Source organism: Saccharothrix tamanrassetensis (assembly GCF_014203665.1).
Classification (GTDB): Bacteria; Actinomycetota; Actinomycetes; order Mycobacteriales; family Pseudonocardiaceae; genus Actinosynnema; species Actinosynnema tamanrassetense.
In genome coordinates this window covers 227,104-457,789 of record NZ_JACHJN010000006.1, presented here as the reverse complement: position 1 = coordinate 457,789, position 230,686 = coordinate 227,104, and the positions used below count along the sequence as shown (strand labels likewise).

Here is a 230,686-nt window from a genome sequence, read left to right as displayed (position 1 = left end):
CGCGATGGTGTCACCGAGTTCGAACACCGAGTGGATCATCTCGCGTTCGCCCTCGTCCACGACGCCGCGTTCCTGCGCCATGTCGACCAGTTCGCGCAGCTCGACCTCGGAGGAGAACGGGCCTTCGCGGAAGCCCTTGCCGGGGGTGATGGCGTTGCCGACCAGGATCAGCAGTCTCGACAGCGGTCCCAGCACGCGGCCGAGCACGCGGATCGGTCCGGCGGCCACCAGGCTCACCGCGTACGGGTGCTGCCGGCCGATGGTCCGCGGGCCGACGCCGACCAGCACGTACGACACGACGAGCATGCTCAGGCCGGCGACCAGCACGGCCACCCAGCCGGTGCCGATCAGCCGCAGGCACACCACGGTGACCAGCACGGTCGCCGACAGCTCGCAGCCCAGGCGCAGCAACAGCAGCAGGTTGACGTGCCGGGGCCGGTCGGCCAGCACCTGGATGAGCTGCCGGGTGCCCGCCCGGCCCTGCCGCTGCAACGCTTCGACGCGTGCCCGTGACACCGTGCCGAGTGCGGCGTCCGCGCCGGCGAACGCGCCCGCACCGAGCACCAGCAGTACCGCCAGCACGATCAGGCTGGTGGAGTCCCCCGTCACCGCGGCCGCCTCAGGTGGTCGGGTCGGGCCTGTCGGAATCCTCCAGGCCCACCGCCCCGAGCAGTTTCGAGTCGGCCTCGCGCTGCGCGGCGGTGCGCTCGGCTTCGGCGGCGGCGGTGCGGAAGTCGCCCAGGATCCGGTTCTGCAGGGTGAACATCTCGCGCTCCTCGGCGGGCTCGGCGTGGTCGTAGCCCAGCAGGTGCAGCACGCCGTGCACGGTCAGCAGGTGCAGCTCGTCGAGCAGGCCGTGGCCCGCTTTCTTCGCCTGGTCCTTGGCGAACGCCGGGCACAGCACGATGTCGCCGAGCAGCGCCGGGCCCAGGCCCGCCGCGTCGGGTCGGCGGGCCGAGTCCAGCTCGTCCATCGGGAACGCCATGACGTCCGTCGGTCCGGGCAGGTCCATCCAGCGCTGGTGCAGGTCGGCCATCACGTCCAGTTCGACCAGCAGGACGGACAGCTCGGCCAACGGGCTGACGCCCATCCGGTCCAGCGCGAACCGGGCGGCGGAGACGATGGACGGCTCGTCCACGGTCACGCCGGATTCGTTCGCGATCTCGATGCTCACGGCGCCTATCGTCCCCGGCGGTGCCCTCGTGACCGCGCACCGGGTCCGGCATGCTGCTGCCGGCCCTCGCCCAGGTCGTGTTCGTCCTGTTCGACCTGCCACTTCTCGTAGGCGTCGACGATGTCCGCGACCAGCCGGTGGCGGACCACGTCGCTGCTGGTCAGGATGGAGAAGTGGACGTCGTCCACGCCGTCGAGGATGTCCTTGACGACCTTGAGCCCGGACCGCTGCCCGCCGGGCAGGTCGATCTGGGTGATGTCGCCGGTCACCACGATCTTGGAGCCGAAGCCGAGTCGGGTGAGGAACATCTTCATCTGCTCGGGCGTGGTGTTCTGCGCCTCGTCCAGGATGATGAACGCGTCGTTGAGCGTGTTGTGCGTGAGCAGGTAGTCCTCGGTGACGTAGAGCGAGTCGGCCGCCGCCACCTGGATGCAGACCGCTTCGGCGCGACCGGCCGGTTCGATGCGGTCGATGAACCGCTCCGGCCGCCCGCCGCCCCCTGCTGCCCGGTACTCCTGCTGCTTGTGGGCCAGCCGGAACGGCTCGACGCCTTCGGGCAGCCTGATGTCGACGAGGTGGGTGTCGCGGAGGTGCGGCTCCGGGCGGTCGTCCGCACATTCCGGTGCCCGGCCGGTCGCCGGCCGGCGGTGGACGTGGGCGACGCCGCCCAGGGACCGGACCAGGCGGAGCACGCCGTCCCTCAGCGCGGGGGACGTGGTCGTGTACCGGATCCCGCAGGTGCGGTCGACTCCGGTCACCGGCTCGCCGGCGGCGTCCAGCAGCCCTTGGAGGACGGCCAGCCGAACGTGCGCGGTGTTGTCCAGGTAGACGTCCGGGACGAACCTCGTGTGCGGGTGGGTGCCGAGCGGGCTCAGTGAACCGAGCGCCTCGGTGACCGGGTCCTCCAGCGTGGCCACGGCACCGGCGGTCCGCACCCGGTCGGGGGTGCGGTCCGCGTGGACCTCACGGCGCACCTCGGCGCCGGTCAGCGCGGCGTCCGACGTGGGGACGGCTTCCCCGTCCTCGGTGGCGGGGCTGTGCGAGCCCGTCGGGCGGCCGTCGCCGAGCAGCAGGCCGAGCGCGTACGGGTCCAGGGGGAACGGCCGCTCCGGTTGGCAGGCCGGCGCGCTGAGCAGCGGCAGTTCGTACCGCCGGGCGGGTGCCGCGCCCAGGTCGCCGATCAGCTCCTTGGTCTCCAGGACCCGCCAGGGCTCGTCGCGCCGGTGGTCGGAGGCGGTCCGCACGGTCCAGAGGTGGTCCCCGCAGCACAGCGTGGACGCCCCGTCCTGCGCGGTGACCCGGTAGACGTCCTTCTCGCCCTGGGGGTAGACGCCGAGGACGGGGGTCGGCTCGCCGTTCGAGCCGATGACCAGGTCACCGACCTCCAGCTCGCCGATGGGGCGGAAGCCGTCCGGGGTCAGCACGTCGGTGGAGACCGGTTGCGCCCGGCCGCGCATGTAGGCCAGGGGGGCGACCTCGATGGTGCCCGCCTGGGTCAGGCGCGGGATCGACTCGGGGTCGACCATGTCGTGCAGCGCGTCGTACAGGGGGCGCAGGTACGGGTCGATCTTCTCGTAGAGCGTGCCGGGCAGGTAGCCCAGCCGCTCGCCCGCTTCGACCGCGGGGCGGGTGAGGATGATCCGGTTGACCTGCTTGGCCTGGAGCGCCTGCACGGCTTTCGCCATCGCCAGGTACGTCTTGCCGGTGCCCGCCGGGCCGATGCCGAAGACCACGGTGTTCTGGTCGATCGCGTCGACGTAGTGCTTCTGGTTCAGCGTCTTCGGGCGGATGGTGCGCCCGCGCCGGGAGATGATGTCCAGGCTGAGCACCTCGGCGGGTGACTCGCTGGTGCCCGCGGACAGCATGGCGACGGTGCGGCGGACCGTGTCCGGGCCGACCTGCTGGCCGCGGCCGGCGAGGGTGATCAGCTCGCTGAACACGCGCTCGGCGAACGCCACGTCGGCGGGTTGGCCGGACAGGGTGATCTCGTTGCCGCGCACGTGCACGTCGGCGTCGAGCAGTTCCTCCGCGAGCCGGAGGTTCTCGTCGCGCGAACCGAGCAGGGCGAGCACCGCGCCGTCGGGCACGGCGAACTTGGACTGGGCGTCAGCCGCGGCGTGGCCGGCCTGCGGCGTGTTGTCTGCGGTGTCGGCCACGTGGCCTCGGGCCTGCTTCCTGCGCGTTCGCGCCGAACTCGGGTGTACTTGACCTACTGCCACCGATGCTAGCCGCCCCCACCGACACCGCGCACCGGAGTAAGAACCGGGAACGGGAAACCGGTTGGACACGGCAGGTGTACTCGACGGCGTGGAGACCTTGCGCGCCCTCACCCCGGCTGACGTGTCGGCTTGTGTCGCCCTGGCGGCCGACCGGGACTGGCCGCCGGAGCCCGCCAAGTGGTGGTTCCTGCTCACTGCCGGCACCGGGTTCGGCGTGTTCGACGGCGTCGACCTGGTCGGCACCGCGGTCGTCACCCGCTTCGGTGACGTGCACGCGGCGCTGAGCATGGTGCTGGTAGCCCGCGGCCACGGCGGGCGCGGGTTGGGCCGGCGGGTGGTGGAGCACGCGCTGGCGTTCGCGGACATCCCGCTCGTCTCGCTGTACGCCACGGCTTTCGGCAAGCCGCTGTACGAGAAGCTGGGGTTCCGGTCGGTGGGCCGGACGGCCGGGCACTTCGGCACGTTGACCGCGCCGCCGTCGGGGGTGAGCAGGCCGGCCGGACGGGCGGACCGGGCGCGGGTGGTGGCCGAGGACGCGGCGGTGTTCGGCGCGGACCGGTCGGCGATGTGGGCGCGGCTGTTCGACTTCGCGCACGAGGTGCGGGTGGCCGACGGCGGGTTCGCGGCGTCCTGGCGCAACACCGACCGGCTGATGGTCGGGCCGGTGGTCGCGGACTCGGTCGGGACGGCGAAAGCGCTGATCGCGGACCTGGCGGGGGACGGGCCGGCGCGGGTGGACGTGGCGGACCCGGAGCTGGCGGCGTGGCTGTCGGCGAACGGGATGCCCGCCCGGTTCGAGGTGGACCAGATGGTGCGCGGCGACCTCACCGGGGACCGCGGCCGGCTCTACGCGCCGGTGATGCAGGCGCTCGGATGACCCGATAGACGGCTGTGTCGCACGTCACTCAGGTCCACCATGGTGGTGGGGGGTGAGGGCCGTGGAGTTCGACCGCAGGACGTTCCTCGGCGCGACCGGCCTGGTGGCGCTGGGCGGCTGGGACCGGGACTGGAACCGGCTGCGCCGGGTGCTGACCGGCCGGCTGGTGTTGCCCGGCGACGCCGACTACGACACCGTCCGGCGTCCCTACAACCTGGTGTACGCGCGCCGCCGGCCTGCGGCGATCGCCCTGTGCGCGGTGGAGTCCGACGTGGCGCGGTGCCTGGAGTTCGCCTCGGCGGAACGCCTCCCGGTCGCCGCGCGGTCCGGTCGGCACAGCTACGCGGGCTACTCGGTGCCCGAGGACGGGCTGGTCGTCGACCTGGCCGCGCTGAACCGGGTCGAGGCCGGCGGTGAGTCGGTGGTCGGCGCGGGCACCTCGATGATCGACCTGTACGAAGGGCTGGGCGCGGCCGGTCGGCTGCTGCCCGCCGGGACGTGCCGCAGCGTCGGCGTCGCCGGGTTGGCGCTCGGTGGCGGGATCAGCGTGGTGGCCCGGAAGTACGGGCTGACCTGCGACTACCTGCGCGGCGCGCGGATCGTCACGCCGGACGGGTCGGTGCGGGAGGTGGACGCGGAGCACGAGCCGGACCTGTTCTGGGCGCTGCGCGGCGGCGGTGGCGGGAACTTCGGGGTCGTCACGTCGTTCCGGTTCGCCACCGAGTCGGCCCGCGACCTGGTGCCGTTCGAGTTGCGCACCCCGGCGGGCGCGGCGGTGGACGTGTTCGGGGCCTGGCAGGAGTGGATGGTCGGTCTGCCGGACGAGATGTGGGCGGCGTGCCGGCTGGACTCGGGGCGCCCGACGCGCGCGCTGGTGTCCGGCTGCTGGGTGGGCACGCCGGAGACCCTGACGCCGCTGCTGGACCGGTTGGCGGCGAAGGTCCCGGTACTGGCGCGGGACCTGCGACCGATGGACCACCTGACGGCCATGCGGTACTACGCGGGATGCCTGGACAGGTGTCCGCCGTTCACCGGGACGCCGTTCGTGGCTTCGTCGCGGATGGTCCGGGAGCCGCTCGACCCGGCGCTGGTGGTGGGGCTGCTGGAGGGCGAACGGGCGACCGCGATCCTGTTCGACTCGTTCGGCGGGGCGATCGCGCGGGTCGGGGCGGAGGAGACGGCGTTCCCGCACCGGGACGCGATCGCCAGCGCGCAACTCTTCGTGGAAGCGCGCGGGGTGGGCGAGGCGCAGGCGCGGCGGGAACTGGCCTCGGTGCGCGACGGGCTGGACCTCGGCACCGGCTACGTGAACTACATCGACCCGGAGATGCCGGACTGGCGGCGGGCCTACTACGGCGACAACCACCCGAGGCTGCACCACGTGGCCCGCCGCTACGACCCGGACCGCGTCCTGGCGTTCCCGCAGGCCGTCTAGGGACGGTGTCCGGCGGCTCCCGCCCCGCAGCGACGGCCTGCGGAGACCGGGCCGGGTCTAGGCGAGCGCGCCGAGTTCGCGCCCGCCGAGCAGGTGCAGGTGGGCGTGGAAGACCGTCTGGCCGGCGTCGGCGCCGGTGTTGAACAGCAACCGGTAGCCGCCCTCGTCGACGCCCTCGGCCGCGGCCACCTCGCCGGCCGCGAGGAACAGGTCGTCCAGCACGCCCGGCGCGGCGGTGGCCAGGGCGACGGCGTCCGGCGAGTGCAGCTTCGGCACCAGCACCACGTGCGTCGGGGCCTGCGGCGCGATGTCGCGGAACGCCATGGTCGTCTCGGTCTCGTGCACGATCGTGGCCGGGATCTCGCCCGCGACGATGCGGCAGAACAGGCAGTCGGACATGGCCCGCAGGCTAGCGGGCCAGCCGGAGCGCGGCGTCCCGGCAGGTGGCCCACGCGGTCGTGCCGGGCGTGATCAGGTCCATGTGGCCGACGCCGGGCAGGGTGACCAGCTCGGCGCCGGACGCGGCGGCGAACGCCACGCTCTGCTCGATCGGCACGTCCTCGTCGTCCTCGCCGTGCACGAGCACCATCGGCTTGTCGATCGGCAGCAACGCCGCCGGCGACGCGTCCGCGTACCGCTCGGGCACCTGTTCGGGACTGCCGCCGAGCAGTTCGGCCGCGCGCCGGGTGATCTCCGGGTGGCGGAGGAAGTCCAGGACACCGGCCTGGGCGACCGCTCCGATGACGCGGGGGTGCCGTGCCGCCGCCCACACCGCCAGGTGGCCACCCGCCGAATGTCCGAGGGTGACGACATCGGCGTCCAACGCGTCGATAGCGGCCAAAACATCGTTACCGGTTTCCGGCCATCCACCGCCGCCGGTTACCCGCCGGTACTCGACGTTGTAGGCGGCAACGCCGTGAGCAGCCAGATCGGCCGCGAGCGGGCGTCCCAGCTCCAATCCATAACGCTGATGCCAAAACCCGCCGTGGATGACCACGACAATGGGGGACGAGCCCCTCCCGTCAACCGTCAACAATTCACCGAACTGGCTCGGATGCCCGCCGTACGAGATTCGCGACACCGGACCAGCATCGCCGACCAGCCCGGACACGCGTGCGCGCGGGGTCCGGAGCGGGGGCACCCCGGGAGGAGCAAGCCGGCAGCAGCAGTCCTGGAAGGAACAGCCCGAAAAGAAAGGGGCCGCGTCGCGGTGGGACCTGGGGGTCGCCCCACCGCAACGCGGCCGACGCCGGACCGAGGGGGGAGGTGTCCGGCGAGTTCTGTGGTCTGAAGGGTCGATCGCGACTAGACCAATGCAACCCCTCAGGCCACGAGAGTAACCCCTATTCCGGCGGTCCGCCAGAAGAGAGCACCACTATTACCGCCAGCGATCGGTCAGCACACCCAGCGCTCCCAAAGCGACCGCCGCGGCCGTCGACGCTCGCAGAACGGTGGGGCCCAGTCGCACCGCGTGCGCGCCTGCCTCGGTCAACGCGCTCAACTCGGCGTCCGTGATGCCGCCTTCGGGCCCGACCACCAACAGCACCTCGCCCGCATCCGGCAGGGTCACCGCTTTGAGGTTGACCGGAGCCGACTCGTGCAAAACCAATGCAACTGTGGCGGACTGCGCCAGGCCGGCCAGCGCGGGTGTGCCCACCGGTTCCGCGACGGACGGCACGCGGGCCCTCCGCGCCTGTTTCGCGGCCTCCCGCGCGGTGCTGCGCCAGCGTTCCAGCGCCTTCGCCCCGCGCGGGCCGTCCTCCCACTTGGTCACGCAGCGGGCGGCCTTCCACGGCACCACGCCGTCGACGCCCGCCTCGGTGGCCAGTTCCACCGCCAGCTCGCCCCGGTCGCCCTTCACCAGCGCCTGCGCCAGCACCACCCGCACCGCGGGCTCGGGCACGACCCAGCGCTCCACCACGCGCAACCGCAGCGAGTCCTTCAGGGCCTCGTCGACCACGCACCGCACCTGCGCGCCGGTCCCGTCGGAGAGCACCAGTTCTTCCCCCGCGCGCAGCCGCCGCACGGTCGCCGCGTGCCGGCCCTCGGGACCGTCCAGCACGGCGTCCGCGCCCGACGGCAGCGCCGGGACCAGGAAGACCGGCAGCGTCACCGGTGGCCGCGGCCGGAGCGCAGCCGCGAGAACAGGCCGCCGCCGCCCTTGCCGTTGTGCGCGAGCGTCGGTTCCTCCTCGCCGCGCACCGAGGCCAGCTCCCGCAGCAACTGGGTCTGCTGCGCGTCCAGCTTGGTCGGCACCACGACCTCCAGGTGCACGTGCAGGTCGCCACGTCCGTCGATGCGGCCGGACGACCGCAGCCTCGGCATTCCCCGGCCGGTGAGCACCAGTTCGGTGTTCGGCTGGGTGCCGGGCTCGATCTCCAGCTCCTCCTCGCCGTCCAGGGTCTGCAACGGCAGCACCGCGCCCAGCGCGGCGGCCGTCATCGGGATGCGCACCGAGCAGTGCAGGTTCGACCCGTCCCGCTCGAACACCTCGTGCGGGACCTCCTCGACCTCCACGTACAGGTCGCCCGCCGGTCCGCCGCCGGAGCCGACCTCGCCCTGGCCCGCCAGCCGCACCCGCATCCCCTCGGCCACCCCGGCCGGGATCTGCACCGAGATGGTGCGCCGCGACCGGACCCGGCCCTCGCCCGCGCACTGGAGGCACGGGTCGGGGATGACCTCGCCCAAACCGCGGCACACCGGGCACGGACGCGCCGTGACCACCTGGCCGAGGAACGAGCGCTGCACCGACTGCACCTCGCCGCGCCCGCCGCAGGTGTCGCAGCGCACCGGGGACGAGCCGTCGGCGCAGCCGCTGCCCACGCACCGGTCGCACAGGATCGCCGTGTCCACGGTCAGCTCCCGCGACGCGCCCGCCGCGCACTCCTCCAGCGTCATGGACAGTCGGATCAGCGCGTCGGAACCGGGCTGCACCCGGCTGCGCGGGCCGCGCCCGCTGCCACCCGTGGCACCGAAGAACGCGTCCATGATGTCGCCGAGCCCGAAACCCGAGAACGGGTCGTGCATCCCGCCGCCACCGCCACCGGGCTGCAGCGGGTCGCCGCCCCGGTCGACGACGTCGCGCTTCTTCGGGTCCGACAACACCTCGTAGGCGGCCGTCACCTCTTTGAAGCGGGCCTCCTCGCCCGGGTTGACGTCCGGGTGCAGCTGGCGCGCGAGCTTGCGGTAGGCGCGCTTGATCTCCTCGGGTGTCGCGTTCTTGGAGACCCCGAGCGTGCCGTAGTAGTCCCTCGCCACCGTGTGTCCTCCTGCGGGCGCGTCGAGCACGCGCTCGCTCGCTTGCGAAACGTCCTAAAGGCCTTCGGTGTTCCCCCGACTAGCGTGCGGTCAGGATCTCCCCGACGTAGTTGGCGACCGCGAGCACGGCCGCCATCGTTCCCGGGTAGTCCATCCGCGTCGGCCCCACCACTCCCATACCCCCGAGCAGGTTGTCCCGGCTGCCGTAGCCGATGGACACGACCGAGGTGCTGCGCATCTCGGCCGCCTCGTTCTCCTCGCCGATGTGCACCAGGACCGTGCCGGGGTCGCGGGCCGCGGCCAGCAGCTTGAGCACCACGACCTGCTCCTCCAGCGCCTCCAGCACCTGGCGCAGCGAACCGGGGAAGTCTGCCACGTTGCGGGTGAGGTTCGCGGTGCCACCCAGCACCAGGCGCTCCTCCGGGTGCTCCACCAGCGACTCGATCAGCACCGTGCTCACCCGCAGCACCACGTCCCGCAGCTCGCCGGGCGCCAGCTCGGGCAGCTGGGCGACCTCGGCGGACGCGTCGGACAGCCGCTTGCCGACCATGGCCGTGTTGAGCATGGTGCGCATCCGCGCCACGTTCTCCTCGGTGATCACGTCCCCGAGGTCGACCGACCGCTGGTCGACCCGGCCGGTGTCGGTGATCAGCACCAGCATCAGCCGGGCGGGTGTGATGGCGAGCACCTCCAGGTGGCGCACCGTGGATCGGCTCAGCGTCGGGTACTGCACCACCGCGACCTGGCGGGTCAGCTGGGCGAGCAGGCGGACGCTGCGGCGCAGCACGTCGTCCAGGTCGTAGGCGCCTTCCAGGAAGCTGCGGATGGCCTTGCGCTCCGGCGAGGACAGCGGTTTGACCTCGCTGAGCCGGTCCACGAACAGCCGGTAGCCCTTGTCGGTGGGCACCCGGCCCGCGCTGGTGTGCGGCTGGGTGATGTAGCCGTCCTCCTCCAGCGAGGCCATGTCGTTGCGGACGGTCGCGCTGGACACGCCCAGGTTGTGCCGTTCCACCAGCGCTTTCGACCCCACGGGCTCCTGGTTGGAGACGTAGTCGGCGACGATCGCGCGCAACACCTCGAACCGGCGCTCATCGGCGTTCAACGCGCGTCACCTCCACTACGACGGACCTGCGTCACCACGAGTTTACGGAGGTGGGACGCCCGGCAGGGAAAGTCGGTGGCACCGCTTCGGCGCGGGTGGGTAGTTTCCGGTGTGCTCGCCGACATCCAGGCCGCCCTGCGTGACTCGATTCGTCCCGACGCCGAACAGGTCGGGCCGTTCCTGGTGCGCTTCGACGCCCACAGCGACAACGTGTACATGAACTACGCGGTACCCGAAGCCGGTGCCACTCCCACCGCCGCCGACGTCGCCGATCTCGTCGAGGCCTTCCGCGCCAGGTCCCGCACGCCGCGCCTGGAGTACCTGCGGCCGTCCCCGGCCGTGGACGCGGCCCTGGACCAGGCCGGTTTCACCGTCGACCAGTTGCAGCCGATGATGGGCGTCGACCGGGCCGACCTGCGGGTTCCCGACGTGCCGGACGGGGTGGAGCTGGTCGAGGCGACGTCCGACGACGAGCTGGTCGCGGTGTCGGAGGTGCAGAACCGGGCCTTCGGTGTGGGGTCGCTCACCCGGGAGGCCGCCGTCCACCGGCAGCGGGGGTTGCTCCGGCACGGCGGGCTGCTGCTGCTCGCGCTGGCCCGCGGCGAACCGGCGGGCGGGGGCTCGTACACCGGTCCGCAGGCCGGCCTGTCGCAGGTGGCGGGGATCGGCGTGCTGCCGGAGTACCGCAACCAGGGCATCGCGTCGGCGATCTGCGGCGAGTTGACCGCGCGGGTGTTCGCGGCCGGGAACATCCCGTTCCTGGAGACCGAGCCGGACGGCAAGGCCGGCCGCCTCTACGGGCCGATCGGCTACCGGACCATCGGGGAGTCGACGTCGATCTCGCTCAAGTGAACCCGCGCAGCACAGCCCGACCGGGCGAGCCCGCGCACCACCTCCGGCTCGGACAAGCCCGCACGGCCGCCTGGTGAACCCGCCACCAACGTCCCGCTCAGGTGAGCCTGCGCACCACGGCGTCGGCCAGCAGTCGGCCCCGATCGGTGAGCACGCAGCGGCCCCCGGCCAAGGCGTCCGGGTCCAGCAGCCCGTCCGCCGCCGCGACCTTCGCCTCGGCTTGGCCGTCGGCGTCGAGCACGTCCACCGGCAGGCCGACGGCCAGCCGCAGTTCCAGCAGCACGCGCTCCACCCGACGGTCGTCCTCGGACAGCACCTCCCGGCCCGCCGCCGGTGACCGGCCGGACGCCAGCAGTTCGCTGTACTTCGCCGGGTGCTTGACGTTCCACCAGCGCACACCGCCGACGTGGCTGTGCGCGCCCGGCCCCGCGCCCCACCAGTCCGCGCCCTGCCAGTACAGGACGTTGTGGCGGCACGCCGACTCCGGGCTCGCCGCCCAGTTCGACACCTCGTACCAGCGCAGGCCCTGCGCGGTCATCGCCGCGTCGATCAGCTCGTACTTGTCGGCCAGCACGTCGTCGTCGGGCATCGGCAGTTCGCCGCGCCGGACCCGGCGGGCCAGGGCGGTGCCCTCCTCCACGATCAGCGCGTAGGCCGACACGTGGTCCACACCCGCCTCCCGCACGGCGTCCAACGAGGCCCGGAGGTCGTCGCGGGTCTCCCCCGGTGTGCCGTAGATGAGGTCCAGGTTCACGTGGTCGAAGCCCGCCGCACCGGCCTCCCGCGCCGCCGCCACCGGACGTCCCGGCGTGTGGACGCGGTCGAGCACCGCGAGCACGTGCCGGGCCGCCGACTGCATGCCCAGCGACACCCTGGTGTAACCGGCGTCACGGATCGCGGCGAAGAACTCCGGCGAAGTGGACTCCGGATTGGACTCCGTGGTGATCTCCGCACCCCGCGCCAGACCGAACGACGACCGGACCGCGGCCAGCACGTCGGCCAGCCCGTCCGCGCCCAGCAGTGACGGAGTGCCACCGCCTACGAAGACGGTGTCGGCGGCCGGGGCGTGGCCCAGCACGGTCGCCGCCAGGTCCAGCTCCCGCCGCAGCCCCTCCAGCCACGACCCCGGCGACGCGGAAGTGCCCAGCTCACCGGCCGTGTAGGTGTTGAAGTCGCAGTAGCCGCAGCGGGTCGCGCAGAACGGCACGTGGACGTAGACGCCGAACGGACGGGCTCCGAGGCCCGTCAGGGCGGTCACGGGCAGTGAGCCGTCGGACGGCGCGGGGTCGCCGATCGGCAGAGCGGAGGGCATGGCCCCCATTGTCCCATTTACCAGGACCGGGAAGGTCGTCCCAGCATGCGGATGGCTGTAGACCACGGGGTGGACGCGTGGCACGCTGACTGGCATGACGTCGAACGGAGTGCGCCTGGTGGTCCGCCGCCACGTCGACTTCCGTCGTGTCTCCAGCGCGATGTGCCGTCGTTCGGCATAACCCGCGCGCGACTTTTTGTTCCCGTCGGCGCCGGGTGCGCTGACGAGACCCCCACCACTGCCCCACCGGGACTCGTACGCGCACCAGCGCCCCGAAACCCCGGAGGACGAAGATGGTCCCCCCGACGACGACGCCTCAGCGTGCCAAGCAGCGCCGAGGTGAGGGGCAGTGGGCGCTGGGCTACCGCGAGCCGCTGAACCCGAACGAGCGGAGCAAGAAGGACGACAACCCGCTCAACGTGCGGTCGCGGATCGAGAACATCTACGCCCACGGCGGGTTCGACTCGATCGACCCGGCCGACCTGCGCGGGCGGTTCCGCTGGTACGGCCTCTACACCCAGCGCAAGCCCGGCATCGACGGCGGCCGCACGGCCACCCTGGAGCCCGAGGAGCTGGACGACGAGTACTTCATGCTGCGCGTCCGCATCGACGGCGGCCGGCTGACCACGTCGCAGCTGGCGCTGATCGGCGAGCTCTCGCAGACCTACGCGCGGGACACCGCCGACATCACCGACCGGCAGAACGTGCAGTACCACTGGATCCGCATCGAGGACGTGCCCACCATCTGGCGCAAGCTGGAGGACGCGGGCCTGACCACGATGGAGGCCTGCGGCGACAGCCCGCGGGTGGTGCTCGGCTCGCCGGTCGCCGGCATCGCCGAGGACGAGGTGATCGACGGCTCGCCCGCGATCGACGAGATCCTCCGTCGCTACATCGGCGACCCGCGCTTCGCGAACCTGCCGCGCAAGTTCAAGACCGCGATCTCCGGTCTGCCGGACGTGGCGCACGAGATCCACGACGTCGCGTTCGTCGGCGTGGACCACCCGGAGCACGGCCCCGGCTTCGACGTGTGGGTCGGCGGCGGCCTGTCCACCAACCCGATGCTCGGCAGGCGGCTGGGCGCCTGGGTGCCCGGCGACGAGGTGCCGGACGTGTGGGAGGGCGTGATCAGCGTCTTCCGCGACTACGGCTACCGCCGGCTGCGGCACCGGGCGCGGATCAAGTTCCTGGTCGCCGACTGGGGCCCGGAGAAGTTCCGCGAAGTCCTGGAGACCGAGTACCTCGAGCGCAAGCTGGTCGACGGCCCGGCGCCGGAGGTGCCGGCGGTCCCGCGCGACCACATCGGCGTGCACCGGCAGAAGGACGGCCTGTACTACGTCGGCGCGGCCCCGATCGCCGGCCGGGTCTCCGGCTCCACGCTGGTGGAGGTCGCGAAGGCGGTCGAGCGGTCCGGGTCCACCCGGGTCCGGTTGACGCCGCAGCAGAAGCTGATCGTGCTGGACGTGCCGGAGGCGGAGGTCAAGGCGCTGCAAGCGGATCTGGCGGCGCTGGGGCTGCAGACCGAGCCGTCGCCGTGGCGGCGGGGCGTGATGGCGTGCACCGGCATCGAGTTCTGCAAGCTCGCGATCGTCGAGACCAAGGCCCGCGCGGTCGAGCTGGTGACCACGCTGGAGGCGCGGCTGGCCGACATCGTGTCGGGCGTGACCGCGCCGATCTCCGTGCACATCAACGGCTGCCCCAACTCGTGCGCCCGCATCCAGACCGCCGACATCGGGCTCAAGGGCCAGATCGTGACCGACGCGGACGGCAACCAGGTCGAGGGCTTCCAGGTGCACCTGGGCGGCGGGCTCGGCCTGGACGCCGGGTTCGGCCGGAAGCTGCGCGGCCACAAGGTGACCGCCCCGGAGCTGTCGGGCTACGTCGAGCGGGTGGTGCGGAACTTCGTGGCGCAGCGCGAGGAGGACGAGCGGTTCGCGCAGTGGGTCGGGCGTGCCGACGAGGCGGACCTGAAATGAGCGAGCGGGCCACACCGTTCTACTGCCCCTACTGCGGTGACGAAGACCTCCGGCCGCAGGAGGAGCCGAGTTACTCGTGGCTGTGCGCTTCCTGCCGCCGCGTGTTTACGGTGAAGTTCGTGGGTCTCAACCTTCCTCAGGAGGTGCAGCGATGACCGCCCCCACCAGGGCCGAGGAACTGAAGGTGATCGCCGAGGCCGCTTCGGTCGAGCTGGCTGACGCCACCGCCGAAGAGGCGCTCGCGTGGACCGCCCGGACGTTCGGCGAGAGCTGGATCGTCGCGTCGAACATGCAGGACGCCGTGCTGATCGACCTGGCGGTCAAGGTGAAGCCGGACATCGACGTGCTGTTCCTGGAGACCGGCTACCACTTCGCGGAGACCATCGGCACCCGGGACGCGGTGGACCTGGTCTACCCGGACGTGCACATCGTCAACGCCGCCGCCGAGCAGTCGGTGGCCGACCAGGAGCGCGAGTTCGGGCTGCTGAACCGGACCGACCCGAGCCGGTGCTGCAACCTGCGCAAGGTCGTGCCCCTGCAGCGCACGCTGAAGAACTACGACGCCTGGGTGACCGGTGTGCGCCGGGTCGACGCGCCGACCCGGGCGAACACGCCGATCGTGCAGTGGGACGACCGCAACGGGCTGGTGAAGGTCAACCCCATCGCGCCGTGGTCCGACGACGAGTTCAACGCCTACATCGCCGAGCACGGGATCCTGGAGAACCCCTTGGTGCAGGCGGGCTATCCCTCCATCGGCTGCGCACCGTGCACCGCCAAGCCGCTGCCGGGTGCGGACCCGCGCAGCGGCCGGTGGGCGGGTCAGGCCAAGACAGAATGCGGGTTGCACGGATGACCGCCGAAGATCTGCTCGCCGGGTCGAGCGCAGGCACGGCACTGGACGCGTTGGGACGCCTGGAGTCCGAGGCCGTCCACATCTTCCGCGAGGTGGCGGGCGAGTTCGACCGGCCGGTGATCCTGTTCTCCGGCGGCAAGGACTCCACCCTGCTGCTGCACCTGGCGGTGAAGGCGTTCTGGCCCGCGCCGGTGCCGTTCCCGCTGCTGCACGTGGACACCGGCCACAACTTCGAGGAGGTCATCGACTTCCGCGACCGCGTGGTGGCGCAGCACGGGCTGCGGCTGGAGGTCGCGAAGGTCCAGGACTTCATCGACGACGGGCGGCTGGTGGAGCGTCCCGACGGCACCCGGAACCCCTTGCAGACCGTTCCCCTGCTGGACGCGATCACCACTCACAAGTTCGACGCCGTTTTCGGCGGAGGACGCCGGGACGAGGAGCGCGCACGGGCCAAGGAGCGCATTTTCAGCCTCCGCAACGCCTTCGGACAGTGGGAGCCGCGCCGGCAGCGTCCCGAATTGTGGAACCTCTACAACGGAAGGCACCGTCCGGGGGAACATGTGCGGGTGTTCCCGCTGTCCAACTGGACCGAGCTGGACGTCTGGCACTACATCGCGCGAGAGGGGATCGAGTTGCCGTCGATCTACTACGCGCACCGACGTGACGTCTACCTGCGTGACGGCATGTGGCTGGCCGAGGGCCCGTGGGGCGGACCGCGCGACGGGGAGGCGCTGGTCACCAAGACCGTGCGCTACCGCACCGTCGGCGACGGCTCGTGCACCGGCGCCGTCGAGTCGGACGCCGCCGACATCGAGTCGGTGATCGCGGAAGTCGCCGCGTCCCGGCTCACCGAGCGCGGCGCGACGCGTGCCGACGACCGGCTGTCGGAAGCCGCCATGGAGGACCGCAAGCGGGAGGGCTACTTCTGATGAGCGACCTGTTGAGGCTGGCTACAGCGGGCAGCGTGGACGACGGGAAGTCCACGCTCGTCGGCAGGCTGCTCTACGACACCAAGTCCGTCCTCGCGGACACCCTGGACGCCGTGCACCGCGCCAGCGCCGACCGCGGCCTGGCCACGCCGGACCTGTCGCTGCTGGTGGACGGCCTGCGCTCGGAACGCGAGCAGGGCATCACGATCGACGTGGCGTACCGGTACTTCGCGACACCCAACCGGTCCTTCGTGCTGGCCGACACCCCCGGCCACGTGCAGTACACCCGCAACACGGTGACCGGCGCGTCCACGGCGCAGCTGGGCGTGCTGCTGGTGGACGCGCGCAAGGGCGTGGTGGAGCAGACCCGCCGGCACGCCGCCGTGCTCGCGCTGCTGGGCGTGCCGCGCCTGGTGCTCGCGGTGAACAAGATCGACCTGGTCGACTACGACGAGGTCACGTTCTCCCGCATCGCCAAGGAGTTCACCGCGCACGCCACCGCGCTCGGGTTCGCCGAGGACGCCGTGACGGAGATCCCGGTGTCCGCGCTCGCGGGCGACAACGTGGTGGAGCGCTCGGCCAACACACCCTGGTACACCGGGCCGACCCTGTTGGAACACCTGGAAACCGTGCCGGTCGACGTGGACCCGCACGACGCGCCGTTCCGCTTCCCGGTGCAGTACGTGATCCGCCCGCGCACCGCGGAGTTCCCGGACTACCGGGGATACGCGGGCCAGGTCGCCGCCGGCACCGTGCGGGTGGGCGACGAGATCACCGTGCTGCCGACGGGTCTGCTCAGCACCGTGGTGGGGATCGACACCGCCGACGGCCCGCTCGACGAGGCCGCCGCCGGGCAGTCCGTGACGCTGCTGCTGGAACACGACCTGGACATCTCGCGCGGCGACCTGATCTCGGGCGGCGAAGCCCCCACGGTCACCGACGAGTTCGAGGCCACCGTGTGCTGGTTGGCGGAGAAGGCGTTGCGGCCCGGCGCCCGCGTGCTGGTCAAGCACGGCACCCGGACCGTCCAGGCCATCGTGACCGAGCTGCGCACCAGGTTCGACGAGCAGAAGCTGGGCAGCTCGGAGAACCCCGACTCGCTCAAGCTCAACGAGATCGGGCAGGTCGTCGTGCGCACGGCCGAGCCCGTGCCCGTCGACGACTACACCCACAACCGCCGCACCGGGGCGTTCCTGGTCATCGACGCCTCGGACGGCAGCACGCTGGCCGCGGGACTGGTCGGGGCGCCGCTGCCGGTCCCGGACGGAGTGGACAGCTGTACCGAGGGCGGGAGCACCGCCCCGACCGACAGCCACGCCCTCGTCTCCCCCGGTCCCTGATCCCCTCGGAAAGGCCACCGCCGCCGTGAGCACCAAGCGCAGCACCCTGACCAAGTCACTGGCCGTACTGACCGCTTTCCTGACGCTCGCCGCGTGCTCACGGGCGGGCGGCGGCGACCAAGCCGCGGACGCCGGCGCCGACAAGGGCCCGGCCGCCGAGATCCGGCTGGGCTACTTCCCGAACGTCACCCACGCCGCCGCGCTGATCGGCGTGGACAAGGGCCTGTTCGCCAAGGAGCTGGGCGGCACCAAGCTCACCACGCAGACGTTCAACGCCGGCCCGGAGGCGGTCAACGCGCTGCTCGGCGAGTCGCTCGACGCGACGTTCATCGGGTCCGGCCCGGCCATCAACGCCTACGCCAAGTCCAAGGGCGAGGCGATCAAGCTGGTGGCGGGCGCGACCTCGGGCGGCGCGCAGCTCGTGGTGAAGCCGGAGATCGGCTCGGCGGCGGACCTCAAGGGCAAGGTCATCACCACCCCGCAGCTGGGCAACACGCAGGACGTGGCGCTCAAGAAGTGGCTGTCGGACCAGAAGCTGGGCGTCGGCACGGGCGCCGACCAGGTCAACGTGACCAACACGGAGAACGCGCAGTCGCTGGACCTGTTCCGGAAGGGCGACGTGCAGGGCGCGTGGGCGCCGGAGCCGTGGTCCTCGCGGCTGGTGCTGGACGCGGGCGCGAAGGTGCTGCTGGACGAGGAGACCCTGTGGGAGGGCGGCAAGTTCCCGACCACGGTGCTGATCGTGCGGTCCAAGTTCCTCCAGGAGCACCCGCAGACCGTCGAGGCGCTGCTCAGGGGCCACCTGGCGGCGACGAACCTCGCGCTGGACAACAAGGCCGAGGCCAAGCAGGTGGTCAACAACGCGCTCAAGGCGCTCACCGGGAAGTCGCTGGGCGAGCCGGTGCTGGACCGGGCGTTCGACAACATCGAACTGACGCTCGACCCGCAGGCCAGGACGTTCCCGCGGCTGGCGGAGGACGCGGTCACCGCGGGCGTCGCCAAGGAAGCCGCGGACGTGGCCGGGCTCGTGGACTTCACGCTGCTGAACAAGGTGCTCTCGGCCGCGGGCAAGCCGACCGTGGACACCGCCGGACTGGACAAGAAGTAACTCAGGGAAGGCAGGCACACCATGACCGCCACGCTTGAGCCGGCCGCGCAGTCCACACTGGACGCGGCGGTGACCTTGTCCTCGGTGCGCAAGTCGTTCGGACACGGCGCGAACTCGGTGCTCGCGCTCGACGGCGTCGACCTGCGCGTCGCACCGGGAGAGTTCGTGTGCCTGCTGGGCGCGTCCGGCTGCGGCAAGTCGACCCTGCTGAACCTGGTCGCCGGGCTGGACGCGCCCACCTCCGGCTCGATCCGGCTGACCACCTCGCGGCCCGCCGTGATGTTCCAGGAAGCCGCGCTGATGCCGTGGCTGACCGCCGCGCGCAACGTGGAGCTGCCGCTGCGGCTCGCGGGCCTGAAGCGGGGCGCGCGCAGGGAGAAGGCCGGCGAGCTGCTCTCGCTGGTGCGCCTGGCCGAAGCCGGTCACAAGCGCCCGCACGAGCTGTCCGGCGGCATGCGCCAGCGCGTCGCCCTGGCCCGCGCCCTGGCGTCCACCCTGGGCAGTGCCGAGGAGGGCACGCCCGGCCTGCTGCTGATGGACGAGCCGTTCGCGGCGCTGGACGCCATCACCCGCGACGTGCTCCAGGCGGAGCTGGTGCGGGTGTGGCGCGAGACGTCGACCGCGATCCTGTTCGTCACCCACGACGTGCGCGAGGCCGTGCGGCTGGCGCAGCGGGTCGTCCTGCTGTCCTCCCGCCCCGGCCGCGTGGTCCGCGAGTGGTCCACAGTGGATGGTGACGAGCCGGCGCTGATCAACGACATCACCACCCGCCTGCGAGAGGTGATCAGTGGCCACGCCGCGGCTTGACAACGACCTGGCGGCGGTCGGCGCGGGGCTCGACGCGCTCGACGCGCCGAACCAGGAGCAGCGGCCGTCGCTGGGCAGGCGGTTCCTGCGCACGGCCGTGCCGCCGCTGATCGCGTTCGCCCTGCTGCTCGGCGTCTGGCAGGCGCTGTGGGCGGCCGCGTTCTGGCCGGAGTACCAGCTGCCGTCGCCGTCCTCGGTGTGGGCGGCGGTCGCGGAGGCCATCGAGACGGGCCGTGCGCTGGACGTGCTGTGGACGTCCGTGCACCGGGCCGTGCTCGGCTTCCTCACCGCGGTCCTGATCGCCACGCCGCTCGGCCTGCTGATCGCCAAGGTGCGCGTGGTGCGGGCGGCCATCGGGTCGCTGCTGTCGGGTCTCCAGTCGCTGCCGTCGGTGGCGTGGGTGCCGGCGGGCATCCTGTGGTTCGGCGCGACCCCGTCGACCATCTACTTCGTGGTGCTGATGGGCTCGGTGCCCTCCATCGCCAACGGCCTGGTCGCCGGCGTCGACCAGATCCCGCCGCTGTTGCCGCGCGTGGGGCAGGCGCTGGGCGCGGGCCGGCTGGCGGCGGCCCGGCACATCCTGCTGCCGGCGGCGCTGCCCGGCTACCTGGCCGGGTTGAAGCAGGGGTGGGCGTTCTCGTGGCGCTCGCTGATGGCGGCGGAGATCATCGCCACCTCGCCGCAGCTGGGCGAGGGCTTGGGGCAGTACCTGCACAACGGGTCCTCGCTCAACGACATCTCGATGGTGATCGCGGCGATCTTCCTGATCCTGCTGGTGGGTGTGGGGATCGAACTGCTGTTGTTCCGGCCCCTGGAGCGGGCGGTGTTGCGGGCACGCGGTTTGACGGGTGCGCTGTGACCGCCCTGGTGGCCGTGGCGCACGGCAGTCGTGACCCTCGTTCGGCGGCGACCGTGCACGCGTTGTTGGACGTGGTGCGGGCCCTGCGGCCTTCGCTGGACGTCCGGGGGTCGTTCCTGGACCTCTCCGCGCCACGGCTGGGAGACGTGCTGCGGGCCGTGCGCGGTGCCGGCCACCGGTCGGCGGTGGTCGTGCCGTTGCTGCTGGGCAAGGCTTTCCACGCCCGTGTCGACGTGCCCAGCGCGGTGGCCGAGGCGCGGCTGCCTTCGCTGGACGTGACGATCGCCGACGTCCTGGGCCCCGACCCGCGCCTGGAGTCGGCGGCGTTGCGGCGGCTGGCGTCGGTCGGCGTCGGAGCCGAGCGCGACTGGGGCGTCGTGCTGGCCGGTGCGGGTTCGTCGCACGCGCCCGCGAACGCCCTCGTGTCGTCCATCGCCCGGCGTTGGGCGCGGGAGTCGAAGTGGTCCGGTGTGGAGGCGGCCTTCGCGTCCACCGCGTCACCCGACGTGCCCACCGCGGTCGAGCGGTTGCGGGCGGGCGGGGCGCTGCGGATCGCGGTGGCGTCGTGGTTCCTCGCGCCGGGGCTGCTGCCGGACCGGGTCGCGGCCTCGGCCGGCGGCGACGCGGTGATCGCGCCGCCGCTGGGGCCCGATCCGGAGGTGGCGGAACTCGTGCTGCACCGCTTCGAGTCGGCCGTGGCCTCGGATCTCGCCGTTCAGTCGGCCTGAGCGGCTTCCGCGCTGCCCGAGTCCGCGCTGCCCGAGTCGGTGCCGCCGGAGTCGGTGTCAGGGGCCGCCGGTTCCGGTGGCGTCGGTCTCGTCGACATCGGTCTTGGCGGCATCGGCGTCGACGGCTGTGATGAGGCGTTCCATCACGGCGAGCGTGGTGCGCAGGTCGTCCAGGTCGACCTGCGCCGAGATGCGGTTGGTGAAGGCGTGCTGGGCCTCGGTGAGGCTGGAGATCGCCCGGTAGCCCGCCTCGGTGGGCCGGAAGAGCTTGGCCCGGCGGTGGGCCGGGTTGGGCAGGTACTCGGCCAGGCCCTTCCGCACCAGCAGGTCCGCGATGCGCTGCACGCTCTGCCGGGTCAGGCTCATCTCGCGGGCGATGCCCGACACCGGCAGCGGCTCGCGCAGCACGGCACCGAGGACCTGCCACCACGCCGCCGTCAGGCCCACCGGCCGGGTCATCACCTCCGCCGCCTCCAGGAAGCCGCCGTAGAGGCGAAAGGTGCGCATGATCACGTCGGTCAGCACGTCGCCGGCCTCCGTGCGCGGCTGCGCGGTCACGAGAGGGCTGCCTCCAGCTTGCCGAACCACGCCGGGTCGCCGGTGCGGAACAGGCCGTACCACGCTTCGAGCACGGCCGGCTCGTACAGGTCGAGCTCGGCGAAGATCTCGCGGGCGAACTCCAGGGCACCGGCCGCCCCCGCCGTGATCAGGCCGCCGGCGCGGACGGCCCGCTCACCGCTGAAGTGCGCGCTGCCGCGGTAGCCCGGCACCGACCGCAACTCCTCCACCGCGTTGCCGCCGTGGGCGCGGTCGTCCAGCAGCCCTTCGGCGGCCAGGCCCACGGTCGCCCCGCAGATCGCCGCCACCGGCACGCCTGCCTCCAGCCACCGCCGGGCCGCCTCGGCGAACTCCGCGTTGCCGCCCTCCGCCCAGCTGTCCGCGCCGGGCAGGATCAGCATCGCGCTGTCGGACGGGTCCAGGTCGGCCAGCACGAGGTCGGGCAGCACCCGGAGGCCGCCCATCGTGGTGATCGGGTCGAGCGTCGCGGCGACGGTCTGCACCCGGTAGCGACCGGGCACCTTCTGGAACGCCGGGCTGTTGATGCGGGCCGTGGCGTAGCCGAACTCCCAGTCCGCGAGCGTGTCGTAGAGGGCGAGGTGGACCGTCTGCGTTGTCATGACAGCATCCTGTCATTTTGACAGCACGCTGTCAAACTTCTCCGCCTCGTAGAGTGCGGCACATGGCAGACGAGCTGGTCCACTACGAGGTGCGGCGTGGCATCGCGACGATCACGCTGGACTCCCCCCACAACCGCAACGCCCTGTCCGCGCAACTGCGTGCCGAGCTGACCGGGCACCTGAAGGCCGCCATCGCCGACGACGGCGTGCGCGTGGTCGTGCTCGGTCACACCGGACCGGTGTTCTGCTCGGGCATGGACCTGAAGGAGGCCGGCGGCGCGAGCGCCGGGCAGCAGGGGGTCAACGAGTTCCCCGCCATCCTCGAACAGCTGTGGACCAGCCCCAAGCCGGTCGTCGCACGACTGGCCGGCCCGGCCCGCGCGGGCGGGGTCGGGCTGGTCGCCGCGTGCGACATCGCGGTGGCCGCGGACACGGCGACGTTCGCGTTCAGCGAGGTCCGGATCGGTGTCGTGCCCGCCGTCATCTCCGTGACGGTGCTACCCCGCCTGCTGCCGCGGGCGGCGCACGAGCTGTTCCTCACCGGAGAGGCGTTCGACGCCGCGCGGGCGAAGGAGATCGGCCTGATCAACGCCGCCGTCGCCGCCGACGCGCTGGACGCCGAGGTCACCCGCTACACCGACATGCTGGCGCTGGGCGGGCCGAACGCCCTGGCGGCCACCAAGCGGATGCTCCAGGAGCCCCGGCGCACCAACCTGGGCGAGGTGTTCGCCGACATGCTGGAGCTGTCCGCACGGCACTTCGGCGGCTCCGAGGGGCAGGAGGGCATCGCCGCGTTCGTGGGCAAGCGCAAGCCGTCCTGGGTGCCGGCCGAGGACTGACGGGCCCGCCCCCGGCCGGGCGACCGGTCGGGGTCAGTCCGGGTAGCGCACCGAGAACGTCCGCTCGCCCGTCGACATCGCCGCCTCGGCGTCGGCCAGCACGGACGCCACGTCCTCGTTGCCGCCCTCCCACACCAGGACGTGCTCGCCGGGTGGCAGCCACGACAGGTCCGTCAGGCAGTCGTACAAGGCGTCCAGGTTCTGCCCGTAGTAGTCGGGGAACTCCATCGCCGTACCGATCGCGGCCAGCGCGGCGGACTTCGACCGCGCCCCGTCCCGCACCACGTGCAAGTGGATCATCGGGTCACGTCCACGACGACGAACGACGAGTAGTGGTCACCCGTGTAGTAGACCTCGTCACCGGACCCCGTGACGATCCGGCGCGCGCCCCGGTCGTCGCTTCCGGGCGTCGGCACGGTGTACTCGCGGTAGTAGTCGCCGGACTTGGCGGGCAGCCGCTTCTCCCGGTTCTGGAACGTCACCCCGTCGTTGCGCGGGTACGGGAACGGCCCGCCCTGGTCGATCAGCTTCCAGGTCGCCGCCGCCTCGGCGGGCAGGCCGGACAGCTCCTTCACCGGCAGCCCGGACGCCGCACCGGGCACCTGCCGTGCCGACGCGTTGCCCGACGCGGCGGCGGAACCACCGGTCGCGAGCACCTTCGTGGAGGCGCCGGTGGTCGGCGCGGGCTCGGAGGTGCCTGCGAGGTCCTTGGCGAAGTAGCCGATCACGACCAGCGCGATCAGGCCCAGGAGTGCGGCGGTGAGGCGCCGGGCGGGAGTCACGCCCGCCAGCCTACGAAGACCTGACCGCGTCCACCTTCCCGGGCTCGTCCGCGGTGTCCAGCGGCGGCGCGGGGTTGAACCGGGAGGACACGTTGTCCACCAGCCGGTCGATCAGCCGCGCCGCGCCCAGGCACAGCGGCAGCAGGACTCCCATGACCAGCGCGAACTGGAACGGGAACGGCAACTGGGCGAGCCACAGCTCCACCCCGTCCCACCACTGCGCGATCGCCTCCGGCACACCCCGAGCGTACTGCGGTGACGTGGTTCACCGCACAGAGATCCCTACCACTGGGTAAGTTCCGGGGCATGTTCGCCGTCTACGCAGCCGAGCCGAGCCCGCAGGACCCCGTCGCCGCCCTGCGCGTGGGTGACCGCCCCGACCCGGAGGTGCCCGCCGGCTGGGTCCGGGTCGGCGTGAAGGCGGCCAGCCTGAACATGCACGACCTGTGGACCCTGCGGGGCGTGGGCATCAAGGCCGACCGGTTCCCGATGATCCTGGGCTGCGACGGCGCGGGCGTGCTCGACGACGGCACCGAGGTGGTGCTGCACTCGGTCATCGGCGACCCGGCGTGGAGCGGCGACGAGACCCTCGACCCGGGCCGCACCCTGCTCACCGAGAAGTACCAGGGCACCTTCGCCGACTACGTGGCGGTACCGGCGCGCAACGCCCTGCCCAAGCCCGCCGACCTGACGTTCGCCGAGGCCGCCTGCATGGGCACGGCCTGGCTGACCGCGTACCGGATGCTGTTCGTGAAGTCCGGCCTGCGACCGGGTCGGACGATGCTGGTGCAGGGCGCGTCCGGCGGTGTGTCGACGGCGCTGGTCCAGCTCGGCCGGGCGGCGGGCTACCGGGTGTGGGTCACCGGCCGCACCGAGGAGAAGCGGGCCCTGGCGCAGAGCCTGGGCGCGCACGCCGCCTTCGAGCCCGGCGCGCGGCTGCCCGAACGCGTCGACGCCGTGTTCGAGACCGTCGGCAAGGCCACCTGGTCGCACTCGATGAAGTCCCTCAAGCCCGGCGGCATCGTGGTCATCTCCGGCGCCACCAGCGGCGACGCCACGGCCGCCGAGTTGCAGCGGCTGTTCTTCCTCCAGCTCCGGGTGGTCGGCTCCACCATGGGCACCCGGGAGGAGCTGGGCGACCTGCTGGCGTTCTGCGCGCTGAACGGCCTGCGCCCGCGGATCGGCTCCACGCTGCCGATGGAACGCGCCGAAGAGGGCCTGCGCGCCATGCTCGACGGCGAGACCGCCGGCAAGATCGTCTTCACCAGGTAGCGGTGCGCCCCGGTTCCGGGCCGCCGGTCCCGGCGGCCCCTGCCCGGTGGGCCGCCACCGTCATCCGGCGGACCGCACTCCGGGTCACCTGAACGAGCCCACCGGAGCGGTCGTGTCGGTACTTCTCCCCGAACCCGCCGGGTGGAACACTCTGGTCGGCGGTGCCGTCGTGGTGGCGGGCGTGCTGCCCACGCGCAAGCCGAACAGTAGTCCGGCAGAACAAGAAAATCCTCCCCAAGTAGTGCCGACGAACAAACCCGGCGCCAGATGACGGGCGTACGGTTCGCCGCACACAACCACCGAGGGAGCAAGCGAATGACCTCCGTGCAGGGCGGCTACGGCCGGGGCTCGGGCGTGTTCCGCCGCAAGCCCATCGAGCAGATATCCGAGGACAAGGGCACCGCGCTCACCCGCACCCTGGGCCTGTGGCAGCTCACCGCGATCGGCATCGGCGGCATCATCGGCGCGGGCATCTTCTCGCTCGCGGGCGCCGTCGCGAACAAGACCGCCGGCCCGGCCGTGCTGATCTCGTTCCTCATCGCGGGCATCGCCAGCGCGGCGGCGGCGTTCTCCTACGCCGAGTTCGCGGGCCTGATCCCGAAGGCGGGCTCGGCCTACACCTACGGCTACGCCGTGCTCGGCGAGATCGTCGGCTGGTTCATCGGCTGGGACCTGCTGCTGGAGTACACCGCGATCGTGGCGGTGGTCGCGATCGGCATCTCCGGCTACTTCAACGAGTTGCTGAACCTGCTCGGCCTCGAACTGCCCGTGTGGATGCTCGGCGCGCCCGGCACGGAGTCCGGCGACGTGGCGGCAGGCAGCTACAAGGTGAACCTGTTCGCGGTGGTCCTCTGCCTGCTCATCGCCTACGTGCTCAACCTCGGCATGAAGAACGCGGCCCGCTTCGAGACCGTCCTGGTGTATTTGAAGGTCGCCATCGTCCTGCTGGTCATCGTGGTCGGTGTCTTCCACATCAACACCGCCAACTACAACCCGTTCTTCCCGTTCGGCCTGTCCGGCGCGTTCACGGGTGCGGCCACGGTGTTCTTCGCGGTGTTCGGCTACGACGCGATGAGCACCGCGGCCGAGGAGTCCAAGGACTCCCAGCGGCACATGCCGAAGGCGATCATCTACTCGCTGGGCGTCTCGATGGTGCTGTACGTGCTGGCCTGCCTGGTGCTGACCGGCATGGTCAACTACAAGGACGTGGACGCGGAGAGCTCGTTCGCCAGCGCGTTCTCCGACGTCGGCCTGCCCGCGCTGGGCATCATCATCTCGGTGGGCGCGGTGCTGGGCATCACGACCGTGCTGTTCACGTTCCTGATGGGCGCGGCACGCGTCGGCTACTCGATGTCCCGCGACGGTCTCCTGCCGAAGTGGTTCGCCAAGACCCACCCGGTCAAGCACGTGCCCACCCGCACCACCTGGGTGCTGGGCGTCGCGTCCGCCGTGATCGCGGGCTTCCTGCCCATCGCGGAGGCCGCCGAGCTGACCAACATCGGCATCCTGCTGGCGTTCGTCGTGGTGTGCATCGCGGTGATCGTGCTGCGCTACAAGCAGCCCGACCTCCCGCGCACGTTCAAGACGCCGGGCATGCCGATCGTGCCGATCATCGGCGTGGTGTTCTCCCTGTGGCTCATCACGTTCCTGGCGCCGGAGACGTGGCTGCGGTTCGCGGTCTGGTTCGCCCTCGGCCTGATCGTCTACTTCGCCTACAGCAAGCGGAACTCCGTGCTGGAGAAGGAGGGCGACGGCTCAGCCCGCTGAGTCGCACCACCGGTCGACCACGTCGGCGAGCACGGCCATCGGCAGCGGGCCGCCGCCGAGCACGAGGTCGTGGAACGCCCTGATGTCGAAGCGGTCGCCCAGCCGGCGCTCCGCCTCGCCGCGCAGGCGCTGGATCTCCAGCCGCCCCACCATGTAGGACAGCGCCTGCGCGGGGTTCTCGATGTACCGGTCCACCTCGGAGAAGATGTCCACGTCCGGCATGACGGCGTGCGCCCGCAGGTAGTCCACCGCCTGCTGCCGGGTCCAGCGCAGCGCGTGGATGCCGGTGTCGACCACCAGCCGCGCGGCGCGCAGCGAGTCGGCCGACAGCATCCCCAGCCGGGCCACATCGCTGCTGTAGAGCCCCATCTCGTCGGCCAGCCGCTCGGTGTAGAGCGCCCAGCCCTCCAGGTACGCCTCGATGGACGCGAACCGGCGCAGCAGCGGCAGGTCGGTCAGCTGCTGCGCCAGCGCGATCTGGAAGTGGTGGCCGGGCACGCCCTCGTGGAACGCGGTCGCCTCCGCGCTGAACCGGTCGCGCTGCTCGGCCTGGTGGGTGTTGACGAAGTAGGTCCCCGGTCTGGAGCCGTCCAGCGCCGGGTCCAGGTAGTAGGCCAGCGGCGCGTTCGGGGCGTCCGACTCGGGCACCGCCGCCACCGCGCACCGGGCCGCCGGGACGGTGCCGAACCAGTCGCCCGCGGCCCGTTCCGCGCGGGCGATGGTCTCCTCGGCCAGCACCAGCATCTCCTCGGCGGTGGCCCAGCGCAGCGCCGGGTCGTCCAGCAGCCGGGCCCGCACCCGGTCCGCCGGGATCGGGCCGAACACCCGGGCGCCGATCTCCTCGTACTCCCGGTCCAGTGCCTCGATCAGGTCCAGCCCGATCCGGTGCAGCTGCTCCGCGGTGTGGTCGGTCGTGGTGTACATCCCGATGAGGTCCGCGTACAGCTCGCCGCCGCCGGTCAGCCAGCACAGGCCCGGTTCGTCCGCTGAACGGCCGCGCGGCGCGATCTCGGTGCGCAGGAAGTCCCGGTACCGGGCGAACGCCGGGCGCACCGAGGTCTCCAGCAGCACGGCGCACTCGGCGGCGAGAGCGGTGTCCCGCAACGGGATCGCCAGCGGATCGGCGTCCTCGGCCAGGTAGCGGTCCAGCCGGGCCACCGCCGCCGCCACCAGGTGCGCGACCGGTCGGCGGCTCGACCCGCGCTGCCGGTGCGCCAACGCCTCCAGGTAGCGCGGGAAGCCGGATAACCGGGTCAGGTAGGCGCGGCCGGCCCGGTCGTCGGCCGGCCGGATCAGCGGCAGCGCGTTCAGCAGCAGCGCGACCGGGGCGTTCAGGCCCTCCGCGTGGGTGTGCTCGATGAGGTTCGCGTCGGCCCGGCGGGCCAGCGCGACCGCCTGCTGCACGACCACCGCGCGGGTCACCGGGTCGTCCTCACCGGACCGCGCCAGCTCGGCGATCCCCTCGGCCCGCCGGCACACCTCGCGGTCCGCCTCCGCGCTCGGGTCCGGCAGCTTGTCGTCCCGGCCGGGGACGCCCATCAGGGTCGCCATGACCGGATCGGCGTCCATGGCCACGGCCAGCAGGTCGTCGGCGAGCTCGCGCGCAGTCGTCACCCCGCCATTCTCACCCGCGCAACCGTTGCTACAGCGGGGGAATTCGCATGATCGCGGCGGAGAGCGCCTGCCGCGCCTCGGCCTGCAGCCGGGCGACCACCTCGGCGGCGGGAGCCGGTCGGACCAGCGCGTAGGTCTGCCCGGCCCACAGCGACATCAGCTCCGGGTCGCCGGTCGCGCGCACCGGTTTGGTCAGGTGGTGCACCTCCGGGTACGCCGCCGGCGCGTGCGGACCGTTGTCGGTGAGGAACCGGTTCACCAGACCGCGCGCCGGACGTCCGCTGAACGCCCTGGTCAACGCGGTGCGCCGGGTGCCGTCGGCGAGTTCCCGGCGGTGCGCGGCCGAGGTGCCCGCCTCCGGGCAGGACAGGAACGCGGTGCCCAGCTGCGCCGCCACCGCGCCCGCGGTGACCACCGCCGCCACGTCCGCACCGTGCACCAGGCCGCCGGCGGCGATCAACGGCAGGTCCACCCGGGCGCGGACCAGACGGAGGGCAGCCAGTACGCCGAACAGCTCGCCGCCGCCCGGCGAGACTCCGTCGTCGGCGAACGTGCCCCGGTGCCCGCCGGCGTCGCAGCCCTGCACGCACAGCGCGTCCGCCCCGATCCGTGCGGCCTGGCTCGCCTCGGCGGGGGTGGTGACCGTCACGACGACCGTGGACCCGGCCGCGTGCAGCCGCCGAACGTCGTGCGCGTCGGGCAGCCCGAACGTGAACGACACCACCGGCACCCGCATCGCCGTGACGAGTTCCAGCTTCGCCGCGTAGCCGTCGTCGTCCCAGTGCGGCTCACCCGGTTCCGCACCGGACTGCGCCCGCACCCGCTCCCGGTAGCCGCTCACGTCCACAGTGGACTTCGCTCCGGGCACGAACAGGTTGACCCCGTACGGCCGGTCCGTCAGCGCGGCGGTGGCGGTGAGCTGCGCGGCGACCGCTTCCACCGAGAGGTAGCCGGCCGCCAGGAAGCCCAAGCCGCCCGCGCGGCCCACTTCGGCGACCAACTCCGGGGTGGAGGCGCCGCCGGCCATGGGCGCGGCGATGACGGGCACTGCGAGTCGGTCCAGCATGACACCGACGATAACCCGCCATTTGGCGGAACTCCCCGCGCGCCACCCGGCCGGCCGCGTCGGACGACGAGGAGGCACTGCGAAGACCGCGGTGGCCGGCACGCGTCCACTCCACCGAGAACGACCCCGCCGAACGGACGCTGCCCGCCACGCCTGTGGCGGCGTGGCGGGCAGCGCCCGTCAGATCACGGTAGCGGGCAGGGCCGTCAGATCACGGCAGCGTGTCCAGGTGCGGTGCCACCGTGTTGGAGAACTGCCAGCTGCTGGACGCGTCCCAGTTGATCGACCAGGTCATCGCGCCGCGAATGCCGGGCCAGGTCTGCGAGGGCTTGAACGAACCGCAGTTCGTGCCCTTGGCCAGGCAGTCGAGCGCCTTGTTGACGTTGGCCGGCGACTGGTAGCCGCCGCCCGCCCCGGACGGCGAGGCGGGCAGGCCCAACCCCACCTGGTCCGGCCGCAGGCCGCCCTGCAGCTGGATGCAGGCCAGCGCCACCAGGAAGTCGACCGTGCCCTGCGCGTAGACCTTCTGGTCGCAGCCGAGCATCGTGCCCGAGTTGTAGTACTGCATGTTGACCACCGTGAGGATGTCCTTCACGGCCAGCGCCAGCTTGAAGTACTCCTGGCCGGTCGACTGCATGTCGATGGTCTGCGGGGCCATCGTGATGATCTTGCCGCCACCGGCGTGGATGCTGCGCAGCGCCGAACCCATGTGGGTGGCGTTGATGCCGTTCTCCAGGTCGATGTCCACGCCGTCGAAGCCGTAGTTCGCGATCAGCGTCCGCACGCTGTTGGCGAACGCGGAGGACGACGCCGAGTCGCCGACCCAGATGGTGCCCTTCTCGCCGCCGACGGAGATGATCACCTTCTGGCCGCGGGCCTGGAGGGTGCGGATGTCGGCCTTGAACTGGGCGTCGGTGTAGCCGCCGAGCTTGCTGGACAGCGTCGGGTCGAGGTTGAACGCGACCGCGCCGCGGGTGGCCGGCACGGCGTCGGCGAACGCGACCGCCACGATGTCGTACGTGGTGGGCACGTCGGCCAGCTTGAGCAGCCGCGAGCCGTTGTCGAAGTTGTGCCAGTAGCCGGTCAGCACGTGCTTCGGCAGCGTCGGGTCCTGCGGCCTGGTCGTGGTGGTGGTCGTGCTGGTGGTCGTCGTCGTGGTGCTGGTCGACGTGGACGTGCTGGTGGAGGTCGAGGTGCTGGTCGACGTGCTGGTGCTGGTCGACGTGGGCGGGGTGCCCGGACCGTCCAGGCTCACGTCGTCGACGTAGTAGGTGGGCTGGCCGTACCAGCCGTGCAGGAAGACCGTGACGCTGCTCGCCGACGCACCCGTGGTGAAGTCGATGCTGAGCTGCGAGAAGCCGCTGGAGCCGGGCGTCCAGGTGCTCTTGTCGCCGCTACCGGTGCCGGTCACGCCCATGTACACGTAGCTGCCCTGCACCCACGCGGTGAGCTTGTAGGCGCTGCTGGGCTTCACCGCGATGGTCTGCGAGCAGCGCGCGTTGTCCGAGCCCGCCGGGGTGTTGGCCAACGCGTGCGAGCCGCTGCGCTTGGGCGTGGTGACCACGCCCGCCGTGCCGGAACACGTCCAGCCACTGGTGCTGCCCGCGTCGAAACCGGGGTTGGCGACCAGGTTGGCGGCCGACGCGCTGCCCACGACCACCAGGGTCAGGCCGGCCACGGCCAGCACACCGGCCAGCACGGCACCCAGGGCGCGTCTAGTCCTCGAAGCCACGTCCACCTCCACTAAGTCCATTCGGCGGCCATGCCCAGCAGGTGACGTGGGCCACTGGCAAAATGGACTAGACCACTGCGACTTGTCAAGGGTGTGACCATGAGCGACATGCCGTTCACCGTCGATGACGCCATCCGGATCGCCCGCGCCGCGCACGACGGCCAGGTCGACAAGTCCGGCAACCAGTACATCGGCCACCCGCTGCGGGTGATGGGCCGGGTGTCCGGCGAGCACGCCCGGATGGCCGCCGTGCTGCACGACGTCGTCGAGGATACCGCCGTCACCGCGGCCGACCTGCTCGCCGCGGGCTGCCCCGCCCCGGTGGTCGACACCGTGGTCGCGCTGAGCCACCTGCCGGGCGAATCGCAGGACGACTACCTGCGACGGGTCGCCGCCGACCCGGTCGCGGTGGAGGTGAAGCGAGCGGACATCGCGGACAACACCTCCCCGCCCCGCCTGGCCCTGCTCGACCCGGCCACCCAGGACCGGCTGCGGGCCAAGTACACCCGCGCCCTGGACGTGCTGGACGCCCTCACGTAGCGATCGGGCGCCCCGGCGTCACCTCAGGGAGCCCAGCAGCTCCCCCGGAACGATCCGCACCGGGAACGGCCGCTCCGCGTCGAAGGGGTCGTCACCCTTCACCTCGGCCACCAGTTCGTAGAGGCCGTCCTCGCCGAACTCGAACACCGAGAGCTTCGGCTCCTGCGGGTCGAGCACCCAATAGGCGGGCACGCCGATCCGCTCGTACACGGCTTTCTTGTAGTTCAGATCGGCGATCACGGAACTCGGTGAAAGCACTTCCACCGCGAGCACCGGCGCCACCGGCAGCAACCTGTCCGTCAGGTCCGACTCCCGGGCGACCAGGACGTCGGGCTGCAACTCGATCGACTCGGACACCCGCACCGCGAACGGCGCCTGCACGACGACCAGCCCCTGCGGACAGACTTGCTCCAGCGCCAGTGCCAGCAGAAGGCCCATTCGCTGGTGGCGCAGACCAGGAGCCGGGCTCACCAGCAGCGCCCCGTCGATGAGTTCGTATCGGTGGCCATCGTCGGGCATCCCTTCGAGGTCGTAGACCGTGTAGGGACGCCCACCCTTGTCTTCCGGCATGGCAGTCATGGTCCCCCCTTTCCTGTCGGTTCGCCAACCATCCCAGGGGGGTACGACAATTCCATTGTTGATTCGCGCGGATCACTCGAAGAGGTGGCTTATGGCGCTACTTCTTCTTGTCCTTGCCCGAATCGTCGGTCGACAGAGCCGCGACGAAGGCTTCCTGGGGCACTTCGACGCGCCCCACCATCTTCATCCGCTTCTTGCCTTCCTTCTGCTTCTCCAGCAGCTTGCGCTTGCGCGTGATGTCACCGCCGTAGCACTTGGCGAGGACGTCCTTGCGCATCGCGCGGATCGTCTCGCGGGCGATGACCCGCGACCCGATGGCAGCCTGGATGGGCACCTCGAACTGCTGGCGGGGAATCAGCTCGCGCAGCTTCGTGGCCATCTTCGTGCCGTACCCGTAGGCGTGGTCCTTGTGCACGATCGCGCTGAACGCGTCCACCGGCTCGCCCTGGAGCAGGATGTCCACCTTCACCAGCTCGGCGTCCTGCTCGCCGGACTCCTCGTAGTCCAGCGACGCGTAGCCGCGGGTGCGGGACTTCAGCGCGTCGAAGAAGTCGAAGATGATCTCGCCCATGGGCATGGTGTAGCGCAGCTCGACGCGGTCCTCGGACAGGTAGTCCATGCCGCCCAGCTGGCCGCGCTTGGCCTGGCACAGCTCCATGATCGCGCCGATGTAGTCGCTGGGCGCGATGATGGTGCACCTGGTGATCGGCTCGTACACCTCGGCCCGCTTGCCGTCCGGCCAGTCGGACGGGTTGGTCACCACGTGCTCGGTGCCGTCCTCCATCACCACGCGGTAGACCACGTTGGGCGCGGTGGAGATCAGGTCCAGGCCGAACTCGCGCTCCAGCCGGTCGCGGGTGATCTCCAGGTGCAGCAGGCCGAGGAAGCCGCAGCGGAAGCCGAAGCCCAGCGCGGCCGAGGTCTCCGGCTCGAAGGTCAGCGCGGCGTCGTTGAGCTGGAGCTTCTCCAGGGCCTCGCGCAGGATCGGGTAGTCCGAGCCGTCGACGGGGTACAGGCCGGAGTAGACCATCGGCCGCGGCTCGCGGTAGCCCGCCAGCGGCTCCGTCGCGCCCTTGCGCTCGGAGGTGACGGTGTCGCCCACCTTCGACTGGCGCACGTCCTTCACGCCCGTGATGAGGTAGCCCACCTCGCCGACGCCCAGGCCGCGGCTCGGCTTCGGCTCGGGCGAGATGATGCCGACTTCCAGGATCTCGTGGGTCGCGCCGGTCGACATCATCTTGATGCGCTCGCGCGGGGTGATCTTGCCGTCGACCACCCGGATGTAGGTCACGACGCCGCGGTAGGTGTCGTAGACCGAGTCGAAGATCATCGCGCGGGCCGGGGCGTCGTCCTCGCCGACCGGGGCCGGGACGCGCCGCACGACCTCGTCCAGCAGCGCGCCGACGCCCAGGCCGGTCTTCGCGGAGACCCGCAGCACCTCCTCGGGCTCGCAGCCGACGATGTGGGCGAGCTCCTTGGCGTACTTGTCCGGGTCGGCGGCGGGCAGGTCGATCTTGTTCAGCACCGGGATGATGGTGAGGTCGTTCTCCATCGCCAGGTACAGGTTGGCCAGCGTCTGCGCCTCGATGCCCTGCGCCGCGTCGACCAGCAGCACGGTGCCCTCGCACGCCTCCAGCGCCCGTGACACCTCGTAGGTGAAGTCGACGTGGCCGGGCGTGTCGATCATGTGCAGGACGTGGTCCCGGCCCTCGTGCTGCCACGGCAGGCGGACGTTCTGCGCCTTGATGGTGATGCCGCGTTCGCGCTCGATGTCCATGCGGTCGAGGTACTGCGCGCGCATCGCCCGCTCCTCGACCACGCCGGTGAGCTGCAACATGCGGTCGGCCAGGGTCGACTTGCCGTGGTCGATGTGCGCGATGATGCAGAAGTTCCGGATGAGCTCCGGAGGCGTGAACGTCTGATCGGCGAACGTGCTCACTCAGGTTCCTCGCACGGGACGGACAAAGGGGATCGGCCAATCATCTCACGTCCGGCGGACCAGCAGTTCCCCCCGGGCGTGACCGAGGCCATAGGCTCCTACGCCGTGTACACGAACGGTGAAGACCCGCGACCGTCCCGGGGTGCGGTGCGCGAGGTCCATTCGGCCGCCGTGGCGGCCACCCTGGAGTACTCCCCCGACCTGGACGGCCTGGCCGACCCGGGCGAGATCGTCTGGGCCTGGGTGCCCTACGAGGAGGACGCGACCAGGGGAAAGGACCGCCCGCTGCTGGTCGTCGGCAGGTACCGGCGGGCCCTGCTGGCCCTGATGCTGACCAGCAAGGGCCCGGACCGGCACGAGGAGGACGAGTTCCTCGCCCTGGGCGCGGGCCGCTGGGACCGCGACGGCCGCGAGTCGTACCTGCGCCTGGACCGGGTGTTCGAACTGGACGAGGCGGACATCCGCCGCGAGGGCTCGGTGCTGGAGCCGGAGCGGTTCTCGCTGGTGGTGGACGCCCTGCGGAGGCTCGGCTGGCGCTGACACCGGGGCGACCGGGCTCCGGCTCCGTCCAGGCCGGCCTCCCCACCCGACGGGGGCGTCCGGGAAGACCAGGTCACGTCTCCGGGGAATCCCCGATGCCGGTACCGCGCCCGCCGGCGACCCCAGGGGCCTGGAGACGAAGTTGATGAGAGGCCGAGGACGCGGGCTTCACCGAGGTCCGCACATCCCTCCAGCAGCACGGCGGGGTGATCCCGCCGGCCGTGCAGCTATTCGCGAACGTCCCGGCGTAGGGGGTGCTCCGGGGGGATCTCGACGAGCACGATCCGCACCCCGTCGGGGTCCGCGATCCACATCTCGTCCAGCCCCCACGGCTCCCGTTGCGGCGGGCGGACCACGTGCGCGGCCAACTGCTCCGCTGCCGCGCGCAGGTCGCGCACCTGGAGCCAGAGCTGCACGGCCTCGGACGGCGCGCTGTCCGACCGCCCCGACACCTCCAGGAACCCGTTCCCGAGGAAGAACACCGTGCCGCCCGGGAAGTCCCGGTACACGGCCAGCCCCAGCACGTCCCGGTAGAACGCCCGCGCCCGCTCCGGGTCGCGCGACCGCACCAGCACCCGACTGCTCAGCACCTCCATGACGAAGACCTGATCACGACACGGCGATCGCCGCCACCCCGGCGAGCACGATCAGCGCACCCGACAGCCGCCGGACCGGGTTCGGCTCGCCCAGCACGAGCCACGCCAGCACACCGCCCACCACGATGCTCAGCTCACGCGCGGGCGCGACGAGGCTCACCGGCGCGAGCGTCATCGCGAACAACACCAACACGTAGGCCAACGGCGACAAGACCCCGACGACGCACACCGCACGCCAGTGGCGACGGACCATCCGCACCGCACTCGCCCGTCGACTCAACGCGTAAGGCGCGAGCAACACAGCCTCGGTGACCGACGACCCGGTTATCAGCACCAAGGGCGCGATGGCGACGGTGTTCACCGTGTTCGCGTCCCACAACGTGTACCCGGTGATCACCGCACCGGTCAGCAGTCCGTACACGACGCCGGCCGTTCGACTCCCTCCGCTGGAGCCGCCCGAACCGATCACCAACACCCCGAGCACGACCGCCGCCGCTCCGACCAGCCCCAGCGGATGCGGCCTCTCTCCGAACACGGTGACCGCCAGCATCACCGTCAACAACGGCCCGGTGCCCCGCGCCAGCGGGTACACCACGGACAGGTCACCGGTCGCGTATCCGCGTTGCAGCAGCAGGAAGTACGTCAGGTGCAGCAGACCGCTGCCCACCAACGGCACCACCCAGTCCCACGACGGCGTGGCGGTGAGCAGCACTACCGGCACCAGCAACACGGCGGACAGCGTGGCGTTCAGCCAGACGAACAACGCCCCGCCGTTCGGCACGCGCTTGGCGGCCAGGTTCCACCCGGCGTGCGCGAACGCGGCGGCGAGGATCAGGAGCAAGGCAACCGGCGACATCCCCGGGTTCACCGCACGAACCGCACCTCGTGCTTCGGCACGCCGGGAGCCAGGAAGTCCAGCAGCGCGTGCCCTTCCTCAGCCACTTCGTCCTCTGTGGACAAAGGGTGGAACGGCCGCAGCTCCAGCACCGCGACCTCCTTGGTGCGGTCGAGCTTCCAATCGCCCGCCGTCACGCCGTCGACCAGGAAGAACTGCGGCACCGGCCCGTGCGGGTCGTAGTTCTGCGCGCGCACGTCGTCGGTGACGACGCGCCGGCGGTCCGCGTAGGACAGCAGCAGGTTGTCGAAGTCGTACAGGAACCGGACCGGAGCCGGGGTGTCCTCGTCGGGACGCGGTGCGTCGGGCAGGTCGAACAGTTCCTGGCCGTCCTCGCCGGTGAACCGGACGAGCGGCAGCCCCTCCACGACCTCGCGCAGCCGGGTCAAGCCGACCCACGTCTGCACGTCCTTCACGCTCGCCGGGCCGAAGGCCGCCAGGTAGCGCAGGACCATGTCCGGCACGGACGGCCGCTCGGTGACGCTCGCACCGAGCCACGTCTCGACGCTGGTGTGCGCGATCGGGCCGCTGCGCCCCCACACGCCGCGCGGCGGGACCTGCACCAGCGGCACCTGGCAGCGGATGGCGTAAGCGAGCGCGGCGGGTGTGCGGTCGGACCACGTCTCGTGCAGGAGTGCGCCGAGTTCTTTGTTGGTGCGCGGCTTCTCGGCCAGCAGTTCACGCCCGGCGGCCACCACGGCGTCGATGTCGAGCCCGCGCATGTCCCGCCCGTGGGTGAAGTTGCGGAACAGGTCGCGGTCCAGCACAGGCTGGACGAGGGGACGCAGCGCGAGCGCGTCCGGCGCGGTGACCAGGTGGATGGTGGACCGCATCAGAGCCATGCGGACGAGGCCGCGGTCCACGAGCAGGTCGGCGGCGTCCTCGGGGCGGAAGCCGGCGATCCGCGTCCACAGGCCCGTGTACCAGGTGTGCGGGGTCTGGGCCTGGAGCCCGACCAGGTGCGAGACGACCTCGGACACCGGCCGCTCGGTGCGCTCCAACAGGAACTGCCGGGCCAACGTGGCGCGGTTGAGGGCTCGGCGACTCAGTACCTCGGTCATGCCGCTCAGCGTAGGAGCCATCGCGGACATCTTCAGTCCTCATTACCGGACAGCTTGTCCGCCGAGCCAAATAAGTGATATCACTTTGCTAAGCAGGAGATAGATCGATGAGGGGTGGGGACGATGGATGCATCGACCGAAGTGAGCGTGCGGATGCCCGCGCCGGCCGTGCGGGAGCGGGAGCCCGCGGAGGTGTCCGGCTGGACGATGGTCGTCGTGGCGGCAGCCCTGGTCGTGGTGGGCGTGGCGGTGATCATCCTCGGCGCGATCCCGGGTACCGAAGGCCCGAGTGTGGTGATGATCGTCGGGGGCGCGCTGCTGGCCGGGGCGGGGACCATCACGGGCAGCGGGCTGTTCACCGTCGCACCGGGCGAGGCGCGGGTGCTCCAGTTCCTCGGCCGGTACACGGGCACCGTGCGCAAGGACGGCCTGCGGTGGGCGAACCCGTTCACCACGAAGGTGAAGGTGTCGACCAGGATCCGCAACCACGAGACGGCCACGATGAAGGTCAACGACGCCGACGGCAACCCGATCGAGATCGCGGCGGTGGTCGTGTGGCAGGTGGACGACACCGCGCGGGCCAAGTTCGAGGTGGACGACTTCGTGCGGTTCGTCGGCATCCAGACCGAGACGGCCGTGCGGCACATCGCCACCAGCTACCCGTACGACAACCACGAGGAGACCGGGCTGTCACTGCGGGAGAACGCGGACGAGATCACCGAGACGCTGTCGGTGGAGATCGCGGCCCGCGTGCAGTCGGCCGGCGTGAAGGTGATCGAGTCCCGGCTGACCCACCTCGCCTATTCTCCGGAGATCGCGCAGGCGATGCTCCAGCGGCAGCAGGCGGGCGCGGTGGTCGCGGCCAGGCAGCGGATCGTGGAGGGAGCGGTGGGCATGGTGGAGCTGGCACTGGCCAGGCTCGCCGCGCACGACGTGGTGGAACTGGACGAGGAGCGCAAAGCGGCGATGGTGTCGAACCTGCTGGTGGTGCTGTGCGGCGACCGGTCAACCCAGCCCGTCGTGAACGCCGGTTCGCTGTACCACTGACGTGGCCGAGCGCAAGGGCGTCCTGCTCCGCCTCGACCCGGCGGTGCACGACGCCCTGACCAGATGGGCCAACGACGAACTGCGCAGCACCAACGCGCAGATCGAGTTCCTCCTGCGACGGGCCTTGGCCGAGTCGGGCCGGCTGCCCGCAGGTGCAGTCGCCCCTCCCCGGCGGGGCCGCCCCCGCAAGGACGCCCGACCACGCGACGCGCCCCCGGAGAACCCACCCGCCGACAACCCACCCGCCGACAACCCACCCGCCGGAAACCCACCCACCGAGAACCCACCCACCGACAACCCGCCCGCCGGAAACCCACCCGCCGAGAACCCGCCGGACGAGTAGCCCACCTGCCGAGTAGCCCGTTCGGCCACCACCCGCCCAGCCGTTCCCAGGGGGAGACGGCTGGGCGGACCCATGTGGACCAGCGGCCGGGCGGTGATCAACTCGCGAGCCTCCACACCCGGTGCGACCGTTGAGCGGATGAGCGAGCTGAACGCCCCGTACGCCCCCGGTACCCCGGCGTGGGTGGACATGATGACCACCGACCGCGTGGCCACCATGGACTTCTACGGCGGCCTGTTCGGCTGGGACTTCGAGATCGGCGGCCCGGAAACCGGCTACTACACGATGGCGCTGGTACGCGGGAAACCGGTGGCGGGCTTCGGCGAGATGCCTCCGGACGTGATGTTCCCCGTGGTGTGGACGACCTACCTGGCGACCGACGACCTGGACGACACCCTGGACCGGGTCAACACCGCCGGCGGCAAGGTCCTGGTCCCGGAATTCGACACCGGAGGCCCCGGTCGAGGGGCGATCACGGTGGACCCGACCGGTGCGGCGTTCGGCCTGTGGGAGGCGGGCACGCACATCGGCGCGTACGTGGTCAACGAGCCGGGATCGGTGGTCTGGAGCGAGCTGGCGACCCGCGACCCGGACAGCGCGGCCGAGTTCTACCGAGAGGTGTTCGAATTCGACCTGGAACCCCTGCCCGACTTCCCGTACACCGAACTCCAGGTGGCCGGCCGCACGGTAGCCGGGATCTTCGGCATGGACGAGAGCATCCCGGCGGAGATCCCGGCCCACTGGATGACCTACTTCGCAGTGTCCGACGTGGACGAGATCGTGAACCGCGCCCGCGACCTGGGCGGCATCCCGGCAGGAGCGATCGCCGACTCCCGCTTCGGCCGCTTCACCACCCTCGGCGATCCCATGGGCGCAACTTTCAAGGTCATCCAGGTCTCACGCCCCCAAGCCCGCTGAGGCTCAGCCGACCGCCGCCTTCCACCCCAGGCTGACCACCAACGCCACCACGACGGTCAGGAACACCCGCCGCACGAACACCGACCCCCGCCGCACCGCGAGCCGCGCCCCGAACACCGCACCCACCAGGTTGCACACCGCGAGCACAAGCCCCAAGCCCCACAACACTTTGCCCGCCGGGATGAAGTAGAGCAGTGCCCCCAGGTTCGTGGCGATGTTGACGATCTTGGCGGTAGCCGACGCACGCAAGAACGCGAACCCGACCACACCGACGAGCAGGAACACCAGGAACGCCCCGGTACCCGGCCCGGCCAACCCGTCGTAGAAGCCGATCAACGCCCCACCCAGCGCCATCACACCGATCTGCGCGACCCGCCGGAAGCGCGGGGTCTCCGCCACCCCGAGATCAGGCTTGCGCCACGTGTAGAGCCCCACCCCGACCAACGCGACCAGCACAACCCCGTTCAGCACGCCGGGCGCCAGAGCACCCGCGAACGCCGCACCACCCACCGCACCACCGAACGCGGCGAACGCCATCGGCAACGCCGCCCACCAGTCGATCGTGGTCTGCCGGGCGTAGGTGGTGACAGCAGAGGCTGTACCGACAACCGCCGCCACCTTGTTGGTCGCCAGCGCGTACAACGGCTGCCCACCGGGTCCGATGAGCAGGAGGGCGGGCAACTGGATCAGCCCTCCCCCACCGACCACGGCATCGACCGCACCCGCAATCACCGCAGCGAGGCAGAGGAACAGCAGACCCGCGAGGGAAACCTGACCAAAACCGGGCCAGTCGAGAGCGGTCATCACCCGAACAGCCTAACCGGACACGCGTACTGCTTCTCCAACCGCCCGCTCCACCCCACCTCAACCCACCCCAGCCGAGCCGAGCCGAGCCCAGCCCAGGCCAGGCCAGGCCAGGCCAGGCCAGGCCAGCTCTAGCCTCGGCGCGGGCCGCAAAGGGGCACCCACGACCGAGCATGAGGACCGGATTCACGGTCCGTCGAGCAGCCCTGATATCCTTCTCGGCCGTACCCGCGCGGCATTCCGCAATGGAGGAAACCCACCCCCGGGTGGGGCCGATCACAGGCGCGGTACGACTCCGAGACCAAGGAAAAGGTGGCTTTCGCGTGGCGAACATCAAGTCCCAGCTGAAGCGGATCAAGACGAACGAGAAGGCGCGCCTGCGCAACAAGGCCGTCAAGTCGTCCCTCAAGACCGCCATCCGCAAGTTCCGTGAGGCCGCCGAGGCCGGCGACAAGGAAAAGGCCACCGCCCTCGCCCGCGAGGCCTCCCGCAAGCTCGACAAGGCGGTCACCAAGGGCGTGATCCACGCCAACCAGGCCGCCAACAAGAAGTCTGCGCTGGCCAGGCGCGCCAACCAGATCTGAGTCCGGGCTTCCCGAAGCGCCGCCACCTCTTCGGAGGTGGCGGCGCTTCGCGTTCCAGCCTCACGCCACCGGTTAAGCCCACGCACAGGTCGCGACAGTCGTCGCAATGGGGCGCCCGTACCCCGACCGCATCTGCCGCCCCCGGACGCAGGCAGCGCAAGCAGCGACGGCCTGAACTCCAGCGAGGCCGGTCAAGAGCCTCGACAGCACCCGAAGGCCGGTGAACCCACAGGGCTCAGCGGCGACCGTAAGCATTGACGATCTTCAAAACCGCCCGCTCCAGCGCATAGCCGGAGTCGGCCGCGACCCCCTTGACGTCCGCGTTCAGGTCCGCGACCACGGACATCGCGGCAGCCAGGCCGTCACCCTCCCAGCCGCGAGCCTGCCCCTGCGCCTTCTTCACCTTCCACGGCGGCATGCCGAGTTCACCGGCCAGCTTGAACGGGTCGCCCCGCCCCACCGCCAACACCCTCGCGATGGTGCGCACCGCGTCGGCCAGCGCATCCGCCACCAGCACGTGCGGCACACCGAGTTGGATCGCCCAACGCAGCGCCTCCAACGCACCGGCCCGATCGCCCATCACCGCCTTCTCGGCCACCGCGAACCCGGTCACCTCCGCGCGCCCACGGTGGTAGCGGTGGACGGCGTCGGCGTCGACCTTGCCGCCCGTGTCGGAGACCAGCTGCGACGATGCCGCCGCGAGCTCCCGCAGGTCGGACCCGACCGCCTCGATCAGCGCACCCACGGCCTCCGGATCGGCCTTGCCACCCGCCGAGCGGATCTCGTTGCGCACGAACGCCTCACGGTCCGCCGCCTTCGTGATCTTCGGGCACTCGGTCACCGCCGCACCCGCCTTGCGCAACGCGCCCGGCAGTTCCTTGGCCACCTTGCTGCGCCCGCCGCCGCTGTGCACGACGACCAGGACCACCCCGTCGGCAGGTGCCTTGGCGTAGGCGACGACGGCCTCGGCGATCTCCTTGCCGATCTCCTGCGCGGCCTCCAAGGCGATCACCCGCCCCTCGGCGAACAGTGACGGGCTCACCAGTTCGACCAGTTCAGGCGGGGTGAGGTCGGTCACTTTGACCCGCGTCAGGTCGGCCTGCGGGTCGACCTTGCGAGCGGCGTCCAGCGCACTGCGCACAGCGCGCTCGACCAGCAACTCCTCTTCCCCGATCACCAGTTGCACCGGGTCTGGCGGGACTGCGGACGGACTCACGACACCGATCCTCCCACGGGCCCGGCCGCGTCCGGATGGTGGACGGATCTGGCTGCCGACCGGGATCGTGCCGTAAGTTGAAGCCACAACTGAATACCGCTCATCCAGAGGGGCAGAGGGATCGGCCCGAAGAAGCCCCGGCAACCCGTCGCACAGCATCCGCTGGCGACCACGGTGCCAATTCCGACCCGCGACGCGGGAAAGATGAGGAGATACCTCGCGATGACTGCTGTCAGTGTGCCCCAGGCCACCACCTCCTTCGACCTCGGTCCGGCTCGCGCCCTGTCGTGTCGTGAATGCGGCCACGAGACCCCGCTCGCGCCGGAATACGCCTGTCTGGAGTGTTTCGGGCCGCTGGAAGTCGCCTACGACTTCGGCCGCGTCCGCCGCGAGGACATCGAGGCGGGCCCCCGGTCGATCTGGCGCTACCGCGGCCTGCTCCCGGTGCCCTCGGACGTCGAGTCGCACCCCAACACCAACCCCGGCAACACCCGCCTCATCGAGGCCGACCGCCTGGCCAAGGCGCTGGGCGTGCGCAAGGTCTGGGTGAAGGACGACACCGGCAACCCCACCCACTCGTTCAAGGACCGCGTCGTCGGCGTCGCCCTCGCGGCTGCCCGTGAGCTGGGCTTCAAGGTCCTCGCGTGCCCCTCCACCGGCAACCTGGCCAACGCCGTCGCAGCCGCCGCGGCTCGCGCGGGTTGGCAGTCGGTCGTACTGGTCCCCTCCTCCCTCGAACAGGCCAAGATCCTCATGACCGCCGTCTACGGCGGCAACCTGATCACCGTCGACGGCAACTACGACGACGTGAACCGCCTCGCGCAGGAGCTGGCGGCCGAGCACGAGGACTGGGCGTTCGTCAACGTCAACGTCCGTCCGTACTACGCCGAGGGCTCCAAGACCCTGGGTTACGAAGTGGCCGAGCAGCTGGGCTGGCGACTGCCCGACCAGATCGTGGTGCCCATCGCGTCCGGCTCGCAGCTGACCAAGGTCGACAAGGCCTTCCGCGAGTTCGGGCAACTCGGCCTGGTCGACGCCACCCCCTACAAGGTGTTCGGCGCCCAGGCCACCGGCTGCTCTCCGGTGTCGGCGGCGTTCAAGGCGGGCCAGGACGTGGTCTCCCCCGTCCGCCCGGACACGATCGCCCGCTCGCTGGCGATCGGCGCCCCCGCCGACGGCCCGTACGTGCTCGACGCCGTCCGCCGCACCGGCGGTGCGATCGAGGACGTCACCGACGAGGAAGTCGTCGAAGGCATCCGCCTGCTCGCCCGCACCGAGGGCGTCTTCGCCGAGACCGCCGGTGGCGTGACCGTGGCAACGGCGAAGAAGCTCATCGAGACCGGCCGGCTCGACCCCGACGCCGAGACCGTGCTGCTGATCACCGGCGACGGCCTCAAGACCCTCGACGCCCTCGGCGACCGCGTCGGCCCCCGCGCCAACGTCCCGCCGTCCGCCGAGGCCGTGCTGAACGCCCTCAAGGACTGACCGGGCTTGCCTGCGCAAGCGACCGGCTCACACGCCATCACCGCTTCTCGAAGGCCCCTGGTGCGTGAGCCGGTCGCCCGGCCGTCCGCATTCGCGACACTTAGCAGTGATCACGACGATCACTGGTGATCACAAGGCGATGTTGGGCGTGCGCAGCCAGCCGCTGCGCGGGAACGACGACAGCTCGGGCAGCACGTACGGGCCGACCTCTTCGGTCTCGGCCCGCCACGCGGTGAGCTGTTGCGGCCACGGCGAGGCGGACTTGTGCCCGTTGTACGGGTTGGCTCGCCAGCCCTCGGGTGGAATGGTCAGATCGTCGTCGAACAGGGTGTCGGCGATCTGCTGATAGGCCTCTTCGGGCGACTTCACCTCCATGGTGCGCACGAGTTTCGTGACCGTCGCCCGCGCCACGATCCCCCGCCCACCCGCCGCGATGTCCTGGCAGATGTAGAAGGTGAACGCCGGCCGCAACTCGACGCGCGGCCAGGGCTCGGCGACGTAGCCGGGCTGCCAGAGCGCCCAACCCATCTCGCGCGGCGCCCAACCGGTGTGCAGCCGGACCCACGTGTCGTCCTTGCTCATGGTTCTCTCCCTTTCTCTTCGGTGTGTTCGTCAACCGCTGCTCATCAACGGCTGCTCTTCAACGGATCGCCCCGGCGGACGACCCGTGGCCCATCCGGGCCAGGCAGGACGGCGGTGTCACCGTCCCGGTCGGTGCGCAGCACCAGCGCGCCCTGACCCGCCAAGGCGTCGACCAGCACCTCGCTGGGGTGGCCGTAGCGGTTACCCGCTCCGACGCTGACCAGCGCAACTCGTGGCCGCACCGCCGCGAGGAACGCCGGTGACGAGGACCGCGACCCGTGGTGCGGCACTTTCAGCACGTCGGCCCGCAAGTCGACGTGGTCGCCGAGCAGCCCGGCCTGCCCGGCCAGCTCGACATCGCCGGTCAACAACACCCGGCCGGCAGCGGTCGACGCCCGCAGCACCACCGACGCGTCGTTGACCGCCGTGTTCTCATCTCCTCGCGAGACCGCACGCGGTCCCAGCACGTCCAGCTCCAGTCCCGGCCAGCTCAACCGCTGCCCGACGCCCAGCTCGACTACCTCGACCCCGACGGCCCGCGCTTGCGCACGCACCTCCTCCCACGCCCAGCCCGGTCGCCGCGACGGCCCCACCGCCACCGCGCCGACACTCCGTTCCGCCAACACCGCCGCCAGCCCGCCGATGTGGTCGGCGTGCAGGTGGCTCAGCACCACCAGCGGCACCCGCTGGACTCCCAGCCGCCGCAGGCAGGCCAGCACCGGCACCGGATCCGGCCCGGTGTCGACCAGCACGGCCCGGTCGCGCTCCGCCGTGGCGAGAACGACCGCGTCCCCTTGCCCGACGTCGCACACAACGGCAGCCCAACCCGCCACCGGCCACGGAGGTGAGATCACCTTGATCGGCGCCAACACCACGACGACCCCGACCACGACAGCCGCAACCAGCACCCGAACCCGGCGCAGCCGGAACACGCCGTACGCCAGCAGCACCACTGCCACCAGCAACGTCCCACCCGACCAGCCCTTGGGCCAGGACACAGCGGCGCCCGGCACCGCCGCCGCGTGCCGCCCAACGGTGATCAACCACTCCGCCGCCGGACCAGCCACCTCGATCACGAGGCGAGCGGTGCCCAGGTGGATCGGGGCGAGGACCGCGGCAAGCACCCCGAGCACCGTGGCCGGTGCCACGACCGGCGCGACGAGCAGGTTCGCCAGCACCGCGACCAGACTCACCTGACCCGAGATCCCGGCGACCAGCGGAGCCGTGGCGAGGTGTGCGGCGGCGGGCACCGCCAACGCCTCGGCCACCCCGACCGGCACACCCCGATCACGCATCCCGGCTGCCCACCGCGGCGCGAGCAGCACCAGCGCCGCCGTGGCGACAACGGACAACCCGAACCCAGGATCGACCGCCAGTTGCGGGTCGTACAGCACCAGCACCACCACTCCGGCCGCGAGCGCGGGCAACGCCGACCGCTCTCGTCCCAGCACCAGGGCGAGCAGCGCCACCGCTCCCATCACCGCCGCCCGCAGCACACTCGGCTCCGGGCCGGCCAGCACGACGAATCCGACCAATGCGGCCATCGCACCCGCCGCACGACCCCTTGGCCCGAACCGCAGCAGCCGCAGTACCAACAGCACCGCGCCGCACAGGATCGCGAGGTTGGCCCCGCTGACCGCCAACACGTGAGCCAGCCCGGCGGTGCGGAACTCGTCCACCACCCTGGGCGACAAGCCGGACGTGTCGCCGACCACCAGCGCAGGAAGCAGCCCGGCCGGTTCGGGATCGAGCGTGCCACTCGCGTTGCGCAGCCCCGCCCGCAGCGACTCGGCCGCCCGCTGCCACACCGGTGCGGGCGTGACCTCCCTCGGCGGTCCACGGACGCGGAGCACAGCGACGGTCAGCTCGCCGGGCTTGGCCGGTGCCAGCGTGCCACGAGCCAGAACCCGTTGCCCTGGCAGCAGTTCGCGCCAACTCGCCGCCGGAGCGAGCACTACGACCCGATTGCCGTCACCGTCGAGCGTCGCTTGGGCCAGGACCAGATCGACACCACTCGCCCTCGACCCGAAACCGTTGGCGCGCAGGCCATGCGGCCGATCGGACAGCTCCAAGTGCAGAGTCGTCAGACGTCCGTGTTCGGCTTCCGCACGAAGCGGGTGATGGGCCGATTCGTAGAGCTGTAGGCCGATCCAGCACGCAGCCACCGGCCCTGCCACGGCGACCGCTACAGCGGACGGACGCCAGCGTCGAAGGACCACACCACCGACCGCGCCTGTGGCGAGCCCGACGGCGGCCCCGGCCCACCAGGAGCACAGCAGGCCGACCAGTGCGGTCGCCCAGACCGCAACAGCTGCCGGTACGAGGTAGGCGCGGGGACTCACGGCCCGGTTCGCCGGTCAGGAGTGTGATCGACGCCCCTGGAGTGGTGATGTGTTCGTCGAGTGGCGTGGCTAGTGGTGCGCGGCATTGTCTCTGTCATGGGCTCCTCCTGGTCGTTCGTTGTGGTGACGGGTCGAGCTGCGGCGGGGGGTCGAGTTGCGGCGGTTGGAATCGAGCAGCGGCGGCTGGGTGGAGCAGTGGCGGTTGGGGTAGTACGAGGCGGTTGAGCGGATGTGTCAGAGGCGGACGAGGTCGCCGAGTTTGGCCAGTTTGGTGTCTCCTATTCCTTCGATCTCGCCGAGTTGGTCGACGGAGGTGAACGGGCCGCGTTTCAGGCGGCGTTCGACTATTCGCTGTGCTGTCACGGGGCCTACGCCGGGCAGTTCGTCCAGTTGCTCCTTGGTCGCGGTATTGAGGTTGAGGGGTTCGGGTCGGGAGTCCGGGGCGTGGGCCGGCATGCCGACCGCGATCTGCTCGCCGTCGGTGACCCTGCGGGCGAGGTTGAGGCTGCGGAGATCGGCATCCGGGTTGGGGCCGCCGGCCGCCTGCACCGCCTCGGCGACGCGGGCACCACTGGTGACCGTCACCAAACCGGGCTTGGGAACTTCTCCGACGACGTTGACGATCGCGTGGTCGGGGAGCTTGGTCACCTCCGCCGCTGCCATTGGCAGATCCGGTGGCGCCTCAGGCTCAGGGTGCCGCCACCACAGGCTGAGCGCGACGGCCAGTGCCACGCCGGCCAGCACGCCCGCGTAGATCACGGGACGACGGAGCAGCGCCGGGTCGGGTAGCCGGCGGCGGAGGATTCCGTGCAGGAGTGCGCGCAACCGGCCGGGCGGACCGGCGCCTCCGGACGAGGACGCGAAGACGACCAGCGGGGCGTCCGCAGCCCGGTGTTTGCCTTGGGCCTTGGCGATCAGGGCGTCGAGTCGGGCTGCTGTGGAATCCGGGTTGTTCTCGAACATGTGATCGACATTAGGCCGGATGGCACAGTGGGGGCAGTGGCGATTTCGGATCTGTGGACAAGTTTTGAGGCTGTGGATAACTCGGCTACTCGTAGCTGCCGGGAAGCACCACGACACCCAGCACACCGGGGCCGGTGTGCGCGCCGATCACCGCTCCCACCTCGGAGATCAGGCATCCGGTCGAGCCGGGAACGCGCTCGTCCAGGCGGGTCGCCAGCTCCGCCGCGCGTTCCGGAGCCGCCAGGTGGTGCACAGCCAGACTGACCGGGCCGGAACCTGCGGCGGACGCCGCGAGGTCGACCAGGCGACCGATCGCACGGCCCATCGTGCGGACCTTCTCCAGCGGCACGATCCGGCCGTCGTCCACGTGCAGCAGGGGTTTGACCGCCAACGCCGTCCCGACCAAAGCCGCCGCCGCGCCGATCCGACCTCCCCTCCGCAGGTGGTCCAAGGTCTCGACGCAGAAGAACATCCGGGTCCGCTCGGCCGCACGGGCCGCGGCCTCCTCGGCGCTCTGCCCTTTGTCACCGGCCACGCACGCCGCCAGCACCGCGAAGCCCAGACCCATCCCGGTCGCCCGCGAGTCCACCACCCGGATCCGCTTCGGATCGACCTCCTCGGCCGCCAGCCGAGCCGCTTCCCAGGTCCCGGACAGCTCGCGGGACAGGTGCACCGACACGATCCCGGCCGCGCCCTCCGCGAGCGCCGACCGGTACACCTCGGCCAACTCGCCGGGCGTGGGCCTGGACGTGGTCACCCGGCGGTGCTCCCCCAGTGCCGCCGCGAGTTCCACCGGCCCGAAATCGATACCGTCGAGCCTGCTCCGGCCGTCCACCGCGACGTGCAGCGGGACGACCCGGATGCCGTGCCGCTCGGCGAACCCCTCCGGCAGGTACGCCGTGGAGTCGGTGACGATCGTGGTGGACACGAGTGCCGAGACTACGGCTCGCCCGCACCCGAGTGGCTGATCGCCACGGACCTGATGAGATCCGCCATGGCCGCGCCCACCAGCGCGTGCCCTTCCCAGCCCCAGTGCATGCCGTCCGGGTTGCCCCGCCGCGCCCGCAGGTGTTCCCCTACCAAGGCGGGGACGTCGAGCAGCGGAACGTCGACCCTCGAAGCCCACGCCCGCAGCGCGCGCTCGGCCGCAGGACGCCCTGTGTGCACGTTCGCGTACAGAGGGGAACGGTGCACCGAGGGCGTCATCCCGACCGCTTGAATACCCGGCTCGAACGCGTGCACCGAGCGGACGCACGAATCCAGGTACCGCACCGTCAGATGCGGCGGCAACGCCACCGGAAAGCCTCCGAGCAGGCGGGACAGCGCAGGCTGAAGCGCCCGATAGGTACTCCGCGCACGCCGGCGCAGCCCATCGGGACGCAGGTAGCGCAGGCCTTGGCGCAAGAACGTCGGCAGCGGCGAAGGCAGCGTGTCCATGTGCCCCACAGCCAGCACGAGCACGTCCGTGCGCGGCAGCAGGGACCACACACGCGGATCGCCCGTCAGCGCCCACCAGGCGTCCCGAGCGGTCCACCCGAACCCGGCCACCAGCTCCGCATGTCCGCCCAGCGCGGAGGCGGCCACGTTCGGCCACAACTGCGGGTGATCGGCGGGCAGTGGTCCCTGCGGACCGTGGAACGTCAGCGAGTCGCCCAGGACGAGCAGTCTCACCGGGTGGTTCCGGCGTTGTACGACGACAGTCGCCAGCGCCCGTCACCGTGAGGACGCCGGGTGAACACCGTCCAGTGGCAGTTGCCGATGCCGCCCAGCAGCGCCCACCGGTCCACCGGCAGGTCGAGCAGCCGTCCGGTCAACGCGCTGATCAGCCCGCCGTGCGCGCACAGCAGCACGGTCCCGGAGAACTCCTCGTCCACCGCTTCGACCACGGCCAGCGCGCGTTCGGCCACCTCCACCCGCATCTCGCCGTCCGGCGGTGCGAGTGTCCCGTCCGCGCGCCACGCGTCGAGCATGCCCGGCCACTCGATCTCGATCTCGTCGCTGGTCAGGCCCTGCCACTTGCCGAGGTTCGTCTCCCGGAGCCGTTCGTCGATCCGCAGCCCGATGCCGGTCACGGAGGTGAACACGGTCGCGGTGTCGCGGGCCCGCCGCAGGTCGGAGGCCACCACCAGCTCGGGGGCGAACCCGGCGAGCACCGGCACCGCGAACCGCGCCTGGTTCCACCCGGTCTCGGTCAGCGCCGAGTCCAGGTGGCCCTGCATGCGCCCGGTCGCGTTGTAGTCGGTCTCACCGTGCCGCCACAGCACGAGCCGGTTCAAGGTCATGCCTCGGCGACCTCGTCGGCTACCGGTCCGGCGTCGAACTCGATGCGCGGGCAGTCCTTCCACAGCCGTTCGAGGCCGTAGAAGCTGCGTTCGTCCACGTGCTGGACGTGCACCACGAGGTCGACGAAGTCCAGCAGGACCCAGCGGCCTTCGCGGGCGCCCTCGCGGCGGACCGGCTTGCGACCCGCTTCCCGCAACTTCTCCTCGATGTTGTCCACGATCGCACCGACCTGCCGCTCGTTCGGAGCGGACGCGATCACGAACACGTCCGTGATCACGAGTTGGTCGGACACGTCGAGCACGATCACGTCGTGCGCCTTCTTGTCGGCTGCCGCGTTCGCGGCGACCAGCGCCAACCGTCGTGCCTCGTCGGTGGCTGCCACGTTTCTCCTCATCACCTCGGCGGACGCCGATACGCCCGCACGAGTCAATGAGGGTACCGGCGTCCGCCGTCAGTCCGGCACCGAGTAAAGCCGGCGCTTGCTGATGTACTGAACGACACCATCGGGCACCAGGTACCAGACGGGCAGGCCGGCGGCTGTGCGGTCCCGTACGGCGGTGGACGAGATGGCCATCGCGGGCACTTCGACGAGGGACACCGCGCCGCGTGGCAGGTGGGTGTCGTTCAACTCGTAGCCGGGCCTGGTGACGCCGATGAAGTGGGCCAGGCTGAACACGTCGTCGGCGCGCCGCCAGGACAGGATCTGTTCCAACGCGTCGGCGCCGGTGATGAAGAACAGATCAGCGTCCGGGTGCATGGCCTTGAGGTCGTTGAGCGTGTCGAACGTGTAGGTCGGCCCATCCCGGTCGATGTCGACACGACTGACCGAGAACCTCGGGTTCGACGCGGTCGCGACGACCGTCATCAGGTAGCGGTCCTCGGCGGGGCTGACCTCGCGTTCACTCTTCTGCCACGGCTGGCCGGTCGGCACGAAGATGACTTCGTCGAGCTCGAAACGGGCCTGGACCTCGCTGGCAGCTACGAGGTGGCCGTGGTGCACCGGGTCGAAGGTGCCACCCATGACGCCGATCCGGCGGTTGGACATGGAAGGTGAGCCTAGTTCGAGTGGTGCGCGGGCGGCCGGTCGCTCCCCGAACAGCCGCCCGCGCACTCGGACTCCCCGTCCGCGGCCTTGGGGGAGGAGGCCGCCTACGCGGGACGCGGCCCACCCCGAAGCAGAGCCGCGCGACAGTGGGACACCGCTCCCACTCGGCCATGACGCGAACGGCTGAAGATTTCCGGCCCGATCAGGGTGATACCTGTCACAGAGGGTCAGATCTGCGGCGCGACGACCGCTCCATCGGAGTCCCGCACGAGAATCGCCTCCACCGGACACGACTCGGCCGCGTCGACGATCGAATCGTCCGGATCCACCGAATCCGCGACCGGTATGGCCCCGGCGTCCTCCAGCCGGAAGTAATCCGAGGCTGTCGCGGTGCACATACCCGTGCTGATGCAGGTGCTCCGGTCGACTTCAAGACTCCACTTGCCCATCGAGCTACCACCCTCACCGGAAGACTGCGGTCAACGAACCAGTCTGCCCGTCTTGGTGGTCACGTCGTCCGCCGATCGGAGGCTCAGGAGCCGCCGGAGCACCGTCAGCTCACGACGACGGCCGGATGTGCCCCTCGCCCCACGCGATCCACTTGGACGAGGTCAGCTCGGACAGCCCCATCGGGCCCCTGGCGTGCAGCTTCTGGGTGGAAATACCGATCTCGGCACCCATGCCGAACTCCGCGCCGTCGGTGAACGCGGTCGAGGCGTTGACCATGACCGCCGCCGCGTCGACGCGTGCCGTGAACTGGCGTGCGGCACGAACGTCGCTGGTCACGATGGCTTCGGTGTGGCCAGAGCCGTGAGCCGCGATGTGTCGCACCGCGTCGTCCAGCGAGTCGACAACACGGGCCGCGATGTCCAGCGACAGGTACTCGGTGTCCCAGTCCTCGTCGGTGGCCTGCGCGACGCCGTCCTGGCGGGCAAACGCCCCGTCCCCGTGGACGGTGACGTCCTGAGCCTGGAGCGCGGCCGTGATGCGGGGCACGAACTCGTCCGCGATGGCGGAGTGCACCAGCAGCGACTCGGCCGCGTTGCACACGCTCGTGCGGCGGGTCTTGGAGTTGAGCACGATCCGCTCGGCCACGTCGAGGTCGGCCGATGCGTCGACGTAGACGTGGCAATTGCCCACGCCGGTCTCGATCGTCGGCACGGTGGCCTGCTGCACCACCGCGTTGATCAGCCCGGCACCGCCGCGCGGGATCACCAGGTCGACCAGGCCACGCGCGGTGATCAGATGGGTGACCGAGGCGCGGTCGTGGCACGGCAGCAGCTGCGTGCAGTCGGCGGGCAGGCCTACGGTCTCCAGGGCGTCCCGCAGGATCGCGACCAGCGCGGTGTTCGAGTGCTCGGCGGACGACGAACCGCGCAGCAAAGCTGCGTTGCCGGACTTCAGCGCGAGGCCGGCGGCGTCGACCGTGACGTTCGGGCGGGCCTCGTAGACCATGCCGACCACGCCCATCGGGACGCGGACCTGGCGCAGCTCCAGGCCGTTCGGCAGGATCGAGCCGCGCAGCACCTCGCCGACCGGGTCGGCCAGGCCCGCCACGGTCTCCAGGCCCTTCGCCACGCCGTCGATGCGCTTCTCGTCGAGCGCCAGGCGGTCCAGCAGGCCTTCGGACAGCCCCGCCGCGCCCCCGGCTTCGAGGTCCTTGGCGTTGGCTTCGAGGACTTCGTGGGCACGGGCCCGCAGCGCGGCGGCCATCTCGTGCAGCGCGGCGTCCTTGCGCTCGCGGGTGGCCAGGACGAGTTCGTCGGCGGCGACGCGGGCGCGCCGGGCGGCGGCGTGCACCTGTTCGCGCAGGTCGTCAGTCACGTGAACCAGACTACGTTCACCCGATGGTGGCTGTCGCCGAGGTTCCCAGCCGACGGGACCTGTCCTCGCGATGAAGGAATCGCAATTAGAAACTGTCGTACCTCTCTGCCATGGTGGGCGGGTGGACGAAATGGCATTGCGCGAACTGGCCGAAGAGCGACTGAGGGCTTTGGCGGGCCCTCGGGCAGTGCTGCGCGATGACCAGTGGACAGCCATCCACGCCCTGGTCGCCGAACGGCGGCGGGCGCTGGTGGTGCAGCGGACGGGTTGGGGCAAGTCCGCTGTGTACTTCATCGCCACCGCGCTGCTGCGGGCACTGGGCGAAGGGCCGACGGTGATCGTGTCGCCGTTGTTGGCGTTGATGCGCAACCAGGTCGACGCGGCGGCGCGTGCCGGGGTGCACGCGGCGACCATCAACTCGGCCAACACCGATGAATGGCAGAACGTGCAGGACCGGGTGACCGGCGGCGAAGTCGACGTGCTGCTGGTATCACCGGAAAGGTTGAACAATCCGGATTTCCGTGACTCGGTCCTGCCTTCGCTGACATCATCGGCAGGGCTGCTGGTGGTGGACGAGGCGCATTGCATCTCCGACTGGGGCCATGATTTCCGGCCCGACTACCGGCGGCTGCGGACGTTGCTGACGGAACTCCCGGCCGGGGTGCCGGTGCTGGCGACGACCGCGACGGCCAACGACCGGGTGGTGCGGGACGTGGCCGACCAGCTCGGGTTGGGAGCCGGTTCGGACACGCTGGTGCTGCGCGGTCCGCTGGACCGGGAGAGCCTGCGGCTGGCGGCGGTCCGGCTGCCCAGCGCCGAGGCCCGGTTGGGGTGGCTGGCCGAGCGACTCGACCGGCTGCCGGGTTCGGGGATCATCTACACGCTGACGGTGGCGTCCGCCGACGACGTGGCGGCGTTCCTCCGGGAGCGCGGGTACGCGGTGGCGGCGTACTCGGGCCGCACCGATCCGGCGGAGCGGCAGCGTGCGGAAGAGGATCTGCTGGCGAACCGCGTCAAGGCGCTGGTGGCGACATCGGCGCTGGGCATGGGGTTCGACAAGCCGGACCTGGGGTTCGTGGTGCACCTGGGCGCACCGCCCTCCCCCATCGCCTACTACCAGCAGATCGGGCGCGCGGGCCGTGGCGTGGAGCGGGCCGAGGTGCTGTTGCTGCCGGGTCCGGAGGACCGGGACATCTGGGCGTACTTCGCGTCCCTGGCGTTCCCGCCGGAGCACGTGGTGCGGCAGGTGCTGGACGCGTTGGCCGAGGCGGGGCGGACGATGTCCACGGCGGCGCTGGAGCCGTTGGTGGAGCTGTCCCGCACCCGGCTGGAAGTGGTGCTGAAGGTGCTCGACGTGGACGGTGCCGTGCGTCGGGTGCGTGGCGGGTGGGAGTCGACCGGGAGGTCGTGGTCCTACGACGAGGAGCGGTACGCGCGGATCGCGGATGCGCGGAAGGTCGAGCAGCGGGCCGTGCTGGACTACCTGTCCACAACGGGGTGCCGGATGGAGTTCCTGTTGCGGCAGTTGGACGATCCGCACGCGGCACCGTGCGGGCGCTGTGACAACTGCACCGGCCAGGGGTGGTCGGCGGAGGTGTCCACGGATGCCTCGTCGGCGGCGCGGGAACGGCTGCTGCGGCCCGGCGTGGAGGTCGAGCCGCGCAAGCAGTGGCCGACCGGCATGGCTGCGGTCGGGGTCGGGCTGTCCGGTCGCATCCCGGCGGGCGAGGCGGCCCTGACCGGGCGGGCGTTGGGGCGGTCGACCGACATCGGGTGGGGCAACCGGTTGCGGTCGCTGTTCGGTGGCGAGGACCAGGAGGTGCCGGAGGACGTCTTCGCCGCGTGCGTGAAGGTGCTGTCCGCGTGGGACTGGCAGGAGCGGCCAGTGGGTGTCGTGACGGTGGGTTCACGCGGCCGTCCGGAGTTGGTCGGGAGTTTCGGGCGGCGCATCTCGGCCATCGGACGGCTGCCGTTGCTCGGCCAGGTGTGGCTGGGCGAGTCCGTGCGGCGGGCGAACAGCGCGCAGCGGTTGGCCGGCCTCGTGCGGTCCACCGACGTACCCGATCTGTCCGCAGTGGATGGACCGGTGTTGTTGGTGGACGACCAGATCGACACCGGCTGGACGATGACGGTCGCGGCGCGGCTGTTGCGTCGGGCGGGCGCGCCGGCCGTGCTGCCGTTCGCTTTGGCGGTCACAGCATGACCCTGAGGACGAAACGGCTGGCACTGCGTCGTTTCCGTCCGGACGATGCGCCCGCGTTCGCGGCGTACCGGTCGGATCCGGAGGTGGCCCGGTACCAGTCGTGGGAGCCACCGTTCCCACTGGCGTCGGCCGAGGAGTTCATGCGGGAGATGGCGGTGCTGGACCCGGTCGAGCCGGGCTGGTTCCAGTACGCCGTCGACCTGGGCGGGGTGCTCGTCGGCGATGTCGGCGTGAACCTGCACGAGAACCGGAGGCAGGCGGAGATCGGCTACACGATCGCGACCGCTCACCAGGGCAATGGGTATGCGACCGAGGCGGTGGGTCGCATCCTGGAGCACCTGTTCGTCGAACGTGGGCTGCACAAGGTGTCCGCCGAGTGCGACGCACGCAACGAAAGTTCGGTGAAACTGTTGGCACGGCTGGGTTTCCGACGTGAAGGGCACCTGGTCGAACACACCTGGATCAAGAACGAGTGGACCGACGACCTGTTGTTCGGCCTGCTCGCACGGGAATGGAGGCCTGTCGAACGAAATCGGTGAGGGATCTACCGACTGGGCACACTTTGTGGTTCTGTGTCCAACCATGGCAGCCGTCGAAGTCAAACACCGACTACCGGTCCGCAAGCTCGTCGCGGCCAGTATCGGGAATGCCATCGAGTGGTACGACTGGACGATCTACGCGACGTTCAGCATCTACTTCGCCACACAGATCTTCCCGAAGGACAACGAGCAGCTGGCGTTGATCAACACCCTGGCGACGTACGCCTTGGCGTTCTTCTTCCGACCGCTCGGCGGCTATCTGCTCGGGCGGTTCGCCGACCTGCGTGGCCGGCGGACGGCGATGATCTTCACCATCGCGCTGATGGCGGGCGGGTCCGTGGCGATCGCGGTGCTGCCCACCTATGCGCAGGTCGGGTGGTTGGCGCCTGTTCTGCTGGTGGTGGCTCGGATCGCCCAGGGGCTTTCACTGGGCGGTGAGGTGTCGAACGCGTCGGCTTACCTCGGCGAGATCGCACCGGCGGATCGGCGGGGGCGCTATTCGGCGTTCTTCTACATCTCGACCGGTGTCGCGTTGTTGGTGGCGTCGTTGCTCGGGTTCACGTTGGCCCGGACGATGGACGCGGCCGACCTCGCGTCGTACGGGTGGCGGATCCCGTTCCTCGTCGGTGGGGTGTTGGGGCTGGTCGGGCTGTGGCTGCGGCGGAATCTGGAGGAGACCGAGCAGTTCGCGCACAACAAGGCCAAGGCCGAGCAGTTGAAGCGGCCGTTGCTGACGACGTTGCGGGAGCACCCGAAGGCCGTGGGTCGCTTGGTGGGGTTCACCATGCTGTCCACGTTGTGCTACTACACGTTCTTCAGTGCGCTGACACCGTTCGCGGTCACCACGCGCAAGGCGGACGCGGTGGATGTGTTCCTAGCGCTGTCGATCGCCACGGTGCTGTTCATCGCCCTCCAGTACCCGATGGGGGCGTTGTCCGACCGGATCGGGCGCAAGCCTCAGCTGTTGGTGTGGTCGGCGGCGACGGCTGTGCTGGTCGTGCCGTTGTCGACGCTGATCGGTCCTGGGCTGGGCGGGCTGGTCGTCGTGTTCTGCGTGGGGCTCGGTCTCTACACGGCCATGACGTCGATCGCCCCGGCGGTGATGAGCGAGCTGTTCCCCACGGAATTGCGCGGGTTGGGGATCGGCGCTTGGTACAACCTGACGGTCGCGTTGTTCGGCGGCACCGCGCCGCTGGTCATCAAGCTGCTGCCGGGCACGACGTTCTTCTGGTACGTGGCGGTGGGTGCGGCGGTCGCGTTCGTGGTCATCCTCACGTTGCCCGAGACCAAGGGCAGCGAGCTGCGCTAGTGCTAGTGGGCGGGCAGCGGGACGAGGTCGTCGGCGTGGACGACCTCGCGGCGTTGTTCGGCGGGCAGGTCGTGGCTGGACCGGCCGATCAGGGCGGGCAGTTCGCCTGCGTCGAAGGCGACCACGCCGCGGGCGACCACGTGGCCGGACAGGTCGACCAGTTCGACCACGTCGCCGGCTTCGAACGTGCCTTCGACCGAGGTGACGCCTGCGGCCAGCAGGGACCGGCGACGGGCGACGACCGCGGCGACCGCGCCGTCGTCCAGGGTGAGCCTGCCGGTCGCGTCGGCGGCGTGTCCGAGCCAGAAGCGGCGCGCCGACAGACGTGAACCGGTGACTGCAAACGCTGTGCCCACGTCCGCAGTGCCCAGCGCACGCACGGCGTCCGCCGCACCTGCCAGAAGCACCGGGATGCCGGCTGACGCCGCCAGGCGCGCAGCGGCGAGCTTGGAGGCCATGCCGCCGGTCCCCAGCCCGGACGCGCCGACCGAACCGGCGCGGACGCCGTCGATGTCGGCTGCGCCGGTGACCTCGGTGATGCGTTGCGCGCCGGGGTGTCGCGGGTCGCCGTCGTAGAGGGCGTCGACGTCCGACAGCAGCAACAGGGCGTCGGCGCCGACCAGGTGCGCCACGAGTGCGGCCAGTCGGTCGTTGTCGCCGAAGCGGATCTCTTCCGTGGCGACGGTGTCGTTCTCGTTCACGACCGGTACCGCACCGAGGGCGAGGAGGCGGGAGAACGTGCGCTGGGCGTTGCGGTAGTGCGAGCGCCGGACCACGTCGTCCGCGGTGAGCAGGACTTGGCCGACGGTCAACGCATACCGGCCGAACGAGTTCGCGTAGGCGTGGGCCAGGGTCAGCTGTCCGACGCTGGCCGCTGCCTGCTGGGTGGCGAGGTCACGGGGCCGACGGGTCACGCCCAGGGGTGCCAGGCCGGCGGCGATCGCACCGGACGACACGAGGACCACCTGGCTTCCTGCCGCGCAGCGGGCTGCGACGGCGTCCACCAAGGCGTCCAAACGGGAGCGGTCCAGGCCGCCTTCCGCGGTGGTCAGCGACGACGAGCCGACCTTCACCACGACCCGGCCTGCCGATGCGACGGCCTGCCGAGCCTGTGACAAAACCGATCGGGTCACTCGTCCTCTTCGAAGTCCTCGTGCGCGCCGGGCAGCCGCCGGGCCTTCTTCGCGGCCAGCCGCTCGGACGCGCCGACCCGGCTGTTGGCCTCCAGGCGGGCGTCCGTGCCGCGACCGGTCATGGTCATGGCGATGCCGGCCGGGGTGGTCGGTTCCCAGTCGAACACCAGGTCGCCGATGGTGACCTGGCAGCCGGGCATCGCACCCATCTTGACCAGCACGTCCTCCACGCCGAGCCGGTTGAGCCGGTCCGCGAGGTAGCCGACGGCCTCGTCGTTGCTGAAGTCCGTCTGGCGGATCCACCGCTCCGGCCGTTCGCCGCGCACGATGAAACCGCCTTCGACCTGCGGGTCCTCCACCACGGTGAAGCCCGCGTCGTCCACGGCGGTCGGCCGCAGCACGATCCGGGTCGCTTCCTGCTTGGGGCGCGACGCCCGGTACTCCTCGACCACGCGGGCCAGCGCGAAAGTCAGTTCCCGCAAGCCTTCCCGGCTGGCCGTGGACACCTCGAACACCGGCAGGCCGCGGGCCTCGATGTCCGGGCGCACGATCTCCGCCAAGTCCCGCGCCTCCGGGATGTCGATCTTGTTGAGCACCACGACGCGCGGCCGTTCGGCCAGGTCGTCGGCCAGCGACGGGGTGTACTTCGCCAGCTCTTCTTCCAGCGCGTCGATGTCGGAGATCGGGTCGCGGTCGGGCTCGTAGGTGGCGCAGTCGACCACGTGCACGAGCACCGCGCAGCGCTCGATGTGCCGCAGGAAGTCCAGGCCCAGGCCCTTGCCCTCGGACGCGCCGGGGATCAGGCCGGGCACGTCGGCCATGGTGAAGATGGTGTCGCCGCCGGTGATCACGCCGAGGTTCGGCACCAGCGTGGTGAAAGGGTAGTCGGCGATCTTCGGCTTGGCCGCGGACAGCACCGAGATCAGCGACGACTTGCCCGCCGACGGGAAGCCCAGCAGGCCCACGTCGGCGACGGACTTGAGTTCCAGCACCAGGTCGTGCTGCTCGCCGGGTTCACCCAGCAGGGCGAAGCCGGGGGCTTTGCGGGCCTTGGACGCCAGCGACGCGTTGCCGAGCCCGCCACGGCCGCCCTGGGCCGCGATGAGCCGGGTGCCCTCGCCGGTGAGGTCGGCGACGACCTCGCCGTCGGGCGTGAGCACCACGGTGCCGTCGGGGACGCGCAACTCCAGGTCGGCGCCGTTCGCGCCGTCCCGGTTGCCGCCCTGGCCGCCCTTGCCGCTGCCTGCGGCGGCGTGCGGGCGGAAGTGGAAGTCCAGCAGGGTGTGCACCTGGGAATCGACGACCAGGACGACGTCGCCGCCCTTGCCGCCGTTGCCACCGTCCGGACCGCCCAGCGGCTTGAACTTCTCACGGTGCACGGAGGCGACCCCGTTGCCGCCATCGCCGGCGGCGACGTGGATCACCACCCGGTCGACAAAACGGGACACGGGGAATCACTTCCAAGCGCTAGATGCGGACGTACTCGCTGGAACAGTCTGGTTGAAACACTACTGAGCGCCGTGGTCCGCGCATTCCCGCGGACACACGGCGCTCAGAAGGGACGTACTCAGGCGGCGGACTCGACCGGGACGATGTTCACGGTCTTGCGGCCGCGCTTCACGCCGAACTCGACCGCACCGGGGGTGAGGGCGAACAGCGTGTCGTCCTTGCCGCGGCCGACGTTCACGCCGGGGTGGAACTTGGTGCCGCGCTGGCGGATCAGGATCTCGCCGGCTTTGACGACCTGACCGCCGAACCGCTTGACCCCGAGGTACTGGGGGTTCGAGTCACGGCCGTTGCGGGAGCTGGATGCACCCTTCTTGTGTGCCATGGCTAGTCAGATCCTCACTTACCGGTGATGCCGGTGACCTCGACGCGGGTCAGCTTCTGGCGGTGACCCTGGCGCTTGTGGTAGCCGGTCTTGTTCTTGAACTTGTGGATGCGGATCTTAGGACCCTTGGTCTGCTCGACGACCTTGCCGGTCACCGAGATCTTCGCCAGGGCGTCGGCGGCGGAGGTGACGTCAGAGCCGTCTACCACGAGGAGCGGCGCCGCGAACGTGATCTCGGTGTCCGGCTCGCCTTCGAGCTTCTCGACCTCGATGACGTCGCCGACAGCCACCTTGTACTGCTTGCCGCCGGTCTTGACGATCGCGTACATCGGGACGGAAGTCTCCTGCTACTCGACGGGACGGGGCCACGCGCGCCACAGTGTCACTCGAAAATATCCGTGGACTGGGCTTCGCACGACAGGGCCCACCGGATGGCGGGCCGTGTATCAGGTTACGTGGCGGTGGACAGCGGGGTCAAACCGGGGTGGGTATGGCCTGATTCCGCAGCTCACCGCCGGTACGGCCCCGGTGTTCGCCGGGGCCGTACCGGGTGGTGGATCAGCTCTCCTTGACCGCGCCCAGCGGCGGGCCGGCGGGCCGTGAGGCGGCCCGGCGGGTACGCCTGCGGGTGGCCACCACGGGCTCGTTGTGGCCGTTGAGCGACTGGTCTGCCGCGTTCGCCTCGGCCGTACCGACCTGGGTCGGGGGCTGGACCTGCGGGTGCTCCTGCGGCTCGGCGACGGCCGGGGCGGCCGCCGGGGCCGACTCCGCCGCGGAGCGACGCCTGCGCCCTGCCGGAGCCGCCTCGGCCGGTTGAGCCGCCGGCTCGACCGTGGTCCGCTCGACCTCGGTCCGCGCCGCGGTGGGCTGGACCTCGGTGTGCGTCGCCGTGGGCTGGACTTCGGTTCGGGGCGCGGTGGGCTCGGCCTCGGTCCGGGCCTCGACAGGCCTGGCCTGCGATGCGGTGGGTCCGGCCTGCGGTGCGGCGGGTTCGGCGACGGGGCGCTCGACCTGCGGCCGCACGGCGGTGGGACCCGAATCACCGGACGTCGGAGTGTCGGACGTTGAGGCACCGGCTGCGCTGCCCCGGGCAGAGGTCTCCACCGCTGCCTGGGTCGTGCCCGCTTCGGCACGGACCGCAGCCTCGGCGGACTCCTGGCGGGCCACGGCACCGGCTTCACGACGGGCGCGGCGACGCTGGCGGCGTTCGCGCTTGGGTTCGACGACCGCCTCCTCCTCGACCACGGCCGCGATCGGCTCTTCCGACGTGGACTGCTCGGTGATGGCCTGCGGCTGCTCGGTCGGCTCGACGACGACCTCGGCCACCGGCTCCGGCGTCTCCACGCCCTTGCCGCGCCGGGACTTGCGGCTCTGCTGCTGTTGCTGCTGCTGGCCCTGGCCGTTGGACGGCCCGTGCGAGTGCACCGGCTCGGTCGTCACGACCAGGCCGCGGCCGCGGCAGTGCTCACAGGTGGTGGAGAACGCCTCCAGCAGGCCCGTGCCGACCCGCTTGCGGGTCATCTGGACCAGGCCCAGCGACGTCACCTCGGCCACCTGGTGGCGCGTCCGGTCGCGGCCCAGGCACTCGGTCAGCCGGCGCAGCACCAGGTCGCGGTTGGACTCCAGGACCATGTCGATGAAGTCGATCACGATGATGCCGCCGATGTCCCGCAGCCGGAGCTGGCGGACGATCTCCTCCGCCGCCTCCAGGTTGTTGCGGGTCACCGTCTCTTCCAGGTTTCCACCCGATCCGGTGAACTTGCCGGTGTTCACGTCGATCACCGTCATGGCTTCGGTCCGGTCGATCACCAGGTACCCGCCGGACGGCAGCCAGACCTTCCGGTCCAGGGCCTTGAGCAGCTGCTCGTCGATGCGGTGCTCGACGAACGCGTCGCTGTTGCCGACGTGCCGGCGCAGGCGTTCCTGGAGGTCCGGCGCGACGTGGCGGACGTAGGCCTCGATGGTGTCCCACGCGTCCGCGCCCTGGACGATGAGCGCCGAGAAGTCCTCGGTGAACAGGTCGCGCACGACCTTCACCAGCAGGTCCGGCTCTTCGTACAGCAGCTGCGGGGACTGCGCCTTGGGCGTGTCGGCCTTGTCCTTGATGACCTGCCACTGCGCTTGCAGGCGGGTCACGTCACGGGCCAGCTCCTCCTCGGCGATGCCCTCCGAGGCGGTGCGGATGATCACGCCCGCGTCCTCGGGGACGACGCGCTTGAGGATGTCCTTGAGTCGCTTGCGCTCGTTGTCGGGCAGCTTGCGGCTGATGCCCGTCGCGCCGCCGCCCGGCACGTACACCAGGAACCGGCCGGGCAGGCTGATCTGCGTGGTCAGGCGGGCGCCCTTGTGGCCGACCGGGTCCTTGGTGACCTGCACCAGGACGCTGTCGCCGGTGGAGAGCGCCTGCTCGATCTTGCGGGCCTTGCCCTCCAGGCCGGCCGCGTCCCAGTCGACCTCGCCCGCGTACAGCACCGCGTTGCGGCCGCGGCCGATGTCGATGAACGCCGCCTCCATGGACGGCAGCACGTTCTGCACGCGGCCCAGGTAGACGTTGCCGACCAGCGAGCCGGTGCCCGCCGAGGTGACGAAGTGCTCCACGAGCACGCCGTCCTCCAGCACACCGATCTGCGTGCGGTCACCGCGTTCGCGCACCACCATGGTCCGTTCGACGGCTTCGCGGCGGGCCAGGAACTCGGCCTCGGACAGCACCGGGGCACGGCGGCGACCGGCCTCGCGACCGTCCCGGCGGCGCTGGCGCTTGGCCTCCAGCCGGGTCGAGCCGCGCACGCTGCGCACTTCGTTCTGGGCGGCCTCGGAGTCGGCCTTGTCGTCGCGCGCGTCCCGCGTCTCGCGGACGTGCACGACGGTGTTCGGCGGGTCGTCCTCGCTCGGGGCGGCTTCGTCGTCCGCGCCGACCTTGCGGCGGCGGCGGCGACGCCTGCGACGGCTGGTGCCGCCCTCCGAGTCGTCGTCCGACGGGCCGTCGTCCTCGGCGGGGGCCTCCTCGGCCTCCGCCGCGGCGGGCTCGTCGGCGGTTTCGTCGTCGTGCCCGTCCTCACCGACGCCCTTGCCGCGGCCGCGGCCACGACGGCCACGACGACGGCGGCGGCGGCCTTCGCCCTCGTCACCGGCGTCGTCGGCGGACGCGTCCTCGGCGTGCTCGTCCTCCTCCTCGGCCTCCTCCGTGACTACGACGGGCGTCGGGGCGACGACCGGGGTGGGCGGCAGGAAGACCGCGGACGGCGGCGCGAACAGCGGTGTGAGCGCGGCCACCTCACGTGCCGGCATGGCCGGTTCCTCGGTGGCCTCGTCGACGTCCCCGGTGACGATGTCGTCCCAGCTCAGCAGACTCTCGGCGACTTTGAGCGCCAGGTCGCGGCTGACGCTGGACTGGGCGCCCTTGACGGTTTCGCCCAGGTCGGCCAGCGCGGCCACGACGTCCTTGCTGCTGGTACCCAGCAGCTTCGCCAGCGCGTGCACCCTCAGCTTGTCCGGCAGGTCCGCCAGTGCGGGGTGTGCGGATGTGGCGTTACCCCCGCCGGCGCCGGCGGGATTTTTCGTGTTCGACATGCAGCTCCTCCGCCCCCGGGCGCGTCTGGGGCGACGCGGCCGCGCAGGGGCCTCTCTTGTCCACTCACCGCCGCGGCTGGCGGCGGGAATCCTTTGTTGCGCGCTGTGCGCACGGCACAGCAGGTCCTCAATCTCCCGCGACGACGCCGTCAGCGCCGCTCCGGCGGCAGCCCGGTCAGACCTCCTCCGCCGCCCGGTCAAGGGCCAGCGGGTCGACCAAGCGTCCTTCGTCGTCGAGCCGCCCCTGTGCCATCCGGGTCGCCTTCGCGGGCACCGGCGGAACCAGGTCGGCGACGACTCGGAGCGCGCTCAGCACGTCGTCGGGTCGAACGGTAGGTGTTGTCTGCCGTACGACCGTCACAAGTATCCCACACGGATGTGACAAATCCCGTGCATCGTGTCCCGCGTCGCTCGAATGCATCTGGATCTGCGTCGATCCGGACCCCGTCGGCACGTCGGAACGCACCTCGGCGGAGACCACGGCCGGCCGGACGTCGATCACCTTCTTGCCGTCCTTGGTCAGCCGTTCCACTTCGACGGACTCGGCCGCCAGGAACGCCGTCACGGCTTCTATCAGCCGTTCGGGTGAAACGCCGGGCAGTTCCACCTGCCAGGCGCTGGCCTCGATCCGCTCGGGCAGCGTGCCACCCGCCGCCCGCACCACCTCGATCACGTCCAGGCCTGGCGGCAGCACGGCGTCCAACGCGGTCCGCAGTGCGTCCGGGTCGACCTGTTCCACGACCTGCACCTCAACATACTCGGCTTCGCTGGCCACGCCGGTCGGTGCGGCGCCGACCCACGACACCTTCGGGTGCGGGCTGAACCCCTGGGAGTAGGCCATGGGCACGCCTGCCCGCCGCAGCGCGCGCTCGAAGGTGCGGGCGATGTCACGGTGCGACGTGAACCGCAACCGACCGCGCTTGGCGTAGCGCAGCCGGAGCTTCTGCACCGGCGCGGCCGACGGGTTGGATGGCTGGTGGCGGCTCAGTGCTGCTCCCCTTGGGTACCGGGTGGGGTTCCGACGGGGTAAGCACCCCAACGGTCCACGCTTCTACTCCGGCAGGACGGTACCTTGGTGCCGTTCGACACCGTTGAGCTTGTCTGGTTCGTCCCGCCTGGCTACCGTCCGGCAACAGAGGTCCCACTGACGGCCGCCGCCGTGGTCGATCGGCAGCCCAGCACTGGAGGTCCCCCGTGCCTCTGCTCCGCCGCGTCCAAGCGGTCGCGGTCAGCGCGGCGCTGCTCGCGACCGGCTGCTTCGCGGCGTCCGCGCACGCCGCCACGCCGGGCGGCGAGGCCACCGCCGTTCCCGAGTGCATCCAGCCCGGCCCGACGCTGCGCTACCTGGTCGTGCTGGACATCGGCACCAGCGAGCCGCTGGCCGACGCGATGATCTCGCGGGCGTGCGGCACGACGACCGGCTACTACCCGCAGATCGGCGTGGCCGTGGCGGTCTCCGGCGATCCCGGTTTCGGCCGCAAGATCGGCCTGGACCGGTCCTACAGCGCGCAGGCCGACGGCCTGTCCAAGCGCAACGGCGCGCCGTCCCGGACGAAGGACGACGAGACCTCGTCCAACCGGTCCTACCCGACCGGCACCCCCGACCGGACCGCCGAGCAGTGGGACATGGAGCTGATCCGGGCCGCCGAGGCGCACGCGATCAGCAAGGGCAGCCGGGACGTGGTGGTCGGCGTGCTCGACTCCGGTATCGACCCGACGCATCCGGAGCTGGTCGGCGCGCTGGACCCGGCGCTGTCCGCGGGCTGCACGACGGGTGTGGCGAATCCCTCACCGACCGCGTGGACGCCTACGACGTCCGCGCACGGGACGCACGTCGCGGGCACGATTGCGGCCGCCGACGACGGCTTGGGCACGACGGGCGTGGCGCCGGGCGTGCGGATCGCGTCAGTAAAGGTCGTGGACGACGCGGGGTTCATCTACCCCGAGTACGCGGTGTGCGGGTTCATGTGGGCAGCGGCACAGGGCATGACGATCACAAATAACAGTTACTTCATCGACCCGTGGGTGTTCACCTGTCAGAACAAGACGGGCCAGGCGGTCGTATACGAGGCCGTGCGCCGTGCGGTGGACTACGCGACCGGACGGGGCGTGTTGACCGTGGCGGCGGCCGGCAACAGTGCCGCCGACGTGACCAAGCCGGGCCAGGACGCGCAGAGCCCCACGAACGCCGCGCCGGAAGACGTGAAGCCACGTCCGGTGGACAACACGTGCCTCGTGCTGCCCGCGCAGTTGCGCAACGTGGTGGCCGTGTCGTCGGTGGGGGCGGACAAGGTGAAGGCCGGGTACAGCTCGTACGGGCTGGGCATGGTGGACGTGACGGCGCCGGGCGGTGACCGCAAGCAGCCGCCGGCCGAGGGTCCGGCGTGCGTGCTGTCGACCGTGCCTTCGGGCTACGACTACTCGTGCGGCACGTCCATGGCCACCCCGCACGTGTCGGGAGTCGCGGCGCTGCTCGCGTCAACGCACCCGAAGGCGACGGCGGGCGAGTTGAGCCGGATGTTGAACTCGCAGGCGGAGACCCTGCCGTGCCCCGCCGACTACGACCTCAACGGCACGGGCGTTCAGGACGCCTATTGCACCGGGTATTCGGAGTACAACGGCTTCTACGGCCACGGTTTGGTGGACGCCGAGGCTGCGGTGAAGGGCAACAGGCCCGTCGACGCGACGAAGGGCGCGCCAACCAGCGGTGACGCTGAGGCGCTTCCGAGTGGCGCTGGCGCACTTCTCAAGGAGCGCTGAAGCGCTTCCACTGGAGTCGGTGCGGCTCGCGATGCCTCGCTTGCGGTGCGCGCCGGACGGGGTGATGCCCGACGATCCGCCTGACGAAAAACAGCACCTCGCCGGTTCGCCGATTCGTTTGTTCGCCGGTTCTCGCGCGATGGCGTAACCAGCGTTTGGCGTATCCAGGGGTGGCGTGTTCGACGTCTATTTCCACCAGCCTCGCCACCGGTTCCCTTCAACCGAGGGCCGGTTTCACGCGCACCGCGAATGCCTGTGACGGAAGGTCTACAGGTCTGTCCACTTCTGGGCTTTGCACCTCTTCAGCCGCACTCCGGGATCCGCCAGGCCTCCGGCTGGAGCGTCTGAGGGAACTTGATTCAAGCTCGCTCGAACGGAGTCACGTTGCACTGGGGCCGGAGCCGCCCGTTCGACGAAGTCCTGGCGCACCAGGTTTCCGCCGGCGAGGCAGCCTGTCCATGCCATGCCATGCCATGCCATGCCGGGTGCGGGTGCGGGTGCAGGTGCGGGTGCGGGTGCGGGTGCGGGTGCGGGTGCGGCGAGCGTGCCGGTTGACTGTGGAGGCCGCATGGGGACGTTGGCTGTCGAGGCAGGCGTGGCGGTCGGGTGCTGGTCGGGGGTGAAGGTCGGGTGGTGGTTCGCGCGGATTCGATATCTCACCGAGTGGCGGGGGTGGGGATTGCGTACGGGATTGGGGGTGGGTTCAGCCTTTTGTGTTACGTGGTGAGGGATGGGTTGTGGACTGGGGAGCCCTTGCCCACCGGGGAGATCGGGAGGAGGGTCCGGCCGGTCGGTCCCACTTCGATGTCCGTTCCCATCGCCGGGCACACGCCGCAGTCGAAGCAGGGCGTCCAGCGGCAGTCGTCCTGCTCTCGCTCGTCCAGGGCGTCCTGCCAGTCGGCCCAGAGCCATTCCTTGTCCAGGCCCGAGTCGAGGTGGTCCCAGGGCAGGACTTCCAACTCCTCCCGCTCACGGGTGGTGAACCAGGCGAGGTCCACGCCCAGCGGGGTCAGTTCGGCCTCGGCGGCGGAAACCCAGCGCTCGTAGGAGAAGTGCTCGGACCAGCCGTCGAAGCGGCCGCCTTCCCGCCACACGCGTTCGATGACCCGGCCGATCCGGCGATCACCTCGGGACAGCAGGCCTTCGATCAGCGACGGTTGGCCGTCGTGGTAGCGCATGCCGATGTTCCGACCCAGCGCACGGTCGGAGTTGACTGCCTCGCGCAGTTTGCGCAGGCGGCTGTCCACTGTGACCGGATCGCATTGCGCCGCCCACTGGAACGGGGTGTGCGGCTTGGGGACGAAGCCACCGATCGAAATCGTGCAGCGGATGTCCTTGCGGCCGCTCACCTCTCGACCCGCGCGGATGACGTTCTTGGCCATTTCGGCGATTTGCAGGACGTCGTCGTCGGTTTCGGTGGGGAGGCCGCACATGAAGTAGAGCTTCACCTGCCGCCACCCCGCCGCGAACGCCGCGCTGACCGTGCGGATGAGGTCCTCTTCGGACACCATCTTGTTGATCACGCGGCGGATGCGTTCGCTGCCGCCCTCGGGGGCGAACGTCAGACCCGAGCGCCGGCCGTTGCGGGACAGTTCGTTGGCCAGGTCGATGTTGAACGCGTCCACGCGCGTACTCGGCAGCGACAGGCTGGTGTTGGTGCCCTCGTAGCGGTCCGCCAGGCCCTTGGTGATCTCGGCGATCTCCGAGTGGTCGGCGCTGGACAGCGAAAGCAAGCCCACCTCTTCGAAGCCGGTGGCCTCCAGGCCTCGCTGCACCATCGCGCCGATGCCTTCGATGGAACGTTCCCGCACCGGCCGAGTGATCATGCCCGCCTGGCAGAACCGGCAGCCTCGCGTGCAGCCCCGGAAGATCTCCACGCTCATCCGCTCGTGCACGGACTCCGCGAGCGGCACCAGGGGCTGCTTCGGGTACGGCCACGCGTCCAGGTCCATGGTGGTCCGCTTGAACACGCGGTACGGCACGCGTTCGCGGTTCGGCACCACGCGCTGGATGCGGCCGTCGGGCAGGTACTCCACGTCGTAAAACCTGGGCACGTAGACGCCGCCGGTCTCGGCCAGGCGGGTCAGGATCTCGTCGCGCCCGCCGGGGCGGCCTTCGGCCTTCCAGGCCCGGACCAGGTCGGTGATCTCCAGGACGGCTTCCTCGCCGTCGCCCAGCACCGCCGCGTCGACGAACGGCGAGATCGGTTCCGGGTTGAAGGCCGCGTGCCCGCCGGCCACCACGATCGGGTGGTCTTCGGTGCGGTCGGCCGCGTGGAGGGGGATGCCGGCCAGGTCCAGCGCGGTGAGCAGGTTGGTGTAGCCGAGTTCGGTGGCGAAGCTGACGCCGAGCAGGTCGAACGCCTTGACCGGCCGGTGCGCGTCCACGGTGAACTGCGGCACGTCGTGTTCGCGCATCAGCCGTTCGAGGTCGGGCCACACCGCGTAGGTCCGCTCGGCCAGCACGTCGGGCTGCTCGTTGAGGACCTCGTACAGGATCATGACGCCCTGGTTGGGCAGTCCGACCTCGTAGGCGTCCGGGTACATCAGGGCCCACCGCACGGCGGCGGCGTCCCAGTCCTTGACGGTCGCGTTGAGCTCCCCGCCGACGTACTGCACCGGCTTGGACACCCTCGGCAGCAGGGGCTCCAACGCGGGGAAGACCGACTCGACACTCACGGATTCAGGGTAACGGCACCGCCGGCGGCTACCCGAACAGCGGTCCGGTGATGGTGAGGCCCAGGTCGGAGCCGGGTCCGGCGTAGATGCCGAAGAACAGCAGCGCAGCGCCGGCCAGGGACAGGTCCTTGTTGAACTGGATCATCTCCTGCTGCTTGGCCTGCGGGTCGGTCTGCTTCCAGAAGTCGTGCATCAGGAAGGCCGTGGGCAGCAGGAACAGCGCGAGCAGCAGGGCTCCGAGGTCCGCCCACACGCCGAGCAGGACCATCAGGCCGCCGACGATCATCACCACGCCGCTGGCCTGGGTGGCGAGCTTGGGCGAGGGGATGTTCTTCGACGCGGCGTAGCCGGCCATGGCCTCGGTCTGGGTGAGGTGGCCCATCGCCGAACCGAAGAACAGGAGCACGAACAGGATGCGGCCGATCAGTGCGATCACGTCCATGACGACCTCCTGGTTGTGAGGTTCGTCCAGTGTTCAACCAGGTCAGGCGGTCAGCAAGCGCCTGGGCCTGCTGGGCGGGCCCGATGCCCCGATCGTGGCCTTCACGAGCAGTGCCGTCGGCTTCGGGTCGGGTTCCCGGTTCCGACGAGGTAAGGGTCGCGTTCGCCACGTCGCTGAGCGGGTCCGACGGTTCCGGGGCCGACTTAGGGTGGGTGCATGAAGATCGACCTGACCTGGCCTTCGGAGGCTGACGAACGGTTGCGCGCCGAGGTGCACGAGGTGCTGCACGCGGTGGTGGCCGTCGGTGGGGCCATCGGTTGGCAGTCGCCGCCGGGGCGCGACCAGACGGACCAGTGGCTGGATCGGCTGCTGGCACGGACCCGGGTCGGGGACGCGGCGCTGGTGTTGGCGCTGGTGGACGGGGTGGTGCGCGGGACGGCTTCGTGGCAGCGGCCGGCAGGTGAGGTGTTCGTGCACCGGGCCGAGTTGGGGCGGGTGACGGCGCACCCGTCGGCGCGTGGGCTGGGGCTGGGGTCGTTGCTGGTGTCGGCCGTGGTGGAGAACGCCCGTGCGGCCGGGTTGGAGATTCTGACGTTGGGCGTGCGGGGGAACAACCACGGGGCGATCGAGCTGTACGAGCAGCTCGGGTTCCGGGAGTGGGGCCGGTTGCCCAACGCGATCGCCGTCGGGGATGTCCGGTTCGACGACGTGCAGATGGCCTTGCCGCTCGGTTTCCGTGACGGGGTGGTGCTGCACGGGTCGGCCGCCGGTGGCCTGGGGGCCTCACCGCGTCGGGGTGTCGGGGATCGGCGTCGGCACGGCGCCTGAAAACCCGAAACGGCCCGAACCGCGCAGGTCCGGGCCGTTCGACGGGGAAGCTCAGAGGTTCGGGAACCAGAGCTTGATCTCGCGCTCCGCAGACTCCGGCGAGTCCGAGCCGTGGACCAGGTTGAACTGGACCTCCAGGCCGAAGTCGCCCCGGATGGTGCCCGGCGTGGCCTTCTCCACCGGGTCGGTGCCACCGGCCAGCTGGCGGAACGCCGAGATGGCACGGGTGCCCTCCACGACCAGCGCCACGAGCGGGCCGCCGGTGATGAATTCGACCAGGTCGCCGAAGAACGGCTTGCCGTCGTGTTCCGCGTAGTGCTGCTCGGCGGTCGCGCGGTCCACGGTGCGCAGTTCGAGCGCGGCGAGGGTGAGGCCCTTGCGCTCGATGCGGGAGATGACCTCGCCGACCAGGCCCCGGCTGACGCCGTCGGGCTTGACCAGGACCAGGGTGCGCTCGCTCACGGCCGTCGGTACTCCTTCGTACGAGTTCGTGCAACAGAAGCTGGGATGGGTGAAGGGTAGCCGGAGGTGCGAAAGGGCCCGTCGTGACCACCGGGAAGCGTTGTACGACCGCCGACCGCCGCAGCGTTCTCGTCGGTCCGGGCTGTCAGCTTTGGAAATCGGCCCCACCGGAACGCGCCACCAGACCGGAGGTGTCACCGGAGTGGTGCACGACCGCCTGACCGGCCGCCGCAACCTCGTTGTCGTACACCGGAGCCTCCCCCTGCTTCAGCCACACCTGCGGCGTCACGCTCGGGCCGACGAAGCGGTCGATGTCGGTGTCCTTCTCGTCCCCGCGGTGCGCGATGATCCCGACCTGTTTCGCACCCGGCTGCAACCGCACCCACGCGAACCGCCCGTACTGGGTCTCGCCAACGAACGGCAACGGCTACTGCCACGTCGGCGCGCCCACCACGTCACCCCAGACGTGCAGCCCCCAGCCCTCATAGTCGCCCGCCGGACGGTTGTAGTGCACCACCAGCCAGTCCGGTGTCTCCGTACCCGGCGGGGCGGCGGCCAACGCCAGCACCGCGCCATCCGCACCCAGCGATCCGGCCGAGTCCTTCGCCACCACCCGGACTTCGACCTTCTTGCCCACCGCAGCGCCGGGCAGCCGGGCCAGGTCCGCGAACACCCGGTACGGCGCGGTGTCGTCGGTCCCGAGCACGGTCCAGTCGGCGGAGCCTTCGACCTTCACCGCGAACGTGGCCTGCGCGAACGGCGACGTGACACCGTCTGCCCGCAGTTCCACCCGGTCGTCCAGCACGGTGCCGACCGGCGGCACGGTCAGCGTCGGGGTGGGCGCTGAGGCGTTCAACCGGCTCGAAGCCTTGAGCACCAACGCCGACAGCGGCGGCACCGTGACCCGGACCTTGCCGTCGACCGCCGTCACGACCTCACCGGGAGCAGGCCAGATGGGGCGCAACGCCGTACTGCCCACCGGCACGTCGACGGACGCGGCAGACGTGCCCCCGTTGGCCACCACCAGGTGTTCGGTCTGTTCTGCCGCACCCACGCGGCTGAACGCGATCACGTCACCGGAGGCGTACCGCAAGGTCTGGTTCCCCCTGCGCCACACCGGATCGGAGTCCACGAACGACGCCAGGCCCTGCAACTGCCGGTAAAGCTGGTGGTCGGGCGAGAAGTTGTCCACCGCGCCGGTCCGGTCGCTGCCGACCAGCTCCTCGGCCATGTACTCGGGCGTGCGGGACGCGAACATGTCCTGCCGCGCCGACTTGTCGCCGCCGCTACCGGCGAAACCCTGCTCGTCCCCGTAGTACACGACGGGATTGCCGCGCCACAGGTACATCAGCGCGTTGCCGAGCTTCAGGCGTTCCAGCAGCTCGGTCTCGGCGATACCGGGCCGGTTCTGCCGCACCATCCACGCGATGCGCCCCATGTCGTGGTTGCCCAGGAACGTCGGCAGCGACGAGGCGTTCGAGTCGGCGTCGGTGTAGCGGTCGTCGTCCACCAGCACCTCGCCCAGCCGCGCCGAACCACGCCCGGACAGGAACGACGCCGCGCCGCTCTGGAACGGGAAGTCCAGGGCCGCCTGCATCCGGCCGGTGGTGGTGTAGCGGGAGGTGATCGCCGGGTTCGCGTCGAACACCTCGCCGAAGACGAAGAAGTCCTTTTTGCCGCGCTGGGCCGCGTACCTCTTCACGTGGGGCGCAAGTGCCTGCCAGAACTCGATGTTCACGTGCTTGACCGTGTCGACGCGGTAGCCGTCGATGCCGAGCGTGTCGATCCAACTGGTGAAGATGCGCTTCATGCCCGCCACGACCGTCGGGTGCTCGGTCATCAGGTCGTCCAGGCCGAAGAAGTCGCCGTACTGGTTGGATTCGCCGCTGAACGTCGAGTCTCCCCGGTTGTGGTAGAGCGACGGGTCGTTCAGCCAGCCCGGCGACTTCTTCCCGCGAACGACCGGCGTGTACGGCGCGGTCAGCTTCGGGAAGTCCTTCTGCCCGGCGATCGCGGAGATGTCCACCGGGTTCCCCGCCGGGTCCAGGTACGGCACCGCACTCGTCGGCACGTACTCGTGCCTGCCCTCCGCGTAGTCGATCAGGTCGGCGGTGTGGTTGGCGACGATGTCGAAGAACACCTTGATGCCACGGCGGTGTGCGTCCCGGATCAGCCGCCGCAGGTCGTCGGTGGTGCCGAAGTGCGGGTCGAGCTCGGTGAAGTCGGTGGTCCAGTAGCCGTGGTAGCCGGCCGACACGTTCGCGCCCGAACCCTGCACCCACCGGTTCCGGAACATCGGGGTCAGCCAGATGGCCGTGATACCCATGCCCTCCAGGTAGTCGATCCTGTCGCGCAGGCCCTTGATGTCACCGCCGTGGTAGAAGCCCTTGTCCGACGGGTCGAAGCCGGTGGTCAGCCGGTCCTGGTCAGCCGATCCGCCACGGTCGTTCCGGGTATCCCCGTTGGCGAACCGATCGGGCAGCACGAAGTAGAACCGCTCCCCCGCGAGGTCGTTGCGCAGCGCGTCCTTCGCCAACGCGCGATCCCCCGACCGCACACCGGGCGCGATGTCTGTCACCGCGCCGACCGCCAGACGGTCAGCGGGAACCGCCGCCGCGGGAACCGTTGGCACCACCAGTCCCGCGAGCAGCAGGGTGACGACGAGTCCCACGCGGCGGCGCATGGCGACCTCCTTGTCGCAAGGAATTGCAAAGCCCTCGCCCGGCACGAGACCGGGCGAGGGCTCACAGAACCACGACGATCTTGGTCGATCAAGACTCCGGGGAACGCAAAGCGTTGCGGGAACTCACCGTCGCTGCGGCTGCAACGTCTTCGACCACAGCGACGCGCCCGTGATGTCACGCAGCCACACGGTCAACTCGCCGTCCCGCGTCACCTCCACCTCCCCGAAGTGCTGGAAACCGTCCAGCGGCGAGGTGTTCGCAGCCGGTGGCGCGTGCACGAACACCGCCTCCGGCCCGAACGTCGGGTCCAACGTGTTCGGCCCGAACGCCCCCGCGTGCGCCGGGCCGGAGACGAACTCCCAGAACGGATCGAAGTCCCCCACCGCCGCGCGCGAGGGCGAGTAGTGGTGCGCCGCCGTGTAGTGCACGTCCGCCGTCAGCCACACGGTGTTGCGCACCCGACGCCGCTTGAGCTCCCGCAACACCCAAGCCAACTCGTGTTCACGCCCACCCGGCGCACCCGGCAGGCCGTTCGCCACGCCCTCGATGTCCGCCCCGTCCGGCACGGTCAGCCCGATGGGCAGGTCGGCGGCGATGACCTTCCACGTGGCCCGCGACCGGTCCAGCGACTCGACGAGCCACCGTGCCTGCTTCTCCCCCAGCACGTGCCCCACGCCGTCGCGCGGCGAGTTGTTGGCGTCCTTGTACGACCGCATGTCCAGGACGAAGACCTCGACGTGCTGCCCGTAGGAGAACTTCCGGTACACGCGCCCGTCCACGGCCTGCCGGGGGTCGATCGGCTGCCACTCGTGGAACGCCCGAAACGCGCGTGCCGCCAGCACGTCCACCCGCTTCTCGGTGTACTGGGGCAGGTCCAGGATCTCGCCGGGGTACCAGTTGTTGACCACCTCGTGGTCGTCCCATTGCACGAACGCGGGCACGTCGGCGGCGAACGAGCGGTACTTCGGGTCGATCAGGTTGTAGGCGAACTGGCCCCGGTACTCGTCCAGGGTTTCGGCGACCTTGAGCTTCTCCGGCGTCACCACGTTGCGCCAGATCCGGCCGTCGGGCAGCGTGACCGACTCCTGCAACGGCCCGTCCGCGTACACCGTGTCGCCGCTGTTGATGAAGAAGTCCGGCCGCCGTGCGGCCATCGCGCCGAAGATCGGCATACCGCCCAGGTCCGGGTTGCTGCCCCAGCCCTGACCCGCCACGTCACCGGACCACACGAACCGCACGCCTTCGCGTCCGAGCGGCGCGGTGCGGAAGCTGCCGGTCACGGCCTCGCTGCGGGTGCGGCCGTCCAGGTCCTCCGCCACCACGCGGTAGTGCACGCGGCGGCCCGGGGGCAGACCGCGCAGCCGCAGCTTGCCGGTACCGCCGGTCGACGGGCTCAGCACCGGGCCGCGCAGGCGGCGGGCGTGTCGGAACGACGGGTCCGACGACACCTCCACCAGCATCCGGGCCGGCCGGTCGGCCCGCGTCCACACCAGGCCGCCGTCGAACGTCACGTCGCCGGACTGCACGCCGTGCGTGAGCACGGGCCTGCCCGACGCCGCCAACGCGACACCGGGCACGAACGCCGCGGCCGTGCCGATCGCTCCGGCGCGCAGCAGCGTCCGCCGGTTCACCACACCTTCGGTCATGGCGGGTTTCTAACCGCCGAAACCGAACTCGGGGTGAACTAGGACTGCTGGCTGGGCAACCGGCCCTCGGCCATCCGACGTGCCACGTCACGGCGCAGCCACAGCAGGTAGGCCCACACCAGCGTGAACAGCACCCCGATGGCGCCCAACGCGGTCAACGCCACCCACGACACGATCATCACCAGGTGCAGCACGGCGATCACCCACAACGCCCACGGGCGCTTCAGGATCGCGCACGTACCGATCAGCGCCACGATCAGCGCCAGCACCAGGTACCCGGTGCCCGTCCCGATGCCCCCGCCGAGCTTGGCCACCACCGGCAGCGCCAGGGCGACGACGACGACCTCCAGGATGAGCGTCCCGGCCATGATGCCCCGGAACGACTTCATCGGGTCCTTCTTCGGCGCCGGGACGGTCACGAGGGCTCCTTGCCGAACAGGGCGCGAGCCTCGCCGGCGGTCACCACGGAGCCGGTCACGATCACGCCGCCGCCGGACACCACGCCACCGTCGTCGTCGTCCTCGGCCAGCCGCACGGCCTCCTCGATGGCGTCCGGCAGGTGCGGCTGCACGACCATCCGGTCCTCGCCGAAGATCGGGATCGCCACGCCCGCCAGCAGGTCCGGGTCCATCGCGCGCGGTGACGAGTTCGCGGTCAGCACGACCTCGGTCACCACCGGCTCCAGCTCGCTGAGGATGCCGACGGCGTCCTTGTCGTCCATCACGCCGACCACCGCGACCAGCTTGCGGAAGCCGAACTCCTCGTCCAGCGCCTTCGCCAGCGCCTTGGCCCCGTGCGGGTTGTGCGCGGCGTCCACCAGCACGGTCGGCGCGGAGCGCACCCGTTCCAGCCGGCCCGGCGACGCCACGGTGGCGAACGCCTCGCGCACCGCGTCCACGTCCAGCTGACGGTCGGCGCCGGCGCCGAAGAACGCCTCCACCGCCGCCAGCGCCAACGCCGCGTTCGCCGCCTGGTGCGCGCCGTGCAGCGGGAGGAAGACCTCCTCGTACACGCCGCCCAGCCCCTGCAACCGCAGCAGCTGCCCGCCGACGGCCACATCCCGTTGCAGCACACCGAACTCCGAGCCCTGCCGGGCGACCATGGCGTCCACCTCGGCGATCCGCCGCAGCAGCACCCGCTCGGCCACCGGGTCCTGCTCGGCCAGCAACGCGACCGCGCCGGGCTTGATGATCCCGGCCTTCTCGGTCGCGATGCCCTCCAGCGACGAGCCCAGGTAGTCGACGTGGTCGATGCCGATCGGCGTGATCACCGCGATCTTGCCGTCCGCGATGTTCGTGGCGTCCCACTGGCCGCCCATGCCCACCTCGACCACGGCGGCGTCGACCGGGGCGTCCGCGAACGCCGCGAACGCCATCCCGGTCAGCACCTCGAACTTGCTCAGCGGCACCTCGCCCCGACTGTCCACGATGGACACCAGCGGCTCGATGTCCCGGTACACCTCGACGTACCGCTCGGGGCTGATCGGCGCGTTGTCCACGTTGATCCGCTCGGTCACCAGCTGCAGGTGCGGGCTGGTGTACCGGCCGGTGCGCAGGCCGACCCGGGTCAGCAGCGCGTCGACCATGCGCGAGGTGGACGTCTTGCCGTTCGTGCCGGTGATGTGCAGCACCGGGTACGACGTCTGCGGGTCGCCCAACAGCTCGGCCAGCGCGCGGATCCGCTCGACGCTCGGGTCGAGCTTGGTCTCCGGCCAGCGCTGGTTGAGCTCCGCCTCGACCTGGCGCAGCTCCTCCAGCGGATCGGGCGCGCTCACGACTGCGGCAACGTGTCGAGGCGGGCGTGGATGCGCTCGATGTCGGCGTTCGCCGCCGCCAGCCGGGCCTGGATCTTCGCGACCACCTCGGCCGGCGCCTTGTCGGTGAACGCGGGGTTGTCGAGCTTGCCCTCGCACTGGGCCCGCTCCTTCTCCGCCACCGCCAGGTCCTTCGCCAGCCGCTTGCGCTCGGCCACCACGTCGATCGCGCCGGACAGGTCCAGCTCGACCTTCACCGCGCCCTTGGGCAGGCCGACCTCCAGCGACGCCGACACCGTCCAGCCCTCGCCCGGCTCGGTCATCCTGGTCAGCGACCGCACGGCGGGCACCTGGTCGAGCAGGTCCACGCAGCACGCGCCGCGCACCTTGCCCGCGACCTTCTGCGCGGGCTTGAGGCCCTGGTCGGAGCGGAACCGGCGGATCTCGGTGACCAGCTTCTTCAAGCCCTCGACGCGGGTCGCCGCGACCTCGTCGCGCTCGCCGCCGACCGGCTTCGGCCAGTCCGCGACGACCACCGACTCGCCGCCGGTCAGCGTCGTCCACAGCGTCTCGGTGATGAACGGCGTCAACGGGTGCAGCAGCCGCAGCACCACGTCCAGCACGTGCCCCAGCACGGCCTGCGTCGCCTCGGCGCGGGCACCGCCCTCGGCCAGCTGGACCTTCGCCAGCTCCAGGTACCAGTCGCAGAACTCGTCCCAGGTGAAGTGGTAGAGCGCCTCGGACAGCTTCGCGAACTGGAAGCCCTCGAACTGCGCGTCCACGTCCGCGACCAGCTTGTCCAGCAGGTCCAGGATCCAGCGGTCGGCGTCGGTCAGCTCGTCGCGCGGCGGCACCGGCCGGGCCACCGTCGCGCCGTTGTTCAGCGCGAAGCGGGAGGCGTTCCACAGCTTCGTGGTGAAGTTGCGGGAACCGGCCGCCCACTCCTCGGCGATGGCCATGTCCGAACCGGGGTTCGCGCCGCGCAGCAGGGTGAACCGGGTGGCGTCCGCGCCGTAGGAGTCCATCCAGTCCAGCGGGTCGATGCCGTTGCCCCGCGACTTGGACATCTTCTTGCCGTACTGGTCGCGGATCAGGCCGTGCAGGTACACGTGGTCGAACGGCTGCTTGCCGTCCATCGCGTACAGGCCGAACATCATCATCCGGACGACCCAGAAGAACAGGATGTCGTAGCCGGTGGACAGCACGCTGGTCGGGTAGAACTTCGCCAGGTCGCCGGTCCGCGCCGGCCAGCCCAGCGTGGAGAACGGCCACAGACCGGACGAGAACCACGTGTCGAGCACGTCCTCGTCCTGCGTCCAGCCCTCGCCGGGCGGCTCGTCGTCCGGCCCGACGCACATCACCTTGTCGTTCGGGCCGTACCAGACCGGGATGCGGTGGCCCCACCACAGCTGGCGCGAGATGCACCAGTCGTTGAGGTTGTCGACCCAGTCGAAGTAGCGCTTGGCCAGCTCCGGCGGGTGGATTCGGGTGCGGCCGTCGCGGACCGCCGCGGCGGCCTCGCGGGCCAGCGGCTCGACCTTGACCCACCACTGCAACGACAGCCGCGGCTCGATCACCGTGTCACAGCGCGAGCAGTGGCCCACGGAGTGCTTGTACGGGCGCTTCTCGGCCACGATCCGGCCCTGTTCGCGCAGCGCGGCGACCACGGCGGGCCGCGCCTCGAACCGGTCCAGGCCCTCGAACGGACCGTGCGCGGTGATCACGCCCCGGCCGTCCATCACGGTCAGCGCGGGCAGCTCGTGCCGCCGGCCGATCTCGAAGTCGTTCGGGTCGTGCGCCGGGGTCACCTTGACCGCGCCGGTGCCGAACGCGGGATCCACGTGCTCGTCGGCCACGATCGGCACGTACCGCCCGGTCAGCGGCACCTCCACCTCGGTGCCGATGAGGTGCGCGTACCGCTCGTCCTCCGGGTGCACGGCCACCGCCGTGTCGCCCAGCATGGTCTCCGCGCGGGTGGTCGCCACGATGATCGACCGGTCGCCCGAGCCGTAGCGGATGGAGACCAGCTCGCCGTCGTCGTCGGAGTGGTCGACCTCGATGTCCGACAGCGCCGTCTGGCAGCGCGGGCACCAGTTGATGATGCGCTCGGCGCGGTAGATCAGGCCGTCGTCGAACAGCTTCTTGAAGATCGTCTGGACGGCCCGCGACAGGCCCTCGTCCATGGTGAACCGGACCCGGGTCCAGTCCACGCCGTCGCCGAGGCGGCGCATCTGGCCGAGGATCGTGCCGCCGACCTCCTCGCGCCACCGCCAGACCCGCTCCACGAACTTCTCGCGGCCCAGGTCGTGCCGGGACATGCCCTCGCCGGCCAGCGACCGCTCGACCGCGGTCTGCGTCGCGATGCCCGCGTGGTCCGTGCCGGGCAGCCACAGCACCTCGTAGCCCTGCATCCGCCGGCGGCGGGTCAGCGCGTCCATGATGCTGTGGTTGAGGGCGTGGCCCATGTGCAGGCTGCCGTTGACGTTCGGCGGGGGCAGCACGATGGTGAACGGCGGCTTGTCGCTGTTCGCGTCGGCCGTGAAGTAACCGCGCTCCACCCACCGCTGGTACAGCCCGGCCTCTACCTCGGCCGGGTTCCAGGCCGGCGGGAGTTCGGTGCGCTGGGGTGGGGTGGGCGTTTCAGTCACGTGGGAAGTCTACGGAGCGGTGGGTATCGACTTCGAACCAGATACCTGGTAGCACCTCCCGGCCTCGCCCGATCAGGCTATGCCCGGTCGACGACGGGTGGGGGCTCATCGCGATGCGCGAGAACAACGACGAAGACGACCCGTGGCTCGACCGGGACCACGCGAGTCGGCACGTACGCGTTCGCCACGGACAAGACCGACGGCTACGACTACGCCATCGCGTGGACGGCGGCGGAGCAGGGCTTCCTCGCGCCGGGGATCAGCGAGCGGTCCGTCATCGGCGGTGACGAGCCGTTCGGGCACTACTTCGACCCGGACCAGCCACTCGGGGTCGAGAGCGACTGCCCGGAATGAGGTCACCCGTTCGGACGATTCTGCCGGACAGTGGCGCCGATCACAATTAACGTTGATCACCGGTCGCCGCAGGGGGGAGACACCGGATCCACGGGCCGGAAACAACCCCTTGGGGCCCGTGGCAGCGGTGCCGCGTCACCCTGTGGTCGACAGTCGATCGCGGTACCGCTGGCGCGCTCGCGCGGGGCGCGCCAGCGCACAATGGGGGCATGAGCAAGCCACCGCAGCAGGACATCGACGAGGCCCAGCTCGACGTGACCGGACCGAAGCAGTGGGCGGCGGGCATCCCCGGCGTGGCCGTGTCGCTCAAACGCGGCGTGGAGCAGATGGGGGTGACCCGCACCGTCACCACGCTGCGGCTGCTCAACCAGCGCGAGGGGTTCGACTGCCCGGGCTGCGCGTGGCCGGAGCCGCAGGGGCACCGCAAGCTCGCCGAGTTCTGCGAGAACGGCGCGAAGGCGGTCGCCGAGGAGGCCACCAGGCGCCGGGTCGGGCCGGAGTTCTTCGCCGCGCACCCGGTCGCCGAGCTCGCCGGGAAGACCGACTACTGGCTCGGCCAGCAGGGCAGGCTGACCGAGCCGGTGGTGCTGCGCGAGGGCGGGACGCACTACGAGCCGATCTCGTGGAGCGACGCGTTCTCGCTGGTCGCGGCCAAGCTGAACGGTCTGGCCGACCCGAACGAAGCCGTCTTCTACACCTCCGGCCGGACCAGCAACGAGGCCGCGTTCCTCTACCAGCTGCTGGTGCGCTCGTTCGGCACGAACAACCTGCCGGACTGCTCGAACATGTGCCACGAGTCCTCCGGCGCGGCGCTGTCGGAGACCACCGGCATCGGCAAGGGCTCGGTGAGCATCGACGACTTCAGCCGCGCCGACCTGATCGTGGTGGTGGGCCAGAACCCCGGCACGAACCACCCGCGGATGCTGTCCGCGCTGGAGGAGGCCAAGAAGTCCGGCGCGAAGATCGTCGCGGTGAACCCGCTGCCGGAGGCCGGCCTGCTGCGGTTCAAGAACCCGCAGAACGTGAAGGGCGTGATCGGCCCCGGCACCCAGCTCGCCGACGAGTTCCTGCAGATCCGGCTCGGCGGCGACCAGGCGCTGTTCCAGGCGGTGGGGAACCTGCTGCTGTCGTGGGACGCGGCGGACACCCACTTCGTGCGGAACTACACCGACGGGTTCGCCGAGTACGTGGCGCACGTCCGCGACCTGGACTGGGAGGCCGTCGACTTCGCCACCGGCCTGCCGCGCGCGCAGGTGGAGAAGCTGGCCCGGATGCTGGCCGACTCGCAGCGCACCATCTTCTGCTGGGCCATGGGCCTGACCCAGCACAAGCACTCCGTGCCGACGATCCGCGAGATCTCGAACGTGGCGCTGCTGCGCGGCATGATCGGCAAGCCCGGCGCAGGCCTGTGCCCGGTGCGCGGCCACTCCAACGTCCAGGGCGACCGGACCATGGGCATCTGGGAGAAGATGCCGGAGAAGTTCATGTCCGCGCTGGAGACCGAGTTCGGCGTCACGGTGCCGCGACAGCACGGGTTCGACACGGTGGCCTCGATCCGGGCCATGCGGGACGGCCGGGCCAAGGTGTTCTTCGCGGTGGGCGGCAACTTCGCCGCGGCCACCCCGGACACGGTGGTGACCGAGAAGGCACTGCGGTCGTGCGAGCTGACCGTGCAGGTGTCGACCAAGCTCAACCGGTCGCACGTGGTGCACGGGCGGACCGCGCTCATCCTGCCCACGCTGGGGCGCACGGAGAGCGACCTCCAGCACAGCGGCGAGCAGTTCGTGACGGTCGAGGACTCGATGTCGGTGGTGCACCGGTCGCGGGGGCGGTTGGCGCCCGCGAGCGACCGGTTGCTGTCGGAGGTGTCGATCGTGTGCCGGCTCGCGCGGGCCCTGCTGGGGCCGGACCACCCGGTGCCGTGGGAGGAGTTCGAGAAGGACTACGACCTGATCCGGGACCGGATCTCGCGGGTCGTGCCGGGCTGCGACGACTACAACGAGCGGGTGCGCCGCCCGGACGGGTTCGTGCTGCCGCACGCGCCGCGCGACGCCCGCGAGTTCAGCGGAACCCGGACCGGCAAGGCGCACTTCTCGGCGAACGAGCTGACCGTGCTGCGGGTGCCGCTGGGGCGGCTGCTGCTGCAGACCATGCGCAGCCACGACCAGTACAACACCACGATCTACGGCCTCGACGACCGCTACCGCGGCGTGAAGGACGGCCGGCGGGTGGTGTTCGTCAGCCCGGCGGACCTGGACGAGCTCGACCTGCTCGACGGCCAGTACGTCGACCTGGTCAGCGAGTGGCCGGACGACCCGACGGGCGTCACCGAGCGGCGGGCGGAACGGTTCCGGGTGGTGTCCTACCCGACCGCGAAGGGCTGCGCGGCGGCGTACTTCCCCGAGGCGAACCCGTTGGTGCCGCTGGACTCCACCGCGGAGACCTCCGGAACGCCGACCTCCAAGTCGATCGTGGTGCGGCTGGAGAAAGTGGCCGACTGACGACCACCGCGCGTGCCGCTGCCGGACACGGCAGTCCGGCAGCGGCACGCGACGTTCGAACAGGGCATCGCACGGGCGCCGGCCTTACCGGACGCGGTCGTCACCCGGCCGTTCGCTGCCACGAGAAGCCGACGCTCGCGACCACCCGCCGATGCTCCCGCACCACCTGCCAGTCGAGCTTGAGCAGACCCGAGAAGGCCTTCAGGCGCTTGCGGGTGAGCCGGTACCGCGTGGCCGCCCGCACGTCGTCGTGCATCCGCTCGCGGGCGACGGTGAGCAGCAGATCCTGGTACGGCATGGGAATCCCCCCTAGTCGCGTCGTGGTGACGCCGTGGTGGCGAGGAAGAAGCGCACCGGCCGCGCCCCCTCCGGCCGTTTCTCCGGGTGGTCGTGGCGTTCGGAGTACCGCTCGATGACCGCCACCACCTCCGCGGTGACCTCCTCCAGCTCCCGCACGGTCAGGAACTCCATCCGGCCGCGCACGCCCAGCGCTTCCCGCCAGTCCTCGGACTCCTGCGGGTTGCGGCGGGACTGCTCCCGCACCGCGGCGAACTCCTGCTCCAGGAACGCGTCGCTCGCCGCCTCGGCCGCCGACACGCCCTCGTCGTCCAGACCGGTCGGCGACCAGCTCTGCGACTTCCGCAGCAGCCGCCACGGCTTCTGCCTGCCCTTGACGTCCGGCACCTCGCCCACGAACCCGTACTTGGCCAGCATGTTCAGGTGGTACGAGCAGCTGGCCACGCTCTCGCCGAGTGCGGCGGAGCACTCCGTCGCGGTGCGCGGGCCTTCCGCCAGGAGCAGGTTGATCAGCTTCCACCGGAACGGGTGCGCGAGTGCGCGGAGCACCTTCGGATCGCGGATCAGGTCGTCGGTCACACCTCAAGATAGCTATATCAAGGGTCCTTTAGCAAGACTTCTTGTCATAGCGCTCGGGTAACGTCCTGCCCCGTTCGGACGAAGCTCCGGACGACGGACTTGGAGGACCTGTGACCATCGAGAAGGCACTCGTGGCCGTGCTCGGGCTGATCGTGCTCGCCGGCTGCACCTCCACCCCCCACAGCGCCCCCGCGACGGGTGGCACCACCCCGTCGACGCCGGCCACCACGCCGTCCGAGGTCGCCGGCATCAGCTGTGCGAAGGCGCCCGAGGACGTCGTCGGCGCGGCGCTGCAACTGAACCTCAACCACCCGCGCGAAACCATCAACGGCACCGTGGTCACGTGCCAGTACGACGGCGGCGGCGCGAGCACCATGGTCCGGTTCCAGACCAAGTCGGACGCGGCCGCGTTCGCCAAGGGCAAGGAGGAGTTCGGCGGCAACGGCCAGAAGGTCAAGGACCTGCCGGACTTCCACGACAACGCCTACACCGGCACCCTCGGCACCGGCGAGGTGGTGCAGAACACGCTGGTGGCACGCAAGGGGCCGGTCGAGATCCTGGTGACGTCGGGCGCGAACTTCGAGCAGGAGAAGAAGCTCGTCACCCAGCTGTTCGAACGCCTCTAGCAGCCTTCCGGTCGCCTTGGCGGGCTCCCGGCCGCACTGCCCGAACGCCTCTAGCGCTCCAGCACCGCCATCGCGGCGTTGTGGCCGGCGATACCGCTGACCCCACCACCGCGGCGGGCGCCCGCGCCGCACACGAACAGGTTCGGCACGTCGGTCTCCACGCCCCAGCGCCCCACTTCGTCGTCACTCTCCGCGAACGGCCACGCCAGCTCGTCGTGGAAGATGTTGCCGCGCGGCAGCCCCAGCTCGGCCTCCAGGTCCAGCGGCGAGCGGGCTTCCAGGCACGGCTTGCCGTCCGCGTCCGTCGCCAGGCACTCCTCGATGGGCTCGTCCAGGTGTTCGTCCAACGCCTTGAGGTAGCGGCCGACCAACTGGTCGCGCAGCCCGTCGTGGCCCTCGAACAGCGCCGCCGGGGTGTGCAGGCCGAACAGGGTCAAGGTGTGCCACCCCTTCTCGACCAGCTCCGGGGCCAGGATCGACGGGTCGGTCAGGGTGTGGCAGTACATCTCGGCGGGCAGCACGGACGGCACCTCGCCCGCCGCGCTCTCCCGGTAGGCGGTTTCCAACTGCGAGTAGGACTCGTCCAGGTGCAGCGTGCCCGCGAACGCGAGCTTCGGGTCCACCCCGCCGCGCACCTTCGGCAGCCGTCGCAGCAGCATGTTCACCTTGACCTGACACCCTTCGGCGACCGGCCGGCTTTCCTTGCCGCGCAACGCGTCCAGCACCCGGGGGGCCACACCGGACAGCACGAACCGCGCGCCCACGGTCCGCCCGTCGAACTCCACTTCCGCGTTGGTGCCGTCAACGTCCACCCGGGACACCTCGGCGCCGGTGACGATCTCCGCCCCGGCTTCGCGAGCCGCCCGGACGAGTTCGGCCGTCACCGCGCCCATGCCGCCGACCGGCACCTTCCACTCCCCCGTGCCGTTGCCGATCACGTGGTACAGGAAGCACCGGTTGGCCTTGAGGTCGTGCAACGACGTGTGGGTGCCGATCAGCCCGTCCGTCGCGACCACACCGCGCACGACGTCGTCGGCGAACAGCTCCTCCAGCGTCACGCCCAGTGGGCGTTCGAACACCTGCTCCCACAGCCGTGCCCGCGCCACCGCGTCGACCCGGATGCGGGCGTGCTCGCGGGGCAGCAGCGGCTCCAACAACGTCGGTGACAGCGCCTGCGCCAGCACCTCCAGGTCGGCGTACCAGCGCCGCCACCGCTCGAACTCGGCGTCCGAGCCGGTCAGCGCGCGGAACGACTCGGCGGTGGCCGGCCCCGGCGTGCGTTCGACCAGCAGGTTCCCGGCGGGCGTGTACGAGGACGCGGCACGTGACTTCAGCGACACCTTCAGCCCCAGGTCGCCGACGATCCGGTCCGGCAGCAGGCTCACCAGGTACGAGTAGCGCGACAGCCGCGCGGGCACCCCGGGGAACACCTGCTCGCCGACCGCCGCGCCACCGGGGTGGTCGAGCTTCTCCAGCACCAGCACCGAACGCCCGGCGCGAGCCAGGTACGCCGCCGCGACCAGGGCGTTGTGCCCGCCGCCGACCACAACCACGTCGTAGGAATCCACCAGCCGACACTAGCCGGTGAACAGCGCGGTCACCTTCCGGATCAGCTCGACCAGCCCGTAGGCCAGCGGCAGCCCCACCCACAGCCAGGCGAACACCACCAGCGCGGTCCGGTTCACCGGGACGCCCCTTCCAGCACCGGCTCGTGGTGCTTCGCGGCCACCGGCCGGACCAGCTCGTTGGCCGCGAAACCCACCGCCAGCAACGCGATCATGATGTACAGGGATGTCGTGTAGAGGTCCGGGCCGGTCTTGCCGGCCGCCTTCTGGCTGTCCGCGATGGCGTTGACGATCAGCGGCCCGAGCACGCCCGCCAGCGACCACGCGGTGAGCAGCCGGCCGTGGATCGCGCCCACCTGGTACGTGCCGAACAGGTCCTTGAGGTAGGCCGGGATGGTGGCGAACCCACCGCCGTAGAACGAGAGGATCAGCATCGCGCCCACCACGAACAGCACCTTGGACGCGTTGCCCGCCAACGCCAGCGCCAGGTAGGTCAACGCGCCGACACCCAGGTACACCCGGTAGACGTTCTTGCGCCCCACCAGGTCCGATGTGGACGACCACACGATCCGGCCCGCCATGTTCGCCAGCGACAGCAGCGCCACGAACCCGGCGGCGGCGCCGACCGCGACCGGGGCGGCCGTGCCGGCGAAGAAGTCCCGGATCATCGGCGACGCCTTCTCCAGGATGCCGATGCCCGCCGTGACGTTGAAGCACAGCACCACCCACAGGCACCAGAACTGCGGTGTGCGCACGGCGTTGCGGGCCGACACGTTGACCGCCGAGCGCACTATCTTCCGCTCGACCACTTCGGCGGGCACCCGCACCAGCAGCACACCCACCGACATGAACACCGCGTACACCACACCGTGCACCAGGAACGTCTGTGCGATCCCGGTGCTGTCGCGCCCGAACGACTCCAGCATCTGCGCCGACCACGGCGACGCGATCAACGCCCCGCCGCCGAAGCCCATGATCGCGATCCCGGTCGCCATGCCCGGCCGGTCCGGGAACCACTTGATCAGCGTCGACACCGGCGAGATGTACCCGATGCCCAGGCCGATCCCGCCGACGAACCCGTAGCCCAGCACCACCAGCCAGAACTGCCCGGTCCACGCCCCGAGCGCGGAGATCAGGAAGCCGGACGAGAAGCACGTGGCGGACACGAACATCGCCCAGCGCGGCCCGTTGCGCTCCACCAGCGTGCCGCCGAACGCGGCCGACAGGCCCAGCATCACGATGCCCAGTTGGAACGGCAGCGCGCTCTGCGTGCCGGACAACCCCAACGCGCCTTCGAGCGGCGGCTTGAACACGCTCCACGCGTAGGCCTGGCCGATCGCCAGGTGCACGGACAGCGCGGCCGGCGGCACCAGCCAGCGGTTCCAGTCGGGTGGCGCGACGGTTCGCGAGCGGTCCAGGAAACCCACTGCCCGACACCTCCGTAACCTGGTCGGTAACTGACCTGGGAACTTAACGTCGGGAAGGAGTTCCACGATGGGGCGAGTCACCGTTCGTCGCCCAGTGGTCACGTTTTCGCGACGAACGCACCGCACGCGGATCGACGCGCTGGCCGCCGAGGAGCCGTTGGAGCTGCGCGTAGGGGGTTCGGCGCTGACCGTGACCATGCGCACACCCGGTCACGACGTGGAGCTCGCGCACGGCTTCCTGCTCGGCGAGGGCGTGATCGGGGGCCTGGCCGACGTCTCGGTGGCCCGGTTCTGCGAGGGCACCGGCCCCGACGGGCTGAACACCTACAACGTGCTGGACGTGACGCTGGCCGACCACGTGCCGCCGCCCGACGCGAGCGTGGAGCGCAACTTCTACACCACGTCCTCGTGCGGGGTGTGCGGCAAGGCCGCGCTCGACGCGGTGAAGCTCAAGACCCGCTACTCCCCCGCCGACGACGCCGTCCGCGTCGACGTGGACGTGCTGACCGGGATGCCGGACGCGTTGCGCGCGAAGCAGAAGGTGTTCGCGTCCACCGGGGGCCTGCACGCCGCCGGACTTTTCACCGCATCAGGTGAAGCTCTGGTGGTGCGCGAGGACGTGGGACGGCACAACGCCGTGGACAAGGTGCTGGGCTGGGCGCTGCTCCAGGACCGCGTGCCGCTGGCCGGGACCGTGCTGATGGTGTCCGGTCGGGCGTCGTTCGAGCTGGTGCAGAAGGCCGCGATGGCCGGCGTGCCGGTGCTCGCGGCGGTGTCCGCGCCGTCGTCGCTGGCCGTGGAACTGGCCGAGGAGCAGGGCGTGACCCTGGTCGGGTTCCTGCGCGGCGACTCGATGAACGTGTACGCCGGGGTGGAACGGATCACCGCTTGAGACCGCTCGACGGTGTGCTGGTCGTCAGCCTCGAACAGGCCGTGGCCGTGCCCTACGCCACCCGCCTGCTGGCCGACCTGGGCGCACGGGTGGTGAAGGTCGAACGCCCGGACGGCGGCGACTTCGCCCGGCACTACGACCGCGCGTGCGGCGAGGTGTCCTCGTACTTCGCGTGGACCAACGTCGGCAAGGAGTCGCTGACGCTCGACCTGAAGAACCCCGCCGGCCGGGAAGTACTCGATCGGCTGATCTCCGGGGCGGACGTGGTGCTGTGCAACCTGTCGCCCGGCGCGGCGCGTCGAATGGGTGTGGACGCCGACACGCTTCGCTCCGAACGCCCCACGCTGGTGGTCGGCGAGCTGTCGGGCTACGGCGACGGCGGCCCGTACGCGCAGCGCAAGGCGTTCGACGCGCTGGTGCAGTCCGAGGCGGGCCTGGTGGAACTCACCGGAGAAGGTGACGTCACCGCCCGAGCCGGCATCTCGGTGGCCGACATCGCCGCCGGGGTCCAGCTCCAGTCCGCCGTGCTCGCGGCCCTGCTGCACCGCAGCCGGACGGGCGAGGGCAGCACGCTACGGCTGTCGCTGTTCGAGGCGATGGCCGAGTGGATGCACCAGCCCATGCTGTACGCGGCGGGCACCGGGGCCGCCGCGCCCAGGACCGGCGCGCACCACCCCAGCATCGCCCCGTACGGACCGTTCCGGTGCCGCGACGGCGCCGTGCACCTCGCCGTGCAGAACGACCCGCAGTGGCGGCGGCTGTGCGCCGTGCTGGGCAGGCCCGACCTGGCCGACGACCCGCGCTTCGGCACCGTCACCTCACGGGTCGAGCACCGCCCCGCGCTGCACGCCGAACTCGACTTCAGCGGGTGGACGGCCGCCGACCTGCTCGACGCCCTGGACGAGGCCGACGTGCCCGCCGCACGCACCCGCAGCGTCGCCGATCTGCCCGACCACCCGCAGCTCGCCGCCCGCGACCGCCGGACGCGCGTGCCGGTGCCGGGCGGGGAGGCGACCATGCTGCGCCCGCCGGTCGATTCGACCGGATGGGACTGGGCGCCCGGCGCGGTGCCGGCCCGCGGCGAGCACACCGACCACGTGCTGCGCACGCTCGGCTACCAGGCGGAACAGATCGCGGCACTCCGGGCGCAGTCGGCCATCTAGGCGAAACACCAGGCACGTTCCGCGCGATGGGACTTGCGGGGTCATCGCTGGGGGGGACATGGTCAGCAGGCGAACAGTGCTCGGCGCGCTCGGCGCGACCGGGCTCGCCGTCACCGGCACGGCAGCCGCGCTCAACGGACAGGCGCCGATCGGGGAGGCGTTGCGCCGGGTGCTGGGCGTGGCCGGTCCGGTGCCCGCCGCGAAGCGGCCCGTGGTGCACGCGGATCGCGTCTACTCGCGGCTGCGGGGCCGTGAGGTCGACGTGGTGACGATCGTGCCGCCGGGCGTGTCGACGGACGGCCTGCCCATGTCGATCCTGCTGCACGGACGGCACGGCAACGCGCGCCAGGCGGCCGTCGGCGGTATGCCGGAAGCCCTGGTGGCGGCCGTGAGCCGGGGCTCGGTGCCACCGTTCGGGTTCGTCGCGGTCGACGGCGGCGACCACTACTGGCACGAGAACGTGCCCGGCGACGACCCGCTGGGGATGCTGCTCGAAGAGCTGCCCCGCTGGCTGGCCGAACGCGGCCACCGCACGCCGTCCGCGTGCACCGGGGTGTCCATGGGCGGCTTCGGCGCCCTGCTGTACGCCCGGCGGCGCAACGAACGCCGTGATCCGGTGCGAGCGGTCGCCGCGATCTCCCCCGGCCTGCTCACCTCGTGGTCGGAGATGGCCAAGCGCAAGGCGTTCACCAGCCAGGAGCAGTGGGCGGCCCTGGACCCGCTGCGGAACCTGGACAAGCTCGGCGACGTCCCGATCGGCGTCTGGGTCGGCGACCACGACCGGTTCATCGAGGGCAGCCGCAGGTTCATCGCCGCCGCCAAGCCGGCCGTCGCGTCGGTCACGCCCGGCGGCCACGACGACGTCTTCTACCGCAAGATCGTGCCGGACGTGATCAGGTTCCTGGGCAGGCGGATCAGCGCGGGGTGAGCGGTGTGCGGTCGCTGCGGACCCACTTGAGCACCGCGCTCCACGAGCCGTAGCCCGCGTCCACGTTCAGGTGCGCGCCGCCGACGACGACGTCGACGTCCAGCCGCAGCGCCTCCGCCAGTTCCTTGCCCTGCTCCAGCGAGCAGTACGGGTCACCCTCGCCCACCACCAGCCGCGTCGACACCGCGGCCCGCCGCACGGCGGTCGGGTCCAGCGGCACGTCGAGGAATTCGGTGATCAGCGGCTCGCCGGTGAACCGCGGGCTGGGCGGGGCCACCAGCAGCACCCGGTCCACCCGCAGCGCCGGGTCGACCTCGCCCGCCGCGTGGTGCAGCCAGAGCAGGCACGCCAGCGAGTGCGCGACCACCACCCGTTCACCCGATCGAGGGGCGACCGCGAGGTGTTCCCGCAGCTCGGCGAGCCAGACGTCGAGCTGCGGGGCATCCGGGAGGGTGAACTGGGGCAGGTCCACCTGCCCACCGCGGTGGGCGAGTTCGCCTGCCAGCCAGTTCTGCCAGTGCGTCGGCCCCGACCCTCCCAAGCCGTGCAGGAGGAGCGCGTACGGCAGCGACAACGCTCAGGCCGACTTCTCGCGACGCTCCCGGCGGGACGGCTGCCGGGCCACGATGGTCGGGTTCACGTTCTCCTTGACGGTCTGCTCGGTGATGACGACCTTGGCCACGTCCGTGCGGCTCGGGATGTCGTACATCACCGGCAGCAGGACTTCCTCCATGATCGCCCGCAGGCCGCGCGCGCCGGTGCCGCGCAGGATCGCCTGGTCCGCCACCGCCTCCATCGCGGTCTTGGTGAACTCCAGCTCCACACCGTCCATCTCGAACAGCTTCTGGTACTGCTTGACCAGCGCGTTCTTCGGCTCGGTGAGGATGCGGACCAAGGACTCCTTGTCCAGGTTCGTGACGCTGGCCACCATCGGCAGCCGCCCGATGAACTCCGGGATCAGCCCGAACTTGATCAGGTCCTCGGGCATCGAGTCGGCGAAGTAGTCCGCCGCGTCGACCTCGGCCTTGGTGCGTACCTCGGCGCCGAAGCCCAGCCCGCGCTTGCCGACCCGGTCCTGGATGATCTTCTCCAGGCCCGCGAACGCGCCCGCCACGATGAACAGCACGTTCGTCGTGTCGATCTGGATGAACTCCTGGTGCGGGTGCTTGCGCCCGCCCTGCGGCGGCACCGAGGCCGTCGTGCCCTCCAGGATCTTCAGCAGCGCCTGCTGCACGCCCTCGCCCGACACATCGCGCGTGATCGACGGGTTTTCACTCTTTCGAGCGATCTTGTCGACCTCGTCGATGTAGATGATGCCGGTCTCGGCGCGCTTCACGTCGTAGTCCGCCGCCTGGATCAGCTTGAGCAGGATGTTCTCCACATCCTCGCCCACGTAGCCCGCCTCGGTCAGCGCCGTGGCGTCCGCGATGGCGAACGGCACGTTCAGCATCTTCGCGAGGGTCTGGGCCAGGTAGGTCTTGCCGCAGCCGGTCGGGCCGAGCATGAGGATGTTCGACTTGGCGAGTTCCACGCCGTCGTCGCGCCCCTCACGCCCGCGGTCGCCCGCCTGGATGCGCTTGTAGTGGTTGTAGACCGCCACCGAGAGCGTCCGCTTGGCCTCGTTCTGGCCGATCACGTACTGGTCGAGGAATTCGTGGATCTCGGCGGGCTTGGGCAGCTCGTCGAGCTTGACGTCGCCTGCCTCCGCGAGCTCTTCCTCGATGATCTCGTTGCAGAGGTCGATGCACTCATCGCAGATGTAGACACCGGGGCCGGCGATGAGTTTTTTCACCTGCTTCTGGCTCTTCCCGCAGAAAGAGCACTTCAGCAGGTCGCCGCCGTCACCGATACGCGCCATGACCGCTGACCTCTGTCCCCTCCGGCGCACGTCCTGGTGACGTGCGCCTGACTACTGGTTGGCATCCGCCCGCTGGGTGCGGGGTCCGCCCGTTCCCCTCGACGGTACCTGGCCTACCCGCCTGTGCGGGAGGACCAGCGTGCCCCCGACACACCGAACCGGGCAGGACCCCTGGTGGGTTCGGCGTGTCGGGCGTCACGCGGAGTTACTTGGCCGAAAGCTTGCGGTACGGCAGGACGCTGTCCACGATGCCGTACTCGCGCGCCTGCTCGGCGGTGAGGATCTTGTCGCGTTCGATGTCCGCACGCACCTGCTCGGCACTCTTGCTCGTGTGCTTCGCCAGCGTCGTCTCCAGCAGCCTGCGCACCCGCTGGATCTCGTTGGACTGGATCTCCAGGTCGGAGACCTGCCCGTAGACGCCGTCGGTGGCGGGCTGGTGGATCAGGATCCGCGAGTTGGGCAGCGCGTGCCGCTTGCCGGGCGTGCCCGCCGCCAGCAGGACCGCGGCGGCGGAGGCGGCCTGGCCCAGGCAGTAGGTCTGGATGTCCGGGCGGACGAACTGCATGGTGTCGTAGATGGCCATCAGCGAGGTGAACGAGCCACCCGGCGAGTTGATGTACATCAGGATGTCGCGGTCGGGGTCCTCCGACTCCAGCACGAGCAGCTGGGCCATCACGTCGTTCGCCGACGCGTCGTCCACCTGCACGCCGAGGAAGATGATGCGCTCCTCGAACAGCTTGTTGTACGGGTTGGACTCCTTGATGCCGTAGCTCGTGCGCTCGACGAACGAGGGGAGCACGTACCGGGACTGCGGCGCGTGGAACTGGCTCACTGGTTCTCTCCTGGTCCTGTGCTGCCCGGTCAGTTGCTGTTCGCCTGGCTGGCGCGGGTGATCACCTTGTCCACGAAGCCGTACTCCAGGGCCTCCTGGGCGGTGAACCAGCGGTCGCGGTCGGAGTCGGCGATGATGCGCTCGACCGGCTGGCCGGTGTGCTGCGCGATCAGCTCGGCCATCTCCTGCTTGGTCCGGGTCAGCATGTCCGCCTGGATCGCGATGTCGGCCGCCGTGCCGCCGACACCCGCCGAGGGCTGGTGCATGAGGATGCGGGCGTGCGGCAGTGCGTGCCGCTTGCCGGGCGTGCCAGCGGAGAGCAGGAACTGGCCCATCGAGGCCGCCAGGCCCATCGCGTAGGTGGCCACGTCCGGCTCGATGAGCTGCATCGTGTCGAAGATCGCCATGCCCGCGGTCACCGAGCCGCCGGGCGAGTTGATGTAGAGGGTGATGTCCTTCTCCGGGTCCTCCGCCGCGAGGAGGAGGAGCTGAGCGGTGATCTGGTTGGCGATGCCCTCTTCGACCTGCGACCCCAGCACGATGATCCGCTCGCGGAGCAGGCGCTCGTAGACCGAGTCGTTGAGGTTCATCCCCGTGGACGACCGCATCTCGGGCGTCGCGAAGAAGTGCTGCGTCACGTCTGCCTGCCTAACTTTGCCGAAAAGAGTCTCGTACCAACGACCTTAACGAAGGCGGGCGGCGTCGCCTTCCCGACACCGCCCGCGTTCGCTCAGGGCTTCAACTCCGGTGGAGATTCGACGGGTTATGCCGTCGGCTCGGTCGCCGATTCCTCGGCGGGCTTCGTCTCGCCGAACAGCTCGTCCAGGTCGAGCGCGTTGCCCGAGGCGTCCGTGACGGTGGCCTGGCGCACCACGGAGGCCAGCGCCTTGCCGCGCCGCACGTCGGCGAAGATCGCGCCGAGCTGGCCGGACTGCTGCGCGCGCTTGACGTACTCGTCCGGGCTGATGCCGAACCGCTGCGCCTGGTAGATGATCCGCTCGGTGAGCTCGGAGTCGGAGACGCTGAGCTGCTCGGCGTCCGCGATGGCGTCCAGCACCAGCTGCGTCTTGACCGCCTGCTCGGCGGCGGTGCGCACCTCGGTGTCGAACTCCTCCTTGGTCTGGCCCTGCTCGGCCAGCCACTCGGCGAAGCGGTTCTCGTCGTGGTCGAAGGCGTGCACGGCGTCGTGCGCACGGGCCTCCACCTCGCCCTGCACCACGGCCTCGGGCAGCGGCACCTCGACCGAGGCCAGCAGCGCCTCCAGCACCTTGTCCCGCGCCTGGACGCCCTGCTGCATCTTCTTCACCCGGCCCAGGCGGACCCGCAGGTCGTCCTTGAGCTCGTCCAGCGTGTCGAACTCGCTGGCCAGCTGGGCGAAGTCGTCGTCCAGCCCGGGGAGCTGCCGCTCCTTGACCGTGTTCAGCACGACGGTGACGTCGGCCTCGCGACCGGCGTGGTCACCCGCCACCAGGGTGGTGGTGAAGCTCTTCGACTCGCCCTCGGACGCGCCGACCAGGGCCTCGTCGATGCCCTCCACCAGCTGGCCGGAGCCGATCTCGTAGGACAGGCCGGCGGTCTTGGCCTCCTCGACCTCCTCGCCGTCCACGGTCGCGGAGAGGTCGACGATGACGAAGTCGCCCTCCTTCGCGGGGCGGTCGACGCCGGTCAGGGTGCCGAAGCGGGCGCGCAGCTCGTCCAGCTGGGTGGTCACGTCGTCCTCGGTGACCTCCTGCTCGTCGACGCTGACGGCCAGTTCGCCGAACGCGGGCACGGTGATCTCGGGGCGGACGTCGACCTCGGCGGTGAACGCCAGCGACTCGCCGTCCTCGATCTTCGTGACCTCGAAGTCCGGCCGGCCCAGGGTGCGGATCTCGCCGGAGCTGACCGCCTCCAGGTACTTGGCCGGGATCGCCTCCTGGACGACCTCGTCCAGGACGGGCGCGCGGCCGATGCGGCTCTCCAGCACGCGGGCGGGGGCCTTGCCGGGGCGGAAGCCGGGGATGCGGACCTGCTTGGCCAGCTTGCGGTAGGCGCGGTCGAAGTCCGACTTGAGCTCGTCGAACGGCACCTCGACGTTGATCCGGACCCGCGTCGGGCTCAGGTGCTCGACGGTGCTCTTCAACGTGGTCTCCTCGTAACGGGCAGGACGTGCGGAACACCCCGGAAACGCTCTGCCGGGCGCCGGGATTCCGCATGAGTCTAGGCGGTGGGCCCCGGACCGGCGGCCGGCACCCCGGACTGTCCCGTGCGGGCGGCGGTGCGGGACATCGACCGCCGCCCTGAACCGGTTCGACTTCGCGGTCCGTGTTCGGTCGCCGCTGCCGGGTTGGCCGCCGAGAGTCGGACGTCGAGAAGTTGGCGCCGAGGAGTTGGTCGCCGGCGGGTCGGCCACTGATGGATTGACCGCCGCGATCGCGTTCGGTGGCAGCGGTTCACGTGCGGATTTCGCTTCGGTTCACGCGTCGGTCGACTTCGGCATCGGAACGCGGTCGTCGACGGATGCGGCTTCGGTGTTCGACTTCGGCGTCGGTGCGCGGCTCAGGCGTCCGAGGCCCCGCCCCGACATTCAGTGTTGGTGCCGGCGTCCGAGGGTGTGATTCGCCACCGCGTTCGCCACCGCGTTCGCTTCCCTGCCGGACAGGGCAATCAGCGGTTCATCGAGGCCATTCCCGAGCCGGCGCGGCGAGATTCGGCGTTCGGCGTAATCGCTATTTTTGCATTCCGTTCACATTTTCACTCTTGCGGGGCAGCGGGCCGGCGTGCGGGCGCTCGGCCCGGGTCGACGGCGGCCGGACGGGGCGGGACGGGCGGCGAGCGCGGTCGGCGGACGGCGGCGAGCACTCTCCGCATCAGTGCGGAAAAGGCGTGGCAAGCAGCGTGTCATCCTGCCGCCGGCTACTGCGTCGGTTCGGCCGTAACCATGCCGCCCAATGGGCGTCTCGACACCCCTTGCACTAGACCGTTCGAGTGAGGAGAAGCCGCGATGACACTGTGAACCGCGGCATCGCGGAGCGGAGCCAAGACGGCCAGGTGTAACACGGATGCCGTAGCAGCGACTAACACTCGGCAACCAACACCGAGGGGAGGTTCCGCGCATGGGGTGAATTGAGGCCGTTTGGAGTAGTGGTCGACAGAAAACTTTCACTTGTCGAGATGACTCCACTCGCCGTAGTCCATTAGTGTGGGTTTCAGGTAGCGTGGCGCCCGGACCCGCACCGCCGGACCACGAAATAATTCACGTTGTCGGACGTTCTGGGGGGTCAGCAGCGGACGCCACCGGCAACCGGGACCAGAGGGACGAGCGAAAACAATGTCATCGAGCTCTTTAACCACCTACCAGACAAGGTGCCGATGACCCGATGAGTGCCATTCCGCCGCTGCCGAACAGTAACCCAGGACCTGCCCCCGACGCCGGCTCCCCGGAGCACCGCGCCGGACTACGACAGGTCTTGGCAGGAACACGAGACCATCGGGTACCGCCCCTCACGGCCGAGCGGCGATGTTGATCAGCACCGAGCTGCGTCCGGACACCCGGCGCAGCTAGATCAACTGCCGCCACGCAACGAAACCCACGACGCCCGTCCTACCCCGGTCGCTCGTGGATCACTTTCACGCACCGTTGGGGAGCTCCATGGAGACACGTCAGCTTTTGGCGTTCACAACTGTGGTTCAAACGGGCAGTTTCACCAAGGCAGCCGCCACGCTGAATTGCTCGCAACCCACCATAACCACCCGGATCAAGGCACTCGAAGAGACCCTTGGCGTGCCGTTGTTCCGCCGACTCCCGCGCGGGATCCAGATGACCTCCGCCGGGGTCGAACTGCTGCCGTTCGCGCGCAACATCATCACGTTGACGGACAAGGCGCGAAAAGCCATCACGATGAACGGCGAGCCGCACGGCAAGCTGGTCATCGGCAGCGCGCAGAGCTTGACCGACTACCGACTGCTACCACTGATCGAGTACATGTGCTGGCGGTACCCGAGCGTCCAGATCTCGCTGCACTCGCGCAACACGCAGACGAACCTGTCGTCGGTGCGCGAAGGCAGGCTGGACTGCGCGTTCTTCATCGGCTCCGTGGAACCCCGCGAGGGCTTGGAGACGACCGTGCTGTGCCCGGAGCCGCTGGTCATGGTCGCCGGACCGACGCACGCGCTGACGAGGCGTTCCGTGATCACCGAGGATGAGCTGCGCGGGAGCACCCTCATCCGGGCGGAGAACGGCGCCAGCTACTACGAGCAGTTCGAGCAGGCGCTCGGCCTCCAGGAAGCGGAGGCCAAGTCGCCGGTGCTGGCGCTGGACTCGATCGACGCCGCCAAGCGCGCGGTCGCCTCGGGCCTGGGGATCTCGTTGGTGCCCGAGGTGACGGTCGCGGCGGAGCTGGCCGACGGAAGGCTGTGCAGGCTGCCCTGGGTTCCGCCGTTCCGGGTGTACACCCAGTTCGCGTGGCGCCAGGACAACTCGACCAACCCGTCGGTGACGGCGTTGGTGTCGGCCGCGGCGCAGGTGGTGAGCGAGCAGGTGGCCACGCCTGCCTGAGCAGGGCAGAACCTGGGGAACGCCGTTCTTGAGCGCCCATGGCGCGGTGTGCTCAAGAACGGCAGGCAGGACCGGACTTGGTTGCGCGGCCCCCACCAGACCCAGGGGGCCGCGCCGACCGTCGGGGCGACAGGATTTGAACCTGCGACCCCCCGCTCCCAAAGCGGGTGCGCTACCAAACTGCGCCACGCCCCGGTCACCAACACCCTATCGCGACACGCTAAGCTGATCCCGCGCCCACCCCTGGTGGACGCGACGCGGGTGTAGCTCAATGGTAGAGCCCCAGCCTTCCAAGCTGGTCATGCGGGTTCGATTCCCGTCACCCGCTCTCCGAACTTCCAGCAGGTCAACAGCGGTGCCACCCTGGTTGGGGTAGCACCGCTGCCGTGTCTCTAGGACCCGTCGTGCGATTGGCGTGCGATTAGGACCGCTTCCGCCTCGCCGCCTTGACCCGCTTGCTGAGCTTCCCGGCGATCTCCCGGTCCCGCTCGCTGGTCGCGTGCTGGTAGATCAGCGCGGCCCTCATGCTCCCGTGCCCCATGCGGTGCATCAGCTCCCGCGTGCTGGCACCGGCCGCAGCGGCGAGGTTGTTGCCGGTGTGCCGCAGGTCGTGGAAGTGGAAGCCCTTCGGAAGTCCGGCCCTGTCCACGGTCTTGATCCACTTCACGCTTCGGTGCCAGTTGCCACGCTTGAGCGGTGCACCCTTCTCCCCGGTGAAGATCAGCTCCTCTGGCCCGGCCTTCACGAACGCCATCAGGTGCCGCCGGAAGTCGTCCACGAGGATGTCGGGCAGCGCCACCGTCCGGAACCCGGCCGCAGACTTCGGCGGACCTTCCACGAGCTTCCCCGAGCTGAGCTGGGCGAGCCGCCTGGGCACCCGCACGGTCGGGCCGTCCAGGTCGACGTCACACCGCCGCAGCGCGATCAACTCGCCCCACCGCAGTCCGGTGAAGGCTGCCGCGAGGATCAACACCCGGAACCGAGGCGGGACCGCCTCCGCGAGCGTGAACACCTGCTCGATGGACGCCACGGGACGCTCAGGAGCCTTCTCTTGGTCCGCGCCCTTGATGCGGCACGGGTTGCGCTTGATGCGGTGGTCGTCCAAGGCGGTGTTCATGATCGCCCGCAGCAGCCGGTAAGCCTTGGCGGTCGTGGTCTCCGATCGGCCGTTGTCGAGGAGGTTCGCCCGCCAGGTGCGCACGGCCGCCGGCGAGATGTCGGTCAAGAGCCTCGCCCCGAGGAACGGCGCGACGTGCAGCCGGAACAGCCGCGCGTACTCCTCCCGGGTCCGAACCCCGAGGTCCCGTTCCTTGATCCACCGCTCGCCGTACTCCTTGAGCGCGATCTTCCCGAGCAGCGGATCAACCCACTCCCCGCGCAGGAGATCCGCTTCCACGGTGGACAGCCAAGCGGTGGCATCCGTCTTCGTCGGGAACGTCTCCGGCGCGTTCCGCCGCTGTCCATCCGGCCCGAGGTAACTGGCCTGGAACCGCTTGGACGGCAACTTGCGGACGTGCCCGAACTGCCTGTGGTTCTTCTTGTTGGCCATCAGGCAGCACCCCGCACAGCCTCAACCCGACCGGCGTCGATGAACGCATCCACGTCTTCGCGCTTCAGCCGAACGTGTCGCCCGAGGTGGTGGAACGCGATCCGCCGCTCAGCGATGAGCCGCCGGACGAACCGGACCGTCGTGTTCATGTACTGCGCCGCCTCCGGCACAGTGAAGTGCTCAGTCATGCCCTGTCCCCCTGTTTACGCAGCTTGCGGAGTTGCCGAATGGTTGGGAGGACTGGCCGAGGCGAGCAGCGCCGCCGTGTACTCGGCCTTCCATCGACGCCTCTCCGCGACCGCCCGCAACAGCAGGTGTGGCCTTGGGGGCACGTTCGGGTCACCGGGCTGCACGTTGTTCCAGACGACCCGCTTCGGCTGGTCGTCCCCGGTGATCCCCACGTCGGCAAGCAATTGCCGAACGAATTCCTTGCGGTCGTGCTTGTGGTCCGCCAGCGACTTGCCCGACCACTTCCGCGACACCAGCACCCGCCGCCCCGCGACACCGAGCGTGGACCGCTTATGCGCCTTTCCCTTGCACTTGCCGGGCTCCATCGAGACCCGAGCCCCACGCGGCTGGACTCCGTACAGCAACCACACCGGGCACTGCGGCGAGCAGGGCGCAACAGCCAGCTCCGCACACAACCTCTCCGCGTGCTCCTCCTGGCGGGCCGTCTGGGCATCGAAGCACTCGCCGATCGACTTCGTGAGGTACTTCGTCAGGTACCCGATGTGGCGGCCAGCCTCTTCGGTCCCGCCGAGGATGCCCTTGGAGTGCACCTGCACCCCGAACCGCGCAACGTGGGCAGGCTCGTCTACCTGGTCCAACGCTTGCTCCCAGGTAGGCAGCGCCTCCCGCGTGCCCGGGTCCACGAACCCCTTGACCCGCGCATCCCACACCGGCAGCGAATCCCCGCCGTACTTCACCTCGTCATGGCTGGGCCACCACACCTGGTGGTAGGTGGCTTCAGCGACTGCCCGCAGCTCCGCCCGCGAGATTGACCCTCGGATAGCCGCGTGCCAGTGCGGCGCCAGCCGACGCTGAGGCTCGACGGTGGAGAAGTACTGGACATCCCACCCGACACACCGCCGCAGGTTCTGCACGAACCGGTCCAGCAGCGCCGCGAAGTGCACCGCGTCCCGAGCCGCCCGCCGGTAGTCGTAGGTGGCCGGGTCAACCGGGGTGCCGTCACTCCGGACCTTGCCGTAGCTGTCGAGGGTCAGCGTCAGGAACGTCGAGGGCTGGTACTTGCCTCCGAACACGCGCCCGACTGTGCGCTTCTGCACCGGCCGCCGAGGCAGGTTCGGCGCATCCTGCCGCCGCCGCGTAGACCGCTTCCGCACAGCCCGAGGCCGAGCATCCAGCGCCGGAAGCTTCCCGCGGACTCCCATCAGCCGCAGCTCAGCGTCAACGCCCGCGACCTCCTCCCGAACCTCCTCCGCCCCGGCTTCGTCGTCCTCCTCCACGGCCTGGCGGTACGCCGTGACCAAGTCGGCCCGGTAAGCCGCCAACGCCCGCTGATCCTCGCTAGGAGCGTCCGGGGTGAAGTCGGGCTCGTCCGTCAGGTGCCACCCCTCCCGGCACTGTGCCATCCGCAGCCGCCGGTTCTTCTCCGCACAGGTGGGGCACACGCTGGCCACCGTCGAACCACAGGCAACGGGGACGATGTCCACCCGCCCGGTGTCCAGGTCAACTCGTTCCTTGGCCAGTGGCCGGACGCAGACGCCGTGCTCCTCAGCCACGGCCCGAGCCACATCCAGGGCCGCCGGCTGCTTCATCCGATCGGCACGAGTCAGGTACTCACTCATGCCGCCGCCTCCCCAGCACCATCCGGCCGAGTCGGGAAGTCGTGCACTGTCGCCGGGGCGAGGAACACGCCTAGCTCAACCAGGTCCGCGTCCGTGACGTGGAAAGCCCGAGCCCGATCCGGCTCCCGCTGCCCATCCGTCTTCACCCAGGCCACACCGGGCGTGTTCTCGCTGATCTCGTGCGCCGCCGCGCCCCGCTGGCGGACACCGTCCCCGAGGACCATGTCCACCTGTTGCGGCTCGTCCAGCCGTAGCGCCACCCGCGTGGTGAACAGGTGCCGAAAGCCGACTACCTCCTTGCGCGGGTCCTGCACCAGGCCAACCACCGCGTACCCCGGCGCACGGCCCTGCGAGGTGATCGTTTGAATCGCCCGCGCCGCCCGCTCCCGCAGCTGCTTGTCCGGCTGGTAGGCGATCAGGTCCGCCAGCTCGTCCACCACCAAGACCGTGAACGGCTCTCCCGTCGATCGCGCCCACAACCGACGGATGCCCCGGTACCTGGTAGCCCGCTCCTTGACCTCAGCGGCGATCTCTTCCAGCAGCGCGACGGCGTCCGGCCCGTTGTCGTAGACGACCCGGTCGAAGGCGTCCGGGCACTGCCCCAGCTCCATCCCGCCCTTGGGATCGATGCCCACCAGCCGCACCAGGCCCGCACGGACCGCCGGGGCGAGCTGCCACACCAGCGACCACAACACCGAGCCCTTACCCGCGCCGGGCACGCCGACCACGAGCACCTGCGAGCCGAGCAGCCGCAGCCGCCAGGGCTTGCCGTTCTCCGTCCGCCCGACCGTGACCCGCCGCAGGTCCACTTCCGCCGAGTCCGCCAGGGCCGGGATGGGCAAGGGCCGCAGCAGCGGGTCACGGTGCACGAAGTCCAGCTCAACCACCCTCGGACGCAGCACCCGCACCCGGCAGGACCGAGCACCGAATGAGTGCGCCAGGCCCTCTCGCCGCAGCTCCCAGGCTTCCGGCGACTGGGCCGGGATCATCCGCACCCGAACCCGGTCCCGCCATCCCTCCGACCTCACCCGCCGCAGCACCGGGCGGTGCTCACGCCCCCGAGCGTCCTTCGACAGCTCAGCCAGCCGCACCACCGTCCGCCACCGAGGCACGTACACCGTCGCCCGCCGCCACTCCGTCACGACCCGGTACCAGCAGTGCCGCAGGAACGAGTCCCGCGCCAGCCCGTACCAGACCGTCAAGGCACAGACCAGCGACAACACCGCCAGAACCAGCGGCGAAAGCCCAAACCGCAACCAGCACCAGGCCGCCAACGCCGGCACCAGCGTGACCACCGGGTACCGAACGACGAGGAGCACCAGGCGCACGACCAACACGACCGCCAGCCACACCAACGCCAGCAGCGCCGCGAGCCACTTCGCCCTGCCCGGCAACAACATCCACCACGGCACCCGAGGCCGCACACCCTCGAACGGAGCCGGATCGACCCACTTCCCGCCGTTCATCGAGCACCGCCGAAGTCCAACTCCAGCGCCCCGACACAGCGATCGCACTCCGTCTGCCCGACCAGCAACCGCGCGAACCTCTTGCACTTCGCGCACCGCGTCCGGGTGACCCACTCTGGCGCACGCTTGCGCCCATGCTTTACCGTCATCGCTGTTCACTCCGAGTCGGTGTGGACAACGCAGGAGCGGCAAGGTTGGTAGCCGGTGTCCGCTCCTGCGCCTCACGAAACCATTGCGCCGCAACAAGTCGTGCGGCATCGCCACGTGACCCACCAAGATCACGCGCTCTGTCTAAACAGGACTAGGGGACGTCACTCAGCCTTGAGCGCTTCCCCCTTCTCACGCTCACGCTTCGCCCAGTACATGGCCTCGTGGTGGTGTCCCCGGTCGATCTCCGCGACCTGCCGATACACCTCCGCCGACCGCAGGTAAAAGGTCCGCCACCGCGACAGCGCCGCATCCGGCGCGGGCATCACCTTCCCCAACGCCTCATGCGCGTCCTTCAGCGTCCGCACCGCGAAGGCGGCCTCCCAGGCGTCAGGCTTCTTCCGCTGCGCCATCACCCGCCCCCTCCGCCAGCGCGTGACGCCCACCGGCCGAGTCCAGCCGATCGGCCACCTTCCACGCCTCGCGGGACAGCTCCCGGCAGAACCGCGCCAGGACTTCCCGCCCGCCTGGAAACGGTGGAGTCTGGACCGTCAGGTTCACCGGGTCGAGATACACAACCAGCGTCGGCATTCCGTTGACCATCACCAAGGCAGCCGCCGCTTCGCGCCCCGGCGTAGCGACCATGTGCAAGCTCATGCCTTGTCACCACCCGCAGCCAGTGCAGCCGCCGCCTGGTCCAGCGCAGCGCGAAGCCGGTCCAACGCTGCCCGGTCAACGACCAGCACGGCCGGGAACGCCTTACCGAAGCGGATCTCCACCCGGTCCGCGTACGCGAGCGGCACCGGCCGGATCGGCAGGTCAGCCGTCACGTGCAACCGCACCATGTCCGCCACCACGCGGTCACGCGGCCTTGGACGTGGTCTTGACGACGACCGGCTTCATGGCCGACGCCCGCAGGCTGTACCCGAGCTTCGCCCGGCACCGGTGCCGCTCACCCCCGTGACTGCCCCGGCAAGCCTTGTCGTCAATCCAGGGCGTGACCGTCAGCCCCTCGAACACCACCGGCCGCACGTCCGTCCCCGGAATCGCCTCCGGCGGAACCGGCTGGTGAGGTGCGGCGATCTTCACCGTGACCACCGCGTCCGCCTTGCGCTCCGCCGCCTGGTCGATCACCAGCACCGACCACACCAACAGTCCGGACTCTTTGTCCGTCTCCTGCTGAACCGGCAACCCCTTCGCCCGCTCCTCAGCCGACTGGAACTTCAGCACCGGCTCAACACCCATCACCAACGCACCACGCGGGAAGACGAAGTCATGCGTCGTGGGGAGCCTGCTCCCACCCGTGATCGCCACCGTCGTACTCCTCTTCAACGGCGTCGGCCGGACCGTCTGCCCGGCATCTCGACAACGACCACTCTCCGCAAATCAGCGGGACGCAAGCACCGCATAGCGGGACTTCTACGGACGTCTCCGCTAGCTTGAAGACGTCCCTACTCGTCTCCACACGGAGGTCCACATGGCCAACGAACGCCTACGCGAAGCCCTCCTCCGCAACGGCCTGGACCTCGACCACGTGGCCCGCGCGACCGGCGTGGACCCCAAGACCGTCGAGCGGTGGATCACCAAGGGCCGCATCCCCTACCCTCGCCACCGCCACACCATCGCGTCGATGGTCCGCGAGACCGAGAACTACCTCTGGCCCGACGCCGTGGCCACCGAGCGCAAGGCGGAGATCGCCGAATCCGAGGTGGTCAAGGTCTACCCGCACCGCAACAACATCCCGGCCGACCTTTGGGACCGCCTCCTCAACGACGCCACCGAACACATCGAGGTCTTGTCGCTGGCCGCTCTTTTCCTGGTCGAACGCCCCACCTTCGCCAAGGAGCTACGCACCAAGGCCGAGAACGGCACCCGCGTCCGCCTCCTGTTCGGCGACCCCGCCGCCCGCGAGGCCGCCCGTCGCAGCGAGGAGGAGCAGCTGGGCAAGGGCACGGTCGCCGCCCGCATCCGCAACGCCCTGGCCTTCGTCCGCCCGCTGGCCGAGGTCCCCGGCATCGAGGTTCGCCTACACAAGACGACCCTCTACAACTCCGTCTTCCGCTTCGACGACGAGATGATCGTCAATACCCACGTCTACGGCTTCCCCGGTGCCCACGCCCCCGCACTCCACCTGCGCCGCCTGTCCGCCGGCGACCTCTTCGAGACCTACTCCGAGAGCCTGGAGACCGTCTGGGCAGGCGCGAAGCGCGCCACCTTCTGACAAGGTCGAACCATGACCAGGACCGACTACCTCAACGATCCGAACGCCCCGAAGCCGAACAGCATCCGCGTAGCCGTCAGCGCCATCGTCCAGGACCCCACCGGACGCCTCCTCATGATCCGGCGCACCGACAACGACAAGTACGCCATCCCCGGCGGCGGCCAGGACGTAGGCGAAACCCTCGCCCAAGCGGTCGTGCGCGAGGTCGAGGAGGAAACCGGCATCCACGTCGAGGTAACCGGCCTGGTCGGCCTGTACTCCAACCCCAACCACGTAATCGCCTACGACGACGGTGAGGTCCGCCAGGAGTTCTCCATCTGCTTCCGCGCTCAACCCATCGGAGGTGAGCTGCGCACAAGCAACGAATCCAAAGAAGTCCTCTGGGTAGAGCCTAACCGCCTACCCGACCTAGACATCCACCCATCAATCCGCCTACGCATCGAACACGGCCTAAGCAACCGCACCGAACCCTACTTCACCTAACCTCGACGCCAGCGGCCCGCAATCGAGCCTCCGTACGTTCAACCGCAGCAAGCAATTCAGGCTCCGCTTGGCGGATGGAGCTTGTCACTAGGTCTCCCGGTCCATATCGCTCTTGGATCTCAGCAATTCGACCGTGAACGCTAATCATGCCGCCATCCGGTCCAGTCGTCATGTCCGCCCACCACAGGGCGTCTCGGAGTGGTGTCTGCTCGTCCACCCACTCTGCAAGTTGCGAGGAAAGCCCGCGAAGCCTCGCCTCACCCATCGCACACGAGTGGTGCGCAATAAGCGCACAAAGACGATCGGGAAAGCCCATTCTTCGCAAAAACCTAGCGCCATCAAGAGCATGGAGACCAGTATCAACCAATTGAGGGGCGTAACCGATATCATGCAAATATGCAGCCGCAACAAGTAGGCGAAAATCCGAGCCCTGAAGCACCTTGCCGCACCACAATACCCTAGCGGCCACACCGCGCACATGGGACCACCTGCGCGGCAAATGCGACAGATAGCGACGAGCCACGTCGTAGGCCAAGGCGTCCAGTAGCACAGCTAAACCTCTGGCTTGCTTCTATATTCATCACGCGAAGCGCCCGGTATCCAAGCAGGGTTAGTCTTCCGCAGCACATCGCCTCTAACGAGGTCAGCATCGAGCGATTTCAGAATCAAAGCGAAGAGAAATACCAGACGAGCGAACTTTACAACAGCCACGCATAGTGCCACCTCGAATATCCACTCAGAAGCACGTGGACCGTCTTTCGAATCGACCGCCATAGCGACAATACAGAGAATCGCACACGCAAGAAGCCACGAGATAATGCTTACCCAGTTCTTCCGCAGAGTAGCGCCATAGCGTTTACGAATCTGAGCGATCAGTCGACTGGAGGCGCCACCATACTGAGTTACTCCATTACCGGCAAAACCCGCGATAAGCGACATGATTCCTGCGCCAGCTGCGTATATTGCGAGCCGTTGCTGCTGATCCGCCCAAGACAAAATATTTCCATGCTTGAAGTGGTAGACGAGGAGGACATGGCCACCGACCACCATCGCGGCCGTAGCGAGATCAGCTGCAGGATGGTTGGACCAGAAGTCCAATACGGATGCCCTCACTCGCGAAACGAGCCCTCGCTCATTCGACACGTTCGGCATCTCATGCCACCCTTCAACCGCGAGCCGGGTCTACCAGGTAGACTCTACCGCCCACCACCGACAAGATCATTTTTAAGAGTCGGCGAGGTCAACCCTAAGCTTCTCCGCCGCCTTGTTTATCGCACTGATTGCCGAGGGGATCCGGACCGGATTTCCTTCTTTGTCGGTAACACTGACGTTCATCTTGGTAGCCAGAAGGTGATTTAGGAAGTCAACCTTTTCGATATGCGGCTTCCCCTTGCTATCATAGTTTACAAGTTCCACCACGGCTCGCGAAAAAGGCGCACGGATCATAGACTTTGCCGTCCGCACTATACCCATCCGCTCTTCTCTACGCTCTTCATCAACCCGCCCCTTCGCTCGTATAGTCAACTCGATATCAACACTTCCATGAGACTCTTCGATGTCCTTCAGAACGCTATAAAGACCGCTCTGAGTCCCGATCGAGCTGACATGATCTTGGTCAAGACGGACAGTCAGGAGCTTCGCTTCCTCGGCCGCCCGGATCTTGTCCAATGCCCGCTTGCTCACAAGTGGCACGATCGCGACTTCACCTTGAAACATTTTATGAGCATTGATCCAACGCTCCATTGAGCCTACCCGCGAAGAGCCGTTCGAGCCCAGAACGAAGCCGAAGATATTAGAATTCGGCAGAAACTTGGCGATCGACAACTCGACGTAAGGGTTAGCAGCATTTGACTCAATGTCAATGAACGACTCGGTCGAAATATCAAATGACGATACACCTTCCTCTACGAGGCGAACCAGAATGAAATGATCCTCCTCCTCGTAGGTGTATACGCGCCCCCAATGATCCACTCCTGCAACAACATGCTTGCAATCAGCCGCAGGCTGCTTAGCCAAGTCGGCAAGGATCTCCGGCCATGGGTACGGTTGCGCTAGGCGTGTGCCGTCCTGCGCCACCACCTCAAAGAACTGCACCGTCTTCTTCTTTGTCCTCGTGATCACAGCGCCTCCGAAGATCTGTTGGACACCAAGACCTACTGCCGAATTCTCCTCTACGGGATCAAGGCGCGCCGCCTGCGGCAGCGCGTCGGCGGTCTGGACTCACGTTGGCACCGACTCCCCGCATCACGGCACGCCGGGCTCCCGCTTCGCTCCGCCCGCCGGCCGTGCGCGGAGTCGGTGCATGTGGCCGGGGCGGCGGCGCTTTGACTAACGGGCGCAGGTCCCTACAGCTTCGGCAGCTCGCCAGTCGGGACGATCGCGCGGTTACTCGACTCAGTCGGGCTGGGCACGGCGATCGGCTGCCGCGACGGCTTCGCCGCCTTGCCACCGCTTCGTCAGTGCTTGTCGCGAGGGGGGTTCGGGTCGTTCCCCTTCGGGGAGGTGTCCCGGGAGCGGATCCGGCCGTCGCGGCCATGAATGATCGCGTCACCGCCGGTGTTGGCGACGATCTCACGCGCCCGTGCCGTGGCTTCGGCCTGCGTGTCGAAGTGGCCGCTTGCCCGCGCAGCATCCGGCTTCCGCACGTCCCAACCACCCTCGGGGTTGGGAACCACGTGCCGATCGTCGTCACCCATAGCGCCTCCTTGAGCATGGAGCCAGCGTCGGTAGTCCAATCGACGCCCCATGCCTACGCGCTACTCGGACGGCGTGTTCTTCACCCGAACGGCCGCAACCTCTGATGACGTTCTGTTTGTGTCGAGGGTCAACTCGCCAGGACGAGGGCGCCTTGGCAGTCGCCTCGGGCGCACAACGAGTAGCCTGCACGCTCAGCGAGCCACGTGCGATTGACGTGCGATTAGCCCAGGTCAAGATGGGTCAACAGCGGACAACCGGAGCCAGGTCAAGCGCAGGTGAGCAGCGGTGAGCTGGGGTTGACGCCGCACTTCCAAGCTGGTCATGCGGGTTCGATTCCCGTCACCCGCTCTGGTCTCTTCTCGCCGGTGGATCGCTCGCGGACCGTCCTGTGTGGACGGCGCGCCGGCCTCCGGGGAAGCACCTGCCGGTCAGGTCCGAGATCACACATCATGGACCCATGCGACTCGGTCAGATCGTGGTGGACTGCCGCCGGACGGCGGAGGTGGCGGAGTTCTGGGGCTCCCTGCTGGGTGGGACGCCGGTCGAACGACCCGACGGGTGGACGTACGTCGAGCCGCCGGGGTGGCCTCGTCTCCTGTTCCAGCCCGTTCCCGAGGCCAAGACGGTGAAGAACCGGTTGCACCTGGACGTCGTCGTCGACGACATTCCCTCCGCCACAACGGAAGCGGTCGGTCTGGGGGCTGTTGTGGCGGGTGACGTGATGACCGATGAGCACGGCAGTTTCAGGTCATGCTCGATCCTGCGGGCAACGAGTTCTGCTTCGTAACGGGTTGACCCGGCTAAGAGATCACCGCGCGCCACAGGACCTCGCCGAGACGGACCGCCAGCAGCACCATGAGGAAGCCGATGGTGAAGGTCACCAGGCATCTCAGGATCACCCGCAGTTTCGAGCGCGTCATCGACCAAGTGTGCGCCCTACGATGGCAGTGTGACCGCCGATTGCCTCTTCTGCCGCATCGTTGCGGGCAGCGTTCCGGCGCGTGTTGTCCACCAGACGGACACCGTGCTCGCGTTCCACGACATCAACCCGCAGGCGCCGACGCACGTGCTGGTGATCCCCAAGGAGCACCACCGGGAGGTCGGCGACCTCGACCCACTGACGGCGGGCCAGGTGTTGCAGGCCGCGCACCACGTGGCGAAGGCCGAGGGCATCGCCGAGGACGGGTACCGACTGGTGTTCAACACCGGGCGGGACGGCGGGCAGACCGTGTTCCACGTGCACTGCCACGTGCTCGGTGGTCGGCGACTGACCTGGCCGCCCGGGTAGCCCCCGCCCTGCGTGGGCCGGCGACACGCGGTAGCGCTCTGCCCGATGACGGCCGGGCGCGGTCACGGACGGCAACGTGCCGGCGTGTCACGGTGCTGCGGCGTCGAGGACCGCTAGCCGGTCGCGGCGGCGACGGCTGCCCGGAGGGCGTGCGCCACGGCCTCGTCACCCTCGATCGACAGCCCGGTCACCGGGGCTCGTCCCCACAGCCACAGGTCCACGGCCGAGGCCGAGCCGGTCACCACCACGGCCGGGTCGGCGGCCGGGCAGAAGTCCACCACCTGTTCGTGCAGCGCGACGGTCCACTCGCGGCCCGGTACGCGCAGTGTGACCGCGCGTCCGCCGGCGTGCGCGCCGGGCGGTAAGTGGCAGCCCAGCCACAGCTTCAGCACCTCGTCGATGCCGTCGGCGGCCAACGCGGGCTCCAGCGGTGCGGCCAGGCCCACCGCCGCCTGCGCGTCCACCCGGTGCACGGCCGTCTCGTGGGCCATCCGCCTCAGCCAGAACCCGAGCGTGCGGTCCCACGGGCACCAGGTCGCGGCCGGTTCGGACGCGCGGGCCGGGTTCAGCACCGCGATCAGCGACGCCGCGCCGATCCGGTACCAGTCGACGGGGTCCGCGCCGTTCGGTTCGCGTGGCCACTCGGTCGGCCGGCTGCCGCGGGTGACCCACCGGGTGACCAGGCGGTGCACCGAGCCGACGTGCCGGACCAGCTCGGTCACCGTCATGCCGGGGCAGGCGGGCACCAGGCGGTCCCGTGGCGCCAGGTCCGCCGCCACCGCGAGCGCCGCCGCCTCGGTCCTGAGTGCCCTGCCCAGCGCGTGTGCATCCATCGGCGAAGCATGTCCGAGCGCGCGCGCCGGCCGCGACCCCTGAAATCGAATCGCGTCTGCCCTGCCGGCGGCGTATCAACAACCGCATGGCGCTCACCCTCCGCACTTTGGACCACGACGAGCTCGGGCCGTTCCAGCGAATGGTCGACAACGCGTTCCTCTCCGACGCCCGCGAGGAGTTCCTCGAACGGTGGCGAGGTCTGTTCGAACCGGAGCGCCACCACGCGGTGTTCGACGGCGACGAGCTGATCGGGGGCGGTGGCATCCAGACCCGCGACCTGACGCTGCCCGGCAGCGGTCCGCAGCCGGTCGCGGCGGTCACGTCGGTGGCCGTGAAGCCCGGTCACCGCCGGCGCGGCGTGCTGACCAGGGTGATGACCGCCCAGCTGCACGGCATGCACGAGGGCCCGCAGGAGGCGTTCGCCGCGCTGTGGGCGTCCGAGGCGGGCATCTACGGGCGGTTCGGCTACGGCATGGCGTCCGAGTTCACCCGGCTGTCCGTGCCGCGCGGCGCGGCGTTCCGGCCGGGCGTGAGCACCGGTGACGTGCGGGTGCGCGAGGTGCTCGCGGACGAGGCGATGCTGTTCATGAAGGAGGTGTACGACCGGATCCGGCCCGGTCGCACCGGCTGGCTCAGCCGCAGCGACGCCAACTGGCTGCACCAGTTCGCCGACGAGGAGCGCGACCGCGACGGTCTGACCGCCTACCGGTACGTGCTGCACCCGCAGGGGTACGCGGTGTACCGGGTCAAGCACGACTGGCCGGAACGCGGACCCCGCAACGAGCTGCACGTGCGCGAACTGGTCGCGGAGACCGACGAGGCGTTCGCCGCGCTCTACCGGTACCTGCTGGACGTCGACCAGGTCGGTGAGCTGAAGTTCTTCACCGCGTCCGACGACCCGTTGGTGCACCTGCTGGCCGACCCGCGACTGGCGTTGCGCATGCGCAGCGACTCGTTGTGGGTGCGGATCGTGGACGTCGACCGGGCGCTGCCGCTGCGCCGGTACCTGTCGGACGTGGACACCGTGCTGGACGTCGACGACTCGTTCTGCCCGTGGAACGGCGGTCGCTGGCGGCTGACGGTGAAGGGCGGCGAGGCGTCGGTGCGCCGGTCGGACGAGGCACCGGACGTGGCCGTGGACATCCAGGCGCTCGGGGCGGCGTTCCTCGGTGGGACGCGGCTGTCCACGTTGGCGCGCGGGCAGCTGGTGCGTGAACTCACACCGGGTGCCCTGAACCCCCTGTCACATGCGTTTTCCGGCGACCGCGAGCCACACTGCCCGGAGGTGTTCTGACCGTTTCGGGAACCTCTGGGGCATTGCGGTCCGTTCACCGGGCATGAAGGCCGTCGCAACGCCGGGAGGTACCCCGTGAACGCCACCGTCGTGGTGCTCGTGCTGCTCGTCGTGGTGATCGGCGGCGGCTGGTACCTGGCGAAGACCCGTGCCGCCGCGCGGCAGCGTGCGCTGGAGGACGCGCAGGCCGACGCACGGCGCTGGGTGGAGCGGCTGGGCGGGCAGGTGATGAGCCTGACCGGCACGGACGTCGCGTCGAGCCAGGCGCTGGCCGACGCGTCCGAGCGGTTCACCGCGGCCGGGTCGCAGATGGAGCAGGCGCGGACCGAGGAGCAGTGCCGGCTGGTGACGCAGACCGCCATGGAGGGCCTGTACTACGTGCGGGCCGCCCGGACCGCGATGGGGATCGACCCCGGCCCGGAGCTGCCCGACCTGAACGGGCAGGGGCGTGCGGGGCAGGTCTCCGAGGACCGGCGGGTCTCCGTGGAGGGTCACGACTACGCCGCTTCGCCGCGACCGGGCTCGGGCACGCCGCACTACTACCCCGGCGGCGTGGTCGCCGGTCGGCCGGTGCCGCAGGGCTGGTACAGCGAGCCGTGGTGGAAGCCCGCGCTGGTGGCCGGTGCCTGGGGCGTCGGGACGTTCCTGCTGTTCGACGCCATGTTCTCGGGGATGGCCGGTGTGTCGCCGGACGCCTTGAACGCCGCCTACGCGGACGGGTACTCCGATGGGGCGGGCGCCGAGGACGGCGGTGGTGGTGACGCCGCCGGTGACGGCGGTGGCGGTGCGGGTGGTGACACCGGCGGCGACTGGGGTGGCGGCGGTGACTTCGGCGGGTTCGACTTCTGACGAGCCGAGCCCGTGCGGAAGCCGAGCGAGCAGCTTCTCAGCGAGGATCCCCTGGCGGGACCTTCGCGTGAGCACGCCTACAGCACCGCGTGAGCACGCCGAGGGCGCTGAGTGAGCACGCCAACGGAGAGGCTTGGCCGGGCGCGCTGAGGGGTCCGCCTGTCAGGCGGACCCCTCAGCGGTGGGAGATCAGACCGACTGGGTGCGCAGCACGGACACCGCCGCGCCCCGCGCGCCGAACCACTGCTCCAGCTCCGTCCCGTCCAGCTTCAACCCCGGCACGACCTCCACCGGGCCGAGGATGGTGCCGGTCATGCCGGCCACCACGGTGTCGATGAGGACCGAGTCGCGGAACGACGTGGTCGCCACGGCCGTCCCGGACAGGTCGGCGCGGGTGAAGTCGGCGCGCAGGAACGTCGCGTCGGTCAGGTCGGCGCGGCGCAGGTCGGCTTCGGTGAAGCGGGTTCCGATCGCTTCGGCCTTGGTCAGGTTGGCGCCGATGAGCTGGGCGCGCACGAAGCTGGCGTCGCGCAGGTTGGCCTTCACGAAGTCGGCGTCCACCAGGTTCGCCCGGATGAACCGGGTCTCGTCGCAGTGCGCCGCCCAGAACTCCACGCCGCGCAGCACCGCGTCGGCCAGGTTGGCTCGGCTGAACCACGACTCGACGAACGGGCCGCCGGACAGGTCGGCGCCGCGCAGGTCCAGGTCCAGGGCGTAGAGCGGCTGGTCCGGGTCGGTCAGCCACTGCCTCAGGACTTCCGCCGCCTCGGCGGAGTCCGGCCACCGCAGGGGCTGCCAGGGCTCACGGGTAGAAGATGACTCGGGCACCCCAACCCTCCTTGTCCACGATGGCCTTCACGTTGGCGATGTCGGCGGCGCTGGCGTTACGGGTGTCCAGGATGACGTTACGCCCCTTGCCGAACTGCCCCTGGACGGTCTCGCGGAACCACTGCTCGTTGTACGCGTCGGTGTAGGGGCGGCTGTTGCGGACGTGGTCGGGCACGTCCGGCGGCCAGTCGGAGTTGATGCCCTTCATGTCCCAGTGCTGCCCACTGGAGTCCACCCAGTCGCCGCGACCGGACTGGAGGTTGCCTGCCGCGTCCTTGGGCCGTTCGAACGGGCCGTAGCCGCGTTCCTCCAGGTCGAACGCCACCCGCGCCTCGTCCTTGGAACCGGGGCGGACCTTGCCCTTGTGGTCCGGGTCGCGGGCGGTGTCCTGGAACCGCTCGGCGTTCTTCGCCTCCAGCTCCTTGAGGTGCTTGTCCAGGGCCGCTTTCTCGGCCTTGGTGAGCTCCGGGTGGGGCTGGGTGAGGTCGGTGGGACGCCGGCCCAGCGGGTGCGGGTCCGGGTCGCCGGGGGTCGGCGGCGGGTTGGTGTCGCCGGGCGGCTTGTTCGAGCCGCCGCCGCTGCCGTCGGTGGGCGGGTTGGTCGTGCCGGTGCCCGAGCCGGACGTGTGCGTGTCACCGCCCTGTGGCTTGGGCGGGGTGTCGACCGTGCCGCCGGTCGTGCCGGACGTGTTGGTGTTGCCGCCGGTCCCGCCGGTGTCGCCGCCGTGGGTCTGCGGGGGCTTGGAGACCGGCGGGTTGCCGCCGTTGGTGCCCGTGCCCGACGTGTTCGTGTTCCCGCCCGTGTCACCGCCGTGCGTCTCCGGCGGTCTGGACACCGGCGGGTTGTTCCCGCCCTGCGTGCCGCTGGTGGACGTGTCGCCCGTGTCGCCGCCCTTCGGCTTCACGTCGGTGTTGCCGGGTTTCTTCACCGGATCGGGCGGCTTCGGCGCGCCGGGGCCGTCCGGGGCCTTGCGCAGCGCTTTGAGGCCGCGCTTGATCAGCTCCCAGACCTCGTCCAGCCGGGACAGCAGCGGGCGCAGCCGGGCGATCGAGCGCAGCAGCAGGGTGACCTTGTCGGCGATCTTGGCGACCCACTTGGCGATGATCGCCACCGCGGACGCCACCACGTGCGGCGTGGCGAAACCCAGCGTGACGGCCTCCTCGGCCAGCCACAGCGGGATGCGGGCGACCAGCGTGGCCACGCACTCCGCGATCAGGTCGCGGACCAGGCCGCGGACCGTGCCGACCAGCACGCCGGAGACCTCGACGACCAGGCCGATGGTGCCGGAGCAGCTCGCGGCGGCCGCGATGTGCCGGGACTGGCCGGCGATGGAGGCGCGGTAGGCGTCGGCGGACGCGCCGGTCCACCCCGCGGCACCCCGGTTCACCTCGGCCACCAGGGTCTCGTTCGCCCGGCTCACGGCCTGCGACACGTTGTTCCACGTCTGCGCGTAGGCCGCGATCTGGTCGGCGTCGCCGGCCAGCCAGTTCAGCGCCTGCCGCAGCGGGCCGATGTGCTCGATGATCCACGACACCGCGGCGGCGATCAGCGAGCCGAACGGGTCGAGCACGAACGACAGCGCCTCCAGGCCCCCGCCCGCGAGCGCCAGCCCCTGGTCGACCCAGGTGCCGTTCGCGAACGCCTGCCGGAGGTCCTCGGCGGCTTCGATCGGGCCGATGCCGGTGTAGTCCTTGGTCGAGTCCTGGCGTTCGGCCACCAGCGGGTTGTTCACCTGGTGCCCCCGCGGAAGGTCTGCGCGTTGCCCTGCTCGACGGTCTCGTAGTCGTTCGCGGTCCGCTTGACCGTGCCGATCGTCTCGGCGACGGACTGCGCCACCTCGGCCAGCGCGTGCACGCCGGCGCCGGCGACGAACGTCATCATCGGCGGCAGCATCCCGCAGGTCTTGCCGTAGGCCTGGCCGGACAGGCTCACCTGCTGCGCCGCGTCCAGCGCCTGGTGGAGCTGGTCCTCCACCCCGCGCAGCCGGTCGGCGTGCCCGCGTAACTCCTCGACCAGGACCTGGTAACCCTGATTCACCCAAAACCCCCTACTCGGTGACGGAAGGACCGTCCCAGTCCTCGTCGTCCTGAACGGGCCGCCGGGCAGGCGGCGGTGCCGACGGCCGCACCTGGTCCGCCCACGGAGGGGTGTCGGACGAAGGTTCGGGGAAACGCTGCCGGTACGACGACACCAGCGCGTCGACGGTTCCCGGCTCCTCGACGCCGACCGCCGTGACGATCTCGGACACCGCACCGGCGATCCGGGACTGCGCCCGGCGCATGGTGGTCATGATCGACGCGGCGAGCGCCGCACCGGACACCTCGCGGGCCTTGTCGGAGATCTCCAGGTTCTCCAGCGCGCCGGACGCGGCCACGGACAGCCGCACCAGCCCGTCCCGGGACACCTCGTTGATCTTGACGTCCGCCACCTGCCGGCTCAGCACCTGGTACTTCTCGGCCTTCGCCGCGACTCCGGCCGCCCACCGGGCGATTTCCTGCTCCGTGCGCACCTCGTCGCCGCCGAACACGGGATCGGTCACCCCACGCCCCCTTCTCCTGCCGGCTGATCGTCCGCGGGCCGCGTTCCGTTAGCCGCCGCGGGGTTGGACGGCCGTGGCGCGCGGCGGTTCCCGGCGTGATCGGGTCGCGACCCGGAAAGTTCCGCGCCGGCCGCCTTCCGGCGACCGGCGTGGGCGCGAGTCGTCAGGCGGGCTGGCAGGTGGGGCACCAGAACAGGTTGCGGCCGGCCAGTTCCGCCACCGCGACCGGCGTGGCGCACAGCAGGCACGGCAGGCCGGCCCGCCGGTACACGTAGACCTCGCCGCCGTGCCGGTCCCGGCGGGGCGCGCGGCCGGTGACCTGGGGCAGGTGCTCCGGGCGGACGGTGTCGATGCGGCCGACCTTCACGCCGTCGCGCATCAGCAGCACCAGGTCCGCCCACAGCACGTCCCACAGCGCGCGGTCGATCCGGTTGCCCGGTGTCATCGGGTGGATGCCGTGCCGGAACAGGACCTCCGCCCGGTAGACGTTGCCGACGCCCGCGACGACCCGCTGGTCCATCAGCAGCACGGCGATCGGCTGGCGGGACTTCGCGATCCCCCGGTAGGCGAGTTCGGGCTCGGCGTCGCGGCGCAGCGGGTCCGGGCCGAGGCGGGCGTGCAGCGCGGCGACCTCCACGTCGGTCAGCACCTCGCACCGGGTCGGGCCGCGCAGGTCCGTCCAGTGCGTCGCGCCGACCATCCGCATCCGGACCTGGCCGACCGGCTCCACGACCGGGTGCTCGAACTCGGTGAACGTGCCGTACAGGCCGAGGTGGACGTGCACGGTGGCGTCCGGGCCGTAGACGTGGAACAGGTGCTTGCCGTGCGCTTCGGCGCGTTTCAGCACCCGTCCGTCCACAGCGGACGCGTCGAACCTGCCCTGTGGGCTGGAGACTTCGACGGGGCGACCCGCGTAGCGGCGTCGGTGCAGCTTGGCGAGCCGGTGCAGGGTGTGGCCTTCAGGCACGGAACGGCACCACCGAACACAGGTGGGTGCGCACGGTCAGCCGGAAGTCCTTGCGCAGCAACCGTTCCGCCAGCTCGACGGCACGCGGCCGGTCGTGCCGCGCGAGCACCGCGCACAGGTCGGCCAGTTGCAGCACGCGGTCGAAGTCGGCTTCGTCCGAGCGGTCCACGCCCCGGTCGACGGTCGTCGCCAGCGCGTCGGCCACCGCGGGCTCGTCCGCCGCGTACGCCAGCTGCCAGTCGAAGAACAGCTCGTCGCCCAGCCCGACCAGCGCGGTCAGCGCCGCGATCCGGGCCTCCTCGCCCCCGTTCGGGATGGTGAACCGCCTGCCCTCCGCCACCGCCGCCGCCAGCTCCGGGAACGTCCGGTCACGGCCGTCGTGGTCGGTGAGCATGCCCAGCCACGGTGATCGCCGGCCCGCCTCGGCGGTCGCCTCCACCACCGGGTAGACCGGCGCGTGGCCCCACGACGCGAGCGCCTGCACCGCCAGGAAGCGGTGGTAGCGCCCGGTCGCGGCGTCGGCGAGCACGGCGCGCAGCCCCGGCACCCGGGCCAGGTACCGGGGGTCCGCCGCGGCGGCGTCGATGACGGTCTCCGGGTCGGCGGTGAACCCGCCGTCGATGTCCTCGAACAGCAGCTCCCGGATCATCAGGGCAGCGCCGGTGCCTCTCCGGTGCGCTCGTAGTCGCTCAGCATCGCGATCCGACGGGCGTGCCGCGGCTGGTCGGAGAACGGGGTGGCGAGGAACGCGTCGACGATCGCGGTCGCCTCCTCGGCGGTGTGCATCCGGGCACCCACGCCGATCAGCTGCGCGTTGTTGTGCTCGCGGGCGAGCTTCGCGGTCTCCACGCTGTAGGCCAGCGCGGCCCGGGCACCGGGCACCTTGTTGGCCGCGATCTGCTCGCCGTTGCCGGAACCGCCGATCACCACGCCCAAACTGCCCTCGTCGGCCACCACGCGGCAGGCCGCCTCGATGCAGAACGGCGGGTAGTCGTCCTCCGCGTCGTACTCGGCGGGGCCGACGTCCACCACCTCGTGGCCGGCTTCGGTCAGGTGCTCGGCGAGCCGGCTCTTCAGCTCGAAGCCCGCATGGTCGGATCCCAGGTAAACGCGCACGTCGTGGAAGTCTGCCATCCTTGCGCGGGTGTTCGGACAAGAGGGATGCCGGCTGCGGCTGGAATGGGGGGACGAGGGCGTCACCGCACTCGGCGGGCTGTGCGCGGTGCTGGTGATCGTGGACGTGCTGTCGTTCAGCACGGCGACGGACGTCGCGGTCGGTCGGGGTGCGTCGGTGCGGCCGGTGCGGTGGGCCGACCGCGAACGCGCCACCGCGCCCGCCGACCCGTCGTGGTCGCTGCGGCCGTCGTCACTGGTGGACCTGCCCGCCGGCACTGAACTGGAGCTGCCGTCACCCAACGGGGCGACGTTGTGCGATCTGGCGGCGGACACCGGGTCGATCGTGCTGGCCGGGTGCCTGCGCAACGCCCGTGCGGTCGCCGCGGCTGCCCGCGAGCTGGCCCGGGGCGGGCCGATCGGTGTCGTCGCGGCGGGCGAGCGGTGGGGCGTGCGCCTGGACAGCCCGGCCCGGCCGCACCGGGGACCGCTGCGGCCGGCGGTGGAGGACCAGCTCGGGGCGGGTGCGGTGCTGGCGTCGCTGCTCGGGTACGGGTCGGCGTCGGTGGAGGCGGCCGTGGCGGCGGAGATGTTCGCGCGGTCGTCGGTGGAGGACGTGCTGGCCGGGTGCGTGTCCGGGCGGGAGCTGATCGCGGGCGGGCACGGGGCGGACGTGGAGCTGGCGTCCCGGGTCGACGTGAGCACCGCCGTGCCGCGCCTGGTGGACGGGGTGCTGCGGGGGTGATCGCCGGGGTCGACGGCACGCCCGGCGGCTGGGTGGTGGCGCTGGTGGCGTCCCGGGCGCGGGTGCGGTGGCACCGGGTGGCCTCGGCCGCCGAGGTGGTGCAGCTGACCGCCGGCTGCGACGCGGTGGGGGTGGACATGCCGTTGCGGCCCCCGGCGACCGGGTACCGGGCGTGTGACGTCCGGGCTAGGGAGCTGCTGGGGGCGGCCCGGTCGTCGATGTTCTTCGCACCCGTGCGGGCCGTGCTGGGGTGTGCGACCTACGCCGAGGCGTGCGAGGTGTCACGGGCCTCGCACGGCAAGGCGATCAGCAAGCAGGCGTGGCACATCGTGGCGAAGATCCGGGAGTGGCAGCTGGAGCTGCCGTCCAACGTGGTGGAGGTGCACCCGGAGACCACGTTCCGGGTGCTGGACCCGCGCGTGACCGACTCGAAGCGGTCCACGCGCGGGGTGGCGCAGCGGCTGATCGCGTTGCGCGCCTTCGTGGACGTGCCCGACGTGCTGGCGGACCTGCCCGTCGGGCCGTCGGTGGACGACGTGCTGGACGCGTTGGCGGCGGCCTGGTCGGCTGCGCGGTGGTCCACCGGCGAGTCCCGATCGCTGGGCGACCCGCCCGCGCTCATCGAGGTGTAGCGCCGGTCTGCGCGCCGACCCACGTGCCGAGCTCCACCCGGTTGGTCACCGCGACCTTCGCGTAGATCGCGGTCAGGTGGTTCTCGACCGTTGACACGGACAGGTGAAGTCGGCGCGCGATCTCGTGGTTCGGGTGGCCCTGGGACACCAGCAGCGCGATCTCCCGCTGCCGTGGCGAGAGGTCCACCAACGTGGCGTCGGAAGCCTTGCGCCGGTCCACCTCGGGGCTCAACGCCAGCGCGTACACGGAGTCCCGGTTGGCCATCGCCATCCCGCGGTCGTACGCCCGCTGGTAGCGCGCCGCACCCAGCCGGGCCACCACGATCGCGTGCGCCTTCTCCCGTTCCCGCCGGAACGGCACCAGGCCCGCGATCGCGACGCCCGTCGCCTTCTGCATCCGCACCGCCGCGCCCAGCAGCTCCGCCGTCGTCTCCAGCACGTCGGACGCCGCCTCGTCCTGCTCCACGACCCCCGCCAGCGCCCACGCGATCGCCTCCGACGACCACGTGCCGCCCCACTGCTCGCGCAGGTCGATCTGGAGTTCCAGGGCGGCCCGGAACCACGTCACCGCCTCCACGGGCGCACCGTGCCGCAACGGGGCCAGGCCGCGCGCCCACAGCGCCCAGCTGATCGCCCACTGCGCACCCGCCGCCCGCGCTTCGGCCAGGTAGTCCTCGGCGGCTGCGATGCCGGTCGCCTCGTCACCGTAGAAACCGGCCGCGAGCGCCCAGATCAGCTTGAAGTTGCCCCGGTCGCCGTGGAACTCCGGCCCCATGCCCCCGAACAGCTCCACCGCCCGCCGCAGCAGCCCGATGCACCTCGGGTCGCCGTCCACGAGCATCGCGTACGCGCCTTCGAACAGCACCACGGGCGCGATGTCGTCCCGGTCGCCGACCAGTTCACGGCAGTGCTCCAGCAGCACGCCCGCTTCGCGCTGCGACCCCTGGCACAGCATGATCCAGCCGAGCAGCGCGGACGAGCCGATCCGCTCCGGTGTCGGCTCGACGGGCGTGAGGGCCAGCAGGCTCCGGAACAGGCTGCGGAACTCGCCGAGGAGCGCGAAGAAGAACTGCAACCTCAGCCGGGCCAGGTCGTGCAGCAGGGCGAGGCCTGATCCGGCCCGGTCCGGAGACGCGGCGCAGTGGTTCAGCGCGGCGCGGAAGTTCGGCATCTCGTCGTAGCCGCGCTTGAGCAGCCGGACCTCGTCGGCGGAGTACCAGGTGGTGGCGAGTTCGGCGGCCAGACCGCGGAAGAACCCGAAGTGCGCGTCGCGCAGCCGCTGCTCCTCCCCCAGCGCGCGCAGCCTGCGCTGGCCGTACTCGCGCACCGGCTGGAGCTGGTGGTAGCGCCCGTCGCGGCCGGCCATCACCAGTGACTGCGCCACCAGGTCGGCCAGCAGGTCCATCACCTCCTCCTCGCCGATGCCGTCGCCCGAGCAGACCTTCTCGGCCGTGCGCAACGAGAAACCGCCCGCGAACACGGACACCCGCGCCAGCAGCCGCTGCTGCTCGTCCGAGCACAGGCCGTAGGACCAGTCCAGGGTCTGTTCCAGGGTGCGGTGGTGCGGTCGCACGCGGCGGGTGCGGGTGGCCAGCAACCGCCCGCCGTCCAGCCGGTCCAGGATCTCCCGGGGTGCCATGCCGCCGCCCAGGCGGACCGCGACCAGTTCGAGCACCAGCGGCAGTCCGCTGGACCAGTCGACCAGTTCGCCCAGCGCGTCCCAGTCGTCGTCGGCGGTGATCCTGCGGCCCGCCGCTTCGGCACGCCGAAGCAACAACCGCATGGCGTCCGACAGCGCGGAACCCGTCCACCCGGCGTCGGTTCGGCCGGCGTCCGGTTCCCCGGTGGCGCGCCGGTCGGTGTCCGGGCGGGTGGACAGCGGCGGCACCAGCACGGTGTGCTCGCCCGCGATGCCCAGGTACTGGCGGCTGGTGGCCAGCACGCGCACGCCGGGCGCCTCCTCCAGCAGCACGGCGCACAGGTCCCCGACGGCTTCCCGGAGCTGTTCGCAGTTGTCGAGCACCAGCAGGCGTTCCTCGTCCCGCAGGAAGTCGACCAGGACGTCGAGCGGGTCGGCGCAGGACTGGTCGGCGATGCCCAGCGCCCGCACCACCTCCCGGCCGAGCTCGTCCGGCCGGGTGGCGTCGCCGAGGTGGGCGACGGCCACTTCCCGGTCGGGCTCGGCGTCCCGGCACTCGCGGGCCACCTCCAGCGCCAGCGCGGTCTTGCCGACCCCGCCGGGCCCGGCGAGCGTCACCATCCGGCTGGTGCGGCGCAGTCGTTCGGCGGTCTCGGCGACCAGCGCGTCCCGGCCGACGAGTTCGGTCACCGACGCGGGCAGGGCCGCGCGGGTCCGTCCTGTCGTCATCGTCCCCCCCGTGCCTCCCAGGAGGCGACCGCGAAAGCTTAGGGGGCCCGGCGACCCCCGGTTGCAGATGTGCGGAGTTCCCCGGTATCCGGCCTCGGGCACGGGCGGCAGGCTTGGGGAGTCCCGGAAACGGGACCGGCCGTGTGGTGTTCCGGGGCTGCTCTCCCCAGCAGCGCGCGGCGGGCGGACGCGGTGGTCCTTCACGGTGCGAACCCAGCGAAGCCGTGAACGCGCAGCCCGTCGGGCGGACCCGGAGCGGGCACGGCGGTGAGGGGGGATGCGATCGGGGTCTCGCGGGCCGTCCCAGCCGGCGAGCCCCGATCGACCCGCCGACCCGCCGACCCGCCGCCGACGTCGATCCGGCACGGCGGGCGAGGCCGGGATGCGAGACCCGCTCACGTCGCTTCGCCGGACCCGTGCCCGACCGGACCCTTGCCGGACCGGGCCTGTGCTCGACCGAACCTGCCGGCGACCCGCGCGTGGCGGGCCGGGGCGGTCCCCGGAGGTCAGCGTTGGATGGACTTCACCTCGGTGAACTCGTCCAAGCCGAAGCGGCCGAACTCGCGGCCGTTGCCGGACTGCCGGTACCCGCCGAACGGTGCGCTGGTGTTGAAGGCCGCCCCGTTGATGTCCACCTGCCCGGTCCGCATCCGCCGGGCCACCGCGAGCGCCCGGTCGGCATCGGCCGAGAACACCGCCCCGCCCAACCCGTAGATCGTGGCGTTGGCGATCCGCACGGCATCGTCCTCGTCGGCGTACGGCAGCACCGACAGCACCGGTCCGAAGATCTCCTCCTGCGCGACGGTCATGTCCGCCGTGACATCGCCGAACACCGTCGGCGCGACGTGGAAGCCCCGCTCGGTGGGCGCCTCCGGCCCACCCAGGGCCAGCGTCGCCCCCTCCTCCACACCCCGCCGGACGTACCCGACCACCCGGTCGCGCTGCGCGGCGGACACGGCCGGCCCGATCCGGGTCGTGGGCACCGCCGGGTCTCCGGGCACGTACTTCGAAGCGGCCGCGACCGCCTGCTCCAGCGCCTCGTCGTGCCGGTCGGCGGGCACCAGGAGCCGGGTCCACGCGCTGCACGCCTGGCCGTTGTTCATGAACGCGTTGGCCACGCCGATCTTCACGGCACGCCCCAGGTCGGCGTCGTCGAGCACCACGTTGGCGGACTTCCCGCCCAGCTCCAGCGCGACGCGCTTCACCGTCTCCGCCGCCAGCGCGGCGACCCGACGCCCGGCGCGCGTGGACCCGGTGAACGACACCATGTCCACCATCGGGTGAGATGCCAGCGCCTCACCGACCACCGGCCCCGCGCCGTGGACCACGGAGAACACCCCGTGCGGCACACCGGCCGCGGCGACGACCTCCGCCAGCAGGTCGGCGGTGAGCGGGGCGAGTTCGCTGGGCTTGAGCACGACCGCGTTGCCCGCCGCGAGCGCCGGCACGACCTTGGCCACCATCTGCTGGAGCGGGAAGTTCCACGGCGTGATCGCCCCGACCACGCCGACCGGCTCGCGCAGCACCAGCGAGTTGCCGATCTCGGCGTCCTCGAAGTACCCGTTCTCCAGCGCCTCGGCGATCCCGTCGGTGATCCCCACCGGGTTGGGGACCTGCACCTTCGTCGCGAACGTGATGGGCGTGCCCATCTCGGCGGTCATCGTCGCGGCCAGTTCGCCCGCCCGCGCGGCCAGCCCTTCGGCGATCCGCCGGACGGTCTTGGCGCGCTCGTCGACGGAGGTCGCGGCCCACGTCGGGAAGGCGGCGGCGGCCCTGGTGACGGCCGCGTCCACCTCGCCGGGCGTGCCGGCGTGGACCGTGCCGATGACCTCTTCGGTGGTCGGGTTGACGACCTCGATCATGACCTGACTCCCGCGTGGATGTGACACCCTGAGGCAAATTGAGCCCCAGAGTGTCACATCGGCCTCGTCAGGAGAAGTCCGGTTCCTCCGTCCGGGTGCGCTTCAGCTCGAAGAACTGAGGGAAGCTCGCCAGCGCCACCGCGCCGTCGAACACCCTCAGCGCGTCCTCGCCCCGCGGGATCCGGGTGAGCACCGGACCGAAGAACGCCACGCCGTCGATGTGGATGGTGGGCGTGCCGACGTCGTCGCCGACCGGGTCCATGCCGCGGTGGTGGCTGGCCCGCAGCTCCTCGTCGTACTCGGTGGAGTGCGCGGCGGCGGCCAGCTCGGCGGGCAGCCCGACCTCCTCCAACGCCAGCTTGACGACCTCGTCGTAGTCCCTGATGCGTTCGTGGTGGATGCGGGTGCCCAGCGCCGTGTACAGGTCGCGCAGCACCTCGTCGCCGTGGTGCCGGGCGGCGGCGATGGCCACCCGGACCGGACCCCAGGCCCGGTCCAGCAGGTCGCGGTAGCCGGCGTCCACGTCCCGACCGTCGTTGAGCACCGACAGGCTCATCACCCGGAAGTCCAGGTCGAGGTCGCGCTGCCGCTCCACCTCCAGGATCCAGCGGGAGGTGATCCAGGCGTACGGACAGACCGGGTCGAAGTAGAAGTCGACCTTGGTGGTGCCCTGTGCCGACATGGTGCGTTCTCCTCGTGCTAAGGCGGTCGGATAGCGGCCCGCCATTCCGGCGTCCCCTCTTGCCAACTCGCCGATCGCGCGGAGTCTTCCCTCGGACGGAGTCCACTTATCCCCGTCTCACGTGATTGGATGCGACTGTCGTGTTCACCGACACGACACCTTCCCCGTTCCGACGAGGTCGGCGCCAAGCCCACGAGGCGCCGGCAGACGAGGTGACCAGTGGCGGCACCCAACCTCACCCGCGACCAGGCGCAGCAGCGGGCTGCGCTGCTGGAAGTCGACTCCTACCGGATCGAGCTGGACCTGACCGACGGTGGCGGCAAGCCGGGCTCGGACACGTTCCGCTCCACCACGACGGTGGTCTTCCGCAGCCGGACGCCCGGCGCGTCCTCGTGGGTCGACATCGTGGCCGCCATCGTGCACCGCGCCGTCCTCAACGGGGTCGAACTCGACGTCTCGGGCTACCGCGAGGAGGACGGGCTGCCCCTGCCCGACCTCGCGGAGGTCAACGAGCTCACCGTGGAGGCCGACTGCCGGTACATGAACACCGGCGAGGGCCTGCACCGGTTCGTCGACCCGGTGGACGGCGGCGTCTACCTGTACTCGCAGTTCGAGACGGCCGACGCGAAGCGCATGTTCGCGTGCTTCGACCAGCCGGACCTGAAGTCCGTCTACGACCTCGCGGTGACCGCGCCGGCGGACTGGAAGGTCATCTCCAACGCCGCCATCGCGTCCACTGCGGACGGTGTCGGCGGCGCGGACAGGCACGTCTTCGAGCAGACCAAGCCGATGTCCACCTACCTGGTGGCGCTGGTGGCTGGCCCGTACGCGGAGTGGCGCGACGAGTTCAGCGACGGCGAGACCACCATCCCGCTGGGCATCTACTGCCGCGCGTCGCTGGCCCCGCACATGGACCACGAGCGGCTGTTCACCGAGACCAAGCAGGGCTTCGGTTTCTACCACCAGGCGTTCGGCGTGAAGTACCCGTTCGGCAAGTACGACCAGTGCTTCGTGCCGGAGTTCAACGCGGGCGCGATGGAGAACGCGGGCTGCGTGACGTTCCTGGAGGACTACGTCTTCCGCAGCCGCGTCACCCGCTACCTCTACGAGCGGCGCGCCGAGACCGTGCTGCACGAGATGGCGCACATGTGGTTCGGCGACCTGGTGACCATGCGCTGGTGGGACGACCTGTGGCTGAACGAGTCGTTCGCCACCTGGGCGTCCGTGCTGGCGCAGGCCGAGGCGACCGAGTACCGGCAGGCCTGGACGACGTTCGCCAAGATCGAGAAGTCCTGGGCGTACCGGCAGGACCAGCTGCCCTCGACGCACCCGGTGGCCTCCGACATCCCCGACCTCCAGGCGGTGGAGGTCAACTTCGACGGCATCACCTACGCCAAGGGCGCCTCGGTGCTCAAGCAGCTGGTGGCGTACGTGGGCCTGGAGAACTTCCTGGCCGGCCTGCGGGTCTACTTCGCCAAGCACGCCTGGGGCAACGCGACCCTGGCGGACCTGCTGGGCGCGCTGGAGGAGGCCTCCGGCCGCGACCTGTCCTGGTGGAGCGCGCAGTGGCTGGAGACCACCGGGCTGAACCTGTTGCGCCCCAAGTACTCCGTCGACGCGCAGGGCCGGTTCACCGAGTTCGCGGTGCTCCAGGGCGGTGCCCGGCCGGGTGCCGGCGAGCTGCGCACGCACCGGCTGGCGATCGGCGTGTACGACTCCGGCGCGGACGGCAGGCTGGTGCGCACGCACCGGGTGGAGCTGGACGTGTCCGGCGAGCGCACCGAGGTCCCGGACCTGGTCGGCGTGCCGCGCGGCAAGCTGGTGCTGGTCAACGACGACGACCTGACCTACTGCACGATGCGGCTGGACGAGCACTCGCTGGCGTCGCTGGTGGACCACATCGCCGACATCGCCGAACCGCTGCCCCGCACCCTGTGCTGGTCGGCGGCGTGGGAGATGACGCGCGAGGCGGAGCTCAAGGCGCGCGACTTCGTGAACCTGGTGCTCGGCGGCCTGCACGCGGAGACCGAGGTCGGCGTGGTGCAGCGGCTGCTGCTCCAGGCCCAGACCGCGCTGTCGTCCTACGCGGACACGTCGTGGCGGGACGAGGGCTGGCGGCGGTTCGTGTCCAAGACCCTGGAGCTGGCGCGCGCCGCCGAACCGGGCTCCGACCACCAGCTGGCGTTCGTCAACGCGCTGGCGGGCTCCGTGCTGGGTGACGAGGGCCTGGCCGTCGTGCGCGGCTGGTACGAGGGCACCGACGTGCTGCCGGGCCTGGACGTGGACACCGACCTGCGCTGGCGGTTGCTCCAGGCTCTCGTCGCGCACGGCGAGGCGGGTTTGGAGGAGATCGCGGCGGAGGAGGAACGCGACCCCACCGCGACCGGGCGCCGCCGCGCCGAGTCGTCCCGCGCGCTGCGCCCGACCGTGGAGGCGAAGACCGAGGCGTGGGATCGCGCGGTGAACGACGACGAGCTGCCGAACGCGGTCAGCGAAGCCGTCATCGCGGGCATCCAGCACCCCGGCCAGAAGGCGCTGCTCCAGCCGCTCGTGACGCGGTACTTCGCGGACGTGGCCGACGTGTGGGAACGCCGTTCCAGCGAGCGGGCGCAGTCGATGGTGGTCGGCCTGTTCCCGTCGTGGTCGATCGCGCAGGACACCGTGACGGCGGCGGACGCCTGGCTGGCCGAGGAACGCCCGCCGGCTCTGCGGCGGCTGGTGTCCGAGGGTCGTGCGGGCATCGTGCGCGCCCTGGCTGCCCAGGAGTTCGACCGGTCCTGACAGGACAGACGGATGTGAGGGGTCCTTTCGTTGCGGCGAAAGGACCCCTCGCCGTTCGTTCCGGGGTGCCGGGGAGGACTCGAACGACGAAGGCCGCACCCGGAGGGGTGCGGCCTTCGTGTGTCGGGGGAAGGTCAGGAGCGGGGCGCCTGGCCGGCCTGGTCGGTGAGCATGCGCAGGCCGCTCAACAGGCCACCCGAGAGGTCGCCTTCCTTGAACGACGCCACCATGCTCATCACGGCGAGCTTCGCGCCGCGGTCGGCGAGTCGGCGGTGGGACTCCTCGCCGGTCACGACCTCCACCGCGCGCTCGCCGGGCGACACGGCCACCAAGACCGCGTGCGACGGGCGCGGGGTGGCCGCGTGCAGTTCCTCCGCCTGCGCGCGGGTGTCCGGGCCGAGCGCACCCAGGTACACGCTGAAGTCCAGGCCGGTCGTCCGGCTGGCGAGGGTCAGCGCCTCGTCCAGGGACGCCAGCTGCTGCGGCGTGAACGGCAGGCTCGGCGCCTGCGGCGAGTACATCCTGGCGGCCGACACGCGGCCGCTGTTGGTCACGACCGCACCCTCTTCGAGCGTGGCCGGGTCGACGCGGGTGATCTCACCAGCTGCCACGGGCACCTCCCCTGGCAGTCGGGCCCGAGGCCGCGGCGGTCTCGGCGTGGTGGTCGGCGTGGTGGTCGGCGGACAAGCCGCCGGGGTTGGCGCTCCACCACACGGGTGCGTAGCCCCATTCCTGGCCCGGGCGGTACCGCACGATGCGGGTGGCCTTCGGCCTCAGCGTCAGTAGCGTGATCACGCCGTAGATGGCCAGCGGGATCAGCGCGAAGACGAGCACGGTCTCCACGATGGTCACGGCGGTTACGGTAACCGATCCACCCGGTCACGTCCGGGCGAGGGGGCGGGCAAGCGCCACGGCGGTGAGCACGACGACCCCGCCGGCGACCAGGTACACCGTGCCGAGGGACGTCGCGGCGGCCAGCGGACCCGCCAGACCGGCCCCGATCGGCGACAGCCCCCACGCCAGCACCCGGTACGCACTCGTCACCCGACCCATCAGCGGGGTCGGCGTCAGCCGTTGCCGGCGGGTCGCGGACAGCACGTTCCAGCCGGCCGACGCGAGCCCGAAGCAGAACACCGCCGCGATCGCCACCGGCAGCAGCGGCACCGCCCCGAACACCGCGAACGCCACGCCCAGCAGTGCCAGCGCGCCGACCATGACCGGCGCGTTGCCCAACCGGGGTGCCAGCGCCGGGCTCAGCCGTGCGCCGAGCAGCGCCCCGAGCGCCATCACGACCACCAGCCACGGCATGAGCTGCTCGGGCATCCCCAGCACGTTGACCGAGTAGAGCGCGAGCATCGCGTTGACCGCCGCCGCGCACACCGCCGAGATGCCGACCGCCAGCACGAGCACCCGGAGCCCGCGGGTGTGGACCAAATGCGAGGCTCCCTCTACCAATTGAGACCGCAAAGTGCCGAGTCCGGTGTGCCCCTCGCGGGGGACCTCGGGGAGCCTCAGGACGAAGAACGTCGCGACCACGAACGTCAGCGCGTCCAGCGCGAAGCACGCCGCCGGGTTCCACCAGAACAGCAGGCTCGCCGCGAGCGGCCCCGCCAGGTCCATGCCGACCGTCTCCGCGGTCACGAACCGGCCGTTGGCCTGCTCCAGGTCGTCGGGTCCGGCGATCTCCACGAGCAGCACCTGGGACGCGGTGTCCGCGAAGGTTTCCGCACTGGTGAGGAGAAAGCCGGCCGCGCACAGCACCGCGACCGACGCGCTGTCCGTGAAAACGGTGTAGGCGAGCAGGCCGGTGACGACGGCCCGGAACGTGTGCGCGACGGCGACCACCAGGCGAGGCCTCCAGCGGTCCACCAGGACGCCCGCCGGGAACGCTACCACCAGCCACGGGAGGACCACCGCGACGGCCACGGCAGAGGCCGCTAGGGGGCTTCGCGTGCTGACCGCCGTGTACAGGGGCAGGGCCACGGTGCGGACCCCGTCGCCGACCAGAGAGGTCACCCACGCGCCGGTCAGCAGGCGGAATTCCGCCGTGCGGACACCCTTGACGCCGATAGCTCTGCCCACGCGTGACGACCCGTCTGTGATCTGGACGACTCAAGACTCAGACATGACGTTACGCACGGTGTCCATAGTTGCCGAAAGTAGTAACCGAACGGTTCTACTGTCGCAGTGAGTACACCCGTACGGCCTTCCCCCGGAAGGAGGCGAATGGCGGCCGGTTTGGCGTCTTGTCCTCCGACCACTCGGCTTCTAGCTTTTCACCTGTACGGGTCTTGCGCATCCCTTTCCGGATACTAATTCCCGCCCGATGAGTCTCGGAGGACACGACATGTACACCGTGAACCGCAACCAGGCCGCCACTCTCACTCGTTCGTCGTACACCCGGATGGACGATCCGGTTACGCCTGTTCAGCGCCCGGATGTGACCTCCAACTCGGTGCGCATCACGGCGGCCCACCCCGTTCGGAGCAGTGCCACAGACCTCGTTCGGCCTACGCCTGAGGACTCCGTCCGGATCACCGCGCTGCGCGACTCGGTCCGCATCACGGCCCGCGACAGCGTGCGGATCACCGCTGCGGACTCGGTTCGGATCACCGCACGCGACTCCGTCCGCATCACTTCGTTCGGCTCGGTCCGGATCACCGGTCGGGATTCCGTGCGCATCACGAACCGGGACTCGGTGCGCATCACGAACCGCGACAACGTACGCATCACGGCGCGGGACAGCGTCCGGATCACGGCTGCCGCGCGGGACTCGGTGCGCATCACGGCGCGGGACAGCGTGCGCATTACCGCTACCGCTCCCGACTCGGTCCGGATCACGTCCCGGGACAGTGTCCGGATCACGGCGCGGGACTCGGTCCGGATCACGGCCGCGGCTCCCGACTCGGTCCGGATCACGGCTCGCGACAGCGTGCGGATCACGGCGCGGGGCTCGGTGCGCATCACCGCGCGGGACTCTGTCCGGATCACGGCTCGGGACTCCGTCCGCATCACCAGCCAGGATTCGGTCCGGATCACGAACCAGGACTCCGTGCGCATCACGGCTCGGGACAGCGTGCGCATCACCAGTCAGGACTCGGTCCGGATCACCAACCAGGACAGCGTGCGCATCACGGCTCGGGACTCCGTGCGCATCACCGCGCGGGACAGCGTGCGGATCACGGCGCAGGGCTCGGTACGCATCACCAGTCAGGATTCGGTGCGCATCACCGCGCAGGACGACCTCGCCCTGGCGGCCTGACCTACGCCGCCGGCTCGCCCAGGTAGGGCAGCCACAGCGGGTCGGCCTCGGTGACGCCCGCCAGCAGCCGCCAGTGCGGCCCGCGCGGCGCGTTCGGCACGACCCGGAGACGCCAGCCCAGTTCGGACAGCAGCTTGTCGGCCTTGCGGTGGTTGCACTTCGCACAGCAGGCCACGCAGTTCTGCCAGGAGTGGGGCCCGCCACGGGAGCGCGGCACCACGTGGTCGATCGTCTCGGCACGTCCACCGCAGTACGCGCACCGGTAGCGGTCCCGGTGCATGAGACCCGCGCGGGTCAGGGGCACCCGTCCCCGGTACGGCACCCGCACGTAACTGCTCAGCCTGATCACCGACGGCACGACCACCGCGGCCGTCGACGAGTGGACGACGGCACCGTCCGGGTCGCCGTGCACCACCTCTGCCTTCCCGCACACCACCAGGACCACCGCGCGCCGCAGCGGCAGCGCGGTCAGCGGCTCGAACGTGGCGTTCAGCAGGAGCACCTTCCGCCTTCCCCAAGGCAACACCACGGGCGCCGGACCGGCTCCCTCCCCGTCCACCACAGCGTGCACGACAGGCTGTTTTTGGCCGGACGGGGCCAACGGCGCGAGCCCGGCGTTCGCCAGGGCGCCGATCGGGGTGGGTTGTCGGTCTGGCACGCGACCACCTCCACCGGTTCAGGCATAGCAGACCACAGATCGACCCCAAAAATCACGTGTGATACGTGACGCGTCATGGAGTCGCGGTCGAAACTTCGGTGAACGGCCCCCTATCGGACATGGTTTTCAGTTCCCGCGCTACGCTCGGCGGGGTGACGGACCCTTCCCCCGCAGCACTGCCTGCGACGATCACCTACCCGGCGGCAGAACGCCTCGACCTGGTCGAGCACCTGCACGGACACCCGGTGGCCGACCCGTACCGCCGGCTGGAAGACCCCACCGATCCTCACACCATCGAGTGGTCCGCGAAGCAGGACGCGCTCGCCCGCGAGTGGCTCGACGTCCTGCCCGGACGCGCCGCGCTCGGTGAACGGCTGGCCGAGCTGATGCGCACCGGTTCCGTGGGCACGCCGGTGTGGCGGGCCGGGAGGGCGTTCTACTCGCGGCGCGGCCCGGACCAGGACTACCCCGTCCTCTACGTGCTCGAGGACGGGGAGGAACGGGTGCTGCTCGACGTGACCGCCCTCGACCCGTCCGGACGCACCACCCTCGACCGCTGGTCCCCGTCCGTGGAGGGCACGCGGCTGGCGTACCAGGTGTCCGTCGGCGGTGACGAGCACTCGCTGCTGCACGTCCTGGACGTGGTCACCGGCGAAGTCCTCGAAGGCCCCATCGACCGGTGCCGCTACTCCCCCGTCGGCTGGCTGCCGGGCGGCGAGGAGTTCTTCTACGTGCGACGACTCGACCCCGAGCTGGTGCCCGAGGATGAACGCCAGTTCCACCGCCGGGTGTGGCGGCACCGGGTCGGCACGGATCCGGCAACGGATGTGAACGTTCACGGCGACGGCTTGGACCACACCTACTACTACGGGCTGTCCGTCACGGACGACGGGCGCTGGCTCATCGTCAACGGCGCTCCGGGCACCGTGCGGCGCGACTCGGTCTGGATCGCGGACCTGCACGGGACGGGCGAACTCCGCCCGGTCATCACGGCGGACCAGGGCGCGCAGTGCTCGGCGTGGGTCGAGGACGACCGGCTCTACCTGCGGACGAGTCTCGACGCGCCGCGCTTCCGGCTGTGCGTGGCGGACCCGGCTCGACCGGCGGAGTGGACCGAACTGGTGGCCGAGCAGCCCGACTCGGTGCTGGACGCGGCGACGTGGCTGGACGGCACGCTCGTGCTGCTGCGCACCCGGCACGCGGTGTCCGAACTGCACCTGCACGATCCGGCGACCGGCGAGCACCGGGGCGCGATCCCGTTGCCGGGCACCGGGTCGCTGCACGGGTGGTCCACTGTGGATCGTGCGACTGAGGTCGACCGGGATGTCCTCTGGTTCGGTTTCTCGGATTTCGTGACACCGCTGTCGGTGTACCGGTTCTCGCTGTCCGAAAACGACACTACGCTGCACGCCGCTGCCCCGGGGACCGTCGAGCTCCCTTCGGTGACGACTCAGCAGATCTGCTACGAATCGGCGGACGGCACGACCGTGCGGATGTTCGTGGTGTCCGAGGAGCAGCACCCGGACCTTCCCCGGCCTGCTCTGCTGACCGGCTACGGCGGCTTCGCGGTGGGGCGCGGGCCCGGCTACAGCGCCACCACGCTGGCGTGGGTGGAAGCGGGAGGCGTGTGGGTGCACGCTTCGCTGCGCGGCGGGGACGAGGAAGGCGAGGAGTGGCACCAGGCCGGGATGCGCGAGCGGAAGCAGAACGTCTTCGACGACTTCCACGCCGCAGCCGAGAAACTGGTCGTCGACGGGTGGACCACGCCCCAGCAGCTGTCGATCATGGGTGGCTCCAACGGCGGGCTGCTGGTCGGTGCGGCGATGACGCAGCGGCCGGAGCTGTACGCGGCCGTGGTGTGCTCAGCGCCACTGCTGGACATGGTGCGGTACGAGAACTTCCTGCTCGGGCGGTTGTGGGCGGAGGAGTACGGCAGCGCGTCGGTGCCGGAGGAGTTGGCGTGGCTGCTGTCCTACTCCCCGTACCACCGGGTGCGCCCCGGCGTTGAGTACCCTTCGGTGCTGTTCACGGTGTTCGAGTCGGACAGCCGCGTGGACCCCAACCACGCCCGCAAGATGTGCGCCGCGCTGCAACACGCGACGGCGAGCGATCCGACGAAGCACCCCGTGCTGTTGCGCCGGGAGACCGAGGTGGGGCACGCGGGACGGTCGGTGAGCCGATCGGTGGGACTGGCCGTGGACCAGTTGACCTTCCTGGCCGGGGCGACGGGGCTGGAGTTCGCCTGAGGGGGAACGCCGTGGGGCGAACGCCGCGGGGGAACGCCGTGGAGGGGAAGGCCGTGGAGCGCAAGGCCCTGAAGAGAATGCCCTGCAAGGGGATGTGTTGAGAGAGAACGAGGAGGAGTGAGTCGGTGGACGTGGAGTCGACGCTGGCAGTCGAGTGGTGGGTGACCCACGGGCCGAAGATCGCCGAAGGCGCGTTGCGGATCGCGCTGACGGTGCTCATCGCCGTGGTGGTCCGGTACCTGCTTCGGCGGCTGATCGATCGGCTGACCAGGGGCTCGGAAGGGCGCAAGCCCAAGCTGCTCAGGCCCCTCCGGGAACGCGCGCCGCAGGCGCTCGGCGTCCTGGTGTCGGAACGGCGGGAACAGCGGGCCAAGACCATCGGGTCGGTGCTCAAGTCCGTCGTCACGTTCGTCGTCTTCGGCGTGGCGTTCATCCAGGTGCTCACCGAGCTGGGGATGAACGTCGCGCCGATCCTGACCTCGGCGGGGATCCTCGGGGTCGCGATCGGGTTCGGCGCGCAGAACCTGGTGAAGGACTTCCTGTCCGGCATGTTCATGATGCTGGAGGACCAGTACGGCGTGGGAGACGTGGTCGACCTCGGGCCGGCGACGGGGACCGTGGAGTCGGTGGGGCTGAGGATCACCACCATCCGGGACACCAACGGGACTGTCTGGTATGTCCGGAATGGTGAGATTCTGAGGGTCGGTAACTCCTCGCAGGGGTTCGCGGTCGCGGTTGTGGACTTGCCGCTGGCTTACGGGGCGAACCTGGCTTCGACCACGGACGTGTTGACCACGGCGGTGGACAAGGCGGTGGCCGAGGAGTCGATGGCCAAGGACGTCATCGACAAGCCGCAGGTGCTGGGGGTGGAGAAGGTCACACCCGACGGGATCACCATGCGGGTCACGGTGAAGGTGCGGCCTGGGCGGCAGTGGGCTGTGCAACGGGCGTTGCGGGCGAAGCTGATGCCGGCCTTGGAGGATGCGGGGATTTCGCTCAACAAGTCGTGAGGGACTGGCTGGTGTGGGCTGGCTGGCGGGGGGCTGGCTGGTGGTCGGTGCGGGGAAGGGTGTGAAGGCGTCCTCGCCGGACGGGCTGGCCGCCAAGGATCTCCACAAGAGCCCTTCAAAGCTCTTCGAGCTTTGGAGGGCGGTGGTCTGCGTGTCATCCCCGTATGGCCTGGTCGGAGACAACCACATGCGTCAAGGGCAGATCGTGAAGCGTGTGCGGTGGTCGCGGGTTCGATCTGCCCTTGACACATGCGGTTCGCTGACGCGCAGGCCATACGGGGATGACACGCAGGGGCAGAGGTGTGCGCTGGCGCGCAGGCCGGGGGCAGGTGTGCGCGGGGTTGGTGGGTGGGGCTGGGGGCGTGAGTCGACCTGGTGTGTGTCGCAAGGCAGGATGGTGGGGTGAGCAGTGCCGAGAACTTCTACGAAGCGGTGGGTGGGTACGAGACGTTCCGCAAGATCGTCGCGCGCTTCTACGAGCAGGTTGCCGACGATCCTGTGCTGCGTCCCCTCTACCCGGAGGAGGACCTCGGGCCTGCTGAGGAGCGGTTCCGGTTGTTCCTCATGCAGTACTGGGGTGGGCCGCACACTTATTCCGACCAGCGGGGTCACCCTCGGCTGCGGATGCGGCACGCTCCGTTCGTGATCGGTCCCATCGAGCGGGACGCGTGGTTGCGGTGCATGAGGGTTGCGGTGGACGAGGCGGATCTCACGCCGGAGCACCGTGACCAGCTTTGGGCCTACCTGGAGATGGCCGCGAACAGCCTGATGAACGCCTGGGCCTGATTGTTGATCACTCGAATGGGGACGGGGTTGGCTTCGCGGGTGGCAGGATGACGTCTCGTGCGACGATCCTCCGACCTTCAACCAGAGATCGCCGACGAGTCCGCCTGGTGGCGTGACGCCGTCTTCTACCAGGTCTACGTCCGGTCGTTCGCCGACTCCGACGGGGACGGGGTGGGCGACCTCGACGGCATCAGGTCCCGGCTCGGCTACCTCGAACTGCTCGGCGTCGACGCGTTGTGGCTGACGCCGTTCTACACGTCGCCGATGGCCGACCACGGGTACGACGTGGCCGACCCCCGCGACGTCGACCCGCTGTTCGGCGACCTCGCCGCGTTCGACCGACTGGTCGCGGAGGCGCACAAGCACAACATCCGCGTCACCGTCGACCTCGTCCCCAACCACACCAGCGACCGGCACGAGTGGTTCCAGGCCGCTCTGCGCTCCGCGCCCGGCAGCTTCGAGCGGGACCGGTACTTCTTCCGGGACGGGCAGGGGTACGACGGCTCGCAGCCGCCGAACAACTGGACCAGCGTGTTCGGCGGGCCGGCGTGGACCCGGGTGCCGGACGGGCAGTGGTACCTGCACCTGTTCGCGCCCGAGCAGCCCGACCTGAACTGGGACCACCCGGAGGTGCCCGCCGACCTGGTGCGCACCCTGCGGTTCTGGCTGGACCGGGGCGTGGACGGGTTCCGCATCGACGTCGCGCACGGCATGGCCAAGCCGTACGGGCTGCCGAACATGGACCCGCGCGCGGCTCAGGGCTCGGGTGTGATGCACGACAACTCGCTGGACCCCCGGTTCGACAACGACGCGGTGCACGAGGTGCACCGGCTCATCCGCAAGGTCGTGGACGAGTACCCCGGGCGGATGGCCATCGGCGAGATCTGGGTCAAGGAGGACGAGCGGTTCGCTCGCTACATCCGGCCCGACGAGCTGCACCTCGGCTTCAACTTCCGGCTGGTGGAAGCACCGTTCGACGCGGACGCGGTGCGGTCGGCCATCGAGCACTCGTTGGCCGCTGTGCAGCCGCACCGGACCCCGCCGACCTGGACGCTGTCGAACCACGACGTGCCACGACACGTGACCCGGTACGGCGGCGGTGCGCTGGGCGTGCAACGTGCCCGTGCGATGGCGCTGGTGCAGTTGGCGCTGCCGGGCGTGGTCTACCTGTACAACGGCGAGGAGCTGGGGCTGCCGAACGTGGAGCTGCCCGAGTGGGCGCTCCAGGACCCGATGTGGGTGCGGTCCGGGCACACCGAGCGGGGACGGGACGGCTGCCGCGTTCCGCTGCCCTGGGAGGGCGACACGCCGCCGTTCGGGTTCTCGACGGGGGCCGGCACCTGGTTGCCGCAGCCGAACGAGTGGGCGGGGCTGACCGCCGAGTCGCAGCTGGAGGACCCGGAGTCGATGCTGTCGCTCTACCGGCACGCCGTGGAGCTGCGCAAGACGCACGGTTCGATCAGCGGTGAGGAAGTGGAGTGGTACGGGGCACCGGCGGGGTGCTTCGCGTTCCGGCGGAAGGGCGGCGGGCTGATCTGCGCGCTGAACACGTCCGGTGGACCGGTGCCGTTGCCGCCGGGTGAGGTGCTGCTGTCGAGCGGGCCGATGGATGGCGACCAACTGCCGCCGGACACGGCTGTGTGGCTCGTCTGAGGAACGTCCCGGCGATCGAGCTTCAACGGCAGAGGCCCCGACCTGGTTGGTCGGGGCCTCTGCCGTTCGGGCTCGGGTGAGGCCGGCGGAGGGTCAGACGAGCAGGGGGAGCATGGAGTGCCGCCGGCGGACGACGGCGCCGAAGCGGGCGTCGATGCGGAGCCAGGAGTCGGTGGCCGTGACGCGGACGTCGTCGCCGCCGAGGAAGCCCATGCCGGAGAGGGCGAACAGGCAGCGCAGGGGGACCTTGACGTCCAGGCCGGAGCCGCTGACCGTGAGCACGGTCTGGTCCAGCAGGGATGCGGGCGGGGTGCCGTGGGGGCCGGTGTTCTCGCGGGCGACGGCCACGCCCTGCTCCGCGAGTTCGGACACCACGTTGCCGGGCAGGCGGTCCACCGGGAGCCAGCCTGCGGTGGGCGGCAGCGCGGAGCGCCACATCAGGTCGCGGGCGGGGCCGGGGTCGACGGTTGCGCTGCGCACCACGGCCAGGCCGGTGAGCAGGTCGTTGCCGGACACCGTCACGTCGCCGGGGGTGATGCGGCCGGCGACGGTGCGGGTGGCCAGGGTGTCGAACGGGGTGGCCACCCAGGCGTCGAGCAGGTCGTCGGACGGGCGGTTGCGCAGGCGCACCACGGTCTGGGCTTCCAGGCGCACCGCGCGCGCGACGAAGGCGCCGAGGTCGTCCCGTTCGGCGGGATCGGCGAGGACCAGTTCAGGCACCGTTACCTCCGGCTCGCCAGCCCGCGAGGAAGTCGCGCTCGGCTTCGAGGAGACGGCGCGGGCGTCCGGCCGTCAGGTTGTAGGGGACCATCAGGGTTTCCGCGGTCGTCACGACCGGGCTGCCCTCCTGGCGTCCGTTGCGGACCGAGTAGTCCAACGTGAACGAGGCCGACTTCAGTTCCCGCACGGACATCTCGACCACGATCTCGTCGCCGGTGAACGTCAGCGGGGTGAGGTAGTCCACCACCAGGCGGGCCACCACGACGCCGTGCGCCATGTCCGGCACGCCGTGCCGGGCGGCCTCGGTGAACAGCAGGTCTATCCGGGCCTCTTCCAGCAGGGTCACCGTGTTGGCGTGGTTGACGTGGCCGAACGCGTCCATATCCGACCAGCGCGGACGCACACCCGTGACGAACACACCCAACTTGAACGCGCCTCCTGCCATCGCTTAGGTGGCGTTGACCCTATCCGCGTGCTACCGCCAGGTTAAGTCGGCACCCACACCGAGGAACCGGGCCAGTTCGGCGCTCTCCGCGGCCAGGTCGGGGCGGTCCGCGAACGGCCGCACCTCGAACCCGTCGCCGGTGCGCTTCCAGACCGCCACCACGCGGCCGTCGACCACCACGTGCGGGGTGAGAAAGCCACCGCCGGTCTGGATCAGCGGGGCGTGCCGGGGGTCCAGGGCGAGCGAGCGGTCGCGGTAGCCGAGGAGGTAGCTGTCGAAGTGCCCCAGCATCCGGACGGTGCCGTCGGGGTCGGCCGGTTCGTCGGCCACGTCGGGCAGGTCGCGCACCATGCGTTTCGGCAGGCCGCTCCACGTCACGAAGTCGGCCACGGTGGCGGGGCCGTAGGCGCGTCGGTAGCGCCGCCACAACCGCTCCACGGTGCCCGGCTCCGGGAGGTCTCCCAGGAGGCGGTAGGTGTCGTCCAAGCCCCGGCACAGGACGCCCGAGTGCGCGGCGAAGGCCAGGAGGTGTGCCGGGGCCTGCGACTTCGGGTCGAGCGCGATCCCGACCTCGGTCAGGCGTGCGACGAGTTCGGGTCGTTCCAGCGGTTCGGTCAGCACTTCGCGCAACGCGGGCACCGCGCGGGCGCAGAGGTCGTCGGTGAGGCCGAGTTGGGTGCGCCTGCGTTTGCCTGCCGCGACGAACACCGGACCCAGCAGGCCGATGACCCAGAGATCGTCCCGGTGGAGCAGGTGCAACGTGCCGCGCATGGCCCACGTGCGGATCGCGTCGCCGTCCAGGGACTCCACGCCGCGTGCCCGTGCGGCCAGCCGCAGCGCCGGAACGTCCTGCGCCTGCAAGGCGAACACCGAGTCGAGCAGCTCGTCCAGGCTGCCCGCCCGGTGCGACAGGCGCTGGGCGCGCATCCGCTGCGCGAGAACGGTCATCCGCACCACCGCCTGACAGGTCGCGGGCGAGACGCCCGGCTTGCTGTTGACCGCCCGGCTGACCGTCGCCTCGCTCACGCCTGCCTGGTCGGCGATGTCACTGAGCCGCGCTGTCACACCGGGTGACTCTACGGCCGTGCCACCGCGCAGCCGGGTCCGGCGGCACGAGCGTCGCCACGCGCCCGGACCTCCGTCCGGTCGCCCGCGTTCGTCGGCTGCCGCGCCGGCGAACGGGGCCGGGTCCCTCAGGACCCGGCCCCGTTCGGCTAGCGGATCATGCTCCGCACCTGTCGCGCCGCCACCGACAGCGTCGCCAGGTCCAGTCGGTTGACCCGGTTGATCTCCGCGAGCGCCGCTCGCGCCCGGCCCAACCGCGAGGCGTTCGCCTGTTCCCACGCGGCGATCTTGTCCGCCGCCGGGTCACCCGGCTCGCTGGACCGCAGCACGTCGATCGTGATCGACCGCAGCGACGAGTAGAAGTCGTCCCGCAGCGCCAGCCGGGCGAGGGCGTGCCACCGGTTCCCGCGCTCCAGGCCGCTGACCGAGCTGAGCATCCGGTCGACGTCCAGGTGCTCCGACAGCGCGAAGTACAGCTCGGCCGTCTCCAGGTGCGAGCGCTCGGTGCCCGCGCCCAGGCCCTCCTCGCGCTCGGCGAGTTCGGCCACCTCGGTCACGTCCAGCAGGCCGTAGGTGAACAGCAGCACGGCGATGCGCTGCGCCAGCTCCACCGGCACGCCGGCCTCGACCAACCGCTCGACGTGCGCGACCACCGACTCCTTCTCCCGGCCCTGCAGCAGGTCCAGGGTCTTCGGGGCCAGTTCGCCGACCACGCCCGCGAAGCGGCTGATGGTCGAGCCGACCGCCAGCGGCTGCGGGCGGTTGGTGAGCAGCCAGCGGGACGCGCGGTCCAGCAGGCGGCGGGTCTCCAGGACCATGTCGTCCTGCACGTCGGTCGGGATGACGCTGTCCAGCGCGCGGATCTCCCGCCACAGCGACGGCAGGTCGTAGATCGCGGTGACGATCGTGTACGCCCGCACGGCGTCCGTCGCGGACGCGCTGATCTCCTCGGTCAGCCGGAACGGGTAGGACACGCCGCCGCCGTCCACCACCTCGTTGACCAGCACCGTGGTGATGATCTCGCGGGACAGCGGGTGGTTGCCGATGGCGTCGCCGAACCGCTCGCGCAGCTCGCTGGGGAAGTAGTCGGGCAGCTTGCGCGCCATGACGTCGATCGTCGGCAGGTCGCCGGCCAGCACCTCCTCCTTCAGCGCCAGCTTCACGTGCGCCAACATGGTCGCCAGCTCCGGCGAGGTCAGGCCGTCGCCCGCCTTCTCCAGCGCCTTGAACTCGGCGGCCGACGGCAGCGCCTCCAGCGTCCGGTCGAGCACGCCGCGCTGTTCCAGGTCGGCGACCAGCCGGGCGTGCACGGACAGCATCGGCGCGGCGTGGGCGCGGGACACGCCCAGGACGAAGTTCTGCGAGTAGTTGTCGTTCAGCACCAGCTCGCCGACCTCGTCGGTCATCTGGCCGAGCAGCTCGTTGCGCTGGTCCTGGTCGAGCCTGCCGTCCCGGACCAGTTCGTCGAGCAGGATCTTGATGTTGACCTCGTGGTCGGAGCAGTCCACGCCCGCCGAGTTGTCCAGCGCGTCGGTGTTGACCTTGCCCCCCGCCCGGGCGAACTCGATCCGGCCGCGCTGGGTCAGGCCCAGGTTGCCGCCCTCGCCGACGACCTTCACCCGCAGGTCCGCGCCGTTCACCCGGATCGCGTCGTTGGCCTTGTCGCCCACCTCGGCGTGCGACTCGGCGCCCGCCTTCACGTAGGTGCCGATGCCGCCGTTCCACAGCAGGTCCACCGGCGCGAGCAGGACGGCCTTCATCAGGTCCGGCGGCGACAGCTTCGTCACGCCCTCGGGCAGGCCCAGCGCCTCGCGAGCCTCCTCGCTGACCGGGATGGACTTCGCCGTGCGCGGCCACACGCCGCCGCCCGCGCTGATCAGCGAGCGGTCGTAGTCGTCCCACGAGGAGCGCGGCAGCTCGAACAGCCGCTTGCGCTCGGCGAACGCGGGGGCCGTGGTCGGGTTCGGGTCGATGAAGACGTGCCGGTGGTCGAACGCGGCGACCAGGCGGATGTGCTCGGACAGCAGCATCCCGTTGCCGAACACGTCACCGGACATGTCGCCGACGCCGACGACGGTGAACTCCTCGGTCTGGGTGTCCGTGCCGAGCTCGCGGAAGTGCCGCTTCACGCTCTCCCACGCGCCCTTGGCGGTGATGCCCATGGCCTTGTGGTCGTAGCCGACCGAGCCACCGGACGCGAACGCGTCGCCCAGCCAGAAGCCGTAGGACTTGGACACCTCGTTGGCGATGTCGGAGAACGACGCCGTGCCCTTGTCCGCCGCGACCACCAGGTACGAGTCGTCGCCGTCGTGCCGGACCACCTGCGGCGCCGGGACGACGGTGCCCGAGCTCAGGTTGTCGGTCAGGTCCAGCAGGCCGGAGATGAACTGCCGGTAGCACGCGATGCCCTCGGCCAGGAACGCCTCGCGGTCCAGACCGGGGTCACCGGTCGGCGTCGGCGGCTTCTTCACCACGAAGCCGCCCTTCGCGCCCACCGGCACGATGACTGCGTTCTTCACGGCCTGCGCCTTCACCAGGCCCAGGATCTCGGTGCGGAAGTCCTCGCGCCGGTCGGACCAGCGCAGACCGCCGCGCGCGACCGGGCCGAACCGCAGGTGCACGCCCTCGATGCGGGGCGAGTACACGAAGATCTCGAACCGGGGCCGCGGCTGCGGCAGGTCCGGGATCGCGCGCGGGTCCAGCTTGACCGCCAGGTACGGGCGCGGGGTGCCGTCCGCGTCCCGCACGAAGTAGTTCGTGCGCAGCGTGGCCTGCACGAGGGTCAGCAGGCTGCGCAGGATGCGGTCGGCGTCCAGGCTCTTCACGTCGTCGATGAGGGCGGTGATCTCACCGACCAGCATCTCGGTGCGGGTGGCGCGCTGCGCGTCCTCCAGCGCCGGGTCGAACCGGGCCTCGAACAGGCTGACCAGCGCCTTGGCGACCTCGGTGTGGGCCAGGACGGCGTCCTCGATGTAGTCCTGGCTGTACGGGGTGCCGCCCTGGCGCAGGTACTTCGCGTAGGCGCGCAGCATCGCGGCCTGCTGCCACGTGACGCCGGCCTTGAGCACCAGGGTGTTGAACCCGTCGACCTCGGCCACCCCGCGCCACGCGGCGGCGAACGCGTCCTGGAACCGGGTGCGCACCGACTCCAGGTCCTCCTCGGACAGCTTGTCCAGCGTCACCTGGTCGATGCGCAGGCCGAAGTCGTAGATCCAGCACTCCGTGCCGTCGTCGCGGACCAGCTCGTACGGGCGCTCGTCCACCACGACCACGCCCATGCGCTGGAGCATCGGCAGCACGTCGGACAGCGTGATCCGGGCGCCCGCGAGGAACAGCTTGAACCGCCGCTCCCCCGGCTCGGCGTTGCGCGGCACGTAGAACACCATGTCCAGGTCGCCCTGGCCGAGCGCCTCGATCCGCCGGAAGTCCGCCAGGCCCTCGGCGGCGGTGAAGTCCTCCTTGTAGGCCTCCGGGAACGCCGCGGCGAACCGCTGGCCCTGCTCGGAGGCCGACTCGGCGCCCAGGCCCTGGCCGTCGGCCAGCACCGCCTCGACCATGCGGTCGTCCCACGAGCGGACCGCCTCGGCCAGCAACTGCTGGATGTAGGTGGTGTCCGGCTCGCTCTGGCGGCTCGGGTCGGTGTGCACCATGAAGTGCACGCGGGCCAGCGCGGACTCGCCGACGCGGGCGCTGTACTCCAGGTTGACGCCGCCCAGCTGGTCGATCAGGACTTCCTGCATGGCCAGCCGCGAGGTCGTGGTGTAGCGGTCGCGCGGCAGGTAGACCAGGCACGAGTAGAACCGGCCGTACGGGTCGCGGCGCAGGAACAGCCGCAGCCGGCGGCGTTCGGCGAGCGCGATCACCCCCGTCACGGTCTGGTAGAGCGTGTCCGTGTCGACGGAGAACAGCTCGGTGCGCGGGTAGTTCTGGATCACCTCCAGCATCCGCTGCCCCGAGTAGGAGTGCAGCGGGAAGCCGGCGCGGTGGATGACGTCGCGGACCCGGCGCTCGATGGCCGGGATGTCCAGCACGTCCTCGTGCAGGGCGGTCGTGGAGAACACACCCAGGAAGCGGTGCTCACCGGTGACGTTGCCGTCCGCGTCGAACGTCTTGACGCCCACGTAGTACGGGTAGACCGAGCGGTGCACGCTGGACTGGGCGCTGGCCTGGGTCAGCACGAGCAGCTTGGGCGAGAGGGCCTGCGCGCCCGCGTCCGGTCCGGCGGTGAGGCTGCGCGCCGCGAGGCTGTCCTGTCTGAGCACCCCCAGCCCGCTGGCCAGCACCGCGCGCAGGGCGGGGTCGCCGCCGGTCGTCGGGTCGTCGTGGACCAGCTCGTACTGGCGGTAGCCGAGGAACGTGAAGTGGTCGGCGGCCAGCCAGCGGAGCAGCCGGGCGCCGTCGTCGACCTCGGAGGAGTCCAGCGGCGGCGGCGAGGCCTGCAGCTGGTCGGCCAGCTGGAGGGCGGTGTCGGTCATCTTGCGGGTGTCCTCGACGACCTCGCGCACGTCGTTGAGGACGGTGTGGAGCTTGGTCTCCAGCTCCCGCGCCCGGTCCGGGTCGGTCAGCAGGTCGACCTCGATGTACATCCAGGACTCGGCCATCGCGTCCGCCGGCGGGTCGGCCGGGTCGGCGGTCGGCAGGACCTCGTTGAGCGCACCGGTCACCGGGTCGCGGCGCACCACGACGATCGGGTGCACCACCCGGTGCACCTGCACGCCGCCGCGGGTCAGCTCGGAGGCCACCGAGTCGACCAGGTAGGGCATGTCGTCGGTCACCACCTGCACGACGGTCGCGGGGCAGGTCCAGCCGTCGTGCACGCGCGTCGGGTTGAGGATGCGCACCACCGGGCGGCCGGGCACCCGGGTCTCGGCGAGCCGGTAGTTCGACCGGACCGCACCGACCAGGTCCACCGGGTCGTCGTCGTTGACTTCCTCGGCGGGGACGTGGCGGTAGTACAGGCGGATCAGGTCGGCCAACTCCGGGGCGTTGGCGGCGGCCCGTTCGATCAATTCGTCACGAGCTTGTTCGGGACTGGCCGTACGGCCGGCACCGGCATCGTGACGGGTGGCGAGCTCCGATCGGGACGGGACTCCAGTCGAGGTCATGTTCAGGCGACTCCACGCTATCCGGCACCTCTGTGTGCCGGGTCCGCGCACCACTTAACCAGATGTGCGCGACCCGGTCGGCGCAACCCTGGCGACTGAATCGAACCACTTGCGGTAAAGTGGAAAATTCATCCTGGCAAGGCTATTTTCGGCGTCCCGCCTTTGTTACCCGCGGGAAACCTCATTAAAACCTCAAATCATTTCTCAGCTTTCGGGCAACGTCCACCGCGGCGGTTCGCCGGTCACCCGCCGGATGGGCGCGGTGGTCTCGTTGTCGGTCTCCGGTGCGCCCACCGGCACGATCGGCACGGTGCTCTCGGGGTCTGCGGCGCTGGTGCCGGCCTGGGCGGCCTCGTCCTCCCGTCGACCGGCCTCGTAGGCGACCAGGGCCTCGGCGAGCAGCTCGGCGAGGCTGAGGTCGCTCTTCGGGCGGCGTGAGGCGCGCGTGACGCTGGGCGATTCGGACACGGGCGGATCGGGTTCCATGATCGGCGGCAACTCGATGGCCGTGCCGCCCACCACCACGGCTGTGACGAACGGCTCTTCCCCCGGCTTGGCGCCATCGGCCGTTTCGGGCCCTTCGGGTGCGTCAGGGGTCTGGAGCGTTTCAGGCGTCTGGGGCGTTTCAGGCCTCTGGGGCGTTCCCGTCTTCGCGGCCGACGCCGGCGGGGGTGCGGGCATGGGCTCGTCGTCCTCCACGTCCGCGTGGCCGAGGAAGCTGGACGGCCCGAACGGACTCGGCGGCACCTGGTCCGGGATCGGGACCGGCGGCACCTGGTCGGGCTCGGGCACGTCGGGCACGTCGGGCGTGTGAGGGAGGTCGGGCGCGTCAGGGACGTCGGGCACCGGATTCGGCGACGGTTCGGGCTGCGGCTTGGGCGATGGTTCGTGCGACGGCTCGCGCGGTGGGTCGGGCAGCCGCTTGGGTAGGGGCTCCGGCAGCGGCTCCGGCAGTGGCCCGGGCAACGGATCAGTCAGCGGATCAGTCAGCGGATCCGGCTGTGACGGCGACGGCTTGTCGCCCGGTTCCGGGACGTCGGGCGGTTCGGGCACCCGCGCGGTGGGGATCACGGGGCCTTTGACGAAGGCAGCCCCCAACCCGACCGGCGGCACGTCGTCATCAGGCACCGAGGGCCGGACCATGGTCGGCGAGTCGAACATGTCCACGGAGGACGGAGTCCTGCTGACCGACGGAGGAGCGTCCTCCCGCCTCCGGGACGGAGCCTCGACCCGCCACTGGACGTCCTCGCTCGGCGCGGGCACGTTCAGCGACTCAGGCATTCGCGGAGCCTCGGATGCGTCGAGTCCTTCGAAGGTCTCAGGTGCCCCGGACGCCTCAGCCATGCCGGAGGCCTCGGGCATCCTGGGAGTCTCGAACATTCCGGGGGCCTCGGGCATCCTGGGAGTCTCGAACATTCCGGGGGCCTCGGGCATCCTGGGGGCCTCGGGCATCCTGGGGGCCTTGGGCGTCATTGGAGTGTCAGGCGTCATCGGAGTGTCAGGCGTCCCCGGGTCGTGAGGTGCTTCGGGCACCTTCAGCGCTTCAGGCAGCTCAAGTGCTTCAGGCGCCTCCGGAGCCCGCCGCCGCCCTCCGGCGCGCTGGGAGTCGAGCAGCCCGGCAGCCTTCAGCGTCTCCAGCACACTCCCCCCATCCGCGCCCTGGGGAACGACAGCCGGCGCAACAGGCTCCTCGGAACCGCCTCCAGCCGCCTCCCGGGCAGCCCGCCGCCGTCCACTCCGCACCGCACCAGCAGCGGCGATCAACCCGGCAGCAGACACACTCCGCTCGGTCCCGCCCGCATCCGACTCGGCCTCGGTCGCATCCGGCCCAGTTTCGGCAGTGTCCGACCTGCTCTCAGCCGCACCTGGCGCAGTTTGAGCCGCACGTGACTCGGTCTCAGCCACACGTGACTCGGTTTCGGCCGCGCCACGTCGGGAGTCGGCAGCAACCGGGTCATGAGCCCCTCCGCCTGCGCCTGCGGGCTCGCTCGTCGGAGTTCCGGCGAACGTCGAATCACCGACTCCGGTAGCGCCGGAAACAAAAGCACCGGTCGTGCTACCGACCGTGAAGTCTTCGCTACGGAATTCCGGCGCGGAACTGCCCGCAAAACCCGAGGACTCGGCGGCGTCGGCCTCCGGCCGATACGACTCGGACCCGGAGTAACCGGTCTCGAAGTGCATGGCCTGAGCCGCCGGCAGTCCGGCCTCCGCCGGAGGTACGGCGCCCGTAGGTGATCCGGTGTCAGTCGGCGATCCGGCGTCCGCAAGGGATCCGGCGTCAGACGGAAATCCGGGGGCAGACGGGGATCCGGGGTTCGGGGCGGAAGCGGCGCGCGGCGAGTCCGGGTGAACCGGCTGGAACGCCCTGGCGAGCCCGCTGACGCCTGGTGGCGTCGTCGGGACTCCTGGCTGGGGCGGAATGGGCAAGCCCTGGTCCGGCGGGGCCGGGGTCCGCTGATCGTCGCCGGGATCGGGCGCGTCGTGCGGCGCCGGGTCCTGGGGAAGTCGGGGGAAGACGTGTGTCGTCTCCGACTGATCCGCGAGGGGTGCCTGTGGCGACGCGGGCGGCGGGATGACAGCCGGAGGAGGAGTGGCGACCGGTGGAGTAACGATCGGCGGAGGGGCGGCCTGAGCAGTGGCAGCCGGAGGAGGGGCGGTCGAGGGCGGCGCAGTGGTGTGTGCGGGGCTCGGCGGGGTGGGAAGCGCGTGGTGGGTTGCCGCCTGGGGAGGTGCCGGGGTGGCGGGTGGGAACGTCCGTTCCAGGTAGGTCTGTTCGAGGTAGGTCTGGGGGCCGGGACGGTTGAGGATCGGGCGGGCTTCACCGCTCCTCGCGTGTTCCGGCCTTCCCTGGGGGACGTGCTCGGGCTCCGCTGGGGTGGTCGGTGCGACAGGCGGAACGGTGGGCGTCGCAGGGGGTGCGGGGATTGCGGCAGGCGTAACAGGTGCGGTGGGCGGGGTGAGAGGTGGTTGGTCGGCGAGGTCAGGAGCCCGGCGGCGACCGCTGGGTGGGGCGGCCGGGTCGGCTTGGGGGGTTGGGTCGCCGAAGGGTTGGACCAGGCGCCAGCGGTCGGCTGCGTGGGCTCGGGCCGCGGAGATGCCTTCGACCGTCATGTCCTCGGCGGCCCTGCGGGCGCGTTTGACGCGCAGGCCTTCCGCTCGGTGGACCTGGACCGGGCGCCACTGGCGTAGTTGCTGCTTGACCTCGGGGGCCAGGTTCGGCTCCGGTTGTGGGGAGGTCGTGCGTGGTTCCCGGCGCAGCAGGGCCGTCAACTGGTCGTGCAGGCCGGTCGGCTGGCGGTGCACGCCGGAGAACTCGGCGGCCAGCCTCGCCCGCACCGCGTAGACGGCTCGGGCCCTGCGGCGTTCGGCCGCGTGGGCGGAGCGGAGGTTGGCCAGGGCTTCCGACAGGTCGCCGGAGACCTCGTTGAGGTGGGCCAGGGCCAGCAGGCTTTCCGCCAGCAGGGTGTCCAACTGGTGGCGTTCCGCGCTGTCGGCCGCGTCCTTGAGCAGGTCGCGCGCCTGGTCCACCCGGCCGGCCGGGAGGTGGACCCTGGTCGCCAGCGCCAGGCGCAACCAGCCCGTGGACGATGCCGACGGGGCGCGGACCGGGCGGTCCAGGAGCGGGGTTCCGGTTTCGGACGCTTCGGCAGGCTTGTCGGCGTCCATCAGGGCGCACACCAGCTCCACGGTGAGGCTGCCGCGCACCTGGCCGCTGTCGGACTCCTGGTCCGTCAACTGGTCCAGCAGTGCCAAGCCTTCGCGGCCTGCCCCGATCGCCGCGTCGAGGTCGCCCCAGCGCCGGTGCTGGCCTGCCGCCGCGGCCCGGAGCAGGCCGCGCAGCAGCAGGGCGGTGTCGTGGTCCAGGACCGGGTCGGACGCGTAGAGGTGGTCGGCTTCCGCCAAGGCCTGGGCCAAGGCCGCGCCCCGGCCCACGGACACCAGGCACTCACTGGCCTGCACGAGTGCCGAGGCGCGCAGCGCGTCCGGCACGCCCTCGGCTTCGAGAACGGGGCGGACGGCGGCGAAGCCGGTCAGCGGAGCGCCCACCGAACGGGCGCTGTCGGCCAACTCGACGCGCAGCCGCCACGCCGTCTCGTGCTCCGCTTCGGTCTCGGCCGCCTTCAGGGCGTCCAGCGCCCGGTCGGCGGTCTTGACCCCGCGGCCCATCCGGTTGCTCGCGAAGACCACCAGGGACTCCGCGCGCAACCGGTCGACCTCGTCGCGGCGGGCGGAGGCGAGCGCTACCGCGCGCTCGCCCAGCACCAGCGCCAGTTCCGGTGCCCGCCAACGCAGCCGCCAGGCGGGCACGACCAGCGTGCTCACCTCGATGTCCGCCTGCGCTTCGCCCCTCGCCGCCACGGTGTCCCTACCCGGCTCAGTCTCGTGTGAGCTTGCGGTAGGTGACGCGGTGCGGCCTCGCGGCCTCCGCGCCCAGACGCTCCACCTTGTTCTTCTCGTAGCCCTCGAAGTTGCCCTCGAACCAGTACCACTGGGACGGGTTCTCGTCGGTGCCCTCCCACGCCAGGATGTGCGTGGCGACGCGGTCCAGGAACCACCGGTCGTGCGAGATGACCACGGCGCAGCCGGGGAACTGCTCCAGTGCGTTCTCCAGTGAACCCAGGGTCTCCACGTCCAGGTCGTTCGTCGGCTCGTCGAGCAGGATCAGGTTTCCGCCCTGCTTGAGGGTGAGCGCCAGGTTGAGCCGGTTGCGCTCGCCGCCGGACAGCACGCCCGCCGGCTTCTGCTGGTCGGGGCCCTTGAAGCCGAACGCGCTGACGTACGCCCGCGACGGCATCTCGACGTTGCCGACGTGGATGTAGTCGAGACCGTCGGAGACGACCTCCCACACGTTCTTCTTCGGGTCGATGCCGCCGCGGTTCTGGTCGACGTAGGACAGCTTGACCGTCTCGCCGACCTTCACCGTGCCGCCGTCGGGCTCCTCGAGCCCCACGATGGTCTTGAACAGCGTCGTCTTGCCGACGCCGTTCGGGCCGATGACACCGACGATGCCGTTGCGCGGCAGGCTGAACGACAGGCCGTCGATCAGCACCCGGTCGCCGAAGCCCTTCTTCAGCTTGTCGACCTCGACCACGACGCTGCCCAGACGCGGGCCCGGCGGGATCTGGATCTCCTCGAAGTCGAGCTTGCGGGTCTTCTCCGCCTCGGCGGCCATCTCCTCGTAGCGTCCGAGACGGGCCTTGGACTTGGCCTGGCGCGCCTTGGCGCCGGACCGGACCCAGTCCAGCTCGTCCTTGAGCCGCTTCTGCAGCTTCTGGTCCTTCTTGCCCTGGACGGCGAGCCGCTCGGCCTTCTTCTCCAGGTAGCTGGAGTAGTTGCCCTCGTAGGCGTGGGCCCGGCCGCGGTCCAGCTCCAGGATCCACTGGGACAGGTTGTCCAGGAAGTACCGGTCGTGGGTGACCGCCAGGACGGCACCGGCGTACTGCGCGAGGTGCTGTTCCAGCCACAGGACGCTCTCCGCGTCCAGGTGGTTGGTGGGCTCGTCGAGCAGCAGCAGGTCGGGCTTGCTGAGCAGCAGCTTGCACAGCGCGACCCGCCGGCGCTCGCCACCGGAGAGCACCTTCACGTCGGCGTCGGGCGGAGGGCAGCGCAGGGCGTCCATCGCCTGCTCCAGCTGGGAGTCGAGGTCCCACGCGTTCGCGTGGTCCAGCTCCTCCTGGAGCTGCCCCATCTCCTCCATCAGCTCGTCGGAGTAGTCGACGGCCATCTTCTCGGCGATCTCGTTGAAGCGGTCCAGCTTCACCTTGATCTCGCCGAGTCCCTCCTGAACGTTGCCCAGGACGGTCTTCTCCTCGTTGAGCGGCGGTTCCTGCTGCAGGATGCCCACCGTGTAGCCCGGCGAGAGGTAGGCCTCGCCGTTGCCCGGTGTGTCCAGGCCGGCCATGATCTTCAGCACGCTCGACTTGCCGGCTCCGTTCGGGCCGACCACGCCGATCTTCGCACCGGGGTAGAACATGATCGTGACGTCATCGAGGATGACCTTGTCCCCGTGCGCCTTGCGCACCTTCTTCATGGTGTAGATGAACTCGGCCATGCCCGCGATCGTAGAGCGGTGCCGATCGGGCAAGTACCTCGGACGCCGGCAACGGACGTGGTGACAACGCAGAGTTAACGCGAACGTGGGTCACCCACACCTGTAACAGCGCGTCGGGATCGCTCGGGTGCGAGGCTGTGACCAGCGGATCCAGCCGGATGCGTGAACTCGTTGCGGTGTCAAGCCCTCGTGCCTGCGCGGGAACCGCCCCGACGCCTGCCCACGACCTCCCTCCTCGATGCTCGTGATGGCGACACTCGACGGGCATTGTCCGTCGCGGGTCCGCGCACCGACCCGTTTCCGGCGTTCATGCCCCGAACGGCTCAGGACCGCACTTCGGTTGCCCCCTCCGGCTGCTGACAGTCACAGGGACCAGGGTGCCCGGCTACTCCACTCGCTTAGAGAACGCCGCTGACCGAATGACTGCCGACGGCGACCGGTTGCCGAGAGCCGACCACGGCCCGCCGACCGGCCGTGACTGCCGACCGTCACCACGAGGGCGGTGGCTCAGAACGGCACCTTCGCTTTCCGCGACCGGTCCCCGCCGTCATCGGGGGACGCGGCGCCCTCGCCGTCCGTGCTCGCCGGCCCGACGTCGTCGGGGCTCGCCGGCACGACGGTGTCGGGCGGGTCTCCGCCCTTCTGCCAGGTGTAGACCGCCGGCTCGTCCCTGGGGTGCGGGATGAGGGCCTCCTGGTTCGAGCGCGGCGTGGACGTGGTGGCGTCGCCGTCCTTGCGGAGGCGGGTGACGACCGCCGTGCACGAGGCCAGGTTCGGCCCCACCGCCTGCGCCTCGACGTCCACGAACTGGCGGACGCCCTCGCCCTCGGTCAACTCCTTGATCGTCATCTTGCCGTGCACCACGATCGGGTCGTTCTTGGTCAGGGACAGGTGGACGTTGTCGGCGAGGGCGCGCCAGCACGTGACGGACAGGAACATGTGCGCGCCGCTCACCCAGACCTGGCGGTCCGGGTCGAAGCGGCGTTCGGTGGTGAGCATGCGGAACTTCGCCCGGCTGTCCCCGGTGCCGACGGTGGTGCGGGTGACCGGGCTGGCCACGATGCCGCTGAGCGTGATGCGGGTTTCGTTGTAAGCCACTGCTGCCTCCTCGGGTTGATCTCCTGGGTCCAGGTTGCCGGGCGCTGAGCTGGGACGAAAGCCCCGGATCGCGATCTGTGGACAACTTCCGGGGCTGTGGACAAACTATGAGTGAGCGCTCACTCGTTGACATGAGTGAGGACTCACTCATACGCTGGTGACATGCCCGAAGACCCCACCCCGCGTCGAAAGCGCGCGCCCGCGATGAGTACCGAGGACCGTCGCGAGGCGATCGTCGCCGCGACCCTCCCGCTGCTGTTCGAGCACGGCGCGAACGTGACCACCAGCCAGATCGCCAAGGCGGCCGGCATCGCGGAGGGGACCGTCTTCCGGGCGTTCAAGGACAAGCAGGAGCTGATCGCCACGTGCGTCCGCGAGGTGCTCCAGGTCGATGCCGAACTCGGCCTGATCGAGGACGCCAGGCAGGTCGAACACCTCGCCGACCGCCTCTCGTGGGCGATCAGCGCCGCCTCCGGCTACCTGGACCGGACGTGGAAGCTGGTCGGCGTCCTGCGCGACTCCGGCTACCACCCGCAGCACGGCGAGGGTGGGCACAAGGGCCCGCCGGTGGAGATGCAGCGACTCTCCGAGCGCATCGCGAGCCTGTTCGAACCGGACGCGCACCGGATGCGCGTCGACCCGCAACTGGCCGCCCGGCTGCTGCTCGGGCTGGTGTTCACCAACCGGATGCAAGGCGACGGCTTCGGCGACTCCACCGCCGACACCGACCAACTCGTGGAGCTCTACCTGCACGGGGTACTGAGGGGAGACCAGTGAACGACCTGATGATCGAGGCGTCCGACGTCGGCAAGGCGTTCGGCGCGCAGAAGGCGCTGGACGGGGTGGGCATCGCCGTGCCGAAGGGCACCGTGCTCGGCCTGCTCGGCCACAACGGCGCGGGCAAGACGACGTTGGTCAACGTGCTCACCACGATGCTGCCGCCGGACGCGGGCACCGCCCGGGTCGCGGGCTTCGACGTGGTCCGGCAGGCGCACCAGGTGCGCAGCCGGATCGGCCTGACCGGCCAGTTCGCCGCCGTCGACGAGGGCCTGTCCGGTCTGGACAACCTGGTCCTGATCGCCCGCCTGCTGGGCGCGAGCCCGCGTGAGGCCAGGGCCCGCGGCACCGAGCTGCTGGAGCTGTTCGGGCTGTCCGACGCCGCGAAGCGACCCTCCCGCACCTACTCGGGCGGCATGCGCCGCCGGCTGGACCTGGCCGCGAGCCTGGTCGGCCACCCCGAGGTGATCTTCCTGGACGAGCCGACCACCGGCCTGGACCCGGCGAGCCGGCTGGGGCTGTGGGAGATCGTGGAGAACCTGGTCACCGACGGCACGACCGTGCTGCTGACCACCCAGTACCTGGACGAGGCGGACCGGCTGGCGGACTCGATCACCGTGCTGGCGCAGGGCAAGGTGGTCGCCGCCGGCACCAGCGCCGAGCTGAAGGCGCAGGTGGGCCAGCGTTCCGTCACGGTCACCCTGGCCGACGCTTCCGACGTGCCCAAGGCACAGGAAGCCCTGGAACGCGCCGGGATGCAGCCCGTGCCGGCGCTCGACACGCTGACCGCGCCCGTGGCGTCGTCCCGCGAGCTGGCCGTCGTGGTCCGCGCCCTGGACGAGGTAGGCCTGGAGGCCACCGAACTGGCGTTGGGCGAGCCGACCCTCGACGACGTCTACCTGACCCTCGCGGCACACGCGGCCTGAAAGGACCACCCGACATGACCGCCACTCTCGCCGCCGCGCCGCACACCCGTTGGCGTGGAACGGATTTCGCCACCCAGGTGCTGGTGTTGACCCAACGGTCGCTGCGCACGCTGGTCAGCGACCCGCGGATGATCGTGTTCAGCATCCTCCAGCCGCTGATCATGCTCACCCTGTTCAGCCAGATCTTCGCGAGCATCGCGAACACCCCCGGCTTCCCGCGGGGTGTCGCGTACATCGACTACCTGATGCCCGCGATCCTGGTGAACACCGCCATGCAGTCCGCGCTGCAAGCGGGCGTCGGCCTGGTCACGGACATGAAGAACGGCGTCCTGGCCCGGTTCCGCTCGCTGCCGATCCGGCTGGGTTCGGTGCTCGTCGCGCGAAGCCTGTCCGACCTGGTGCGCACGGCCGCGCAGCTGGTGCTGATGCTGCTGTTCGCCGTGGTGATCTTCGGCTTCGCGCCGGCGGGCGGCGTCGTCGGGATGACCGCCGCGCTGGCCCTGGCGCTGGCCGTCGGCTGGGGTCTGGGCTGGATCTTCCTGGCCGTCGCCGCCTGGCTGCGCAACGCCGAGCTGATGCAGACGGTGGGCTTCCTGGCGATGTTCCCGCTGATGTTCGCCTCCAGCGCGTACGTGCCGGTGGCGGGGCTGCCCGGTTGGCTCCAGGCGGTGGCGAACGTCAACCCGCTGACCTACGCCGTGGACGCGGCCCGCGCGCTCGCCCTGGCGCACCCGGTGACCGGGGTGGTGGGCGCACTGGTGACCAGCGCGGCGCTCGCGGTGGTCGGATGGGTGTTCGCGGTGCGCGGCTTCCGCCGTCCGCTCTAGGCGATCCGGCCGGAGAACCCCTGCGGGCATCGGCATTCGGACGCAACGCACGGATCGGGGCGAGCACGCAGGCTCGGCCGCACCTGCGGCGAGTCGGCGAGCCGCCCCGGCCGGCGTCGTACCGGGTGAGTACCGCCGCTACTCCCGTTCGGACATCTTGCGCAGCATCGCGTTGTAGGCGGCCAGATCCGCGTCACCGTCCGAGTCGGCCTTGCGGTCCGACCGACGCGCGTCCCGGTCGTCCGAACGCGCCCACTGCACGAGCAGTGCCACCATCACCACGATCAGCGGCACCTCCCCCGCCGCCCACGCGATACCGCCGCCGAGCCGCTGGTCGTCCAGCTGGGACGTGACCCACGGCAGTGCGAGCGCCCGGTAGAAGTTCTCCCCGATCACCGTCTGCGAACTCATCAGCACGATGCCGAAGAACGCGTGGAACGGGATGGACGCGAACAGCAGACCCAGGCGGCCCAACGGAGGCAGCCGGTTCGGCGCCGGGTCGATGCCGATCACCGGCCAGTAGAACACGTACCCGACGAGGATGAAGTGCGCGTTCATCGCCAGGTGCGCCCAGTGGTAGTCCAGCGCGGCGTCGAACAGCCCGGAGAAGTACAGCCCGTAGAACGACCCGACGAACAACGCCAACGCCACGAAGGGATTCGTCAGCACCTTCGCCACCGGCGAGTGCACGAACGCCAGGATCCACTCGCGCGCACCGGGCGGGTTCCCCTTGCCGGCAGTAGGCAGCGCACGCAGCGCCAGCGTCACCGGACCGCCCAGCACCAGCAGGATCGGTGCGAGCATCGAGAGCAGCATGTGGCTCTCCATGTGCACGCTGAACATCGCCGGCGCGTACCGCCCGAGCCCCGACGACGTGGCGAACAGCACGGTCAGACAGCCCGCGACCCACGCGATCGTGCGCCCCACCGGCCACGCGTCACCGCGCCGCCTGAGCCGCCGCACTCCCAGCAGGTACACCACGGCCAGCACGATCGCGCCCGTGCCGAAGATCAGGTCGAACCGCCAGTCCACCATCAGCTTGGCGAACGTGGGCGCGCCGAACAGGTCATAGCCGATGCGCAGTTCCACCGTGCTGGGGAACGCCCGTCCCTCCGGCGGCGGTGGCGTCCGGCTCAACGCGGCGGCCAACCCGATGGTGAGGAACATCAGCAGCACTTCGACGCCGGCGAGCTTCAGCAGCGAACGCCCGGACCCGGTCTCCACGACCTGCCGAACGCCCTTCTCCCGCTGGAAGTAGCCGAACACCCCGAGCGCCACCAAGGCGAGCGTCTTGCCCAGCACCAACAGCCCGTACTCACTGGTGAACAGCTGGCTCAAGGGCAATCGCACCCACGCGTTGACCACGCCCGAGACGGCCATCACGATCCAGCACACCAGCGCCAGCCGGGAGAACCGCCTGGTCGCCAAACTCAGGTGGTCGCCGCCCCGACGGCCGTGCGCGAGCAGCGCGATCAGCCCGCCGACCCACAGCGCCGCCGCGATCAGGTGGTACAGCAGGCTGTTCGTGGCCACGTCGTGCGAGCCGCCGCCGGACGAGTGCCCGGTCACCGCGACCGGCACCAGGGCGAACACGGACAGGAAGAACAGCACCGTGGTCCAGCCCCAGGACAGCACCAGCCGGCAGCCCAGCGCGAGCAGCGCCACGATCACCGCCGTGATCATCCACGCCTTGGCCTGCTCCAGGAACCCGGCGAGCTGGAACAGCACCGCCGGGTCCAGCACGGCGGTGACCGGCTGGCCGAGCGCGTCGGCGGCGGTGAACGGCACGGCGGCCACCGCGCCCAGCGTCCACACCAGCGCCGCCCACGCCGCCGTGCGCAGCGCCGCGTAGCCGTCCGCGGCCAGTGTCCCGTTCTCCTGCGGGGGCACCAGGAACGCGGCCAGCAGCAGTGAGCCGATGGTCACCACGGCGGCCGACTCGGTCAGCACGCGCACGATGATCAGGCCCGACTTGTCGCCGCCGGTCACAGCCGCCAGCACTGCTGCCAGCAGGGCGGCTATGGCCGTGCCGACGACCAGCAACGGGACCAGACCGGTGCGCTGGGTTCGGGTGGGCGTGTCGATGGGCACGGGATCGAGCGTAGGCCTCCCGGCAACATCACCACCAACCGCCGGACGTGCGTCGATCACACCCACTACGGTTGCTGGACGTGACCAGCTCTCGTACGTGGCTCGTGGTGGCTGTGACCGCGCTCACCCTCACCGGGTGCAGCTACACCATCAACGGCGACGCGCTGCCCGAGGCCGGATTCACCCCGCCGACCACCACCTCCTCGGCCGCGCCGGACGCCGCGCCGAAGATCGCCAAGCAGCGCTCGGTGCAGGGTGTCGACCCGTGCCGGCTGCTCACCGCCGACGACCTCAAGCCGGTCGGCGCGCTGACCCGTGAGCCGACCCGCAAGGACGACGTGATCCAGGAGTCGTGCCAGTTCGTGTTCGACGGCGCGAGCGTCGTGACCGCGCTCTACCAGAAGTACGAGCACGTGCGGCAGCGCCAGCCGAAGGGCCGTGAGGTGGTCGTGGAAGGCCACTCGTCGTGGGTGTCGTGCGATCTCGACGGCAACGCGATGGTGTGCACCACCACCACGGCGGTGAACCCGAACCGCAGCATCCTGGTCGCGATGACGTTGAACGGCGGCAAGTCCGAGCAGATGGTGGCCACCCTGCAGCCGCTGATCAAGGTCGCGCTGAACCGGCTTCCACCCGGCTGAGCTCGCGGGCGCGGGCGTTGCGGGCCAGCCACGCCGTCGGCACGATCAGGGCGGTGATGAACGCCACGACGCCCAGCGCGATGCTCAGCGAGCTGACGTGCGCCAGGCCGCCCACCATCGGCGGGCCCACCAGGAAGCCGGTGTAGGCGACCGTCGTCACCAGGCCGATCTCCCGTTCGCCGCCGGTGCCGTCGGCACGGCGCCCCGCATCCCCCGCCAGGTCCATGACCACCGGGAAGCCGAACGACAGTCCCAGGCCCACCAGCGCGAAGCCCACGAAACCGGCGACCGGCGCGTCGACCAGCACGGCGAGCGCGAGACCCGCTGCGGCGACCACCGCACCGCTCCCGAGCAGCCGGTACGGACCGAGTCGGCGTTGCACCGGCTCGCCGACCAGCCGGGCGATGACCATCGCGATCGAGAAGCCCGCGTAGGGCATGGCGGCGACGGCCTCGCTGAGTTCGCGTTCCCGCACGAAGAACAGCGCGGACCAGTCGGCGGTGGCCCCTTCGGCGATCGCCGAGCACACCGTGATGCCCGCGAGCAGCCACAGCAGCGGACGGCGCACGACCGACCGGTCGTTGTGGCGGTCCTGGACGGGTTCGCCGGTCTCGCCGGGCACCGAGCGGATCACCGCCGCCATCGCGACCGCGCCGACCACCGCCGCCGTGACCAGGTGCGTGCGCAGGCCCCAGCCCGCCGCCGAAGCCGCGGCGGCCCCCAGTGAGCCGACCAGCCCGCCGAGGCTGAAACCCGCGTGGAACTGGGGCATCAGCGGCCGGTCCAGGGCACGGGTGACGGCGACGGCCGCGACGTTCATGCCGACGTCCAGCGTCGCGCCGCACGAGCCCAGCACGAACAGGTTCACACCCAAGTGCAGCGGTGATCCGGCGAACGAGAGGGCGGGCACGGCCAGCACGGTGACCGCCGCGCCGACCATCACCAGCTTCCGCGCGCCGACCGCCGCGCACACCCGGGCTGCGATCGGGGCGGTGATCGCCAGGCCGATGCTCGCGCCGAGCAGGGCCAGGCCGAGAGTGGCTTCGCCGGCGCCCACCTGTGCGGCGAGCGTCGGCAGCCGTGCCGCCCAGGACAAGAACAGGGCGCCGTTGAAGAGGAATACTGCGAACACGGCAGGGCGCATGTGGTCGAGTGTGACTGAAGCGCTTCAGTACGTTCAACCGGATAGCTCGTTAATCTCGTCACGTGGAACGACCCCGCAAGCCCACCCTCGACACCGTCGCCAGCGCGGTCGGGGTGTCGCGTGCCACGGTCTCCAACGCCTACAACCGACCCGACCAGCTGTCGGCGGCGCTGCGTGAACGAATCCTGGAGACCGCGGCATCGATCGGTTACGCCGGCCCGGACCCGGTCGCGCGAAGCCTCGCGACCAGGCACAGTGCGGCTGTGGGCTTCATGCTCGGCCAGCACCTGTCCGCGGCGTTCTCCGACCCCGCGGTGTCGATCGTGCTCGACGGACTCGCGTCGACCGTCGACGGCCACGACCACTGCCTCGTGCTGATGCCCGGCGGCACCGAAGGCGGACCACGTCCGGAAACCGTGGCGCGGGCCGCGGCGGACGTCGTGGTGGCGTACTCACTGCCCGACCATGCGCCCGCCCTGGATGCCGTGCGGGTCCGTGGACTGCCCATGGTCGTGATCGACCAGCCCGTGCTGCCGGATACGGCACGCGTGGAGGTGGACGACTTCGGCGGGGCGCGGATGGCGGCGATACACCTGCGCTCGCTGGGACACACGCGGTTCGGCGTCCTGACGTTCAGCCTGCACCCCGACGACCGCAACGGCTTCGTGTCCGCCGGTCGACTGTCCGGCAGCACGTTCCGGGTGACCCGTGACCGCCTGGCCGGGTACTTGGATGTCGTCGGCCCCGGCGTGCCGGTGTGGGAGTGTGCGGGCAGCAGCCGCGAGCTGGGCCGCACGGGCGCCCGCGCACTGCTCTCTTCGACGCCCCGTCCGACGGCGCTGCTGTGCGCGTCCGACGAGTTGGCGTTCGGCGCTTTGCAGGCGGTTCGTGACCTAAGTCTCGCCGTGCCGCGCGATGTGTCCGTGGTGGGCTTCGATGATGTGCCCGCAGCGGAACACTCCGATCCCCCGTTGACCACGGTGCGTCAACCTCTGACCGAAAAAGGGCGACGAGCGGGCGAATCGGCCCTCCGCCTACTGGCCGGCGGTAGACCAGAAGAACCAATCAGACTCGCCGTCTCCCTGGTCGAACGCCACTCCACCGCGCCTCTAACGTGATCCACACCACTTTTTGGCCAAGTTGATCACTCTTCCAGCGCCTGGACGGAAACGGTCGACGGCTTCCGGACGATGAGTCCGGTGGGGCAGCTACGCTGCTACAGCGCGTGGTCACGCCCCTCCAGCCTCCGTAGCTCAGTGGAGAGAGCGAGGGACTTCTAATCCCGAGGTCGCAGGTTCGAATCCTGCCGGGGGCGCTGGCTCTGATCAGGCGGAAGCCGGTCGGGGCGGCGCTAGTGGCTCGGACGCGTGCAAACCCTGGTGGCAGCGTCCGGGCTCGTGCCGCTGTCGTGGAGCCATTCGTAGAGCCGTTCGGGCAGCGGGATCAGGCCGGGTCGTCGAGGAGTTCGGCCAGCAGGGCTCGGACGCGGCGGTCGATGTCGTCGCGGATGGGGCGGACCGCGTCGACGGATCGGCCGGCCGGGTCGTCCAGTCGCCAGTCCAGGTAGCGCTTCCCCGGGAACACCGGGCAGGTGTCGCCGCAGCCCATGGTGATCACCACGTCGGAGGCTTCGACGTCTTCGGTGGTGAGCTTGGACGGGACTGCCGCGGTGATGTCCAGACCCAGTTCGGTCAGTGCCTCGGCCGCCGCCGGGTTGACCTGGTCGGCGGGGGCCGAGCCGGCGGAGCGGACCGCGACCCGGCCCAGGGCGTAGTGCTGGAGCAGCGCGGCGGCCATCTGGGAGCGGCCGGCGTTGTGGACGCAGACGAACAGGACTTCGGGTCTGGTGCTCAACGGGGTTGTCCTTCGGTGTCCAGTGCTTCGTGGACGGTCTCGGTCGTCGGGGTCGGGTAGAGCAGGCGCAGCAGGGGAACTGCCAGTGCGGCGGCGAGCAGTTGCGCCAGCAGGTACGCGGGTACCGAGGTGGGCGCGATGCCGGCGAAGGTGTCGCTGAACATGCGACCCACGGTGATGGCCGGGTTGGCGAAGCTGGTGGAGCTGGTGAAGAAGTACGCCGCGCCGATGTAGGCACCCACGGCGGCGGGTGCGATGTTCGCCCGTCCGGTGCGGACCAGGGAGAAGATCACCAGCAGCAGCCCGACGGTCGCGACGACCTCGGACAGGCCGTGTGGGAGGGTCGCGCGGTCGGTGGTGCTGATGCTGATCGGAGCCGAGTCGAACATCGTGTTGGCCAGTACCGCGCCGCTGACGCAGCCCAGGACCTGCGCCGCGGTGTACGCGGCGGTGTCGCGCCAGGTGAGCCCGCCGAACGCCGAGTCGACGATGGACACCACGGGGTTGAAGTGGGCGCCGCTGACCGGGCCGAAAACCAGGATGAGCGCGTAGAGGCCGACTGCGGTGGCGGCGGCGTTCTCCAGCAGTTGCAGGCCGACGTCGCCGGGCGACAGCCGTTGCGCGGCGATGCCCGAGCCGATCACGAGCGCCGCGAGCAGGAGGCTGCCGAGGTATTCGGCGGTCAGCCGGTGGGACAGCGGGCGCATCACGACTCCTCGGGCAGGCGGGTGGCGGGCACGAGGCGTTCGACGCGGTCGGCGAGATCGCGGTAGGCGCGGTCGAAGGCGTCTTCGGTGCCGACGGCGGCCGGGTCGGGCACCGACCAGTGCAGGCGGTCCAGGTGATCGCTGCCCAGTTCTTCGTGGGCGCTGTCGCACACCGCCACGACCAGGTCGTCCGACTGGAGGATGTCGTCCAGGTGGTGGGTGCGGGCACGGGTGAGCGAGAGCCCGTGGGCGCGGGCGGTCTCCACGGCCAGTGGGTGGACCCGCTCGGCCGGTCGGGTTCCCGCGCTGGCCACCGGCACGCGGCTGCTTCTTCTCCACAGCGCCGCGGCCAGTTGGGAGCGGGCGGAGTTGTGGCTGCACACGAAGACCACGCGCGGCGCCCGGCGCCCCCAGGTCGGGGTCAGGTCGGCCAGCACGTTGGTGCGCAGCCGCAGGTAGGTGCGCCGGTGGTCACCCTCCGATCGGGACCGTTCCACCACGCCGGCCTGTTCCAGCAGCTTCACGTGGTGGGCGAGCAGGTTGCTGGGCAACCCGAGGGCCCGGCCGAGTTCGCCGGGTGAGGCGTCGCCGAGCAGCAGCAGCTCGACCACGGCGAGCCGGGCGGGCTCGCCCAACGCCGCGTGCACCCGCGCGCGGGCGGCCAGACCGGAGGGCCAGTCAGTATTCATTGAGTCAATAGTGCTTGAGCGATAGTGGCTCAGTCAACCGCGCACGGAACTCGACTCGACGACTGGACCGGCTTCCGGAACACGACAGATGTCCGGTTGCGACTTCGGGTCCGGTGACACCGGGATCACGCGATGGCTGGAGTGTCGGCGTCCGCTGTGCGACCGTACGTGTCCGGCCCGGCTTCCACCGAAGCCTGGCCGGACACCGCCGCCTGTCCCGGAAACGACCTTTCCAAGGAGGTGCGCCATGTCAATCCGGTCACGGATCCTGCCAATGGTGGCCGCACTGGCACTGGCAACACCCGTTCTCCCCAGCCCTTCGGCGCAAGCCGAACCGCCACAGCCCACCGCGAACGCCAAGGTGAGCGTGGCGGGCGAGCAGAAGACCAGCGGCGCGACCCTGCGCTACGCGCCCACCGGCCGTTCGTGGCAGGTGGTGCTCACCGAGCCCGGCTCCAGCTACCTCAAGGTGCACTTCGCGTCGCTCAAGCTGGCGCCCGGCGACCGCGTGACGGTGGCCGACCCGACCGGCCGCGAAGTGCACACCTACCGCGGCAACCCGACCACGGCCTCGTTCCCCGGCGACTCCGCGCACACCGTGCACGGCAAGCGGGGCTTCGCCGCGATGTCCGTCGACGGCGACACCGCCGTGGTCACCCTGCACGCCGCGAAGGAGCGCCCGAACGCCGCAGCCCTGAACCGGCAGGGCTTCGGCGTGCACATCGACACGTACTTCCGGGGCTTCACCGAGACCGAACGGGCCGCCGCCAACCCGCAGCCGCTCAGCGTCTGCGGCACGGACGCCCGCAAGGACGTGGTCTGCTACCAGTCCAGTCACCCGACCGAGTTCGCCCGGTCCGGCGCGGTCGCCCGCCAGCTGCTCAACGGCGTCGGCCACTGCACGGCGTGGCGGGTCGGCAACACCAACCGGATGCTCACCAACTTCCACTGCATGGAGAGCGCGGCCGACCTGCGGGCCAGCGAGTTCCAGTTCGACTACCAGTGCGCCACCTGCGGCGGCTCCAACCCGCGCCCCGGCACCAAGGTCAGCGGCCTGGAACTGATCAAGTCCAGCCCGTTGAGCGCCCTGGACTACGCCCTGTTCTCGGTGAACAACTTCGCCTCGATCCAGCCGTTCGGCACCCTGTACCTGGACGTGCGGGAGCCCGTCGCCGGGGAGCGCATCTACATCCCCGGCCACGGCGACACCAAGCCGAAGCGCCTCTCGCTGTACGAGGAGAGCGACGGCGGCGCGTACTGCAAGATCGACGTGGTCTCGTCCGGCGTGAACACCGGCTACCGGTGCGACAGCTCGGGCGGCAACTCCGGCTCACCGGTGCTGGCCGGCTCGTCGCACAAGGTGATCGCCCTGCACCACCTCGGCGGGTGCCCCAACTGGGGAACCCGGATCAGCCTGGTGCACCGCGAGATCGCGAGCCTGATCGACAACAACGACGGCGGTGGCGGCCCCGGGCCGGGCAGGCGGTTCGAGAACACCGCCGACTTCCCGGTGAACGACCTGGCCACCGTGGAGTCGCCGATCACGGTGACCGAGGTGGCCGGCAACGCCCCGTCGGCGCTGCGCGTCGAGGTGAACATCAAGCACACCTACCGGGGCGACGTGCGCCTCGACCTGGTCGGCCCGAACGGCACGACCTACCTGCTGAAGGACACCTCCAGCGACTCGGCCGACGACATCGTGGCCACGTACACGGTCAACGCCGGCGCCCAGGCCGCGAACGGCACCTGGAAGCTGCGCGTGCACGACGCCTACCGCTCCGACACCGGGACGTTGGACTCCTGGGCCTTGCAGTTCTGACGCTGGATCCGTCCGGCGGCGGCACGTAGGGACATCCGCCGAACACACACCGGTACCGCACCGCTCGGTGCGGTACCGGTGTGTGTCAGCCCACGGGTACCGGCGCCGGCTCGGCGGAGGGCGTCGGACGGGACTGCTCGGCGCGCTGCCGCCCGTTCGCGATGATCTTGCGCCCCAGCGCGATCGCGGGCTGTTCGAACCACCGGTAGACCAGGTCGGCCATCAGCAGCGACACGACGACGACCACGACGGCGGTGGCGGTGCCGTTCACGGCGAACCTGGGAATGGTCAGCACGACGATGAAGTGCGCCACGCCCTGGATCAGGTACAGGGAGTAGGAGCGGTCACCCACGAAACGCATCGGAGCCGTCGACAACAGCCAGCGGACCGGGCCCCGGGAGACCAGGGTGATCAGCAGGAATGCCACCAGGACGGCGTAGCCCAGCAGGAGCCACAGGTTGTTGCGGGTGCTCGCCCACAGGTCCGTCATGTTCACGTGCAGTGCCACAAATGCGGTGACGATCGGCACGGCGGCGAACGGGTGGGTGAACGGCGCGATGAGCGCGAATGAGCGCTCGTTGTGCATCAGGATCGCCAGCAGAGCGCCGATCAGCAGAATCGCGTAGTGCACGGTCGATTCGTAGAGCAGCGTCAGCGAGTAGTCCATGACCCAGCCGCCGGTGAACGGGACGAGCAGGACCATCGCCGCCAGCGCGGTCACCGCGACCGCGATCCGGCGCTTCACCGCGGCCACCCCGACCACGACCATCAGCGCAGGCCAGAACAGGTAGAACTTCTCCTCGATGCCCAGCGTCCAGGAGCCGCTGAAGAAGTTGTCCGGACCGGTCGGGTTGGCTTCCGGCAGGAACTCGTTGAAGAACGTCAGGTAGTACGGCAGCGCGGTCGGGAACTCCCGGCTGTGGAATTCGCCGCGCAGCCAGCAGAACAGCACGATGAACCCGAGGATCACCAGGTACGGCGGCAGGATCCGGAACACCCGTCGGAGGTAGAACGACTTCAGCGAGATCCCGCCGCGGGTGGACTGCTCGCGCAGCAGCAGGGTGGTGATGAGGAATCCGGAAAGGACGAAGAAGATGTAGACGCCCACCCAGCCGGAAAGCCAGGTCCACTTCGGACCGGCGAAGTGGGAGACCACCACGATCACCGCGGCGACCGCGCGCAGGCCGTCCAGCGCGGGGAACCTCCGCATGGCCATGAACTCGGCATGAGTGAGCACCGCGACAGCCCTCTTTCCACAACGAACCACGGCACGAGCGGCCGGACGGTACCCGAGCGGGCGTCCCCGCGGAGCAGCTCAGTATAGTTCGCCCGGAATCCCGCTGGCCTGAGTGTGGCCGGGCGCCCCCTGTCAGAACACGAAGGACGGTTGGCCTGTGACCGCCGAGGCACATCCCGCCGGGGACAAGAAAACGATCACGTACATCTTCCCGATCTACAACGAGGCCGGGAACATCGCGCTGCTGCACGAGACGGTGTCGAAGGTCGCCGAGGAGCTGACCGACCGCTACCACGTCGAGTTCGTCTACGTGGACGACGGCAGCAAGGACGACTCGCTGTCCCGCCTCCAGGTGCTGGCCGACTCGGACGACCGGGTCACCGTGATCGAACTCGCGCGCAACTTCGGCCACCAGATGGCGGTCACCGCGGGCCTGGACCTGGCCGACGCGGACGCCGTGATCATCATGGACAGCGACATGCAGGACCCGCCCAAGGTCAGCCTGGAACTGGTCGAGCAGTGGGAACGGGGCTACGAGGTCGTCTACGCCCAGCGACGGTCCCGGCAGGACACCGCCTTCAAGAAGCTCACCGCGAGCGCGTTCTACTGGTTCCTGCGCAAGGTCGCCTCGATCGACATCCCGCGCAACACCGGCGACTTCCGGCTGATCGACCGCAAGGTGGTCGACGAGCTGCGCAAGTTCCGCGAGCGCGACCGCTTCCTGCGCGGCCTGGTCAGCTACATCGGCTTCCGGCAGACCGGCGTGCTGTTCGACCGCGACGAACGGCACGCGGGCATCACCGGCTACCCGTTGAGCAAGATGCTGCGCTTCGCCGCCGACGGCATCCTCGGGTTCTCCGTCGCGCCGCTGCGGCTGATCAGCAGGCTCGGCTACTTCATCTCGTTCCTGAGCTTCCTGGGCATCCTCTACGTGGCCGGGGTGAAGCTGTTCGCACCGGAGACGGCGGTGCCCGGCTGGGCGTTCATCACCATCGGCATGTTCTTCCTGGGCGGCATCCAGATCACCATGCTGGGCGTGCTGGGCAGCTACATCGGGCGCACCTACGCGCAGTCGCAGGGCCGGCCGCTCTACACCGTGTCGTCGGTGCGCACGCCCGCGAAACCGGCGCCCGTGACGAAGAGCCTGGTCCCGTGAAGCCGGAACTCGCCACCAAGATCCGGTTCGGCCTGGTCGGCATCGCCAACACGCTGGTCGACGTGGTCGCGTACACGCTGCTGTCGCTGGCGGGCCTGCCGATGTTCGTGGCGAACCTGATCTCCACCACGGCGGGCATGGCGTGCAGCTTCACGCTCAACCGCTCGTTCACGTTCCGCGCGCGCACCGGGGACGTGCGGACCCAGATCGTGCTGTTCCTGCTGGTCACCACGGTCGGCCTGTGGGTCGTGCAGCCGATCCTGATCAGCCTGACCAGCGGCGCGTTCGACGGCCTGCACCCGGTGGTCGCCGTGGTCGGCCCGAAGCTGGCCGCACTCGTGTTCAACCTGGTGTGGAACTACACGCTCTACAACAGGCTCGTCTTCAGACAGAAGGAAACCGCCCGATGACGGACTTGGTCACGTCGGTCACCGCCGCTCCCGGGAAGACCCCGGTCGCGCCGGCGCCGTCGCGGTGGCGCTCGCTGCTGTCCTCGGACTGGGCCCGCACGTTCGCCCTGGTGTTTGCCTGGCACGCGGTGCTGACCGCGGTGGCCGTGCTGTTCCAGGGCACGCTGCCGATCGGCGAGGGCTACCCGGTGAAGGTGCTCGGCCCGGACGCGACCCTGCTGTCGCACACCTACCGCTGGGACGCGGAGAACTTCCACCAGATCACCAACGGCGGGTACGGCGACGAGGCGACGCCGTGGGTGCCCGCGTTCTACCCGTTCTTCCCGTTCTGCGTGTGGCTGGTGGAGACGGTCACGTTCGGCAAGCTGGGCTTCCTGGCCGCCGGGATGGTCGTCAACGGGGTCGCGTCGTGGTGCGCGGCCACCGCGCTGCTGAAGATCGCCCGCCACTTCCTGGCCGGTGAACGGGCCGCGTGGTTGACCGTGGCGGCGTTCCTGACCGCGCCGACGGCGTTCTTCCTGCACGCCTTCTACAGCGAGGCGGTGTTCTGCGCGCTCGGGTTCTGGGCGTACCTGTTCGCGCTGCGCAGGCAGTGGGTGTGGATGGGGCTGTGCCTGATCCCGCTGACCGCGACCCGCATCACGGCCGTGCTGTTCGTGGGGCTGTGCTTCCTGGAGTTCCTGCGGTCCAAGGACTGGAAGCCGCGGGGACTGCTGTCGTGGCACCTGCTGTGGTTCCCGGCTTCCGTGCTCGGGGTCGTGGCGTACGGCGTGGTGCTGAAGATCGTCAACGGTGACGCGCTGGCGATGTTCAGCGCCTACGACACCGTGTCGACGTGGGGCTACCACGTGGCGGACCTGAACATCCCGGGGACGCTGGCGGCCGAGGTCTCCGCGTCCTGGGACGCGCTGGCGAGCGGGCGCCCGAGCAACTGGCAGGTGCTCAGCCACCTGCTGCCGCTGGTCGGCCTCGTGGTGCTGCTGGCGTCCTCGGTGTACACGTTCGTGGCGCTGCGCAAGGACGGCATCCCGTTGGCCGCGTTCGGTTTGGCGTCGTTCGTGATGTTCACGCTGAACAGCAACGTGGTGTCGGTGCACCGGTACCTGTTGCCGTGCCTGGTGATCTACGTGGCGATGGTGCTGGCCGCACAGCGGAAGCGCGCGCTGCGCCCCGTGCTGTACGGCTGGATGTACACCACCTCGCTGGTGCAGGCGGCGGTGTTCCTGTTCTTCGTCGCGGGGATCTGGGCCGGCTAGACCTTGCGCCCCACGGCGGCGAGGCCGGCGAACCGTTCCGGGTGGTCGGCCACGTCGTCCGGGGAGGCCGGTCGCCACAGCGGCAGGTGCACGACGCCCGGCTCGACCACTTCGTAGCCCGCGAACAGGTCACGCACCTGGTCCTTGGAACGCATGGTCATCGGGGTCGCCGTGCGCTTGCGGTAGAGGTCCTGGTGCGAGTCGGCCCGGGTCTCCTGGCCGTCCTGCGTGGCGTGCGAGACGACGAGGTAGCTGCCCGGCGGCACGGCGTCGCGGTAGGCGGCCACGATGTCGGCGGGGCCGTCGTCGTCGGGCACGAAGTGCAGCACCGCCACCATCATCACGGCGACGGGCCGGTCGAAGTCGAGCAGGCGCCGCACGTCCGGCGCGGCCAGGACGTGGGCCGGCCGGCGCAGGTCCTCCTGCACCACAGCGGTCTGCTTGTCGTCCTCGAGGATGGTGCGCGAGTAGGTGACCGCGATCGGGTCGTTGTCGACGTACACCACCTGCGCGCCCGGATCCGCTCTGCGGGCCACCTCGTGGACGTTGCCGACGGTCGGGATGCCCGAGCCGAGGTCCAGGAACTGGCGCACACCCCGCTCGACGCAGAACTCCACGGCACGGCGCAGGAACGCGCGGTTCGCCTGCATGATCAACGGCACTTCCGGCCACATCTCGATGGCCTGGCGGGCCATCTCGCGGTCGACCGCGAAGTTGTGCGCGCCGCCGAGGTAGTAGTCGTAGACCCGGGCTGCGCTCGGCCTGGTCAGATCGATGTCCGGGCGTTCCGCCATGGGAGGACCCTACCGAGAGCCGCGGGTTCGAACGAATCCCGCTCATGTTCCGCACAGGGGTTCGAAGGTCCGGCGGCTCCGGTTGAGCCGTTCGAAGGTGCGGCTGAGCACGCTCGCGCTGGTCAGCGGCGCCCGGCCTAGGATGTAGACCCATACCTGCACTCCGGGGAGGGTCGAGTTGTCCGTTAGCGCCACGTGGTCCGGCCTGCGCGCGCTGCACAACCGGATCAACGCCAGCCTGGAGCGCGCGTTGCAGCGCAGGTTCCACTTCGGCATGTCGGAGTTCACCGCGTTGAGCGCGCTGCACGACTCGCCCGAGGGCGAGCTGCGGATGCAGGAGCTGACCGAGGTCGTGGGCCTGAACCAGAGCTCGGTGAGCCGGCTGGTAGCCCGGTTGGAGCAGTCCGGCCTGACCACGCGGGAGATCTGCGAGAGCGACCGGCGCGGGGTGTTCAGCTGCATCACGCCCGCCGGCCGGGAGGTCTACCGGACCGCGGCCCCGTTCTACGAGGAGACGCTGGCGGCCATCTTCGACGAGGTGGGGGCCGACTCGGACCTCGGCCCGCTGCTGACCAGGATCCGCTCGTAGAGCACCTGTCCGCCACCGCGGATTGTCGTACCCGACGGGTAGAATTCGAACATGAGTTCGATCCTGCGCCGAGGGGAGCCCGTCGTGGTCGTGGAACCGGTCAGCGTCACCGCGTTGTCGTTCACCGAGTACGTGATGAGCGGACAGCGCGGCCGGATCAACATCGTGTCCGAGCAGCGGGACGTGTACCTGGGCACGGACCCGTGGGTGTGCGGGTTCTACAACCCGATGCGGGACGCCATGCGCCGTGCCGCGAACTCAACCGACCCGGACGCCGAGCTGGACGCGGCGGTGCGGTCGGCGTCGCGCAACGGGCAGCTCCGGGCGTTCGAGGAGGTTCGGCAGGGCTTCCTGCCCTGGCTGCGGGGGACCAGGGCGACCGGCGTGCAGGTGTCGTCCGCGAAGTGGGCGGCCGGCGAGTTGACGCTGCGCGTGCGGCCGCACCTGGGCCTGCGCCTGCCGGACGGCTCGAAAGCGGCCGTGCTGGTCTACCTGAAGGAACGCGAGATGACGCAGGAGGCGGCCAACGTGGGGCTGCGCATCCTCCAGCAGACCGTGCGGGACACCTTGCCGGACGCGACACCGCTGCTGCTGGACGCACGGCGGGGCCGGGCGTTCCGGATGGCCAAGCGGACGAACCTGGCCAAGCTGGACGCCCTGATCGCCGCCGAGGCCGCCGGGTACGTCGTGCACTGGCGGATGAGCGCCTGACGGCCGGCCGACGACGCGGGACCGCGGTCCGGCCGTGCCGCCGCCTCCACCGGGGCAGCGCCGCCGTGCCGCGGGTTCAGCTCGCGAACCCGCCGGGGTCGTGCCGGAACTCGCCGCCGACCACCGTCGCCAGCACCCCGATGTCCCCGATCGCCGACACCTCCGATGTCCGGGGGTCCGCGTCCAGCACCACGAGATCGGCCAGCTTGCCGGCCGTGATCGATCCCAGCACGTCCTCCCGGCGACACGCGTAGGCCGCACCGAGCGTGTAGGCGGAGATCGCCTCCTGCACCGTCAACGCCTCGTCCGGCCCGACGGCCGACCCGCCCCGCGACCGCCGTTCCACCATGAACTGGATGGCGCGCAACGGGTTCCCGTCCGCCACCGGCCGGTCCGAGCTGCCGGCGACCACCACACCCCGGTCCAGGAACGCCCGCCCCCGGTACATCCACGGCGCGCGCTCCGGCCCCATGATCGCCGAGTAGTCGTCCCCGTAGGCCCACAGGAACGTCGGCTGCACGACCGGCGTCACCCCCAGGCCCGCGATCCGGTCCAACTGATCAGGCCGCACCAGCCCGCAGTGCTCGATCCGGTGCCGCGCGTCCGGCCGTGCCACCGACGCCTGTGCCCGCGCCAACGCGTCCAGCGCGAAGTCGATCGCCCGATCCCCGATCGCGTGCACCGCCAACTGCCACCCGGCCGCGTGCCCGTCGAGGATCGCCGCCCGCATCACCCCGGGGTCGTCCTGCCACTGACCGACCCCGCCGACCCCCAGGTAGGGCGAGGTCAGCGCGGCCGTCCGGGCGATCATCCCGCCGTCGGTCCACAGCTTCAGCGCCCCGACGGACAGCCACTCGTCGCCCAACCCGGTCCGCAGCCCCAACGGCAACGCCCGCCGCACCCCGTCCGCCTCGTGCGCCCGAACTTCCCGCAACTCCCCGGCCGACACCATCAGCTGCACCCGGATGGGCAGCTCCGCGCGCTGGTAGGCCGCGACCTCCAACGGACTGCTGCCGATCAGCCCCTCCCCCACCCCCGCCTCGGCCGCCAGCACCACACCTTCACGCAGGCACTGCAACGCCCCCAGCCGCACATCGGAAGCGATGTCCGCCAACGAGTACGGCAGCATCAACGCGCGGGCCGCCGTCTGCGCACCCTCCGCCAGGAAGCCCGTCGGCGCACCACCGGCATCCCGCTGCACATCGGCCAGGACGTTGCGCGGCAACATTTCCAGCACATCACTGCTCACCACGCACGCGTGCCCCGACAGGTCCTGCACGTAGACGCGTGGCCCCACGACATCCAGATCACGTGCCGTCAACGGCCGATCCAGCACCCGATGGTCGTACCCGGCGACCTCCAGCCACCGCGACCGGGAAGCCCCGTGCAGCAACTCCAGCACCTGCGCGACACTCGCACAGCCCGAGATGTCCAAGGTCCGCGAAGCCCTGCCGGCCCAAGCCAAGTGGTTGTGCGCGTCGACGAAGCCGGGCAGCACGACAGCTCCACCCAGATCCACGACTCTCCGCGCGGACAGGTCGGCCACCTCGTCGTCCAGCCCGACGATCCGACCACCCCACACCCCGACGCACGAGGCGGCCGGACGCCCGGCGTCCATGGTCGCGAACCGCCCGCCGACCAACTTCAGGTCCAGGATCACCCGCGCAGGCTACTGCACGACGAATTAGGTTAGGGTTGGATAACTTAGGGTGCCCTAAACCGAGGAGGAGCTCATGCGGGTGGTCATGTTCGGCTACCAGACGTGGGGCCATCGCACGCTCCAAGCGCTGCTGGCCTCCGAGCACGAGGTGGTGCTGGTCGTCACCCACCCCAAGAGCGACCACGCCTACGAGCGGATCTGGAGCGACTCGGTCGCCGACCTGGCCGCCGAGCACGGCGTGGAAGTGGTGATCCGCAACCGCCCGGACGACGACGAGCTGTTCCAGAAGCTCAAGGAAGCCGAGCCGGACGTCATCGTGGCCACCAACTGGCGCACGTGGATCCCGCCGCACATCTTCACCCTGCCCAAGCACGGCACGCTGAACGTGCACGACTCGCTGCTGCCCGCCTACGCGGGTTTCTCGCCGCTGATCTGGGCCCTGATCAACGACGAGAAGGAGGTCGGCGTCACCGCGCACATGATGGACGAGACGCTGGACGCGGGCGACATCGTGCTGCAACGCGCCGTCCCCGTCGGTCCCCGCGACACGACCGCCGACCTGTTCCACAAGACCCTGGAGCTGTTCGGCCCGATCACCGTCGACGGCCTGGCCGAGATCGCCAAGGGCCGCACCGACTTCACCAAGCAGGACCGCTCCAAGGCCAGCTTCTTCCACAAGCGCGCCGAGGAGGACCTGCGGATCGACTGGACGTGGGAAGCCGACGAACTGGACCGCCTGATCCGCGCCCAGTGCGCGCCGTACCCGAGCGCCTTCGCGTTCCACAAGGGCAAGCGCCTGGAGATCGTGGAGGCCGAGGTCTCCCAGGCCCGCTACGGCGGCACCCCGGGCCGCATCTTCTACCGCGAGGGCGACGGCGTGGCGATCGTGGCCGGCGCCGAGGCCCGCCGAGGCCGCAACCACGCCCTGCTGGTGAAGCGGGTCCGCACCGAGGACGGCCGTGAACTCGGTGCCACGGAGTACTTCACGCACATGGGCGGCTACCTCACCAGCCGCCCCTGACCCGCGACGGGGCGCCGGCCACGACGCCCGGCGCCCCCGGTTACCGCGCCGGGACGATGATCGCTGATCATTGGACCCATGAGCCGGAAGCGGTCGACCACATGGGCAAGCGTGGCGGTGTTGATCCTGCTGCTGGCCATCGGCTACTACCTGACCCGCTACCAGGAATCGACCACTCCGACCCAGCCCCCGTCGGTGCCGGGAGCGACCCCGGGCCAGAACCCCGCCGGCCAACTGGCCGCCCTCAAGATCGCGCCGGAAGGCAAGATGGCCGGCTACAGCCGCGACCGCTTCCCGCACTGGAGCAGCCAGGGCAACTCCTGCGACACCCGTGAGATCGTGCTGCAACGCCAGGGGGCCGAGGTGCGCAGCGACCCGGGCTGCAAAGCCACTTCCGGCACGTGGACCAGCGCGTACGACGGTGTGACCATCACCGACGCGGGAAAGCTCGACATCGACCACACCGTGGCCCTGGCCGAGGCCTGGCGGTCCGGCGCCGACAAGTGGACCGACGAACAGCGCAAGACGTTCGCCAACGACCTCAACGGCATCCAACTGATCGCGGTCTCGGCCACCAGCAACCGCGCGAAGGGCGACCAGGACCCGGCGAAGTGGAAGCCCCCGCTGGAGACCTACTGGTGCACCTACGCCACCAACTGGATCTCCGTGAAGGCCACCTACAACCTCACCGTCGACCAACCCGAACACGACGCCTTAGCCCTCATGCTCACCCGCTGCTGAACGTAGCCACCTTGTCGCGGCGCCCCTCGCCGCTTCGACACCCGTACGCGCCGGCACAGACCCACGACGCCCTTCCCCCGGAGGCCTGCCCAGCGGCGAGCGCCCGCTCTTCACGCTCTTCCCCCACGCAGCCCCGTACCCCGCCCTACCGCCGAACCCGACCGCCGCCCCGCAACCCGCCCTACGGCCGCAACGACTGCAACTGATCCATCAGATCCGCGTGGACCTCAGTCCGCCGCACCCAAGCCGCCGACCCGGACCCCGCGGAAGGCGGCTCCCCCAACGGATCCACCGCCGTCCCCACCGCGTACTCCAACCGATAGGCGATCAACCCGGTCGCCGCCCGGACCCAGGGGTTCGGATCGGGACTGGTGATCTCCCCCATCCCCACCCGGAACCACACCGGCAGCCGGCTGTCCGCCGCCAACGCCCGCTCCAGCCGCCGCACCGCGACGTCCCAGATCTCCTCGCGCGCCTTCTCCCCGGCCAGGATCGCCTCCTGCCGCCAGGAGTCCCCCGCCGCCGCCTCGTCCGCGGCCAACCGGGCGGCAGCCTCCTGCGCCCCGCTCTCCCGCGCCCCGATCTGCCAGTCCAGCTGGTGCACCTCGTGCTCCAACGCGTCCCGCTCGAACCGCGGCATCCGCCCGGAGGCCAGCCGCGCCCGCCCGGCATCCCGCCGTTCCTGCAACGCGTCGTACTCCGCGACCTCCTGCCGCAGCTCGATCCGCACCGAGTCGGCCAGCACCTCCTGCTCGGCGTCCCACGCCGCCCGCAGGGCCGCCACCACGTCGGCGATCTCCTCGTCCACCGCGTCGAAGTCCTCGTCCGGCCCGGACCCGGCACCGGAGAGCCGCCGTTCGAGCACGTGCAGCCGCGCGCTGACCCGGCCCAGCTCGGCCGTCAGCAGCTGGGTCTGGGTGACGAGTTCGGCGACCGTCGGCTCGACCGAGTCGAGCCGCTCCTTCTCCGTGGGCACGCGACCCAGCCAACCCCACGAACCGGCCCCGGCCAGTGGCACGCCGGAAAGACCACGCGGACGGGCCGCAACAAACCCCCGGCCAGGTCAACGTCCCATCACTGACAGTGACCTGGGGTAAACGCGCACCAAACGGTGTATGCCTGGGGCATGTCGACATCGGTGCACGAGACGGAACGCAAGTACGAGGCGCCTCCCGGCGTCGGGCTGCCGGAGCTGGCGGACCTCCCCGGTGTCGCGGCGGCGGCCGGTCCGGAGGAGCAGCGGCTGGAGGCGGTCTACTACGACACCGCCGACCTGAGGCTGGCCCGCGCCGGCCTGACGCTGCGCCGGCGCACGGGCGGGGACGACGCCGGGTGGCACCTGAAGCTCCCGGTGGACGACGACACCCGCGAGGAGGTCCGGCTGCCGGCGGGCCGCGCCGCCAAGCACCCGCCCAAGGAACTCGGGTCGCTGGTCCAGGTGCACGCCCGCGGCGACGCGCTGTCCCCGGTGGCCCGCATCCAGACCACCCGCCAGCGCTGGCAGCTGGTCGACGAGCGGGGCAAGCTGCTCGCCGAGGTCGTGGAGGACCTGGTGTCCGCGCAGGACGTGGCGGACGAGTCCACCGTCGACACGTGGCGCGAGATCGAGGTCGAGCTCGGTGAACGCGGCGACATCGCGCTCCTGGACCTCGTGGAGGAACGGCTGGCCCGGGCCGGCATCGTCCGCTCCACCTCCTCCGCGAAGCTCACCAGGCTGCTGGCGGGCCGCATCGCCCCCGCACCTCCCGCAGGCGACACCGGCGACACCGCGGGCGACGTGGTCCTCGCCTACCTCCGCGAGCAGGCGGACGCCCTCAAGCAGTACGACCCGAAGGTCCGCCGCCAGGAACACGACGCCGTGCACCAGATGCGCGTGGCGACACGACGGATGCGCAGTGCGCTCCAGGCGTTCGGCAAGATCGTGGAACGCGACCGCACCCGCGCGCTGACCGACGAGCTGAAGTGGGTCGCCGGTGTGCTGGGCGACGCGCGGGACGCCGAGGTGATCCGGGCCGGGTTCGAGGAGAACATCGCCAAGCTGGACCCGGAACTGGTGCTCGGCACCGTCTCCGCCGAGCTGACCCGGCACTTCGCCCCGCTGGAGGCCGCTGCGCACGAGTCGGCGACCGCCGCCATGGACAGCCGCCGGTACTTCGACCTGTTGAACGCCGTGGACGCGCTGATCGCCGACCCGCCGCTGACCCCGCTCGCCCACGGCAAGGCCAAGAAGGTGCTGCCGAAGCTGGTGGACAAGACCTACCGCCGCCTCGCGAAGTCGGCGGAGAACGCGCACGACGACGAGTCGCTGCACGAGTCCCGCAAGGCCGCCAAGCGGCTGCGGTACGCGGTGGAGGCGGTGGAACCGTTGTACGGCAAGAGCGCCACGAAGTACCGCAAGCGCCTGAAGGACCTCCAGACGTTGCTGGGCGACCACCAGGACAGCGTGGTGGCCCGTCCGGTGCTGCGCGAGCTCGGCGGCCAGGCGCACCGGGACGGCGGCAACGGGTTCACCTTCGGCCTGCTGTACGGCATGGAGCTGGGCAAGGCCGCGCGGGTGGAGGAGCACTTCCCCGCGGTGTGGCGTGACCTCGGCAAGCCGAAGTTCTACTGATTGGTCTGGACCTTGACACCTCCTGGCCAGGCTGTAACGGTGAATCCGCCGCCGCCCGGGTGATCCACGCCGACCCCAGGAGGATGTCCGTGCCTCGACACGAACACGTGGGAAGAACCAGCCGCGCCGGCCGGCGCGGCCTGGGACGGGCGCTCGCCGCGACGCTGTTCGTCGGCGCGCTGGGCGCGGCCGTCCCCGCGCACGCGAGTCCGGAGACGCCCTCGCCGCAGACCTCGTTGCAGCAGATCGTGCCCGCGCCGGTGAAGGTGACGCCGAAGCCGGGCGTGACCTACGCGCTCTCCGCCGACACGCGGATCTACACCCACCCCGGCTCGCGGGACGCCAAGCGGGTCGGCGAGTACCTGGCCGACGTGCTGCGCCCGTCCACCGGGTACCGGCTGCCGGTCACGCCCGGCGCTTCCTGGCGCGGCATCTCGCTGCTGCTGGTCGGCGCGGACCACCGGGTCGGCAAGGAGGGCTACCAGCTCGACGTGACCCGGCGCGGTGTCGTCATCCGCGCGAAGACCGCGGCCGGGCTGTTCGCGGGCGTGCAGACGTTCCGCCAGCTGCTGCCCGCCAAGGTGGAGGCGAAGACCAGGCAGCGGGGCCCGTGGACCGCGCCCGGCGGCAGCGTGCTGGACTACCCGCGCTACGGGCACCGGGGCGCGATGCTCGACGTGGCACGGCACTTCTTCTCCGTCGACGAGGTCAAGCGCTACATCGACCAGATCGCGCAGTACAAGGTGAACCGGCTGCACCTGCACCTGGCCGACGACCAGGGCTGGCGGCTGGAGATCAAGAGCTGGCCCCGGCTGGCCACCTACGGCGGCAGCACCGAGGTCGGCGGCGGCCCCGGCGGGTACTACACCCAGGCGCAGTACAAGGACCTGGTCGCCTACGCGGCGTCCCGGCACATCACGGTGATCCCGGAGATCGACATCCCCGGCCACACCAACGCCGCGCTCGCCTCGTACGCGGAGCTGAACTGCGACGGCGTCGCCCCGCCGCTGTACACCGGCATCAACGTCGGCTTCAGCTCGCTGTGCATCGACAAGGACATCACCTACAAGTTCGTGGACGACGTGCTGCGCGAGGTCGCGGCGCTGACGCCGGGCGAGTACGTCCACATCGGCGGCGACGAGGCGCTGGCGACCACGGACCCGGACTTCATCAAGTTCATGGACAGGGTCCTGCCCATGGTGGCGAAGTACGGCAAGACCGCGTCCGGGTGGCACGAGTTCGTCAAGGCCACGCCGGCCGCGTCGGCGGTGCCGCAGTTCTGGGGCACGAAGACGGTCGCGCCGGACATGGTCGCCGCCGCCGCGCGCGGCAACAAGATCGTGCTGTCGCCCGCCAGCAAGGCGTACCTGGACATGAAGTACGACGCAAAGACGCCGCTGGGCCTGAGCTGGGCGGGCTTCACCGACGTGGAGGACGCGTACGACTGGAACCCCGGCGCGTACGTCCAGGACCTGCCCGAGTCGGCGGTGCGCGGCGTCGAGGCTCCACTGTGGACGGAGACGCTGACGAACTCCGCGGACCTGGAGTTCATGGCGTTCCCGAGGCTGCCGGCGATCGCCGAACTGGGCTGGTCGCCGTGGAACACCCACGACTGGGAGAAGTTCAAGCACCGCCTGGCGGCGCAGGCTCCCCGCTGGCAGGCGCAGGGCGTGAACTTCTACCCGTCACCGCAGGTGCCCTGGAAGAAGTGACGCAGACCGGAGTGACACACGCAGGAGTGGCACGAACAGGGTGAGGCAGGTGGGGAGGCGGCCGGCGCGCCGCCTCCCCTCGCCGGGTGGTCGGGTCAGAAGAAGCCCTGCGCGTCGGCGGAGTAGCTGACGAGCAGGTTCTTGGTCTGCTGGTAGTGGTCGAGCATCACGCGGTGGTTCTCCCGCCCGATACCGGACTGCTTGTAGCCGCCGAACGCCGCGTGCGCCGGGTACGAGTGGTAGTTGTTCACCCACACCCGCCCGGCCTGGATCTCCCGGCCCGCGCGGTAGGCGGTGCCGCCGTCCCGCGACCAGACGCCCGCGCCCAGCCCGTACGGCGTGTCGTTGGCGGTCTTCACGGCGTCGTCGAAGTCGTCGAACCGGGCCACCGACACGACCGGCCCGAAGATCTCCTCCTGGAACACCCGCATCTTGTTGTCGCCCTCGAAGATGGTCGGCGTCACGTAGTACCCGCCGGACAGCTCGCCGCCGAGTTCGGCGCGCTCCCCGCCGCACACCAGCCGGGCACCTTCCCGCTTGCCGATGTCGATGTACGCCAGGACCTTCTCCAGCTGTCCGGTACTCGCCTGCGCGCCGATCATGGTCTCGGTGTCCAGCGGGTTGCCCTGGCGCACGGCCTTGGTGCGCTCCGTGGCGTCGGCCAGGAACTGGTCGTAGATCGAGCTCTGGATCAGCGCCCGCGACGGGCACGTGCAGACCTCGCCCTGGTTGAGGGCGAACATGGTGAAGCCCTCCAGCGCCTTGTCGTAGAAGGCGTCCCGCCGCGCGGCCACGTCGGCGAAGAAGATGTTGGGGCTCTTGCCGCCCAGCTCCAGCGTCACCGGGACCAGGTTCTCGCTCGCGTACCGCATGATCAGCCGCCCGGTGGCGGTCTCCCCGGTGAACGCGACCTTCGCGACCCGACGCGACGAGGCCAGCGGCCGGCCCGCCTCCACGCCGAACCCGTTGACGATGTTCACCACGCCCGGCGGCAGCAGGTCCCCGATCACCGACATCAGCACGTGGATCGACGCGGGGGTCTGCTCGGCGGGCTTGAGCACCGCGGTGTTGCCCGCCGCCAGCGCGGGCGCGAGCTTCCAGGCGGCCATCAGCAGCGGGAAGTTCCACGGGATGATCTGGCCGACCACGCCCAGCGGCTCCGGGAAGTGGTAGGCCACCAGGTCCTCGCCGATCTGCGAGATGCCGCCCTCCTGCGCCCGGATCACGCCCGCGAAGTAGCGGAAGTGGTCCACCGCCAGCGGCAGGTCGGCGGCCAGCGCCTCGCGGACCGGCTTGCCGTTCTCCCAGGTCTCCGCGACGGCCAGGGCTTCGAGGTTGTCCTCGATGCGGTCGGCGATCTCGTTGAGCACGTTGGCGCGTTCGGCGGCCGACGTGCGGCCCCACGCCCGTGCCGCGCCGTGTGCCGCGTCCAGCGCCCGGTCCACGTCCTCCGCGGTGCCGCGGGCGATCTCGGTGAACACCTCGCCGGTGACCGGCGTCGGGTTGGCGAAGTAGTCGCCCCTGGCCGGCGGAACGTATTCGCCACCGATGAAGTGGTCGTACCGCTCGCGGTAGGACACCACGCTGCCTGCCCGGCCGGGTGCCGCGTACTTGGCCATCTTCTCCGCCTCCCGCGTCGTCGCGTTGATCGCCGGACGAAGGTAGGGGGCACGACGTTGCAATCACGTTGCACCCGATCGGAGCAACGATTGGCTTGCCGCCACCGTGAACGGCACGTCATCCTGAGCCCCAGGAGGTCCGCCATGCACCCAGACCCGTGCCGGCTCGCCCGTCTGCACGACGCGACGCTGAGCGGGACCGCGGTGCACGGGGCCAGGTCGGTGATCGTGGAGTCGTGGCGGCGTTCGCTCGCCGCCCGGGTCGACCCGGACCGGCACGAGCCGCCCGTGGTGCTCGCCCCCGACGAGGTGGCCGAGCTGCGCGGCGCCCACCCGCTGGCCGCCATGCTGCCGATCCTGCGGGAGACCCTGGTCAGCATCGCCGACGAGGCCGAACACGTCATGATCATCACCGACGCGGACGGCCACGTCATGTGGTGCGAGGGCGCGGCGTCGGTGCGCGGCCTGGCCGAACGCGTGCGGCTGACCGAGGGCGCCCGGTGGAGCGAGGACGCCATCGGCACGAACGCCATGGGCACGGCGCTGGCGCTGGGTCGCCCGGTCACCGTGCACTCGGCGGAGCACCTGGTGCGCACCTACCACGGGTGGACCTGCGCGGCGTCCCCGATGCGCGACCCGGACACCGGCCGGACGCTCGGCGTCGTGGACGTCAGCGGGCCGCTGACCAGCGTGCACCCGGCGATGGGAGCCCTGGTGTCGACCGCCGCGCGGCTGGTGGAGAGCCAGTTGCAGGTGCGCCTGGCGATCCGCGACGAACGGCTGCGCTCGGCCAACATCCGGCACCTGATCGACCTGCGCGGTGAACCCGGCGCCCTGCTCAGCCCCAGCGGGCGCGTGCTGGCGTCCGCGACCGGGGACGTGGTGGACGCGCGGGTGGACGTGTCGGGCGGGTGCGTGCTGCTCGCCGACGGCCGTGAGGCGCTGGTGGAGCCGCTGGACGAGGGGTACCTGCTCCGCGTGCCGCGCCGGTCGGTGCGAAGACCCGTGCTGTCGCTGCGGTTCCTCGGCGAGCCGAGCGGTGCGCTGGACGGACGGCCGCTGGTGCTGTCGTTGCGGCACGCCGAACTGCTGACAGCGCTGGCGCTGCACCCGCGAGGGCTCAACGCCGAACAGGTGGCGCTGCACCTCTACGGCGAACGCGGCAACCCCACGACCGTGCGCGCCGAACTGCACCGACTGCGCGCCCAACTCGGCGGCGTGCTGCTGACCAGGCCCTACCGGCTCTCGGCCGACGTCCGCGGCGACTTCCTGGAGGTGCGCGAGGCGCTGAAGTCGGGCGACGTGCGCTCGGCCGCGTCGGCCTACCGGGGTGAACTGCTGCCGCGCTCCGACGCGCCCGTGGTGCGGGAAGAACGCGAAGACCTCGCGGCGGCCGTCCGGCGCGGGGTGCTCGACCTCGGCGACGTGGGCGCGCTGTGGGCGTTCGCCGGCACCGGTGAGGACGCCGAAGTGCTCGAACGCCTGGTCCGCCTGCTGCCCCGCACCGACCCGCGACGGGCCCTGGCGACCGCCCGACTGCGCAGGGTGCTCGCCTAGGCTGGTGGCATGGGGTTCTTCGCGCCGGGGGACGTGGCGCTGCGCCGGGAAGTGCTGCACGGCAAGCCGTGGGCGGTCACGCCGACGCGGGTGATCACGGACGAGCCCGGGCTGTTGGTGGTGTTCACCGTTCCCGGCACGGTGTTCGGCTTCCCGCAGCACCACTTCCCGCACAGCTGGCAGACCACCGGCAACACGCACTGGCGCGGTCACGGCAAGTTGCAGATGCACCGGCCGGGTGACGCCTACTCGGTGGACCTGTACTGGCAGGGTCCGCAGCGGCGGTTCGCGGGTTGGTACCTGAACCTCCAGGACCCGTTCCGGCGCACGTCGCTCGGGTTCGACACGCTGGACCACGAGTTGGACTACTGGGTGCCCGCCGAAGGCGGCTGGGTGGAGAAGGACCGCGAGGACTTCGAGCGGCAGGTGGCCGAGGGCAAGTACACCGCCGGGCAGGGCGAGTCGATCCGGCGCACGGGCAAGGAGATCCAGGCCGCGCTCGACGCCGGTGAGACGTGGTGGGATCCGGCGTGGGCCGACTTCGTGCCCGACCCCGACTGGCCGGTGCCGACCCTGCCGGATGGGTGGGAGGACTACCCGCTGCCGTGAAGGTCCGCCCGCTGACCCCCGAGGCGCTGGTCGCCGAACTGGTCGACCGCATCGACGCGCTGCCGCGCACGACCTGGGCACGCGTGCTCCTCGACGGCGCGCCGCCCACCCGTCCCGGCAGCCTGGCGGACGCCCTGGTCGAACCGCTGCGGGCGCTGGGCCGGCCGGTCCGGCGGGTGTCGGCCGGCGACTTCCTGCGGCCGGCGTCGGTGCGGCTGGAGTTCGGCCGCACCGATCCGGACTCGTTCCGGGACAGCTGGCTGGACGTCGCCGGGCTGGTGCGGGAGGTCCTGGAGCCGCTCGACCCCGGCGGGTCCGGCCGGGTGCTGCCGTCGCTGTGGAACGTCGCCACCGACCGGGCCAGCCGCGCCGACTACGTGACGCTGGCCGAAGGCGGGGTGCTGCTCCTGGACGGCACGCTGCTGCTGGACAAGTGGCTGCCCGCCGAACTCACCGTGCACCTGCACCTGTCCGACGCCGCGCTGGCCCGCCAGACCGACCCCGACCGGCAGTGGACCCTGCCGGCCTACGACGGCTACCGGCCCCAGGCCGACGTGACGGTGCGCTACGACCACCCCGCACGGCCCGCACTTGTGGGTACAGTCGGGTGAAACGGGGGAGGTGGACATGACCAGGCTTCGGCTGCTGCTCGCGCTGTACCTGCCGGCCCTGTTCACGCTCGCCCTGCTGCACTCCCCCGCCGAGGTGCTGGCCGCCGTGACGGCCGTGGCCCTCGTGGTGCTGCTGCTGACCGCCGCACCGGTGGTGGAAGCGCCCGCCTGGGTGCGCTCCCTCTCCCTGCGCGAGAAAGCCCTGAAGACGGCTTTCCTGCGCCTGCGCGACCCCGACGCCGCAGGGCGTCCCCGTCCACGAGCACCGGGACTCGGCCTGAGCGCCTGACGTCCCCCATCCTCGTACCAGACGGAGTACCCCCGTGTTCCACGCCTTGGGCTCGGCCCTGGCGGGCGCAGCCACGCCCGCCCTCGCGATCGTCCTGTTCACCGCGGCCGTCAGGCTGCTCATGCACCCGCTCAGCCGCGCCGCCGTGCGCGGTGAGAAGGCCCGTGCCGCGCTGGCCCCCGACCTGCGGGCCCTCCAGCAGAAGTTCGGCAAGGACCAGCGCAAGATCCAGGAGAAGACCCTGGAGCTGTACAGGCAGAACGGCACCTCGCTGTTCGCCGGGTGCCTGCCCGCGCTCGTCCAGGTGCCGTTCTTCATGGTCATGTACCGCCTGGTCACCACACCTAACCCGCTGCTCGACGGCACCCTGTTCGGCACCCCGCTGGGCACGCACTGGTTCGGCGTGTTCGACCACGGCGCGGTGTTCCTGGCGCTGTTCGCGGCCCTGACGGCGGTGGCGTTCGCGACCTCGCGCTGGCAGGCGTGGGTCGCCACGCGGTCCGACGCCCCGCAGCCACCGTTCGCGAAGGTCCTCCGGCTGCTGCCGTTCGGAACGGTGGCGATCGCCGCGGTCCTGCCGCTGGCGGCGGGCGTCTACCTGCTGACCACGACTACGTGGACGCTGATCGAGCGAGCTTTCCTGTATCGCGCAGTTCGGCTCCCGCCTCGTGCAGGAACTTCAGCACGTACCCGTACGAGGTGAACAGGCCGCACTCGGCGTAGGAGATGGACCGCTCCCGGCAGAAGTCGCGGACCATCGACTGCGCCCGGCGCAGGTGGGGGCGCGGCATGTTCGGGAACAGGTGGTGCTCGATCTGGTAGTTCAGGCCGCCGAGCAGGAAGTCGGTGAACCAGCCGCCGGTCACGTTGCGGGACGTCAGGACCTGCTTGCGCAGGAAGTCCAGCTGGTGGCCGGCGGTGAGCACCGGCATGCCCTTGTGGTTGGGCGCGAACGCGCAGCCCATGTAGACGCCGAACAGGCCCTGGTGGACGGCGATGAACACGACGGCCTTGAGCGGCGACATGACCGTGAACACCAGGCCGAGGTAGCCGATCACGTGCACCGCCATCAGCACCAGCTCCAGCTGCCACCCGCGCACCTCCCGGCGCACGGCGGCGGCGGCGCTGATGACGTGCAGGCTGAAGCCCTCCAGCAGCAGCAACGGGAAGAACAGCCAGGCCTGGTGCTTGACCACGAACCGGAAGAAGCCCTGCTTGCGCTGGGCCTGCTCGGCGCTGAACGCGAGCACCGCGATGTCGACGTCCGGGTCCTCGTCCTCGTGGTTGGGGTTGGCGTGGTGGCGGTTGTGCTTGCCCATCCACCAGCCGAAACCGACGCCGACGACCAGGTTGCCGAGCAGCAGGCCGATCGCGCCGTTGACCTTGTTGGTGGCGAACATCTGCCGGTGGCCCGCGTCGTGGCCGAGGAAGGCGATCTGGGTGAACACGACGGCGAGCACGGCCGCCAGGCCCAGCTGCCACCACGAGTCACCGACCAGCACCATCGCGGTGATGGTCGCCCCCAGTGCGGCGATGGCGCCGACCAGGCACAAGACGTAGAAGCCGATCCGGCGGTCGAGCAGACCCGCCTGCTTGACCGACCTGGACAACTCCGCGAAGTCACTGCCGCGCCGGGGCGACGCATCGAGGTTCACGGCCGCAGCGTAAGGGGCGCGGGCTGAGGCTCTCAGGTCAGCCTGAGTTGCAACTGGGCGAACACCCGGAGCAACGGGTCGTCCAGGTCGAACCCGCCGACCTCCGCGGCCCGCCGCACCCGGTACCGGAGCGTGTTCGGGTGGACGTGCAGCCGGCCCGCCGCGGCCCGCACGTCGCCGAAGGCGTCCAGGTAGGCCAGCAGGGACCGGGCGAGGTCCGCGTCGAGCTTCTCCAGCCTCGGGTCGCGGATGCGCGGGTGCTCCGCCAACAGCGCCAGGGTCTCGCTCATGAGCACCTGCGAGCGGACGTCGGCGAGCGTGGCGACGTCCGCGTCCAGGTCGCGGGCCATCGCGTCGAGCACGCGGTCGGCCTCGTTGCGGGAGACCATCACCTCGTCCACGGTGGCCACCGTGGAGCCGATCGCGCCCTGCACGCGCAGCCCCATGTGCTTGCGCGCGGCGGCGACGATCTCCTTCGTCAGGGCCAGCAGCGGCGCCGTCAGCGGCAGGTCGGGCAGCAGCACGTAGGTGCGTCCACCGGACTGGCTGACCAGCGCGCTGCGCCGGTACGCCGCCGCGTGCACGGAGATCAGCCCGGTCATCTCGGTGCGGCGCAGCTCGTGCTGGGTGCGGTCGGCGTTCTCCTGCCCCCGCAGGGCGAACACCACCACGGCGGCGGGCTTGTCCGGGTCCGCGCCGATCTGCCCGGCGACGGACGCGGCGTCCATCCGGCCGTCGAGCAGGGACGCCAGCAGGTTCTCCCGGAACGCGGCGGTGGGCTCGCGCTGCTGGACCAGGTGCAGCGCGGTCACCCGGGCGGCGCCGAGCAGCGCCCGCTCGGACTGCTCGGTGAGCGGTGTGGTGCCCTCCTGGACCCAGATCGTGCCCAACGGCTGGCTGCCCGCGTGGATGCCGACCGCGATGCGGCGGCGGATGCCCAGCTCCGGCCGCTCGTCGATCCGCACGACCTCCTCGCCGGACCGGAGCCGCTGGTAGACGCCCCACTCGCGGAGCATCTTCAGGTACGGCTCGGGTCCTTGCCGGCCGAGGATGGACAGCCGGCGCAGTTCGTCCACCTCGTCGGAGGACCGCGAGTAGGCCAGCACCCGGCTGGCGGTGTCCTCGATGCTCACGATCCCGCCGGTCAGCGCAGCGATCGTCTGGGCCAGCGCGAACAGGTCGCCGAGCACCTCGCCCGCGCCCGCGTCGGCGGTCAGCCGGGCACTGCTCACCACGCCCCGGACCAGCGACTCCAGGTGCTCCCACCGCACCTGCGGCCGTACCGCCAGCAGCGCCACGCCCGCGTCCGCCGCCGCCTGCCGGAGCACGGGCGCGGGCGCGTCGAACTTCACCGCGACCGCCGCCGCGCCGCCCTGCCCGGCCGCCTTGACCAGCGGCAGGGCCGCGCGTCCGCGCGCACCGACGACCAGCGCCAGGTCACCGGGCCGCACGTCCGGCACGTCGTCCGGGTCCAGGATCACCACATCGTGCACATCGACTTCGAGTCCGTGCGGGGCGACCTGGATCTCCACCAGGGGGTCGCCGAGAGCGATCAGCACCTGCCGCAGGCTCACGCCGTCCCTCCTTCGGGCGGCAGCCGACCGGCCGCACCTTTGTCCGCCCGTACAACGACGGGGCCGCAAGCCTAGACGGCAGGACAACGGTGTGCACGCTCGGTAGTCCTACCGTGAGGGGACACAACCGTCTGGCGAAGGAGCTGCTTGTGGATGCCGTGACCAGGGCCCCCGCGCCGGTGAACGAGCCGGTCCTCAGCTACGCCCCCGGCACCCCGGAGCGCGCGCAGCTGCAGGCGAAGCTGGCCGAGCTGGCCAAGGAGCCCGCCGAACTGACCCTGACCATCGGCGGCGAGCAGCGGGTCGGCGGTGGCGAGCGCTTCGACGTCGTCCAGCCGCACAACCACCGCGCCGTCCTGGGCACCCTGCACGGCGCCACCCGGCAGGACGCCGCGGACGCCGTCGAGGCCGCCCGGCAGGCCGCTCCGGCGTGGCGCGCGCTGTCCTTCGACGACCGCGCCGCGATCCTGCTCAAGGCCGCCGACCTGCTGGCCGGCCCGTGGCGGCAGACGCTCAACGCGGCCACCATGCTCGGCCAGTCCAAGACCGCGATCCAGGCCGAGATCGACGCCGCGTGCGAGCTGATCGACTTCTGGCGGTTCAACGTGGCGTTCGGCCGGCAGCTGACCGCCGAGCAGCCGCAGTCCTCCCCCGGCGTGTGGAACCGCACCGACCACCGCCCGCTGGAGGGCTTCGTCTACGCGATCACGCCGTTCAACTTCACCGCGATCGCGGGCAACCTGCCCACCGCCCCGGCGCTGATGGGCAACGTGGTGCTGTGGAAGCCGTCGCCCACGCAGAGCTTCGCCGCGCACCTCACCATGCGGCTGCTGGAAGAGGCCGGCATGCCGCCGGGCGTGATCAACCTGCTGCCCGGTGACGGCCTGGCCGTGTCCGAGGTGGCGTTGCGGCACCCCGACCTGGCGGGCATCCACTTCACCGGGTCCACCCGGACCTTCCAGCACCTGTGGGGCGAGGTCGGCGCGAACATCTCCGGCTACCGCTCGTACCCCCGGATCGTCGGCGAGACCGGCGGCAAGGACTTCGTCCTGGCGCACCCGTCGGCGGACGTCGACGTGCTGCGCACCGCCCTGGTCCGGGGCGCGTTCGAGTACCAGGGCCAGAAGTGCTCGGCCGCGTCCCGCGCGTACATCCCGCGCTCGGTGTGGAACCGGGTGAAGGACGACTTCATCGCCGACGTCGAGTCGCTGACCATGGGTGACGTCACCGACTTCTCGAACTTCCTGGGCGCGGTCATCGACCGGCGCTCGTTCGACAAGCTGTCCGGCGTGCTGGAGGCCGCCAGGTCGGACTCCCGGCTGGAGATCGCGGCCGGCGGCACGGCCGACGACTCCGAGGGCTTCTTCGTGCGCCCGACCGTGCTGCTGGGCAGCGACCCCGAGCACGAGGTGTTCACCACCGAGTACTTCGGCCCGGTGCTCGCGGTGCACGTCTTCGACGACGCCGACTACGACACCGTGCTCAAGCAGATGGAGAGCGCCGCCCCGTACGCGCTGACCGGCGCGATCATCGCCCAGGACCGCGCCGCCATCGCGCACGCCCAGGAAGAGCTCCGGTTCGCCGCGGGCAACTTCTACGTCAACGACAAGCCCACCGGCGCGGTCGTCGGCCAGCAGCCGTTCGGCGGCGGGCGCGCCTCCGGCACCAACGACAAGGCCGGCTCGGTGCACAACCTGCTGCGTTGGGTGAGCCCCCGGTCCATCAAGGAGACGTTCGTGGCTCCGACCTCCTACCGCTACCCGCACCAGGGGTGACCATGCTCCGCTCCACACTGCTCGCCGCCTCGCGGTCCGGGGCCATCCGCGGGCTCGTCGAACGCACACCGCTGACCCGACCGGTCGTCAAGCGCTTCGTCTCCGGTGACGACGTCGACGCGGCGATCGCCACCACCGGCGAGGTGCTGGCCGACGGCCGCCTCGTCACGCTCGACCACCTCGGCGAGGACACCCAGGACGCGTCGCAGGCCAACGCCACCGTAGACGCGTACCTGGAACTGCTGCGCCGGCTGGAGATCGCGGGCTACGCCGACCGGGCCGAGGTGTCCGTGAAGCTGTCCGCGGTGGGCCAGTTCCTGCCCGTGGACGGCGAGAAGATCGCCCTGGAGAACGCGCGGCGGATCTGCGCGGCGGCGGGCGTCGTCGGCACCACGGTCACCCTGGACATGGAGGACCACACCACCACCGACTCGACGCTGGGCATCCTGCGCGAGTTGCGGGTGGACTTCCCGTGGGTGGGCGCGGTGCTCCAGGCGTACCTGAAGCGCACCGAGCAGGACTGCCGGGACCTGGCGCACGCCGGGTCGCGGGTCCGGCTGTGCAAGGGCGCCTACCAGGAGCCCGCTTCGGTCGCGTTCCAGGACAAGGCGGACGTCGACCTGTCGTACGTGCGCTGCCTGAAGGTCCTGATGGCGGGTGAGGGCTACCCGATGGTGGCGTCGCACGACCCCCGGCTGATCGCGATCGCGACGGACCTGGCGTCCGGCCGCTCGAAGGACAGCTACGAGTTCCAGATGCTGTACGGGATCCGTCCCGAGGAGCAGCGCCGGATCGCCGCCGCGGGCAACCGGATGCGCGTCTACCTCCCGTACGGCGACGAGTGGTACGGCTACTTCATGCGGCGGCTGGCCGAGCGCCCGGCGAACGTGGCCTTCTTCCTGCGGTCGCTGATCACCAGGAACTAGGCCAGTCGCGGGCGACCAACGCCTGGGCCCGGGCGCGCGCCGCCTGCGGGTCGGGGTGCGCCCGGACCACTTCGTCCACCGCCTCCACAGCGCGGGCGAAGTGGTCCGGCGCCGCCTTGGCCGCCCGCAGCACCATGACCGCCTCGTGCGCCAGCAGCAACGCCTGGTCCAGGCCGAGCTGGATCCCGGCGCACACCCTGGCGTAGAGGGAGAGCGTGTCGGCGTAGCCGGGCTCGTCCGCCAGTTCGTCCGGCGTCCGGGTCAGGTGCCACACCAGCACGGCCAGCCGCGCGCGGGTCAGCGTCTCCGGGTGGTCCACCGCGCGCATCAGCACGGCGGTCCGGTGCACGGCCGTCGCGTACGCCATCGGCGCGCCCCGGTGGTGCCCCAACAGGTCCCGCCAGATCCCGGCGACCTGCTCGGCCAACCGCAGCGCCCGTTCCTCCTGCTCCGCGGCGACCAGCGCGGTGGCGAGGAGTTGCAGCGCGGACGCCAGCTTTCCGCCGTGTGACAGCAGGACCCGGTGCGGCAGCCGCCGTTCGACGGACAGCACTTCGTCCACGATCCGCCACGCCCCGTACTCGTGGCCCGCGCGCAGCAGCAACCGCGCCAGCCTCGCCTGTGCGACGGCGAACTCCACGTGGTGACCGACCGGGAACCGGGTCGCCAAGGGGCGCAGCAGTTCCACGGCCTCCTCCGCCACCGCCAGCCGGGCCGGCAGGTACTCGCCGTCCTGGGAGGCGGGCCCGTCCACCTGCTCCCCCAGCGCGGCGGCCAGCTCGCCGACCGCCTGCGGGTCGCCGTCCCGCGCCACCCGCCGCCACACCAGCACCGACTCCTCGGACGCCGCCAGCGCCTCGGACGGGCGTTCCAGGCGGCACAGCACCGTGCTCAGGTTCCCCAGTGCGGCAGCCAGTTCCGGCTCGAAGTCACGCGGGTTCGCCGCGGCCAGCCGGCGCAGCACGTCGATCGACTCGCGCACGACCACCGAGGCCTCCTCGCGCTGCCCGAACGCGGACAGCAGCGACGCGATCGACGCCAGCGTGCGCGCGAACTCGGCTTCGTAACGCGGATCCGCGTCCGCCACGGCCCTCCACCGCACGACGGCCGACTCGGCGGCGTGCGCGGCCTCGTCCCGGCGTTCCACGTCGAACAGCCGCACCGCGAGGTGGTGCGCGACCTTGGCGTGGTCCAGCCGGAACAGCGCCGGGTTGTGCTCGGACAGCTCGTGGTAGAGCCGGAACGCCCGGTCGGTCGCGGTCAGCGCCTCCTCCCGGCGGCCCAGCGCGGCGTAGCGCAGGCCCAGCTGGTCCAGCGCGGCGGCGAGTTGCGGCTTGCAGTCGTCGTCGTCCTCCGCGATCATCCGGCACAGCAGCACGGCTTCCTCGGACGCCGCCAGCGACTCCTCGTCGCGCTTCACCGCGATCAGCCGCAGACCCAGGTCCGCCAGGGCGTCCGCGAGCGCCGGACGGTACTCGGCCGGGTCCTGGTCGACCAGCTCCCGGTAGAGCGCGACCTCGTTGCGGGCGGCTTCCAGGGCCTCCTCGCGCAGTGCCGCGAGCGCGGCGCGTGCGGCCAGCATCCCGTGCAGCTCGGCCAGTTCGGACTTCCCGCCCGTGCAGTCGTGCAGGAGGGTCCGGGTGAGCACCGCGGGCAGGGCGTCGCAGTGGAAGCGGGGATCGTTGAACACGTGCCGGGCGATCGCCCTGGCCGGTGCGGGTCTCCCGGCGAGGACGGTGAGGCTCGACGCGGTGGCGACCCCCGCCAGCTCCGGGTGCGCGGTGAACAGGTCTTCCGCGCGGCGCAGGGCGTGCGGCCACCGCTCGGCCGCCCTGAGCAGGGTGTCCAGGGCGTCCCGGGTGCGTTCGGGCTCGATCCGGTCGTCCAGCAGGGTCACCGCCAGCACGTCCTCGGCGAGCCGCCCCCTGGTCGGCGGGGCCTGGTCGACATCGGCCAGCCAGCGCACCAGCTCAACCGGGTCGTCGGAGGGCGAGCCGTGCACCGCGGCGAGCGCGGCCAGGTGCAGGTCGTGGACCGTGTCGGCGGGCGGCGGCGGTGTGGTCGGCCGCGGCAGCCCGAGGGCGTCGGCGAAGTGGGCGCAGGCGGAGGCGAACGACATGCCGTGCTCGGCGGGCCGTGCGGCCGGCTCCAGCTCGGCGGCGCTGTAGTCGAGGTCCGCCGCCCGCTGCCGCACCGCCGACCACCACCAGCCCGTGCGCCGGGCCACCAGCAGCACCCTGGCGCGATCCGCCGTCGACTCGCGGAGCAGGTCGAGCAGCTCGTGCCACGGCAGCAGGTCGGCGTCGTCCACCACCCGGACCGCGTCGTCGGCGAAGTGGTGCGCGAGCCGGGTCTTGCCGATCCCCGACGGGCCGTGCAGCAGCAGCACGGACGACCTGTCGCCCCGGTCGCGCCACCGGGCCAGCGCCGCCAGCTCCCGGACCCGGCCGTGGAAGGGCACGACCGCGTGCCGTGGGTCCAACAGCTCGCCGGGCGACAGAATCCGATGCACGCGCACATCCTGCCGTTGGCCCCGTGCCACGAATGGGTGTCCCTGCCAGGCCCGGATCGTCGTACCCCCAGGGCACAATGCGAACCATGCTCGTCGCCGTGGTCCCGGACGCGGAGAACGCCGGTCGCCTCCGGCGGCTCTCCGACACCGGCGTGCCCGAGGGACCGGTGGTCGAGACGGCCGACCTGGCGGCGGCGGTGGCCGGGCTGGAGGCTTCCCGACCGCGCTGGCTGTGGCCTTCGACGGCCGAGGTCTACCCCGCGCTGCTGGCTCGCGGGGTGCGCGTGGAGCGCTGCCTGGACCTGTTCCACGTCGAGTCGCTGCTGCTGGCCCACCAGGGCAGGCACCGCGAGCCGCGGGGCCTGGGCGCGGCGGTGGCGAGGCTGCGCGGGCTACCCGTGCCGGTGGACCACGGCCCGCGCAAGCGCGACACCCAGCCGACCCTGTTCGAGCCGGAGCGCGAACCCCTCCCCGGCGACGCGGACCCGTTGGAGGCGGTCGTCGCCGTGCACGCCGAACAGCAGCGCACGGTCGCCGGCCTCGGGCACGCCGACCGGCTGCGGTTGCTGTTCGCCGCCGAGTCGGCCAGCGCCCTGGCCGCCGCCGAGATGACGCACCACGGGCTGCCGTGGCGCGAGGACGTGCACGAGGGCCTGCTGCTGGAGATGCTGGGCCCGAAACCGGTGAACGGGGCGAGACCGGCCAAGCTGGCGGACCTGGTGGACCGGATCACGGCGGCGTTCGGCGGGCGTCCGGTCAACCCGGACAACCCGTCGGGCATCGTGCGCGCGTTCGGCCGGGAGGGCATCGACGTCCCGTCGGCGCGGGCGTGGGTGCTGAGGGACGTCGACCACCCGGCCGTGGCGCCGCTGCTGGAGTACAAGGAACTGGCCCGGCTGTGGGTGGCGCACGGCTGGACGTGGCTGGACCAGTGGGTGTCCGGCGGCCGGTTCAGACCGGACTACGTGGTGGGCGGCGTGGTGTCCGGGCGTTGGGCGACCCGCGGCGGGGCCGCGTTGCAGATCCCGCGCACCCTCAGACGTGCCGTGCGGGCCGATCCGGGCTGGCGGCTGGTGGCGGCGGACGCGGCGCAGTTGGAGCCGCGCGTGCTGGCGGCGCTGTCCGGCGACCACCGGCTGGCCGAGGTGGCGGGCGACGACGACCTGTACACGACCCTGGCGGCGGACGCGTTCGACGGCGACCGGGGCCGGGCGAAGATCGCCATGCTGTCCGCGATGTACGGCGGCACCAGCGGCGAGGCCGGGCCCCTGCTGGCCGTGCTGAGACGCCGCTTCCCCGAGGCGGCCGGCTACGTGGAGGCCGCCGCGGCCGCGGGTGAGCAGGGGCGGATGGTGCGCTCCAGACTGGGCCGGACCAGCCCGCCCCCGTCGGACGCGTGGCGCGAGCTGACCGGCAACGCGGACGAGGGCGAGGACGCCGCCCGCCAGTCCCGGCGGGCCGCCCGCGACTGGGGCCGCTTCACCCGCAACTTCGTCGTCCAGGCGAGCGCGGCCGACTGGACCGCCGCCCTGCTGGGCGCTTTGCGCCGCCGGCTGCACCAGTCGGCGCCGGGTGCGCACCTGGTGTTCTTCCAACACGACGAGGTCCTGGTCCACTGCCCGGCCGAGCTGGCGGACGCGGTGTGCGACGAGGTGACCGCCGCGGGCGCGGAAGCCTCCCGACTCGTCTTCCCCGACACCCCGGTCCGCTTCCCCCTCAAAGCCGTACCGGTGGACAGCTACGCCGACGCGAAGTAGCCCTTCCCCATGCCCCGAGCCGAGCCCACCATGCGCGGTTAGGGTGGTTTCCGTGCAGGTGGTTGCCATCCGGACCACGCCCGTCACCGATCTCGCGGGCAACGCAGCGGTGCGCGAAGCCCGCGCCACCGAAGACGCGGGCGACTACGACACGTGCGGCGGCGGTGTGTGGCGTCCGCGCGATGAGGCCGAAGTGCGGCTCGACCCCGGCATAGCCGTGGCAACCCGGGTCCGACCGTGAACACCTACGTCGAACGCCCCGCCGCCGGGCTGGACTGCGTCTGGCAGCGATCGTCGTCCACGCCCACCGTCGGCCGGGTGGTGCCGGACGGCTGCACGGACCTCATCTGGTCGTCCACCGGCACGCTCTTCGTCGCCGGTCCGGACACCGTCGGGCACGTGACCACGGTGGGTCCGGGCGAGATTTTCGGCGTGCGCTTCGGCCCCGGTGTGGGCCCGTCCGTGCTGGGCGTCCCGGCGCACGCGCTGCGCGACCTGCGCGTGCCGCTGGCCGAGCTCTGGGGCCGTTCCGCCGCCTTGGAAGACGCCCTGGCCGGCGCGGACGACCCGTGCGAGGTGCTCGCGTCCGTCGCACAGGACCGGCTGCGCGCCGCCCCACCCGACCCGGTGGCGACCGTCATCGCCCGGTCCGTGCACATGTCCTCCGTCACGGCACTCGCCGAAGACCTGGGCCTGAGCACCCGCCAACTGCACCGCCGCAGCCTGGACGCGTTCGGCTACGGCCCCAAGGTTTTGCACCGCGTCCTCCGCTTCGACCGCGCGATGAAGCTGGCGTGGACCGGCGCGCCGTTCGCGGACATCGCCCACCGCACCGGCTACGCCGACCAGGCCCACCTGTCCCGCGAGGTGAAGGACCTGGCCGGCGTCCCGCTGGGTCAGCTGATCCGGCCGTAGGCGCGCAACGCCCGCAACGCCTCGATGGTGACGATGGGCCGCCACTCGTAGGTCGTCACCGGAGTCCACGCGGGCCACGGGAACGTCCACCCACCGTCCTCCTGCTGCCCCTTCTCCAACCGGTCCAGGTCGATCGCGATCTCGTCGTCGCTGAACCACCGCCGTGCGAAGCTGTCCGGCGTCGACGCGTAGTGGTAGGGCTTGTGCGTCTCACCCGCCGCATACCCGACCGGTGCCCGCCCCTCGCCGAGATCCACCAGCCCCCGTTCCCGCACCAGCACCCCGAGCCGCTCGGCCGCCTGCTCCGCCCGCGCCCGGTCCGGCACCGCATCGAGGAACTCGACACTCGCCGCCACCTCGTACGGGTGCGACTCGGTCATCGAGTCGATGCGCTGCCAGCAGAACTCCGTGGCCTTCGCCAGCCAATCGTGCTCGACCCCGTACTTGTGCAGCACGCTCGCCGCCAACCCCGTCATCAACAGGTCGCTGCCCTCTGAGACCGGCCACCACGGCGCACGAGGGTGGTCCCGCGCCGTCTCCAGGCAGTTCGGCAACCCACCGTCCGCGTTCGCCACCGAGCCGAAGAAGTCCGCCGCCCCCGCCACGAACCGGTCGTCCCCGACCTCGTGGCACACGTTCAACGCCGTGTAAGTGTGCAACGGCTGGCTGGACGGCCCCCGCCCGTCGGGCTCCAACGCGTGCCCGAACCCACCGTCGTCGTTCCGGTAGGCGGCGACCGCCGTGACGACGGGCTCCCCCGGCCCACCGTCGAACAGACGCGCGAACCTCCGCTGCTCCAGCACACGCGCGTTGTGCCACAGGAAAGACCTGGCTGCTTCGATCATGACCCCACGGTAGGCCGCCGCCCCTTACCGGTCTTGAACGAATCGGACATCCCCCACCAGGAGCAACCCCACCGAACTCCCGGACGGGCCGGAAGCGCTGTGTCATCATTGATCGCGCGGTTGGCGTGAGGGGAGCGCGAGCGATGTTCGATGCTGGTGACGGGGGCAGAAAGCTCGGTTTCGTGGCGGACACGGTCGCCCGCGGACCCGGTGCGGGTTACGTGGCGACGCAGACCAGGTTCGCCGTCGACCCGAGCGAGGCCCAGCGGCTGATCGACGGTCTGAAAGAGGCGCTGGAGAAGCTGATCGAGACGGATACCCTCGCCGCCGAGATCCGCCTGCACGGGGCGCCCGGCCAGGACGTGTACAGCGCAGTCGCGAACGATGCCATCCAACGGACGGCCGGCAACGCGCCAGGCGGGTACTCCTGGGCCAACCAACAGGCTCAGCGGGCGCTCGAGACGACCATCGAGAACATCCAGAAAGCACTGGCCGAGTACCAGCAGACCGACTCGGCCGCGGGCGACGCACTGAAGCCGAAGGGCTGAATCCTTGAACCGCACGTTCCGGACCATCCTCGTCGCCGGCGTTTTCTCCGTCACGCTCGCGAGTTGCACATCGCCCGAGGGCGGCAACCCGACGGCAGCCCCGACCACCGGCACCTCGGCCACTGCGACGACGAGCAGTTCCGCGTCCAGCGGTGGACCGGACCTTGACATCGGCAAGTTCGTCGCCGCCCCGTGCGCGATCCTCACACCCGAGCAGATCGCCGCGGTGAGCACGATCCGTGAAGCCAAAGCCGCGGAGTCCGAGACCGGCCCCGGCTGTACCTACCAGGGCAAGGACGTGTTGGAGAACTCGACGTTCAAGGTCGTCTTCTCCACCAAGGGCAAGCCTTTCGACGAACTCATGGCCGAAGGCAAGGCGAAGTTCCCGATCTTCGACAAGAAGGAGATCGCCGGGATTCCGGCCGCCGTCTTCGACAGCACGGACGGCTCGAAGAGCTGCAACGCGGTGATGCGCGCCTCCGACAAGACCTCCGTCCTGGTCCAGGGGACGATCGCGAAGAACGACAAGCTCAACCCCGGCAAGCCGTGCAGCACCGTCGAGCAGGTCGCGACCACGGTCGCCGGGACCTTGAAGGGGTAGGTCATGACTCCTCCCGGAGCGAACGCGGGAACCGATTACGTGGGCTTCGCACTGCTGGGGCTCGGCATCGGCGCGGACAAGATCTACGGCTGGTTCAAGGACGGCCCCGGTCCCGAACGGACCACCGACAACAGCCAAGAGGTGTGGGACGAGGTCGACCGGACGCACGTCGACATCGCCTACCTGATCAACAAGGCGGTGCAGGACTCCGGGGCGTCCTGGGAGGGCGCGGCCGGCGACCAGGCACGGTCGTCCACCAGTCCGCTGGCCAGCTGGTCCGACGCCGCAGCGGTGAGCGCGTCCGTCGCGTCGACCAACACGGGCATGATCAGCGAGTCGTTCCGGCTGGCCCGTGACTCGGTCGAGAAGCCCGTCGACGTGCCGGACAAGCCTTGGTACAACGGCGTGGTCCCGTGGGACACCGACTACGACGACGCGGTCGAGAAGAGCCAAGAGGTCAACAGCCGGAACATGCAGGTGCTGAGCACGTACGGCACCGCCGCGAACGACGCCAGCGCGGGCATGCCCACCTTCCAGTCCCCCGGCCAGATCGACGGGAGCATCGAGGAGGAGAGCGAGCCGCCGATCCCGCGCCCCAAGGAGTGGGAAGGCCACGACGAGACCGGCGACGGCAAGGACGGCACCGACAAGTCCGGCACGGGCAAGGACGGCACCGGGAAGTCGTGGGGCGAACCGACGGTCCCGCCGCCCACCCCACCGCCGGGCAGTGACGACGGCGGCAACACGAAGAAGTCCTGGGCGGACGTGCCGGAACGGCCGTTGCCGCCGCCGCACGTCGACCCGCCACGCACGGTCGATCCGAGGTTCCCCCCGAACGACCCGAGGTTCCCCCCGTTCGACCCGCGGCTGCCCTACGACCCGCGAAACCCGAACGATCCCCGCAACCCCAACCACCCGCGCAACCCCAACAACCCGAACAACCGACCGCCCGTGCGGATCCCCGGTGGCGGTCCTGGCGGCGGCCCCGGTGGCGGCCCGGGCGGCGGTGGTACAGGCGGCGGCGGACGCGGTGGCGGCGGCTCCGGCGGGATGGGCGGGCGCCTGCCCGGCATGGGCGGCATGCCCGGACCCGGCGGCTTCGGGCCCGGCGGCACGTCGGGTGTGCTGCCCGGTGCCGGTGAGCGGGGCTTCGGGCCCGGCGGCAGCGGCGGCGGGTTCGGACCCGGTGGTGCCGGCGCGGCCGGTCGTGGTGCCGCGGGTGGCATGGCCGCCGGCGGCATGGGCGCGGGCGCCGGTCAAGGGCAGGGGGACGAGGACAAGGAGCACAAGGCCGCGTCGTACCTCCAGGAGACCGAGGACATCTTCGGCGACGGCACGATGGTCGCCCCGCCGGTCATCGGCGAGTAGGGGGCACCGTGCTGCGCACCAAGGTGGCGATCCCGGTCGTCGCGCTCTACACCGCTTGGCAGGCCGCGGGTCTGCCGACGCTGCACAACGCGCTGCTGACCCGGGTCGACTTCGACGAGGACCGCCTCGCCGAGGGCGACGTGAGCGGGTTGGCGGACCTGGAGCGCACCGCCTGGGCCGAGTTGGAGCGGCTCGGCCTGGCGCGCGGCCGGCAGGTGCACGCCGACCTCGGGCGGTCGCTGCGGCTGGTCGCGGACGCGGGCACCGAGTACTACGCCTTCTTCAACCAGGGTGACGAAGACATGCGCACCGCGCTGGTGGCGGTGTCGGGTGACGACGCGCTGCGGGTCGTGCTGCGGACGGACAAGCACTTCGTGCTGGAGCCGGTGCGGGCGGAGGACGCGGTCCAGTCGCTGGTGTCGGCGCTGCCGGAGGCGAGGCCGGGGCGGGGCGGTGTGCTGTCGCTGCCCGCCGACGCGATGAACGACAAGCCGCAGCGCGTCCGGTTCAACGAGGACGACGAACGGTCGTTCCTCCAGGCCAGCAGGCCGACCGGCGCGCACGTCACCGAGGTGCAGCTGGTCCGCAAGCTGCTGGCCGAGAAGCGCACCGGCGGCGGGCAGCTGTTCGCCGCCCGCCGTGACCGGTTCGGGCGCAAGCACCGGTGCGCCGACCCGCTGACGTTCTTCGACACCGTCACCGGCCGCTACCTGTCGGCGAAGTCGAAGGGCGGCGACGGGACGCCGTGGATCACCGTGCAGCCCGCCGACTTCACCACCCTCCAGGACCGCCTGCGCCGGCTCGGCGCGGACGCAGCGCCTCGCGGTTGAGCTCGGCCGGGCTGCGGTGCCCGGACAGGCCGAGGGTGAGGTCGAAGTCGGCGAGCAGGCCGCGCAGCACGTGCCGCACGCCCTGCTGCCCGCCGTGGGCGAGCCCGTAGGCGAACGGACGTCCGACCAGCACCGCCTTCGCACCCAGCGCGAGCGCCTTCACGATGTCCGCGCCGGTCCGGATGCCGGAGTCGAACAGCACCGCCACCTGCTCCCCCACCGCGTCGGCGATGTCCGGCAGCACGTCCAGCGACCCGACGGCCCCGTCCACCTGCCGCCCGCCGTGGTTGGACACGACGATGCCCTGCACCCCGGCGTCGACGGCCTTGCGCGCGTCCTCCACGTGCTGGATGCCCTTGAGCACGATCGGCCCGTCCCAGTGCTCGCGCAGGAACGACAGCCGGTCCCAGGACTTGTCGGTGCCGGTGAACAGCTGCACCCACCGCAGGATGGCCATCGGCAGGTCGTCCTCGGGCGCGGCGGCCAGCCCGGCGCGGAACGCCGGGTCGGAGAACGGGATGGCCGTCCCGACGCCGCGCAGGAACGGCAGGTAAGCCTGGTCCAGGTCGTGCGGCCGCCACGCCAGCGTCCACGTGTCGAGCGTGACGACGAGGACCCGGTACCCGGCCTTGCGCGCCCGGTCCAGGATGCTCGCGCACACGTCCGGGTCGTTCGGCCAGTACAGCTGGAACCACCGCGCCGCGTCCCCGGCGGCTTCCGCGACGTCCTCGATCGTGTGCGAGGAAGCGGTGGACAGCACGAACGGCACACCCAACTCCGCCGCCGCCCGTGCCGTGGCGAGTTCCCCGTCGGGGTGCAGGATCGACTGCACGCCCAGCGGCGCGAGCAGCACGGGTGCGGGCAGGTCGGTGCCCAGCAAGGACACCCCGAGGTGCCGCGTGGTGGCGTCGGTGAGCATCCGCGGCACGATCCGCCAGCCGTCGAACGCCTCCCGATTGGCCCGCGCGGTGGCCCCGGAACCGGCGGCACCCGCCACGTACCAGAAGGGGCCGGGTCCGAGGCGTTGGCGGGCGGACTCTTCGAGCTTCCCGGGATCGGTGGTGAACGGCGGCACGTTCCCGGCCAGCCCTTGCAGGTAGATCTCGTTCTGGTAGGCAGCGAACTGACCAGTCACTATGCCCCTCATCCCTCGCTCAGGCCGTCTACAGGCCGTCTGCGGAACCGTCCGCGTCGTCGGTCTGCGGATCATGCTCTGCCTCGTCCGTGTCGCCCGCAAGCAGACGATCGACCGCCTTTCGGGTGCGATCACTGCTGGAGGGCAGGAGGTGCGTGTAGACGCGCATCGAAGGCCGGGCGGAGTGCCCCAGCCACTCCGCGAGCGCCTGATCGACTCCCCCGCGTCCAGCAGCACGGAGGCGTAGAAGTGCCGCAGGGCGTGTATCTCGTACTGCCTGAGAACCCGCGCCACCTTCGCCCGTTCGAGAGCAGGTGTCCACACGTACCGGTCGAACCCGTCCAGCCTGACCGGCTTGCCGTCCTTATCATCCAAGATCAGCGAGACCGTCTCCGGTTCAGATGTCACTACCGATGTGGGCGGACACCACCGCATTCGATGCCCGCCGATACCACCGGTTGATTAGTAATCGAGCGGGTCGAGCATCTAGGGCAACCGGGCCACCAACCCGGAGAGCGAGATCGTGAACCGCGTCTCCGCACGCTCCCTCCCGCCTTCTTCTCACCACTCGTGCGCCAAGACATGTCCGGCCGCGACCAAGTCGAGACAGGCCAGACGCACCATCTCCGCGTCCGAGCCCGCCGCCGTCACCAGGTCGGTGATGCTCCACTTACGCGACGGCACCAGCACCAGCGCGTCCGCCACCCGGTACAGCACTAGGAACGAGTAGCCCACCGCCTCATCCCGCGTCCGGTCCTTAGCCGACCGACGCGACCCCCATCACCGGCATCAGCCGGGGATCACGCCACAAGTTCGCGTCACGCAGCCAGTCATGCGCCACTGCTGGGCCGCCCCAGTAGACAAGCCCTTCCGGCGACAGCCGGTGCAAATGGGCAGGACGACCCGCACCGGACTGCGGTCCCTCTCGCACGATCACATGCCCCGCTCAACAAGGTCACGGCAGATGTGGCGCCCCGCCGTGTACGGCATCCGCGTCGACCGCGCCAACGACCGCAACGACCACTCCTCGTGCAGGTATCCGACGAGTTGGCGCATCACCGCCTCGAACATCAGCGGCGTGTACCCAGCGTCGGACAACCGCTCCAACGGCAACCCTCCCGCACCACACGGCCCAGACCCTCGAACCCATTGGAACGACGACGAGTCCGCTCCACAGCCTGATCAACGCTCATCCGACTCCCCCTCTCAGCAATGGCACGCTCGCGCTTCGCCCAATACAGCGCCTCGTGGTGGCAACCATCGCGGCAGGTGTTCTCATAGCGCGAATCAGGAGCACTGGCCATAGAAGCAATGGTGGAAAACACACAACAGCCTCAACTTGCACGATTGCGGCTACGCCAAGAAAGCCGACAAGCTACTGGCGCTCGTCCAAGCAAATCTTTAATCATCACAGATATCGCATACCGGGCAGCACCGTCCGCGCGAAACATTACTTGCACTACCTTTCTCGCGCCATGGCGATCAGCTTGGCTTTCACCTCGTTTGTCAAGGCCACTTCTCCGCCCCGCCCCGTGGGCCCCAGCAGGAGTCGCGCATCCTCCAAAGTTTCCCGGATTTTACGCCGGACAATCCGTGGTGAAAGGTCCGCTAGTTTCTCGCGGAGATCTTCCGCTAGCGCCAGCAGGTCCGGAGGCACGGCATCGAGCACAGACATGTTCAGCATAAGTGGTAGTGAATCACCCCTCTTCTTCGAAAGTCGACTCCGTACCGGCCCAATGGCGAGATAGTTGAGCATGAAATCGGGGCTGATGGCAGGACTTGCAGGAGGCTTACCGTCAATCATATCAGCAATCTTCGAATTCATGCGAAATGCCGTTCTATCCAGAGTCAACCACCAACTTTTGTAGCCAAAAGCCGATCGACGCTCGCCACGCTCTTCGCGCCGAACGATTATGCCGACATAGTTCTCGACATCGTGATTGATAAGTCGATCCTTGGTTGTCGGAGCCATGGGAGGAAGGCCAAGCATAGCTCGCTTCTTCTCTTTATGATCCCTGTTTTCATGCCACACCTCGGCTACCGCCGCACGGATTTCGAGAGGCGCTCGATTGACGTATTCAGTCAGCGGCGCATTCTCTATGTGATGCTCATCCTCCAGATACTCGACCATATCGGCCTCCGGATCCCTTCCGCAGAAGTTCTCGAGCCAACTTTCAAACTCCGCATCATCCTTTCCTGCCAACCTGTGAGCGTTAAGAAGGAAAGGAGGCGAACCTTGAGCACCCTCTGCCGAAATGGCCCGAAGATACGCCTTGCAGCGACGGACGTGTGTAGTTAGTTCTTCGACTACCCCATCTGATACATAGAGACTCAAACCACATTCTATAGCCGCTGAAAACAACTCGGTATGCGATCTTTCCGGAGGTTCCAGGAGTTCCTCGGCAAGTATGGGGAGAACGACCGAGGTATCCAGCCAAATGTCACCTTCGGAAAAAATCTTGACTACAGCCGACTGGACATCCGGCGTCTCCCGCATGAACGAGAAAAGAGTGTAGGTATCGGCTAGGCTGCGCAGGAACGAACGAACGTCTTCTGGTGGTGCGACCAGCAGCGCTTGCAGCGTCGCGGCGATCACATGAACGGGAAGTGCGGGCTGATTGCCTGACTTAACGATCACATTATTGACGACAGCCTCAATATCAGCGGGACGGACATCCGCCCCTTGATCGCGGGACACGGCAACAGCGAAGGCTTCTCCTCGGTTCAGCAGAATTTCTTCCACCATCGACCGACATTCGTCAACCAATCCCTCCAACTGACCGGACTCAAGCTCTATCTCAGCCTCTGAGGCCGAGATATAAAGCGATTCTCGTAGATGACTGCGCAAGACGTCATCTTGCGCTGTTAGATCGATTAGTCGATTTGCGAGCCTAACTCGCTCATCCCACGTGAGGCAGAATTCGTCCACATGCTGCCAGTGCCGAATATAAACTTTATTCAGTCTCTTGAGTGCTCCGTCTACCTGCTCTCTCAGACTACGGACATGATGCCCCGGAAGCAATTGACTCACCAAATCGTATACTTGATGGCGAGTCATCCGGTTCTCGCTCGTTGTGTCCCGCAGAACCGATCGAACTATCGCTTCGAAGCAAACCTTTGTAAGCCCCTTTTCGCGTGTATCGTCGGCCCATTGCAGGCCGAGGTATACAAACGCCGCCTTTACTTCCAGGTCGTCGAGAGCCTGCGCTTGCCTTTCGATCAAGCCGGAATCAGCGAGGATAGGTTCGACCACAAGCTTGGCCAACTCCTCAGCTTCCGCCATGGTGGCCGTGTTCGAATTGCGTACGCTTACGAGCCAGTCAAGGCCCCTCGGATCAAGGTGTATACCGAACTTTGTTCTAGCATTTCGCCTCAGCTCGACACTCTTTGAGTCAAGCGGCTGATTCGTAACGTATACAAGCACTCGTACGTCCGGGAAAGTCTCCTTGATCCTCGTACAGGTTTGCCTTATCTTAGCTGAAAAATCACTCCGGACCGAGTACTGAATAATCGTCGTGGGATCATCTTCAACTCGGAATAGCAGCGCATCGGCACCCCCATCCCCTGATAGTCCGCTAACAGGCCGAAGGTCCGGAAACTCATCTGCTAAAAAGGCTGAAGCCAAACGCTCAAAGGGTCGCCATTGCGTAGAGTCGATGTGCTGCAGAGCGAAAGCGAACCGCTCCGAACTGATCATCTCAGGCTCCCTCATGCACATATGTTGCACGCCCGGATCGCTGCAGGTGCCGGACTCGGATTCACTCTTTCAGGTTCAATCCGTCAACGGTAGCTTTACGTTACAACTACTCCTAATGGGTGACGGGAGCAGTGCACGTACGGGACTCCGCGCAGTGTGTCCACTACGTTCCGTTGCACTATGGCTTGAGCTGCCGAATGGGCTCTACGGAATCAAGGCACGCCGCATGCGAGCGCGCGGCATGTCCGGAGCACGTTGGCACCGACTCCCCGCACCACGGCACGCCGGGCTCCCGCTTCGCTCCGCCCGTCGGCCGTGCGCAGAGTCGGTGCACGCGGCCGGGAAGCGGTGCGCACCGCACTAGCACTTGAGGCTCAACCACAAGCGGCTCCGGAGCGACACCGGTCGGACGATCGCGCGGTCACAAGGCTTGTCGGGCTGGCACGGCGATCGGCTGCCGCGACGGCTGCGCAGCCTTGCCATCGAGAAGGCCGCCAGCGATGAGCGCCAGGCCCACGATGCACGGCGGGCGCTGTCCCTGACGCGTTGTTCGCATCGAGGGCAGCGCCCGTGTGGTGATCAACTTTTAGGCCGTCACCAGGCCATACAACGTCGGGCGGTCGCAAGAACCGCCGAGAACTAACGAGACAGTTCCCACAGGTCGGACGTCTCCAGCGTCCCAATAGGACTAGTCGCGTCGAGCAGCCTCAGAAGATCTCGTTCTGGTACCCGGCGAACCCCGTCATGTGCCCTCACCGTCCACAGCGGCCGTCACGTCCGCCGATCATGCTCGACCTGCCCGGCCCCGGCCGCAAGCACCCGCCGCCGCTCCTCCTCCCGCGTCCGCCTCTCCACCGGGACGCTCCCTACGCGAACAGCCGCTTCGGCAGCAGCCACGTCAGCTTGTCCGAACGCAGCACCGCCAACGGTCCGATCACGGCCAGCAGCAGCACGTACCCGGCGACGAACGGCGCGACCCGCGAGTCCAGGCCCGCCGTCACCGCCATGGCCGCCAGCACCAGCGAGAACTCGCCCCGGGTCAGCACGGTCAGCCCGATGTCCACGGCCTGCTGCCGGTCGAACGAGTGCAGCTTCGCCGCGTACAACCCGGCACCCAGGTTCAACACGATCGTCACGACCGCCGCCGCCAACACGGGCACCACCACGCCACCGACGGCGTTCGGGTCGATGCTCAACCCGAAGATGAAGAAGAACAACGCCCCGAACGCGTCCCGCAGCGGCAGCACAAGTTTGTGCACGCGAGGCGCGACCCCGGAACCGCCGAGCACCGCACCGACCATGAACGCGCCGATCGCGTCGGAAACGCCCAGCTCGTGCGCCACCGCCGCACCGGTCACCGCGACGCCGACGAAGCACACCACCAGCAGCTCGTCGTCGGCCGACTGGAACAGCTTGGTCACCACCCGGCCGCCCCAGCGCGCGACCGCCGCCAGGACCAGCAGGAACAGGAACGCCTTGCCGAAGTCCAGCAGCGCCCGCACGCCGGACGTGCCACCCAGCACCGGTTGCAGCACGGCCAGGTACAGGGCGAGGAACACGTCCTCGATCACGATGATGCCCATCACCAGCCGGGACTCGGGTCTCCTCAACCGGGACGCCTCGACCAGCAGCTTCGTCACGATCGCGGACGACGAGATGCCGATCGCGCCCGCGATCACCAGCGCCTCGCGGGTGCCCCAGCCGAGGATGAACCCGAACGCCAGCCCGCCGCCGATGTTGAGCAGCAGGTATCCGGTGCCGGCCAGGGCGAGCTTGCGCCCGCCCGACACCAGGTCGTCCACCGAGAACTCCAGGCCCAGGTAGAACAGCAGGAACACCAGGCCGAGCCCGGCCAGCACGCTCATCTCACCCGGGTCGTCCACAAGCGACAGTCCGGGCGTGTTGGGGCCGAAAACGATGCCCGCCACCATGAACAGCGGGATGGTGGGCAGTCCTATCCGGACACCCGCGCGCCCGATGATGCCGGCCGCGAGGAAAGCCCCGCCCACCGCGAGCAGCGCGTGTCCCGTGTTCATCGTCGACCCTCCAACGCGATCGCCACCGGTGCCGCGGTCAGGACGGTCGAGACGGTACCTGCGACGACTCCGATCAGCAGCGCGGTGGCGACGTCGGCGAGCGACCCGTCACCCAGCACCAGCAGCGCCGCCAGCACGAACAGCACGCCGATACCGGTGTTCACGGTCCGCGGCACGGTTTGCAGCACGGCCGCGCCGACCACCCCGGAGAACGGTTCGGTGCGCCGCGACCGACGCAGTTCGCGCACCCGGTCGAACACCACCACCGAGTCGTTGACCGAGTAGCCGATGACGGTCAGCAGGGCCGCCAGGAACACCCCGTCGGCGGTCTTGCCCAGCCACGCGAACGCCCCGACCAGCACCACCACGTCGGCGGCCAGGGCGGTCACCGTGGCCAGGCCGAGCCGCCAGTCGAACCGCACCGCCAGGTACGCGAGCTGCGCGGCGACCGCGATGGCCAACGCGATCAACGCGTTGCGCCGCAGCTCGGAGCCCAGGCTGGGGCCGATCAGCTCGTTGCCGACCTGCTGCGCGCCGCCGGTCGCCCGATCCACGGCGGCACCGACGCGGGCCGACGCGGCTTCGTCGATCGGGCCGGTGCGCACGGAGATCCCGGTCTCGCCCGAGGTGGCCACCACGGCGTCGGTGAAGCCCGCCGCGGCGAGTTCGGCCCGGACCCGGCCCGCGTCCACTGTGGACGCGGTGTAGTCGATCATCCGGCCGCCGGTGAACTCGACACCCAGTTCCAGGCCGCGCACGAACAGCCCGGACAACGCCACGAGCAGCACGACCGCCGCGGTGAGCAACCACCGCCTGGGCCGTTGGAACAGCCGGAACCCGCGGTTGGTGAGCCAGGTCCGGACGCGGCCGAGGTCGTGCAGGCCGCTCCACCGGGGACGGCGTTCCAGCAACGGCATGGCCAGCTGCAACAGCACGCGGCTGAGCACCAGCGCGCTGAACAGCGACGCCAGCACACCGATGGACAGCGTGACGCCGAACCCCTTCACGGGTCCGGTGGCCAGCCAGAACAGCAGGCCCGCCGCGAGCAGGGTGGTCACGTTCGAGTCCGCGACCGCGCTGAACGCGCCCTTGAAGCCCTGCTGCACCGAGCGGGGCAAGCGTTTGCGCCGGGCGTACTCCTCGCGTGCCCGCTCGAAGACCAGCACGTTCGCGTCCACCGCCATACCGATCGCCAGCACGAACCCGGCGAGGCCCGGCAACGTCAGCGTCGCCCCGACGGCCAGCAGCGCCGCGTACGACAGGGCGGCGTACCCGGCCAGCGCGAGCACCGCGACCAGTCCGGCGAACCGGTAGACGAAGATCAGGAACAACCCGGTCAGCGCGACGCCGATGATCGCGGCCCGGCTGCTCGCCTCGATGGCCTCCGCGCCGAGCGTCGGGCCGACCGTCCGCTGCTCGACGACCTCCACCGGCACCGGCAGCGCGCCGGACCGGATGACCAGCGCCAACTCCTCGGCTTCGGCCTTGGCGAACTTGCCGGTGATCTGCGTGCCGGAGCCGACCATCCCGGTCCGGCACGGCACCGACGGGTCGACCTGCGGTGCGGACACGATCCTGCCGTCCAGCACGAACGCCACCCGCCGCTGCGGGTCGCCGGGCGCGAAGCAGGCCGCCTGCCCGGTGACCCGCTGCCAGGTGGACGGCGCGTCGCCCTGGAAGTCGACGTTGACCTGCCAGCCCGCGCCGGTCTGGTTGGGCGAGGCCTGCGCGCCCTTGATCCCGTCACCGGTCATCACCACCGGGCCGAGCGCCACCGAGTCCCCTTCGGTGGTCGGTGTGTCACCCGGTCCGGTGACGGGTTGGACGGCGAGCTGGGCGGTGCGGCCGAGCACGTCGATGGCTTCGGCCGGGTCCTGCACGCCGGGCAGCTCGACCACGATGCGGTGGTCGCCGGAGCGGGCCAGCACGGGTTCGGCCACGCCCAGCTCGTCGACCCGCCGGCGCAGCACCTCCATGGCGCGGTCGGTGTTGTCGGCGGTGGCCTCGGACGGGGTTTCCAGCACGATCTGGGTGCCGCCGCGCAGGTCGAGACCTAGGCGCGGCTGGCTGGTGAGCAGGATGAACGCGGACGCGGCGAGCACGCCGAGGGACAACAGCCCTCGGACGAGGAGTTCTCGCCGCGCGGGTGGGCGCGGCATGACGGGGTGACCTCCGGGGTCGGGGGTGAACTGGGTTCAGCTGCCGGAGGTCTGCGGTGGCGCGCGTTCGCCGAGCGGGGCCTGGCCGGTGCGCTCGGGGGTGCGGTGGGTCGGGTCGACGACGTCGGTGGCCGGCCGGGGCTCGGGCGTGACGTGGACGGGTGGCTGCACGCCGTCCAGGGGCTGCCCGAGGTGCCCCTGCTGCTGGACCGGGTGGGCCGTGACGCGGGTGGCCGTGCCGGGCAGGTGCGCCGCGTCGACGGTGGCGGCCACGGAGACGAGTTCGACCGGGTGCTGGTGGGCGGGGCCGGCGACGACGAACCCGGCGACCAACGCCAGGATCATCAGCAGTCGCGTCACGTGGCCCCTCCTCTCCGCGTTCCAGGTTAGCGGCCGCCACCCAGCACGACGACGGATCCGCCGAGCACCGCGCACAGCCAGGCGATGACCAGGGGCTGCATCGTGGTGCCGCCGAGGAAGAGCGCGACCGTCCAGCCGGCGAGGATGCCGGTGGACAGCCCGAACATCGTCGTGGCGGCGGCCACCCGGGGACGGTACCGGGGCAGCACGAGCAGCGCCCGCCGGACGCCGCGCCGGGCCCGGACGAGCAGTCGGAGCAGCACGAGGCCGACCGCGGCCACCAGCAGCGCGGAGAACCAGCCGAGCAACGGGGTGGGACTGGGCAGCCCGGCCAGCAGCAGGAGCAGCCCGCCCGTGACGAGCAGCACCGCCAGCCGGGACAGCGCGGGCCAGGCCATGGCGTGCGCGGCGGTCAGCGCGTCCCCGGTCGGCGGCGCGGGTGAGGCGCCGCGCTTCCGCCGCACGGTGGCCAGGTTGGCGCGGACGTCGTCGTCCACCGGATCGAGCTTCAACGCGTTGCGGTAGGCCCACTCGGCGGTGCCCCAGTCCCGGATCCGCAGCGCCGCGTCCCCGAGGACCTGGTACGCCCGCGCCTCGCCGGGCGCCAGCCGCGTCGCCTCCCTGCCCTCGTCCACCGCTTCCCGCCGGGTGTCCGGCGCGGCCGCGAGCACCTCGGCCAGCACGACCCGGCACCGCCAGTCACCGGGCTTGCGTCGCACGCACTCCCGTGCCGCCACCACCGCTTCGGTGTGCCGGCCGAGTTCGCTGAGCGCGAGGGCCGCCAGCCGTTGCGCCCAGGCGTGGTCCCCGTCCAGGACGAGCGCCCGCTTGGCCGCGCTCAGCGCCGGGTCGGGCTCGCCGACGTCCAGGTGCGCCGCGGCCAGCCGGCACCAGGCCTCCGCGTACAGCGGGTTCGCCGCGAGGGCGGGCCGCAGCAGGTCGATCGCCTCGCGCGGGAACCCCCGAGCCGTGAGTTCCGCCGCACGAACCGCGACGGCGGCGATCGGCTCGGACATCCACACCTCCCGGGACTTCGCCGACAAGTGTGACAGCGTCCCGGGCCCTCCCCCATCGGGTGATCAGCGGGATTGTGCGGCCAGCTCGCGGACCACCCGGTGGGCGTCCGCGCGGGATGCGTCGGCCAGCTCGCGGAACTGGGCCAGCTGCGGCCTCGCGTGGGCCAGGGTCAGTTCGGCGTGCACGAACTCCAGGTCGCGGTCCAGGCCGACCATGGCGAAGACCGCGCGGAGGTAGGGCTCCTGGAAGTCGAAGCCGTGGCGCGGGGTGCCGGGCGCGTAGGAGCCGCCCCGGGCCGTCACCACCACCACGCGCTTGTCGGTGAGTGCACCAACGCCGGTCTCCTGGTCCACGAAGAACTCCGGCACGAGGACCCAGTCCAGCCAGGCCTTCAGGCTCGACGGCACCGAGAAGTTGTACATGGGAGCGCCGATCAGGATCGTGTCGGCGGCCCTGAGCTCGCCTTTCAGCCGCTGTTCCAGCTCGTGCCGGTCGACGCCCTCCCGGGCTGCCACGACCTCGCCGTCCACGTGGGGCAGCGGTTCGGCGGACAGGTCCCGGTACGTGTAACCGGCATTCGGATGCGCCTCCCGCCACGCCGCAGCGAAGGCGGCGGTCACCTCGCGGGTGACCGAACCCTGGGTGCGCGGGCTGGAGTCGATGTGCAGCAACATTGTTCCTCCTCGGAAGTTCTTGATTGAGAAGGTATGCTCCCTGTTGTTCTTAGTCAAGATGTTCTTAGGCGAGAACAGTTCGCCGTCGGCGTATGATGAGCGTCATGAACGCCCCCGTCGTCCCCGGCTGCGTGAGCCGGTCCGGACTGAACTGGCTGCTGCACAGGGCTGCGCAGAAGCTCGGTTCGGTGGCGCAGGAGGCGGCGGGGCGGCACGGCATCACCACGCGCGGGCAGCTCGTGCTGACGGCGTTGGCGAGTGAGGAGTGCCGGCGGACGCAGCTCGCGCTCGGGCAGGCGCTGGGGCTGGACAAGACGACGCTGACGGCCGAGCTGGACCGGTTGGAACGGGCGGAGCTGATCGTCCGGAAGCCGGATCCGACCGATCGGCGGGTGCGGGTGCCCGCGATCACCGAACGGGGTCGGGCCGTGCAGGCCGAGGTCGAGAAGCTCCACGTCGAAGTGGAGAGCGCTTTCACGGCCGGGTTGGAGCCTGCTGACGTGCACACGCTGCGGGCGTTGTTGCAGCGGTTGATCGTGTCCGACTCCGGGTCGGACAGCGGGTCGTGCATCTAGGTCGAGGTGGGGATCAGCCTGGAGTGCCGAGGCTCGGGATCAGACCAGGTCTGCGAGGGTGGCCGTCCTGAGCTGGTCCGGTGAGACGGCTGCGTGGGAGTCCACCAGGGCTTGCAGCGCTACGCCGTCATCCCACTGGTTGACGTTCATGGCTGCCCGCAGGCGCCCATCGCGCAGCCAGAACGCGGTGAAGTCGCGATCTTCGAGGGATCCCCGGACGACGAGCCGGTCGTGTTCGGCGTCAGCGAGGCCCCGGTACTCCATGCCCAGGTCGTACTGGTCGGAGAAGAAGTACGGGGCGCCGGTGTAGGCCTCGCTCCGGCCGAGGATGGTGCCGGCCACGTGCGCGCCCTGGTCCTTGGCGTTCGCCCAGTGCTCGACGCGGACCCGGCGGCCGTAGCGCGGGTGGTCGTGGGCGGCGATGTCGCCGATGGCGCAGATGTCGGGTGACGAGGTGCGCAGGGCCGCGTCCACCGCAACGCCGCCTTCGGCGAGGGTCAGGCCGGCTTTCTCGGCGAGGTCGGTGTTGGGTTTGGCGCCGACGCCGAGGACGACCACGTCACCGCGGACCTCGGATCCGTCGGCGAGTCGGACGCCGTTCGGGGTGAAGCCGTCCACGCCGATGCCGAGTCGCCAGTGAACGCCGTGGTCGGCGTGCAGGTCGCGGAAGACCGCGCCGATCGTCGGGCCGAGGACCCGCCTGAGGGGGAGGTCGACCGGGTCCACGACGGTGACGTCCGAGCCGTGCCTGCGTGCGGCGGCGGCGACCTCGCAGCCGATCCAGCCTGCGCCGACGATCACGACGCGGGCGTCGGCGGTGAGGGACTCGCGGAGGCTCAGCGAGTCCTCGATGGTGCGCAGTGTGCGCAGACCTGGGAGGTCTGCGTTCGGGACGGGCAGGGTGCGCGGCGTCGAGCCGGTGGCGAGGACCAACCGATCGTACGAATGCGTTACTCCATCCGAGTCGACGATCGCCCGTTCGCTTGCCCGGATCTCGGTGATCTCGGTTCCGAGGCGGAGGTCGACGCGGTGCGCTTCGTAGAAGTCCGCCTCGTGCACGCGGTTCGGCTCATCGGTGTTCCCGAGCAGCACATCCTTGGACAGTGCGGGCAGTTCGTAGGGCTGGTGGGCCTCCCTGCCGAAGAGGATGAGCTCATTGTCGTAACCCTGTTCCCGCAACGAGCCCGCCGCGGAGGCCCCGGCGAGGCCCGAACCGATTATCACGATCCGTTGCGGTTCAGCCATTTTTCACCCTCCCAGGTGACTGGAGTGATGACTACATGCGACGCTATCGGCAGCTCGGCACGGTCGCCCGTCGGGAATTCCCGTCATGGCACCAACCCGCGTGCGTCTCATCTCCGCGAGCGCCCGGATTGGTCCGAGCACCCGTGTCGAGACAGCTGGAGGTTCGGGGCCGTGGGTACAGGCAAGGAGTGGCAGGTCTCCTGTCGCGACATCGCATCCCGTCGCCGTGACATGACCGTGTTCGTCAGCCAGGGGCACGTGGTGGTCACGGTGCCGCCGGGTGAGGCCGCTGTGCTGACGCCGTTGGAGGTGGGGCGGCTGCGGGCCGCCCTGCGTGATGCGGTGGTGAACGCTTCGGGGATGCCGGAGAGCTGATCGTGGGTGGCTGCGGTGCCCGGGTGCGGCCTGGTGGCATCGAGTTGCCGGAGTAGTGAGTCGTGGGTGAAGGACCAAAGGCGTCCTCGCCGGACGGGCAGGCCGCCAAGGATCCCCTTGAAGCTCTTCGAGCTTTGAGGTGCGGGTCTGCGTGCCATCCCCGTATGGCCTGGTCAAAGACAACCACATGCGTCAAGGGCAGATCGTGAGGCGTGTGCGGTGGTCGCGTGTCCGATCTGCCCTTGACACATGCGGTTCGCTGGCGCGCAGGCCATACGGGGATGACACGCAGGGGCAGGGGTGTGCGCTGGCGCGTGGCCGAGCGGCGAGGGAGGGTGCGCGGAAGCTTGAGGCTGATTTTGAGATCAGGCTTCCTACTCGCGGGTAGGTAGTGTCAGTATCGGGGTTGTGAGTACCTACTTCGTCACTGGCGGGGGTCTCCGTCGCTTCGGGTGTCACGCGGCCGGTGCTGCGAGCCGTTCGGTGAGCCGGGCGGTGCGCGCGGTGGTGACGCTGGTCAGGGCCGGGGTTGTCCGGCCGATGGGACCGGGGAAGTTACTGGGGGTGCTCGACGCGTACCTGAGGTGGGACCTCACTGTCGCGTCGGGGTTCGCGATCGGCGCTGTTCGACACCCTGATCGACCGGCGGTGGTCGACGACCTGGGGTCGTTGACCTACAAGGAAGTCGACGAACGCACTACGCGGCTGGCGCACGGTTTGCGTGACTTGGGTGTGGGGGCGGGCGGGAAGGTTGCGGTGTTGTGCCGCAACCACCGGGGGTTCGTGGAAACCGTTGCGGCCTGTGTGAAGTTGGGTGCGCACATCGTGTTGCTCAACACCGGGTTGAGTGCCGGCCAGGTCGCGGTTGTGTTGCGGGAGCAGGACGTTTCCCTCGTGGTGGCGGACACCGAGTTCCGTCCGCTGTTGACGAACGCGCCGCGCAAGGTGCGGCGGGTCATGGCCTGGGTGGACGGGGCCACGAAGAGTAAGACGTTGGAGGAGTTGATCGCCGGGGCTCCGGATACGCCATTGCCGAACAGGCCCCCGCGTGGGCGGATGGTCGTGTTGACGTCGGGGACCACTGGCGCACCCAAGGGGGCGACGAGGCCGGAGCCGGCCAGTTTGACGCCGGCGGCTGCGTTGTTGTCGCGGATCCCGTTGAAGGCCGGCGATCGGTTCTCCGTGCCTGCACCGTTGTTCCACGCCTGGGGTTTGGCGGCCTTCCAGATCGGGTTGGTGCTGGGCGCGACGTTCGTGCTGCGGCGGAAGTTCGACCCGGTCTCGACGTTGGCGGACGCCGGGCGGCACGGCAGCACCGCGTTGTTCGTCGTTCCCCTGATGCTGCAACGGCTCCTGGAGACGACCGGGCGCCCGCACCTGCCGAACCTGCGGGTGATCGTGTCGAGTGGATCGGCGTTGCCGCCACCGGTGGCCCGCCGTTGTCTCCAGGACTTCGGACCGGTGCTCTACAACCTCTACGGCTCAACGGAAGTGTCGTGGGTCAGCATCGCGCGACCGGCTGAGCTCGAACAGCACCCGGACACCGCCGGGATGCCGCCGCACGGCACTCGGGTGGAGATCCTGGACGAGCGGGGCCGGCCGGTGCCGGAGGGTGTGACGGGTCGGATCTTCGTCACCAACGAGATGTTGTTCGACGGCTACACCAACGGGAGCGACAAAGAAGTCCAAGACGGGCTGATGGCCACCGGTGACGTGGGGTACCGGAACGGTTCCGGACTGTTGTTCGTGGTCGGGCGGGACGACGAGATGATCGTCTCCGGCGGCGAGAACGTCTACCCGCGCGAGGTGGAAGACCTGCTGGCAGGGCTGCCCGGCGTACGGGAGGTGGCGGTGGTCGGTGTGCCGGACGAGCGGTTCGGGCAACGGCTCGCCGCCTACGTCGTCTGCGAGGAGCCCGGCACCTTGGACGAGGACACCGTGCGCGACCACGTGCGGGCCAACCTGGCCAAGTTCTCGGTTCCGCGTGAAGTGGTCTTCCTCGACGCTCTTCCGCGCAATGCCACGGGAAAGGTGCTCAAGCGCGACCTGCGGTGAGTATCCTGCGCCCGGAGGCCTGATGACGATTCCCGTTCAGCGAGCGGCCGACCCACGCGCCAACGCGGTGACCAACCTGCGCGAGGCGCGGATGGCACTGGACGAGGGGCGCCCCGGTGACGCGCTGGAGTTCGCCGAGAAGGCCGTCGCGGCGTTCTCCTGGCTGGACGACGCGGAAGGCGTGGCGCAGAGCGTGCTGGCCCAGTCGGTCGCGTTGGGCAAGCGCGGCCTGCTTCCCGGCGCGCTGGACACCATCGACCGGGTGCAGCAGATCGCCTCGGCGAACCGGCACGTGCTGCTCCAGGCGTGGTGCAGCTTCTCGCAGGCCGTGGTGGAGCTGCGGCTGGACTCGCGGGAGCGGTCGCTGCACTCGCTGTCCCGCGCGCTGGGGCTGGCCGAGCTGACCGCCGACCACGAACTGGTCGGCTCGATCCTGTTCGAGCAGGCCAAGTTGATGCGCACGCAGTACCACGAGCACTGCATGGTCCGTTCGGACGCGACGCGGTGCAGCCCGGACGGCGAGCCGTGCGTGCGGAAGCTGCGGCGGGCCGAAGCGTTGTGCGCGCAGGTGCGGGACAAGTGGAAGAGCCTGGACGAGCCGGTGCGGATGGCGCGGGTGAACCTGCTGCTCGCGCACGTGCGGCTGGACCTGGGCGAGATGGACCGGGCGCTGCGTTCGTGCCAGCGGGCCGACCAGCTGCTGGCCGGGAAGGACCGGCCGGTGCTGCGGGCCGAGCTGCTGATGGCGCGAGCCCGGGTGAACGGCGCACGCGGCCGGTTCAACGACCAGGTCAGGCAGCTCACGCAGGCCGCCGAGCTGGCCATGGGGTGTCTGGCACGGGAGGTGGCCGTGCGGGCGCACGGTGCGCTGAGCGTCGCCCACGAACGGGCCGGGAAGCTCGACGTGGCCCTGCGGCACGCCCGTTCGCAACTGGAGCAGTACCGGCTGTGGGAACTCCAGGAAGGCCGTGACCTGCTGCGGATGCGGGAGCACGACCTGTCGGCACGGCTGGTGGAACAACTGGCGCACCACCGGTTCGAGCCCCGGCGGGAGAACACCGTGGTCCGCGTGCAACGGCACGAGCCGCTGCGGACCACGTCGACCGCCGAGCAGGTCAACCGGCGGATCGCGCGGGCGTTGGGCGCGGGTCTGACCAAGCGCGGCATCGAGGTGCTGCGGCGGGTGGCGGGCGGTGCGAGCACCAGTGCCATCGCCGAGGAGCTGGGGCTGTCCCCGAAGACCGTGCAGAACCACCTGCAACGGATCTACCGGACGATCGGCGTCCGGGATCGCGCGGGTGCCGCCGTGTGGTGGATGGACCTGGTCGAGGAGCCCTCTCCGCTCGACTGAGCATCCGGAGCACCCGTCGCTCGTTACCACGAGCGGTGGGATGTTCACGACAACCGGAGCGTCCCGCTTGGGGGTTTTGCCTATTCCGCTGCGACAGAACTGGGTGATGAGCCGGATGACACCTGTGTGTCATGCTCCGCTTGGACGCTTCTCCCTGCGTCCCCTGGCGAAGCGGCGGTAGTGCGATGCGGGTGGTCGGTGGGCACAGCCCGCGATCAGTGCGACGCTCGGGCACCGTCGCGCCCGTACGGCGCCGCGTTGACGACGCGCCGCACCCGGTCCGCACGTGGCCGGCCGGCCGCCAGGAGCGCCCCAGGTTCACGCAGCCGCGACACGCAGCCCGCCGACTCCACGGGACCGGCCGGCAGTCCGCCGCGCCGCCGGCGTGCCGCGCGCAACCGAGCGCCGAACCCCGCGCGGGCCCTGCCGGCCGGCGCCGATGACCGCGGTCATCGTCCTCCCCCCAGGCCGCTACCAATCGAACGGAGCTTGACGATGGTTGTGAACGCGATCCGCAGGATCTTCGCCGTGGTGGCCCTCTGCGCCGGTCTCGGCGCCGTCCTCGCAGCGCCCGCGAGCGCGGAGGCTCCGGCCGAGTGCACCGTTCAGGAAATCTTCACGCCACCTTACGTCCACCCGTAAGACACCTCCCCAAGGCCGGGCTCGCGTCACCGCGGGCCCGGCCTTGGGGCACAGTGGACGTCGTGAGCACCGATCAGTTGCGCCTGCGTGCGCCTAGGCACCGGGTGAGCCGCAAGTCGATCACCCTCTGGACGTTGCACGCGGTGATCGGCTGGGCGGTGCTGCTGGTGCCGCAGCTGGTCGTCCTGCTGTTCAGCCGCACGCCGTGGCAGATCGGTGTGGCCGTGGCCACCCTGGCGGTCGGCACCGCGCACACCGTGGTCATGCCGCGCTGGCGGTACCGGGTGCACCGCTGGGAGGCCACGCCGGACGCCGTGTACACGCTGGCGGGCTGGCTGAACCAGGAGTGGCGCATCGCCCCGGTGTCCCGGATCCAGACCGTCGACACCAAGCGGGGGCCGTTGCAGCAGGTGCTGGGCTTGTCGACGGTGACCGTGACGACGGCCTCGGCGGCCGGCCCGGTGCTCATCGAAGGCCTGGACCACGACGACGCGGTGCGGCTGGCCGACGAGCTGACCACCACCACCCAGGCCACGCCGGGTGACGCGACATGACCGCGGACCTGCCCGCCGCCCCCGAGTTCAGCGAGCCGGTCGTCGACTGGCACCGGTTGGACGTGCGGATGCTGATCGTGCGTCCGCTGAACGAGGTCCTCGGTCTGGTCCCGGTGTTCATCGGCCTGCTGGTGCTGGGCAAGGGCGAGACGTGGCGGATCCTGCTCAGCGTCGGGATGATCGTCGCGATCGTGCTGTTCGGACTGCTGCGCTGGGTGACCACCAGGTATCGGATCACCGCCGAGCAGGTCGAGATGCACACCGGGCTGTTCGTGCGTAAGCGGTTGGCGGTGCCGCGGGAACGGATCCGGACCGTCGACCTGACCGCGAAGCTCGGGCACCGGCTGTTCGGGCTGTCCGCGATCCGGGTGGGCACCGGGCAGCGCGACCAGCCGGGCGAGGACGGGCTGACGCTGGACGCGGTGTCGTCGACCGAGGCGGAACGGCTGCGGGTGCTGCTGCTGACGCTGGCCGTGCCGGAAAGCGTCGAGCCGGCGGAGGAACGGCCGAGTGTGGTGTTGTCCACACTGGACAAGCGGTGGCTGCGGTACGCGCCGCTGACGCTGTCCGGGCTGGTCGCGGTCGGTGCGCTGTTCGGCCTGACCATGAACTACGCGCGGGAACTGGAACTCGAAGTCCTCGGCCCGCTCACGGATGCCGCGCACTGGGTGGTGGCGCAGCCGCTCTGGCTGACCCTGTCGCTGTTCGCGGGCGTGGTGCTGGTGATCGCCGGGTTCGGGTCCGTGCTGGTGTACATCGTGCAGTTCGGGGGCTACCAGCTGACCCGCGAGCCCGACGACACCGTTCGGGTGCGCCGCGGCCTGCTGACGACCCGCTCGGTTTCCGTTGCCGAGCAACGACTCCGCGGCGTGGAGGTGGAGGAGCCGCTGCTGCTGCGTGCCGGGCGGGGCGCGCACGCCAAGACCGTGACGACCGGGTTGGGCCGCAAGGGCGAGAGCAACCTGTTGTTGCCGCCCGCGCCGATCGTGGAGGCGCACCGGGTGTCGGCCGAGGTGCTGCGGCTGGAGCCGTCGCCGACTTCGACCCCGCTGCACCGGCACCCGGTCGCGGCTCTGCGGCGGCGGATGGTGCGCGCGGTCGTGCCGGTGCTGGTGCTTTCGGGGGTGCTGGCGTGGTTCGCGCCTGCCTGGACCTGGCAGGTGGCGTTGGCACTGGTGCCGTTCGCGGCGTTGCTGGGGTGGGACCGGTACCGGTCGTTGGGACACGTGCTGACCGACCGGTACCTGGTGGCACGGCAGGGGTCGGTGGTGCGGGAAACCGTTGCGCTGCAACGCACAGGGGTCATCGGCTGGCGGATCTCGCGGTCGTTCTTCCAGCGCCGCTCGGGGTTGGTGACGATCTCCGCGACGACTGCTGCGGGCGACGGCGCCTATCACGTGGTCGACGTGGCGGAAGGCGACGGCCTGGCGCTGGCCGACGAGACCGTGCCGGAACTGCTGCGGCCGTTCTTGGAGCGGGTTGGTTCGAACGCGGTTGAGACCTACCCGCAGCCCTGACCGGTCGAGCAGGCTCGAATCGTTGAAAGGGCTCGGTCAGCCCGCCGAGCGGAACGTCGTCCGGTACACGCTCGGTGCGACGCCCAGCAGTGCGCCCATCTGCTGCCGCAACGCCGCCCCGGTCCCGAAGCCGGAGTGCGTGGCCACCTGGTCGATCGCCAGGTCCGTGGTCTCCAGCAGGTGGCGGGCCCGTTCGACGCGTTGCTGGGTGATCCACTTGCCGGGGCTCACGCCGGTCTCCTCCCGGAACCGCCGGGTGAACGTCCGCACGCTCATCCGCACGTACCCGGCCAGCGCCCGCAGATCCAACGGCTCGTGCAGGTTCTCCAACGCATAGGCGCGGGCGGGAGCGGTGGACGTGTCGGCGACATCGGGCACGGGCCGCACGATGAACTGCGACTGCCCGCCCGGACGCCAAGGCGGCACCACGCACCGCCGTGCGGCGCTGTTGGCGACCTCCGAACCGTGGTCGTTGCGCACGAGGTGCAGGCACAGGTCGATGCCCGCGCCGACGCCCGCCGACGTGAGCACGTCGCCCTCGTCCATGAACAGCACGTCGGGGTCCAACTCGATGTGCGGGAACAGCCGCCGGAAGTTGTCCGCGTGCATCCAGTGCGTAGTGGCCTTGCGACCGTCCAGCAGACCCGCCGCGGCCAACACGAACGCGCCCGTGCAGATGGACATCACCCGCGCACCCCTTGCGGCAGCCGCACACAGCGCGTCCCGCACGTCGTCGTCGATGGTGCCGTCCTCCAGCACCTGCGCGCCGTAGTGCACACCGGACACGATCACCGTGTCCGCCTCGGCCATCAGCTCCAGGCCGTGGTCGGGGACGACGGAGTACTGGGCGGCGGTGCGCACCGGACGACCACCGGGCGTGCAGACGCGCACCCGGTAGTAGCGCACGTCGTGGTCGTCGCGGGCGGCGTTGAAGATCTGCGGCGGGGTGCCCAGGTCGAAGGCGACCACCTCGTCCAGCGCCAGCACGGCCACCTCATGCGTCATGGCCGGATTCTTGCACATGATGGCCGTCAGGCCACTGGTTCGTCGATCGCCGATCGAGCACGCTCCCTGACGTGAATCGAAGCAACTGGGCATGGGCGGTCGCGGGCGTCAGCTTCATCGCGCTCATCGGGGCGGCCGCGTTCCGGGCGACGCCCGGCGCGCTGATCGAACCGCTGCAGGAGGAGTTCGGCTGGTCCACCGCGACCATCGGGCTGGCCGTGTCGGTGAACCTGGTGCTGTTCGGCCTGACCGCGCCGTTCGCCGCCGCGCTGATGGAGCGGTTCGGCGTGCGCAAGGTCGTGTCGTTCGCGCTGACCCTGGTCGCGGTGGGCAGCGGCCTGACCGTGTTCATGACCACCAGCTGGCAGCTGGTGCTGTTCTGGGGCGTGCTGGTCGGGCTGGGCACCGGGTCGATGGCGCTGGCGTTCGTGGCCACCATCACCGGCCGGTGGTTCGTCAAGAACCGGGGCCTGGTGACCGGCGTGCTCACCGCCGGGGGTGCCACCGGCCAGCTGGTGTTCCTGCCGGTGGTGGCGTTGCTGGCGGAGTCGTCGGGGTGGCGCTCGGCGTCGATCCTGGTCTCCGTCGCGGCGTTGGCGGTCGTGCCGCTGGTCCTGCTGTTCCTCCGCGAGTACCCGGCCGACCTGGGCATCCCGCCCCACGGCGGCGACGAGATCGTGCCCCGACCCACGGCCACGGCCACCTCCGGAGCCGCCCGTCGTGCCATCACCGCGCTCACGAGCGCGGCGCGCACCGGCCCGTTCTGGTTCCTGGCGGGCGGTTTCGCGATCTGCGGCGCCACCACCAACGGACTGGTCGGCACCCACTTCATCCCCGCCGCGCACGACCACGGGATGCCGACCACCACGGCCGCCGGTCTGCTCGCCCTGGTCGGCGTGTTCGACATCGTCGGCACGGTGCTGTCCGGCTGGCTCACCGACCGCGTCGACTCGCGCATCCTGCTGGCCGCCTACTACGTGCTGCGCGGCGCGTCCCTGCTGGTCCTGCCGCAGCTGTTCCAGGACTCGGTGCAACCCAGCATGCTGGTGTTCATCATCTTCTACGGCCTGGACTGGGTCGCCACGGTCCCACCGACGGTCGCCCTGTGCCGCGAGGTGTTCGGCTTGTCCGCGCCGGTCGTCTTCGGCTGGGTCTTCGCCTCGCACCAACTGGGCGCGGCCGTCGCCGCCACGGCAGCCGGCCTCACCCGCGACCACTTCGGCAACTACGCACCCGCCTGGTACGTGGCCGGGGTGCTCAGCATCGGCGCCGCATTCCTGTCCATGCGGATCCGCAAGTCAACGGCGCTTCCGGGCAGTCCCGAAAACCCCACGGGTGATCTCACGCCCCAAAGCACTCGCGGCTGACCGAACCGTCCTCCCAGACAGGAGGGACACAGTCACCTCTCGTACAACTCCTCGCGCGTCCACGACGGCCCGCCGCGATCGGTGGCGTCGTCCAGTGCGGCCAGCGCCCGATGTCCGGCTTGCTCGTACCGCTCGGCGGCAGCCGTCATCGAACTGGAGTGGGGTTTCCCGTCGAACTCGTCCACAGCCTGGAAACTACTCGGATTGCCTAGCGTCGCTTCCGGGCAGTCCCGAAAACCCCACGGGTGATCTCACGCCCCAGAGCACTCGCGGCTGACCGGAGGAACGACTTCACCGCCGAGTTCCCCAACACCTTCTCCACCACGCCCGGCTCGTCCCTCTCCGTCGCACGGGCAGGCGCCTCCTGCTGCTCCTCGGCAGGAGGCGCCACCCTCGCGGTCAGCTTCTCGTACGCCGACTCACGGTCGATGCTCTCCGCGTACTTCCCGTACAGCTCGGACGAGGCCGCCACCTGCCTGATCGCCTCCACACCGATCGTGTCCATAAGGGACCGCGGCGCGCGCAACCGCGTCCAGGCCACGGGAGTCGGCGCACCCTTCTCGCTCAACACGGTCACGATCGCCTCGCCGGTCCCCAGCGACGTCAACGCCTTGTCCAACTCGTAGTGCGGCGTAGTCGGGTACGTCTTCACTGTCTTCGCCAACGCCGCCTGGTCCTCCGGCGTGAACGCGCGCAGAGCGTGCTGCACCCGTGCACCGAGCTGCGACAGCACCTCGTTCGGCACGTCCGTCGGCAGCTGCGTGCAGAAGAACACCCCGACACCCTTGGACCGGATCAGCTTCACGGTCTGCGTGATCTGCTCCTTGAACGCCTTCGACGCGTCCGCGAACAGCAGGTGCGCCTCGTCGAAGAAGAACACCAGCTTCGGCTTGTCCAGGTCGCCCTCCTCGGGCAGTTCCTGGAACAGCTCGGCCAGCAGCCACATCAGGAACGTCGAGAACAGCGCCGGACGGGCCTGCAACTCCGCCAGTTCCAGCAACGACACCAAGCCCTGGCCGTCCACCGACCGCATCAGGTCGCGCGGGTCCAGTTCGGGTTCGCCGAAGAACGTGTCGCCGCCCTGCGCCTCCAGGTTCACCAGCGACCGCAGGATCACTCCCGCCGTCGCCGACGAGACCCCGCCCAGTCCCTTCAGGTCGTCCTTGCCCTCGTCACCGGTGAGGTGGGTGATCACCGACCGCAGGTCCTTGGTGTCCAGCAACGGCAGGCCGCGGCTGTCCGCCCAGTGGAAGACCAGGCCGAGCGTCGACTCCTGCGTGTCGTTGAGCCCCAGCACTTTCGACAGCAGGACCGGCCCGAAGCTGGTGATCGCCGCCCGCACCGGCACGCCCGCACCGCCCGTGCCCAGGGACAGGAACTGCACCGGGCAGGCACGGGGCCGCCAGTCGTCACCGGTCTCGGTGGACCGCGCGGTGATCCGCTCGTCCGCCGAGCCCGGTTGCGACAGGCCGGACAGGTCGCCCTTCACGTCCGCCATGACGACCGGCACGCCCGCCGCCGACAGCTGCTCCGCGATCAGCTGCAACGTCTTGGTCTTGCCGGTGCCCGTCGCGCCGGCGACCAGACCGTGCCGGTTCAGCGTGGCCAGCGGCAGCCGCACCCGGGCGGTGGGTTCGACCGTGCCGTCGACCAGCACGGCCCCGAGTTCGATGGCCGGACCCTCCGACGCGTAACCGGCCGCGATATCGGTCTGAGCCGTCATTGCGCCGAGCGTAATGAGATTGGAAGGACCCGCCACTCGAAGCGCTGCCGGAGTCCGACCATCGGACGACTAGGCTCGATCAGGTGATGGATCGCTTGGTGTGGATCGACTGCGAGATGACCGGACTCGACTTGGGCAAGGACGCCCTGATCGAGATCGCGGCGTTGGTGACCGATGCGGAGCTGAACGTGCTCGGCGAGGGGGTCGACGTGGTGATCCACGCCGACGACACCGCGCTCGACTCGATGCCGGAAGTCGTGATGGCGATGCACGCCAAGTCCGGCCTCACCGAAGAGGTGCGCCGGTCCACCGTGACGCTGGCCGACGCCGAGGCCCAGGTGCTGGCCTACATCAAGGAATGGGTGCCGGACCCGCGCACCGCGCCGCTGGCGGGCAACTCGATCGCCACCGACCGGGGTTTCATCGCGCGCGACATGCCGGAGCTCGACGCGCACCTGCACTACCGGATGGTCGACGTGTCGTCGATCAAGGAGCTGTGCCGGCGCTGGTACCCGCGCATCTACTACGCGCAGCCGGAGAAGGGCCTGGCGCACCGGGCACTGGCCGACATCCGCGAGTCGATCCGGGAGCTGGCCTACTACCGGCGCACCGCGTTCGTGCCGCAGCCCGGCCCGTCCTCGGAGCAGGCGCAGGCCGTGGCGAGTGAGCTGCTGGCCGCTGACCGGGAGAAATAGGGTCGATTTCTGGCCCGGCGCAGGGCACTGTATGCTTCATGCCGCCGGGTCGACCGGTCTTGGTGGGTGTAGCTCAGCTGGCAGAGCACTGGGTTGTGATCCCAGGTGTCGCGGGTTCAAGTCCCGTCACTCACCCCAAGCGAAACGCCCCTTGGCCCGTCGGTCAGGGGGCGTTTTCCGTGACTTCGGGGAGTTCTCTGCCGTGAGCGCCACACTCGTCGCGAAAGACCTGGCGGCCGGCCACGGTGACCGCGCGCTGTTCTCCGGGTTGGACCTGGTGGTCGCGCCCGGCGATGTGATCGGGCTGGTCGGCGTGAACGGCGCGGGCAAGTCCACGCTGCTGCGCACCCTCGCCGGGCTGATCCCGGCCGAGGAGGGTGTGATCCGCCTCTCCCCGGTGAGCGCGACCGTCGGCCACCTGCCGCAGGAGCCGGAACGGCGCCCCGGCGAGACCGTGCGCGACTTCCTGGCCCGCCGCACCGGCGTGGCCGCCGCGCAGGCCGAACTCGACCGGGCGACCGAGGCGCTGGCCGCGGGCACCGACGACGGCTACTCCGACGCGTTGGAGCGCTGGCTCGCGCTGGGCGGCGCGGACCTGCCCGAACGGGCCGACGAGGTGGCGGCGGACCTGGGCCTGACGATCAGCCTGGACCAGCCCATGACGTCGCTGTCCGGTGGTCAGGCGGCCCGCGCGGGCATGGCGTCCCTGCTGCTGAGCCGCTACGACATCTTCCTGCTCGACGAGCCCACCAACGACCTGGACCTGGACGGGCTGGCCCGGCTGGAGGCGTTCGTCACCGGCCTGCGCGCCGGGACCGTGCTGGTCTCCCACGACCGCGAGTTCCTCGCCCGCACCGTGACCAGGGTGGTGGAACTGGACCTGGCGCAGCAGCAGGTGCGCGGTTACGGCGGCGGCTACGAGTCGTACCTGGAGGAACGGGAAATCGCCCGCCGACACGCGCGAGAGGACTACGAGGAGTACGCCAACACCCGTTCGGCGTTGGAAGAACGCGCCCGGTCACAACGGGCGTGGATGGAGAAGGGCGTGAAGAACGCCCGCCGCAAAGCACCCGACAACGACAAGTCCGGCCGCAAGTTCCGCACCGAGGCGACGGAGAAGCAGGCGTCCAAGGCGCGGCAGACCGAACGCCTCATCGAACGGCTCGACGCGGTCGAAGAACCGCGCAAGGAATGGGAACTGCGGATGGAAATCGCCGCGGCGCCCAGGGCCGGTGCGGTGGTGTCCGTGCTGCGCGGCGCCGTGGTGACGCACGGGACGTTCACCCTCGGACCGGTGGACCTCCAGATCGACTGGGCGGACCGGGTCGCCATCACCGGGGCCAACGGCGCGGGCAAGTCCACCCTGCTGGCCGCGATGCTCGGCCGGGTCGGGCTGACCTCCGGCACGTCCTCACTGGGCCCCGGCGTGGTGGTGGGCGAGATCGACCAGGCGCGTGGGCTGTTCCTCGGCGACGACGGCCTGCTGGACGCGTTCGGCCAGGCCGTGCCCGACCTGCCCCCGGCCGAGATCCGCACCCTGCTGGCCAAGTTCGGCCTCAAGGCGGCCCACGTGCTGCGCCCGGCGGCGTCGCTGTCACCCGGCGAACGCACCAGGGCGGCGCTGGCGCTGCTCCAGGCGAAGGGCGTCAACCTGCTGGTGCTGGACGAGCCCACCAACCACCTGGACCTGGCCGCCATCGAACAGCTGGAAGCCGCCCTGGACTCCTACACCGGCACCCTGCTCCTGGTCACCCACGACCGGCGGATGCTCGACACGGTGCGGACGACCCGCCGCCTGGTGGTGGCGGCGGGTCGCGTCGAAGACCTCTGATCAGCGGTTGCCCTTGACCCACTGCTCCCAGGGCACCTGCCAGTCGCCGAACCCGTCCCAGGCCTCCAGGACCGGTCCGCCGGAGTTCGTGACGATCACGACGTCGCCCGGCTTGGAGAGGTCGAAGACCCACTTGGCGTTCTCCGGGGACAGGTTCAGGCAACCGTGGCTGACGTTGCGGTTCCCCTGGTCGCCCACGGACCACGGGGCGCTGTGGAAGAAGATGCCGCTGTTGGACATCCGGGTCGCCCAGTCCACCGGCGTGACGTAGCCGCCGGCGTCGAGCGCCAGGCCGTACGTGCGGGAGTCCATGACCATGTGGTCGTGCTTCTCCGTCAGCACGTAGGTGCCGGTGGGGGTGGGGTTCGCCGCGTTGCCCATGGAGGTGGGCATGGTGCGCGCGACCTGACCGTTGATCTTGGTGACGACCTGGTGCGTGCTGCCGTCGGCCTCGTGGATCACCGCGTCACCGATGGTGGTGTTGATCACGCGGTCCTCTTCGCCGTAGACGCCGTTGCCGAGGTGCTTGCCGTAGATCTTGGCGTTGATGGTGATCTTCGTGCCGGGCGTCCAGTAGTTCTGCGGGCGCCAGTGCACCTGCTTCTCGTCGAACCAGTAGAAGGCGCCTTCGACCTTGGGCTCGGTGGTGATCGAGATCATCGCCTCGGCGGCGGCCTTGTCGGTGATCGGCTCGTCGAAGTAGAACGCCAGCGGCTGCCCGACGCCGACCGTGGTGCCGTCCATCGGGTTGACCGACAGGAACGTCAGCGTGCGCGGCTTGACCGTGGTGAAGGACGACGTCCTGATGACCGGCTTGCCGTCCGCGCCCTGTGCCGTGACGGCGAGCGTGTAGGCCTTGGCGTAGCCCAGCGGTTCGCTGTTGGTCCACTGGAGACCGTCCGGCGACACCTGCCCGGCGACCGGCTTGCCATCCGCGTTGGTCAACGCGACCTGCGTGATCTTGCCGTCGGCCGCGGTCGCCACGACCGGCAGCCCCGGCTGCACGTCCACCGCCTGATCGGCGGGCCCGGTGCTCAGTGTCACCGGCTTGGGCGGCGTCGTGCTCGTGGATCCGGTCGCCGCGCCGGCCGCCGCGGCGGTGCCCTCCGGAGCACCACCCGACGAACAACCAGTAACCAATGCCGCGACCAATCCGACCGCAACCATGCCCAGCGCTGCCCGCGCCCCCCGGCTGACCGACATCCCCGTCCTCCGCTTCACGTCCCCAGACCCCAAAACCCGTTTGGGCGTCCCACTACAAGGTGACGCTCTGGGGGTTGACGATGTTGCCCCAGATGCCGGATCGTTACCCACGCGAAGTTCCCCCTGGGACAGCGTCGCCCACCGGTCCTGACCAGGCGATTGGGAGCCGCGTAGGACGCTGTGCTAATGTTCTCCACGTCGGACGGAGCAAGACAGTCCACACGCGCCGCTAGCTCAACTGGCAGAGCAGCTGACTCTTAATCAGCGGGTTCGGGGTTCGAGTCCCTGGCGGCGCACTCCCCAGAAACCAGGCCGGATTTCACCGGCCTGGTTTTTTCGTTTCGCGCACCGTGCGGAAATGCCCACCGATGGCGTGGCACGACTGTTTCCAGGATCACTCCGAGCCAATGCGCACCCGCTGTCGGCGGCACTCACCGGAGACCACTACACGGGCACCCGAACGACTGGTGCGCTTCGCGCAGACCTTCACAGCGCAGCATCCACCAAACGTCTTACCTGCATCGATTACTTAAGGTAAGCTCAAGGTACCCGGACCGTAACGAGCGGGGGGTCGATGTCGAGCCACGTCGCCGCGTTGCACGGCACACTGCTGACCCAGTGCGCTCCGCTCCACGCCGCACTCGTGGCCGAACTGGCGGAAGGCCTGGTTCTCACCGGTCCCCACGCGCTCGCCCGTGGCGAGGAACTGAGGGCCACCGGGTTCGCCGGTCCGATCCTGTACGACGCCGCTCGCTACGCGGGCCGCGCCCGTTCCCCCGCCACCGCCGAGTTCACCAAGCCGTGGCTCGCGTGGCAACGAAAGCTCGACGGCCCGGTGCTCACCGACTCGGGCTACGTCGACCACCGTGACCTGAACGGCCTGCGCTCGATTCTGCGGCGAACGATGCGCCTCGGCGACGACGTGCTCGCCGTGCTCCCCCTGCACATCGACTGGCTGAAAGCCCCGCAGGACCGCGAAGTACTCCTGTCCGAAATCACCCTCGCGGACGTGCCGGTGGCGATCGCCCTGGAACACGCCGCAGACCCGCTGGCCGTTCAACAAGTCGTGCACGGCCTGCTCGCCTTGATCGGCAGCGGAGTCCCCGTGGTGCTGTTGCGTTCCGACGTGTCCGCCGTAGGGGCGTTGTGCCACGGCGCTCACGCGGCGGCTGTCGGCACCACGACCTCGCTGCGGCACGTGTACCCCATTCCGACGTCGAGCTTCGCGCGCAAGGCGGCCGTGGCGGCGTACGTTCCGCACTTGATGTCGTACCTGAGCGTCGACAAGATCGCCGCCGCCGTCCAACACAGCCCGCAGCACGTCAACCTGTGGACGTGCGAATGCGTCTCCTGCGGCGGCCGCACGATGGACCACTTCGCCACCATCCGTGACGCGCGAACGTTGCAGGAGAGGGCGTTCAGGCACTCCGTCGAGCTGCTGCACCTGCTCCGCGACGAGTTGTTCCCGCTGGCAGCGGCCGAACGGCGGCGAGCGTGGTTCGAACGGTGCAGGATCGCCGGGTTCGACCACCTGGAGATGCGCCACCAGCTCCCCGGCTGGCACACGCCCGGCTTCCTGGGCGCGTGGACCGAGGTGTGGCAGCCGGCCGCTACCGAAGCATCCCGTCCGTGATCAGCCGCTCGTAGACCGACTCCTCAACCCAACGGTCCAGAGTCCGGCGCGGTGGCCGGCTACGTCGTCCTTCCTGCACCAGTCGACCCGCAACCAGCAGGTGCACGCCGAAGTACGCGCATTCCAGGCGGCACTCGTCGGTCACTTCCTCCACGGTGATCGCCGTCTCGCAGAACGCCCCCAACCGTGCCGCCGCACCCAGCGCCCGCCGCCAGGACGGCCCACCGCACACCATCCCCACCAGCCGCACGACCTCGGGCGCACGAACGTCCCGCGCCTCCGGCCAGTCCCAGGTCGAGAGCACGTCGTGGTCGAGCACCGGGCCCTGGCCGGCCGCGCGACGCAGGTCGTGCGCCGCCGGATCGACCCGGACCACCGCGTCCGCCTCGATCCCGAGCACCTTCACGCGCGGCACGTGCACGCCGGACCAGCCCAGGACTTCCACGCCGACCATTCTCACCCGAAGGCGAGCGCGATCCTCCGGCCGGCCAGCAGTCGGGTCCGCCGCACGTCGGCGTCCACCCGCAGCTCGGGATTGCGGTCCAGCCGCTCATAGGACCTGGCCAGCAGCCAGTGCGCCGCCTCCGCCCCGATCCCGTTCAACGGTCCCTGCTCGGCCAGCCGTCGACGCGCCACGTCCACGTCCCGCGTCACGAACGCCCTGCGCACGATCCCCCCGGCCAGCTCGTCGATCAGGAACACCATCGCGTGCTCCGCCGAGAACCGGTAAGCGCAGATCAGCGCCAGATAGCCGGCGTCGAGCGACCGGTCGCAGATCCATGCCTCGCCAACGGTCAGCGCGGGCCCCATCGGGACCACCGCGCCCGCCGCCCACTCCCGTGGCCGTCCGGTGAGCATCGCCGCCAACACGCGCAACAGCTGGTCGTTGCGTCGACTCGGCAACGACACCGCGTGCTCGATGATCCCCGCCCAGAACTCCTCGTCGGTGGCGACGTCGGCCACCGCGCTGCTCACCGTCAGCTCGGCCTCCAACGGGTCGAGCAGCTGCGGCAGCACACGGCACCGGTCGACCACACGTCGCTGCGCCGGAGTCAGCGGCGTCCCCAGTGGACGGTGCACCACGATGATCGGCCGCTGCTTGGGACGCTGTGTCTTCCGGCTCACTGCGCGAGGCTGGCACGTCACAACCCCCACCGGCCGCAGCGACACCGTGCCACGAGGGAGAATCACCCATCGTGGACTCCCTGCGCGAGGCAATCCGACGGGCCGCGGCCAACCGCCGTGCCCCACTGCCACGCATCGCCGGCCTATCCCCGACCGAAGTGGACGGTGCCGTGGCCGCTGTCCTGGACGAGACCCTGGACCACCTGTGGGACCACGGCTGGCTACCCGCCGACGTATACGAGATCGTGAAGCGCAACGAAGACGAGCGCGCTCTCTCCTTCCTCGTGGACGCACTGGCCCGCAACGCGTCCCGCTACAAGTCGCTGCACCCCCGCTGGACCGAGCAGCTGGCCGAGATCGACGCGACCAGCTGGTGGGACGAGTCGGAGCCCCACCTCACCCAGTGGGCAACCAGGCACATCGAACTGCCCGACGACGCCGTCGCCGTGGTCGTAGCGCTCCTGGCCGTCCTGATCACCCTCCCCGGCCTCCCCGCGATCCTCCCCCGCCCCGGAACCCCGTTGGCCGACGTCACCCACCACAGCGTCGACCCGAAGATCCTCAAACGCGTGCGCTCGCTGCTGGCCAAGGCCGAGTCGACCCCGTTCCCGGACGAAGCCGAAGCCCTGTCGGCGAAGGCGCAGGAACTGGTCACCCGCCACGCCCTGGAACGCATGCCGTCCGAGGCTCCCACCACCGCCTCCCGCCGGCTGTGGCTGGACAAGCGCTACTTCGACGGCAAAGCCCACGTGGTGCACGTGGTCGCCGACGCCAACCGCTGCCGTGCCGTCGTCTACGACCTGGGTTTCGTGGCCCTGGTGGGCGAGGAACTGGACCTGGAGATCGTGGAGCTCCTCTCCGCGTCGCTGCTCATCCAGGCCACCCGAGCGATGGTCGCGGCCGGTGAGGGAGCACGCAAAGGCTCCGAGGCCCGCTCACTGGCCTACCGGAAGTCGTTCCTGCTCTCCTACGCCCACCGCATCGGCGAGCGCCTGAAAACCGCGAACACGCCCCCGCCGGACGACCGCCTGCTACCGGTCCTGGCCGCCCGAAAGCGCGACGTGGACACCCTGTTCACCGCCCTCTTCACCAAGACCACCACCAAATCCACCCCGGTCCGCAGCGAAGCGGGCTGGCAGGCCGGTCGTGCGGCGGCCGACAAGGCCAACCTGGACGTCGACCGCCCGTAGGCACCCGCAGGAGCCGGTCTGACCTGCGGATTCCGGAAACTGTCGGTGCCCGTCCGTAACCTCTCCGTCATGACCACGACAGCCATGGACGTCCGCAGGATATTCAACGTCACCCAGGAAACCCGATTCCACTTCAACGGCTGGTTCCGCAAGCGCGACCGCGTCGTGGAGCACGTGATGGCCCACCACGCCGACGCGATCCACCGCGTGACACCGCAGGACGTGGCGGAAGCCTGCCGCACGACGCCCCGAACCGGGCCGCCGCCGGACATCGTCGACATCCGCGACTGGCGCCCCGAGTTCGCGTTCACGTACGTCGCCCACCACGTGGTGGAGACCCTGGGCCGATTACCCGGCTGGGACGAGTTCCGGGAGTTCTGCGAGGCGGACGACAAGACGCGCTCGATGCTCTGGACCCCCGCGAAAGAGGCGATCGAGGACGCCCGTGCCGACAAGTCGGTGGCGCGCAAAGCCATGCACCACAAGGTGGTCGCCGACTTCACCGCGTTCCTGCGCGACACCTTCGTCCTGTCGGTCTTACGCGAGCACGGCTTGGACGTGCGCGTACATCCGCTGGCGGACGTGGTGTTCAACGTCGACGCCTGGGTGGAACGGCTGATCCTCAACCCCCGCGGCGGGCCGCAGCGATCCGAGGCCCTCCTCGTCCACGCCATGCCACCGTTCTTCTTCCACGACCTCGCGCTCACCGAGTCCGAGCACGTCGGCGCGGTCGCGTTACCGGCGCGGCGCCAGATCGACCAGGCGGCCCGGAGGCTGCGCGCGGTGCTGTACCCGGAATGAGCCATCATGGCTCGGTGCCGAAGCTGGAGACCACGGACGACGTCCGGGCCAGGATGAGCAAGCAGCGCTCGCGCGACACGGAGATCGAGATCGCGCTGCGCCGTGAACTGCACCGGCTCGGTCTGCGCTACCGCGTGCACCAGCGGCCGGTGCGCGCGGTCCGGCGGGAAGCGGATGTCGTGTTCGGGCCGGCCAAGGTCGCGGTGTTCGTGGACGGCTGTTTCTGGCACGGCTGCCCGGAGCACGGCACGTGGCCGAAGCGCAACGGCGACTTCTGGCGCACCAAGATCGAGACGAACCAGGCTCGGGACGCCAACACCGACCAGGTGCTGGCCGAGTCGGGCTGGCTCGCGGTGCGGGTGTGGGAGCACGAGGACCCGGCCGCGGCGGCGCGCCGGGTGCGGGAGACGGTGGTGGCGCGGCGCGGTGGGCTAGCCTGACCGACGTGCTGTCCATGATCGACCTGTTCGCCGGCTGTGGCGGCATGACCTCCGGGTTCGCGTCGGCGGGCGGGTACCGGCCCGTCATGTCGGTCGAGTGGGACCTGCACGCCGCCGCGACCTACGCGGCGAACTTCGGCGAGGACCACACGTTCTGGTCCGACATCGCCGCGATCCCCGACCGGCGGATCCCCGCCGTGGACGTGATCGTGGGTGGTCCGCCGTGCCAGGGCTTCTCCAGCCTGGGCTCCCGCGACGTCAACGACCCCCGCAACTCGTTGTGGCGGGAGTACCTGCGGTTCGTGCGCACGGCGCGGCCGAAGGTGTTCGTGATCGAGAACGTCGACCGGTTCCTGTCCTCCACCGAGTTCGCCCTGCTCCGGACCGAGACCGAGGGCTACGAACTGAGCGCCGGCATCCTGCTCGCGGCGGACTTCGGCGTGCCGCAACGCAGGCGGCGCGCGATCGTGATCGGCTCCCGGATCGGCCCCATCCCGCTGCCGGCGCCGACCCACCCGCGCGGACGCTGGCACACCGTCCGCGACGTGCTCACCGGCCTGCCCGAAGTACCCACGACCACGGCGTTGCCCAAGTCGGTGGTGGAGTTCTTCGGCACCCGGCTGCCCGGCCGGCACAAGAGCCCGGACCTGCACATCGGCCGCAACCCGACCCCGATGTCGGTGCAGCGCTACCGCCACATCCCGCCCGGCGGCGGCCGGTTCGACCTGCCCGACGCGCTGCTGCCGCGCTGCTGGCGGGAGAAGAAGACCGGCACGACCGACGTGATGGGCCGGATGCGCTGGGACGAGCCGTCGCTGACCATCCGCACCGAGTTCTACAAGCCGGAGAAGGGCCGGTACCTGCACCCGCAGTGGGAACCGGGCGAACACGGCCACCGCGTGGACCGCCCCATCACCCACCTGGAAGCCGCCCGCCTGCAGAGCTTCCCCGACGACTTCGAGTGGTGCGGCACCAAGATCGAAGTCGCCCGGCAGATCGGCAACGCCGTCCCACCCTCCCTGGCGCGGGCCATCGCCCAACACCTCAAGCCCTACCTGACCGGCGAGGCACGCACCGCCCCCCAGTGCCCCCTCTGCCCGTGACTCCCGGCACCAAAACGGGTGCTGACCAGCCAAGACCCAAAATTGTCGTACCCCTGCCCTAATGTCATCACCATGACGACAACCACGTACGAAACCCAGACCCTGATCGGCTCCACGACCTACCGCCTGCGGGCCTCCGCCGACCCGGACCTGTTCCTGGAGGTGGCCGGCACGGACACGTCCGGTCTCCTGGTCGCGGAAGGCAACCTCCGCCTCCCGGCCGGCGCCGGCGGCTCGGTGGGCAAGCTGCTCGCCCAGGTCCTCGACGCCCTGGGCAAACTGGGCGCTCCCCCGCCGAAGTCGGGCCGGCACCGCCCCGCCAACGCCAACCAGCCGTGGACCCAGGACCTGGACGAGGACCTGCGCGCGACCTGGCTGGCCGCGCCACCCGGCACGTCGACCACCGACCTGATCCGGGCCATCGCCGGCCAACTGGAACGCTCCGCCACGTCCATCCGCTCGCGCCTGGCCAGGGTCGGCTGCGACCCGGACATAGCGGGCCGTCCGCTGTCCCCGGAGGCCGCCCACCTCCTCGGGGTTCAGGGTCGACATCAGGGCGAGGTCAGGGGCAAGCCTGATCCGGCGCAGGCGACTGAGGGGTGATGCTCGTGGTGAACGCGTAGCTGCTCGGAGGGGGACCACATGGAGATCACCGGCATCATCTCGGCCCTGTTCATCGGCGTGCTCATCGGCGGCCTGGGACGACTCGTCGTACCGGGCAAGCAGAAGATCTCGCTGCTGATGACGGTGCTGGTCGGCATCGCGGCGGCCCTGGTCGGCACCTTCGCCGCCTCGGCCTTCGGCGTGTCCGACACGGGCGGCATCGACTGGATCGAGTTGGCCCTCCAGGTGGGGCTGGCAGGCGTCGGCGTGGCGATCCTCGCCGGTCGCTCGAAGGTCCGCCGGCACCAGTAACCCCTCGGCCCCTGACGACGACACCAGTCCACCCTCACCGACCCGCCCGGTTCGGGCCCATCCGAGGTCGGATCGCGTGGGGGGGTGGGCCGAACCACCGCCGGTCCCAGCCCGGCCGCGCCGTGCCGGCGCGTGACACAACAGAATCCGCCGGAGCACGGTCCGCCAGTGGCGCGGTCCGGCAACTCCGATGACCAACGGCGAGGCAGAGTCCAACAACGGCACGGCTTGGCAGCGGCGATGCCCGGCAGCGGAATGCCCGGCAGCGCCGGTGCCGGCAGCGGACGTGGCCGACGGAGCCGGTGCAGGGCGGCTCCAGCGCCCGGCCGGGTCGGCAGGCCGGCTCACGCATAGAGTCGTGTCCGTGTTGGTGCTGCACGGCCTGTGCACGGCCGAAGGTCGGTTGGCGCTATGGGCCGAAGACTCGCGATTGCCAGCCCGTGTGGCGGGGCGACTTTCGCGAGCCACGGTGGAGCACCCGTTCGCCGCCGACGGCGACACCCTCGCCGGGCTGGTCGGTGGCACGGCGGGCTCACTGGCGGTGCGACTGCCGTCGTACGCCTCCGGCCCGGTCGAGTCGCCGGAACTGGTGCGTGATCCACTGGCGAAAGCGCCGTCCCGACGTGGCGCGGTGCGGCTGCGCAGCTGGCTGGTCGCGGTGGTCTGGGTGGACGGCGAGGTACCGGCCGGTCTGCCCGACTGCCGGCCCGGTGCGTCCGCCAAGTACCTGCACGACGTGGTGGCGTTCGCCAAGGACCTGGTGGAACGTGGGCGTGTGTTGCCGGAGGTCGACAGCCATCGGGCCAGGGCACGGTGGCGGGCGGCACTGTCCGGTGTGGACGCGTTGCGGCACGCCGACCTCCGGGCCGGGATGCCTTCCGCGTTCCGCGCAGCCGAAGGTGCCGATGACGTACTCCAGCCCGCGCTGGACTCCCT

General features: G+C 70.5%; 214 protein-coding genes, 5 tRNA genes, 4 pseudogenes and 1 riboswitch (2 of these 224 running past the window's edge). Of the genes and pseudogenes, 99 read left to right on the top strand and 124 right to left on the bottom strand.

Features of this window, described 5'->3' with window-relative positions; all coding sequences use genetic code 11:
- The 4 genes and pseudogenes from FHS29_RS21670 to FHS29_RS36320 all read right to left on the bottom strand — a co-directional run.
- Positions 1-609: the 5' end (the start) of a hemolysin family protein gene (locus FHS29_RS21670; RefSeq protein WP_184693134.1), read on the bottom strand. It extends 693 nt beyond the left edge of the window; the window shows 609 of its 1,302 coding nt (coding positions 1-609); its start codon is at positions 607-609; its stop codon lies beyond the left edge, outside the window.
- Positions 610-619: 10 nt separating this feature from the next.
- A complete protein-coding gene (gene ybeY / locus FHS29_RS21665) occupies positions 620-1,174 on the bottom strand; it encodes an rRNA maturation RNase YbeY (protein WP_184693132.1) in 555 nt (184 codons plus the stop codon).
- Positions 1,175-1,179: 5 nt separating this feature from the next.
- Positions 1,180-1,545, bottom strand: a pseudogene (locus FHS29_RS36325) (PhoH family protein); the annotation flags it as partial.
- A gap of 1,074 nt (positions 1,546-2,619) precedes the next feature.
- Positions 2,620-3,330 (bottom strand): annotated as a pseudogene (locus FHS29_RS36320) (PhoH family protein); the annotation flags it as partial.
- 151 nt (positions 3,331-3,481) lie between these two features.
- Between FHS29_RS36320 and FHS29_RS21655 the strand changes: the two are divergent.
- On the top strand, positions 3,482-4,270 hold the full coding sequence (locus tag FHS29_RS21655) for a GNAT family N-acetyltransferase (RefSeq protein ID WP_184693128.1): 789 nt from the start codon (positions 3,482-3,484) through the stop codon (positions 4,268-4,270).
- 52 nt (positions 4,271-4,322) lie between these two features.
- Positions 4,323-5,705: an FAD-binding oxidoreductase gene (locus FHS29_RS21650; protein WP_312865032.1), complete on the top strand. Its 1,383-nt coding sequence runs from the start codon at positions 4,323-4,325 to the stop codon at positions 5,703-5,705.
- A gap of 57 nt (positions 5,706-5,762) precedes the next feature.
- On the opposite strand, the gene FHS29_RS21645 is transcribed toward FHS29_RS21650, so the two are convergent.
- The 5 genes from FHS29_RS21645 to hrcA form a co-directional block, all read right to left on the bottom strand.
- Complete coding sequence (locus tag FHS29_RS21645) at positions 5,763-6,104, bottom strand: histidine triad nucleotide-binding protein (RefSeq protein WP_184693126.1); 342 nt, start codon at positions 6,102-6,104, stop codon at positions 5,763-5,765.
- A 10-nt stretch (positions 6,105-6,114) separates the two neighbouring features.
- A complete protein-coding gene (locus tag FHS29_RS38220; protein ID WP_184693123.1) occupies positions 6,115-6,786 on the bottom strand; it encodes an alpha/beta hydrolase family protein in 672 nt (223 codons plus the stop codon).
- A 297-nt stretch (positions 6,787-7,083) separates the two neighbouring features.
- Positions 7,084-7,818, bottom strand: a complete 735-nt coding sequence (locus FHS29_RS21635; protein WP_184693121.1) for a 16S rRNA (uracil(1498)-N(3))-methyltransferase — start codon at positions 7,816-7,818, stop codon at positions 7,084-7,086.
- Positions 7,815-8,963, bottom strand: a complete 1,149-nt coding sequence (gene dnaJ, locus FHS29_RS21630) for a molecular chaperone DnaJ (protein WP_184693119.1) — start codon at positions 8,961-8,963, stop codon at positions 7,815-7,817. The genes FHS29_RS21635 and dnaJ overlap by 4 nt, the downstream gene beginning before the upstream one ends.
- A gap of 79 nt (positions 8,964-9,042) precedes the next feature.
- Positions 9,043-10,065 (bottom strand): heat-inducible transcriptional repressor HrcA, encoded by a 1,023-nt coding sequence (hrcA, locus tag FHS29_RS21625; RefSeq protein WP_184693117.1) that lies wholly within the window; start codon positions 10,063-10,065, stop codon positions 9,043-9,045.
- Between the two features lie 111 nt (positions 10,066-10,176).
- Between hrcA and FHS29_RS38215 the strand changes: the two genes are divergently transcribed.
- Positions 10,177-10,917: a GNAT family N-acetyltransferase gene (locus tag FHS29_RS38215; RefSeq protein ID WP_184693115.1), complete on the top strand. Its 741-nt coding sequence runs from the start codon at positions 10,177-10,179 to the stop codon at positions 10,915-10,917.
- Between the two features lie 97 nt (positions 10,918-11,014).
- Here FHS29_RS38215 and hemW read toward each other — a convergent pair whose 3' ends face one another.
- A complete protein-coding gene (gene hemW / locus FHS29_RS21615; protein ID WP_184693113.1) occupies positions 11,015-12,229 on the bottom strand; it encodes a radical SAM family heme chaperone HemW in 1,215 nt (404 codons plus the stop codon).
- 94 nt (positions 12,230-12,323) lie between these two features.
- Here hemW and FHS29_RS38495 point away from each other — a divergent pair, with 94 nt between their 5' ends.
- From FHS29_RS38495 to FHS29_RS21575, 10 genes are all read left to right on the top strand, one after another.
- A complete protein-coding gene (locus FHS29_RS38495) occupies positions 12,324-12,410 on the top strand; it encodes a putative leader peptide (protein WP_376774458.1) in 87 nt (28 codons plus the stop codon).
- Between the two features lie 112 nt (positions 12,411-12,522).
- The gene (locus FHS29_RS21610; protein ID WP_184693111.1) at positions 12,523-14,205 is read left to right on the top strand and encodes a nitrite/sulfite reductase; all 1,683 of its coding nucleotides are present in this window, start codon (positions 12,523-12,525) and stop codon (positions 14,203-14,205) included.
- Positions 14,202-14,360: a hypothetical protein gene (locus FHS29_RS36960; protein ID WP_015098919.1), complete on the top strand. Its 159-nt coding sequence runs from the start codon at positions 14,202-14,204 to the stop codon at positions 14,358-14,360. The genes FHS29_RS21610 and FHS29_RS36960 overlap by 4 nt, the downstream gene beginning before the upstream one ends.
- On the top strand, positions 14,357-15,058 hold the full coding sequence (locus FHS29_RS21605) for a phosphoadenylyl-sulfate reductase (protein WP_184693109.1): 702 nt from the start codon (positions 14,357-14,359) through the stop codon (positions 15,056-15,058). Before FHS29_RS36960 ends, FHS29_RS21605 begins: the two co-directional genes overlap by 4 nt.
- Positions 15,055-15,987, top strand: coding sequence for a sulfate adenylyltransferase subunit CysD (cysD, locus tag FHS29_RS21600; RefSeq protein ID WP_246440620.1), 933 nt, complete (start codon positions 15,055-15,057; stop codon positions 15,985-15,987). Before FHS29_RS21605 ends, cysD begins: the two co-directional genes overlap by 4 nt.
- On the top strand, positions 15,987-17,327 hold the full coding sequence (locus FHS29_RS21595; protein WP_184693107.1) for a sulfate adenylyltransferase subunit 1: 1,341 nt from the start codon (positions 15,987-15,989) through the stop codon (positions 17,325-17,327). Before cysD ends, FHS29_RS21595 begins: the two co-directional genes overlap by 1 nt.
- Positions 17,328-17,352: 25 nt before the next feature.
- Positions 17,353-18,435 carry an ABC transporter substrate-binding protein gene (locus FHS29_RS21590; protein WP_184693105.1) on the top strand — a complete coding sequence of 361 codons (1,083 nt, stop codon included), beginning with the start codon at positions 17,353-17,355 and terminating at the stop codon, positions 18,433-18,435.
- Positions 18,436-18,456: 21 nt separating this feature from the next.
- The gene (locus tag FHS29_RS21585; RefSeq protein ID WP_184693103.1) at positions 18,457-19,242 is read left to right on the top strand and encodes an ABC transporter ATP-binding protein; all 786 of its coding nucleotides are present in this window, start codon (positions 18,457-18,459) and stop codon (positions 19,240-19,242) included.
- Entirely contained in the window at positions 19,223-20,101 is an 879-nt protein-coding gene (locus tag FHS29_RS21580; RefSeq protein ID WP_184693101.1) for an ABC transporter permease, read from the top strand. The genes FHS29_RS21585 and FHS29_RS21580 overlap by 20 nt, the downstream gene beginning before the upstream one ends.
- Positions 20,098-20,829 (top strand): sirohydrochlorin chelatase, encoded by a 732-nt coding sequence (locus FHS29_RS21575; RefSeq protein WP_184693098.1) that lies wholly within the window; start codon positions 20,098-20,100, stop codon positions 20,827-20,829. Before FHS29_RS21580 ends, FHS29_RS21575 begins: the two co-directional genes overlap by 4 nt.
- Positions 20,830-20,886: 57 nt before the next feature.
- On the opposite strand, the gene FHS29_RS21570 is transcribed toward FHS29_RS21575, so the two are convergent.
- Together FHS29_RS21570 and FHS29_RS21565 are read right to left on the bottom strand one after the other, a co-directional pair.
- On the bottom strand, positions 20,887-21,387 hold the full coding sequence (locus FHS29_RS21570; RefSeq protein ID WP_312865031.1) for a MarR family winged helix-turn-helix transcriptional regulator: 501 nt from the start codon (positions 21,385-21,387) through the stop codon (positions 20,887-20,889).
- Positions 21,384-22,007: a DJ-1/PfpI family protein gene (locus FHS29_RS21565; protein WP_184693096.1), complete on the bottom strand. Its 624-nt coding sequence runs from the start codon at positions 22,005-22,007 to the stop codon at positions 21,384-21,386. The genes FHS29_RS21570 and FHS29_RS21565 overlap by 4 nt, the downstream gene beginning before the upstream one ends.
- A gap of 62 nt (positions 22,008-22,069) precedes the next feature.
- Between FHS29_RS21565 and FHS29_RS21560 the strand changes: the two genes are divergently transcribed.
- A complete protein-coding gene (locus tag FHS29_RS21560) occupies positions 22,070-22,846 on the top strand; it encodes an enoyl-CoA hydratase-related protein (protein ID WP_184693094.1) in 777 nt (258 codons plus the stop codon).
- Positions 22,847-22,879: 33 nt separating this feature from the next.
- On the opposite strand, the gene FHS29_RS21555 is transcribed toward FHS29_RS21560, so the two are convergent.
- Genes FHS29_RS21555 through FHS29_RS21545 form a run of 3 tightly spaced genes read right to left on the bottom strand, consistent with a single transcriptional unit; the run spans position 22,880 to position 23,866 of the window.
- Positions 22,880-23,146: a barstar family protein gene (locus FHS29_RS21555; RefSeq protein WP_184693092.1), complete on the bottom strand. Its 267-nt coding sequence runs from the start codon at positions 23,144-23,146 to the stop codon at positions 22,880-22,882.
- Positions 23,143-23,628: a guanyl-specific ribonuclease gene (locus FHS29_RS21550; RefSeq protein ID WP_184693090.1), complete on the bottom strand. Its 486-nt coding sequence runs from the start codon at positions 23,626-23,628 to the stop codon at positions 23,143-23,145. The genes FHS29_RS21555 and FHS29_RS21550 overlap by 4 nt, the downstream gene beginning before the upstream one ends.
- Before the next feature lie 10 nt (positions 23,629-23,638).
- On the bottom strand, positions 23,639-23,866 hold the full coding sequence (locus tag FHS29_RS21545) for a hypothetical protein (RefSeq protein ID WP_184693088.1): 228 nt from the start codon (positions 23,864-23,866) through the stop codon (positions 23,639-23,641).
- A gap of 68 nt (positions 23,867-23,934) precedes the next feature.
- Between FHS29_RS21545 and FHS29_RS21540 the strand changes: the two genes are divergently transcribed.
- Both FHS29_RS21540 and FHS29_RS21535 read left to right on the top strand, forming a co-directional pair.
- A complete protein-coding gene (locus FHS29_RS21540) occupies positions 23,935-24,900 on the top strand; it encodes a zinc-binding dehydrogenase (RefSeq protein ID WP_184693086.1) in 966 nt (321 codons plus the stop codon).
- A gap of 315 nt (positions 24,901-25,215) precedes the next feature.
- Positions 25,216-26,667, top strand: coding sequence for an amino acid permease (locus FHS29_RS21535; protein ID WP_184693084.1), 1,452 nt, complete (start codon positions 25,216-25,218; stop codon positions 26,665-26,667).
- Here FHS29_RS21535 and FHS29_RS21530 read toward each other — a convergent pair.
- The 3 genes from FHS29_RS21530 to FHS29_RS21520 all read right to left on the bottom strand — a co-directional run bounded on the left by FHS29_RS21530 (position 26,656) and on the right by FHS29_RS21520 (position 31,079).
- On the bottom strand, positions 26,656-28,281 hold the full coding sequence (locus FHS29_RS21530) for a DUF885 domain-containing protein (protein WP_184693082.1): 1,626 nt from the start codon (positions 28,279-28,281) through the stop codon (positions 26,656-26,658). The two genes, FHS29_RS21535 and FHS29_RS21530, sit on opposite strands and share 12 nt — an antisense overlap.
- Positions 28,282-28,309: 28 nt before the next feature.
- Positions 28,310-29,347, bottom strand: a complete 1,038-nt coding sequence (locus FHS29_RS21525) for an NAD(P)H-dependent flavin oxidoreductase (RefSeq protein ID WP_184693080.1) — start codon at positions 29,345-29,347, stop codon at positions 28,310-28,312.
- Positions 29,348-29,558: 211 nt separating this feature from the next.
- Entirely contained in the window at positions 29,559-31,079 is a 1,521-nt protein-coding gene (locus FHS29_RS21520) for a chitinase (protein ID WP_376774455.1), read from the bottom strand.
- A 99-nt stretch (positions 31,080-31,178) separates the two neighbouring features.
- Here FHS29_RS21520 and FHS29_RS21515 point away from each other — a divergent pair, with 99 nt between their 5' ends.
- Positions 31,179-31,619 (top strand): phosphohydrolase, encoded by a 441-nt coding sequence (locus FHS29_RS21515; protein ID WP_246440619.1) that lies wholly within the window; start codon positions 31,179-31,181, stop codon positions 31,617-31,619.
- An 18-nt stretch (positions 31,620-31,637) separates the two neighbouring features.
- On the opposite strand, the gene FHS29_RS21510 is transcribed toward FHS29_RS21515, so the two are convergent.
- Both FHS29_RS21510 and lepA read right to left on the bottom strand, forming a co-directional pair.
- Positions 31,638-32,189 (bottom strand): Uma2 family endonuclease, encoded by a 552-nt coding sequence (locus tag FHS29_RS21510; protein ID WP_446689068.1) that lies wholly within the window; start codon positions 32,187-32,189, stop codon positions 31,638-31,640.
- Positions 32,190-32,295: 106 nt separating this feature from the next.
- Positions 32,296-34,137, bottom strand: coding sequence for a translation elongation factor 4 (gene lepA / locus FHS29_RS21505; protein ID WP_184693074.1), 1,842 nt, complete (start codon positions 34,135-34,137; stop codon positions 32,296-32,298).
- Positions 34,138-34,242: 105 nt separating this feature from the next.
- Between lepA and FHS29_RS36955 the strand changes: the two genes are divergently transcribed.
- A complete protein-coding gene (locus tag FHS29_RS36955; RefSeq protein WP_184693072.1) occupies positions 34,243-34,677 on the top strand; it encodes a type II toxin-antitoxin system PemK/MazF family toxin in 435 nt (144 codons plus the stop codon).
- Between the two features lie 227 nt (positions 34,678-34,904).
- Here the strand turns inward: FHS29_RS36955 and FHS29_RS21495 are convergent, their stop codons facing one another.
- The 3 genes from FHS29_RS21495 to FHS29_RS21485 are packed head-to-tail and all read right to left on the bottom strand — an operon-like array spanning position 34,905 to position 37,229.
- Positions 34,905-35,273: a VOC family protein gene (locus tag FHS29_RS21495; protein WP_184693070.1), complete on the bottom strand. Its 369-nt coding sequence runs from the start codon at positions 35,271-35,273 to the stop codon at positions 34,905-34,907.
- 13 nt (positions 35,274-35,286) lie between these two features.
- Positions 35,287-36,129 carry an EamA family transporter gene (locus FHS29_RS21490; protein WP_184693068.1) on the bottom strand — a complete coding sequence of 281 codons (843 nt, stop codon included), beginning with the start codon at positions 36,127-36,129 and terminating at the stop codon, positions 35,287-35,289.
- Between the two features lie 8 nt (positions 36,130-36,137).
- Positions 36,138-37,229 carry a winged helix DNA-binding domain-containing protein gene (locus FHS29_RS21485; RefSeq protein ID WP_246440618.1) on the bottom strand — a complete coding sequence of 364 codons (1,092 nt, stop codon included), beginning with the start codon at positions 37,227-37,229 and terminating at the stop codon, positions 36,138-36,140.
- Positions 37,230-37,352: 123 nt separating this feature from the next.
- Between FHS29_RS21485 and FHS29_RS21480 the strand changes: the two genes are divergently transcribed.
- The 3 genes and pseudogenes from FHS29_RS21480 to FHS29_RS21470 all read left to right on the top strand — a co-directional run bounded on the left by FHS29_RS21480 (position 37,353) and on the right by FHS29_RS21470 (position 39,537).
- The gene (locus FHS29_RS21480) at positions 37,353-38,276 is read left to right on the top strand and encodes an SPFH domain-containing protein (protein ID WP_184693064.1); all 924 of its coding nucleotides are present in this window, start codon (positions 37,353-37,355) and stop codon (positions 38,274-38,276) included.
- A 1-nt stretch (position 38,277) separates the two neighbouring features.
- A pseudogene (locus tag FHS29_RS38210) lies at positions 38,278-38,478 on the top strand (type II toxin-antitoxin system antitoxin); the annotation flags it as partial.
- 279 nt (positions 38,479-38,757) lie between these two features.
- On the top strand, positions 38,758-39,537 hold the full coding sequence (locus FHS29_RS21470; protein WP_184693062.1) for a VOC family protein: 780 nt from the start codon (positions 38,758-38,760) through the stop codon (positions 39,535-39,537).
- Positions 39,538-39,540: 3 nt separating this feature from the next.
- Here the strand turns inward: FHS29_RS21470 and FHS29_RS21465 are convergent, their stop codons facing one another.
- On the bottom strand, positions 39,541-40,341 hold the full coding sequence (locus FHS29_RS21465) for a TSUP family transporter (protein ID WP_184693060.1): 801 nt from the start codon (positions 40,339-40,341) through the stop codon (positions 39,541-39,543).
- Between the two features lie 323 nt (positions 40,342-40,664).
- Here FHS29_RS21465 and rpsT point away from each other — a divergent pair, with 323 nt between their 5' ends.
- On the top strand, positions 40,665-40,925 hold the full coding sequence (rpsT, locus tag FHS29_RS21460; protein WP_184693058.1) for a 30S ribosomal protein S20: 261 nt from the start codon (positions 40,665-40,667) through the stop codon (positions 40,923-40,925).
- A gap of 235 nt (positions 40,926-41,160) precedes the next feature.
- On the opposite strand, the gene holA is transcribed toward rpsT, so the two are convergent.
- Positions 41,161-42,141 carry a DNA polymerase III subunit delta gene (gene holA, locus FHS29_RS21455; RefSeq protein WP_184693056.1) on the bottom strand — a complete coding sequence of 327 codons (981 nt, stop codon included), beginning with the start codon at positions 42,139-42,141 and terminating at the stop codon, positions 41,161-41,163.
- Positions 42,142-42,238: 97 nt separating this feature from the next.
- Positions 42,239-42,352: riboswitch (SAM riboswitch) on the top strand.
- 11 nt (positions 42,353-42,363) lie between these two features.
- Here holA and thrC point away from each other — a divergent pair.
- On the top strand, positions 42,364-43,626 hold the full coding sequence (thrC, locus tag FHS29_RS21450) for a threonine synthase (RefSeq protein WP_184693054.1): 1,263 nt from the start codon (positions 42,364-42,366) through the stop codon (positions 43,624-43,626).
- Positions 43,627-43,755: 129 nt separating this feature from the next.
- Here thrC and FHS29_RS21445 read toward each other — a convergent pair whose 3' ends face one another.
- From FHS29_RS21445 to FHS29_RS21400, 10 genes are all read right to left on the bottom strand, one after another.
- Positions 43,756-44,208 carry a hypothetical protein gene (locus tag FHS29_RS21445; protein WP_184693052.1) on the bottom strand — a complete coding sequence of 151 codons (453 nt, stop codon included), beginning with the start codon at positions 44,206-44,208 and terminating at the stop codon, positions 43,756-43,758.
- Positions 44,209-44,252: 44 nt separating this feature from the next.
- Positions 44,253-46,550, bottom strand: a complete 2,298-nt coding sequence (locus tag FHS29_RS21440; protein WP_184693050.1) for a DNA internalization-related competence protein ComEC/Rec2 — start codon at positions 46,548-46,550, stop codon at positions 44,253-44,255.
- 234 nt (positions 46,551-46,784) lie between these two features.
- Positions 46,785-47,513, bottom strand: coding sequence for a ComEA family DNA-binding protein (locus FHS29_RS21435; RefSeq protein WP_184693048.1), 729 nt, complete (start codon positions 47,511-47,513; stop codon positions 46,785-46,787).
- An 85-nt stretch (positions 47,514-47,598) separates the two neighbouring features.
- Positions 47,599-48,441 (bottom strand): DegV family protein, encoded by an 843-nt coding sequence (locus FHS29_RS21430; protein WP_184693047.1) that lies wholly within the window; start codon positions 48,439-48,441, stop codon positions 47,599-47,601.
- 11 nt (positions 48,442-48,452) lie between these two features.
- Positions 48,453-49,184: a diglucosylglycerate octanoyltransferase gene (octT, locus tag FHS29_RS21425; protein WP_312865030.1), complete on the bottom strand. Its 732-nt coding sequence runs from the start codon at positions 49,182-49,184 to the stop codon at positions 48,453-48,455.
- A complete protein-coding gene (locus FHS29_RS21420; protein ID WP_184693045.1) occupies positions 49,181-49,795 on the bottom strand; it encodes a histidine phosphatase family protein in 615 nt (204 codons plus the stop codon). The genes octT and FHS29_RS21420 overlap by 4 nt, the downstream gene beginning before the upstream one ends.
- Positions 49,792-50,178 (bottom strand): ribosome silencing factor, encoded by a 387-nt coding sequence (rsfS, locus tag FHS29_RS21415; RefSeq protein WP_184693043.1) that lies wholly within the window; start codon positions 50,176-50,178, stop codon positions 49,792-49,794. Before rsfS ends, FHS29_RS21420 begins: the two co-directional genes overlap by 4 nt.
- A gap of 69 nt (positions 50,179-50,247) precedes the next feature.
- A complete protein-coding gene (nadD, locus tag FHS29_RS21410) occupies positions 50,248-50,841 on the bottom strand; it encodes a nicotinate-nucleotide adenylyltransferase (RefSeq protein WP_184693041.1) in 594 nt (197 codons plus the stop codon).
- Positions 50,842-51,068: 227 nt separating this feature from the next.
- On the bottom strand, positions 51,069-51,290 hold the full coding sequence (locus FHS29_RS21405) for a ferredoxin (protein ID WP_184693039.1): 222 nt from the start codon (positions 51,288-51,290) through the stop codon (positions 51,069-51,071).
- Between the two features lie 109 nt (positions 51,291-51,399).
- Complete coding sequence (locus tag FHS29_RS21400) at positions 51,400-52,665, bottom strand: glutamate-5-semialdehyde dehydrogenase (protein WP_312865029.1); 1,266 nt, start codon at positions 52,663-52,665, stop codon at positions 51,400-51,402.
- Positions 52,666-52,786: 121 nt separating this feature from the next.
- On the opposite strand from FHS29_RS21400, the gene FHS29_RS21395 reads away from it, so the two are divergent.
- The 3 genes from FHS29_RS21395 to FHS29_RS21385 are packed head-to-tail and all read left to right on the top strand — an operon-like array spanning position 52,787 to position 56,716.
- Positions 52,787-54,868, top strand: a complete 2,082-nt coding sequence (locus tag FHS29_RS21395) for a RecQ family ATP-dependent DNA helicase (protein ID WP_446689067.1) — start codon at positions 52,787-52,789, stop codon at positions 54,866-54,868.
- The gene (locus tag FHS29_RS21390; protein ID WP_184693035.1) at positions 54,865-55,407 is read left to right on the top strand and encodes a GNAT family N-acetyltransferase; all 543 of its coding nucleotides are present in this window, start codon (positions 54,865-54,867) and stop codon (positions 55,405-55,407) included. The genes FHS29_RS21395 and FHS29_RS21390 overlap by 4 nt, the downstream gene beginning before the upstream one ends.
- Positions 55,408-55,450: 43 nt before the next feature.
- Positions 55,451-56,716 carry an MFS transporter gene (locus FHS29_RS21385; protein ID WP_184693033.1) on the top strand — a complete coding sequence of 422 codons (1,266 nt, stop codon included), beginning with the start codon at positions 55,451-55,453 and terminating at the stop codon, positions 56,714-56,716.
- Between the two features lie 2 nt (positions 56,717-56,718).
- Here the strand turns inward: FHS29_RS21385 and proB are convergent, their stop codons facing one another.
- The 6 genes from proB to FHS29_RS21355 all read right to left on the bottom strand — a co-directional run bounded on the left by proB (position 56,719) and on the right by FHS29_RS21355 (position 64,199).
- Positions 56,719-57,834: a glutamate 5-kinase gene (proB, locus tag FHS29_RS21380; RefSeq protein WP_184693370.1), complete on the bottom strand. Its 1,116-nt coding sequence runs from the start codon at positions 57,832-57,834 to the stop codon at positions 56,719-56,721.
- An 11-nt stretch (positions 57,835-57,845) separates the two neighbouring features.
- Positions 57,846-59,297, bottom strand: a complete 1,452-nt coding sequence (gene obgE / locus FHS29_RS21375; protein WP_184693031.1) for a GTPase ObgE — start codon at positions 59,295-59,297, stop codon at positions 57,846-57,848.
- A 119-nt stretch (positions 59,298-59,416) separates the two neighbouring features.
- Positions 59,417-59,680, bottom strand: coding sequence for a 50S ribosomal protein L27 (gene rpmA / locus FHS29_RS21370; protein WP_121003139.1), 264 nt, complete (start codon positions 59,678-59,680; stop codon positions 59,417-59,419).
- 14 nt (positions 59,681-59,694) lie between these two features.
- Positions 59,695-60,009, bottom strand: a complete 315-nt coding sequence (gene rplU / locus FHS29_RS21365; RefSeq protein ID WP_121003137.1) for a 50S ribosomal protein L21 — start codon at positions 60,007-60,009, stop codon at positions 59,695-59,697.
- A 229-nt stretch (positions 60,010-60,238) separates the two neighbouring features.
- Positions 60,239-63,250, bottom strand: a complete 3,012-nt coding sequence (locus FHS29_RS21360; RefSeq protein ID WP_184693029.1) for a translation initiation factor IF-2 N-terminal domain-containing protein — start codon at positions 63,248-63,250, stop codon at positions 60,239-60,241.
- 175 nt (positions 63,251-63,425) lie between these two features.
- Complete coding sequence (locus FHS29_RS21355) at positions 63,426-64,199, bottom strand: TIGR03936 family radical SAM-associated protein (protein WP_184693027.1); 774 nt, start codon at positions 64,197-64,199, stop codon at positions 63,426-63,428.
- Between the two features lie 245 nt (positions 64,200-64,444).
- Here FHS29_RS21355 and FHS29_RS21350 point away from each other — a divergent pair, with 245 nt between their 5' ends.
- A complete protein-coding gene (locus tag FHS29_RS21350) occupies positions 64,445-66,010 on the top strand; it encodes a S8 family peptidase (protein WP_184693026.1) in 1,566 nt (521 codons plus the stop codon).
- Positions 66,011-66,726: 716 nt separating this feature from the next.
- Here FHS29_RS21350 and FHS29_RS21345 read toward each other — a convergent pair.
- Both FHS29_RS21345 and FHS29_RS21340 read right to left on the bottom strand, forming a co-directional pair.
- Entirely contained in the window at positions 66,727-68,688 is a 1,962-nt protein-coding gene (locus FHS29_RS21345; protein ID WP_184693024.1) for a TIGR03960 family B12-binding radical SAM protein, read from the bottom strand.
- 28 nt (positions 68,689-68,716) lie between these two features.
- Positions 68,717-69,130, bottom strand: a complete 414-nt coding sequence (locus FHS29_RS21340) for a DoxX family protein (RefSeq protein WP_184693022.1) — start codon at positions 69,128-69,130, stop codon at positions 68,717-68,719.
- A gap of 216 nt (positions 69,131-69,346) precedes the next feature.
- Here FHS29_RS21340 and FHS29_RS21335 point away from each other — a divergent pair, with 216 nt between their 5' ends.
- Positions 69,347-69,958: a GNAT family N-acetyltransferase gene (locus tag FHS29_RS21335; RefSeq protein WP_184693020.1), complete on the top strand. Its 612-nt coding sequence runs from the start codon at positions 69,347-69,349 to the stop codon at positions 69,956-69,958.
- Between the two features lie 51 nt (positions 69,959-70,009).
- On the opposite strand, the gene ndk is transcribed toward FHS29_RS21335, so the two are convergent.
- The 6 genes and pseudogenes from ndk to FHS29_RS21305 all read right to left on the bottom strand — a co-directional run bounded on the left by ndk (position 70,010) and on the right by FHS29_RS21305 (position 79,151).
- Positions 70,010-70,420, bottom strand: a complete 411-nt coding sequence (gene ndk / locus FHS29_RS21330; protein WP_121003127.1) for a nucleoside-diphosphate kinase — start codon at positions 70,418-70,420, stop codon at positions 70,010-70,012.
- Positions 70,421-70,565: 145 nt separating this feature from the next.
- Positions 70,566-73,103, bottom strand: a pseudogene (locus FHS29_RS21325) (alpha-amylase family glycosyl hydrolase).
- A 123-nt stretch (positions 73,104-73,226) separates the two neighbouring features.
- A complete protein-coding gene (locus tag FHS29_RS21320) occupies positions 73,227-74,750 on the bottom strand; it encodes an alkaline phosphatase D family protein (RefSeq protein WP_184693018.1) in 1,524 nt (507 codons plus the stop codon).
- A gap of 38 nt (positions 74,751-74,788) precedes the next feature.
- A complete protein-coding gene (locus FHS29_RS21315) occupies positions 74,789-75,139 on the bottom strand; it encodes a DUF4233 domain-containing protein (protein ID WP_184693369.1) in 351 nt (116 codons plus the stop codon).
- 26 nt (positions 75,140-75,165) lie between these two features.
- Complete coding sequence (folC, locus tag FHS29_RS21310; protein WP_184693016.1) at positions 75,166-76,524, bottom strand: bifunctional tetrahydrofolate synthase/dihydrofolate synthase; 1,359 nt, start codon at positions 76,522-76,524, stop codon at positions 75,166-75,168.
- Entirely contained in the window at positions 76,521-79,151 is a 2,631-nt protein-coding gene (locus FHS29_RS21305) for a valine--tRNA ligase (RefSeq protein WP_184693014.1), read from the bottom strand. The genes folC and FHS29_RS21305 overlap by 4 nt, the downstream gene beginning before the upstream one ends.
- On the opposite strand from FHS29_RS21305, the gene FHS29_RS21300 reads away from it, so the two are divergent.
- Both FHS29_RS21300 and FHS29_RS21295 read left to right on the top strand, forming a co-directional pair.
- Complete coding sequence (locus tag FHS29_RS21300; RefSeq protein ID WP_184693012.1) at positions 79,152-79,505, top strand: hypothetical protein; 354 nt, start codon at positions 79,152-79,154, stop codon at positions 79,503-79,505.
- Positions 79,506-79,714: 209 nt separating this feature from the next.
- Positions 79,715-82,006, top strand: a complete 2,292-nt coding sequence (locus FHS29_RS21295) for an FdhF/YdeP family oxidoreductase (protein WP_184693010.1) — start codon at positions 79,715-79,717, stop codon at positions 82,004-82,006.
- Positions 82,007-82,106: 100 nt separating this feature from the next.
- Here FHS29_RS21295 and FHS29_RS21290 read toward each other — a convergent pair whose 3' ends face one another.
- Both FHS29_RS21290 and FHS29_RS36310 read right to left on the bottom strand, forming a co-directional pair.
- Positions 82,107-82,304 (bottom strand): hypothetical protein, encoded by a 198-nt coding sequence (locus tag FHS29_RS21290; protein ID WP_184693008.1) that lies wholly within the window; start codon positions 82,302-82,304, stop codon positions 82,107-82,109.
- An 11-nt stretch (positions 82,305-82,315) separates the two neighbouring features.
- Positions 82,316-82,882 carry a winged helix-turn-helix domain-containing protein gene (locus tag FHS29_RS36310; protein WP_221456349.1) on the bottom strand — a complete coding sequence of 189 codons (567 nt, stop codon included), beginning with the start codon at positions 82,880-82,882 and terminating at the stop codon, positions 82,316-82,318.
- A 110-nt stretch (positions 82,883-82,992) separates the two neighbouring features.
- Here FHS29_RS36310 and FHS29_RS21280 point away from each other — a divergent pair, with 110 nt between their 5' ends.
- Positions 82,993-83,508, top strand: a complete 516-nt coding sequence (locus FHS29_RS21280) for a hypothetical protein (RefSeq protein ID WP_184693006.1) — start codon at positions 82,993-82,995, stop codon at positions 83,506-83,508.
- Positions 83,509-83,558: 50 nt separating this feature from the next.
- Here FHS29_RS21280 and FHS29_RS21275 read toward each other — a convergent pair whose 3' ends face one another.
- The 3 genes from FHS29_RS21275 to FHS29_RS21270 are packed head-to-tail and all read right to left on the bottom strand — an operon-like array spanning position 83,559 to position 86,500.
- Positions 83,559-85,076 carry a phytoene desaturase family protein gene (locus tag FHS29_RS21275; RefSeq protein WP_312865028.1) on the bottom strand — a complete coding sequence of 506 codons (1,518 nt, stop codon included), beginning with the start codon at positions 85,074-85,076 and terminating at the stop codon, positions 83,559-83,561.
- 9 nt (positions 85,077-85,085) lie between these two features.
- Complete coding sequence (locus tag FHS29_RS38640) at positions 85,086-85,193, bottom strand: MFS transporter small subunit (protein ID WP_446689066.1); 108 nt, start codon at positions 85,191-85,193, stop codon at positions 85,086-85,088.
- Positions 85,190-86,500, bottom strand: a complete 1,311-nt coding sequence (locus tag FHS29_RS21270; protein WP_184693005.1) for an OFA family MFS transporter — start codon at positions 86,498-86,500, stop codon at positions 85,190-85,192. Before FHS29_RS21270 ends, FHS29_RS38640 begins: the two co-directional genes overlap by 4 nt.
- Positions 86,501-86,567: 67 nt before the next feature.
- On the opposite strand from FHS29_RS21270, the gene fdhD reads away from it, so the two are divergent.
- Genes fdhD through FHS29_RS21255 form a run of 3 tightly spaced genes read left to right on the top strand, consistent with a single transcriptional unit; the run spans position 86,568 to position 89,483 of the window.
- Complete coding sequence (gene fdhD / locus FHS29_RS21265) at positions 86,568-87,392, top strand: formate dehydrogenase accessory sulfurtransferase FdhD (protein WP_184693003.1); 825 nt, start codon at positions 86,568-86,570, stop codon at positions 87,390-87,392.
- Positions 87,389-88,555, top strand: a complete 1,167-nt coding sequence (locus tag FHS29_RS21260) for a CaiB/BaiF CoA transferase family protein (RefSeq protein WP_184693001.1) — start codon at positions 87,389-87,391, stop codon at positions 88,553-88,555. The genes fdhD and FHS29_RS21260 overlap by 4 nt, the downstream gene beginning before the upstream one ends.
- Positions 88,556-88,613: 58 nt before the next feature.
- The gene (locus FHS29_RS21255) at positions 88,614-89,483 is read left to right on the top strand and encodes an alpha/beta hydrolase (protein WP_184692999.1); all 870 of its coding nucleotides are present in this window, start codon (positions 88,614-88,616) and stop codon (positions 89,481-89,483) included.
- On the opposite strand, the gene FHS29_RS21250 is transcribed toward FHS29_RS21255, so the two are convergent.
- From FHS29_RS21250 to tig, 5 genes are all read right to left on the bottom strand, one after another.
- Positions 89,470-90,057 carry an RBBP9/YdeN family alpha/beta hydrolase gene (locus FHS29_RS21250; RefSeq protein ID WP_184692997.1) on the bottom strand — a complete coding sequence of 196 codons (588 nt, stop codon included), beginning with the start codon at positions 90,055-90,057 and terminating at the stop codon, positions 89,470-89,472. The two genes, FHS29_RS21255 and FHS29_RS21250, sit on opposite strands and share 14 nt — an antisense overlap.
- A 3-nt stretch (positions 90,058-90,060) precedes the next feature.
- On the bottom strand, positions 90,061-91,341 hold the full coding sequence (gene clpX / locus FHS29_RS21245; RefSeq protein WP_184692995.1) for an ATP-dependent Clp protease ATP-binding subunit ClpX: 1,281 nt from the start codon (positions 91,339-91,341) through the stop codon (positions 90,061-90,063).
- 205 nt (positions 91,342-91,546) lie between these two features.
- A complete protein-coding gene (locus FHS29_RS21240; RefSeq protein ID WP_184692993.1) occupies positions 91,547-92,173 on the bottom strand; it encodes an ATP-dependent Clp protease proteolytic subunit in 627 nt (208 codons plus the stop codon).
- A gap of 29 nt (positions 92,174-92,202) precedes the next feature.
- Positions 92,203-92,781 carry an ATP-dependent Clp protease proteolytic subunit gene (locus tag FHS29_RS21235; protein ID WP_184693367.1) on the bottom strand — a complete coding sequence of 193 codons (579 nt, stop codon included), beginning with the start codon at positions 92,779-92,781 and terminating at the stop codon, positions 92,203-92,205.
- Between the two features lie 155 nt (positions 92,782-92,936).
- Positions 92,937-94,295: a trigger factor gene (gene tig, locus FHS29_RS21230; RefSeq protein ID WP_184692991.1), complete on the bottom strand. Its 1,359-nt coding sequence runs from the start codon at positions 94,293-94,295 to the stop codon at positions 92,937-92,939.
- 1,509 nt (positions 94,296-95,804) lie between these two features.
- On the opposite strand from tig, the gene FHS29_RS21225 reads away from it, so the two are divergent.
- Positions 95,805-96,710, top strand: coding sequence for a LysR family transcriptional regulator (locus tag FHS29_RS21225; protein WP_184692989.1), 906 nt, complete (start codon positions 95,805-95,807; stop codon positions 96,708-96,710).
- Between the two features lie 121 nt (positions 96,711-96,831).
- Here the strand turns inward: FHS29_RS21225 and FHS29_RS21220 are convergent.
- Positions 96,832-96,905 (bottom strand) — tRNA-Pro (locus tag FHS29_RS21220).
- 62 nt (positions 96,906-96,967) lie between these two features.
- Between FHS29_RS21220 and FHS29_RS21215 the strand changes: the two genes are divergently transcribed.
- Positions 96,968-97,038: transfer RNA gene (locus tag FHS29_RS21215), tRNA-Gly, on the top strand.
- Between the two features lie 93 nt (positions 97,039-97,131).
- On the opposite strand, the gene FHS29_RS21210 is transcribed toward FHS29_RS21215, so the two are convergent.
- From FHS29_RS21210 to FHS29_RS37735, 8 genes are all read right to left on the bottom strand, one after another.
- Complete coding sequence (locus FHS29_RS21210) at positions 97,132-98,259, bottom strand: tyrosine-type recombinase/integrase (protein WP_184692987.1); 1,128 nt, start codon at positions 98,257-98,259, stop codon at positions 97,132-97,134.
- A complete protein-coding gene (locus FHS29_RS21205) occupies positions 98,259-98,447 on the bottom strand; it encodes a helix-turn-helix domain-containing protein (RefSeq protein WP_184692985.1) in 189 nt (62 codons plus the stop codon). Before FHS29_RS21205 ends, FHS29_RS21210 begins: the two co-directional genes overlap by 1 nt.
- Positions 98,448-98,462: 15 nt before the next feature.
- Positions 98,463-100,067, bottom strand: a complete 1,605-nt coding sequence (locus FHS29_RS21200; protein WP_184692983.1) for a replication initiator — start codon at positions 100,065-100,067, stop codon at positions 98,463-98,465.
- Complete coding sequence (locus tag FHS29_RS21195; protein WP_184692981.1) at positions 100,064-101,533, bottom strand: FtsK/SpoIIIE domain-containing protein; 1,470 nt, start codon at positions 101,531-101,533, stop codon at positions 100,064-100,066. Before FHS29_RS21195 ends, FHS29_RS21200 begins: the two co-directional genes overlap by 4 nt.
- 311 nt (positions 101,534-101,844) lie before the next feature.
- Positions 101,845-102,093 carry an AMED_5909 family protein gene (locus FHS29_RS21190; protein WP_184692979.1) on the bottom strand — a complete coding sequence of 83 codons (249 nt, stop codon included), beginning with the start codon at positions 102,091-102,093 and terminating at the stop codon, positions 101,845-101,847.
- Entirely contained in the window at positions 102,071-102,337 is a 267-nt protein-coding gene (locus FHS29_RS21185; protein WP_184692977.1) for a hypothetical protein, read from the bottom strand. Before FHS29_RS21185 ends, FHS29_RS21190 begins: the two co-directional genes overlap by 23 nt.
- Positions 102,334-102,525 (bottom strand): hypothetical protein, encoded by a 192-nt coding sequence (locus tag FHS29_RS21180; RefSeq protein ID WP_221456348.1) that lies wholly within the window; start codon positions 102,523-102,525, stop codon positions 102,334-102,336. Before FHS29_RS21180 ends, FHS29_RS21185 begins: the two co-directional genes overlap by 4 nt.
- A 16-nt stretch (positions 102,526-102,541) precedes the next feature.
- Positions 102,542-102,994, bottom strand: a complete 453-nt coding sequence (locus FHS29_RS37735) for a hypothetical protein (protein ID WP_221456347.1) — start codon at positions 102,992-102,994, stop codon at positions 102,542-102,544.
- A gap of 163 nt (positions 102,995-103,157) precedes the next feature.
- Here FHS29_RS37735 and FHS29_RS21170 point away from each other — a divergent pair, with 163 nt between their 5' ends.
- Both FHS29_RS21170 and FHS29_RS21165 read left to right on the top strand, forming a co-directional pair.
- The gene (locus tag FHS29_RS21170; RefSeq protein ID WP_184692975.1) at positions 103,158-103,901 is read left to right on the top strand and encodes a DUF5919 domain-containing protein; all 744 of its coding nucleotides are present in this window, start codon (positions 103,158-103,160) and stop codon (positions 103,899-103,901) included.
- A gap of 12 nt (positions 103,902-103,913) precedes the next feature.
- Positions 103,914-104,384 (top strand): NUDIX hydrolase, encoded by a 471-nt coding sequence (locus tag FHS29_RS21165; protein WP_184692973.1) that lies wholly within the window; start codon positions 103,914-103,916, stop codon positions 104,382-104,384.
- Here the strand turns inward: FHS29_RS21165 and FHS29_RS21160 are convergent.
- The 4 genes from FHS29_RS21160 to FHS29_RS21145 all read right to left on the bottom strand — a co-directional run bounded on the left by FHS29_RS21160 (position 104,377) and on the right by FHS29_RS21145 (position 107,080).
- Positions 104,377-104,862 carry an HD domain-containing protein gene (locus tag FHS29_RS21160; RefSeq protein WP_312865039.1) on the bottom strand — a complete coding sequence of 162 codons (486 nt, stop codon included), beginning with the start codon at positions 104,860-104,862 and terminating at the stop codon, positions 104,377-104,379. The two genes, FHS29_RS21165 and FHS29_RS21160, sit on opposite strands and share 8 nt — an antisense overlap.
- Positions 104,863-104,936: 74 nt before the next feature.
- Positions 104,937-105,536 carry a hypothetical protein gene (locus tag FHS29_RS21155; RefSeq protein ID WP_184692969.1) on the bottom strand — a complete coding sequence of 200 codons (600 nt, stop codon included), beginning with the start codon at positions 105,534-105,536 and terminating at the stop codon, positions 104,937-104,939.
- A 72-nt stretch (positions 105,537-105,608) separates the two neighbouring features.
- The gene (locus tag FHS29_RS21150) at positions 105,609-106,478 is read right to left on the bottom strand and encodes a hypothetical protein (protein WP_184692967.1); all 870 of its coding nucleotides are present in this window, start codon (positions 106,476-106,478) and stop codon (positions 105,609-105,611) included.
- Between the two features lie 362 nt (positions 106,479-106,840).
- Positions 106,841-107,080: a DUF2188 domain-containing protein gene (locus tag FHS29_RS21145; protein ID WP_184692964.1), complete on the bottom strand. Its 240-nt coding sequence runs from the start codon at positions 107,078-107,080 to the stop codon at positions 106,841-106,843.
- A gap of 458 nt (positions 107,081-107,538) precedes the next feature.
- Between FHS29_RS21145 and FHS29_RS21140 the strand changes: the two genes are divergently transcribed.
- Together FHS29_RS21140 and FHS29_RS21135 are read left to right on the top strand one after the other, a co-directional pair.
- A complete protein-coding gene (locus tag FHS29_RS21140; protein ID WP_221456346.1) occupies positions 107,539-107,868 on the top strand; it encodes a VOC family protein in 330 nt (109 codons plus the stop codon).
- 162 nt (positions 107,869-108,030) lie between these two features.
- The gene (locus FHS29_RS21135; RefSeq protein WP_184692962.1) at positions 108,031-108,369 is read left to right on the top strand and encodes a histidine triad nucleotide-binding protein; all 339 of its coding nucleotides are present in this window, start codon (positions 108,031-108,033) and stop codon (positions 108,367-108,369) included.
- Positions 108,370-108,482: 113 nt separating this feature from the next.
- Here the strand turns inward: FHS29_RS21135 and FHS29_RS21130 are convergent, their stop codons facing one another.
- Positions 108,483-109,202, bottom strand: coding sequence for a maleylpyruvate isomerase family mycothiol-dependent enzyme (locus tag FHS29_RS21130; protein ID WP_184692961.1), 720 nt, complete (start codon positions 109,200-109,202; stop codon positions 108,483-108,485).
- Positions 109,203-109,288: 86 nt separating this feature from the next.
- Between FHS29_RS21130 and FHS29_RS21125 the strand changes: the two genes are divergently transcribed.
- Together FHS29_RS21125 and FHS29_RS21120 are read left to right on the top strand one after the other, a co-directional pair.
- A complete protein-coding gene (locus FHS29_RS21125) occupies positions 109,289-110,497 on the top strand; it encodes a GNAT family N-acetyltransferase (protein WP_184692959.1) in 1,209 nt (402 codons plus the stop codon).
- 75 nt (positions 110,498-110,572) lie between these two features.
- Positions 110,573-111,346: a hypothetical protein gene (locus FHS29_RS21120; protein ID WP_184692957.1), complete on the top strand. Its 774-nt coding sequence runs from the start codon at positions 110,573-110,575 to the stop codon at positions 111,344-111,346.
- 189 nt (positions 111,347-111,535) lie between these two features.
- Here the strand turns inward: FHS29_RS21120 and FHS29_RS21115 are convergent, their stop codons facing one another.
- The 7 genes from FHS29_RS21115 to FHS29_RS21085 all read right to left on the bottom strand — a co-directional run bounded on the left by FHS29_RS21115 (position 111,536) and on the right by FHS29_RS21085 (position 116,796).
- Positions 111,536-112,174, bottom strand: a complete 639-nt coding sequence (locus tag FHS29_RS21115) for a pentapeptide repeat-containing protein (RefSeq protein ID WP_184692955.1) — start codon at positions 112,172-112,174, stop codon at positions 111,536-111,538.
- Positions 112,149-113,906 (bottom strand): WXG100 family type VII secretion target, encoded by a 1,758-nt coding sequence (locus FHS29_RS21110; protein ID WP_184692953.1) that lies wholly within the window; start codon positions 113,904-113,906, stop codon positions 112,149-112,151. The genes FHS29_RS21115 and FHS29_RS21110 overlap by 26 nt, the downstream gene beginning before the upstream one ends.
- The gene (locus FHS29_RS21105) at positions 113,903-114,211 is read right to left on the bottom strand and encodes an ESX-1 secretion-associated protein (protein WP_184692951.1); all 309 of its coding nucleotides are present in this window, start codon (positions 114,209-114,211) and stop codon (positions 113,903-113,905) included. Before FHS29_RS21105 ends, FHS29_RS21110 begins: the two co-directional genes overlap by 4 nt.
- A gap of 10 nt (positions 114,212-114,221) precedes the next feature.
- Positions 114,222-114,713 carry a YbaB/EbfC family nucleoid-associated protein gene (locus tag FHS29_RS21100; protein WP_184692949.1) on the bottom strand — a complete coding sequence of 164 codons (492 nt, stop codon included), beginning with the start codon at positions 114,711-114,713 and terminating at the stop codon, positions 114,222-114,224.
- Between the two features lie 163 nt (positions 114,714-114,876).
- Positions 114,877-115,680 carry an Fpg/Nei family DNA glycosylase gene (locus FHS29_RS21095; RefSeq protein WP_184692948.1) on the bottom strand — a complete coding sequence of 268 codons (804 nt, stop codon included), beginning with the start codon at positions 115,678-115,680 and terminating at the stop codon, positions 114,877-114,879.
- Positions 115,673-116,329, bottom strand: a complete 657-nt coding sequence (locus tag FHS29_RS21090) for a hypothetical protein (protein ID WP_184692946.1) — start codon at positions 116,327-116,329, stop codon at positions 115,673-115,675. The genes FHS29_RS21095 and FHS29_RS21090 overlap by 8 nt, the downstream gene beginning before the upstream one ends.
- Positions 116,329-116,796, bottom strand: a complete 468-nt coding sequence (locus tag FHS29_RS21085; RefSeq protein WP_184693342.1) for a ribose-5-phosphate isomerase — start codon at positions 116,794-116,796, stop codon at positions 116,329-116,331. The genes FHS29_RS21090 and FHS29_RS21085 overlap by 1 nt, the downstream gene beginning before the upstream one ends.
- A 28-nt stretch (positions 116,797-116,824) precedes the next feature.
- Here FHS29_RS21085 and FHS29_RS21080 point away from each other — a divergent pair, with 28 nt between their 5' ends.
- A complete protein-coding gene (locus FHS29_RS21080) occupies positions 116,825-117,538 on the top strand; it encodes a 2-phosphosulfolactate phosphatase (RefSeq protein WP_312865027.1) in 714 nt (237 codons plus the stop codon).
- On the top strand, positions 117,535-118,170 hold the full coding sequence (locus tag FHS29_RS21075) for a DUF429 domain-containing protein (RefSeq protein WP_184692944.1): 636 nt from the start codon (positions 117,535-117,537) through the stop codon (positions 118,168-118,170). Before FHS29_RS21080 ends, FHS29_RS21075 begins: the two co-directional genes overlap by 4 nt.
- Here FHS29_RS21075 and FHS29_RS21070 read toward each other — a convergent pair.
- The 3 genes from FHS29_RS21070 to FHS29_RS21060 all read right to left on the bottom strand — a co-directional run bounded on the left by FHS29_RS21070 (position 118,157) and on the right by FHS29_RS21060 (position 123,082).
- Positions 118,157-120,538: a LuxR C-terminal-related transcriptional regulator gene (locus FHS29_RS21070; protein ID WP_184692943.1), complete on the bottom strand. Its 2,382-nt coding sequence runs from the start codon at positions 120,536-120,538 to the stop codon at positions 118,157-118,159. The two genes, FHS29_RS21075 and FHS29_RS21070, sit on opposite strands and share 14 nt — an antisense overlap.
- Before the next feature lie 506 nt (positions 120,539-121,044).
- Complete coding sequence (locus FHS29_RS21065) at positions 121,045-122,400, bottom strand: aldehyde dehydrogenase family protein (protein ID WP_184692942.1); 1,356 nt, start codon at positions 122,398-122,400, stop codon at positions 121,045-121,047.
- A gap of 67 nt (positions 122,401-122,467) precedes the next feature.
- On the bottom strand, positions 122,468-123,082 hold the full coding sequence (locus FHS29_RS21060) for a mycothiol-dependent nitroreductase Rv2466c family protein (protein ID WP_184692941.1): 615 nt from the start codon (positions 123,080-123,082) through the stop codon (positions 122,468-122,470).
- 219 nt (positions 123,083-123,301) lie between these two features.
- Here FHS29_RS21060 and pepN point away from each other — a divergent pair, with 219 nt between their 5' ends.
- A complete protein-coding gene (gene pepN / locus FHS29_RS21055) occupies positions 123,302-125,863 on the top strand; it encodes an aminopeptidase N (protein ID WP_184692940.1) in 2,562 nt (853 codons plus the stop codon).
- A 134-nt stretch (positions 125,864-125,997) separates the two neighbouring features.
- Here pepN and FHS29_RS21050 read toward each other — a convergent pair whose 3' ends face one another.
- Genes FHS29_RS21050 through FHS29_RS21040 form a run of 3 tightly spaced genes read right to left on the bottom strand, consistent with a single transcriptional unit; the run spans position 125,998 to position 127,945 of the window.
- Entirely contained in the window at positions 125,998-126,474 is a 477-nt protein-coding gene (locus tag FHS29_RS21050; protein WP_184692939.1) for a DUF5130 family protein, read from the bottom strand.
- Entirely contained in the window at positions 126,461-126,715 is a 255-nt protein-coding gene (ctaJ, locus tag FHS29_RS21045) for an aa3-type cytochrome oxidase subunit CtaJ (protein WP_184692938.1), read from the bottom strand. The genes FHS29_RS21050 and ctaJ overlap by 14 nt, the downstream gene beginning before the upstream one ends.
- A gap of 27 nt (positions 126,716-126,742) precedes the next feature.
- Complete coding sequence (locus FHS29_RS21040; RefSeq protein ID WP_184692937.1) at positions 126,743-127,945, bottom strand: MFS transporter; 1,203 nt, start codon at positions 127,943-127,945, stop codon at positions 126,743-126,745.
- A 265-nt stretch (positions 127,946-128,210) separates the two neighbouring features.
- On the opposite strand from FHS29_RS21040, the gene FHS29_RS21035 reads away from it, so the two are divergent.
- On the top strand, positions 128,211-129,125 hold the full coding sequence (locus FHS29_RS21035) for a DUF2345 domain-containing protein (protein ID WP_184692936.1): 915 nt from the start codon (positions 128,211-128,213) through the stop codon (positions 129,123-129,125).
- Between the two features lies 1 nt (position 129,126).
- Here FHS29_RS21035 and FHS29_RS21030 read toward each other — a convergent pair whose 3' ends face one another.
- Positions 129,127-129,783, bottom strand: coding sequence for an HNH endonuclease (locus FHS29_RS21030; protein WP_184692935.1), 657 nt, complete (start codon positions 129,781-129,783; stop codon positions 129,127-129,129).
- 152 nt (positions 129,784-129,935) lie between these two features.
- Between FHS29_RS21030 and FHS29_RS21025 the strand changes: the two genes are divergently transcribed.
- The 4 genes from FHS29_RS21025 (at position 129,936) to FHS29_RS21010 (ending at position 135,478) form a co-directional block, all read left to right on the top strand.
- Positions 129,936-132,029, top strand: a complete 2,094-nt coding sequence (locus FHS29_RS21025; RefSeq protein WP_312865026.1) for a prolyl oligopeptidase family serine peptidase — start codon at positions 129,936-129,938, stop codon at positions 132,027-132,029.
- 125 nt (positions 132,030-132,154) lie between these two features.
- A complete protein-coding gene (locus FHS29_RS21020) occupies positions 132,155-133,039 on the top strand; it encodes a mechanosensitive ion channel family protein (RefSeq protein ID WP_184692933.1) in 885 nt (294 codons plus the stop codon).
- Between the two features lie 402 nt (positions 133,040-133,441).
- Positions 133,442-133,825 (top strand): globin, encoded by a 384-nt coding sequence (locus FHS29_RS21015; RefSeq protein ID WP_184692932.1) that lies wholly within the window; start codon positions 133,442-133,444, stop codon positions 133,823-133,825.
- A gap of 57 nt (positions 133,826-133,882) precedes the next feature.
- The gene (locus FHS29_RS21010; protein ID WP_184692931.1) at positions 133,883-135,478 is read left to right on the top strand and encodes a glycoside hydrolase family 13 protein; all 1,596 of its coding nucleotides are present in this window, start codon (positions 133,883-133,885) and stop codon (positions 135,476-135,478) included.
- A gap of 93 nt (positions 135,479-135,571) precedes the next feature.
- Here FHS29_RS21010 and FHS29_RS21005 read toward each other — a convergent pair whose 3' ends face one another.
- The 7 genes from FHS29_RS21005 to FHS29_RS20975 form a co-directional block, all read right to left on the bottom strand.
- Complete coding sequence (locus tag FHS29_RS21005; RefSeq protein WP_184692930.1) at positions 135,572-136,198, bottom strand: DUF8010 domain-containing protein; 627 nt, start codon at positions 136,196-136,198, stop codon at positions 135,572-135,574.
- Positions 136,191-136,622, bottom strand: a complete 432-nt coding sequence (locus FHS29_RS21000; protein WP_184692928.1) for an acyl-CoA thioesterase — start codon at positions 136,620-136,622, stop codon at positions 136,191-136,193. Before FHS29_RS21000 ends, FHS29_RS21005 begins: the two co-directional genes overlap by 8 nt.
- Before the next feature lie 51 nt (positions 136,623-136,673).
- Entirely contained in the window at positions 136,674-137,708 is a 1,035-nt protein-coding gene (locus FHS29_RS20995) for a DNA glycosylase AlkZ-like family protein (protein ID WP_184692926.1), read from the bottom strand.
- A gap of 149 nt (positions 137,709-137,857) precedes the next feature.
- Positions 137,858-142,813, bottom strand: coding sequence for an NAD-glutamate dehydrogenase (locus FHS29_RS20990; protein ID WP_184692924.1), 4,956 nt, complete (start codon positions 142,811-142,813; stop codon positions 137,858-137,860).
- A 204-nt stretch (positions 142,814-143,017) separates the two neighbouring features.
- On the bottom strand, positions 143,018-147,172 hold the full coding sequence (locus tag FHS29_RS20985) for a hypothetical protein (RefSeq protein ID WP_184692922.1): 4,155 nt from the start codon (positions 147,170-147,172) through the stop codon (positions 143,018-143,020).
- A gap of 16 nt (positions 147,173-147,188) precedes the next feature.
- A complete protein-coding gene (gene ettA, locus FHS29_RS20980; protein WP_184692920.1) occupies positions 147,189-148,865 on the bottom strand; it encodes an energy-dependent translational throttle protein EttA in 1,677 nt (558 codons plus the stop codon).
- 507 nt (positions 148,866-149,372) lie between these two features.
- Positions 149,373-149,963, bottom strand: coding sequence for a single-stranded DNA-binding protein (locus FHS29_RS20975; RefSeq protein ID WP_184692918.1), 591 nt, complete (start codon positions 149,961-149,963; stop codon positions 149,373-149,375).
- A 162-nt stretch (positions 149,964-150,125) separates the two neighbouring features.
- On the opposite strand from FHS29_RS20975, the gene FHS29_RS20970 reads away from it, so the two are divergent.
- From FHS29_RS20970 to FHS29_RS20960, 3 genes are read left to right on the top strand one after another with little or no spacing between them, the layout of a single operon-like run.
- Positions 150,126-150,740 carry a TetR/AcrR family transcriptional regulator gene (locus tag FHS29_RS20970; RefSeq protein ID WP_184692916.1) on the top strand — a complete coding sequence of 205 codons (615 nt, stop codon included), beginning with the start codon at positions 150,126-150,128 and terminating at the stop codon, positions 150,738-150,740.
- Complete coding sequence (locus FHS29_RS20965; RefSeq protein ID WP_184692914.1) at positions 150,737-151,666, top strand: ATP-binding cassette domain-containing protein; 930 nt, start codon at positions 150,737-150,739, stop codon at positions 151,664-151,666. Before FHS29_RS20970 ends, FHS29_RS20965 begins: the two co-directional genes overlap by 4 nt.
- A 14-nt stretch (positions 151,667-151,680) precedes the next feature.
- Positions 151,681-152,493 (top strand): ABC transporter permease, encoded by an 813-nt coding sequence (locus FHS29_RS20960; RefSeq protein ID WP_184692911.1) that lies wholly within the window; start codon positions 151,681-151,683, stop codon positions 152,491-152,493.
- Positions 152,494-152,631: 138 nt separating this feature from the next.
- Here FHS29_RS20960 and FHS29_RS20955 read toward each other — a convergent pair whose 3' ends face one another.
- Entirely contained in the window at positions 152,632-154,584 is a 1,953-nt protein-coding gene (locus FHS29_RS20955; RefSeq protein WP_184692909.1) for a bifunctional copper resistance protein CopD/cytochrome c oxidase assembly protein, read from the bottom strand.
- 80 nt (positions 154,585-154,664) lie between these two features.
- On the opposite strand from FHS29_RS20955, the gene FHS29_RS20950 reads away from it, so the two are divergent.
- Positions 154,665-155,225, top strand: a complete 561-nt coding sequence (locus tag FHS29_RS20950; protein WP_184692907.1) for a DUF3558 family protein — start codon at positions 154,665-154,667, stop codon at positions 155,223-155,225.
- Here the strand turns inward: FHS29_RS20950 and FHS29_RS20945 are convergent.
- Positions 155,191-156,369, bottom strand: coding sequence for an MFS transporter (locus FHS29_RS20945; protein WP_184692904.1), 1,179 nt, complete (start codon positions 156,367-156,369; stop codon positions 155,191-155,193). The genes FHS29_RS20950 and FHS29_RS20945 overlap by 35 nt on opposite strands.
- A gap of 62 nt (positions 156,370-156,431) precedes the next feature.
- On the opposite strand from FHS29_RS20945, the gene FHS29_RS20940 reads away from it, so the two are divergent.
- Positions 156,432-157,487 carry a LacI family DNA-binding transcriptional regulator gene (locus tag FHS29_RS20940; RefSeq protein WP_184692902.1) on the top strand — a complete coding sequence of 352 codons (1,056 nt, stop codon included), beginning with the start codon at positions 156,432-156,434 and terminating at the stop codon, positions 157,485-157,487.
- A gap of 124 nt (positions 157,488-157,611) precedes the next feature.
- Positions 157,612-157,684 (top strand) — tRNA-Arg (locus FHS29_RS20935).
- Positions 157,685-157,812: 128 nt separating this feature from the next.
- Here the strand turns inward: FHS29_RS20935 and FHS29_RS20930 are convergent.
- Genes FHS29_RS20930 through FHS29_RS20920 form a run of 3 tightly spaced genes read right to left on the bottom strand, consistent with a single transcriptional unit; the run spans position 157,813 to position 159,619 of the window.
- Positions 157,813-158,223, bottom strand: coding sequence for an arsenate reductase ArsC (locus FHS29_RS20930; protein WP_184692900.1), 411 nt, complete (start codon positions 158,221-158,223; stop codon positions 157,813-157,815).
- On the bottom strand, positions 158,220-158,930 hold the full coding sequence (locus tag FHS29_RS20925; protein ID WP_184692898.1) for an aquaporin: 711 nt from the start codon (positions 158,928-158,930) through the stop codon (positions 158,220-158,222). The genes FHS29_RS20930 and FHS29_RS20925 overlap by 4 nt, the downstream gene beginning before the upstream one ends.
- The gene (locus tag FHS29_RS20920; RefSeq protein ID WP_184692896.1) at positions 158,930-159,619 is read right to left on the bottom strand and encodes an arsenate reductase/protein-tyrosine-phosphatase family protein; all 690 of its coding nucleotides are present in this window, start codon (positions 159,617-159,619) and stop codon (positions 158,930-158,932) included. The genes FHS29_RS20925 and FHS29_RS20920 overlap by 1 nt, the downstream gene beginning before the upstream one ends.
- A gap of 247 nt (positions 159,620-159,866) precedes the next feature.
- Between FHS29_RS20920 and FHS29_RS20915 the strand changes: the two genes are divergently transcribed.
- Positions 159,867-161,438: a proprotein convertase P-domain-containing protein gene (locus tag FHS29_RS20915; protein WP_184692894.1), complete on the top strand. Its 1,572-nt coding sequence runs from the start codon at positions 159,867-159,869 to the stop codon at positions 161,436-161,438.
- A gap of 85 nt (positions 161,439-161,523) precedes the next feature.
- On the opposite strand, the gene FHS29_RS20910 is transcribed toward FHS29_RS20915, so the two are convergent.
- Positions 161,524-162,648: an acyltransferase family protein gene (locus FHS29_RS20910; RefSeq protein WP_184693340.1), complete on the bottom strand. Its 1,125-nt coding sequence runs from the start codon at positions 162,646-162,648 to the stop codon at positions 161,524-161,526.
- Between the two features lie 184 nt (positions 162,649-162,832).
- Between FHS29_RS20910 and FHS29_RS20905 the strand changes: the two genes are divergently transcribed.
- Genes FHS29_RS20905 through FHS29_RS20895 form a run of 3 tightly spaced genes read left to right on the top strand, consistent with a single transcriptional unit; the run spans position 162,833 to position 165,497 of the window.
- The gene (locus tag FHS29_RS20905) at positions 162,833-163,831 is read left to right on the top strand and encodes a glycosyltransferase family 2 protein (RefSeq protein WP_184692892.1); all 999 of its coding nucleotides are present in this window, start codon (positions 162,833-162,835) and stop codon (positions 163,829-163,831) included.
- On the top strand, positions 163,828-164,241 hold the full coding sequence (locus FHS29_RS20900) for a GtrA family protein (RefSeq protein ID WP_184692890.1): 414 nt from the start codon (positions 163,828-163,830) through the stop codon (positions 164,239-164,241). The genes FHS29_RS20905 and FHS29_RS20900 overlap by 4 nt, the downstream gene beginning before the upstream one ends.
- The gene (locus tag FHS29_RS20895; RefSeq protein ID WP_184692888.1) at positions 164,238-165,497 is read left to right on the top strand and encodes a mannosyltransferase family protein; all 1,260 of its coding nucleotides are present in this window, start codon (positions 164,238-164,240) and stop codon (positions 165,495-165,497) included. The genes FHS29_RS20900 and FHS29_RS20895 overlap by 4 nt, the downstream gene beginning before the upstream one ends.
- On the opposite strand, the gene FHS29_RS20890 is transcribed toward FHS29_RS20895, so the two are convergent.
- Positions 165,494-166,291, bottom strand: a complete 798-nt coding sequence (locus FHS29_RS20890; RefSeq protein ID WP_184692886.1) for an SAM-dependent methyltransferase — start codon at positions 166,289-166,291, stop codon at positions 165,494-165,496. The two genes, FHS29_RS20895 and FHS29_RS20890, sit on opposite strands and share 4 nt — an antisense overlap.
- 178 nt (positions 166,292-166,469) lie before the next feature.
- On the opposite strand from FHS29_RS20890, the gene FHS29_RS20885 reads away from it, so the two are divergent.
- Together FHS29_RS20885 and FHS29_RS20880 are read left to right on the top strand one after the other, a co-directional pair.
- Positions 166,470-166,880 (top strand): MarR family winged helix-turn-helix transcriptional regulator, encoded by a 411-nt coding sequence (locus FHS29_RS20885; protein WP_184692884.1) that lies wholly within the window; start codon positions 166,470-166,472, stop codon positions 166,878-166,880.
- A 51-nt stretch (positions 166,881-166,931) separates the two neighbouring features.
- Positions 166,932-167,591: a hypothetical protein gene (locus tag FHS29_RS20880; protein WP_221456344.1), complete on the top strand. Its 660-nt coding sequence runs from the start codon at positions 166,932-166,934 to the stop codon at positions 167,589-167,591.
- Positions 167,592-167,667: 76 nt separating this feature from the next.
- Here FHS29_RS20880 and FHS29_RS20875 read toward each other — a convergent pair whose 3' ends face one another.
- Complete coding sequence (locus tag FHS29_RS20875; protein ID WP_312865025.1) at positions 167,668-169,251, bottom strand: amidohydrolase; 1,584 nt, start codon at positions 169,249-169,251, stop codon at positions 167,668-167,670.
- Positions 169,252-169,324: 73 nt separating this feature from the next.
- Here FHS29_RS20875 and FHS29_RS20870 point away from each other — a divergent pair, with 73 nt between their 5' ends.
- Both FHS29_RS20870 and FHS29_RS20865 read left to right on the top strand, forming a co-directional pair.
- A complete protein-coding gene (locus FHS29_RS20870; RefSeq protein WP_184692882.1) occupies positions 169,325-170,272 on the top strand; it encodes a methionyl-tRNA formyltransferase in 948 nt (315 codons plus the stop codon).
- Between the two features lie 78 nt (positions 170,273-170,350).
- Complete coding sequence (locus tag FHS29_RS20865) at positions 170,351-171,013, top strand: HNH endonuclease family protein (RefSeq protein ID WP_184692880.1); 663 nt, start codon at positions 170,351-170,353, stop codon at positions 171,011-171,013.
- Between the two features lie 181 nt (positions 171,014-171,194).
- On the opposite strand, the gene FHS29_RS20860 is transcribed toward FHS29_RS20865, so the two are convergent.
- Positions 171,195-171,989: a hypothetical protein gene (locus tag FHS29_RS20860; RefSeq protein ID WP_184692878.1), complete on the bottom strand. Its 795-nt coding sequence runs from the start codon at positions 171,987-171,989 to the stop codon at positions 171,195-171,197.
- A 150-nt stretch (positions 171,990-172,139) separates the two neighbouring features.
- Between FHS29_RS20860 and FHS29_RS20855 the strand changes: the two genes are divergently transcribed.
- Both FHS29_RS20855 and FHS29_RS20850 read left to right on the top strand, forming a co-directional pair.
- The gene (locus FHS29_RS20855) at positions 172,140-173,624 is read left to right on the top strand and encodes a CYTH and CHAD domain-containing protein (RefSeq protein ID WP_184692876.1); all 1,485 of its coding nucleotides are present in this window, start codon (positions 172,140-172,142) and stop codon (positions 173,622-173,624) included.
- 107 nt (positions 173,625-173,731) lie between these two features.
- Positions 173,732-175,336, top strand: a complete 1,605-nt coding sequence (locus FHS29_RS20850) for a beta-N-acetylhexosaminidase (RefSeq protein ID WP_312865024.1) — start codon at positions 173,732-173,734, stop codon at positions 175,334-175,336.
- 95 nt (positions 175,337-175,431) lie between these two features.
- Here FHS29_RS20850 and exaC read toward each other — a convergent pair whose 3' ends face one another.
- Entirely contained in the window at positions 175,432-176,955 is a 1,524-nt protein-coding gene (exaC, locus tag FHS29_RS20845) for an acetaldehyde dehydrogenase ExaC (RefSeq protein ID WP_184693334.1), read from the bottom strand.
- A gap of 144 nt (positions 176,956-177,099) precedes the next feature.
- On the opposite strand from exaC, the gene FHS29_RS20840 reads away from it, so the two are divergent.
- Genes FHS29_RS20840 through FHS29_RS20820 form a run of 5 tightly spaced genes read left to right on the top strand, consistent with a single transcriptional unit; the run spans position 177,100 to position 180,724 of the window.
- Positions 177,100-178,512 (top strand): GAF domain-containing protein, encoded by a 1,413-nt coding sequence (locus FHS29_RS20840; RefSeq protein WP_184692872.1) that lies wholly within the window; start codon positions 177,100-177,102, stop codon positions 178,510-178,512.
- Between the two features lie 9 nt (positions 178,513-178,521).
- Positions 178,522-179,121 (top strand): ribonuclease FAU-1 family protein, encoded by a 600-nt coding sequence (locus tag FHS29_RS20835; RefSeq protein ID WP_184692870.1) that lies wholly within the window; start codon positions 178,522-178,524, stop codon positions 179,119-179,121.
- Complete coding sequence (locus tag FHS29_RS20830) at positions 179,118-179,732, top strand: nucleoside/nucleotide kinase family protein (protein WP_184692868.1); 615 nt, start codon at positions 179,118-179,120, stop codon at positions 179,730-179,732. The genes FHS29_RS20835 and FHS29_RS20830 overlap by 4 nt, the downstream gene beginning before the upstream one ends.
- A 16-nt stretch (positions 179,733-179,748) precedes the next feature.
- Positions 179,749-180,021, top strand: coding sequence for a DUF6412 domain-containing protein (locus FHS29_RS20825; RefSeq protein WP_184692866.1), 273 nt, complete (start codon positions 179,749-179,751; stop codon positions 180,019-180,021).
- A 34-nt stretch (positions 180,022-180,055) separates the two neighbouring features.
- Entirely contained in the window at positions 180,056-180,724 is a 669-nt protein-coding gene (locus tag FHS29_RS20820; protein WP_184692864.1) for a YidC/Oxa1 family membrane protein insertase, read from the top strand.
- On the opposite strand, the gene FHS29_RS20815 is transcribed toward FHS29_RS20820, so the two are convergent.
- Positions 180,633-181,676: a fatty acid desaturase family protein gene (locus FHS29_RS20815; protein ID WP_312865023.1), complete on the bottom strand. Its 1,044-nt coding sequence runs from the start codon at positions 181,674-181,676 to the stop codon at positions 180,633-180,635. The two genes, FHS29_RS20820 and FHS29_RS20815, sit on opposite strands and share 92 nt — an antisense overlap.
- Positions 181,677-181,708: 32 nt before the next feature.
- On the bottom strand, positions 181,709-183,250 hold the full coding sequence (locus FHS29_RS20810) for a PucR family transcriptional regulator (RefSeq protein WP_184692862.1): 1,542 nt from the start codon (positions 183,248-183,250) through the stop codon (positions 181,709-181,711).
- Positions 183,251-183,399: 149 nt separating this feature from the next.
- Between FHS29_RS20810 and pruA the strand changes: the two genes are divergently transcribed.
- Both pruA and FHS29_RS20800 read left to right on the top strand, forming a co-directional pair.
- Positions 183,400-185,025 (top strand): L-glutamate gamma-semialdehyde dehydrogenase, encoded by a 1,626-nt coding sequence (gene pruA, locus FHS29_RS20805; protein WP_184692860.1) that lies wholly within the window; start codon positions 183,400-183,402, stop codon positions 185,023-185,025.
- 2 nt (positions 185,026-185,027) lie between these two features.
- Positions 185,028-185,951, top strand: a complete 924-nt coding sequence (locus tag FHS29_RS20800) for a proline dehydrogenase family protein (protein ID WP_184692858.1) — start codon at positions 185,028-185,030, stop codon at positions 185,949-185,951.
- Here the strand turns inward: FHS29_RS20800 and FHS29_RS38205 are convergent.
- Entirely contained in the window at positions 185,938-188,463 is a 2,526-nt protein-coding gene (locus tag FHS29_RS38205) for a tetratricopeptide repeat protein (protein ID WP_184692856.1), read from the bottom strand. The two genes, FHS29_RS20800 and FHS29_RS38205, sit on opposite strands and share 14 nt — an antisense overlap.
- A gap of 86 nt (positions 188,464-188,549) precedes the next feature.
- Between FHS29_RS38205 and FHS29_RS20790 the strand changes: the two genes are divergently transcribed.
- From FHS29_RS20790 to FHS29_RS20780, 3 genes are read left to right on the top strand one after another with little or no spacing between them, the layout of a single operon-like run.
- Positions 188,550-190,220: a bifunctional 3'-5' exonuclease/DNA polymerase gene (locus FHS29_RS20790; RefSeq protein WP_184692854.1), complete on the top strand. Its 1,671-nt coding sequence runs from the start codon at positions 188,550-188,552 to the stop codon at positions 190,218-190,220.
- 52 nt (positions 190,221-190,272) lie between these two features.
- Positions 190,273-190,461 (top strand): hypothetical protein, encoded by a 189-nt coding sequence (locus FHS29_RS20785; protein ID WP_184692852.1) that lies wholly within the window; start codon positions 190,273-190,275, stop codon positions 190,459-190,461.
- On the top strand, positions 190,458-191,135 hold the full coding sequence (locus FHS29_RS20780) for an AraC family transcriptional regulator (RefSeq protein ID WP_184692850.1): 678 nt from the start codon (positions 190,458-190,460) through the stop codon (positions 191,133-191,135). Before FHS29_RS20785 ends, FHS29_RS20780 begins: the two co-directional genes overlap by 4 nt.
- Here FHS29_RS20780 and FHS29_RS20775 read toward each other — a convergent pair.
- On the bottom strand, positions 191,117-191,980 hold the full coding sequence (locus tag FHS29_RS20775) for a prenyltransferase/squalene oxidase repeat-containing protein (protein WP_184692848.1): 864 nt from the start codon (positions 191,978-191,980) through the stop codon (positions 191,117-191,119). The two genes, FHS29_RS20780 and FHS29_RS20775, sit on opposite strands and share 19 nt — an antisense overlap.
- Before the next feature lie 143 nt (positions 191,981-192,123).
- Between FHS29_RS20775 and FHS29_RS20770 the strand changes: the two genes are divergently transcribed.
- From FHS29_RS20770 to FHS29_RS20755, 4 genes are read left to right on the top strand one after another with little or no spacing between them, the layout of a single operon-like run.
- On the top strand, positions 192,124-192,528 hold the full coding sequence (locus FHS29_RS20770) for a hypothetical protein (protein WP_184692846.1): 405 nt from the start codon (positions 192,124-192,126) through the stop codon (positions 192,526-192,528).
- Between the two features lie 4 nt (positions 192,529-192,532).
- The gene (locus tag FHS29_RS20765; protein WP_184692844.1) at positions 192,533-193,129 is read left to right on the top strand and encodes a DUF3558 domain-containing protein; all 597 of its coding nucleotides are present in this window, start codon (positions 192,533-192,535) and stop codon (positions 193,127-193,129) included.
- A gap of 3 nt (positions 193,130-193,132) precedes the next feature.
- Entirely contained in the window at positions 193,133-194,497 is a 1,365-nt protein-coding gene (locus FHS29_RS20760; RefSeq protein ID WP_184692842.1) for a hypothetical protein, read from the top strand.
- Positions 194,498-194,505: 8 nt separating this feature from the next.
- A complete protein-coding gene (locus FHS29_RS20755) occupies positions 194,506-195,327 on the top strand; it encodes an ESX secretion-associated protein EspG (RefSeq protein WP_184692840.1) in 822 nt (273 codons plus the stop codon).
- Here the strand turns inward: FHS29_RS20755 and FHS29_RS20750 are convergent.
- From FHS29_RS20750 to FHS29_RS20710, 9 genes are all read right to left on the bottom strand, one after another.
- Positions 195,269-196,462 (bottom strand): lactate 2-monooxygenase, encoded by a 1,194-nt coding sequence (locus tag FHS29_RS20750; RefSeq protein ID WP_184692838.1) that lies wholly within the window; start codon positions 196,460-196,462, stop codon positions 195,269-195,271. The two genes, FHS29_RS20755 and FHS29_RS20750, sit on opposite strands and share 59 nt — an antisense overlap.
- Positions 196,463-197,023: 561 nt before the next feature.
- Positions 197,024-197,197, bottom strand: coding sequence for a hypothetical protein (locus FHS29_RS20745; protein ID WP_184692836.1), 174 nt, complete (start codon positions 197,195-197,197; stop codon positions 197,024-197,026).
- A gap of 198 nt (positions 197,198-197,395) precedes the next feature.
- Positions 197,396-197,560, bottom strand: a complete 165-nt coding sequence (locus FHS29_RS20740; RefSeq protein WP_184692834.1) for a hypothetical protein — start codon at positions 197,558-197,560, stop codon at positions 197,396-197,398.
- Between the two features lie 361 nt (positions 197,561-197,921).
- On the bottom strand, positions 197,922-199,745 hold the full coding sequence (locus FHS29_RS20735; RefSeq protein ID WP_184692832.1) for a hypothetical protein: 1,824 nt from the start codon (positions 199,743-199,745) through the stop codon (positions 197,922-197,924).
- Positions 199,746-201,025: 1,280 nt separating this feature from the next.
- Complete coding sequence (locus FHS29_RS20730; RefSeq protein WP_184692830.1) at positions 201,026-202,195, bottom strand: cation:proton antiporter; 1,170 nt, start codon at positions 202,193-202,195, stop codon at positions 201,026-201,028.
- Positions 202,192-204,354 (bottom strand): protein translocase subunit SecD, encoded by a 2,163-nt coding sequence (gene secD, locus FHS29_RS20725; protein ID WP_184692828.1) that lies wholly within the window; start codon positions 204,352-204,354, stop codon positions 202,192-202,194. Before secD ends, FHS29_RS20730 begins: the two co-directional genes overlap by 4 nt.
- Positions 204,355-204,390: 36 nt before the next feature.
- Positions 204,391-204,714, bottom strand: coding sequence for a hypothetical protein (locus tag FHS29_RS20720; protein ID WP_184692826.1), 324 nt, complete (start codon positions 204,712-204,714; stop codon positions 204,391-204,393).
- 26 nt (positions 204,715-204,740) lie between these two features.
- Positions 204,741-205,730: a tetratricopeptide repeat protein gene (locus FHS29_RS20715; protein ID WP_184692824.1), complete on the bottom strand. Its 990-nt coding sequence runs from the start codon at positions 205,728-205,730 to the stop codon at positions 204,741-204,743.
- A 63-nt stretch (positions 205,731-205,793) separates the two neighbouring features.
- A complete protein-coding gene (locus FHS29_RS20710) occupies positions 205,794-206,405 on the bottom strand; it encodes an FMN-dependent NADH-azoreductase (protein ID WP_184692822.1) in 612 nt (203 codons plus the stop codon).
- 104 nt (positions 206,406-206,509) lie between these two features.
- Between FHS29_RS20710 and FHS29_RS20705 the strand changes: the two genes are divergently transcribed.
- Entirely contained in the window at positions 206,510-206,980 is a 471-nt protein-coding gene (locus tag FHS29_RS20705; RefSeq protein WP_246440614.1) for a MarR family winged helix-turn-helix transcriptional regulator, read from the top strand.
- Positions 206,981-207,019: 39 nt separating this feature from the next.
- Here FHS29_RS20705 and FHS29_RS20700 read toward each other — a convergent pair whose 3' ends face one another.
- On the bottom strand, positions 207,020-208,225 hold the full coding sequence (locus FHS29_RS20700; RefSeq protein WP_184692818.1) for an NAD(P)/FAD-dependent oxidoreductase: 1,206 nt from the start codon (positions 208,223-208,225) through the stop codon (positions 207,020-207,022).
- Between the two features lie 171 nt (positions 208,226-208,396).
- Here FHS29_RS20700 and FHS29_RS20695 point away from each other — a divergent pair, with 171 nt between their 5' ends.
- The 5 genes from FHS29_RS20695 (at position 208,397) to FHS29_RS20675 (ending at position 214,719) form a co-directional block, all read left to right on the top strand.
- Positions 208,397-208,600 carry a hypothetical protein gene (locus FHS29_RS20695; protein ID WP_184692816.1) on the top strand — a complete coding sequence of 68 codons (204 nt, stop codon included), beginning with the start codon at positions 208,397-208,399 and terminating at the stop codon, positions 208,598-208,600.
- A 540-nt stretch (positions 208,601-209,140) separates the two neighbouring features.
- Positions 209,141-210,655, top strand: coding sequence for an AMP-binding protein (locus FHS29_RS20690; protein ID WP_221456412.1), 1,515 nt, complete (start codon positions 209,141-209,143; stop codon positions 210,653-210,655).
- 22 nt (positions 210,656-210,677) lie between these two features.
- The gene (locus FHS29_RS20685) at positions 210,678-212,006 is read left to right on the top strand and encodes a helix-turn-helix transcriptional regulator (RefSeq protein WP_184692812.1); all 1,329 of its coding nucleotides are present in this window, start codon (positions 210,678-210,680) and stop codon (positions 212,004-212,006) included.
- Positions 212,007-212,710: 704 nt separating this feature from the next.
- Positions 212,711-213,202, top strand: a complete 492-nt coding sequence (locus FHS29_RS20680; RefSeq protein ID WP_312865022.1) for a PH domain-containing protein — start codon at positions 212,711-212,713, stop codon at positions 213,200-213,202.
- Positions 213,199-214,719: a PH domain-containing protein gene (locus tag FHS29_RS20675; protein ID WP_184692808.1), complete on the top strand. Its 1,521-nt coding sequence runs from the start codon at positions 213,199-213,201 to the stop codon at positions 214,717-214,719. The genes FHS29_RS20680 and FHS29_RS20675 overlap by 4 nt, the downstream gene beginning before the upstream one ends.
- Positions 214,720-214,755: 36 nt before the next feature.
- Here the strand turns inward: FHS29_RS20675 and FHS29_RS20670 are convergent, their stop codons facing one another.
- Positions 214,756-215,724, bottom strand: coding sequence for a GlxA family transcriptional regulator (locus tag FHS29_RS20670; protein WP_246440612.1), 969 nt, complete (start codon positions 215,722-215,724; stop codon positions 214,756-214,758).
- Between the two features lie 71 nt (positions 215,725-215,795).
- On the opposite strand from FHS29_RS20670, the gene FHS29_RS20665 reads away from it, so the two are divergent.
- Positions 215,796-217,091 (top strand): MFS transporter, encoded by a 1,296-nt coding sequence (locus FHS29_RS20665; protein WP_312865021.1) that lies wholly within the window; start codon positions 215,796-215,798, stop codon positions 217,089-217,091.
- Positions 217,092-217,123: 32 nt separating this feature from the next.
- Here FHS29_RS20665 and FHS29_RS20660 read toward each other — a convergent pair whose 3' ends face one another.
- Both FHS29_RS20660 and FHS29_RS20655 read right to left on the bottom strand, forming a co-directional pair.
- Positions 217,124-217,276, bottom strand: a complete 153-nt coding sequence (locus FHS29_RS20660) for a hypothetical protein (protein WP_184692804.1) — start codon at positions 217,274-217,276, stop codon at positions 217,124-217,126.
- Between the two features lie 23 nt (positions 217,277-217,299).
- Entirely contained in the window at positions 217,300-218,814 is a 1,515-nt protein-coding gene (locus FHS29_RS20655; RefSeq protein ID WP_184692802.1) for a helicase HerA-like domain-containing protein, read from the bottom strand.
- Positions 218,815-218,897: 83 nt separating this feature from the next.
- Here FHS29_RS20655 and orn point away from each other — a divergent pair, with 83 nt between their 5' ends.
- The 3 genes from orn (at position 218,898) to FHS29_RS20640 (ending at position 221,340) form a co-directional block, all read left to right on the top strand.
- Entirely contained in the window at positions 218,898-219,509 is a 612-nt protein-coding gene (orn, locus tag FHS29_RS20650) for an oligoribonuclease (protein WP_184692801.1), read from the top strand.
- A gap of 62 nt (positions 219,510-219,571) precedes the next feature.
- Positions 219,572-219,647, top strand: a tRNA-His gene (locus tag FHS29_RS20645).
- A 64-nt stretch (positions 219,648-219,711) separates the two neighbouring features.
- The gene (locus tag FHS29_RS20640) at positions 219,712-221,340 is read left to right on the top strand and encodes an ABC-F family ATP-binding cassette domain-containing protein (protein WP_184692799.1); all 1,629 of its coding nucleotides are present in this window, start codon (positions 219,712-219,714) and stop codon (positions 221,338-221,340) included.
- Here FHS29_RS20640 and FHS29_RS20635 read toward each other — a convergent pair whose 3' ends face one another.
- Positions 221,341-222,384: a L,D-transpeptidase gene (locus FHS29_RS20635; protein WP_312865020.1), complete on the bottom strand. Its 1,044-nt coding sequence runs from the start codon at positions 222,382-222,384 to the stop codon at positions 221,341-221,343.
- A 382-nt stretch (positions 222,385-222,766) separates the two neighbouring features.
- On the opposite strand from FHS29_RS20635, the gene FHS29_RS20630 reads away from it, so the two are divergent.
- Positions 222,767-222,839, top strand: a tRNA-Lys gene (locus FHS29_RS20630).
- Between the two features lie 278 nt (positions 222,840-223,117).
- Positions 223,118-224,176: a hypothetical protein gene (locus FHS29_RS20625; protein ID WP_184692795.1), complete on the top strand. Its 1,059-nt coding sequence runs from the start codon at positions 223,118-223,120 to the stop codon at positions 224,174-224,176.
- Here the strand turns inward: FHS29_RS20625 and FHS29_RS20620 are convergent.
- Positions 224,154-224,621 (bottom strand): hypothetical protein, encoded by a 468-nt coding sequence (locus tag FHS29_RS20620; RefSeq protein WP_184692793.1) that lies wholly within the window; start codon positions 224,619-224,621, stop codon positions 224,154-224,156. The genes FHS29_RS20625 and FHS29_RS20620 overlap by 23 nt on opposite strands.
- A gap of 11 nt (positions 224,622-224,632) precedes the next feature.
- Complete coding sequence (locus FHS29_RS20615; protein WP_312865019.1) at positions 224,633-225,301, bottom strand: hypothetical protein; 669 nt, start codon at positions 225,299-225,301, stop codon at positions 224,633-224,635.
- A 170-nt stretch (positions 225,302-225,471) separates the two neighbouring features.
- On the opposite strand from FHS29_RS20615, the gene FHS29_RS20610 reads away from it, so the two are divergent.
- From FHS29_RS20610 to FHS29_RS20580, 7 genes are all read left to right on the top strand, one after another.
- Positions 225,472-226,491 (top strand): DUF2786 domain-containing protein, encoded by a 1,020-nt coding sequence (locus FHS29_RS20610; RefSeq protein ID WP_312865018.1) that lies wholly within the window; start codon positions 225,472-225,474, stop codon positions 226,489-226,491.
- Positions 226,492-226,560: 69 nt separating this feature from the next.
- A complete protein-coding gene (locus tag FHS29_RS20605; protein ID WP_184692787.1) occupies positions 226,561-227,292 on the top strand; it encodes a hypothetical protein in 732 nt (243 codons plus the stop codon).
- On the top strand, positions 227,289-227,732 hold the full coding sequence (locus FHS29_RS20600; RefSeq protein ID WP_184692785.1) for a very short patch repair endonuclease: 444 nt from the start codon (positions 227,289-227,291) through the stop codon (positions 227,730-227,732). The genes FHS29_RS20605 and FHS29_RS20600 overlap by 4 nt, the downstream gene beginning before the upstream one ends.
- A 14-nt stretch (positions 227,733-227,746) precedes the next feature.
- The gene (locus tag FHS29_RS20595) at positions 227,747-228,835 is read left to right on the top strand and encodes a DNA cytosine methyltransferase (RefSeq protein WP_184693330.1); all 1,089 of its coding nucleotides are present in this window, start codon (positions 227,747-227,749) and stop codon (positions 228,833-228,835) included.
- 72 nt (positions 228,836-228,907) lie between these two features.
- The gene (locus FHS29_RS20590) at positions 228,908-229,438 is read left to right on the top strand and encodes a hypothetical protein (protein ID WP_184692783.1); all 531 of its coding nucleotides are present in this window, start codon (positions 228,908-228,910) and stop codon (positions 229,436-229,438) included.
- 39 nt (positions 229,439-229,477) lie between these two features.
- Entirely contained in the window at positions 229,478-229,750 is a 273-nt protein-coding gene (locus FHS29_RS20585; protein ID WP_184692781.1) for a GlsB/YeaQ/YmgE family stress response membrane protein, read from the top strand.
- 469 nt (positions 229,751-230,219) lie between these two features.
- Positions 230,220-230,686 carry the 5' end (the start) of an SNF2-related protein gene (locus FHS29_RS20580; protein ID WP_312865017.1) on the top strand. 2,581 nt of this gene lie beyond the right edge of the window, so 467 of the gene's 3,048 nt are visible here — the first part of the coding sequence; it begins with the start codon at positions 230,220-230,222; the stop codon falls past the right edge of the window.

Bases quoted from the DNA above. Each gene is read 5' to 3' on its own strand.
- hemW (WP_184693113.1), bottom strand. From the start codon at position 12,229: ATGCCCTCCGCTCTGCCGATCGGCGACCCCGCGCCGTCCGACGGCTCA.
- FHS29_RS38495 (WP_376774458.1), top strand. From the start codon at position 12,324: ATGACGTCGAACGGAGTGCGCCTGGTGGTCCGCCGCCACGTCGACTTC.
- FHS29_RS21340 (WP_184693022.1), bottom strand. From the start codon at position 69,130: ATGGACGTGATCGCACTGATCGGCCGCATCCTGTTCGTGCTCCTGTTC.
- FHS29_RS21170 (WP_184692975.1), top strand. From the start codon at position 103,158: ATGGCCAACGAACGCCTACGCGAAGCCCTCCTCCGCAACGGCCTGGAC.
- FHS29_RS21090 (WP_184692946.1), bottom strand. From the start codon at position 116,329: ATGATCCGGGAGCTGCTGTTCGAGGACATCGACGGCGGGTTCACCGCC.
- FHS29_RS20590 (WP_184692783.1), top strand. From the start codon at position 228,908: ATGACGACAACCACGTACGAAACCCAGACCCTGATCGGCTCCACGACC.
- FHS29_RS20960 (WP_184692911.1), top strand. From the start codon at position 151,681: ATGACCGCCACTCTCGCCGCCGCGCCGCACACCCGTTGGCGTGGAACG.
- FHS29_RS20770 (WP_184692846.1), top strand. From the start codon at position 192,124: ATGTTCGATGCTGGTGACGGGGGCAGAAAGCTCGGTTTCGTGGCGGAC.
- FHS29_RS20600 (WP_184692785.1), top strand. From the start codon at position 227,289: ATGAGCCATCATGGCTCGGTGCCGAAGCTGGAGACCACGGACGACGTC.
- FHS29_RS21320 (WP_184693018.1), bottom strand. From the start codon at position 74,750: ATGACCGAAGGTGTGGTGAACCGGCGGACGCTGCTGCGCGCCGGAGCG.
- FHS29_RS21535 (WP_184693084.1), top strand. From the start codon at position 25,216: ATGACCTCCGTGCAGGGCGGCTACGGCCGGGGCTCGGGCGTGTTCCGC.
- FHS29_RS20710 (WP_184692822.1), bottom strand. From the start codon at position 206,405: ATGTTGCTGCACATCGACTCCAGCCCGCGCACCCAGGGTTCGGTCACC.
- secD (WP_184692828.1), bottom strand. From the start codon at position 204,354: ATGCCGCGCCCACCCGCGCGGCGAGAACTCCTCGTCCGAGGGCTGTTG.
- nadD (WP_184693041.1), bottom strand. From the start codon at position 50,841: ATGTCCAACCGCCGGATCGGCGTCATGGGTGGCACCTTCGACCCGGTG.
- FHS29_RS21210 (WP_184692987.1), bottom strand. From the start codon at position 98,259: ATGGCCAACAAGAAGAACCACAGGCAGTTCGGGCACGTCCGCAAGTTG.
- FHS29_RS20705 (WP_246440614.1), top strand. From the start codon at position 206,510: ATGAACGCCCCCGTCGTCCCCGGCTGCGTGAGCCGGTCCGGACTGAAC.
- FHS29_RS20855 (WP_184692876.1), top strand. From the start codon at position 172,140: ATGTCGACATCGGTGCACGAGACGGAACGCAAGTACGAGGCGCCTCCC.
- ettA (WP_184692920.1), bottom strand. From the start codon at position 148,865: ATGGCCGAGTTCATCTACACCATGAAGAAGGTGCGCAAGGCGCACGGG.
- FHS29_RS21130 (WP_184692961.1), bottom strand. From the start codon at position 109,202: ATGGATGCACACGCGCTGGGCAGGGCACTCAGGACCGAGGCGGCGGCG.
- FHS29_RS21510 (WP_446689068.1), bottom strand. From the start codon at position 32,189: ATGCCGGAAGACAAGGGTGGGCGTCCCTACACGGTCTACGACCTCGAA.
- FHS29_RS21525 (WP_184693080.1), bottom strand. From the start codon at position 29,347: ATGCTGGACCGACTCGCAGTGCCCGTCATCGCCGCGCCCATGGCCGGC.
- FHS29_RS20625 (WP_184692795.1), top strand. From the start codon at position 223,118: ATGTCGAGCCACGTCGCCGCGTTGCACGGCACACTGCTGACCCAGTGC.
- FHS29_RS21225 (WP_184692989.1), top strand. From the start codon at position 95,805: ATGGAGACACGTCAGCTTTTGGCGTTCACAACTGTGGTTCAAACGGGC.
- FHS29_RS20585 (WP_184692781.1), top strand. From the start codon at position 229,478: ATGGAGATCACCGGCATCATCTCGGCCCTGTTCATCGGCGTGCTCATC.
- FHS29_RS21540 (WP_184693086.1), top strand. From the start codon at position 23,935: ATGTTCGCCGTCTACGCAGCCGAGCCGAGCCCGCAGGACCCCGTCGCC.
- FHS29_RS21605 (WP_184693109.1), top strand. From the start codon at position 14,357: ATGACCGCCCCCACCAGGGCCGAGGAACTGAAGGTGATCGCCGAGGCC.
- FHS29_RS21060 (WP_184692941.1), bottom strand. From the start codon at position 123,082: ATGTCGGCACAGGGCACCACCAAGGTCGACTTCTACTTCGACCCGGTC.
- FHS29_RS20840 (WP_184692872.1), top strand. From the start codon at position 177,100: ATGCACCCAGACCCGTGCCGGCTCGCCCGTCTGCACGACGCGACGCTG.
- clpX (WP_184692995.1), bottom strand. From the start codon at position 91,341: ATGGCGCGTATCGGTGACGGCGGCGACCTGCTGAAGTGCTCTTTCTGC.
- FHS29_RS21205 (WP_184692985.1), bottom strand. From the start codon at position 98,447: ATGACTGAGCACTTCACTGTGCCGGAGGCGGCGCAGTACATGAACACG.
- FHS29_RS20895 (WP_184692888.1), top strand. From the start codon at position 164,238: ATGACGGACTTGGTCACGTCGGTCACCGCCGCTCCCGGGAAGACCCCG.
- FHS29_RS21295 (WP_184693010.1), top strand. From the start codon at position 79,715: ATGAGCAAGCCACCGCAGCAGGACATCGACGAGGCCCAGCTCGACGTG.
- FHS29_RS20945 (WP_184692904.1), bottom strand. From the start codon at position 156,369: ATGCGCCCTGCCGTGTTCGCAGTATTCCTCTTCAACGGCGCCCTGTTC.
- FHS29_RS20775 (WP_184692848.1), bottom strand. From the start codon at position 191,980: ATGATCGAAGCAGCCAGGTCTTTCCTGTGGCACAACGCGCGTGTGCTG.
- FHS29_RS20890 (WP_184692886.1), bottom strand. From the start codon at position 166,291: ATGGCGGAACGCCCGGACATCGATCTGACCAGGCCGAGCGCAGCCCGG.
- FHS29_RS20655 (WP_184692802.1), bottom strand. From the start codon at position 218,814: ATGACGGCTCAGACCGATATCGCGGCCGGTTACGCGTCGGAGGGTCCG.
- FHS29_RS21490 (WP_184693068.1), bottom strand. From the start codon at position 36,129: ATGTCGCCGGTTGCCTTGCTCCTGATCCTCGCCGCCGCGTTCGCGCAC.
- FHS29_RS20920 (WP_184692896.1), bottom strand. From the start codon at position 159,619: ATGAATACTGACTGGCCCTCCGGTCTGGCCGCCCGCGCGCGGGTGCAC.
- FHS29_RS21235 (WP_184693367.1), bottom strand. From the start codon at position 92,781: ATGCGGTCGTCCACGGGGATGAACCTCAACGACTCGGTCTACGAGCGC.
- FHS29_RS21315 (WP_184693369.1), bottom strand. From the start codon at position 75,139: ATGAAGTCGTTCCGGGGCATCATGGCCGGGACGCTCATCCTGGAGGTC.
- FHS29_RS20675 (WP_184692808.1), top strand. From the start codon at position 213,199: ATGACCGCGGACCTGCCCGCCGCCCCCGAGTTCAGCGAGCCGGTCGTC.
- rplU (WP_121003137.1), bottom strand. From the start codon at position 60,009: ATGTACGCGATCGTCAAGACCGGCGGCAAGCAGTACAAGGTGGCTGTC.
- FHS29_RS21515 (WP_246440619.1), top strand. From the start codon at position 31,179: ATGAGCGACATGCCGTTCACCGTCGATGACGCCATCCGGATCGCCCGC.
- rpmA (WP_121003139.1), bottom strand. From the start codon at position 59,680: ATGGCACACAAGAAGGGTGCATCCAGCTCCCGCAACGGCCGTGACTCG.
- FHS29_RS20970 (WP_184692916.1), top strand. From the start codon at position 150,126: ATGCCCGAAGACCCCACCCCGCGTCGAAAGCGCGCGCCCGCGATGAGT.
- FHS29_RS21360 (WP_184693029.1), bottom strand. From the start codon at position 63,250: ATGTCGAACACGAAAAATCCCGCCGGCGCCGGCGGGGGTAACGCCACA.
- FHS29_RS21190 (WP_184692979.1), bottom strand. From the start codon at position 102,093: ATGGCGCAGCGGAAGAAGCCTGACGCCTGGGAGGCCGCCTTCGCGGTG.
- FHS29_RS21185 (WP_184692977.1), bottom strand. From the start codon at position 102,337: ATGAGCTTGCACATGGTCGCTACGCCGGGGCGCGAAGCGGCGGCTGCC.
- FHS29_RS21610 (WP_184693111.1), top strand. From the start codon at position 12,523: ATGGTCCCCCCGACGACGACGCCTCAGCGTGCCAAGCAGCGCCGAGGT.
- FHS29_RS21195 (WP_184692981.1), bottom strand. From the start codon at position 101,533: ATGAACGGCGGGAAGTGGGTCGATCCGGCTCCGTTCGAGGGTGTGCGG.
- FHS29_RS21470 (WP_184693062.1), top strand. From the start codon at position 38,758: ATGAGCGAGCTGAACGCCCCGTACGCCCCCGGTACCCCGGCGTGGGTG.
- FHS29_RS21555 (WP_184693092.1), bottom strand. From the start codon at position 23,146: ATGATCCACTTGCACGTGGTGCGGGACGGGGCGCGGTCGAAGTCCGCC.
- FHS29_RS20605 (WP_184692787.1), top strand. From the start codon at position 226,561: ATGACCACGACAGCCATGGACGTCCGCAGGATATTCAACGTCACCCAG.
- FHS29_RS20790 (WP_184692854.1), top strand. From the start codon at position 188,550: ATGCTCGTCGCCGTGGTCCCGGACGCGGAGAACGCCGGTCGCCTCCGG.
- FHS29_RS21465 (WP_184693060.1), bottom strand. From the start codon at position 40,341: ATGACCGCTCTCGACTGGCCCGGTTTTGGTCAGGTTTCCCTCGCGGGT.
- FHS29_RS20595 (WP_184693330.1), top strand. From the start codon at position 227,747: ATGATCGACCTGTTCGCCGGCTGTGGCGGCATGACCTCCGGGTTCGCG.
- FHS29_RS20685 (WP_184692812.1), top strand. From the start codon at position 210,678: ATGACGATTCCCGTTCAGCGAGCGGCCGACCCACGCGCCAACGCGGTG.
- FHS29_RS21070 (WP_184692943.1), bottom strand. From the start codon at position 120,538: ATGACGACAGGACGGACCCGCGCGGCCCTGCCCGCGTCGGTGACCGAA.
- FHS29_RS21480 (WP_184693064.1), top strand. From the start codon at position 37,353: ATGGATGCATCGACCGAAGTGAGCGTGCGGATGCCCGCGCCGGCCGTG.
- FHS29_RS21200 (WP_184692983.1), bottom strand. From the start codon at position 100,067: ATGAGTGAGTACCTGACTCGTGCCGATCGGATGAAGCAGCCGGCGGCC.
- FHS29_RS20760 (WP_184692842.1), top strand. From the start codon at position 193,133: ATGACTCCTCCCGGAGCGAACGCGGGAACCGATTACGTGGGCTTCGCA.
- FHS29_RS20870 (WP_184692882.1), top strand. From the start codon at position 169,325: ATGCGGGTGGTCATGTTCGGCTACCAGACGTGGGGCCATCGCACGCTC.
- FHS29_RS20730 (WP_184692830.1), bottom strand. From the start codon at position 202,195: ATGAACACGGGACACGCGCTGCTCGCGGTGGGCGGGGCTTTCCTCGCG.
- FHS29_RS21565 (WP_184693096.1), bottom strand. From the start codon at position 22,007: ATGACAACGCAGACGGTCCACCTCGCCCTCTACGACACGCTCGCGGAC.
- FHS29_RS20825 (WP_184692866.1), top strand. From the start codon at position 179,749: ATGACCAGGCTTCGGCTGCTGCTCGCGCTGTACCTGCCGGCCCTGTTC.
- FHS29_RS21125 (WP_184692959.1), top strand. From the start codon at position 109,289: ATGGCGCTCACCCTCCGCACTTTGGACCACGACGAGCTCGGGCCGTTC.
- cysD (WP_246440620.1), top strand. From the start codon at position 15,055: ATGACCGCCGAAGATCTGCTCGCCGGGTCGAGCGCAGGCACGGCACTG.
- FHS29_RS21495 (WP_184693070.1), bottom strand. From the start codon at position 35,273: ATGGAGGTGCTGAGCAGTCGGGTGCTGGTGCGGTCGCGCGACCCGGAG.
- FHS29_RS20690 (WP_221456412.1), top strand. From the start codon at position 209,141: ATGGGACCGGGGAAGTTACTGGGGGTGCTCGACGCGTACCTGAGGTGG.
- FHS29_RS20990 (WP_184692924.1), bottom strand. From the start codon at position 142,813: ATGACCTCGACTGGAGTCCCGTCCCGATCGGAGCTCGCCACCCGTCAC.
- FHS29_RS20915 (WP_184692894.1), top strand. From the start codon at position 159,867: ATGTCAATCCGGTCACGGATCCTGCCAATGGTGGCCGCACTGGCACTG.
- FHS29_RS21405 (WP_184693039.1), bottom strand. From the start codon at position 51,290: ATGGGCAAGTGGAGTCTTGAAGTCGACCGGAGCACCTGCATCAGCACG.
- FHS29_RS21485 (WP_246440618.1), bottom strand. From the start codon at position 37,229: ATGACCGAGGTACTGAGTCGCCGAGCCCTCAACCGCGCCACGTTGGCC.
- fdhD (WP_184693003.1), top strand. From the start codon at position 86,568: ATGGGGCGAGTCACCGTTCGTCGCCCAGTGGTCACGTTTTCGCGACGA.
- FHS29_RS21335 (WP_184693020.1), top strand. From the start codon at position 69,347: ATGAAGATCGACCTGACCTGGCCTTCGGAGGCTGACGAACGGTTGCGC.
- thrC (WP_184693054.1), top strand. From the start codon at position 42,364: ATGACTGCTGTCAGTGTGCCCCAGGCCACCACCTCCTTCGACCTCGGT.
- FHS29_RS21445 (WP_184693052.1), bottom strand. From the start codon at position 44,208: ATGAGCAAGGACGACACGTGGGTCCGGCTGCACACCGGTTGGGCGCCG.
- FHS29_RS20925 (WP_184692898.1), bottom strand. From the start codon at position 158,930: ATGCGCCCGCTGTCCCACCGGCTGACCGCCGAATACCTCGGCAGCCTC.
- FHS29_RS21165 (WP_184692973.1), top strand. From the start codon at position 103,914: ATGACCAGGACCGACTACCTCAACGATCCGAACGCCCCGAAGCCGAAC.
- FHS29_RS20715 (WP_184692824.1), bottom strand. From the start codon at position 205,730: ATGTCCGAGCCGATCGCCGCCGTCGCGGTTCGTGCGGCGGAACTCACG.
- FHS29_RS21145 (WP_184692964.1), bottom strand. From the start codon at position 107,080: ATGGGTGACGACGATCGGCACGTGGTTCCCAACCCCGAGGGTGGTTGG.
- FHS29_RS36960 (WP_015098919.1), top strand. From the start codon at position 14,202: ATGAGCGAGCGGGCCACACCGTTCTACTGCCCCTACTGCGGTGACGAA.
- FHS29_RS20800 (WP_184692858.1), top strand. From the start codon at position 185,028: ATGCTCCGCTCCACACTGCTCGCCGCCTCGCGGTCCGGGGCCATCCGC.
- FHS29_RS20880 (WP_221456344.1), top strand. From the start codon at position 166,932: ATGAGTTCGATCCTGCGCCGAGGGGAGCCCGTCGTGGTCGTGGAACCG.
- FHS29_RS20910 (WP_184693340.1), bottom strand. From the start codon at position 162,648: ATGCGGAGGTTCCCCGCGCTGGACGGCCTGCGCGCGGTCGCCGCGGTG.
- FHS29_RS21035 (WP_184692936.1), top strand. From the start codon at position 128,211: ATGTACACCGTGAACCGCAACCAGGCCGCCACTCTCACTCGTTCGTCG.
- FHS29_RS21420 (WP_184693045.1), bottom strand. From the start codon at position 49,795: ATGACCTTGAACCGGCTCGTGCTGTGGCGGCACGGTGAGACCGACTAC.
- FHS29_RS21065 (WP_184692942.1), bottom strand. From the start codon at position 122,400: ATGATCGAGGTCGTCAACCCGACCACCGAAGAGGTCATCGGCACGGTC.
- FHS29_RS21180 (WP_221456348.1), bottom strand. From the start codon at position 102,525: ATGGTGCGGTTGCACGTGACGGCTGACCTGCCGATCCGGCCGGTGCCG.
- FHS29_RS21290 (WP_184693008.1), bottom strand. From the start codon at position 82,304: ATGCCGTACCAGGATCTGCTGCTCACCGTCGCCCGCGAGCGGATGCAC.
- FHS29_RS21390 (WP_184693035.1), top strand. From the start codon at position 54,865: ATGACCCTGAGGACGAAACGGCTGGCACTGCGTCGTTTCCGTCCGGAC.
- FHS29_RS21585 (WP_184693103.1), top strand. From the start codon at position 18,457: ATGACCGCCACGCTTGAGCCGGCCGCGCAGTCCACACTGGACGCGGCG.
- FHS29_RS20700 (WP_184692818.1), bottom strand. From the start codon at position 208,225: ATGGCTGAACCGCAACGGATCGTGATAATCGGTTCGGGCCTCGCCGGG.
- FHS29_RS21140 (WP_221456346.1), top strand. From the start codon at position 107,539: ATGCGACTCGGTCAGATCGTGGTGGACTGCCGCCGGACGGCGGAGGTG.
- FHS29_RS21560 (WP_184693094.1), top strand. From the start codon at position 22,070: ATGGCAGACGAGCTGGTCCACTACGAGGTGCGGCGTGGCATCGCGACG.
- exaC (WP_184693334.1), bottom strand. From the start codon at position 176,955: ATGGCCAAGTACGCGGCACCCGGCCGGGCAGGCAGCGTGGTGTCCTAC.
- FHS29_RS21595 (WP_184693107.1), top strand. From the start codon at position 15,987: ATGAGCGACCTGTTGAGGCTGGCTACAGCGGGCAGCGTGGACGACGGG.
- FHS29_RS21435 (WP_184693048.1), bottom strand. From the start codon at position 47,513: ATGTTCGAGAACAACCCGGATTCCACAGCAGCCCGACTCGACGCCCTG.
- FHS29_RS20835 (WP_184692870.1), top strand. From the start codon at position 178,522: ATGGGGTTCTTCGCGCCGGGGGACGTGGCGCTGCGCCGGGAAGTGCTG.
- FHS29_RS21385 (WP_184693033.1), top strand. From the start codon at position 55,451: ATGGCAGCCGTCGAAGTCAAACACCGACTACCGGTCCGCAAGCTCGTC.
- FHS29_RS21645 (WP_184693126.1), bottom strand. From the start codon at position 6,104: ATGTCCGACTGCCTGTTCTGCCGCATCGTCGCGGGCGAGATCCCGGCC.
- FHS29_RS20670 (WP_246440612.1), bottom strand. From the start codon at position 215,724: ATGACGCATGAGGTGGCCGTGCTGGCGCTGGACGAGGTGGTCGCCTTC.
- FHS29_RS21255 (WP_184692999.1), top strand. From the start codon at position 88,614: ATGGTCAGCAGGCGAACAGTGCTCGGCGCGCTCGGCGCGACCGGGCTC.
- FHS29_RS20735 (WP_184692832.1), bottom strand. From the start codon at position 199,745: ATGGCGGAAGCTGAGGAGTTGGCCAAGCTTGTGGTCGAACCTATCCTC.
- FHS29_RS20865 (WP_184692880.1), top strand. From the start codon at position 170,351: ATGAGCCGGAAGCGGTCGACCACATGGGCAAGCGTGGCGGTGTTGATC.
- FHS29_RS21155 (WP_184692969.1), bottom strand. From the start codon at position 105,536: ATGCCGAACGTGTCGAATGAGCGAGGGCTCGTTTCGCGAGTGAGGGCA.